General features: G+C 59.9%; 220 protein-coding genes, 1 tRNA gene and 1 pseudogene (2 of these 222 only partly in view). 129 read left to right on the top strand and 93 right to left on the bottom strand.

Annotation, left to right across the window (positions count from 1 at the left end):
- From AC097P_RS02940 to AC097P_RS02905, 8 genes are all read right to left on the bottom strand, one after another.
- Positions 1 to 389 carry the 5' portion of a TetR family transcriptional regulator C-terminal domain-containing protein gene (locus tag AC097P_RS02940; protein WP_479608858.1) on the bottom strand. The gene continues 292 nt to the left of window position 1, outside the view, so only the first 389 of its 681 coding nucleotides appear in the window; it begins with the start codon at positions 387 to 389; the stop codon falls past the left edge of the window.
- A gap of 56 nt (positions 390 to 445) precedes the next feature.
- Positions 446 to 1,453 (bottom strand): ABC transporter substrate-binding protein, encoded by a 1,008-nt coding sequence (locus AC097P_RS02935; protein ID WP_479608857.1) that lies wholly within the window; start codon positions 1,451 to 1,453, stop codon positions 446 to 448.
- 61 nt (positions 1,454 to 1,514) lie between these two features.
- Complete coding sequence (locus tag AC097P_RS02930; protein WP_479608856.1) at positions 1,515 to 2,525, bottom strand: ABC transporter permease; 1,011 nt, start codon at positions 2,523 to 2,525, stop codon at positions 1,515 to 1,517.
- Positions 2,522 to 3,313 carry an ABC transporter permease gene (locus tag AC097P_RS02925; RefSeq protein WP_479608855.1) on the bottom strand — a complete coding sequence of 264 codons (792 nt, stop codon included), beginning with the start codon at positions 3,311 to 3,313 and terminating at the stop codon, positions 2,522 to 2,524. The genes AC097P_RS02930 and AC097P_RS02925 overlap by 4 nt, the downstream gene beginning before the upstream one ends.
- 103 nt (positions 3,314 to 3,416) lie before the next feature.
- Entirely contained in the window at positions 3,417 to 4,262 is an 846-nt protein-coding gene (locus tag AC097P_RS02920; RefSeq protein ID WP_479608854.1) for an ABC transporter ATP-binding protein, read from the bottom strand.
- Positions 4,263 to 4,390: 128 nt separating this feature from the next.
- The gene (locus tag AC097P_RS02915; RefSeq protein ID WP_479608853.1) at positions 4,391 to 6,193 is read right to left on the bottom strand and encodes an aminopeptidase P family protein; all 1,803 of its coding nucleotides are present in this window, start codon (positions 6,191 to 6,193) and stop codon (positions 4,391 to 4,393) included.
- 67 nt (positions 6,194 to 6,260) lie between these two features.
- Positions 6,261 to 6,524, bottom strand: coding sequence for a hypothetical protein (locus tag AC097P_RS02910; RefSeq protein WP_479608852.1), 264 nt, complete (start codon positions 6,522 to 6,524; stop codon positions 6,261 to 6,263).
- A gap of 538 nt (positions 6,525 to 7,062) precedes the next feature.
- Positions 7,063 to 7,644: a hypothetical protein gene (locus AC097P_RS02905; RefSeq protein WP_479608851.1), complete on the bottom strand. Its 582-nt coding sequence runs from the start codon at positions 7,642 to 7,644 to the stop codon at positions 7,063 to 7,065.
- Positions 7,645 to 7,848: 204 nt separating this feature from the next.
- Between AC097P_RS02905 and AC097P_RS02900 the strand changes: the two genes are divergently transcribed.
- The 3 genes from AC097P_RS02900 to AC097P_RS02890 all read left to right on the top strand — a co-directional run bounded on the left by AC097P_RS02900 (position 7,849) and on the right by AC097P_RS02890 (position 11,077).
- Positions 7,849 to 9,237 (top strand): sensor histidine kinase, encoded by a 1,389-nt coding sequence (locus AC097P_RS02900; protein WP_479608850.1) that lies wholly within the window; start codon positions 7,849 to 7,851, stop codon positions 9,235 to 9,237.
- 39 nt (positions 9,238 to 9,276) lie between these two features.
- Positions 9,277 to 10,119 carry a LytR/AlgR family response regulator transcription factor gene (locus AC097P_RS02895; RefSeq protein WP_479608849.1) on the top strand — a complete coding sequence of 281 codons (843 nt, stop codon included), beginning with the start codon at positions 9,277 to 9,279 and terminating at the stop codon, positions 10,117 to 10,119.
- Between the two features lie 100 nt (positions 10,120 to 10,219).
- Positions 10,220 to 11,077, top strand: coding sequence for a lysophospholipid acyltransferase family protein (locus tag AC097P_RS02890; RefSeq protein ID WP_479609461.1), 858 nt, complete (start codon positions 10,220 to 10,222; stop codon positions 11,075 to 11,077).
- 42 nt (positions 11,078 to 11,119) lie between these two features.
- On the opposite strand, the gene AC097P_RS02885 is transcribed toward AC097P_RS02890, so the two are convergent.
- Together AC097P_RS02885 and AC097P_RS02880 are read right to left on the bottom strand one after the other, a co-directional pair.
- Positions 11,120 to 11,485: a helix-turn-helix domain-containing protein gene (locus AC097P_RS02885; RefSeq protein ID WP_479609460.1), complete on the bottom strand. Its 366-nt coding sequence runs from the start codon at positions 11,483 to 11,485 to the stop codon at positions 11,120 to 11,122.
- A gap of 103 nt (positions 11,486 to 11,588) precedes the next feature.
- Complete coding sequence (locus AC097P_RS02880; RefSeq protein WP_479608848.1) at positions 11,589 to 11,981, bottom strand: hypothetical protein; 393 nt, start codon at positions 11,979 to 11,981, stop codon at positions 11,589 to 11,591.
- Between the two features lie 287 nt (positions 11,982 to 12,268).
- Here AC097P_RS02880 and AC097P_RS02875 point away from each other — a divergent pair, with 287 nt between their 5' ends.
- Positions 12,269 to 12,535: a hypothetical protein gene (locus AC097P_RS02875; protein WP_479608847.1), complete on the top strand. Its 267-nt coding sequence runs from the start codon at positions 12,269 to 12,271 to the stop codon at positions 12,533 to 12,535.
- A 457-nt stretch (positions 12,536 to 12,992) separates the two neighbouring features.
- Here AC097P_RS02875 and AC097P_RS02870 read toward each other — a convergent pair whose 3' ends face one another.
- Genes AC097P_RS02870 through AC097P_RS02855 form a run of 4 tightly spaced genes read right to left on the bottom strand, consistent with a single transcriptional unit; the run spans position 12,993 to position 18,523 of the window.
- On the bottom strand, positions 12,993 to 14,678 hold the full coding sequence (locus tag AC097P_RS02870) for an ABC transporter ATP-binding protein (protein ID WP_479608846.1): 1,686 nt from the start codon (positions 14,676 to 14,678) through the stop codon (positions 12,993 to 12,995).
- A gap of 17 nt (positions 14,679 to 14,695) precedes the next feature.
- Positions 14,696 to 15,727 (bottom strand): ABC transporter permease, encoded by a 1,032-nt coding sequence (locus tag AC097P_RS02865; RefSeq protein ID WP_479608845.1) that lies wholly within the window; start codon positions 15,725 to 15,727, stop codon positions 14,696 to 14,698.
- A 9-nt stretch (positions 15,728 to 15,736) separates the two neighbouring features.
- On the bottom strand, positions 15,737 to 16,675 hold the full coding sequence (locus AC097P_RS02860) for an ABC transporter permease (RefSeq protein ID WP_479608844.1): 939 nt from the start codon (positions 16,673 to 16,675) through the stop codon (positions 15,737 to 15,739).
- Between the two features lie 18 nt (positions 16,676 to 16,693).
- Entirely contained in the window at positions 16,694 to 18,523 is a 1,830-nt protein-coding gene (locus AC097P_RS02855; RefSeq protein WP_479608843.1) for an ABC transporter substrate-binding protein, read from the bottom strand.
- Here AC097P_RS02855 and AC097P_RS02850 point away from each other — a divergent pair.
- The 10 genes from AC097P_RS02850 to AC097P_RS02805 all read left to right on the top strand — a co-directional run bounded on the left by AC097P_RS02850 (position 18,512) and on the right by AC097P_RS02805 (position 34,071).
- Complete coding sequence (locus AC097P_RS02850) at positions 18,512 to 18,769, top strand: hypothetical protein (RefSeq protein WP_479608842.1); 258 nt, start codon at positions 18,512 to 18,514, stop codon at positions 18,767 to 18,769. The genes AC097P_RS02855 and AC097P_RS02850 overlap by 12 nt on opposite strands.
- 445 nt (positions 18,770 to 19,214) lie before the next feature.
- Positions 19,215 to 20,825, top strand: coding sequence for a peptide ABC transporter substrate-binding protein (locus AC097P_RS02845; protein WP_479608841.1), 1,611 nt, complete (start codon positions 19,215 to 19,217; stop codon positions 20,823 to 20,825).
- A 12-nt stretch (positions 20,826 to 20,837) separates the two neighbouring features.
- Positions 20,838 to 21,758, top strand: coding sequence for an oligopeptide ABC transporter permease OppB (gene oppB, locus AC097P_RS02840; protein WP_479608840.1), 921 nt, complete (start codon positions 20,838 to 20,840; stop codon positions 21,756 to 21,758).
- A gap of 7 nt (positions 21,759 to 21,765) precedes the next feature.
- The gene (locus AC097P_RS02835) at positions 21,766 to 22,695 is read left to right on the top strand and encodes an ABC transporter permease subunit (RefSeq protein WP_479608839.1); all 930 of its coding nucleotides are present in this window, start codon (positions 21,766 to 21,768) and stop codon (positions 22,693 to 22,695) included.
- 5 nt (positions 22,696 to 22,700) lie between these two features.
- Positions 22,701 to 23,717, top strand: a complete 1,017-nt coding sequence (locus AC097P_RS02830; protein WP_479608838.1) for an oligopeptide/dipeptide ABC transporter ATP-binding protein — start codon at positions 22,701 to 22,703, stop codon at positions 23,715 to 23,717.
- A complete protein-coding gene (locus AC097P_RS02825) occupies positions 23,714 to 24,712 on the top strand; it encodes an oligopeptide/dipeptide ABC transporter ATP-binding protein (RefSeq protein ID WP_479608837.1) in 999 nt (332 codons plus the stop codon). Before AC097P_RS02830 ends, AC097P_RS02825 begins: the two co-directional genes overlap by 4 nt.
- Before the next feature lie 380 nt (positions 24,713 to 25,092).
- On the top strand, positions 25,093 to 27,900 hold the full coding sequence (locus AC097P_RS02820) for a TonB-dependent receptor plug domain-containing protein (protein WP_479608836.1): 2,808 nt from the start codon (positions 25,093 to 25,095) through the stop codon (positions 27,898 to 27,900).
- A 147-nt stretch (positions 27,901 to 28,047) separates the two neighbouring features.
- Positions 28,048 to 29,349 carry an aspartyl/asparaginyl beta-hydroxylase domain-containing protein gene (locus tag AC097P_RS02815; protein ID WP_479608835.1) on the top strand — a complete coding sequence of 434 codons (1,302 nt, stop codon included), beginning with the start codon at positions 28,048 to 28,050 and terminating at the stop codon, positions 29,347 to 29,349.
- A gap of 432 nt (positions 29,350 to 29,781) precedes the next feature.
- Positions 29,782 to 32,637 (top strand): TonB-dependent receptor plug domain-containing protein, encoded by a 2,856-nt coding sequence (locus AC097P_RS02810; RefSeq protein ID WP_479608834.1) that lies wholly within the window; start codon positions 29,782 to 29,784, stop codon positions 32,635 to 32,637.
- Positions 32,638 to 32,742: 105 nt separating this feature from the next.
- Positions 32,743 to 34,071: an aspartyl/asparaginyl beta-hydroxylase domain-containing protein gene (locus AC097P_RS02805; RefSeq protein WP_479608833.1), complete on the top strand. Its 1,329-nt coding sequence runs from the start codon at positions 32,743 to 32,745 to the stop codon at positions 34,069 to 34,071.
- A gap of 255 nt (positions 34,072 to 34,326) precedes the next feature.
- Here AC097P_RS02805 and AC097P_RS02800 read toward each other — a convergent pair whose 3' ends face one another.
- The 3 genes from AC097P_RS02800 to AC097P_RS02790 form a co-directional block, all read right to left on the bottom strand.
- The gene (locus AC097P_RS02800) at positions 34,327 to 35,616 is read right to left on the bottom strand and encodes a sensor histidine kinase (RefSeq protein ID WP_479608832.1); all 1,290 of its coding nucleotides are present in this window, start codon (positions 35,614 to 35,616) and stop codon (positions 34,327 to 34,329) included.
- Positions 35,616 to 36,332 (bottom strand): response regulator, encoded by a 717-nt coding sequence (locus tag AC097P_RS02795; protein ID WP_479608831.1) that lies wholly within the window; start codon positions 36,330 to 36,332, stop codon positions 35,616 to 35,618. The genes AC097P_RS02800 and AC097P_RS02795 overlap by 1 nt, the downstream gene beginning before the upstream one ends.
- 244 nt (positions 36,333 to 36,576) lie before the next feature.
- The gene (locus tag AC097P_RS02790) at positions 36,577 to 37,938 is read right to left on the bottom strand and encodes an AmpG family muropeptide MFS transporter (RefSeq protein ID WP_479608830.1); all 1,362 of its coding nucleotides are present in this window, start codon (positions 37,936 to 37,938) and stop codon (positions 36,577 to 36,579) included.
- A 139-nt stretch (positions 37,939 to 38,077) separates the two neighbouring features.
- On the opposite strand from AC097P_RS02790, the gene AC097P_RS02785 reads away from it, so the two are divergent.
- Together AC097P_RS02785 and AC097P_RS02780 are read left to right on the top strand one after the other, a co-directional pair.
- Positions 38,078 to 38,851 (top strand): M48 family metallopeptidase, encoded by a 774-nt coding sequence (locus tag AC097P_RS02785; protein WP_479609459.1) that lies wholly within the window; start codon positions 38,078 to 38,080, stop codon positions 38,849 to 38,851.
- Between the two features lie 6 nt (positions 38,852 to 38,857).
- The gene (locus AC097P_RS02780) at positions 38,858 to 39,355 is read left to right on the top strand and encodes a hypothetical protein (RefSeq protein WP_479608829.1); all 498 of its coding nucleotides are present in this window, start codon (positions 38,858 to 38,860) and stop codon (positions 39,353 to 39,355) included.
- Positions 39,356 to 39,357: 2 nt separating this feature from the next.
- On the opposite strand, the gene AC097P_RS02775 is transcribed toward AC097P_RS02780, so the two are convergent.
- Positions 39,358 to 40,146, bottom strand: a complete 789-nt coding sequence (locus AC097P_RS02775) for an exodeoxyribonuclease III (RefSeq protein WP_479609458.1) — start codon at positions 40,144 to 40,146, stop codon at positions 39,358 to 39,360.
- Positions 40,147 to 40,156: 10 nt separating this feature from the next.
- On the opposite strand from AC097P_RS02775, the gene pyrE reads away from it, so the two are divergent.
- A complete protein-coding gene (gene pyrE, locus AC097P_RS02770; protein WP_479608828.1) occupies positions 40,157 to 40,834 on the top strand; it encodes an orotate phosphoribosyltransferase in 678 nt (225 codons plus the stop codon).
- A 2-nt stretch (positions 40,835 to 40,836) separates the two neighbouring features.
- Positions 40,837 to 41,481 (top strand): DUF4124 domain-containing protein, encoded by a 645-nt coding sequence (locus AC097P_RS02765; RefSeq protein WP_479608827.1) that lies wholly within the window; start codon positions 40,837 to 40,839, stop codon positions 41,479 to 41,481.
- Here AC097P_RS02765 and gatB read toward each other — a convergent pair.
- The 3 genes from gatB to gatC are packed head-to-tail and all read right to left on the bottom strand — an operon-like array spanning position 41,478 to position 44,814.
- Positions 41,478 to 42,986, bottom strand: a complete 1,509-nt coding sequence (gatB, locus tag AC097P_RS02760; protein ID WP_479608826.1) for an Asp-tRNA(Asn)/Glu-tRNA(Gln) amidotransferase subunit GatB — start codon at positions 42,984 to 42,986, stop codon at positions 41,478 to 41,480. The genes AC097P_RS02765 and gatB overlap by 4 nt on opposite strands.
- Position 42,987: 1 nt before the next feature.
- A complete protein-coding gene (gene gatA / locus AC097P_RS02755; protein WP_479608825.1) occupies positions 42,988 to 44,499 on the bottom strand; it encodes an Asp-tRNA(Asn)/Glu-tRNA(Gln) amidotransferase subunit GatA in 1,512 nt (503 codons plus the stop codon).
- A 15-nt stretch (positions 44,500 to 44,514) separates the two neighbouring features.
- The gene (gatC, locus tag AC097P_RS02750) at positions 44,515 to 44,814 is read right to left on the bottom strand and encodes an Asp-tRNA(Asn)/Glu-tRNA(Gln) amidotransferase subunit GatC (protein WP_479608824.1); all 300 of its coding nucleotides are present in this window, start codon (positions 44,812 to 44,814) and stop codon (positions 44,515 to 44,517) included.
- A 203-nt stretch (positions 44,815 to 45,017) separates the two neighbouring features.
- Between gatC and AC097P_RS02745 the strand changes: the two genes are divergently transcribed.
- Genes AC097P_RS02745 through mrdA form a run of 4 tightly spaced genes read left to right on the top strand, consistent with a single transcriptional unit; the run spans position 45,018 to position 49,660 of the window.
- Complete coding sequence (locus AC097P_RS02745; protein ID WP_209393263.1) at positions 45,018 to 46,061, top strand: rod shape-determining protein; 1,044 nt, start codon at positions 45,018 to 45,020, stop codon at positions 46,059 to 46,061.
- A 27-nt stretch (positions 46,062 to 46,088) separates the two neighbouring features.
- The gene (gene mreC, locus AC097P_RS02740) at positions 46,089 to 47,006 is read left to right on the top strand and encodes a rod shape-determining protein MreC (protein WP_479608823.1); all 918 of its coding nucleotides are present in this window, start codon (positions 46,089 to 46,091) and stop codon (positions 47,004 to 47,006) included.
- Positions 47,003 to 47,533 carry a rod shape-determining protein MreD gene (mreD, locus tag AC097P_RS02735; protein WP_479608822.1) on the top strand — a complete coding sequence of 177 codons (531 nt, stop codon included), beginning with the start codon at positions 47,003 to 47,005 and terminating at the stop codon, positions 47,531 to 47,533. Before mreC ends, mreD begins: the two co-directional genes overlap by 4 nt.
- 15 nt (positions 47,534 to 47,548) lie before the next feature.
- Complete coding sequence (mrdA, locus tag AC097P_RS02730) at positions 47,549 to 49,660, top strand: penicillin-binding protein 2 (RefSeq protein ID WP_479608821.1); 2,112 nt, start codon at positions 47,549 to 47,551, stop codon at positions 49,658 to 49,660.
- 26 nt (positions 49,661 to 49,686) lie between these two features.
- Here the strand turns inward: mrdA and AC097P_RS02725 are convergent, their stop codons facing one another.
- Positions 49,687 to 50,445: a sulfite exporter TauE/SafE family protein gene (locus AC097P_RS02725; protein ID WP_479608820.1), complete on the bottom strand. Its 759-nt coding sequence runs from the start codon at positions 50,443 to 50,445 to the stop codon at positions 49,687 to 49,689.
- A gap of 350 nt (positions 50,446 to 50,795) precedes the next feature.
- Positions 50,796 to 52,514, bottom strand: a complete 1,719-nt coding sequence (locus tag AC097P_RS02720) for a GMC family oxidoreductase (RefSeq protein ID WP_479608819.1) — start codon at positions 52,512 to 52,514, stop codon at positions 50,796 to 50,798.
- 158 nt (positions 52,515 to 52,672) lie between these two features.
- Between AC097P_RS02720 and AC097P_RS02715 the strand changes: the two genes are divergently transcribed.
- The gene (locus AC097P_RS02715) at positions 52,673 to 55,135 is read left to right on the top strand and encodes an HzsA-related protein (protein ID WP_479608818.1); all 2,463 of its coding nucleotides are present in this window, start codon (positions 52,673 to 52,675) and stop codon (positions 55,133 to 55,135) included.
- Positions 55,136 to 55,344: 209 nt separating this feature from the next.
- The gene (locus AC097P_RS02710) at positions 55,345 to 55,542 is read left to right on the top strand and encodes a hypothetical protein (protein WP_479608817.1); all 198 of its coding nucleotides are present in this window, start codon (positions 55,345 to 55,347) and stop codon (positions 55,540 to 55,542) included.
- A gap of 1 nt (position 55,543) precedes the next feature.
- Here the strand turns inward: AC097P_RS02710 and AC097P_RS02705 are convergent, their stop codons facing one another.
- Positions 55,544 to 55,828 (bottom strand): hypothetical protein, encoded by a 285-nt coding sequence (locus AC097P_RS02705; RefSeq protein WP_479608816.1) that lies wholly within the window; start codon positions 55,826 to 55,828, stop codon positions 55,544 to 55,546.
- Between the two features lie 575 nt (positions 55,829 to 56,403).
- Here AC097P_RS02705 and AC097P_RS02700 point away from each other — a divergent pair.
- Entirely contained in the window at positions 56,404 to 56,796 is a 393-nt protein-coding gene (locus AC097P_RS02700; protein ID WP_479608815.1) for a hypothetical protein, read from the top strand.
- Positions 56,797 to 56,937: 141 nt separating this feature from the next.
- On the opposite strand, the gene AC097P_RS02695 is transcribed toward AC097P_RS02700, so the two are convergent.
- From AC097P_RS02695 to AC097P_RS02685, 3 genes are all read right to left on the bottom strand, one after another.
- A complete protein-coding gene (locus tag AC097P_RS02695; RefSeq protein WP_479608814.1) occupies positions 56,938 to 58,227 on the bottom strand; it encodes a M56 family metallopeptidase in 1,290 nt (429 codons plus the stop codon).
- Positions 58,224 to 58,598, bottom strand: coding sequence for a BlaI/MecI/CopY family transcriptional regulator (locus AC097P_RS02690; RefSeq protein WP_479608813.1), 375 nt, complete (start codon positions 58,596 to 58,598; stop codon positions 58,224 to 58,226). The genes AC097P_RS02695 and AC097P_RS02690 overlap by 4 nt, the downstream gene beginning before the upstream one ends.
- Before the next feature lie 223 nt (positions 58,599 to 58,821).
- The gene (locus AC097P_RS02685) at positions 58,822 to 59,622 is read right to left on the bottom strand and encodes an enoyl-CoA hydratase/isomerase family protein (RefSeq protein WP_479608812.1); all 801 of its coding nucleotides are present in this window, start codon (positions 59,620 to 59,622) and stop codon (positions 58,822 to 58,824) included.
- Between the two features lie 113 nt (positions 59,623 to 59,735).
- On the opposite strand from AC097P_RS02685, the gene AC097P_RS02680 reads away from it, so the two are divergent.
- From AC097P_RS02680 to AC097P_RS02665, 4 genes are all read left to right on the top strand, one after another.
- Entirely contained in the window at positions 59,736 to 60,863 is a 1,128-nt protein-coding gene (locus AC097P_RS02680; RefSeq protein WP_479608811.1) for an MlaE family ABC transporter permease, read from the top strand.
- 110 nt (positions 60,864 to 60,973) lie between these two features.
- Entirely contained in the window at positions 60,974 to 61,768 is a 795-nt protein-coding gene (locus tag AC097P_RS02675; RefSeq protein ID WP_479608810.1) for an ABC transporter ATP-binding protein, read from the top strand.
- A 15-nt stretch (positions 61,769 to 61,783) separates the two neighbouring features.
- The gene (locus tag AC097P_RS02670) at positions 61,784 to 62,740 is read left to right on the top strand and encodes an MlaD family protein (RefSeq protein ID WP_479608809.1); all 957 of its coding nucleotides are present in this window, start codon (positions 61,784 to 61,786) and stop codon (positions 62,738 to 62,740) included.
- A gap of 28 nt (positions 62,741 to 62,768) precedes the next feature.
- Positions 62,769 to 63,434, top strand: a complete 666-nt coding sequence (locus AC097P_RS02665) for an ABC-type transport auxiliary lipoprotein family protein (protein ID WP_479608808.1) — start codon at positions 62,769 to 62,771, stop codon at positions 63,432 to 63,434.
- 17 nt (positions 63,435 to 63,451) lie between these two features.
- Here the strand turns inward: AC097P_RS02665 and AC097P_RS02660 are convergent, their stop codons facing one another.
- Positions 63,452 to 63,985: a YgjV family protein gene (locus AC097P_RS02660; protein ID WP_479608807.1), complete on the bottom strand. Its 534-nt coding sequence runs from the start codon at positions 63,983 to 63,985 to the stop codon at positions 63,452 to 63,454.
- Positions 63,986 to 64,066: 81 nt separating this feature from the next.
- Here AC097P_RS02660 and AC097P_RS02655 point away from each other — a divergent pair, with 81 nt between their 5' ends.
- Positions 64,067 to 65,053 carry a sugar kinase gene (locus tag AC097P_RS02655; protein WP_479608806.1) on the top strand — a complete coding sequence of 329 codons (987 nt, stop codon included), beginning with the start codon at positions 64,067 to 64,069 and terminating at the stop codon, positions 65,051 to 65,053.
- On the opposite strand, the gene AC097P_RS02650 is transcribed toward AC097P_RS02655, so the two are convergent.
- The 3 genes from AC097P_RS02650 to AC097P_RS02640 form a co-directional block, all read right to left on the bottom strand.
- Positions 64,998 to 66,602: a rhamnogalacturonan acetylesterase gene (locus AC097P_RS02650; RefSeq protein ID WP_479608805.1), complete on the bottom strand. Its 1,605-nt coding sequence runs from the start codon at positions 66,600 to 66,602 to the stop codon at positions 64,998 to 65,000. The two genes, AC097P_RS02655 and AC097P_RS02650, sit on opposite strands and share 56 nt — an antisense overlap.
- A 62-nt stretch (positions 66,603 to 66,664) precedes the next feature.
- Positions 66,665 to 69,604: a TonB-dependent receptor gene (locus AC097P_RS02645; protein WP_479608804.1), complete on the bottom strand. Its 2,940-nt coding sequence runs from the start codon at positions 69,602 to 69,604 to the stop codon at positions 66,665 to 66,667.
- 62 nt (positions 69,605 to 69,666) lie between these two features.
- Entirely contained in the window at positions 69,667 to 70,002 is a 336-nt protein-coding gene (locus AC097P_RS02640) for a cupin domain-containing protein (protein WP_479608803.1), read from the bottom strand.
- 205 nt (positions 70,003 to 70,207) lie between these two features.
- Here AC097P_RS02640 and kduD point away from each other — a divergent pair, with 205 nt between their 5' ends.
- The 16 genes from kduD (at position 70,208) to kdgR (ending at position 89,690) form a co-directional block, all read left to right on the top strand.
- Positions 70,208 to 70,969: a 2-dehydro-3-deoxy-D-gluconate 5-dehydrogenase KduD gene (gene kduD / locus AC097P_RS02635; protein ID WP_479608802.1), complete on the top strand. Its 762-nt coding sequence runs from the start codon at positions 70,208 to 70,210 to the stop codon at positions 70,967 to 70,969.
- A 33-nt stretch (positions 70,970 to 71,002) separates the two neighbouring features.
- The gene (locus AC097P_RS02630; RefSeq protein ID WP_479608801.1) at positions 71,003 to 71,890 is read left to right on the top strand and encodes a carbohydrate ABC transporter permease; all 888 of its coding nucleotides are present in this window, start codon (positions 71,003 to 71,005) and stop codon (positions 71,888 to 71,890) included.
- Positions 71,887 to 72,753: a carbohydrate ABC transporter permease gene (locus AC097P_RS02625; RefSeq protein ID WP_479608800.1), complete on the top strand. Its 867-nt coding sequence runs from the start codon at positions 71,887 to 71,889 to the stop codon at positions 72,751 to 72,753. The genes AC097P_RS02630 and AC097P_RS02625 overlap by 4 nt, the downstream gene beginning before the upstream one ends.
- 16 nt (positions 72,754 to 72,769) lie before the next feature.
- Complete coding sequence (locus AC097P_RS02620; RefSeq protein WP_479608799.1) at positions 72,770 to 73,897, top strand: ABC transporter ATP-binding protein; 1,128 nt, start codon at positions 72,770 to 72,772, stop codon at positions 73,895 to 73,897.
- 5 nt (positions 73,898 to 73,902) lie between these two features.
- Positions 73,903 to 75,192, top strand: a complete 1,290-nt coding sequence (locus AC097P_RS02615; RefSeq protein WP_479608798.1) for an ABC transporter substrate-binding protein — start codon at positions 73,903 to 73,905, stop codon at positions 75,190 to 75,192.
- A 5-nt stretch (positions 75,193 to 75,197) separates the two neighbouring features.
- Positions 75,198 to 76,361: an oligogalacturonate lyase family protein gene (locus AC097P_RS02610; RefSeq protein WP_479608797.1), complete on the top strand. Its 1,164-nt coding sequence runs from the start codon at positions 75,198 to 75,200 to the stop codon at positions 76,359 to 76,361.
- Entirely contained in the window at positions 76,358 to 78,715 is a 2,358-nt protein-coding gene (locus AC097P_RS02605; RefSeq protein ID WP_479608796.1) for a pectinesterase family protein, read from the top strand. Before AC097P_RS02610 ends, AC097P_RS02605 begins: the two co-directional genes overlap by 4 nt.
- Positions 78,716 to 78,717: 2 nt before the next feature.
- Positions 78,718 to 80,112 (top strand): glucuronate isomerase, encoded by a 1,395-nt coding sequence (gene uxaC / locus AC097P_RS02600; protein WP_479608795.1) that lies wholly within the window; start codon positions 78,718 to 78,720, stop codon positions 80,110 to 80,112.
- Positions 80,109 to 81,728, top strand: coding sequence for a UxaA family hydrolase (locus tag AC097P_RS02595; RefSeq protein ID WP_479608794.1), 1,620 nt, complete (start codon positions 80,109 to 80,111; stop codon positions 81,726 to 81,728). The genes uxaC and AC097P_RS02595 overlap by 4 nt, the downstream gene beginning before the upstream one ends.
- Positions 81,725 to 83,071 (top strand): tagaturonate reductase, encoded by a 1,347-nt coding sequence (locus AC097P_RS02590; RefSeq protein ID WP_479608793.1) that lies wholly within the window; start codon positions 81,725 to 81,727, stop codon positions 83,069 to 83,071. The genes AC097P_RS02595 and AC097P_RS02590 overlap by 4 nt, the downstream gene beginning before the upstream one ends.
- On the top strand, positions 83,068 to 84,396 hold the full coding sequence (locus tag AC097P_RS02585) for a pectate lyase family protein (protein ID WP_479608792.1): 1,329 nt from the start codon (positions 83,068 to 83,070) through the stop codon (positions 84,394 to 84,396). The genes AC097P_RS02590 and AC097P_RS02585 overlap by 4 nt, the downstream gene beginning before the upstream one ends.
- Before the next feature lie 3 nt (positions 84,397 to 84,399).
- A complete protein-coding gene (locus AC097P_RS02580) occupies positions 84,400 to 86,013 on the top strand; it encodes a family 43 glycosylhydrolase (RefSeq protein WP_479608791.1) in 1,614 nt (537 codons plus the stop codon).
- Positions 86,014 to 86,061: 48 nt separating this feature from the next.
- Positions 86,062 to 87,045: a TRAP transporter substrate-binding protein gene (locus AC097P_RS02575; protein ID WP_479608790.1), complete on the top strand. Its 984-nt coding sequence runs from the start codon at positions 86,062 to 86,064 to the stop codon at positions 87,043 to 87,045.
- Positions 87,046 to 87,056: 11 nt separating this feature from the next.
- Positions 87,057 to 87,545, top strand: coding sequence for a TRAP transporter small permease (locus AC097P_RS02570; protein WP_479608789.1), 489 nt, complete (start codon positions 87,057 to 87,059; stop codon positions 87,543 to 87,545).
- The gene (locus AC097P_RS02565; RefSeq protein WP_479608788.1) at positions 87,536 to 88,819 is read left to right on the top strand and encodes a TRAP transporter large permease; all 1,284 of its coding nucleotides are present in this window, start codon (positions 87,536 to 87,538) and stop codon (positions 88,817 to 88,819) included. Before AC097P_RS02570 ends, AC097P_RS02565 begins: the two co-directional genes overlap by 10 nt.
- A gap of 67 nt (positions 88,820 to 88,886) precedes the next feature.
- Complete coding sequence (gene kdgR, locus AC097P_RS02560) at positions 88,887 to 89,690, top strand: DNA-binding transcriptional regulator KdgR (RefSeq protein WP_479608787.1); 804 nt, start codon at positions 88,887 to 88,889, stop codon at positions 89,688 to 89,690.
- A gap of 17 nt (positions 89,691 to 89,707) precedes the next feature.
- Here the strand turns inward: kdgR and AC097P_RS02555 are convergent, their stop codons facing one another.
- The 3 genes from AC097P_RS02555 to AC097P_RS02545 are packed head-to-tail and all read right to left on the bottom strand — an operon-like array spanning position 89,708 to position 91,959.
- Complete coding sequence (locus tag AC097P_RS02555) at positions 89,708 to 90,343, bottom strand: MarC family protein (RefSeq protein ID WP_479608786.1); 636 nt, start codon at positions 90,341 to 90,343, stop codon at positions 89,708 to 89,710.
- Positions 90,344 to 90,368: 25 nt separating this feature from the next.
- Complete coding sequence (locus tag AC097P_RS02550) at positions 90,369 to 91,115, bottom strand: SDR family oxidoreductase (RefSeq protein ID WP_479608785.1); 747 nt, start codon at positions 91,113 to 91,115, stop codon at positions 90,369 to 90,371.
- A 19-nt stretch (positions 91,116 to 91,134) separates the two neighbouring features.
- Positions 91,135 to 91,959, bottom strand: coding sequence for a substrate-binding periplasmic protein (locus AC097P_RS02545; RefSeq protein WP_479608784.1), 825 nt, complete (start codon positions 91,957 to 91,959; stop codon positions 91,135 to 91,137).
- Between the two features lie 96 nt (positions 91,960 to 92,055).
- Here AC097P_RS02545 and AC097P_RS02540 point away from each other — a divergent pair, with 96 nt between their 5' ends.
- Together AC097P_RS02540 and AC097P_RS02535 are read left to right on the top strand one after the other, a co-directional pair.
- Positions 92,056 to 92,745: a dienelactone hydrolase family protein gene (locus tag AC097P_RS02540; protein WP_479608783.1), complete on the top strand. Its 690-nt coding sequence runs from the start codon at positions 92,056 to 92,058 to the stop codon at positions 92,743 to 92,745.
- A 230-nt stretch (positions 92,746 to 92,975) separates the two neighbouring features.
- The gene (locus AC097P_RS02535) at positions 92,976 to 93,632 is read left to right on the top strand and encodes a glutathione S-transferase family protein (protein WP_479608782.1); all 657 of its coding nucleotides are present in this window, start codon (positions 92,976 to 92,978) and stop codon (positions 93,630 to 93,632) included.
- A gap of 104 nt (positions 93,633 to 93,736) precedes the next feature.
- Here AC097P_RS02535 and AC097P_RS02530 read toward each other — a convergent pair whose 3' ends face one another.
- The 3 genes from AC097P_RS02530 to hemB form a co-directional block, all read right to left on the bottom strand.
- Entirely contained in the window at positions 93,737 to 95,029 is a 1,293-nt protein-coding gene (locus AC097P_RS02530; RefSeq protein WP_479608781.1) for a sensor histidine kinase, read from the bottom strand.
- Positions 95,030 to 95,256: 227 nt separating this feature from the next.
- The gene (locus AC097P_RS02525) at positions 95,257 to 96,378 is read right to left on the bottom strand and encodes a magnesium transporter CorA family protein (RefSeq protein ID WP_479608780.1); all 1,122 of its coding nucleotides are present in this window, start codon (positions 96,376 to 96,378) and stop codon (positions 95,257 to 95,259) included.
- A 76-nt stretch (positions 96,379 to 96,454) separates the two neighbouring features.
- On the bottom strand, positions 96,455 to 97,471 hold the full coding sequence (gene hemB / locus AC097P_RS02520) for a porphobilinogen synthase (protein WP_479608779.1): 1,017 nt from the start codon (positions 97,469 to 97,471) through the stop codon (positions 96,455 to 96,457).
- Positions 97,472 to 97,893: 422 nt separating this feature from the next.
- Between hemB and AC097P_RS02515 the strand changes: the two genes are divergently transcribed.
- The 21 genes from AC097P_RS02515 (at position 97,894) to AC097P_RS02415 (ending at position 112,751) form a co-directional block, all read left to right on the top strand.
- Positions 97,894 to 98,322 (top strand): CopD family protein, encoded by a 429-nt coding sequence (locus AC097P_RS02515; RefSeq protein ID WP_479608778.1) that lies wholly within the window; start codon positions 97,894 to 97,896, stop codon positions 98,320 to 98,322.
- An 8-nt stretch (positions 98,323 to 98,330) separates the two neighbouring features.
- Positions 98,331 to 99,425 (top strand): VanZ family protein, encoded by a 1,095-nt coding sequence (locus AC097P_RS02510; protein ID WP_479608777.1) that lies wholly within the window; start codon positions 98,331 to 98,333, stop codon positions 99,423 to 99,425.
- Between the two features lie 9 nt (positions 99,426 to 99,434).
- Positions 99,435 to 99,785 (top strand): (2Fe-2S) ferredoxin domain-containing protein, encoded by a 351-nt coding sequence (locus AC097P_RS02505; RefSeq protein WP_479608776.1) that lies wholly within the window; start codon positions 99,435 to 99,437, stop codon positions 99,783 to 99,785.
- Positions 99,786 to 99,871: 86 nt separating this feature from the next.
- Entirely contained in the window at positions 99,872 to 100,528 is a 657-nt protein-coding gene (locus AC097P_RS02500) for an alpha/beta hydrolase (protein ID WP_479608775.1), read from the top strand.
- 113 nt (positions 100,529 to 100,641) lie between these two features.
- Positions 100,642 to 101,853: a D-alanyl-D-alanine carboxypeptidase family protein gene (locus AC097P_RS02495; protein WP_479608774.1), complete on the top strand. Its 1,212-nt coding sequence runs from the start codon at positions 100,642 to 100,644 to the stop codon at positions 101,851 to 101,853.
- A 219-nt stretch (positions 101,854 to 102,072) separates the two neighbouring features.
- Positions 102,073 to 102,450 carry a 30S ribosomal protein S12 gene (gene rpsL / locus AC097P_RS02490; RefSeq protein WP_011466063.1) on the top strand — a complete coding sequence of 126 codons (378 nt, stop codon included), beginning with the start codon at positions 102,073 to 102,075 and terminating at the stop codon, positions 102,448 to 102,450.
- A gap of 187 nt (positions 102,451 to 102,637) precedes the next feature.
- Positions 102,638 to 103,111, top strand: coding sequence for a 30S ribosomal protein S7 (rpsG, locus tag AC097P_RS02485; protein ID WP_315492038.1), 474 nt, complete (start codon positions 102,638 to 102,640; stop codon positions 103,109 to 103,111).
- A gap of 109 nt (positions 103,112 to 103,220) precedes the next feature.
- On the top strand, positions 103,221 to 105,323 hold the full coding sequence (fusA, locus tag AC097P_RS02480) for an elongation factor G (protein WP_479608773.1): 2,103 nt from the start codon (positions 103,221 to 103,223) through the stop codon (positions 105,321 to 105,323).
- Positions 105,324 to 105,496: 173 nt separating this feature from the next.
- Positions 105,497 to 106,687 (top strand): elongation factor Tu, encoded by a 1,191-nt coding sequence (gene tuf / locus AC097P_RS02475; RefSeq protein WP_479608476.1) that lies wholly within the window; start codon positions 105,497 to 105,499, stop codon positions 106,685 to 106,687.
- 15 nt (positions 106,688 to 106,702) lie between these two features.
- Positions 106,703 to 107,017, top strand: coding sequence for a 30S ribosomal protein S10 (gene rpsJ, locus AC097P_RS02470; protein WP_029708110.1), 315 nt, complete (start codon positions 106,703 to 106,705; stop codon positions 107,015 to 107,017).
- 185 nt (positions 107,018 to 107,202) lie between these two features.
- Entirely contained in the window at positions 107,203 to 107,883 is a 681-nt protein-coding gene (gene rplC / locus AC097P_RS02465; protein ID WP_479608772.1) for a 50S ribosomal protein L3, read from the top strand.
- On the top strand, positions 107,883 to 108,503 hold the full coding sequence (gene rplD / locus AC097P_RS02460) for a 50S ribosomal protein L4 (RefSeq protein WP_209393187.1): 621 nt from the start codon (positions 107,883 to 107,885) through the stop codon (positions 108,501 to 108,503). Before rplC ends, rplD begins: the two co-directional genes overlap by 1 nt.
- Positions 108,504 to 108,511: 8 nt before the next feature.
- Positions 108,512 to 108,835, top strand: a complete 324-nt coding sequence (gene rplW / locus AC097P_RS02455) for a 50S ribosomal protein L23 (RefSeq protein ID WP_094476423.1) — start codon at positions 108,512 to 108,514, stop codon at positions 108,833 to 108,835.
- Positions 108,836 to 108,837: 2 nt separating this feature from the next.
- On the top strand, positions 108,838 to 109,662 hold the full coding sequence (gene rplB, locus AC097P_RS02450; protein WP_479608771.1) for a 50S ribosomal protein L2: 825 nt from the start codon (positions 108,838 to 108,840) through the stop codon (positions 109,660 to 109,662).
- Between the two features lie 11 nt (positions 109,663 to 109,673).
- A complete protein-coding gene (gene rpsS / locus AC097P_RS02445; RefSeq protein ID WP_094476242.1) occupies positions 109,674 to 109,952 on the top strand; it encodes a 30S ribosomal protein S19 in 279 nt (92 codons plus the stop codon).
- Positions 109,953 to 109,961: 9 nt separating this feature from the next.
- Positions 109,962 to 110,291: a 50S ribosomal protein L22 gene (gene rplV, locus AC097P_RS02440; protein ID WP_075585605.1), complete on the top strand. Its 330-nt coding sequence runs from the start codon at positions 109,962 to 109,964 to the stop codon at positions 110,289 to 110,291.
- Between the two features lie 16 nt (positions 110,292 to 110,307).
- Positions 110,308 to 111,204, top strand: a complete 897-nt coding sequence (rpsC, locus tag AC097P_RS02435; protein WP_479608770.1) for a 30S ribosomal protein S3 — start codon at positions 110,308 to 110,310, stop codon at positions 111,202 to 111,204.
- A gap of 2 nt (positions 111,205 to 111,206) precedes the next feature.
- Entirely contained in the window at positions 111,207 to 111,623 is a 417-nt protein-coding gene (gene rplP / locus AC097P_RS02430) for a 50S ribosomal protein L16 (protein ID WP_029708121.1), read from the top strand.
- 16 nt (positions 111,624 to 111,639) lie between these two features.
- A complete protein-coding gene (gene rpmC / locus AC097P_RS02425) occupies positions 111,640 to 111,849 on the top strand; it encodes a 50S ribosomal protein L29 (RefSeq protein ID WP_479608769.1) in 210 nt (69 codons plus the stop codon).
- Between the two features lie 10 nt (positions 111,850 to 111,859).
- Positions 111,860 to 112,129 (top strand): 30S ribosomal protein S17, encoded by a 270-nt coding sequence (gene rpsQ, locus AC097P_RS02420; protein ID WP_479608768.1) that lies wholly within the window; start codon positions 111,860 to 111,862, stop codon positions 112,127 to 112,129.
- Positions 112,130 to 112,244: 115 nt separating this feature from the next.
- On the top strand, positions 112,245 to 112,751 hold the full coding sequence (locus AC097P_RS02415; RefSeq protein ID WP_479608767.1) for a redoxin family protein: 507 nt from the start codon (positions 112,245 to 112,247) through the stop codon (positions 112,749 to 112,751).
- A 64-nt stretch (positions 112,752 to 112,815) separates the two neighbouring features.
- On the opposite strand, the gene AC097P_RS02410 is transcribed toward AC097P_RS02415, so the two are convergent.
- Complete coding sequence (locus tag AC097P_RS02410; RefSeq protein WP_479608766.1) at positions 112,816 to 113,340, bottom strand: GNAT family N-acetyltransferase; 525 nt, start codon at positions 113,338 to 113,340, stop codon at positions 112,816 to 112,818.
- Positions 113,328 to 113,987 (bottom strand): cytochrome b/b6 domain-containing protein, encoded by a 660-nt coding sequence (locus AC097P_RS02405; RefSeq protein WP_479608765.1) that lies wholly within the window; start codon positions 113,985 to 113,987, stop codon positions 113,328 to 113,330. Before AC097P_RS02405 ends, AC097P_RS02410 begins: the two co-directional genes overlap by 13 nt.
- A 198-nt stretch (positions 113,988 to 114,185) precedes the next feature.
- Here AC097P_RS02405 and AC097P_RS02400 point away from each other — a divergent pair, with 198 nt between their 5' ends.
- The 6 genes from AC097P_RS02400 (at position 114,186) to ptsP (ending at position 118,618) form a co-directional block, all read left to right on the top strand.
- The gene (locus tag AC097P_RS02400) at positions 114,186 to 114,641 is read left to right on the top strand and encodes a c-type cytochrome (RefSeq protein ID WP_479608764.1); all 456 of its coding nucleotides are present in this window, start codon (positions 114,186 to 114,188) and stop codon (positions 114,639 to 114,641) included.
- 27 nt (positions 114,642 to 114,668) lie between these two features.
- Positions 114,669 to 115,373, top strand: a complete 705-nt coding sequence (locus AC097P_RS02395) for a DUF4197 domain-containing protein (RefSeq protein ID WP_479608763.1) — start codon at positions 114,669 to 114,671, stop codon at positions 115,371 to 115,373.
- On the top strand, positions 115,370 to 115,873 hold the full coding sequence (locus tag AC097P_RS02390; protein ID WP_479608762.1) for a hypothetical protein: 504 nt from the start codon (positions 115,370 to 115,372) through the stop codon (positions 115,871 to 115,873). The genes AC097P_RS02395 and AC097P_RS02390 overlap by 4 nt, the downstream gene beginning before the upstream one ends.
- Positions 115,874 to 115,968: 95 nt before the next feature.
- Positions 115,969 to 116,415 (top strand): PTS sugar transporter subunit IIA, encoded by a 447-nt coding sequence (locus tag AC097P_RS02385; RefSeq protein WP_479608761.1) that lies wholly within the window; start codon positions 115,969 to 115,971, stop codon positions 116,413 to 116,415.
- On the top strand, positions 116,384 to 116,653 hold the full coding sequence (locus AC097P_RS02380) for an HPr family phosphocarrier protein (RefSeq protein ID WP_479608760.1): 270 nt from the start codon (positions 116,384 to 116,386) through the stop codon (positions 116,651 to 116,653). The genes AC097P_RS02385 and AC097P_RS02380 overlap by 32 nt, the downstream gene beginning before the upstream one ends.
- A 186-nt stretch (positions 116,654 to 116,839) precedes the next feature.
- On the top strand, positions 116,840 to 118,618 hold the full coding sequence (ptsP, locus tag AC097P_RS02375) for a phosphoenolpyruvate--protein phosphotransferase (protein WP_479608759.1): 1,779 nt from the start codon (positions 116,840 to 116,842) through the stop codon (positions 118,616 to 118,618).
- Between the two features lie 61 nt (positions 118,619 to 118,679).
- On the opposite strand, the gene AC097P_RS02370 is transcribed toward ptsP, so the two are convergent.
- Positions 118,680 to 119,561 carry a DMT family transporter gene (locus AC097P_RS02370; RefSeq protein ID WP_479608758.1) on the bottom strand — a complete coding sequence of 294 codons (882 nt, stop codon included), beginning with the start codon at positions 119,559 to 119,561 and terminating at the stop codon, positions 118,680 to 118,682.
- Between the two features lie 83 nt (positions 119,562 to 119,644).
- Here AC097P_RS02370 and AC097P_RS02365 point away from each other — a divergent pair, with 83 nt between their 5' ends.
- The gene (locus tag AC097P_RS02365; RefSeq protein ID WP_479608757.1) at positions 119,645 to 120,130 is read left to right on the top strand and encodes a hypothetical protein; all 486 of its coding nucleotides are present in this window, start codon (positions 119,645 to 119,647) and stop codon (positions 120,128 to 120,130) included.
- Here the strand turns inward: AC097P_RS02365 and AC097P_RS02360 are convergent.
- A complete protein-coding gene (locus AC097P_RS02360) occupies positions 120,127 to 121,134 on the bottom strand; it encodes a GlxA family transcriptional regulator (RefSeq protein ID WP_479608756.1) in 1,008 nt (335 codons plus the stop codon). The two genes, AC097P_RS02365 and AC097P_RS02360, sit on opposite strands and share 4 nt — an antisense overlap.
- A 160-nt stretch (positions 121,135 to 121,294) precedes the next feature.
- On the opposite strand from AC097P_RS02360, the gene AC097P_RS02355 reads away from it, so the two are divergent.
- Together AC097P_RS02355 and AC097P_RS02350 are read left to right on the top strand one after the other, a co-directional pair.
- The gene (locus AC097P_RS02355; RefSeq protein WP_479608755.1) at positions 121,295 to 121,735 is read left to right on the top strand and encodes a FixH family protein; all 441 of its coding nucleotides are present in this window, start codon (positions 121,295 to 121,297) and stop codon (positions 121,733 to 121,735) included.
- Entirely contained in the window at positions 121,732 to 122,973 is a 1,242-nt protein-coding gene (locus AC097P_RS02350) for a cytochrome-c peroxidase (RefSeq protein ID WP_479608754.1), read from the top strand. The genes AC097P_RS02355 and AC097P_RS02350 overlap by 4 nt, the downstream gene beginning before the upstream one ends.
- Positions 122,974 to 123,086: 113 nt before the next feature.
- Here AC097P_RS02350 and AC097P_RS02345 read toward each other — a convergent pair whose 3' ends face one another.
- The gene (locus tag AC097P_RS02345; protein ID WP_479608753.1) at positions 123,087 to 124,442 is read right to left on the bottom strand and encodes a HipA domain-containing protein; all 1,356 of its coding nucleotides are present in this window, start codon (positions 124,440 to 124,442) and stop codon (positions 123,087 to 123,089) included.
- A gap of 242 nt (positions 124,443 to 124,684) precedes the next feature.
- Between AC097P_RS02345 and AC097P_RS02340 the strand changes: the two genes are divergently transcribed.
- The 6 genes from AC097P_RS02340 (at position 124,685) to AC097P_RS02315 (ending at position 130,356) form a co-directional block, all read left to right on the top strand.
- A complete protein-coding gene (locus AC097P_RS02340) occupies positions 124,685 to 125,347 on the top strand; it encodes a TnsA endonuclease N-terminal domain-containing protein (protein WP_479608752.1) in 663 nt (220 codons plus the stop codon).
- Positions 125,344 to 127,254 carry a transposase gene (locus tag AC097P_RS02335; protein ID WP_479608751.1) on the top strand — a complete coding sequence of 637 codons (1,911 nt, stop codon included), beginning with the start codon at positions 125,344 to 125,346 and terminating at the stop codon, positions 127,252 to 127,254. Before AC097P_RS02340 ends, AC097P_RS02335 begins: the two co-directional genes overlap by 4 nt.
- Before the next feature lie 11 nt (positions 127,255 to 127,265).
- Positions 127,266 to 128,153 carry a TniB family NTP-binding protein gene (locus AC097P_RS02330; RefSeq protein ID WP_479608750.1) on the top strand — a complete coding sequence of 296 codons (888 nt, stop codon included), beginning with the start codon at positions 127,266 to 127,268 and terminating at the stop codon, positions 128,151 to 128,153.
- A gap of 85 nt (positions 128,154 to 128,238) precedes the next feature.
- On the top strand, positions 128,239 to 128,394 hold the full coding sequence (locus tag AC097P_RS02325; protein WP_479608749.1) for a hypothetical protein: 156 nt from the start codon (positions 128,239 to 128,241) through the stop codon (positions 128,392 to 128,394).
- A 457-nt stretch (positions 128,395 to 128,851) separates the two neighbouring features.
- A complete protein-coding gene (locus AC097P_RS02320) occupies positions 128,852 to 129,163 on the top strand; it encodes a hypothetical protein (RefSeq protein WP_479608748.1) in 312 nt (103 codons plus the stop codon).
- Positions 129,164 to 129,357: 194 nt separating this feature from the next.
- Positions 129,358 to 130,356, top strand: a complete 999-nt coding sequence (locus AC097P_RS02315; protein WP_479608747.1) for a TniQ family protein — start codon at positions 129,358 to 129,360, stop codon at positions 130,354 to 130,356.
- A gap of 72 nt (positions 130,357 to 130,428) precedes the next feature.
- On the opposite strand, the gene AC097P_RS02310 is transcribed toward AC097P_RS02315, so the two are convergent.
- From AC097P_RS02310 to AC097P_RS02210, 21 genes are all read right to left on the bottom strand, one after another.
- Entirely contained in the window at positions 130,429 to 131,193 is a 765-nt protein-coding gene (locus AC097P_RS02310; RefSeq protein ID WP_479608746.1) for a DUF6602 domain-containing protein, read from the bottom strand.
- A gap of 12 nt (positions 131,194 to 131,205) precedes the next feature.
- Positions 131,206 to 132,111, bottom strand: a complete 906-nt coding sequence (locus tag AC097P_RS02305) for a CBASS oligonucleotide cyclase (protein WP_479608745.1) — start codon at positions 132,109 to 132,111, stop codon at positions 131,206 to 131,208.
- On the bottom strand, positions 132,111 to 132,611 hold the full coding sequence (locus AC097P_RS02300) for an HORMA domain containing protein (RefSeq protein ID WP_479608744.1): 501 nt from the start codon (positions 132,609 to 132,611) through the stop codon (positions 132,111 to 132,113). Before AC097P_RS02300 ends, AC097P_RS02305 begins: the two co-directional genes overlap by 1 nt.
- A complete protein-coding gene (locus tag AC097P_RS02295; protein WP_479608743.1) occupies positions 132,608 to 133,087 on the bottom strand; it encodes a hypothetical protein in 480 nt (159 codons plus the stop codon). The genes AC097P_RS02300 and AC097P_RS02295 overlap by 4 nt, the downstream gene beginning before the upstream one ends.
- Entirely contained in the window at positions 133,087 to 134,019 is a 933-nt protein-coding gene (locus AC097P_RS02290) for an AAA family ATPase (protein ID WP_479608742.1), read from the bottom strand. Before AC097P_RS02290 ends, AC097P_RS02295 begins: the two co-directional genes overlap by 1 nt.
- Positions 134,020 to 135,129: 1,110 nt before the next feature.
- A complete protein-coding gene (locus tag AC097P_RS02285; RefSeq protein WP_479608741.1) occupies positions 135,130 to 135,678 on the bottom strand; it encodes a protein-export chaperone SecB in 549 nt (182 codons plus the stop codon).
- Positions 135,668 to 136,165 (bottom strand): helix-turn-helix domain-containing protein, encoded by a 498-nt coding sequence (locus AC097P_RS02280; protein ID WP_479608740.1) that lies wholly within the window; start codon positions 136,163 to 136,165, stop codon positions 135,668 to 135,670. The genes AC097P_RS02285 and AC097P_RS02280 overlap by 11 nt, the downstream gene beginning before the upstream one ends.
- A gap of 14 nt (positions 136,166 to 136,179) precedes the next feature.
- Entirely contained in the window at positions 136,180 to 136,659 is a 480-nt protein-coding gene (locus AC097P_RS02275; RefSeq protein WP_479608739.1) for a hypothetical protein, read from the bottom strand.
- A 119-nt stretch (positions 136,660 to 136,778) separates the two neighbouring features.
- Positions 136,779 to 137,882 carry a DNA-methyltransferase gene (locus tag AC097P_RS02270; protein ID WP_479608738.1) on the bottom strand — a complete coding sequence of 368 codons (1,104 nt, stop codon included), beginning with the start codon at positions 137,880 to 137,882 and terminating at the stop codon, positions 136,779 to 136,781.
- Between the two features lie 52 nt (positions 137,883 to 137,934).
- Positions 137,935 to 138,699 carry a protein NO VEIN domain-containing protein gene (locus tag AC097P_RS02265; RefSeq protein WP_479608737.1) on the bottom strand — a complete coding sequence of 255 codons (765 nt, stop codon included), beginning with the start codon at positions 138,697 to 138,699 and terminating at the stop codon, positions 137,935 to 137,937.
- A 74-nt stretch (positions 138,700 to 138,773) separates the two neighbouring features.
- The gene (locus tag AC097P_RS02260) at positions 138,774 to 140,672 is read right to left on the bottom strand and encodes an SNF2-related protein (RefSeq protein ID WP_479608736.1); all 1,899 of its coding nucleotides are present in this window, start codon (positions 140,670 to 140,672) and stop codon (positions 138,774 to 138,776) included.
- Complete coding sequence (locus tag AC097P_RS02255; RefSeq protein WP_479608735.1) at positions 140,669 to 141,994, bottom strand: hypothetical protein; 1,326 nt, start codon at positions 141,992 to 141,994, stop codon at positions 140,669 to 140,671. Before AC097P_RS02255 ends, AC097P_RS02260 begins: the two co-directional genes overlap by 4 nt.
- 68 nt (positions 141,995 to 142,062) lie before the next feature.
- Positions 142,063 to 143,847, bottom strand: coding sequence for a hypothetical protein (locus AC097P_RS02250; protein ID WP_479608734.1), 1,785 nt, complete (start codon positions 143,845 to 143,847; stop codon positions 142,063 to 142,065).
- A 64-nt stretch (positions 143,848 to 143,911) separates the two neighbouring features.
- Positions 143,912 to 144,988: a lipoyl synthase gene (gene lipA / locus AC097P_RS02245; protein WP_479608733.1), complete on the bottom strand. Its 1,077-nt coding sequence runs from the start codon at positions 144,986 to 144,988 to the stop codon at positions 143,912 to 143,914.
- A gap of 44 nt (positions 144,989 to 145,032) precedes the next feature.
- The gene (gene lipB / locus AC097P_RS02240) at positions 145,033 to 145,755 is read right to left on the bottom strand and encodes a lipoyl(octanoyl) transferase LipB (RefSeq protein WP_479608732.1); all 723 of its coding nucleotides are present in this window, start codon (positions 145,753 to 145,755) and stop codon (positions 145,033 to 145,035) included.
- A complete protein-coding gene (locus tag AC097P_RS02235) occupies positions 145,752 to 148,439 on the bottom strand; it encodes a DEAD/DEAH box helicase family protein (protein ID WP_479608731.1) in 2,688 nt (895 codons plus the stop codon). The genes lipB and AC097P_RS02235 overlap by 4 nt, the downstream gene beginning before the upstream one ends.
- A 138-nt stretch (positions 148,440 to 148,577) precedes the next feature.
- Positions 148,578 to 150,296 (bottom strand): RNA-binding domain-containing protein, encoded by a 1,719-nt coding sequence (locus tag AC097P_RS02230; protein ID WP_479608730.1) that lies wholly within the window; start codon positions 150,294 to 150,296, stop codon positions 148,578 to 148,580.
- A gap of 5 nt (positions 150,297 to 150,301) precedes the next feature.
- Positions 150,302 to 152,017 (bottom strand): site-specific DNA-methyltransferase, encoded by a 1,716-nt coding sequence (locus tag AC097P_RS02225; RefSeq protein WP_479608729.1) that lies wholly within the window; start codon positions 152,015 to 152,017, stop codon positions 150,302 to 150,304.
- A gap of 27 nt (positions 152,018 to 152,044) precedes the next feature.
- The gene (locus AC097P_RS02220; protein WP_479608728.1) at positions 152,045 to 153,217 is read right to left on the bottom strand and encodes a Fic family protein; all 1,173 of its coding nucleotides are present in this window, start codon (positions 153,215 to 153,217) and stop codon (positions 152,045 to 152,047) included.
- 123 nt (positions 153,218 to 153,340) lie between these two features.
- Positions 153,341 to 153,664, bottom strand: coding sequence for a YbeD family protein (locus AC097P_RS02215; RefSeq protein WP_479608727.1), 324 nt, complete (start codon positions 153,662 to 153,664; stop codon positions 153,341 to 153,343).
- Positions 153,661 to 154,563: an aminotransferase class IV gene (locus AC097P_RS02210; RefSeq protein ID WP_479608726.1), complete on the bottom strand. Its 903-nt coding sequence runs from the start codon at positions 154,561 to 154,563 to the stop codon at positions 153,661 to 153,663. The genes AC097P_RS02215 and AC097P_RS02210 overlap by 4 nt, the downstream gene beginning before the upstream one ends.
- Before the next feature lie 191 nt (positions 154,564 to 154,754).
- Between AC097P_RS02210 and AC097P_RS02205 the strand changes: the two genes are divergently transcribed.
- The 12 genes from AC097P_RS02205 (at position 154,755) to AC097P_RS02150 (ending at position 164,152) form a co-directional block, all read left to right on the top strand.
- Positions 154,755 to 155,225 (top strand): ATP synthase subunit I, encoded by a 471-nt coding sequence (locus tag AC097P_RS02205; RefSeq protein ID WP_479608725.1) that lies wholly within the window; start codon positions 154,755 to 154,757, stop codon positions 155,223 to 155,225.
- 19 nt (positions 155,226 to 155,244) lie between these two features.
- Entirely contained in the window at positions 155,245 to 156,135 is an 891-nt protein-coding gene (atpB, locus tag AC097P_RS02200; protein WP_479608724.1) for a F0F1 ATP synthase subunit A, read from the top strand.
- A 61-nt stretch (positions 156,136 to 156,196) separates the two neighbouring features.
- On the top strand, positions 156,197 to 156,475 hold the full coding sequence (atpE, locus tag AC097P_RS02195) for a F0F1 ATP synthase subunit C (protein ID WP_394786614.1): 279 nt from the start codon (positions 156,197 to 156,199) through the stop codon (positions 156,473 to 156,475).
- A gap of 35 nt (positions 156,476 to 156,510) precedes the next feature.
- The gene (locus tag AC097P_RS02190) at positions 156,511 to 156,981 is read left to right on the top strand and encodes a F0F1 ATP synthase subunit B (protein ID WP_479608723.1); all 471 of its coding nucleotides are present in this window, start codon (positions 156,511 to 156,513) and stop codon (positions 156,979 to 156,981) included.
- A gap of 12 nt (positions 156,982 to 156,993) precedes the next feature.
- Positions 156,994 to 157,524 (top strand): F0F1 ATP synthase subunit delta, encoded by a 531-nt coding sequence (locus AC097P_RS02185; protein WP_479608722.1) that lies wholly within the window; start codon positions 156,994 to 156,996, stop codon positions 157,522 to 157,524.
- 50 nt (positions 157,525 to 157,574) lie between these two features.
- Positions 157,575 to 159,128 (top strand): F0F1 ATP synthase subunit alpha, encoded by a 1,554-nt coding sequence (gene atpA / locus AC097P_RS02180; protein WP_479608721.1) that lies wholly within the window; start codon positions 157,575 to 157,577, stop codon positions 159,126 to 159,128.
- 49 nt (positions 159,129 to 159,177) lie between these two features.
- Positions 159,178 to 160,056 (top strand): F0F1 ATP synthase subunit gamma, encoded by an 879-nt coding sequence (atpG, locus tag AC097P_RS02175; protein ID WP_479608720.1) that lies wholly within the window; start codon positions 159,178 to 159,180, stop codon positions 160,054 to 160,056.
- 26 nt (positions 160,057 to 160,082) lie between these two features.
- Positions 160,083 to 161,504, top strand: coding sequence for a F0F1 ATP synthase subunit beta (gene atpD, locus AC097P_RS02170; protein ID WP_479608719.1), 1,422 nt, complete (start codon positions 160,083 to 160,085; stop codon positions 161,502 to 161,504).
- 3 nt (positions 161,505 to 161,507) lie between these two features.
- The gene (locus AC097P_RS02165) at positions 161,508 to 161,924 is read left to right on the top strand and encodes a F0F1 ATP synthase subunit epsilon (RefSeq protein ID WP_479608718.1); all 417 of its coding nucleotides are present in this window, start codon (positions 161,508 to 161,510) and stop codon (positions 161,922 to 161,924) included.
- Between the two features lie 99 nt (positions 161,925 to 162,023).
- Positions 162,024 to 162,476 (top strand): YybH family protein, encoded by a 453-nt coding sequence (locus AC097P_RS02160; RefSeq protein WP_479608717.1) that lies wholly within the window; start codon positions 162,024 to 162,026, stop codon positions 162,474 to 162,476.
- Between the two features lie 43 nt (positions 162,477 to 162,519).
- Positions 162,520 to 163,611 carry a YheT family hydrolase gene (locus tag AC097P_RS02155; RefSeq protein ID WP_479608716.1) on the top strand — a complete coding sequence of 364 codons (1,092 nt, stop codon included), beginning with the start codon at positions 162,520 to 162,522 and terminating at the stop codon, positions 163,609 to 163,611.
- Positions 163,604 to 164,152, top strand: a complete 549-nt coding sequence (locus tag AC097P_RS02150) for a DUF2946 family protein (RefSeq protein ID WP_479608715.1) — start codon at positions 163,604 to 163,606, stop codon at positions 164,150 to 164,152. The genes AC097P_RS02155 and AC097P_RS02150 overlap by 8 nt, the downstream gene beginning before the upstream one ends.
- Positions 164,153 to 164,262: 110 nt before the next feature.
- Here AC097P_RS02150 and AC097P_RS02145 read toward each other — a convergent pair whose 3' ends face one another.
- On the bottom strand, positions 164,263 to 164,796 hold the full coding sequence (locus AC097P_RS02145) for a c-type cytochrome (protein ID WP_479608714.1): 534 nt from the start codon (positions 164,794 to 164,796) through the stop codon (positions 164,263 to 164,265).
- 249 nt (positions 164,797 to 165,045) lie between these two features.
- Between AC097P_RS02145 and ccmA the strand changes: the two genes are divergently transcribed.
- From ccmA to AC097P_RS02095, 10 genes are all read left to right on the top strand, one after another.
- Entirely contained in the window at positions 165,046 to 165,651 is a 606-nt protein-coding gene (gene ccmA / locus AC097P_RS02140) for a cytochrome c biogenesis heme-transporting ATPase CcmA (protein WP_479608713.1), read from the top strand.
- 5 nt (positions 165,652 to 165,656) lie between these two features.
- Positions 165,657 to 166,322 carry a heme exporter protein CcmB gene (gene ccmB / locus AC097P_RS02135; protein WP_479609457.1) on the top strand — a complete coding sequence of 222 codons (666 nt, stop codon included), beginning with the start codon at positions 165,657 to 165,659 and terminating at the stop codon, positions 166,320 to 166,322.
- Positions 166,319 to 167,071 (top strand): heme ABC transporter permease CcmC, encoded by a 753-nt coding sequence (gene ccmC, locus AC097P_RS02130; protein WP_479608712.1) that lies wholly within the window; start codon positions 166,319 to 166,321, stop codon positions 167,069 to 167,071. Before ccmB ends, ccmC begins: the two co-directional genes overlap by 4 nt.
- Positions 167,068 to 167,256, top strand: coding sequence for a heme exporter protein CcmD (ccmD, locus tag AC097P_RS02125; RefSeq protein WP_479608711.1), 189 nt, complete (start codon positions 167,068 to 167,070; stop codon positions 167,254 to 167,256). The genes ccmC and ccmD overlap by 4 nt, the downstream gene beginning before the upstream one ends.
- Positions 167,253 to 167,693 carry a cytochrome c maturation protein CcmE gene (ccmE, locus tag AC097P_RS02120; protein ID WP_479608710.1) on the top strand — a complete coding sequence of 147 codons (441 nt, stop codon included), beginning with the start codon at positions 167,253 to 167,255 and terminating at the stop codon, positions 167,691 to 167,693. Before ccmD ends, ccmE begins: the two co-directional genes overlap by 4 nt.
- Positions 167,690 to 169,642, top strand: coding sequence for a heme lyase CcmF/NrfE family subunit (locus AC097P_RS02115; protein ID WP_479608709.1), 1,953 nt, complete (start codon positions 167,690 to 167,692; stop codon positions 169,640 to 169,642). The genes ccmE and AC097P_RS02115 overlap by 4 nt, the downstream gene beginning before the upstream one ends.
- Positions 169,639 to 170,172, top strand: coding sequence for a DsbE family thiol:disulfide interchange protein (locus tag AC097P_RS02110; RefSeq protein ID WP_479608708.1), 534 nt, complete (start codon positions 169,639 to 169,641; stop codon positions 170,170 to 170,172). Before AC097P_RS02115 ends, AC097P_RS02110 begins: the two co-directional genes overlap by 4 nt.
- Entirely contained in the window at positions 170,169 to 170,636 is a 468-nt protein-coding gene (locus AC097P_RS02105; RefSeq protein WP_479608707.1) for a cytochrome c-type biogenesis protein, read from the top strand. Before AC097P_RS02110 ends, AC097P_RS02105 begins: the two co-directional genes overlap by 4 nt.
- On the top strand, positions 170,633 to 171,892 hold the full coding sequence (gene ccmI, locus AC097P_RS02100; RefSeq protein WP_479608706.1) for a c-type cytochrome biogenesis protein CcmI: 1,260 nt from the start codon (positions 170,633 to 170,635) through the stop codon (positions 171,890 to 171,892). The genes AC097P_RS02105 and ccmI overlap by 4 nt, the downstream gene beginning before the upstream one ends.
- Before the next feature lie 64 nt (positions 171,893 to 171,956).
- Positions 171,957 to 172,032, top strand: a tRNA-Arg gene (locus tag AC097P_RS02095).
- Between the two features lie 229 nt (positions 172,033 to 172,261).
- On the opposite strand, the gene AC097P_RS02090 is transcribed toward AC097P_RS02095, so the two are convergent.
- Together AC097P_RS02090 and AC097P_RS02085 are read right to left on the bottom strand one after the other, a co-directional pair.
- Positions 172,262 to 172,870, bottom strand: coding sequence for a hypothetical protein (locus AC097P_RS02090; protein ID WP_479608705.1), 609 nt, complete (start codon positions 172,868 to 172,870; stop codon positions 172,262 to 172,264).
- Positions 172,871 to 172,875: 5 nt separating this feature from the next.
- The gene (locus AC097P_RS02085; RefSeq protein ID WP_479608704.1) at positions 172,876 to 173,469 is read right to left on the bottom strand and encodes a glycine zipper 2TM domain-containing protein; all 594 of its coding nucleotides are present in this window, start codon (positions 173,467 to 173,469) and stop codon (positions 172,876 to 172,878) included.
- A 260-nt stretch (positions 173,470 to 173,729) separates the two neighbouring features.
- Here AC097P_RS02085 and AC097P_RS02080 point away from each other — a divergent pair, with 260 nt between their 5' ends.
- The 6 genes from AC097P_RS02080 to feoB all read left to right on the top strand — a co-directional run bounded on the left by AC097P_RS02080 (position 173,730) and on the right by feoB (position 180,643).
- Positions 173,730 to 174,971: a cytochrome-c peroxidase gene (locus tag AC097P_RS02080; RefSeq protein WP_479608703.1), complete on the top strand. Its 1,242-nt coding sequence runs from the start codon at positions 173,730 to 173,732 to the stop codon at positions 174,969 to 174,971.
- A 26-nt stretch (positions 174,972 to 174,997) separates the two neighbouring features.
- Positions 174,998 to 176,323 (top strand): hypothetical protein, encoded by a 1,326-nt coding sequence (locus AC097P_RS02075; protein WP_479608702.1) that lies wholly within the window; start codon positions 174,998 to 175,000, stop codon positions 176,321 to 176,323.
- 187 nt (positions 176,324 to 176,510) lie between these two features.
- Complete coding sequence (locus AC097P_RS02070) at positions 176,511 to 176,927, top strand: FMN-binding protein (RefSeq protein WP_479608701.1); 417 nt, start codon at positions 176,511 to 176,513, stop codon at positions 176,925 to 176,927.
- Between the two features lies 1 nt (position 176,928).
- Positions 176,929 to 177,810 (top strand): FAD:protein FMN transferase, encoded by an 882-nt coding sequence (locus tag AC097P_RS02065; RefSeq protein WP_479608700.1) that lies wholly within the window; start codon positions 176,929 to 176,931, stop codon positions 177,808 to 177,810.
- A gap of 599 nt (positions 177,811 to 178,409) precedes the next feature.
- Positions 178,410 to 178,709, top strand: coding sequence for a FeoA family protein (locus AC097P_RS02060; RefSeq protein ID WP_479608699.1), 300 nt, complete (start codon positions 178,410 to 178,412; stop codon positions 178,707 to 178,709).
- Positions 178,706 to 180,643 (top strand): ferrous iron transporter B, encoded by a 1,938-nt coding sequence (feoB, locus tag AC097P_RS02055; protein ID WP_479608698.1) that lies wholly within the window; start codon positions 178,706 to 178,708, stop codon positions 180,641 to 180,643. The genes AC097P_RS02060 and feoB overlap by 4 nt, the downstream gene beginning before the upstream one ends.
- A gap of 343 nt (positions 180,644 to 180,986) precedes the next feature.
- Here the strand turns inward: feoB and AC097P_RS02050 are convergent, their stop codons facing one another.
- Both AC097P_RS02050 and AC097P_RS02045 read right to left on the bottom strand, forming a co-directional pair.
- Positions 180,987 to 181,430 carry a DUF1810 domain-containing protein gene (locus tag AC097P_RS02050; RefSeq protein ID WP_479608697.1) on the bottom strand — a complete coding sequence of 148 codons (444 nt, stop codon included), beginning with the start codon at positions 181,428 to 181,430 and terminating at the stop codon, positions 180,987 to 180,989.
- 66 nt (positions 181,431 to 181,496) lie between these two features.
- Positions 181,497 to 182,039 (bottom strand): C40 family peptidase, encoded by a 543-nt coding sequence (locus AC097P_RS02045; protein WP_479608696.1) that lies wholly within the window; start codon positions 182,037 to 182,039, stop codon positions 181,497 to 181,499.
- A gap of 105 nt (positions 182,040 to 182,144) precedes the next feature.
- Here AC097P_RS02045 and AC097P_RS02040 point away from each other — a divergent pair, with 105 nt between their 5' ends.
- Positions 182,145 to 182,732 (top strand): putative pterin-binding protein, encoded by a 588-nt coding sequence (locus AC097P_RS02040; protein WP_479608695.1) that lies wholly within the window; start codon positions 182,145 to 182,147, stop codon positions 182,730 to 182,732.
- A gap of 68 nt (positions 182,733 to 182,800) precedes the next feature.
- Here AC097P_RS02040 and AC097P_RS02035 read toward each other — a convergent pair whose 3' ends face one another.
- Positions 182,801 to 184,912, bottom strand: a complete 2,112-nt coding sequence (locus AC097P_RS02035) for a molybdopterin-containing oxidoreductase family protein (protein WP_479608694.1) — start codon at positions 184,910 to 184,912, stop codon at positions 182,801 to 182,803.
- A gap of 61 nt (positions 184,913 to 184,973) precedes the next feature.
- Between AC097P_RS02035 and AC097P_RS02030 the strand changes: the two genes are divergently transcribed.
- Both AC097P_RS02030 and AC097P_RS02025 read left to right on the top strand, forming a co-directional pair.
- Positions 184,974 to 186,164: a M20 aminoacylase family protein gene (locus AC097P_RS02030; RefSeq protein WP_479608693.1), complete on the top strand. Its 1,191-nt coding sequence runs from the start codon at positions 184,974 to 184,976 to the stop codon at positions 186,162 to 186,164.
- A gap of 49 nt (positions 186,165 to 186,213) precedes the next feature.
- Complete coding sequence (locus tag AC097P_RS02025) at positions 186,214 to 186,828, top strand: hypothetical protein (RefSeq protein ID WP_479608692.1); 615 nt, start codon at positions 186,214 to 186,216, stop codon at positions 186,826 to 186,828.
- Between the two features lies 1 nt (position 186,829).
- On the opposite strand, the gene AC097P_RS02020 is transcribed toward AC097P_RS02025, so the two are convergent.
- The 4 genes and pseudogenes from AC097P_RS02020 to AC097P_RS02005 form a co-directional block, all read right to left on the bottom strand.
- Positions 186,830 to 187,597, bottom strand: a complete 768-nt coding sequence (locus AC097P_RS02020; protein ID WP_479608691.1) for a type III pantothenate kinase — start codon at positions 187,595 to 187,597, stop codon at positions 186,830 to 186,832.
- A gap of 6 nt (positions 187,598 to 187,603) precedes the next feature.
- Positions 187,604 to 188,086: a rhodanese-like domain-containing protein gene (locus tag AC097P_RS02015; RefSeq protein ID WP_479609456.1), complete on the bottom strand. Its 483-nt coding sequence runs from the start codon at positions 188,084 to 188,086 to the stop codon at positions 187,604 to 187,606.
- 138 nt (positions 188,087 to 188,224) lie between these two features.
- Positions 188,225 to 188,725: pseudogene (locus AC097P_RS02010) on the bottom strand (MBL fold metallo-hydrolase); the annotation flags it as partial.
- A 205-nt stretch (positions 188,726 to 188,930) separates the two neighbouring features.
- The gene (locus tag AC097P_RS02005) at positions 188,931 to 189,542 is read right to left on the bottom strand and encodes a chalcone isomerase family protein (RefSeq protein WP_479608690.1); all 612 of its coding nucleotides are present in this window, start codon (positions 189,540 to 189,542) and stop codon (positions 188,931 to 188,933) included.
- Between the two features lie 356 nt (positions 189,543 to 189,898).
- On the opposite strand from AC097P_RS02005, the gene icmF reads away from it, so the two are divergent.
- Entirely contained in the window at positions 189,899 to 193,279 is a 3,381-nt protein-coding gene (icmF, locus tag AC097P_RS02000) for a fused isobutyryl-CoA mutase/GTPase IcmF (RefSeq protein ID WP_479608689.1), read from the top strand.
- Positions 193,280 to 193,418: 139 nt separating this feature from the next.
- On the opposite strand, the gene AC097P_RS01995 is transcribed toward icmF, so the two are convergent.
- Entirely contained in the window at positions 193,419 to 193,739 is a 321-nt protein-coding gene (locus AC097P_RS01995) for a hypothetical protein (protein WP_479608688.1), read from the bottom strand.
- A gap of 292 nt (positions 193,740 to 194,031) precedes the next feature.
- Between AC097P_RS01995 and AC097P_RS01990 the strand changes: the two genes are divergently transcribed.
- Positions 194,032 to 194,607 (top strand): RNA polymerase sigma factor, encoded by a 576-nt coding sequence (locus tag AC097P_RS01990; protein ID WP_479608687.1) that lies wholly within the window; start codon positions 194,032 to 194,034, stop codon positions 194,605 to 194,607.
- A gap of 12 nt (positions 194,608 to 194,619) precedes the next feature.
- Positions 194,620 to 195,408: an anti-sigma factor gene (locus AC097P_RS01985; protein WP_479608686.1), complete on the top strand. Its 789-nt coding sequence runs from the start codon at positions 194,620 to 194,622 to the stop codon at positions 195,406 to 195,408.
- A 9-nt stretch (positions 195,409 to 195,417) separates the two neighbouring features.
- On the opposite strand, the gene AC097P_RS01980 is transcribed toward AC097P_RS01985, so the two are convergent.
- From AC097P_RS01980 to AC097P_RS01970, 3 genes are read right to left on the bottom strand one after another with little or no spacing between them, the layout of a single operon-like run.
- Positions 195,418 to 196,086 (bottom strand): cupredoxin domain-containing protein, encoded by a 669-nt coding sequence (locus AC097P_RS01980; protein ID WP_479608685.1) that lies wholly within the window; start codon positions 196,084 to 196,086, stop codon positions 195,418 to 195,420.
- Positions 196,087 to 196,106: 20 nt separating this feature from the next.
- Positions 196,107 to 196,574 (bottom strand): group I truncated hemoglobin, encoded by a 468-nt coding sequence (locus AC097P_RS01975; protein ID WP_479608684.1) that lies wholly within the window; start codon positions 196,572 to 196,574, stop codon positions 196,107 to 196,109.
- Between the two features lie 29 nt (positions 196,575 to 196,603).
- Positions 196,604 to 197,536 carry a DUF3034 family protein gene (locus AC097P_RS01970; RefSeq protein WP_479608683.1) on the bottom strand — a complete coding sequence of 311 codons (933 nt, stop codon included), beginning with the start codon at positions 197,534 to 197,536 and terminating at the stop codon, positions 196,604 to 196,606.
- Positions 197,537 to 197,724: 188 nt separating this feature from the next.
- Between AC097P_RS01970 and AC097P_RS01965 the strand changes: the two genes are divergently transcribed.
- The 5 genes from AC097P_RS01965 to lpdA all read left to right on the top strand — a co-directional run bounded on the left by AC097P_RS01965 (position 197,725) and on the right by lpdA (position 203,407).
- Entirely contained in the window at positions 197,725 to 198,084 is a 360-nt protein-coding gene (locus tag AC097P_RS01965; RefSeq protein WP_479608682.1) for a DnaJ family domain-containing protein, read from the top strand.
- A 220-nt stretch (positions 198,085 to 198,304) separates the two neighbouring features.
- Positions 198,305 to 199,540: a thiamine pyrophosphate-dependent enzyme gene (locus AC097P_RS01960; RefSeq protein ID WP_479609455.1), complete on the top strand. Its 1,236-nt coding sequence runs from the start codon at positions 198,305 to 198,307 to the stop codon at positions 199,538 to 199,540.
- A gap of 71 nt (positions 199,541 to 199,611) precedes the next feature.
- On the top strand, positions 199,612 to 200,616 hold the full coding sequence (locus AC097P_RS01955) for an alpha-ketoacid dehydrogenase subunit beta (RefSeq protein WP_479609454.1): 1,005 nt from the start codon (positions 199,612 to 199,614) through the stop codon (positions 200,614 to 200,616).
- The gene (locus AC097P_RS01950) at positions 200,616 to 202,001 is read left to right on the top strand and encodes a dihydrolipoamide acetyltransferase family protein (RefSeq protein ID WP_479608681.1); all 1,386 of its coding nucleotides are present in this window, start codon (positions 200,616 to 200,618) and stop codon (positions 201,999 to 202,001) included. The genes AC097P_RS01955 and AC097P_RS01950 overlap by 1 nt, the downstream gene beginning before the upstream one ends.
- Before the next feature lie 2 nt (positions 202,002 to 202,003).
- A complete protein-coding gene (lpdA, locus tag AC097P_RS01945) occupies positions 202,004 to 203,407 on the top strand; it encodes a dihydrolipoyl dehydrogenase (RefSeq protein WP_479608680.1) in 1,404 nt (467 codons plus the stop codon).
- Between the two features lie 544 nt (positions 203,408 to 203,951).
- Here lpdA and AC097P_RS01940 read toward each other — a convergent pair.
- Genes AC097P_RS01940 through AC097P_RS01925 form a run of 4 tightly spaced genes read right to left on the bottom strand, consistent with a single transcriptional unit; the run spans position 203,952 to position 207,341 of the window.
- Complete coding sequence (locus AC097P_RS01940) at positions 203,952 to 204,803, bottom strand: NmrA family NAD(P)-binding protein (RefSeq protein ID WP_479608679.1); 852 nt, start codon at positions 204,801 to 204,803, stop codon at positions 203,952 to 203,954.
- A gap of 31 nt (positions 204,804 to 204,834) precedes the next feature.
- Positions 204,835 to 205,653: an alpha/beta fold hydrolase gene (locus tag AC097P_RS01935; protein WP_479608678.1), complete on the bottom strand. Its 819-nt coding sequence runs from the start codon at positions 205,651 to 205,653 to the stop codon at positions 204,835 to 204,837.
- Positions 205,654 to 205,695: 42 nt separating this feature from the next.
- Positions 205,696 to 206,517, bottom strand: a complete 822-nt coding sequence (locus AC097P_RS01930) for a DUF4437 domain-containing protein (RefSeq protein ID WP_479608677.1) — start codon at positions 206,515 to 206,517, stop codon at positions 205,696 to 205,698.
- Between the two features lie 17 nt (positions 206,518 to 206,534).
- Complete coding sequence (locus tag AC097P_RS01925) at positions 206,535 to 207,341, bottom strand: type 1 glutamine amidotransferase domain-containing protein (protein WP_479608676.1); 807 nt, start codon at positions 207,339 to 207,341, stop codon at positions 206,535 to 206,537.
- 137 nt (positions 207,342 to 207,478) lie between these two features.
- Here AC097P_RS01925 and AC097P_RS01920 point away from each other — a divergent pair, with 137 nt between their 5' ends.
- On the top strand, positions 207,479 to 208,360 hold the full coding sequence (locus tag AC097P_RS01920; protein ID WP_479608675.1) for a LysR family transcriptional regulator: 882 nt from the start codon (positions 207,479 to 207,481) through the stop codon (positions 208,358 to 208,360).
- A 13-nt stretch (positions 208,361 to 208,373) separates the two neighbouring features.
- Here AC097P_RS01920 and AC097P_RS01915 read toward each other — a convergent pair whose 3' ends face one another.
- Positions 208,374 to 209,450, bottom strand: coding sequence for a CDGSH iron-sulfur domain-containing protein (locus AC097P_RS01915; RefSeq protein ID WP_479608674.1), 1,077 nt, complete (start codon positions 209,448 to 209,450; stop codon positions 208,374 to 208,376).
- 101 nt (positions 209,451 to 209,551) lie between these two features.
- On the opposite strand from AC097P_RS01915, the gene AC097P_RS01910 reads away from it, so the two are divergent.
- Positions 209,552 to 210,142: a glycosyltransferase gene (locus AC097P_RS01910; protein ID WP_479608673.1), complete on the top strand. Its 591-nt coding sequence runs from the start codon at positions 209,552 to 209,554 to the stop codon at positions 210,140 to 210,142.
- Positions 210,143 to 210,488: 346 nt separating this feature from the next.
- Here the strand turns inward: AC097P_RS01910 and AC097P_RS01905 are convergent, their stop codons facing one another.
- Complete coding sequence (locus tag AC097P_RS01905; protein WP_479608672.1) at positions 210,489 to 212,294, bottom strand: S8 family peptidase; 1,806 nt, start codon at positions 212,292 to 212,294, stop codon at positions 210,489 to 210,491.
- A 410-nt stretch (positions 212,295 to 212,704) separates the two neighbouring features.
- On the opposite strand from AC097P_RS01905, the gene msrB reads away from it, so the two are divergent.
- From msrB to AC097P_RS01890, 3 genes are read left to right on the top strand one after another with little or no spacing between them, the layout of a single operon-like run.
- Entirely contained in the window at positions 212,705 to 213,196 is a 492-nt protein-coding gene (gene msrB / locus AC097P_RS01900) for a peptide-methionine (R)-S-oxide reductase MsrB (RefSeq protein ID WP_479608671.1), read from the top strand.
- Positions 213,193 to 213,822 (top strand): peptide-methionine (S)-S-oxide reductase MsrA, encoded by a 630-nt coding sequence (gene msrA, locus AC097P_RS01895; protein ID WP_479608670.1) that lies wholly within the window; start codon positions 213,193 to 213,195, stop codon positions 213,820 to 213,822. The genes msrB and msrA overlap by 4 nt, the downstream gene beginning before the upstream one ends.
- 21 nt (positions 213,823 to 213,843) lie before the next feature.
- Positions 213,844 to 216,030 (top strand): FAD-dependent oxidoreductase, encoded by a 2,187-nt coding sequence (locus tag AC097P_RS01890; protein ID WP_479608669.1) that lies wholly within the window; start codon positions 213,844 to 213,846, stop codon positions 216,028 to 216,030.
- Positions 216,031 to 216,039: 9 nt separating this feature from the next.
- Here the strand turns inward: AC097P_RS01890 and AC097P_RS01885 are convergent, their stop codons facing one another.
- Genes AC097P_RS01885 through arsS form a run of 9 tightly spaced genes read right to left on the bottom strand, consistent with a single transcriptional unit; the run spans position 216,040 to position 223,388 of the window.
- Positions 216,040 to 216,765: a DUF3047 domain-containing protein gene (locus tag AC097P_RS01885; RefSeq protein WP_479608668.1), complete on the bottom strand. Its 726-nt coding sequence runs from the start codon at positions 216,763 to 216,765 to the stop codon at positions 216,040 to 216,042.
- A complete protein-coding gene (locus AC097P_RS01880; RefSeq protein ID WP_479608667.1) occupies positions 216,762 to 217,607 on the bottom strand; it encodes an MTAP family purine nucleoside phosphorylase in 846 nt (281 codons plus the stop codon). The genes AC097P_RS01885 and AC097P_RS01880 overlap by 4 nt, the downstream gene beginning before the upstream one ends.
- Before the next feature lie 3 nt (positions 217,608 to 217,610).
- Positions 217,611 to 218,573 (bottom strand): hypothetical protein, encoded by a 963-nt coding sequence (locus AC097P_RS01875; RefSeq protein ID WP_479608666.1) that lies wholly within the window; start codon positions 218,571 to 218,573, stop codon positions 217,611 to 217,613.
- Complete coding sequence (locus AC097P_RS01870) at positions 218,570 to 219,310, bottom strand: phosphonate ABC transporter ATP-binding protein (protein WP_479608665.1); 741 nt, start codon at positions 219,308 to 219,310, stop codon at positions 218,570 to 218,572. The genes AC097P_RS01875 and AC097P_RS01870 overlap by 4 nt, the downstream gene beginning before the upstream one ends.
- Entirely contained in the window at positions 219,307 to 220,179 is an 873-nt protein-coding gene (phnE, locus tag AC097P_RS01865) for a phosphonate ABC transporter, permease protein PhnE (RefSeq protein ID WP_479608664.1), read from the bottom strand. The genes AC097P_RS01870 and phnE overlap by 4 nt, the downstream gene beginning before the upstream one ends.
- A complete protein-coding gene (locus AC097P_RS01860; protein ID WP_479608663.1) occupies positions 220,172 to 221,068 on the bottom strand; it encodes a phosphate/phosphite/phosphonate ABC transporter substrate-binding protein in 897 nt (298 codons plus the stop codon). The genes phnE and AC097P_RS01860 overlap by 8 nt, the downstream gene beginning before the upstream one ends.
- A 12-nt stretch (positions 221,069 to 221,080) precedes the next feature.
- Positions 221,081 to 221,710, bottom strand: coding sequence for a TIGR04282 family arsenosugar biosynthesis glycosyltransferase (locus AC097P_RS01855; protein WP_479608662.1), 630 nt, complete (start codon positions 221,708 to 221,710; stop codon positions 221,081 to 221,083).
- Complete coding sequence (locus AC097P_RS01850; RefSeq protein ID WP_479608661.1) at positions 221,707 to 222,393, bottom strand: TIGR04283 family arsenosugar biosynthesis glycosyltransferase; 687 nt, start codon at positions 222,391 to 222,393, stop codon at positions 221,707 to 221,709. The genes AC097P_RS01855 and AC097P_RS01850 overlap by 4 nt, the downstream gene beginning before the upstream one ends.
- Positions 222,394 to 222,416: 23 nt before the next feature.
- Positions 222,417 to 223,388 carry an arsenosugar biosynthesis radical SAM (seleno)protein ArsS gene (gene arsS, locus AC097P_RS01845; protein WP_479608660.1) on the bottom strand — a complete coding sequence of 324 codons (972 nt, stop codon included), beginning with the start codon at positions 223,386 to 223,388 and terminating at the stop codon, positions 222,417 to 222,419.
- Positions 223,389 to 223,715: 327 nt separating this feature from the next.
- Here arsS and AC097P_RS01840 point away from each other — a divergent pair, with 327 nt between their 5' ends.
- Positions 223,716 to 226,889 carry a PAS domain S-box protein gene (locus AC097P_RS01840; RefSeq protein ID WP_479608659.1) on the top strand — a complete coding sequence of 1,058 codons (3,174 nt, stop codon included), beginning with the start codon at positions 223,716 to 223,718 and terminating at the stop codon, positions 226,887 to 226,889.
- A gap of 82 nt (positions 226,890 to 226,971) precedes the next feature.
- On the opposite strand, the gene AC097P_RS01835 is transcribed toward AC097P_RS01840, so the two are convergent.
- Positions 226,972 to 227,504, bottom strand: partial view of a phytanoyl-CoA dioxygenase family protein gene (locus AC097P_RS01835; RefSeq protein ID WP_479608658.1) — the 3' portion only. It continues 304 nt past the right edge of the window; 533 of the gene's 837 nt are visible here — the last part of the coding sequence; its start codon lies off the right edge, out of view; it ends in the stop codon at positions 226,972 to 226,974.

The following is a 227,504-nucleotide window of genomic DNA, read 5'->3' as shown; positions in this document are numbered from 1 at the left end:
AAGACCTTGGAGCCGTCGGGCCGCTGGGCCGACAAGTCCATCTTGACGCGGATGTACTGCTCCAGTGCGGCGCGCGGGTCGGCGTCAGCCCGGATGCCCTGGGTGGGTGCCAGCCAGTCGCCCAGCGTACGGGCCAGTACGGCGCGGTACAGCACGTCTTTGCTGCCAAAGTAGTAGTGCAGGTTGGCTTTGGGCAAACCGCTGGCCGTGGCGATGGCGGCCATGGTGGCGCCACCAAAGCCCGCGCGTGCAAACACTTTTTCTGCAGCCGCCAGGATGCGGTTTTCATTGGACTTGCGGATCTGGCCTTTGACGGGATCTTCGTCGGGTGCCGGCGATGCTGCGGCGGATTTGCGGGTGCGCGAAATGGTGGCGTTGGGTAGTGTCATAGTGCAGAAAAAAGGGTCGCACCGCTGTGGATACGACCCTGGGGGAGTCTCTTACTTTATTTGGCCGCGGCGTCCCACACCACATGCGACATCGCAGCAGCGCCGGGGTCTTTCTTGATGACGGGTGAGCTGCCACCGGCCAGCAGGACCTTGACGGTGCGCTCATAGGCCGCAGGCTCCAGGTAGCCAATCTTCGGTGTGCCGGCATTGGTGATCAGCTTGGCCACGTTCTCCATCTGGCGCTTCTGTACCTTCAGGGTAGCGCTGCCGGATGCATCCGCTGCGACAACGACCTTGGCTGCAGCCTCGGGGTCTTTGACGGCGTCGTTCCAGCCCTTGAAGGTGGCCTTCAAAAACTTGGCCATGCGCGCGACAAAGGCCGGGTCTTTCAGTTTGGCCTCCAGCACATACAGGCCGTCTTCCAGCGTGGCAACGCCTTCCTTTTCATAGAAGAAGGTGACGAGGTCGCTTTCTTTGACGCCAGCGTCCACGACCTGCCAGTACTCGTTGTAGATCATCGTCGAGATACAGGCGGCCTGGTTCTGCAGCAGCGGGTCCACATTGAAGCCCTGCTTGAGGATCTTGATGTCGGAGTCGGGCTTGTTGCCCAGCTTGGCCATCCAGTTCAGGAACGGGTATTCGTTGCCGCCGTACCAGACGCCCAGGGTCTTGCCCTTCAGGTCCTTCGGGGTGGTGACGCCGCTGGCTTTCTTGCAGGTCAGCATCAGGCCGGACTGGTTGAACACCTGGGCGATGTTGACCAGTGGAACACCGGCTTCACGCGAGGCCAGTGCCGATGGCATCCAGTCCACGATGACGTCGGCGCCGTTGCCGGCAATCACCTGTGCGGGGGCAATGTCCGGGCCGCCGGGCTTGAGGGTCACGTCCAGCCCCTCGGCCTTGTAATAGCCCTTGGCCTGCGCCACGTAGTAGCCGGCAAATTGCGCCTGTGGCAGCCACTTCAATTGCACGGTCACCTTGTCGGCGGCGTGGGCGGTCATGCCGCACACCGCCACCACCGCGGCCATCAGGCCTTTGCTCACCAGAGAAGAACGACGGGTCATGGAACACTCCTTGGGTTTGAGGACGGAAACACACACAAACGGGACATTGCTGCAAGTTGCATTATTTGCCACGAATCGACGGATGCCAGAAAGCGGCACGCCGCTCCAGCTGTACAAGCAAGGCATAGGCCAGCGAGCCGGTGACCGCAGCCACCACGATCGCACCCCAAACCAGCGACATGTTCATGCGCGCCGCCTCGGTCGATATCCGAAAGCCCAGGCCCACCGTCGGTGAGCCAAAAAATTCGGCGACGATGGCGCCAATCAGGGCCAGAGTGGCGTTTACTTTGAGCGCACCAAAGATAAACGGCGTGGCGGCTGGCAGCCGTAGCGACCACAGCGTGCGGCTGTAGCTGGCTGCATAACTGTGCATCAGTTCGCGCTCCAGTTTGCCGGAAGACTTCAAACCCGCCAGCGTGGACACCAGCATCGGGAAGAAGGTCATCAGCACGACGACTGCTGCCTTGGACGGCCACTCGAAACCAAACCACATCACCGCAATCGGCGCCACGGCCACAAGCGGCACGGTACTGGTGAGGGACGCCAGCGGCAACAGGCCGCGTTGCAAGAACGGCATGCGGTCAATGGCCACCGCCACCGCGAACCCCAGGCCGCTGCCCAGCAACCAGCCCACGCACACGGCCTTCAACACGGTCTGGTTGAAGTCGTCCCACAGTTTGCCGGGGTTGTCGACCAGGGCCTGCAGTATGAGTGTGGGCGCAGGCAGCAGCACGCGGGGCACTTCAAACGCCACGACCAGCATCTGCCAGAAGTACAGTACCCACAGGCCAAACAGTGCGGCGGTCAACACGCCGTCAAAGCGCGTACCCTGGATGGCGGCGACGCGGCGCAGGGTCCACAGCGCAGTTGCGCCTAAGGCCATAAGCGTCAACCAGAAAACAGGCGTGGGCGGGGTGGTGCCTTGGGCTGTGGAATGCAAGAACAGCAGGCTTGCGGCCACGAGGGATGCGATCACAGCGATTGCAGTTGTGCGGTGGGAAGGTTTCTGCACGGTCGGCAACGAGTGCGTTGTGCGCGCTGCGGGTGGCTCGGGTGCGGTGGGTTTTGTCATGGCTGCCTCCGATGTCGCAGCGCCAGGTGTTCGGTGCCGGCCACCAACGTGGTCAGCAGCAATCCCAAAAGCGCCGACATTACCAGCGCTGACCAGATGGCCAGCGTGTTGCCATAGTAAGAGCCCGTCAGCAACCGCGCGCCCAGGCCGGCCGTTGCACCGGTCGGCAGCTCGGCCACCATCGCACCGACCAAGCTTGCGGCGATGCCCACGCGCAGTGCAGGAAACAAAAAGGGCAGGGCGGCGGGCAGGCGCAGCAGCCACAGCGCTTGCCAGCGGCTGGCGGCATAGGTGTGCATCATTTCGGTTTCGATGGCCTGCGGCGAGCGCAGTCCCTGCACCATGGCCACGGTGACGGGGAAGAAGCTCAGGTACATCGCAATCGCCGCCTTGGGTGCCAGGCCCTCCAGCCCCAGGCTGCCCAGGATGACCAGCACAATGGGCGCAATCGCTAGCACCGGCACGGTTTGTGATGCCACGATCCACGGCAGCAAGGCCCGGTCCAGCGTGCGCGAATGCACGATGGCCACAGCCAGCAGCAGGCCCAACAGCGTGCCCAGCACAAAGCCCACCAGCGTGGTCTGCCCGGTCACCGCTACATGGAACAGCAGGTTGCGGGGGGAGTCGATGGGCCAGTCCACGAGGCTGGACCAGAAGTCCAGCGCAATCTGGTGCGGTGCCGGCAGCACCGGGCGCTCCATGTTCAGCGTGGTGCTGAGAACGTCTTGCCAGGTGAAGGGATTGCCGGCCGGCGTCAGCACGCGCTCGACAGCGGCGCTGGTGTTCATGGCCCAGGCCGCGGCATACCAAGCTAGCAGTAACACGGCCAAAACCACGGCGACTGGCAGCCCGCTAGAGCAGATCCGGCTGGCCCAGGAAGCCTGAGGCGGATTACTCGTGGTGGCCATCGGCAAGCGCCTCGCGCACCTCGTGTGCCACATCCATAAAAGCTTGGGTATCGCGCAGGCCCAGGTGGCGCGCATCGGGTAGCGGCGAGTCAATCACCTTGACGATGCGCCCCGGCCTCGGTGACATTACGACGATCTTGGTCGACAGGTAGACCGCCTCGGCAATCGAATGTGTGACGAACACCACGGTGCGTCGCTCGCGCTGCCACAGCTGCTGCAGCTGTTCGTTGAGCCGGTCGCGGGTGATTTCGTCCAGTGCGCCAAAGGGCTCGTCCATCATCAAGATTTTGGGCTCAAAGGCCAGCGCGCGGGCGATGGACACGCGCTGTTGCATGCCGCCCGACAGTTGCCACGGGTACTTGCCTTCAAAACCCTTGAGCCCCACGCGCTCCAGATGCGCCAGTGCAGTGCTGCGGTTCTGGGCTTTGTCGCCGCCCTGAATTTGCAATGGCAGCATCACATTGCCCAAAACGGTGCGCCACGGGAACAAGGCTGGTGCCTGGAATACGTATCCGTAGGCACGGGCCATGCGCGCGTCGTGCGGGCTGACGCCGTTAACCTGTACGTCCCCCTCGGTGATGTGTTCCAGGTCGGCAATCACGCGCAGCAGTGTGGTCTTGCCGCAGCCCGAGGGCCCTATCAGCGATACGAATTCGCCGTCGTCGATGCGCAGGTCGATGTTGCTGAGCGCTTGAACCGGGGTGTCGGCCGTCTGGTAGACCAGGCTGGCATTGCGCACCTCTACTGCCGCTGTAGATCTGTTGGTGCCGTTGCCCGTGTGGGTGAACGGTAGGGTGGCAGGAGCTGCGGTAGGGTGATCAGGTTTCATGGACAAAAGCTAACCATCTGGTCAATTTATTGTAGACCTGCTTGCAAGTTCCGTACCGCAATTTACCCCACTCTACGGGCATACCCTGCCCCGGATTTACCCGCGTGCTTCCAGGGCACGCTATCCGTTTAGATGGCCTGCGTGCGCTGCATCAGCCAATCCAGCGCCGCGCCGCTGACCAACGGGCTCAGGCGTGCACGCACGGTGGCGTGGTAGGCGTTGAGCCAGGCAATCTCGTCGGCGCGCATCAGGTTGGCATCGATGCAGCGGGTGTCGATGGGGCACAGCGTCAGCGTTTCGAATTCGAGGAATTCGCCGAACTGCTCATTGGTCTTGGCGGGCACGTTAAGCACCAGATTCTCAATGCGTACGCCCCACTGGCCACCGCGGTACAGACCGGGTTCGATCGACGTGACCATGCCGGGTTGCATCGCCATGTTGGCGTCGGGGATGGCCTTGGAAATGCTCTGCGGGCCTTCGTGCACGTTCAAGAAATAGCCCACACCGTGGCCGGTGCCATGGCCGTAGTCCATGCCGTGTTCCCACAGCGGTGCGCGGGCCAGTGCATCCAGCATCGGCGACAGCGTGCACAGTGGAAAGCGCGCGCGGGACAGGCCAATCGTGCCCTTGAGCACCAGCGTGTAGTCGCGCTTCTGCGCAGCGCTGGGCGTGCCGATGGGCCACACGCGGGTTATGTCGGTGGTGCCGCCGGGGTATTGGCCGCCGGAGTCAATCAGCAGCAGGCCGTCGCCTTCAATGACCGCGTGGCTCTCGGGCGTGGCGCGGTAGTGGGGCATGGCGCCATTGGCATTGAAGCCGGCGATGGTGTTGAAGGACAGGCCGACAAAACCGGGGCGCTTGGCGCGCTCGGCGGTCAGGCGCTCGTCAATCGTCAATTCGGTGATGCGCTCCTTGCCCAGCGCGGATTCAAACCACGCATAGAAGGCGCACATCGCTGCGCCGTCTTGCTCCATCGCTGCGCGCACGTGGGCGGCTTCAGATTCGTTCTTGCGGCTTTTTAGCAGCGTGCTGGGGTTGATGGCCTCAACCACCTTGACCGCATCAGGCGCGCTTTCGCGCAGGCCCAAGGTCACGCGGCGCGGGTCCAGCAGCAGCACGGCATCGGCGGACAGTGCGGCCAACGCAGGCCCGGCCAAGGCGTAGTCTTGCACGGCCACGCCGTCTTCCTTCAGCCGCGCGGCCAGCGCAGCGGGCACTTTGCCGGTGGCCACAAACAGCGTGGCACCGGTGGCAGTGATCAGCGCGTGTGCCAAAAACACCGGGTTGTAGGACACGTCCGAGCCGCGCAGGTTGAACAACCATGCGATGTCGTCGACGGTGGAGATGAAATGGTGGCTGGCGCCCGCGTTGGCCATGGCCGTGCGCACCTGTGCCAGCTTGACGGCGCGGGGTGCGCTGGCAAAGGCGGCTTCGTGCTCATAAATGGGGGCCAGCGGCAAGGATGCGCGGTCGGGCCAGATGCTGGCGAACAGGTCAACATCGGTGCGCACGGTAGCGCCCACCTTAGCCAACACATCGCGCAACTGCTGCGCGGCCGCCAGGCCCAGCACGGCACCATCGACGCCCACAACTTGGCCGTGGCCGGTGTTTTGCGCCAGCCACTGCACGTGGTGGGTGGAGGCACCGGTATCGATCTTGACCAGCTCAATGCCGGTGTTGGCCAACTCGGTTTCGGCTTGTGTCCAGTAGCGGCTGTCGGCAAACAGTGCAGCGCGATTCTGTGTGACGACCAGCGTACCCATGGATCCGGTGAAGCCCGACAACCACTCACGACCCTGCCAGCGTGCGGGCAGGTATTCGGACAGGTGCGGGTCGCTGGAGGGCACCAGGCAAGCCGCCAGGCCCAGCTCCGTGAGGGTGCTTTGGGCGCTGGCGATGCGTCGGGCAAAAACTTCAGGGCTGGCAGTCATCGCGGTTCCTTGTGGGACGGTGTTAGCGCCAGGGTGGGCGCGAACCCGCGATTGTAGGACTGCTCTTTTACAGCCGGGTCACACCCGGCACGTAACCTATCAATTTGCCGTCTACATACAAGGCGCCTTCAGGCGCCCCTGCTTCTGCGTAAAACTCGTAAACCGTGTCGCTGGGTGGACGATGGCGTGCCCGGTCGGTGGCGCTCAACGCGCGCGACAACTGCGCCAAACTATGGCTTACAGCCCGCAACATGCCTGCCAAGAGGCGACGAACAGACGGACTGCGTGGGGCGTAATACGGCAAGGTCCGTGTGTGAAAAATTCCTACCATGGTGGTGTCTCCTGGCTTGGGCGCGGCCTCTTGGGCGCTTGCCCGATTGATTTATGTACAACTGGGGGGCCTGCTATCACCGCTCATTGCGCGGGGGGATCGCTTGGGGGTTTGCAGGCAAAAATTGGCGGGTAACAGGGTGAAATTGGACATACAGGTCTCTCCTTCAGGTTGCAGGATCAGGTAAAAAAATGCGAGGCACAAACAAAACAGCCCGGACTGCTTTCGCACCCGGGCTGCTGTGGAGAGAACGCGTCACTCGTTGTTCGGGTGACGCTCAGCCCACAGACGCCCCAGGCAGGGCGCGACGGTTAATCCCACTCGACGGTGCACGGTTCATGCGCTTGGCCGACAGCTGCGCTGCGCGCAGGCTGGGACAAGCAATTTCCAACGAAAACAGGACCATGGATAACGGGTGAGGGGTTGATCGGACTTGCGGTAGCGGGTGACAGTGGCTGTCGTGGCTGCTGCAAACTTGCTCAAATGATAAACGAAACATTATCTTGAGCAAGTGGAATTTATCCATTTGAATAAGAAGCTACTTTTTCTGTCGCAGAGGTGCAACACCCATTTGCGAGCGCAGCCACAGCGCGTGGGCGTCGGTGGGGGCCGGAGTGGTCTTTGCTGCCGCCGGTGTCTTTGTCTTCGGGGCAGGCGCGCCTGCAGGCTTGGGTTCGGTGGTGCCTGGTGTCAGCACCTCTCCCAGCAGGTCCAGCAAACGGGTACGCGCCCGCTGTGGGTGGCGCCGGTAATAGGTCAGCACCAGACCGACGATGAACCGCTCATCATCGTCCCGTGGGGCGTGGCTGTCAGAGGCGGATTCGCTTGCGGCAGCGGGTTTGGCAGCACTGGCGCCCTGCGTGTGAACCTGGTCCATCCAGCCGTGGGGCTTGTGGCACAGCTGCTCAAACTGGCGCGCCAAGCGCTCGCCAATCTGGCGTGAACGGCCCTTGATCTGGCTCCAATAGCTGGGTTGTATCTGCACCTTCTCTGCAAACCGGCCTTCCAGTCCTCTGAGGGTTGCGGCGTCGGGGTGTTTGATGGTGTTGCGCACAAATTCTTCAAACAGCGCCAGGGCGTTGTCAAAACGGATTTGTGCCAGATCGAGAGGGCTGGACATAGGGCCGAATGATAAACCTGCCTTACGCAAGCTTCCTGTGCGCCCCCGTACCAACCGCACCCGACGGCCACCAGGCCGTGCCGGTTGGTCACGGGGCGTTGCAGTCTGTCCGCCGGTGGGGCAGTGCGTCGCCAAGCGCTGGCGCGGCCCGTGGCAGCGTGGGTACAGTCAAGGCATCTACAGTAGCCAAGCGACGTATCCTTCATGAACCCTCCTTTTTCTTCGCAAACCCTCCAAAGCCGGTGGTCCAGCTTTGCGGCCACCTGCGTGTCTGCTTACCACCGCTACGGCAATTGGTTGGTCAGTATCAGTTGGCGGCGGTTTTTTGGGCTGGCCCTGGTGCTGATCATCACGATGGCCATCCTCCACGATCTTCCTCCGTTGAGCTGGACCTACACAGAGGTGATTGAGCCGCACGACCACAGCAAGTCCAGCCAACCGTCGCGCGAAAAATCCGAATCGTCCAACAAAAAACGCAGCAAGTCGACTGATAGCTCCAGCGATGGCGTAGACATTTCCATCGACGAAAACGGCGTGCGTATCAAAGGCCGCTCAGCGCCTGCTGTAATGCCAGCCCCTCCCGCCCCACCAGCCGTTCTGGCCCCGCCCGCCGCCGGCGCTAGCGTGCCCGAATTGCCCCCCATCCCCGACGTGAACATCAAGCTGCCGCCAGGAGCAGATAGCAGAGCAGTGCGTGAAGCTGTCGAGGAAGCGAAACGCGAGATCGAGTCTGCGATGGAGGAAGTACGCAAAGAGGCGAACGACGCGAAAGAAGCCGCACAGGAGGCCGCGGAGGCCTCGCGTCCGCAATTCCGTCGCCACACGTACGGCGAGCCCCTGATGCCGTTGACGATGTGGTTTATTTTGTTGTCCGGCATCCTCAAGATTGCCTATAAGGGCACCGTGCAGGCCGAAGCCAAAGCGGCCCAGGCGACCGAAGTGGCAGAGTCTGAATCGCTGAAGCGCCAGGTCGTGGAGGCACGCATGGCAGCCATGCAGGCCCAGGTGGAGCCGCATTTCCTGTTCAACACGCTGGCCAGCATCGACCACTTGATCGAGACCGATCCACCTCGGGCCAGCATCATGCAAAAGAACCTGATTGCACTGCTGCGTGCCAGCATGCCGACGATGCGCGAGGCCAATGCACAAGCCACGCGGGACCTGGGCAAGGAGTTGGCCATGATCCGCCCGTACCTGGAGATATTGAAAGTGCGCATGGAAGAGCGCCTGCAGACCGAGGTGCGGGTCAGCGATGGATTGCTGTCGGCCGAGTTTCCACCCATGATGTTGCAAAGCCTGGTCGAAAACGCCATCAAGCACGGCCTGGAACCCAAGGCCGAGGGTGGACAATTAACGGTGACCGCCGAAATCGTGCACGGCAAGCTGGCTGTGACCGTGGCCGACACCGGGCTGGGGTTTGGCAAGGCCGACACCGCAGGAACCGGCATAGGCTTGAGTAACATCCGGGAGCGCCTGGCACTGTTGTACGGTGGCAAGGCCAGCCTGCTGGTCGGCGAGACGCCGGGGGGCGGAACAACGGTCACCATCACGGTGCCCTATGTGGCCCGCACCGAGCCCGAGCCCACGGTTTGATGGATAAGAAACGATTTTTTGCATGGATGGAATGAACACATGACACGCGCCCTGATTGCCGATGACGAACGCCTGATGCGCGAGCAGCTAAGTGCCCGGCTGCTGGAGGTATGGCCTGAGCTGGAGATCGTGGCCGAGGCCAAGAACGGCCAGGAGGCCGTCGCGCTGACCGAGCAGCACCGCCCCGACATCGTGTTCCTGGACATCCGCATGCCAGTGCTGACCGGGGTGGACGCGGCGCGGCAAATCGCCCAGCTGCCCACGTTTGACGAGGCGGACGGTTGGCCCGGCTGCGAGATCGTGTTCATCACCGCCTATGACCAGTACGCGGTGCAGGCGTTTGAACAAGGGGTCGTCGACTACGTGCTGAAACCTGCCGAGCGCGAGCGCCTGACCGTGACGGTGGCACGCATTCGCCAGCGCATGGCAGAGCGCGCCGCCGCCCAGGCTACTACCAACGGAATGGATGATCTGTCGGCGCCCTTGCCGGCCCACACGCCAGACATGCAGCAACTGCTGCAAAAGTTGGCTGGCCAGCTCAACCCCAAAGGGCCGGCCAAGCTGCAATGGATACAGGCCACGGTGCGCCAAGCCATCCAGATGATCCCGGTGGAAGACGTGCTGTTCTTCGTGTCCGATGAAAAATACACCCGAGTGCAGACGGCTACCGTGGAAGCCCTGATCCGCAAGCCCATCAAAGAGCTGGTGGAGGAGCTGGACATGCAGCAGTTCTGGCAGATCCACCGCTCCACGCTGGTCAACATCAAGGCCGTGGCCGGCGTGAGCCGCGACGAACGCGGGCGCCAATTGGTCAGCGTGCGGGGCAGCAACGAAAAGCTGGAAGTGAGTCGCAGCTACACCGGTTTGTTCAAGGCGATGTGATAGCTACGCCTGCGGTTTCGCGCTCGGCGACAATCAGACCTTGTCCCATTGAACTTGCCCACCGCCCAGGCCCGCTTGAAGCCTGCCAACGTCTATGTCCCTGATTCGTCTGTTTCGCCTGCTGGGCCACCTTCCCCTGCCGTTCATGCAACGTGTGGGCGCATTGCTGGGTTGGGTAGTGTGGCTGGTCTCGGGCTCCTACCGCCGTCGTCTTGAAGAGCAGGCTCAGGCAGCGGGATTTACAAAATCGCAGTACCGCCCGGCCGTTGCCGCCATTGGAACCATGGTGGCAGAGTTGCCGTGGTTATGGCACCGTCCCAAGGCACAAGGTGTGCTCCACCTGATCCAATGGGAGGGTGCCCACCACTTTGAAGCGGCCTTGGATGCCGGCAAAGGCGCGATTTTTCTGGCCCCACACATCGGCTGCTGGGAAATGATTGCCCAATGTGTGGCTGAGCGTTATGGGCCGACGCGCGGCCCATTGGTCGCGCTCTACCGCCCCGCACGCAAGGCCTGGCTGGTACCGCTGATTGCCAGTTCACGCGACCGGCCTGGCCTGAAAGCGGTGCCAACCAGCATGTCTGGCGTTCGGAGTTTGATCCGGGTTTTGCGCGAGGGCGGTTACACCGGCATCCTGCCCGACCAGGTACCGCCACTGGGCCAGGGTGCCTGGGCACCCTTCTTTGGACGCCCGGCTTACACCATGACACTGTTGTCGCGGCTGGCCCAACAGACCGGCGCCCAGGTCTTGCTGACCTGGTGCGAACGGTTGCCCCCTGGCAAGGGGTATGTGATGCATTTTGAGCCGGTCGAGGCGGCGGAACTACGTGATGCCACCGCCAGCCCTGAGGCAGCTGCAGCGGCCATCAACGCTGCGGTGGAAAGCCTGATTCGCCGCTGCCCGGGGCAATACCTGTGGTCATACGCCCGCTATAAGCAGCCCGGCGGCGAAGCGTAGGGGACTTGCTCTCAAGATAATAATGAGTGGTGTAGGTTGCGGTCATCGAGTCAGGCGCGCTGGGCTGCGCTTTTGCAACTGCCGGTAGAGGGTAAAGCGTGTCCCAAGGCCGCAGAGGTGGGCAACTTGGTCTAATGTGTGCTGTCCGGCCGCTATGAGTTGGCTTGCTCGCCGCATACGTACCTGGGTTAGAAATTCAAAAGGTGTCTTCCCATGTACGGTTTGAAATACCCGAACCAAATGGTATTTGGACAAATGCGCAGCCTTCGCCACTTGGTCCAGATCAATGGCATCACAGGCGTGACTTAGCCGGTAGTCCGTCACCGTATTCACGCGCTTTTGCAGCTCCAGGTAGTTGCTGCGGCTGGACGTTTGCAATGCAAGCGCGCGTTGCTCCCAACGTTGCATGGCTTGCACAAGGTTTTGCAGTTGCTCCTCTGGCCACAAAGTGTCAGTTTGGCCAGCGGTCACTGCGTCACGTATGTGCAGCAGACAAGCGTCGACGCCGAGATCACAGGGACGTAAATGCTCGGCGAAATTCGGTGTGGGTCATACGCTGCGATACGGTGTACTCTTCGGCCATCCCGGGGCGGAAGAACACCGCCAGACTGTGCACCGGCGTGGGGCTTTGAATCACTGACCCATAGGTCTGCCCGGCGTTGAGCACGAGAAAGTGCGCATCGTCGACGCGCTGACGGTGGCGATCGGCCACGTAGTCCTCAGGCCCACACCAACTTCGCTTTACGGAGAGACTTTGTGTGAACGGCGCAAACTCGGCACGTTGGGCACAGACCAGCACCACGGCGCTTTCCTTGCCCCAGCGGGCATACAAAACCGCCCGGAAGGCGCGGTCGGAAGCCGTCAGGAGCCTGGGCGCCACGTCGGGGAAGTCGTTCAGGACCATGGATGCAGCACGGTAAGCGTAGGAATTTGGAGCCTAACAGGCTCTGCACTATCGCGGCGCAACAGTTTTGACAATAGCCGACGCTCTCCCCAACCTCGGCCTCACCCTCGGCTTAGCCTCGACCTCAGGCGGGGTTTGCCCGGACGTGGGTGGTCATTTTATCCAATCTGTTGATGTACAAAAGGTGATCGTTATGCAAAGAATGTCCACAATAATCTGCGTTGCGGTCCGCGTGCTGGCTGCCGTTGGCCCATGCACAAACGCCAACAGCCGTTGCATCAGCCGCATTGGCTGCACCAAGCTCACCAACCGCACCTGCGCAAAGCCCCGCCCTGTTCGACTTCTGGGTAGGGGACTGGACGGCGCGCTGGACGCTCCCCGACGGAACCGAGGGGCGAGGGCGCAACCGCATCGCCAAGATCCTCCAAGGCTCAGTCATTGAGGAGTCTTTTGAAGAAGCCCAGGGCTCCAAAGAGACTCGTCTTTTGGGCCGCTCGCCTTCGGTTTTGGAGAAGATTAGTGGCACATGGCGCCAGTCATGGGCCGACAACTAGGGCGGTTTCTTCGCCTTTCGCGCAACTACCGAGGGCAGTCGACGCATGTGTAGGACCGACTGGGAAACCGAGGGCGCGCAACGTCGTGCACAGCGCATGGTGGTGTACAAAATTGCGGCCGATAGATTTAACTGGGATTGGGAAAGCACGATCGATGGCGGAGTTCCCTGGGAGCGTCAGTGGCGAATCCACTACACGCGGGTCACGCCCTAGGCTTGAAGGAGTCACATCACGTTGTCAATGGTTGACTTCCGTGACCGCATCATTCGATTGGGCGAACAGCCCAGAAATTTCGACCGCGCCGGGCTGTCGGACACACACAAAAATGCACGGCCTGCATCCAACAGGCTAGATGCCTGCTTCGGTATTGATAGCGACACCCGTATATTCCACGAGGGCTGGCGATCAATTTTGCCTATAACTCTTCGGGGGAGAGCCGCTTCAGACGCCATGTCCCTTAAGCACGTTGACCCGGAATTGCGCTCAGCAGCTTGCGGGTGTAGGGATGTTGCGGGTTGCGGTATAGCTCGTCCGCGTTGCCATACTCGACCATCTCGCCATGGTGCATCACCAGCACCTCGTCGGAGATGTATTTGACCACCGACAGGTCGTGCGAAATGAACAGGTAGCTCAGTCCGAACTCTTCTTGTAACTCCTGCAACAGGTTCAGCACCTGCGCCTGCACGGAGACATCCAGCGCGGATACCGACTCATCACACACCAAAATTTCCGGTTTCATGGTCAGCGCCCGGGCGATGCTGATGCGCTGGCGCTGGCCACCGGAGAACTCATGTGGATATTTATGGAACGCGCCTTCCGGCATATCGACACGCTTGAGCAGCGTCTGCGTCATGGCGACCCGCTCTTTGTCATTCGCACCGATGCCGTGGATGCGCATCGGTTCGAGTAGGATGTCGCCCACGGTAAAGCGAGGGTTCAAGCTCGCGTAAGGGTTTTGGAAGATGATCTGTATGCGTCGCTTGTAGGGCTGAAATTCCTTGTTGGTAAGGCCCATCAGATCCTTGCCTTCAAACAAGACCTTGCCGCCTTCACAGGAATAAAGGCGCAGCAAAGTCTTGCCGAGCGTGGTCTTGCCCGAGCCCGACTCCCCAACAATGCCGAGCGTCTTGCCCTTGGCCAGCTTGAAAGACACCGACTTCACCGCATCTACGTCACGGTGCCCAAACAGGCCATGGCGCATTCGGAATGTTTTATGTAAGCCCTTCACTTCCAGCACGATGGGGTCAGCCGGACTGACGCCCCGGGAACGTTCACCTTGTGGCAGCTCGTTCTCACGCCCTTGCAGGAAGTCCTCAACCACCGGCAGGCGCATCGGGCGATGGTCGATGCTTGGGCGACAGGCCAGTAATGCACGGGTATAGGGATCCGCCGGTGCGCTGAAAATTTGCGCCGCCGCGCCCTGCTCCTTGATCTCACCGCGGTACATGACCACCACGTGGTCGGCGATCTCGCGCACCAGTTCCAGATCGTGGGTGATGAACAGCACACTCATGCCGTGCGTTTCGCGCAACTTGAGCAAAAGCTCGATGATTTGTTTCTGGATGGTCACATCCAGCGCCGTGGTCGGCTCATCGGCGATCAAGAGCTTAGGTTCACAGGCAATCGCCATGGCGATCATCACCCGCTGCTGCTGGCCGCCGGACATCTGGTGAGGAAAGCTGCGAATGCGATCTTCAGGGTCGGGAATGCCGACTTCGCGCAGCAGTTCAATCGCCCGAAGCTTGGCTTCATGGCGCGACATGGGCTTGTGTAGACGCAAGATCTCTACGATCTGATCGCCCACCCTGTAGACCGGGTTGAGCGAGGTCATCGCATCCTGGAAGATCATCGAGATGTCTTTGCCGCACAGTTGGCGGCGTTCGCGCTCGCTCATCTTCAGTAGGTCACGGCCTTCGAACACCAGTCGGCTGTGGGTTTCGATTTCAGTGTTGGTGCGGGGCAACAAATCCATGATCGCCATGGCACACACGGATTTGCCAGAGCCGGATTCGCCGACTAGCGCCACCACACTATTCCGAGAAATATTGAAGCTCACGCCCTTGAGCGCCTCAAAGCGCTTGTTTTGACCCAGGCGGAAGGTCACACGCAGTGTGTCGATTTCAAGCAGATTGTCTGAATGCATGGTCGGGGTTCCGTTGTTCATCGACGGCTCGCTTTCGGGTCTAGCGCATCACGTAGCAGATCGGTAAAGAGACCGAATGCAACCACGAAAGTGGACATGATGATGGCGACCGTGGCGAGCTGCCACCATTTGCCAAGTACCAGTTCCACCATCACTTCATTGATCATCACACCCCAGGAGATCGAATTGGTCGGCACTCCGAAGCCGAGGAAAGACAACACCACTTCCGCCTTGATGAAATCGATAACGAGCTGGGACAACTGCACCAGTGTCAGATGGCTGACGTTGGGAAGGATGTGGCCGAACATCATGCGCATATGGCTCGCACCAATCGCATTCGCCGCCTCTACATATTCGCGGCTGCGCTGTTTGATGTACTCAGCACGGACCAGCCGGTACACGCCAGTCCAGCCGGTAAGGCCCAGCACCACGATGACGGTGGTGATGCCCCTGGTATTGAGTGCGCCCGAAATGGCCAACACCAGCAAGAAATACGGCACAGCGGTGAAGATGCTGTAAAACCATTCAAGTACATCGCCGACGGCACGGCCGAAATAGCCGCCGATGGCACCGAGCGCGGTACCGATTACCACCGCCAGCAAGGCGGCAAGCACACCAACCGTCATTGACACCTCGCCACCCTTGATCACCTTGGACAACACGTCACGGCCCCATTTGTCGCCACCCAGTGGCAACGACCATTTGAGGGGCGCCTGGGCGGCTTCATATTGCTTGGCCCCTGCATCGATCTTGTCGTAGTAGGGTGCCAGCGGATCGATGGCGCGCGATTGTGCATCGATGGTTACGGCGACGTTGACCTTCGCGCTATTCGCACCTTCCGGGTTATCGCGATTGGCCATGAAACTCGGGTTGGCGTAGGAAACGCCGACTTCGTGACCCCAGTCTTTGGCTATCCAGCCCAGGGCGGACCCCAGAGCCAAACCGAAATAAAGCACCAAGATGGCGATACAAACTTTGGCCAATCGGTTTTCCCACAAACGCTTGCCCGCCGCCTGCCAATAGCCTGTCGATTGATTTTTCTCTGCCATGGCGCCTCCTTATTTGAACTCGACGCGCGGGTCGAGGCGCTTATACAAAAGATCGACCAGCAGATTTGCCGCCATGGTGATCATGGCGGTATACACCGTAATGGCTTTAATCACAGGGAAGTCGTTGTTCGATACCGCCGTGACGATTTCGCTTCCGAGGCCGGGAATTGAGAACACCTTTTCGATCAGGAAGGAGCCCACCAACAGGCCTGGCAATTGCATGCCAACGTTGGTGACGATAGGAACCAGAGCGTTGCGCAACACATGCACCAGCATCACGCGGTGCTCGCTCGCTCCCTTGGCGCGTGCAGTACGCACGTAATCCTGGTTGGTTTCTTCTACGACGAAAGAACGATACAGACGCAGGCTGGGTGCCACCGAGACCATCAAAATCAATATGACTGGCAGCGGGGCATAGCGCACCAGATTGGTCAGCAAATCGCCCGGTGCCCACCCGCTGACCGGAAACCAGCCCAGCACACTGCCGAACACGTACTGCCCGACGACCACGTACAGCAACAGGCTGATCGACATGGCGGCGGTGCAGATCGCCACCACACTGCGATCGGTCAGCGAGCCGCGGCGGTAGGCTACCCACATGGCAAGCAAGATCGAAATCAGTGCATCCAGCACCCATACCTGCAGCATGATGGTGAGCGTGACCGGCGCGCGTTGCAGCAAGAGGCTCGTGACCGGTTCGTTGGTGCTCCAGCTACGGCCGTAGTCGAAGGTCACTACCTGCCTGAGGAAGATCTGCAACTGGACCCACCATGGCTCCGAAAGGCCAAGAGATTGGCGGATGGTCTCGATCTTTTCCTTATTGGCAAATTTGCCAGCAAGGACCGTACTAGGGTCGGCCCCGAACACGTTAAAAATTACAAATACCAGCAGGATCACCCCCAACAAGGTGGGGATCATCTGCCAAAGGCGACGAATCAAATAGGCCATAGGTTGCTCCCAGGTCGGTCAGTGCGGCTGTGTGCCGAGGGCCGCCGCGCGCTTGTCGAGGTCGATGTCCACGTACATGAAATGGGCGAATTGGTCGGGGTGGGGTCGATAGCCCAGCACCCAGGGATGCGCCAGATAGGTGAACGCGGTGTGGAACTCGTAGGCCCACGGGGCGTAAGCGGCGGTCAGCCGGCTCATCTGGCGCAACTTTTCGTCGCGTTCTGGAGACTCTGCCATGGTAGCTATCTCGCCATACAGTCTGTCAAATGCATCGAGCTTGAAGCGGGCGTTATTGGCTGGACCGGAATTCGGGCCATAGAGCAGCTGCATGAAGTTCTCAGCATCCGGGTAGTCTGCACTCCACACGAATACCGATTGTTGATACTGACCATTGTTGCGAGCACTGATCAAGTCCGGAAACTGCACTTTCTTCACGCTACTGCGAATCTTGATTGCCGCCCAGGATTTCTGGACCAGCTCCTCGTCATCGCGCGAATCACTACCTATCGATGTCAGGTAGGCAATGTTTAGAGGCTTACAGCCGGGCGCCTCACGCCAACCATCGCCGTCGCAGTCTTTGTAGCCAAAAACGTCCAACATGGAATTGGCCTTGGCCGGGTCGTAGGCCCCCAGTTCGTTTACGAAGTTCGGGTCGTATCCGATGATGGGCGGAGGGATCGGCGAATTGGCCTCAACCGCCTGACCGTTCTTTAATATCCAGATATTCTTGGCAGTATTGAAAGCCATTACGAAGGCGCGGCGCAGCGCCACTCTCTCCGGTGTGTACCCACCCACCACTGGGTCATCCATATTGAACATCTTGACTTGAATGGATGGCGATACTTCCCGGAAATACTGCCAGCCACGCTGTGCGTATTTCGGCGCGAGCTTATTCCCAGGTGCCACGGTGGAGGCGTAGTTCACACCGATCTCAGCGCCAATATCCAGTCCACCATCGTTGAAGGAGAGCCATGCGGATTGTGGGGTTTCTATGATGCGGATGTCGATCACACCGATGCGCGGGAAGGTTTTGCCTTCTAGCTCTTTCAATATTGTCGGGTCCATGCCTGTCGTACCAGGCTCGGGCGTGTAGATCTCACCACGGAAGGCAGGGTTCGCCTCCAGCACGATTCGATTGCGCCGTTGCCACGAGCGCAATTTGTAAGGGCCAGTGCCAACTGGGTGCGCCTCAGCATCTTCACCGTATTTCTCCATCACCTCACGCGCTACCGCGCTGGTAGCGGGTGCCGCCAGTATGTAAGGCATATTGAAGTCGGGTTTGATCAGTTTGATCTGGAGCGTGTATTTGTCCAGTGCCTTCAACCCCTCAATCGGTTGGTCATAATCAAATTTATTGGTTTTGGTGCCCGCTTCGATCTTGGGATCAAGGCCAATGACCTTGCCCTTAAGCATGAAGTCCCACGGTGCGCCTCGGTTGTTCGTATCGACCAAACGTTGCAGGGAATATACGTAGTCTTGCGCGACCAACTCACGCTTTTTGCCCCCAAATGTTGGGTCGTCGGCAAAATAGATACCGGGCTTCAGCTTGATGATGAAGGTTTTTCCATCTGGCGACATATCTGGCAGCGCGGCCGCAGTCTTGGGCCGCAGTTTCATCGGACGGGCTAGGTAATCGTAGTCGTAAAGTGCCTCGAAAATTTGCAACACGATGGTGTTGGAATAGTGGTCCGAGTATTTAACCGGATCGAACGCGGATTCGGCAGCGCGGAAGTAATAACGCAGAGTCTTGTTCAGGTCGGCGCTGGAAGCAGCGAAGGCCGAGGGCGCGGAGAATATGACAAGGCCATAGGCCAAGAGGCAAATAAGTTTAATGTCTTGGAGTTTCATTGGAAGATCGTCTCAATAAATTTCAACGTTCCGGTTCCACGTCAAAAGCACGAGCTTAACCAACTCAAGCTGCCGCCTGATTTTTGGATGTTGCCGGTGTGGCGCAAAAACCAAGGAAGTCACATTGATTGCGCCAATAAATCGCTCATTGGCTGCATCAATATCATCGATCATGTGATCGCCATGGTGCAACAATTCAATGCAAACGGCGGGCATATTCTGGATTCTTATATTGCAAGGAGTTAAATCGGAAACGATAACTAGCCGCCTAATTTTAGGTTCCGTCGCCACAACCTCGGGGCAAGGATGATGGTATGACAGGGATGGTAAGACGGCGATGATAGGCGAACTGCCCAAGCCCCTCAAGCGACCGCGACTGCATTCGCCGCTCTATCCGGCTACTGCACGGACTTCCAGAGAAAGTCACGATTGCAAAAAGCGTGGCTTTCGCGGTTGCCAAAGGCCAACTCCCTGATCATTGGTTCCTTCGACGAAATCGCTATCGAACCGACCCAGACACCTGCGAGTCGCCAACGAAATTGAGGGTTTACCCCACCAGCCGCTGGTGAGTCGGTGTCGGGGCAGCACCTACAATGCTGCATTTTCCTCCCATGCTTATCTGCAACCCGGGAGGCCGGGCTGACATTCGCACAACGAACCGCCACGCCCGCCTCAAATGTTTAGGAACACCATGCATTCACGCATAGCACTGACGGCCGTATCGGCCTTGGTTTTGGCATTGTCCGGCCCCAGCCTGGCCGCCACCATTCCCCCTGGGACGCAGCTGCATCCCACCCAGAATTTCGTTCGCAGCAATGGCTCCGAGCCTGAGAGCATGGACCCGGCCGTAGCCGAAACCGTGCCCGCCAACCAAATCCTGCGTGACCTGTTCGAAGGCCTTACCGCGACCGACACCACCGGCAAAACCGTGCCGGGCGTTGCCGAGAGCTGGAAGCAGACCAACCCCACCACGTGGGTTTTCAAGCTGCGGACCAACGCGAAATTCTCTAACGGCGATCCCATAACCGCCGAGGATTTTGTCTACGGCATCCGCCGTTTTGTGGATCCCAAGACTGCGTCGCCTTACGCTGCCACATTTGGCGTCTTCCTGTTGAACGGCCTGGAGGTTGCGCAGGGCAAGAAGCCGACGAGCGAAGTTGGCGTAAAGGCACTGGATAAGCACACCTTGGAAATCAAGACGCAGGACCCTACCGCGTTCTTGCCGGAGCTGTTGACCAATACCCAGCTGGCACCGATCCACAAAGCCACCGTTGAAAAGTGGGGCAAGGACTGGGTCAAGCCCGGCAATATGGTGGGCAACGGCGCGTTTGTGCTGAAGGAATGGCAGGTCAATAACCGCATCGTGGTCGAGAAGAACCCCCAGTATTGGGATGCGGCCAACGTGCAACTCGCCAAGGTGACGTATCTGCCCATTGAAGACCAGTTTGCCGATGTGAAGCTGTGGGAGTCGGGCGAGACCGACTACGTTTACCAGCTACCGCCAGGCGTGTTTGACAAATACAAGGCGCAATACCCCAAGGAACTGCGCAACCAGGCCATCATCGGCGTGCGGTATTACGATTACCAGACCAAAGATCCGGCATTCAAGGACGTGCGCGTGCGCAAGGCCTTGTCTATGGTCATCGACCGTGACATTCTGTCCAAGCGCGTCACCGCGGACGGGCAGGCTCCCGCCTACAGCCTGATCGTCAATGGTGTGGTCGGTGCGGACCCCACGCCTTACGAATGGGCCACCTGGCCGATGGAAAAGCGTGTTGCCGAGGCCAAGAAATTGCTGGAGCAAGCCGGTGTAAAACCCGGCACCAAATACAGCTTCTCGTACAACACCAGCGAGTACCACAAGAAGATGGCCGTGTTCGTGGCCTCGGAGTGGAAAACCAAGCTTGGCATCGTCATGGACACCGAAACCATGGAATTCAAAGTGTTGGCCAAAAAACGCCACGATGGCGCGTTCCAGTTGGCTCGCAATGGCTGGCTGGCCGACTACAACGATGCCACAAGCTTCCTGGCGTTGGTGCGTTGTGATTCCGATCAGAACACCAATTTCCATTGCAACCGCGAAGCCGAAGCGCTGATCCAGAAAGGCAACCAGCTGACGGATGCAGGCAAGCGCAAGGCAATGCTGACCCAGGCCTCCAAGATGATCCTGGACGACTATCCCATCATCCCCTTGTTGCAGTATTCGTTGCCCCGTCTTATCAAGTCGTACGTCGGCGGCTATTCTGAGCTGAACCCGCAGGACCACTACCGCAGCAAAGACTTTTACATCATCAAGCACTGAGAGGCCTGAGCGATGTGGTCTTACACCCTGCGCCGCATTTTGGCGGCGATCCCGACCGTTTTCGTCGTGGTGACGGTCTGTTATCTTCTGTTGCACGCCACGCCAGGCGGTCCATTTGACAGCGACCGCAAGGTGTCTGCGGCCGTCTTGGCTAATCTGGAAGCCAAATACCATCTCGACCTGCCGCTGTGGCAGCAGTACCTTCTGTACTGGAAGGGCCTGCTGCAGGGGGACTTGGGCGCATCGTTCCGCTACGCCGACTGGACCGTCAATGACCTGGTAGCGGCCGCGTTGCCGGTGTCGCTGGGCATTGGCGGAATTGCCATGTTGTTGTCCGTGTTCATCGGCGTCGGCTTGGGGATTTTTGCGGCGCTGCGGCAGAACAGTGTGGTGGACCACTTCGTCATGCTGCTGGGCAATTTGGGCAGCGCGGTTCCCAGCTTTGTGTTGGGGCCGGTCATGATCATTATTTTCGCCATTGCGTTGAAGTGGCTGCCGGCGGGCGGCTGGAACGCGTTTGAACCCCGCTTTATGGTGCTGCCCATCGCGCTGTTGACCATCATCAATGTGTCAACCATTGGCCGCGTGATGCGCGGCAGCCTGATCGAGGTCATGCACAGTAATTTCATACGCACTGCACGCGCCAAAGGCTTGCCTACCCGCGTCGTGGTGCTGCGCCATGCGCTCAAACCCGCGCTGCTGCCCGTGGTGTCTGTGCTTGGTCCTCTCGCTATTTCGTCTATTACGTCGGCGCTTGTGACAGAGACCGTGTTTTCGTTGCCAGGCCTGGGAAAACTGATTGTGAATGGCGCGGGCAACCGCGACTACACGCTGGTGTTGGGCCTGGTGGTGCTGATCACGGTGCTGACCGTGACCTTGAATCTGTTGGTTGACCTGGCCTACGCCTGGTTGGACCCCAAGATTCGTTATTGAGCTCGCTATGCTGACTTCCCATAAAACATCTGGTGTGACGACCGGCACAGTACCTGACCCTTCCATACTCAAAGTTCCTGTGCTGAATGATGGTCGCAGCCTATGGTCGGACGCACGCCGGCGCTTTTTGCGCAACAAGGCCGCCATCATCAGTCTGATTGTCCTAACGGTTATTTGCCTGTCCTGTGTTGTCGGCCCATGGGTTTTGCCCCATGCCTTTGACAGCGCCGACTGGGAGGCGATGAGCTTCCCCCCAAGCATGGTCAACTCCCATTTTTGGGGCACCGACGATGCGGGCCGTGACCTGTTGGTGCGCTGCCTGATCGGCGGACGCGTGTCGCTGACGGTCGGACTGCTGGCTACGATCTCGTCGGTGACACTGGGCATTGTGTGGGGCGCCACCGCCGGATTTATGGGCGGCAAGGTCGATGCCTTCATGATGCGCATCGTTGACATGATGTACGCCATCCCCTATCTGCTGATCGCTATTCTGCTGGTGACGATTCTGGGCCGTGAGTTTTATCTCGTGGTTCTGACCATTACCGTGTTTTCGTGGATGGACATGGCGCGTGTTGTTCGTGGGCAGACGTTGTCGCTGCGCTCGCGCGAATATGTTGAAGCGGCCCGAGCCATTGGCGTGTCGACGCCCCGCATCATCTTCAGCCATATCGTGCCGAATCTGCTGGGCGTGGTGGTGATTTACACGACGGTGACGGTGCCGGGGGTGATACTGACCGAGTCGGTGCTGTCCTTCTTGGGCCTGGGCATTCAAGAGCCGATGACCAGCTGGGGCGTGCTGATACAGGATGGCGCCAAGACGATGGAGGCGACGCCGTGGATCTTGTTGTTCCCCGCGGCCCTGCTGTCGACCACGCTGTACTGTTTTAATTTTATTGGTGATGGTTTGCGTGACGCGCTGGACCCCAAGGAACGTTAAGAACCATGCATTTATTGGACGTCAAACAACTGGGAGTGCAGTTTCAAACTCCCGACGGGGTGGTCAGCGCCGTCAACGGAATCAACTTCACGCTGAACCGCGGCGAGACGCTGGGCATCGTGGGTGAGAGCGGCTCGGGCAAGAGCCAATCGATGTTGGCCATGATGGGCTTGCTCGCCATCAATGGCAAGGCTACGGGCCAGGTTTTGTACCAGGGACAAGACCTGATCAGCATACCGACAGCGGACCTGAACCGCATCCGCGGGAACCGCGTGGCGATGATTTTCCAGGACCCAATGACATCGCTTAATCCGTACTTGACGATTGAGCGGCAGATGACCGAGGTGTTGGAGTTCCATAAAGGTATGAGCCGCAAAGACGCGCGCGTCAGAGCCGTGCAGGCGCTGGACGCAGTCAAGATGCCAGAGGCTGCACGGCGGATCACGATGTATCCGCACGAGTTTTCCGGTGGCATGCGTCAACGCGTGATGATTGCCATGTCGCTGCTGTGCGAGCCCGATGTGCTGATTGCCGACGAGCCGACCACCGCGTTAGATGTCACAGTGCAGGCGCAGATCCTTATGCTGATGCGGGAGCTGCAGCGCGATTTCGGTACGGCTATCGTCATGATCACGCATGACCTAGGCGTGGTTGCCGGCCTGTGCGACCAGGTCATGGTGTTGTACGGCGGTCAGGTTATGGAGCAAGGGAGTGCAGAGGCTATTTTCTACAAGCCGTCTCACCCCTACACGGCCGGTTTGCTGGCCGCAGTGCCGCGTCTGGAAGCCGGCGATACACCCATGCTCGCGATCCCCGGTGCGCCACCCAATATGGCGAAGCTGCCTGCGGGTTGTCCGTTCACCGAGCGCTGTGTGATGGCGCTGCCGCAGTGCGGTTCGGTGCGGCCGGCGCTTGCGCCTGCTGCGCATGACACCCACGTGCTGCGTGCTTGTCATCTCAGCATGGAAGAGGTTACTGCCAACCGGCAACGCCTGCACATTCAGCAAGGAGTGGCTGCATGAGCGCCGCACAAACTTCATCTGCCCCACTGTTGTCGGTCAAGGACCTCAGGGTCCACTTCCCGATACGGGGCGCGGGGGCGTGGCCCTGGTCACCAACGCGTGCCCTGAAGGCCGTAGACGGTGTATCGTTTGAGCTGCGCGCCGGAGAAACACTGGGCATCGTCGGCGAGTCGGGTTGCGGCAAGTCCACGCTGGCCCGCGCGCTGCTCAATCTGGTGCCGATAACCGATGGCAGCGTGGTCTGGCATGGCGATGAAATGCGCGGTGCCAGTGACGCCGCTTGGCAGAGCAAGCGCAAGGCTGTGCAGATGATCTTTCAGGATCCGCTCGCATCGCTGGACCCGCGCATGACCGTGGCACAAATCATTGGTGAACCGCTGCGTACCCACTGCCCGGAATTGAGCAGTGCAGAACACAACGAACGCGTACTGGCGATGATGCTGCGCGTAGGTTTGACTGCCCAGCAGATCAACCGCTATCCGCATGAGTTTTCGGGCGGCCAGTGCCAGCGCATCGGTATTGCCCGCGCGCTGATACTGAAGCCTCAAGTCGTAATCTGTGACGAGCCGGTCTCTGCACTCGACGTATCGATTCAGGCACAGATCATCAACCTGCTGAAAGAATTGCAGGCCGAGATGGGTCTGGCTCTGGTGTTTATCGCGCACGATCTGGCTGTGGTCAAACACATCAGCCAGCGCGTCATGGTGATGTACCTGGGCCGTGCCATGGAGATAGCGCACAAGCACCCGTTGTACGACACGCCCCACCACCCTTACACGCAGGCCCTGCTGGCTGCTATCCCGATACCGGACCCCCGAATCGAACGCGGTAAGACCCTGCAATTGCTGCAAGGGGACTTGCCATCGCCGATCAACCAGCCCAGCGGCTGCGTGTTCCGTACTCGTTGCCCTAAGGCCATTTCAGAGTGCGCGCTGGCTATCCCCCCGCTGCGCGCAGTTGCCCCGCAATCGTTGAGCGCCTGCATTTTGGAGTAAGTGCGCCATTGTTGTGCCCACAGCTGGTGCATAGGGGCATATCGGTAGCAAAAAGCGCTTGAATTTGGGCCGTGTCAAAGTGCCTATTGCGCTTCGTGCAAGAGGGGTGAGAGACAGTGGAAAACTGAGCGTTGTCGAGGGCGTAGCCCCTGGGGAGAGCTATTTATTTGTTTCCGTTGTACCGATGTAACAGTATGGTTACTTTTGCTGAAATCCCTTATTTACAAGGCTTAGGCGCCTTTTTACTATGCTTGTACGGAAGTTATTTTGTGGGCGGGTTCGATTCTTGCTGTGTCGATCCCATCAGCAAACTTGACTGATGAAACTATAAGTGGGGCTGCCTGGTAGGGCGGTCAGATTTTTAATCAATTGGAGAATTCATGAGTCACACAACTCCCAAATTCCGACGCAGCGTACTAGCGCGTTCGGTTCTCATAGCCTGTGGTGCCACCGCGGTTGTATTGGCCGGCAGCTCAGCATTCGCTCAAGCTAGTTCTGAACTCCAACGGGTCGAAGTAACAGGGTCCTCCATCAAACGCATCAATGCCGAAGGCGCCCTGCCGGTTGTTGTGATGAAAGCGGAAGATATCAAAGCCTCAGGAGTTACGTCCGCGGCGGATCTTATCCAGCGCATCTCCTCTGTCCAGGGCGGTTCGGTAGAGTCGGGTTCTGTGGGCGGAAATAGTTATGGATTCACCGGCATCTCCATCCACAACATTGGCGAAACACGAACACTAGTCTTGCTGAACGGCAAGCGCATGGCGCAGTTTGGTGGCCAGACGTTGACTGGCTACGCTGCTGGATTTGACGTCAATGCAATCCCCTTATCCGCCATTGAGCGGGTCGAATTTCTGACGGATGGCGCCTCAGCGTTGTACGGTGCAGACGCCATGGCCGGTGTAGTGAACTTTATTACCCGCAAGAATTTCAATGATGGCGACGTGACCATTGGCTTCTCCAATCCCCAAGGCGGCGGGCAGGAAAAGCGAATCAGCGCTTCTATTGGTTTCGGAAATTTAGAAAAAGACAATTTCAGTGTCGGCGTCACCGTGGGTCACGATGAGCGCAAACAATTGTTTGCTACGGACCGTAACTTTGCAAACACTGGAAAGATCCAATTTGTTTACAACGGCAAGTCGTATCGCAAGCAGCAATTCTCTGCCAGTCCCATTCCCGCAAACGTGACTGACGACAATGGCCAGCTCATTAGCCCGGCGTTGAAGCGCACCGGGGCATGCCCGACGAAGACTTTCCGCGTGACCGAGCCTTACAACGATGGCACCGGATTGGTCGATGATTACTGCGGCTTCGACTTCGTGGGCGAACTGGAAATCTACCCAGAGCGCAAGCGCGATAACTTGGTAATTTCTGCAGTCGCAAATGCAGGTGCACAAGAGCTCTATGCTGATCTTTTGTTCTCGCGCACCAATCAGATTTCTCGTATTGCTCCGGTACCTGGTTCTATCAGTATTCCTGCTGGCACTCCGTTGCACGACAAGTACTTGCTTCCACTTGGCATCACACAGGACAGTCTGGCGTTCTACCGCTTGTATGACCTCGGCAAGCGCGCAAGCAACGACATAGCAGAATTCAGCAATGTCGTGCTGGGATCTAAGGGTGAAGTGTTGGGTTGGGATTATAACGCCAGCATCAGCAGCTCTACCAGTGATGTGAGAGGAAGCATTTCCGGCTATCCCGGTGCGCTGGCGGTAAAGCGTTTGCGAAGCAGTGGATTGCTGGACCCATTTGTGGGACCAGGTCAACAATCTACCGCTGCCCAAACTGCAATTGACTCGACGTCGTACAACGGCTATTGGGATGGCGGTGTTTCCAAACTGATGTCGTTGGCTCTTAATGGATCGAGATCCATTGGCAATTTGGACGGCGGCGCTATCCAATTGGGCGCTGGTATCAACTTCAACAAGGAAGATTTCGAAGCAAAGCCCAGTCTCTTTGCCCAGGGCGCCTTGGCTGACCCCGTCGCTGGGACTTTGTGTAATGGTGTGAAGTGCGACCAGAGATTTGGTGATTCATCGTCGCAGAAGCCTTACTCCGCAGGCCGCAATTCTGCGGGTGCCTTTGGTGAGTTGGTTTTGCCCGTCACCAAGCAATTGGAGTTGGGTGCTGCGTTGCGCTACGACCGGTATTCCGACTTTGGAAGCGCTACTACGGCCAAAACTAGTTTCCGTTGGACCCCGAGCCCAGAATTCTTGGTTCGCGGCTCTGTTGGCACAGGTTTCCATGCACCAACCGTTCCCCAGGTCAATGCGTTGTTGCGCGACTATGGGGTCACCAGCGATAAGTACACTTGCAGCCCAGGGCTGGCAGCCGTGGCTGCCGCACAGGGCGCAGTTTGCCAGCCCGGTAACCGCCAGTACGACCAATTGGCCGGTGGTAACCCCGATCTGTTGCCGGAAAAATCTAAGCAAGCAACGGTTGGCTTCCGCTTCGAACCAAGCCGTACTTGGACATTTGGTGCCGATATCTGGCACGTTGCCATTACTGATTCTTTTGGTCAGCTGACCGAGCAGTTGGTTTTTGGCAACCCAACGGCTTATCCAAAGTCGTGGGGAAGCAAGGTTGACATCGGAACAGGCAAAAACTACCTGGCGTTCAAGGCATTGAACACGAACCTGGGTAACTCGTACTCAACCGGTGTTGATTTTGACATTACAGGCCGTACCAAAACGATGTTTGGAGACCTGTCGTCGAACCTGACTTTGACCCACATGTTGCGTGACGAAAGCCAACAGGAAATCAACGGTCCGTACTATTCGTCGCTGGCGGATTTCAGCGACAACGTGGGAACTGTTTCCTTCAGGACCAAAGGGCGTTTGGCTACAACATTGAAGTCCGGTAGCTGGGCCCATACGTTGGTCGCCAACTTCAAGTCTGGTTATACCGACCGTTCGTCCAACGCTGAACTCCTGGATGCAAGCGGCAACGTGGTCAGCATTGAGAAGTTGCGTATCGATGTTCAGGCCTACTACTCATGGGATTGGCAGACTGTGTGGACGCCTTCGAAGTCGTGGTCGATCACCGGTGGTGTCCTCAACGTGTTCGATAAGGCTCCGCCCTTGGCGATCTCGACCAGCGGCTCCAACCGCGGCCAGCAGTTTGGTTACGATGATCGTTACTACGATTCCCGCGGCCGTACGGTTTACGCAAACGCAAGCTTCAAGTTCTAATCCTTAGCTTATTGTTGTGATTTAGGCTCATTAGGGGTCCGCCGACAGCAGTCGGCGGGCCCCTTCATTTTTGAGCATTCAATTTGCAATGTGCGTGTTCGAAAAAGACCATAAGGGGTGTGGGTAGTGGAACCAATTGAGAAACATATGCAGTTACGCGCTGCCGCCGATTTACGGCAACAAGGCCATGCGCAGCAAGCGCAGGCGATTCTTGCCGATGCGCTGAAGCATTTTCCCGGTGACCTGGAGTTGTCGCGGCAGTTTGCACTGGGCGCAGAGGCAGGCGGCGAAAGGGCTGCTGCGCTTGCAAGTTTGCAACACGCTGTCGGGGCAAATCCTCACTCGCATCAACTCTCCCTGGATCTCGCGTCACTATTGGCTGCAGATTCGCGACATGGTGCAGCAGTAGAAGTATTGGAGCGCGCACTACGGTCCTCACCAGAGCACCCCATGTCTTGGCTGCTTTTGGGACAGCTGCAAACGACAATGGGGAACCATGCGGCCGCGCTGCGCGCCAATTATGAGGCGGTCGTGCGTGCGCAGTGCAGCGGGCAGTGGCTTAGCGAAGAAACCACGCCCGAGCCTTTAATGGACGCAGTCATCCATGCGTTCGACAGCGTGAGAAATGGAAAGCGCGAAATCCTTTTTGGTTCGTATATGCACGTACGAGACCAAGCTCCGACAGGTGCCTTGGACAGGGTAGATTACGCGCTCGCTGCGTATCTTAAAGAATTGCACGTAAAGCCTACGAGTGAACACCAGAAACCTAGATTTTTCTACTTCCCAGGGTTACCCGAACAGACGCTGCATAGCCCCTATCTGCACACTTGGGCCCGAACGCTTGAAGCGGAATTCGGAGCCATTCGGCATGAGGCGCTACAGGTCCTCACGCAGGACGGTAGTTTCCAAAACTTTTTGGAGCTTTCAGAGAAAGCCCGAATGGAAGATTACCTTCAGGGTGACGGGGAAACCCCATCATGGGAGGCCTTTTTCTTCTACCGGAGGGGCAAGCGATTCGACGGCAATCACCGCCGCTGTCCGAAAACCAGCGCGCTAATAGACGCCATCGACTTGTGTGAAATAGCGCACCAGGCGCCGGAAATTTGTTTTTCGGTATTAAAGCCAGGCACGCACATACTGCCGCACTTCGGAGTGACCAACGTCCGGTACGTGATGCATCTCCCACTGGTCGTTCCGCAAAACTGCGCACTACGTTTCAGCACGGGACAGGAGCACATCTGGCGAGAAGGTAAAACGGTTCTCTTTGACGATACGTTTCAGCACGAAGCTTGGAATCGCTCACAAGAAACCCGCATCGTCTTACTAATGGATTGCTGGAACCCATACTTGACCGCAGTGGAGCGATTGGCGGTAAAGTGCCTTATTGAGACGATCACCGGTTTTCAGTTAGCGGATCGCGCTGCGCGGTCGCACTCGAGCGCCAACTGATGATGCGAAGTGCGGCGTAAACGCGGCGCTTTCCATGGCGAGAGTTTGTATCGAGGGCGTGCTGATTACAACAACCGGAGCGTTCTGTTAGTGGCCCGTCGCACGAAGTAACCCACAGCGTGAACATGTTGCTAAATGTATCGTTCGCGATGCTCTTAAGACCGTTGCTGTCACGTGACAAAAAGACAGGTTTCCCGACTCTCTTGTTTACAAAAGCATGCAGGTGTTTCTAACATCGACCTGCAGGAGTTTTTTTGCTTGTGGGTTCGATTCTTGCTCACTCGATCCCATCAGTACAACCGACTAGTGAAACTGTAAGTGGGCTTGCACCATTGCGGGGATATGACTTTACCGAGTTGTCCAAACCGTAGATGTGCAGGCCGTCAAACCATTGACAGGGAGGAATGAGACTCCCAACTTATTGGAGAATCGATGTTTAAACATACCAAGCTATGTTCCGGGCTTTTGCTCGCATTTGGAGGCCTCGCAATTGCGCCGGGTTCGGTGATGGCACAGGATGCCGCTGCACTGCAGCGCGTTGAAGTGACCGGATCGGCGATCAAGCGCGCCTCTGGTGAAACAGCTTTGCCCGTGCAAGTTGTTACCCGAAAAGAAATTGAACAGTCTGGCGCGTCGAACGCCCAGGAGCTTCTCCAGCGCATGCCGGTGATGCAAAACTCAACGACGGAAACCAGCGGCGTAGGCGCTCAGACCTATGGCTTTTCCGGCGTTTCTATTCACGACATTGGTGAAACCCGCACCCTGGTGCTGTTAAACGGTCGCCGCATCGCCAAATCCGGTGGTCAGGCAGTCACCGGTGCTCTGAACGGTGTTGACTTGAATACGCTGCCTATCACAGCCATCGACCGCTTGGAAATTTTGACCGACGGCGCATCCGCGCTGTACGGTGCCGACGCGGTCGCCGGTGTGGTGAATATTATCACCCGCCATTCGGCCACTGAGTTCGCCCTGACGGCTGGTGCGTCAGTTCCAAGAGGCGGCGTCGCCAAAGAGCAGCGCATCAGCCTGACCAAGGGATTTGGTAACTACGACACCGACGGCTACAACTTCACATTCTCATTAAGTGCAGACAAGCGTGATTCGCTGCAGGCAACCGACCGCCAGTTTTCCAAGACGGGGATTGTTTCCGGCGTTGACGAAACAGGACGCGCCATAGGTGTAGCACCCAACAACGGAACGTCAAAGCGTTCGGCTCCGGCTAATGTCAATTTCTATGATTCCACCGGTAGCCTAGCTGCTCGTATCAACCCTGCCTTGCAGGACAACGGTGTTTGCCCACAATTTACGATCAAGTCGGGTAGTAACTGCCGCTACGATTACACCTCCCAGCTCGAGGTGTATCCCGAGCGTGACCGCCAAAACGCCTACGCGTCCATGGATTTCAACCTGGGCCAAGGAACCAAGTTATTTAGCGAACTATTGCTTGGCAAGACCAAGAGTACAGCCCGCATCGCGGCGCCCCCTGGAGAGCTAGCTATTCAGCCCGGTACCGTGGCATGGAACCATGCCATTGCCATCGCAAACAAGGCCGGGTTGGTGCAAGGGGTCGACTACGACCCGAACTCCATCGATGCCAATCTGCGCTTTACTGAACTCGGCAAACGCACCGATATCAACCAACAAGAACTCGTTCATGCAGTGGTTGGACTTGAAGGTACGTTGGCGGGCTGGGACTACACCACGTCGCTGGTCCACTCACAAAACACCGCTAAAGATACATTCGGTGGCGGCTACGCAAGCGTCAGCGGCGTTGCCAGTGCAACTCTGCGCGGCTTCGATCCGTTCCTGCCTTTGGGTGCGCAAAGCGCGGCTGGAAATGCGGCTCTGAACGCATCGAAAATCGATGGCTACTGGAATGGCGGCGTTACTACATTTGATGCACTGAACCTGCAGGCTTCCAAAGAGATTGGCACACTCACCGGTGGAGCCATCGGGCTTGCCGTAGGTGCCACCGTCAACAAGGAGAAGCTGGACGCCAGGACTGGAGAGATCCTTGGCGGACGGACGACCTATGCCGTCGACGTGGACGGCCAGCCTTGCGCTGCCACTGGTAAGGCCTGTGTGGGTACTGGTGTTGACCAACGATTCGGCGATACCGGCATTCAACCTGCGTACACGGCAAGCCGCGATACGATAGGTTTGTTTACCGAGCTGAACTTCCCGATCAGCAAGCAGCTGGAGTTCACGACATCGTTGCGTTGGGACAAAACCAACGATTTTGGCAGCACAACCAATGGCAAGATTGCCATGCGCTTCCAGCCGACAAAAGAGTTGCTGATTCGCAGCTCGGTTGGCACCGGTTATATCGCTCCTTCGTTGGCTCAGATCAACGCGCCTAAGCAAAACTTTGGTACGACTTCGTCCAGCTACAACTGCTCGGGTACCCCAGCGGCCGACGCTTTGCAGAAGATCGCCAACGGATTGGGTGTAACCTGCGATGACGGTTCGCAGTTCAATCAGTACGCGGTTGGATCGCCTAACCTGCAACCAGAAAAGACCAAGCAGGCCACGCTGGGTGTCTTCTGGGAAGCGTCATCCAGCCTATCCATGAGCGCCGATTTGTGGGCTGTCCAAATTTCTGACGTTATTGGCCAGATCAACGAAGCGGTGGTGTTTGCCAACCCTGGAAACCCCACCTACGCGCGGTATTTCACTGACTTCACGGACCCTTCGACCCGCAAGCGCCTGCTGGCTTTCATTGCTCCCAATGAAAATCAGGGAAATTCGATGAGCTCGGGCCTGGACCTCGGCATCTTCTCTCGCTTCAAAGTGGGTGGCGGTAAGCTGAATTCCAACTTGAACCTCTCCTATTCTCTGCGGGCGGATGCGCAGCAGCAAAAGGACGGCCCATACCTCAGCAGCATCAACAATGCGGATGAAACAGGAACGGTAAACTTCCGATGGAAGGGCAACTGGGTTAACAGCTTTGAAATCGACAACTGGACCCATACGTTGACGACCAACTTCAAGGCCGGTTACATGGACGCAAAGGCTACACCCGACATTTTGTCCGGTCCATCGAAGGGTGACTCGGATGCCCTGTACCGTATCAGTGTGCCCAATTTTGTGACCTTTGATTGGCAAACCACGTATGTTCCGTTCAAGAGCCTGTCTCTAACGGCAGGTGTGATCAACCTGTTTGATCGTGAACCTCCGTTTACCTTGGCCCTCGGTGGAACCAACCGCGGTCAGGAAGTGGGCTGGGACGGCCGTTATTACGATCCCCGTGGCCGGACGGTTTACATGAACGCGACCTACAAGTTCTAATCTACTGAACCCCGGGCGGTATCGCTCTTGAAAGGCCCGACGGCTTCGTCGGGCCTTTTTCTATTCAAAGGATTCTTCGATGCAAAAGCTTTCACCAGGTGCAGAATGGACGCGATGACGCCCTTCGATGCACGAATGCGCAGAGCATCTGATTTGGCCCGCAGCGGGCAGCAGTTGCAGGCGGAGGTCCTTTTGTTGGCGCTCGACAAAGAGTGGCCTCAGCGGATCGAGCCGAGCCATGCACTAGCCCAACTGGCGCTGCATCGGGAAGACTTTAGTCGGGCAGTACATTGGTTGTCGCGTTGCTGCGAAAGGCAACCCGACGCGCACGCCATACGGCTGGAACTGGCATCCGCCTTGGCCGCGGACGGCCAGACAGATAGCGCAATACAACAGCTTCGAAAGCTGGTCACCTCCGATCCGGGTGCGTACCACGCATGGTTACTCCTTGGCGAGCTCTTGGCACAGCAGGGCCGTGCGCTGGCGGCGTTAAAGGCCCGTTACCAGGCCATTACACAAGCAAATGATCAGCGGCAGTGGATGAGCGCTGATGGCGTACCCGAGCATTTACGAACCGCTGTTGCGCACGCCGTATCTGAATTGAAGGCTGGCCAGAGGGAATTGCTTTTTGCATCGTATGACAGTGTGCGCGAAGAGTTTGGCAGCGAATCGCTGCAGAGGGTAGACCGCGCGTTGGACGGGTACTTGGGGTTTACCGAGTGTGTTCCTTCAGACACTAATCAACGTCCAAAGTTTTTCTACTTTCCGGACTTGCCCCCTGGGCCATACCACGATCCCCGTTTACAGCCATGGGCGCACACGTTGACGCGCGCATTTACGCAGATCCGATCAGAAGCGCTGCAGGTTTGGGAGCAGGACGGTGAGCTTCCGCCATTTCTATCACTCACGCCCGACGCAAAGATAGACGACTACTTGACCAGTTCGCGCGGAAAACCCTCGTGGGAGGCGTTTTTCTTCTATCGACATGGGAAACGCTACGACGAAAATCACCAGCGATGCCCCGTTACGAGCAGCTTGCTGGAAACGATTGATTTGTGTCGGGTTGAAGACCAGGCCCCCGAGGTCTGCTTTTCCGTTTTGGCACCTGGAACCAAGATCATGCCGCACTATGGCGTGACCAATACGCGGTTGGTCATGCACTTTCCGCTGGTGGTACCGGCACACTGCGCGCTGAACGTCACAAACCATGGCGCCCACCATTGGAAGGAGGGGGAGTTGATGATGTTTGACGACACCTATCAACACGAGGCGTGGAACAACGCCGAGTCGCCCCGCATCGTCCTGTTGATGGACTGCTGGAATCCACACCTGACACAACCTGAGCGACTCGCGGTGAAGCTGCTTCATGAAACTATCGCTGGTTTCCACGCATCCAGCCGCGTCGCAGATCTGCCCTCCGCTGATGTCCGTTAAGCAAACATCAGGTCTCGTTGGGTTGCCGTTGCGGACAAAAAAAAGCCACCCGAGGGTGGCTTTGTAAAAGTCCCTCGAGAGGGACGTCGTTGGATCCGTTCAGGGCCACCCTGTTTCGGGTTTTGCCTTGCTAGAGCCTGAGCTGTGACAGCAGTGGGGTCAACTGTAGGCGGTATGCCCCATCCGGGGTATCCCCTGTTCATGGGGTTTTGCAAGCAAATCTGCAAATTGCCCGGCAGCGCAGATAGGGTCGCGCTATGGGGCGGACGTTTCGGTCTTGGGTAGGCGAATCTCGAAGCAAGCGCCTCCCTCGCGGCGGTTGCTGCACGACACGGCGCCACCATGGCGCTCTGCAATGGACTTCACCAATGCCAGACCCAGGCCAACGCCGCCGTCGCGCTCCGACGCGCCCGGCAGGCGGTAGAAAGGCTCAAAAATGCGTGTCTGGAATGCTTCTGGCACACCGGGGCCGTTGTCGCATACCCGGATGTACACCCCGGTGCCATCCACGCCCATGTGCAGCGTGGTCTCGCCACCGGCATACCGCCCGGCGTTTTCCAGCAAATTGCGAACCGCGCGGCGCAGCAGCTTGCTGACGCCGGGCACTACCAGTTCGCCATGGGCGGCGTCGGTCTCCAGCGCCGCACCGGTACGGGCGCACTCTTCGGCGGCCAGCCCTAACAGATCGACCGGCTCCACAGTGCCCAGATCGGCCTCGTGGGCATCCAGCCGGCTAGCCAGCAGAATTTCGTCGATCAGCTGGTCCAGCTCGCTGATGTTGCGGGCAATTTCGTCTCGGGCCCGGCCACCGGCCGCGTCTTGCGGGCCGACCATGAACTCCAGCCCCATGCGAATGCGCGTCAGTGGCGAGCGCAGTTCGTGCGAGGCATTGGCCAGCAAGGATTTTTGCGATGCCAGCAGCGCGTCGCGGGTGTTCACCAAAACCTCGATTTGCTGGGCCGCATGGTTGAAGCGGGTCGCCAGGAAGCCGATCTCGTCATCGCCAGTCACCGGCACGCGGGCACTCAGGTCGCCGTCTCCCCACTTTTGCACGCCGTGCTGCAGAGCCTCCAGACGGCGGGTCAAACGCCGAACAATGGGGTAGGTAGCCAGCGCAACCGCTACCGCCACCAGGCCCAGCGTCCAAAAGAAGCCGAACGGGGCACGCCAGTTGGACCGTGGGGGCCGGGGCAGGTGCATGTGGATGACCTGGCCATCCTGCATGCGCACGTCAAATTCAGGTCCCGCACCGTAGCGTCCACGCGGTTCGGGTGCATGCTCTTCACTGCTGTGGACATCCTCCGGCAATCGATCGGGCCCCGGTTCCGTGCCGGTCTCCTTCGGTGGCAGCGCCCATCTTGGGGCCCCTGAGGGTCGCCCCAGGCGCGCCTGGCCACGTCCGATGATTTCGCCTACTTCGTTGCGTGCTACCACTTCGCGCAGCGGTGGGTCTGTGGCCATGCGCCAAGCCCATCCGACCAGCAGCGTTAAAACGGCTACAGCCAGGACGACCGCAAGCCAGATGCGCAGATAGAGTCGGTTCATCAGTCTTGCTGGCGGGCAAATACGTAGCCGACCCCGCGTACCGTCAAGATGCGCTTGGGATTCTTGGGGTCGACTTCGATCGCAGCGCGGATGCGGCCCATATGCACGTCAATGGAGCGGTCAAAGGCATCCAGTTCGCGGCCGCGCACGGCTTCCATGATCTGGTCGCGCGTCAGGACCCGTCCGGCACGCTCAGCCAGCGCGACCAGCAGGTCAAACTGGTACGACGTCAACTCGCACAGCGCACCGCCAACGCAAACGCGCCGTGCGTCGCGGTCGATCTCCAGCGTGCCAAAGCGCAGTGTCAGCTGGTCGGTGGCGGGTCCTTCGACGCGACGGCGTAATACAGCGCGGATACGGGCCAGCAATTCACGCGGTTCAAACGGTTTGGGAAGGTAGTCATCGGCGCCGATTTCCAGGCCGATGATGCGGTCCATGGCGTCGCCCTTGGCTGTCAGCATCAGCACTGGCACCTGGGCCAGGCTGGACGGCAGGGAGCGAATACGGCGGCAGACCTCCAGGCCATCCATGTCGGGCAGCATCACATCCAGTATCACCAGATCGGTCGCCACGCCCTTGCTCGGGTGGTTGAGTTGGGCCAGCCCCGTCGCGCCATCGCCGGCAATGCTGACCACAAAACCGGACTGCTCCAGATACTGCGCCACCATAGCTGCCAGTCGGGCGTCGTCTTCAATCATCAGCAAGTGTTGGCTCATGCCCCCGAGTCTAGACCGGGCTGCCCCCGAGCGTGTGCGCCGGGTCTGAAGCGGCTGTAAAGTTTGGTAAACGAAGGCAGGCCGCGTCCAGCTGTTTTTACGGGGGATCGCTTGACACAAGAATGCTACCAAATCAGGAGCTGCTTACGCCCATCCCACGAGGGCTAGAGCCTGATTTACCTCTTGATAATAGCCACGCCGAACTCTAACGGCCGGGGGCTACCCCAGAGGCCGAACGACTTGCTTAGCGGGTAGGCCGTTGCATGCGCCACAGCACGAGCAGCAGCAAGAGAGGTGGAATTGCAGTCAGCGCCGTGGCGATGAATGCCGTGGCGTACGCATCCAGTAGCCCGTGCGTGGGGACAAGTGCCTCCACCGCTTTCCCGGAGAAGCCCTTCAGAAATTTGCCGAGCAACGCGTAGGTCGATGACAGCATTGCGTACTGCGTGGCGGTGTAGCCCAGGCTGGTCAGGCTCGACATATACGTTACCAGCGCCACGCCGGCGAAACACTGGGCAAACGTGTCGAGCGCCATCACTGCAGCGAACACAGCCGGGTCGGCATTGACGCTGAGCAGCGCGAACCCGGCCGTGCCCAAGCCTTCGAGCACCAGCCCTATGACCAAGGTCGGCAGCAAGCCCAGCCGCACTGCGCTGATGCCTGCCGCCGCAATCCCGAAAAAGGTGGCGCCCAGGCCAAAGGTGCCGCGCACCCAGGCCACCGTGTCCTTGGATATCCCCAGGTCGTGGTAATACGGGTTGTACATCGGCCCCATGATGAAGTCGGGCAGGCGGTACAGCGCCACCATCAGCAGCATGACGAGCCCGGCCACCTTGTGTTTGGCAAAGAAGTCGACGAAGGGGCCGACGATGGCGTCACCCAGGCCGCGCAGCGTCCACAGCGGTGGCTTTTGGTGCAGCACCACATCGGCGCGTGTCGGCTCTGAGGCGAACAGGGTCGCAACCGTGCACAACGCCATCAGAAACGCCATGCCGACGTAGGACATAGACCAGCCTACACGCGCGGCCGCCGCAATGATCAATGCATCGGTGACCAGCAGCGCGATGCGATAGCCAACCTGGGCGGCAGAGGTCATCAAGCCCACTTCGTCAGCGTCAGCGGCCGATTCGATGCGCCAGGCGTCGATGGCAATGTCTTGCGTCGCCGAGGCGAAGGCCGTCAACAATGCAAACGCGCCGATAGCCACCAGCCCGCCCGCTGTGCCCACAGTGGCCATGCCCAGTATCCCGAACGTGACCAGAATCTGGCACAGCAGCATCCAGCCCCGGCGACGACCCAGGCGGCCCAGCAGCGGCACGTCGATGCGGTCGACCAGCGGGGACCAGTACACCTTGAAGGCGTACGCAAAGCCCACCCACGAGATAAACCCGATAGCGACCAGGCTCGTGCCGTCGTCCCGCAGCCAGTAGCCGAAGGTATTGGCAGTTAGCAGAAAGGGCAGCCCCGAGGCAAAACCCAGCGCGAGCATCACTGCGACCTTGGGCTGCCTGAGCTCGCGCAGCACTTCAAGCGCGGAGCGTTTGCGGCGCACAGGTGTGGGGGTCGCTTCGGTCATCGAAAAGTGGCTGTTAAGGTACCAATCCATTGGATCTTGCAGGCCAATGGCGGGGTAGTAAGCTGTGGGGTGGTCATGGAGGAATAATACCGCTATGAAAATTCGTACCAAATGCTTGGCTGGCCCTTCAATGCGGGCTGCTGCCTTAACCGTGGGCCTTGTCCTCGGCATGCCCTGCGCCTACGCGCGCGAAGGGGTGGACGTGGGTGGCAACTCTGCGTTCAGCAAACTTGTGCCGGCAGAACAGGTGGAGCAGGCTGCTGCGCAGCAATATGCGCAGTTGCTGGCCCAGGCGGACAGCAAAAAAGCGCTGGCCCCGCAGAACCATCCCCAACTGCAGCGCCTGCGCACCATTGGCAAGCGCATTATTCCGTTTGCGCTGGAGTGGAACCCCCGCGCCCGCAATTGGCAGTGGGATGTCAATCTGATCGGCTCCAGCCAGATCAACGCCTTTTGCATGCCCGGCGGCAAGGTGGTGTTTTACACCGGCATTCTGGAAAAACTGCAGTTGACGGATGACGAGGTTGCCATGGTAATGGGCCACGAAGTCGCCCACGCCCTGCGGGAGCACGCGCGGGAGCGCATGGGCAAGAGTGCAACGACAAACATCGCTGCCAGAATTCTCGGGTCCGTGGCTTCAAGCTATTTCGGCATAGACTCCCGCATCACAGACGGCGTGGCCCGTGGCGGCGCGAACTTGCTGACGCTGGAATTCAGCCGCGAGGACGAGTCGGAGGCTGACCTGGTCGGCATGGAGTTGGCGGCCCGCGCCGGCTTCGACCCACGTGCGGGCGTGACCTTGTGGCAAAAGATGAGCGCGGCCAACAAGGGCGCGCCGCCGCAGTGGCTGTCCACCCACCCGTCGGGCTCTTCCCGCATCGCCGAAATACAGGCCAACCTGCCCAAGGTCATGCCGCTGTATGAGCGGGCGCGCCGCCGGTAGAGTTGCATGGTCAAGCAATGGCTGGGCTTTCCATTCGTTCAGATCGCCCTATGCACAGCGTGCTACGCCCTGCTGGCCTACTGGACAGATAAGTGGACCGTCCTGTTTGCATCTCCGCTCTACGGCGCACTGATAGCCCGGCCGCTCATCAATTTGGTAGCGAGCCTGCGCCAGGTTGCACGGTCCATGGTGTGGCTGCCCGTGCACGGTCAGCACTACGTGGTCAAGGGAACGACGGTGCACATGCTGGAGGATGAGGAGGACTGGCGCTGGGTCCGACTAACCGATGTGCAATTGGCGCTTGGCGCGCCACTCAACACCCGCCAATTGGCGGTGACCTACCCGGAGCGTGTGGAAATGATGGGCAGGCCGGCGCAGTTGCACATGCGCGATGATGCGCTGATCGCCCACCTGTCCAAGCAAAAAGACGCCACCGCGTTGCGGCTGCGCACCTGGGTGGAGCGCAACATCGCCTTCCCGGCAGAGCGCTTGCGCCAGCGCTAGCCTTAGCCCCAGTCGTAGCCGATGGTGATCGGCGCGTGGTCGGAAAACTTCTCGTGTTTGTAAATGTCCACCGTGCGCGCACCCGCTGCCAGAGCAGGGGTTGCCAGGTGGTAATCCAGCCGCCAGCCTACGTTGTTGGCATAGGCCTGGCCGCGGTTGCTCCACCATGTGTAGCAGGCGTCCGTGGTGTCGGGTTCCAGCTGGCGGTAGACATCGACAATGCCGCCCTCGGTCGTCAGCTTGGTCACCCAGGCGCGCTCTTCGGGTGTGAAGCCGCTGTTCTTCTGGTTGCTGCGCCAGTTTTTCAGGTCGGCCTCCTTGTGGGCGATGTTGATGTCGCCGCACAGGATGAAGTCACGCTGGCTTTTAAGCGCCTGCAGGTGCGGGTACATCGCACCCAGAAAGCGGAACTTGGCCTGCTGTCGCTCTTCGCCCGACGAGCCGCTGGGAAAGTACGCGCTGATGATGGAATGTTTGCGCGAAGGTGTGTCAAAGCGTAACTCTACATAGCGGCCCTCGCCGTCGAACTCGCCGCCGTCAAAGCCGATGACCACATCGCTGGGCTCCAGCCGCGTGTAGGCGGCTACACCCGAGTAACCCTTCTTCTCGGCAAAATGGAAGTAGCCCTTGAGTCCGCCCAGGGATTCGAACTTGTCTTTCACGTCCGCCGCCTGGGCCTTGACCTCCTGCACACAAATACAATCAGGCGCGGCCTGGTGCAGCCACGCCTCCAGCCCCTTGCTGGTGGCCGAGCGGATGCCATTGAGGTTGAGGCTGGTTAATTTAAACAAGGAATTTTTCATGGCAAATCACGACCCATTGGCCCAAGAGTTTGTGCAGTTTGCAGTGGAGTGCGGGGTGCTGCGGTTTGGCGAATTCAAAACCAAGGCCGGCCGCCTGAGCCCTTACTTCTTCAACGCAGGCCTGTTTGACGATGGGGCCAAACTGGGGCGTTTGGCTGGATTCTATGCCCAGCGCCTGCTGGCCAGTGGCATTGAATTCGACATGGTTTTTGGCCCTGCCTACAAAGGTATTCCACTCGGAGCCGCGCTGTCGGTCGAGCTAGCCCGCCTCGGGCGCAACGTTCCCTTCGCGTACAACCGCAAAGAAGCGAAAGACCACGGTGAGGGCGGCACTCTTGTCGGCGCGCCATTGAGGGGGCGCGTTTTAATTGTGGATGATGTGATGTCGGCCGGTACCGCTACCCGCGAATCGATCGCCATCATTCAGGCCGCCGGCGCCACACCGCATGCAGTGATGATTGCGCTGGACCGGCAGGAGAAGGCCACTGAAAACGGCCAGGACGTGCCCTACAGCGCGGTGCAATTCGTGCAGCGCCAATTGGGGCTACAGGTTTGCTCGATTGCGAAGCTGGGCGATTTGATGCAGTATCTGGCTGGTCACAGCGGCGCAGGTTTGGCTCAGGCGCACCAACAAGTGCAGGCCTACCGGGAGCGGTACGGTGTAGACGAAGGATGAACATGACGATGTGCAAGAAGGGGTTGCTGTTAGCCGCAGGCGTGGTATGGGCCAGCGCCAGCGCGTGGGGGCAGATCACTCCGGGTGTCTACACCTGCGTGGACGCCAAGGGTCGGAAGCTGACGGCTGACCGACCCATTCCCGAATGCACCGACCGCGAACAAAAGATACTGAACCCCAGCGGCACGGTCAAAGAAAAACTCGGCCCCACGCTCACCGCCAAAGAACGCGCAGACCAGGAAGCCAAGGAAAAGCGGGAAATCGAAGAGCGCAACCGCAGTGTGGATGAAAAGCGGCGAGACCGCGCGCTGTTGACACGGTATCCGACCCGGGCGGTGCATGACCAGGAACGCGCGCAGGCGCTGGTGCAAATTGGCGTCGTGATCCAAGCGGCGAAAACCCGCCTGGAAGAGTTGGTTAAGCAGCGCGTGGCGATTGATGAGGAAATGGAGTTCTACAAAAAGGACCCCTCCAAAGCGCCGGCCTATCTGCGCCGACAGCAAGATGAAAACATCCAGAGCCAGACGGTGCAGCGGCGCTTCATCGGTGAGCAGGACGGCGAAATCAAGCGTGTCAACGAGCGCTTCGACGACGAACTGGTGCGCCTGCGCCAACTCTGGGCGCTGAATGCGCCGGCTAAGAATTAAGCGAGCTTGCTGCGCAGCAGGTCATTGACTTGTTGCGGATTGGCCTTGCCCTTGCTGGCCTTCATGATCTGCCCGACCAGCGCGTTAAGTGCTTTGTCGTTACCGGCTTTGAACTCGGTGACGTTTTTGGCGTTGGCGGCTATGACATCGTCGACGATGGCTTCTAGGGCGCCGGTGTCGTTCATCTGTTTGAGGCCCTTGGCTTCGATGATGGCGTCCACGTCGGAGCCTTCGCCGGACCATAGCGCTTCAAAAACTTGCTTGGCGGCGTTGTTCGAAACCGTGCTGTCGGCAATGCGGCCAATCAACGCTGCCAATTGCGCAGCTTTGACCGGAGCGCTTTCGATGGCCAGGTCTTGGGCGTTCAGGCGGCGCGATACCTCACCCATGATCCAGTTGCTGGCCAGCTTGGCCTGGCCACTGGCCTTGGCGGCGTTTTCAAAGTAGCTGGCTATCGGCTTGCTCTGCGTGAGCTGCGTCGCGTCGTATTCTGGCAAGCCGTATTCCCGAACAAAGCGCTCGGACATCACGCGCGGCAATTCGGCCATTTGCCCTCGTATTTCCTTAATCCACTGCTCCGAAATATATAGCGGTGGTAAATCTGGGTCCGGGAAGTAGCGGTAGTCCGCCGCATCTTCCTTAGTGCGCATCGCACGGGTCTCGCCGGTGTCTGGATTGAAAAGCACCGTGGCCTGTTCGATTGTGTGTCCATCCTCAATTTGATCGATCTGCCAGCGCACCTCGTAATCAATGGCCTGCTGCATGAACTTGAAGCTGTTCAGGTTCTTGATCTCGCGCCGCGTGCCCAGGGGTTGGCCGGGTTTGCGCACTGACACGTTGGCGTCGCAGCGGAATGAGCCCTCTTGCATATTGCCGTCGCAAATGCCGATCCAGGTCACTATCTTGTGCAGTTCTTTGGCGTAGGCCACGGCCTCCGCACTGGAGCGCATGTCGGGCTCGGTGACGATTTCCAAGAGCGGTGTGCCGGCACGGTTCAGGTCGATACCGGTCTGGCCAATGAAGTCTTCGTGCAGCGACTTGCCGGCATCTTCTTCCAGGTGCGCGCGCACCAGGCGCACGGTCTTCTTCTCGGCCACGCCTTTGACTTCGGGCATGAAGAACTCGACCGCGCCGCCTTGCACGACCGGGATCTCGAACTGGCTGATCTGGTAGCCCTTGGGCAGGTCGGGGTAGAAATAGTTTTTGCGCGCAAAAATGCTCTTGGGCGCAATGTGGGAGCCAATCGCCAGACCGAATTCGATGGCGCGTTGCACGGCGCCTTTGTTCATGACCGGCAGCGTGCCGGGCAGGGCCAGGTCCACGGCGCAGGCTTGCGTATTGGGCTCGGCGCCAAACGCTGTGGCGGCGCGGCTGAAGATCTTGCTGGTCGTCGACAACTGGGCGTGGGTCTCGAAGCCGATGATGACTTCGTACCCCGACACCAGCGGGCCGGTCGGGCGGCCCTGTTGTTGTGCTTCAAATGTGTTCACGGTCTCGCTGCTCATTTCAAAATCCTGCGGGGCGGGCGGTGTGGAAATCGGTGGCTTGCTGGAAGCGGTGCGCCGCGTTGAGCAGGCGTGCTTCCTGGAAATAGTTACCGAGCAATTGCATGCCGACCGGCATGCCACCAGCGCCAAAGCCGACCGGAATGCTCATGCCGGGCAAACCTGCCAAAGAGCCGGGCAGTGTGAAGATGTCGGCCAGATAGTTGGCAACGGGGTCGTCAGACTTTTCGCCGATCTTCCATGCCACGGTGGGGGCGACAGGACCGGCAATGACGTCGCAATCCTTGAACGCATTCTGGAAATCGTCAGCAATCATGCGACGGATTTTTTGCGCTTGCAGGTAGTAGGCGTCGTAGTAGCCGTGGGACAGCACATAGGTGCCGATCATGATGCGGCGCTTGACCTCATCACCAAAACCTTCGGCGCGGGTTTTCTTGTACATGTCGGCCAGATCGGTGAACTTGTTGGCGCGGTGGCCGAACTTCACACCGTCAAAGCGGCTCAGGTTCGAGCTGGCTTCGGCTGGCGCGATGATGTAGTAAACCGGGATGGACAGCTCGGTGCGCGGCAGCGTGATGGGCACCAGCTTGGCGCCCAGCTTCTCGTATTCCTTGAGCGCGGTGTCAATGGCGGTGCGCACATCAGCAGATAGACCGTCACCAAAAAACTCTTTGGGAATGCCAATGCGCAGGCCTTCTATGGAGTCGTTCAGCTTCAGCGAATAGTCTTCGGCCGGCACATCGATAGACGTCGAGTCGCGGTCCAAGTCCGGGCCGCACATCGCAGACAACAACAACGCGCAATCCTGTGCTGAACGTGCCATGGGCCCGGCTTGGTCCAAGCTGGACGCAAAAGCCACCATGCCGTATCGCGACGCGCGGCCATAGGTTGGCTTGATGCCAGTGATACCGCAGAACGAAGCGGGCTGGCGGATGGATCCGCCGGTGTCGGTGCCCGTAGCCGCGGGAGCCAGGCGTGCTGCCACCGCCGTCGCGCTGCCGCCCGACGAGCCGCCTGGAATGCGCGAGGTATCCCAGGGGTTGCGCACCGGCTCAACCTGTGCATGGCTGACCGCCTGAATGGCTGAGTTCTCGTTGCTGGAGCCCATCGCGAACTCATCACAGTTCAGTTTGCCCAATGTGACCACCCCTTGCGCGGCCAGCTTGGCGACCACGGTCGCGTCAAATGGCGAACGGTAAGTCTTCAGCATGCGCGAACCGGCGGTGGTGACAAAGTCCTTGGTCACAAAGATGTCCTTGTGCGCTATCGGCAGGCCTTCCAGCGAACCGGCCGTGCCATTGGCTATGCGGGCATCGGCGGCGCGGGCCTGGGCCAGCGTGGTGTCGGCATCGACAGCGACAAAGGCGCCGAGGTCGGTGTGGGCGGCACTGCGGGCCAGGAAGTGCTGGGCCAGCTCAACAGCGGACACTTTTTTGTCGCGCAGGGCTTGGATCAGGTCGTGCACGCTGTGGTCGTGCAGTGCGTGCGAAGCGGTGGATTGGGATTGCGTCATCGTCTGCTCAAAAAATTATTCGATCACCTTGGGGACCAGAAACAGCCCGTTCTCTACGGCTGGGGCGCTCTGCTGGTTGGCTTCGCGCTGGTTGGACTCGCTGGCCACGTCCTCGCGCAGGCGCAGCGCAAAATCCGTCAGGGCGACCACGGGGTGCGCCAAAGGCTCAATGCCGGTCGTATCCACGGCGCGCATTTGTTCCACGATGTCAAAAAAGCCATTCATCTGTGTCAGCATGCGCTCACTTTCGGTGGGGGCAAGTTCCAGGCGTGCCAGATTGGCGATCCGGGCGATGTCGGTAGGTGTCAGTGACATGGTGCGTTGTGAGTTGAAACCAAAGGTAATTCGGTGCCGGCGGCCCCGTTTAGAGAGGGGTGTACAAAGGCAATCGGTTATTATCCCGTCTTTGGCGTGGGTGCTGCAAAGTCGCCCAAATTGACGCCAAACTTACGACTTTTTAACGATAAAACCGTGGTGATGGGGACCGAAGTGCCGCCCATGCCTCGAGAGGATATGTAATGTTTGGATCTTTCCGTCGGTACTTTTCCACCGACCTGGCCATCGACTTGGGCACGGCCAATACCCTGATTTTTGTACGCGGTCAGGGCATCGTTCTGGACGAACCCTCGGTCGTAGCCATCCGCCACGAAGGCGGTCCCCAAGGCAAGAAAACCATACAAGCCGTCGGCAAGGAAGCCAAAGCCATGCTGGGCAAGGTTCCCGGCAATATCGAAGCCATCCGGCCTATGAAAGACGGCGTGATCGCCGACTTCACGGTCACCGAGCAAATGCTCAAGCAGTTCATCAAAATGGTGCATCCACGTGGCATTTTCCGCCCCAGCCCCCGCATCATCATTTGCGTACCTTGCGGTTCTACCCAGGTCGAGCGCCGTGCCATCCGCGAATCCGCATTGGGCGCCGGTGCCAGCGATGTGTACCTGATCGAGGAACCCATGGCAGCCGCCATTGGCGCCGGTTTGCCCGTCTCTGAGGCCAGCGGCTCGATGGTTGTGGACATCGGTGGCGGTACTACCGAAGTCGGCGTCATCTCGCTGGGCGGCATGGTTTACAAGGGCTCGGTCCGCGTTGGTGGAGACAAGTTTGACGAAGCCATCATCAACTACATCCGCCGCAACTACGGCATGCTGATCGGCGAGCCCACGGCCGAATCCATCAAGAAGCAAATCGGCTCGGCCTTCCCAGGCTCCGAAGTCAAGGAAATGGAAGTGCGCGGACGCAATCTGTCCGAAGGCGTGCCCCGCAGCTTCACGATTTCTTCCAACGAAATCCTGGAAGCCCTGACCGACCCGCTGAACAACATCGTCTCCGCCGTCAAAAACGCACTGGAGCAAACCCCCCCCGAGCTGGGTGCCGACATTGCCGACCGCGGCATGATGTTGACCGGTGGTGGCGCGCTGTTGCGTGACCTGGACCGCCTGCTGGCTGAAGAAACCGGCCTGCCGGTGCTGGTGGCCGAAGATCCTCTGACCTGTGTGGTGCGCGGTTGCGGCATTGCACTGGAGCAGATGGAGCGTCTGGGCTCCATTTTCACCAGCGAATAAGTAAGCGGGTACTGCGATGCCCCCACCATGCCGTTAGGTACGCTGGACCGCGATCCCCCGCCGTTTTTTCGGCAGGGCCCGTCAGCCCTGTCCAAGCTTGTCGTTTGCAGCGCGCTGGCGTTCTTTTTGATGGTGGCGGACGCGCGGTTCAAGGTCATGCAGCCCTTGCGGGTTGTGCTCGCTACGGTGCTGTACCCGGCGCAGTGGCTGGCCTTACGCCCTGTGTTGCTGTACCAGAACGTCAGCCAGTATTTCTCGTCACTGACCGCCGCGCAGACCGCGCAACAAGAGGTCATCCGCAAGCACAACCTGCAGTCGCAGCGCGCCAACCAGGTCGAGCAGTTGTCGCTGGAGAACACGCGCCTGCGCAAGCTGCTGGGCCTGCGTGAGCGACTGCAATCACCGTCAACCGCCGCCCAGGTGATCTATGACGCGGCCGATCCCTACAGCCACAAGGTCATCATCGACAAGGGCATGGCCGACAACGTCGCGTTGGGCTCCCCGGTGCTGGATGAGGCGGGCGTGCTGGGCCAGGTCACCCGTGTCTACCCACTGGTCAGCGAGGTCACGCTGATCACTGACCGCGACCATGCCATACCGGTGCTGAACACCCGCACTGGCGCGCGCGGCGTGGCCTTTGGTGATGTGTCGCTGCATGTGGATGCGATGGAGCTGCGTTTCATGGCCGCCAATGCCGACGTGGCCGAAGGCGACCTGCTGACCACCAGCGGAGTCGATGGCGTCTACCCGCCGGGCCTGCCGGTGGCACGCATCGAAAAGATCGAACGCAGGGTGGACACCGTGTTTGCCCGCATCTATTGCGTGCCGCTGGCCATAGTGGCTGGTGCGGCCCACGTCGTGGTGCTGGAGCCGACCAATGCGCAGTTGCCCGCGCGCCCTGCGCCGGATGTGCCGGTTGCCACACCGCGAAGGGGACGCCGATGATCATGCGTCCAGGCCAGCAGCTGCTGCTACCCGCTAATCCTCTCTTCATCTGGGGCAGTCTGATTGCGGCCATGCTGCTCAATATGCTGCAGAACATGGGCCTGTGGGGCCGCGCCGCGTGGACGCCGGATGTACTGGCCGTAGTGCTGGTTTTCTGGACCGTGCACCAGCCTTTGCGCATCAGCATTGGCGGCGCCTTTGTGTTCGGCTTGTTGATGGACGTGCACCAGGGCGGGCTGCTGGGCCAGCATGCCATGGCCTATACGGTGTTGAGCTTCTTTGCGATCACCATCCACCGCCGTTTGCTGTGGTTCTCGGTGCCATCGCAGGCGGCGCAGGTGTTTCCCTTGTTCGCCGTGGCGCACGCCGTGGAGTTGGCCGTGCGCATGCTCAGCGGGGGGCAGTTTCCGGGGATGTGGATGCTGCTGGCACCCGTGGCCGAGGCTGTGCTGTGGCCGGTGGCCAACCTCGTCTTGCTGGCCCCGCAATTGCGCGCCCCCGACCCCGACGCCAATCGTCCTCTATAACTGGACAGTTTCCGCATGACCGAAATACGCAACGTCGAAGCGGACCTGGCGCGCTTTCGCACCCGCGTGTTTGCGGTTAGCGTGATGGTGCTGTTCTGCTTCTTCCTGCTGGGCGCGCGCCTGGTCTATCTGCAGGTGGTGCGGCATGACGACCTGCGGGCGCAGGCCGAGAGCAACCGCACGTCCATCGTGCCCATCGTCCCCAACCGCGGGCTGATCGTGGACCGCAACGGTATTGTGCTGGCCAGCAACTACTCCGCCTACACGCTGGAGATCACGCCCTCCAAGACCAACGGGTTGGAGCAGACCATTGATGAGTTGAGCAAGGTGATGGAAGTGACTGCGCGCGACCGCCGGCGCTTCAAGAAGCTGATGGAAGAGTCCAAGAGTTTCGAGTCCCTGCCGATCCGCACCCGCCTGACCGACATCGAAGTGGCGCGCTTTGCGGCGCAGCGCTTCCGCTTTCCCGGCGTCGAGATCAAGGCGCGTCTGTTTCGCAACTACCCGTATGGTGAACTGGCCAGCCACGTGATTGGCTACATCGGGCGCATCAACCAGGCAGAAAAAGCCAAGATCGAGGACGACGACAACCAGGCTAACTACCGCGGGACCGAGTACATCGGCAAGCTTGGCGTGGAACAGAACTTCGAACAACAGTTGCACGGCACCACCGGTGTGGAGCGGGTCGAGACCTCCGCCGGGGGGCGCGCCGTTCGCAAGCTCGCCAGCACGCCGTCCACGCCCGGCAACAGGGTGGAGTTGTCGCTCGACATCAAGCTGCAAAAGTTGGTCGAAGACATGTTTGGTGACCGGCGTGGCGCGCTGGTTGCCATCGACCCGCGCAACGGTGAGGTGCTGGCCTTCGTGTCCAAGCCGACCTTCGATCCCAACTTGTTTGTAGACGGTATCGACACCGAAAGCTGGGCCGCGCTCAATGAAGATGTTGACAAACCGCTACTGAACCGTGCGCTGCGTGGTACCTATCCGCCCGGCTCCACCTACAAGCCGCTGATGGCGATGGCGGCGTTGAACAGTGGCAAACGCGCGGCCAATGTGGTGATTCAGGACAACCTGACCTACAGCTTTGGTGGTCGCACCTTCGGCAGCCCTGCGGCAGACCGTGCAGGCCCCAAGGACATGCGACTGGCCATCGTCAGCTCGTCCAACGTCTATTTCTACAGCCTCGCCAACGAGATGGGTGTGGACCTGATCCACGACCAGCTGGAGCCGTTTGGCCTGGGCCGCCTCACAGGTATCGACCTGATGGGCGAAGTCACCGGCGACCTGCCATCACAGAATTGGAAGCGCAAGAAATTCAAGAAGCCTGAGCAGCAGAAGTGGTACGCAGGCGAAACGATCTCGCTGGGCATCGGCCAGGGCTACAACAATTTCACGATGCTGCAGATGGCCACCGCCTATTCGACGATCGCGTCCGGCGGTCTGCGTTTCAAACCCCACCTGGTGCGTGAGATCCAGGATGTAGTCCAGCACACAACGGTACGCACCGCCAATGATGCGCTGGAGCCGCTGCCGCTGAAGCCCGAGCATGTAGCGGTCATCCGCAATGCGATGAATGGTGTGACGTTGGAGGGCACGTCCCGACAGGTGTTTGCCGGTGCTGGCTACCAAAGTGGCGGCAAGACCGGCACAGCGCAGGCGGTCGGGCTGCGCGCGGGCGAGAAGTACAGCAGCGTCAATGCCGACGAAAGCAAGCGCGATCATGCCCTGTACGTTGCCTTTGCTCCATTGGAAAACCCGACCATTGCGTTGGCGGTGATTGTCGAGAACGCCGGCTGGGGCTCAGGGTCGGCCGCGCCGATCGCGCGCCGCGTCTTTGACTACTGGTTGCTGGGGCAGTACCCGAATGACGAAGACATGGCGGCCGTCCGCAAGGGCCAGGCTTCGGCACCCATCGGCAAGCCGCTGCTGGCCGCCCAGGTGCCGTGGCCGCGCAAGGGGGCCGCCGCTACCCCCCCGGCGGTAGCAGCGGTAGCCGGCGCCGCGGCAGTACCTGCGAGTGCGCCCAAGCCTGCCAGCAGTATGCCAACGCCGCCGGCATTACCAGCCAGCGCTGGCAAGTCGCCAGCCAGTGCCCCTGCCAGCGCTGCCGCGTCGGCACCCCGCTAAGCCCGTCGCATGCAGGCTACCCGCGGTCAGCGCAGGAACGCGTCGTAGCTCGTCTTAAGGATCAGCGCCGACACCACGGCAATAAACACCCCACGCACAAAGCCCGTGCCGTGCTTCAGTGCCAGATGCGTGCCGGCCACGCTGCCCAGCACATTGGCAATCGCCATCGCCAGCACAAAGTGCCACCACACGTGGCCCTTGATGGCAAACGGCACGATGGCCGCCAGGTTGGAGGCGGTGTTCAGCAGCTTGGCGCTGGCGGACGCATGCAAGAAGTCATAGCCCAGTAGCCGCACCAGCAGGAACACAAAGAAGCTGCCGGTGCCGGGGCCGAAGAAACCATCATAAAAACCGATCACCGCGCCTATGCAGCTGGCCACCACGGCCTCGCGCGTGCCAACAAAACGGGGCGCGTGGTCACGGCCCAGCTGTTTCTTGGCCAGCGTGTAGCCCAGCACCAACACCAGCACCAGCGGCAAGGCCTTGCGCAAAAACTCGGGCGATATCACGGTCACCAGCCAGGCGCCGCCCATGGAAGCGGCAAAGCACACAACGGCCGCCGGCGCCAGCGCCGCCCACTGCACCTGCACGCGCTTGCTGTACTGCACGGTGGCGATGGCCGTGCCCCACACCGATGCGCCCTTGTTGGTGCCAAACAGCGTAGCCGGGTGCGCGTTGGGAAAGGTGGCAAACAGCGCCGGTACCAGAACCAGGCCACCGCCGCCGACAATCGAATCCACAAAACCAGCCAGCAGCGAGGCCAGCGAGACAATAAACAGTTCCATGCCCCTATTCTCGCACTGCGGTGGCACACGCTATCGCTATCAATATAGTAGCGGCTTACGCTTGTCCGACGAGGGCTACAGCCCATTTCTGTATGTAGTGCGGGGATCCGGCGGGCGGATGCATGTGGCCAGCTCACGCTGTGTGCACGCGCGGCCTGCTAGCAGCAGGGCGAAAAAAAAGCACTGACCGTGTCAGTGCTTTTATGAGCTGCATCTCAAGGTGGATGCAGAAATTATTACTTGTTGCTTACCGTCTCCTCGGTTCGCTTCTTCCGTCTGGCCCTTTGCAGTTGCCGTCTAACCTTTGAGTGCCGCTACTGTAGCAACGGCAGCGCGCACGTGCATCGGGATTAACCCTTCATTGCCAAAGCCGCGTCATCCATGATCCACTGCGCGGCCTTCTCGGCAATCATCAGCGTGGGTGAGTTGGTGTTGCCACTGGTGATCAACGGCATGATGCCAGCATCGACCACGCGCAGCCCCGCCACACCATGGACCTTGAGGCGCGCGTCCACCACGGCCATCGCGTCATCCGCACGGCCCATTTTTGTGGTGCCTACCGGGTGGAAGATGGTGGTGGCAATGTCACCGGCCAGCTTGGCCAACTCGGAATCGGTCTGGAACTGCACGCCGGGCTTGTATTCTTCGGGCCGGAATTTCTGCAGCGCCGGTTGCGCAACGATGTTGCGGGTGATGCGCAGCGAGTCGGCAGCAATCTTGCGGTCCTGTTCGGTGCTCAAGTAGTTGGGCGCAATGGCCGGCGCATCTTCAAATTTCGCCGAGCGGATATGCACTGTGCCGCGGCTCGTGGGGTTCAGGTTGCAGACGCTGGCAGTGATGGCGTTGAAGCTGTGCAGCGGCTGGCCAAAGGCCTCCAGGCTCAGCGGTTGCACGTGGTACTCCAGGTTGGCGTAGGGCTGGTCGGGGTCGCTGCGCGTGAAGGCGCCCAACTGGCTGGGCGCCATGCTCATGGGACCGGTGCGCTTGAAGGCGTACTCCATGCCAATCCTGGCCTTGCCCCACAGCGACTGCACCTGCGTGTTCAGCGTGGTGGTGTTTTGCACCTTGAACACGGCGCGTATCTGCAAATGGTCTTGCAGGTTTTCGCCGACGCCGGGCAGGTCTTTGGCAACTGGAACACCCAGAGCCTGCAGCCGTTGCGCGGAGCCCAGGCCCGACAGTTGCAGGATCTGCGGCGATCCGATGGCCCCGGCACACAGTATCACTTCGGCCCGGGCCGTGGCCTCCACCATGTTCTGCCCGTCCCACACCTGTACACCGGTGCAGCGCAGCGGGCTGGTAGCGCTGGCAGGCTGCAGCACCAGCTTGGCGACCTGGGCGCTGTTCCACAACTCAAAATTGGGCCGGCCGTAGCAGGTGGGGCGCAGAAAAGCCTTGGCCGTGTTCCACCGCCAGCCGGCTTTCTGGTTGACCTCGAAGTAGCCCACGCCCTCGTTGTCGCCGCGGTTGAAGTCGTCGGTGGCGGGTATGCCGGCCTGCACGGCAGCCTGGGCAAAAGCGTCCAGAACGTCCCAGCGCAGGCGCTGCTTCTCGACCCGCCATTCACCACCGGCCTTGTGGTGGCGCAGCAGGTCGCGGTACTGGCTGCCATTTTTCTGCATCAGTGCGGGCGCTGTGCCGCGCGCGCCATGGGCTGCGCTGGCGCCCTTGTGGTGGTCCTCGTGCAGCATGAAATAGGGCAGGTTGTGTTCCCAGCCCCAGGTGGCGTCGCCCACCAGCTGGGCCCACTGGTCGTAGTCCCGGGCCTGGCCCCGCATGTAGATCATGCCGTTGATGCTGCTGCAGCCGCCTAGCGTTTTGCCGCGCGGGTAGCGCAGCGAGCGGCCGTTCAGCCCCACATCGGGTTCGGTGTTGTACAGCCAGTCGGTGCGCGGGTTGCCGATGCAGTACAGGTAGCCCACCGGGATGTGGATCCAGTGGTAATCATCCTTGCGGCCGGCCTCAATCAGCAGCACGCGTTTGGAGGCGTCGGCGCTCAGGCGGTTGGCCAGCAGGCAGCCCGCCGTGCCCGCGCCGATGATGATGTAGTCAAACGTGGTTTCGCTCATGTCACCATCCTAATCCACCAGACCATCTGCAAAACTGACGCCAGTCGCCAGCGTTCGGATCGGTCGCTCGGCCCGGCTACAGAATGTTGCAGATTTCCTGGTGTCGCTTGCCGACAACGCAACGATACTCGCGCGAGAACTTACTTTGGGGTGTGCTGATGAATACCAGAAAGCGCTTCGCATGGAACGCAGTTACCACCGCCATGCTGGTGCTGGTGATGCCCATTGGTGCACATGCCGTCGACTCGTTCAATGGTGTATCCAACTACCTGGCACTCGATCAGGTCGTCGTGCAGGGGCTGGGCAGCTTCAAGAATGCCGCCGTCACCGTGCAGTCATACTCCCTGCTGGGTGTGGATGGTGGTAGTCCGCAGGCTAACGCATTTGACCCTGCCAGCAAGGTGCTGACGCTGGGTTCAGTGGTGTTTGAAGGCAGTACCTACACCAATGTGCGTGTCCGTATCAACGCCTACACGGTGCTGGGGGCCGATGCCGTCGGCGCACCGCAGTCTGTCACCGGTATCGTCAATCCAGTGATGTATGTCACACAGGTACCCGTTTCAGGGTTCACCAGCCGCACCTCCACCTTTGGTAACCACCTGGCCAGCGTGCAGTCGGCGCCCCGTGGTGGCGACCTGATGATCCGCTACCCGGACGGCAGCGTGCGCAACCTGACGCAAGAGGCTGGCTACGGCAGCGCGGGCTTCCAGGGCGCGGGGAGCATTGCGGTGCGGGAGCCGGCGGTGCACTGGAGCGGCACCAAAGCCATCTTCAGCATGGTGATTGGCTCACCCGGCACGCGCTACGAGGTCAAGGATTTTGTGTGGCAGTTGTATGAAATCACCGGCCTGCAAAAAGGCGGCATGGCCAGCATCACCAAAGTGGGCGGGCAGCCCCCGGCTTTCAATAATGTGTCGCCGGTTTACGGTACCGATGAACGCATCCTGTTCACATCCGACCGGCCGCGCAGTGGTGAGGCTCATCTCTACCCGCAACTCGATGAATACGAAAGCGCCGCTACGGTAACCGGCATCTGGAGCCTGCAACCCCAAACTGGGGATTTGCGCTTGCTCAACCATGCCGTCAGCGGGGCGTTCACCCCGTCCATCGACAGTGCTGGCCGGGTCGTCTTCACGCGCTGGGACCATTTGCAGCAAGACCAGCAGGCCGATGCGGACCGTGCCGGTGGCACCAACGGATCTTTCCTGTACGCCAGCGAAGCGGCAGCCGCACAGCGCCTGCCGTTGCAGGCCGAAGTGTTCCCCGAGCCGCGGGCAGACAGCGATGCACAGAACGTGGCCAACCATGTCAACGGCCACACCTTCAACATCTTCATGCCCTGGCAGATCAACGAGGACGGCAGCACGGAAGAGACCCTCAATCACGTCGGCCGGCATGAGATTGCCGGCACCTACATCCCGCCCAGCTTCAACAACGACTCCAGCCTCAGCTACTACAGCCGCGAGAGCGTGTTTGCCAACCGCACCTACCTGCGCAACGACGGCGGCGTGTTCCACCTGCGCGAAGACCCCAAACGCGCTGGCGTTTTCTACGGCACCCATGCCCGAGAATTCGGCACCAGCAGCGCCAACCAGATTGTGCGGCTGACGGCCAACCCTTCGCTGAACGGCGAGGTCATGGTCGTGACACCGGTCACGCATGCCGCCACCGCCGGTTTTACCGAAGACGGGAAAACGCCTGTAGCCGGCCACAGCGGTATGTACCGCAACCCGTTGCCAATGACCGACGGCACCCTGCTGGCCGTGCACACCGTTGAGACCCGGCTGGAGCAGAACGACGGTACCAGAGAGCTGCCGCGTTACCGCTACCAGTTCCGCATCAAGCCATTGGCTGCGTCGGGAGACAGCTTTGCTGCAGACCAACCCATCACCCCCGGCACGCGCAAGGCCATTTGGTATTGGGATCCGGATACCCGTGTCGATTTCGATGGCACGCTGTGGGAGCTGGACCCGGTTGAGGTGGTGGCACGCGCCAAACCCGTGCGAGCCGCCCAGCCGCTAGAGAGCCCGGAGAGTGCCGTGTTGCAAGAAGAGGGCGTTGCCGAGTCGCAGTTGCGTGGGTGGCTGGCCGCCAACGATTTGGCGCTGATCATCACCCGCGACAACACGAGCCGTGACCGTGGCGAGCGCCAGCAACCCTTCAACCTGCAGGTGCCGGGCGGTGTCAAGACCGTTGGCGACGGGGGCAAGGTCTACAACGTGGCACACCTGCAGATGTTCCAGGCCGACCAGATTCGGGGCTACGGCGGCGGCGCATCCCCACGCGCCGGTAGGCGTGTATTGGCCCAGGCGATGCACGATCCCAAAGCGCAAAACCCCAGCAACCCGGGCGCCCCCACCGGCAGCGTGAAGCTGGGTGCGGACGGCTCTAGCGCCGCCTTCGTACCGGCACGCCGGGCGATGACGTGGCAGCTGACCGATGGCAATGGCCAAGCCGTGGTGCGCGAGCGCAACTGGATCACGTTCCAGCCCGGAGAGATTCGTACCTGCGCGTCTTGCCACGGGCTCAACAGCAAGAACCAGGCGGGGCAGGGAGAGCCGACCAACAAGCCGGAGGCGCTGCGGACCTTGTTGCGGTTTTGGAAGACGTTACCGAAGTAGGCTGGTGGCGTGGCCAACGCAGGGTAGCTTCGTGTGTACGGCAGCCGACTGACCGCGCAGGTCTGAATCCGTATCTTGGGGTTTGGGGGATGGTGCAGTTCGCAAACTACCCCTAAACGCGTTCGGTGCCAGCACCGAGTAAACGATTGACCAGGTTAGCTTCGGACCTCCATTGGGAAACCTTGCTACGTATTTTAGGAAACCATTCCATGACAGATCCACGCAACATTGCCCATGACAAAAAGGTTGCGCAAGAAAAGAAGCACCACGGCGCTGAGGTTGCACCGGGTGCAGAGAAGACACCACAGCCCGGCAAGAAGGCGCATATGAAACACCATATGTCTGACAACCCCAAGGTTCCAGACGAAGCTGCTCCGCTACCTACCGAAGAAAAACCTTTGAACTAGACTACACAAGCTTTTTGGCACGCAGCAGTCGCGCCAAGCCGCATTGACCGGACTGGCTCAGCACTTCATCAGCTTCTTTGCTGGGTAGCAACTTTTCACGCAGATCGTTCGCACGTTTCTCCCCATGGGACTGGCGTACGACGGCCACGGCCTGTTCGAACTTGGACACATCGCTCTGGCACGCTACCGACACGGAGGTGTTGCTAGCGATCGGAGCTTGGTTTTCAGCCTTGGCATGCAGTGCCAGAAAACACAGAATAGACAGTGAGAGGAAATTGCGGTTCATGCAAAGACTCCGGAAGTGATAAAGGAAGTTGAAGACGCTTCGTAAAGAGAAGCTACTCAGTGGTGTGCAGTTGGAGAATTATGCGAACCGGACGTATCGCGTTGATGTCGTAACTGCCCGCTTTGTATCGCTTGTATCTCATACAAATTCCGCTGTCCGCTGTCCAGTCTCTGCGGGTGCTAGGCTAGGATCCTATGAAAGAACCGTTCTTCGTATTAGCGTTCATGGGCTCGTAACAGAGCAGAGGTTCATAGCAACTTTAAAAACAGGGAGGACTACGGTATATGGGCGTCGAGTACAGGCACTTTTTAGTCGTAAACGAACCGAACTGGCGGCCTCAGATTGATACCGCCGCTAGGGTAGACCAAGTGTTGCGCGAGTGGCAGATTGGCACCCAGGTAAGGGAGGTGGTCAATCTTGCTCCTGCGGCGGGCCATGCACAGTTGAGTCGATCAGTCGATATGCATTCCGGACCTGGTATAGCCGTAGTCTATGGAGGCGTCGCTGGTGAGCCCGTTCACCGCATCACTGGGAAGTCAAGATATCCCGACGTTACCGTTGAAGATCGTTACACCGTGGACACCACACTGGTCGTTGGGGATGACTATCGTATTCAGTGGAGTCATGACGGCATCTACTTTGAAGTTCAGTCCCCACCCTGCACCAACGGAAAGCCGATCGCCAGCTATGGTGGAGACGATCCCTATCGGTTGCTTTTCAATGGCTCCTTCTCGTCCCATGGGGCATCCACGCCGCCGGTGGTTCTAGCGAACATCAGCGGATTCCACAAAAAGCATGTCGCATGGGAGCACTACCAAGGCTACTACCAGGGTGCTCTTGCTATCCGTTTCGGCAAAGACATTCCGGCATTTGCTGAGGGCGTGCATACCCTCCCGGCACGGGACTTTGTGGCCGCAATTGGCAACGCATTCCGAGGGCCTATCCTGGAGCTCGGCGAGTTTTACTGACGTGAATACCGGGCCGAGTCGTTGGCAGTCTCCATCCCACATTTGAAGGATGTTGAAGAATTTTTTCAAGCTGTCTATGTCTGTTTCGGTTGAGCCCGTTCGCCATATCGCGATGTTCGAGCTTCAGACAAAACCGGGACACTAGCGCGGGGGCCAAGGCTTTGACTCGGGCCACCGGTTGACGGTTACGGCAATGCTGTACTCAAATTTGACGCCGGGCAGATCTTTGCCGATCTCCACCAGGCCCCTTTGACCCAAGCCTGTCACCAACTTGGGCTCTCTTTGCTCATTGTCATCAGCGCATTTGAAGGGCATTCTGAACCACACGTGATCTTTGGGCAACGTGCGGACCTCCAAATCAATGACGCAGTCCAACGGCAATCGGGGATTAGGAAATAGATGCGCAAGTTCCCCGGATCCCAGAGCTACGACCGTCTTGAGAGTTTTTGTGTCGCCTGGGACTTCTCTCTTGAAATCAATTGCTACCTCATAGCGCTGTGTATCGGCTGCGCCCGCTGTACTTGCCGCTGTTGAGGGAGCCTGCTCGGTGGCCCAGACTCCATAGCATGCGGCCAGCATTGCTGTGGTCAAAACAGCCATCACTGATCGACGGCGGATACGACTGGGAGTGGATTGTGAAAGCTGCATGATTCTCTCCTTCAAGGGGTGATGGCTTTGCCAGTGACAGGCGAGCGGTAGTCCGCTGCTCATCAGCTGTGTTTTTAAAATGGCGTCGGCATAGACTTGTCGCGCCCGCGGATACTGCTCCATTACGGCTGCGTCACAGGCCAGCTCCTGATCGAGTCGGAAACAGTTGACGGCATAGTGCAACAGCGGGTTGAACCAGAAGACAACTTGAAAGGCGCTGGCCAAGGCGTTGGCCAGCGCGTCTCCACGCTGCATATGGACCTGTTCGTGCGCCAGGATCAGCGCTTGCTCCTGCGGTTCGTAACGACTGGCAAAGTCGCTGGGCAAAACAATGCGAGGTCGCAAAAAACCCAATAGGAGTGGTCCTACCTGCGTGTTATCCACCGCAAAGTAGACACTTCCCTGCAGCGCAGGCTGCAACCAGCCCAGGCTGCGCATAAATCGCAATTGCTGGCAGCACATCCAGGCAGCGGTCAGCGTTGCACCCGTACCCCAGGCGAAGAGCCACAACATTGTTTGCGTCAGACTTTGACTGGTTGGTACTGCGCGCTCGATGCTGGCCGTCACTATGGCCGCCATCGGAAGATTAAACGCCGGTGCGAGCGTGGCTGAGTGCGGCAACATGCTGACTAGAAAGACTAGCGGAAACAACCACCAGCCCATGTAAACAATTACCGAGCCGCCATGTCGACGAAGAATAGGGCGAAGTACCAGAATCAGTAGCAGCACTGCACTACTTAGCTCGGTCCAGCTAACCAAATGTTGCAATAGCGAGCGGCTCATTTTTCCATGTCCCTAATGAGTTTCTTGAGCTCGACAAGGTCCTTTTTGTCCAGCTTGCGATGTAACCCGAAGTGGGCCACCAGTGGTGCCACTCGACCGTCAAACAACCGATCCAGCAGACCGGCACTTTGTCGATGCAACCAATCCTCGCGCTTCAAGACTGGGCTGTAGAGGTACCGTCGACCGTCCGCCTCAGCCGCAATTGCGCCCTTTTTGAGCAGGCGGTTCAGTAGTGTCTTGATGGTGGCTTCCTGCCAATCTTGCTGCTGCGCCAATGCGGTCACGATCTGGTCAGCTGCGAGGGGGTGTTGTCCCCAAAGCACCTCCATCACGACTGACTCGGCCTCGCTGATGGCAATGTCATTTTTCATACAGACAAATCCTCCGCTGTTTGTTTACAAGCGTAAACGACGATTGAAGTTTACATTTGTAATTGAATTTGTCAATCAAAGATTTTCTGTGAGCTTCGGCCATGGAATGCGCCGACTGTTCGGATTAGTCACCTACGTTTTGGCGAGTCCGTCCAAAAGGCCGAGCCTAGCCCAGCCATTGCTCCTTAGGTGCCATCAAAAGAAAGCACCAAGCCAATCGCTGCTACTGCCCTGCCCACACCGGCTTGCGCTTCTCCTGAAACGCCTTCTGGCCTTCCTTCGCATCCTCGGTGAGTGTGAACAGCGCGATCTGGCTTTCGGTGAAGGACATGCTTTCCTCGAACGCCATCGCTTCCACTTTCTTCATGGTGTACAGACCCCGGCGGATCGCGGCGGGGGATTTGTCCAGCAAACGGTCCAGCAGCCATTGCAGCTTGGCGTCCACATCGTCATCCACGTAATTGACCAGGTTGTATTCCAGCGCCTGGGCGGAGGTGATGGGTTCGCCGGTCAGGCACATCTCGGCCAGCTTGCGCCGGGGTATCAGGTGTTGCAGCACGCTCAAGACTTGGGCCGGGAACACGCCGACTTTGACCTCGGGCAGGCCAAACACCGCGTGGCTCGCGGCGACCGCCATGTCGCACATGCTCATCAAGCCCATGCCGCCGGCCATGCAGGCACCGTTGACGCGCGCGATCAGTGGGATGGTGCTCATTCGGGCCACACGCAGCAGTTGCGCCAGGTGGCCGTGGGGCTCGGAATAGTCGGTGGTAAAGGCATTGGCGGATTGCAGATCAGCCCCAGCGCAAAAGGCCTTGCTACCCGCACCAGTGATGATGATGGCGCGGATGCTGCGCTGGGTTTGCGCCGTGCCAATGGCCTGCGCCATGCCGGCCAGCACGCTGTGGCTCATCGCGTTGCGGCGCTCTTCGCGGGTGATGGTCAGCCACAGCACCGGGCCGCGGGTCTCGACCGACAGTTCGGGTGTAGACGTGAAAGTGGGGGCGTTGGGGGTATCGGCCATGGGGTCTCCAAATCGTTGTTGTGCGCCTGCATTTTCTCAGAGCGCGGGCGCGCCAGCCTGTACCATGCGGAGTCCACCGCTTTCCCTACACACCTAGCCCTCACGACGCCACCATGCCGGATACCCAGCCCCGCATTGCATTCGAGCAAGCCGCCGACGGGTTGCACGCGCGGCTATTGGGTCTGTGGACTGCCGAGTACTTGGCGGTGCAGGAACACTGGGACGCGCTGCATGCGGCCCTGGGCGCGCTGCCTACCGAGTGGCGTAGCTGGCAGTGGGATCTGCGCCACTTGCAGCGCATGGACCATACCGGCGCGCAACTGCTGTGGAACGCTTGGTATCGCCAGTGGCCGGACCGCCTGCACACCCACCCGGCCCAGCGCGCGATGCTGGAGCGGGTCGCTACCTTTTCGTCGGCACTGCCCCCCCGCCGCCCGCACACGGCGTGGGAGATGTACCTACGCCTGGGCGCCGTCGTGGTCCGGGTCGAAGAACACGTAGTAGGCGCCGTGCGCCTGCTGGGCCAGTTGTTGCTGGATGCGATCCAGCTGGCGCGTGCGCCGCGCGCCGGCCCGTGGCGTGATGTGTCGGGCCACCTGTACCGCATTGGAGCCACGGCTTTGCCGATCACCGCGCTGGTCGGTTTTTTGATCGGTGTCGTGCTGGCCTATTTGATGTCGCAGCAGTTGCGGCAGTTTGGTGCCGATGCCTTCATCGTCAATATTTTGGGTGTGTCGCTGATCCGCGAGCTGGGGCCAGTGCTGGCCGCCATTTTGATTGCGGGGCGATCCGGCTCCGCCATCACCGCGCAGATTGGCGTGATGCGTGTTACGGAAGAGCTGGATGCGATGAAGGTCATGGGCATTCCCAAAGGCTTCCGGCTGGTGCTGCCGCGCGCCATGGCCCTGGTCGTGGCCATGCCGCTGCTGGCGGTGTGGACCACGCTGGCCGCGCTCTTGGGCGGCATGCTGGCGTCGGATTTGGTGATGGGGCTGACTCCGGCATATTTTGTGACCGCGCTGGCCCGCGCTGTGCAGGTTGCCAACCTGTGGCTGGCCATATGCAAATCCGCCGTGTTCGGGCTGATGATTGCGCTGATCGGCTGCCATTACGGCTTGCGCATCAAGCCGAATACACAGAGTTTGGGCGAGGGCACGACAGCATCTGTGGTGACCTCGATCACGATGGTGATCCTCGTGGATGCTTTGTTTGCGGTGGTCTTCAAGAGTGTAGGGATATGAGCTCCCACGCTCCGCCGTTACACGGTTCGCTGCCCCCATCTGGGGAAAGGCCCCCGGATTTACCAGGGCGTGGGGCTGACCTGCCTTGGGGCGGCCCGGCGGCAGGTCGTATGAGCACGTCGCCACCCATCGTGGATATACAGGGCTTGTGGTCCGGCTTTCGCAGTGGCGGCGTGGAGACGCTGATCCACAAGGACCTGAATCTGAAGATCGCACAGGGCGAGTTGCTGTCCATCGTCGGCGGCTCGGGCAGCGGCAAGACCGTGCTCTTGCGCCAGATATTGGGGCTGGAGATACCGATGCGCGGCAGCATCACGGTGCTGGGCCGTCCGGCCGAAGAGCTGACACGCTCCGGCGCCGCCAGCCGCGTGGGCATGCTGTTCCAGCACGGCGCGCTGTACTCGGCCTTTACCGTGCTGGAGAACATCGCTTTTCCGCTGCGCGAGCTCAAGGCCCTGCCCGAGGATCTGGTGCGCGACGCTGTCATGGTCAAGCTGCAGATGGTGGGGCTGGACCCGGCCCATGCGCACAAGATGCCGGCGGATCTGTCCGGCGGCATGATCAAGCGCGTGGCGCTGGCCCGGGCGCTGATCATGGACCCGCCGCTGCTGCTGCTGGACGAGCCCACCGCCGGGCTGGACCCAGACCGGTCCGACGCTTTTTGTGCACTGGTGCGCTCATTGCACCGTGAGCTGGGCCTGACTGTTGTCATGGTCACGCACGACCTGGATACCATTTACGAGATCAGTACCCGGGTGGCGGTGGTGGCGGAGAAGCATGTGATCGTGGACGCGCCGCCGCGCGAGGTCATCGCCTTTGACCACCCTTTTGTGCGGGACTTCTTCCTGGGCGGGCGCGGGTTGCGCGCCATGGAACTGTTGCGCCTTCACCCGCAAGTCGTGTAGTAGAAAGAGAGTCGTATGGAAAACAAATCCCACGCCATCGGCGCTGGCGCATTCGTGCTGGTTGTGGCTGCGCTGTTGGTGGGGCTTGCCGCATGGCTGACGCGTGACACCGGCGAGAACCGGCTGTTCGAAATCTCCAGCCGCGAAAGCGTGACGGGCCTGCAGCGCCAGGCTGGTGTGCGCTACAAGGGTGTCACCGTAGGCCGGGTACAGTCCATCGCGCTGGACCCGGAGATCAGCGGCAATGTGCGCATCCGCATCGGTGTGGATAACACGGCGCCCATCACCAAATCCACGTTTGCCAGCCTGGGCTTCCAGGGGGTGACCGGCCTGGCCTTCATCCAGCTGGATGACGCTGGGGAATCCAAGGAAGCACTGGTCACCACCGACGACAAGCTGGCCCGCATCCCCATGCGCCCTGGCCTGATGTCGCGCCTGTCCGACCAGGGCGCGGGTTTGCTTACCAAACTGGATGACGCTACCCAGCGCGTCAACTTGCTGCTGGCGCCGGCCAACCAAAAGAAGCTGATGGACGCCTTGGACAACATGGGTCAGGCGGCCGCCAACATCAGCCAGCTAGCAAAGCAGACCAACCTGCCGGCGCTGTCGCAAGAGGCCAGCACCACGCTCAAGGGTTTGCGCGAAACGTCTGACCGGGTTGGCAAGAGTGCCGAAGCGGTGCGCACATCGGCCGATGCTTTCAAGGGCATGTCCAACCGCATGAGCGAACCCGGCGGCACGTTGGACAACATCGCCCAGGGGTCAAACGCACTGCTGGCCACCAGCCAGACGCTGAACACCACACTGGTGCCGCGCCTGAACCGCACGGTCGACGACGCGGCGCGCACGGTGCGCCACATTGGCCGTGCTGTTGAAACGGTCAACGACAACCCGCAGTCGTTGCTGCTGGGCAATGGCGCTGGCCTGCCTGGACCGGGCGAGCCTGGCTTTGTGGCCCCCGGCGCCCGTTGAGTCCACATTCTTTGATTGGAACAGTGCTATGAAATCAGTAGCTGCTTACGCTCATTACACGAGGGCTGCAGCCCTATTTGGCTTGATAGTATTTGCCCTGGGGGCATGTTCGTCGCTGCAGCCCAAACCCCGGGCCACGGTGTACGACTTTGGCCCCGGCCCCGTAGCCACCACGCCCAGCACGCGCATCGCACCCTTGCCGGCCCTGGTGCTGGCCGACGTGGATGCCAGCGCCGCGATGGACAGCGCCGCCGTGCTGTACCGCCTGGCATACAGCGACGCCCAGCAACTGCGACCCTATGCCCTGGCGCGCTGGAGCATGGCCCCCGGTCAGTTGCTGCGCCAGCGCCTGCGCGAGCACCTGGGCCACAACCGCCCGGTGCTGAACGCTGCGCAGGGCGTCGTCGTGTCGGGCAAGCCGGCGATGATCTTGCATCTGGATTTAGACGAATTCAGCCAGCTGTTCGAGAGTGCCGAGCGCAGCAGCGGCCTCGTGCGCCTGCGCGCAACGCTGGGGCGTGGCACCAAGGGGGTGGAGCGCCTGGTGGCCCAGCGCAGCTTCATCGTGCAGCGCCCAGCGCCTTCTGCCGATGCACCCGGCGGTGTCCGGGCGCTGACTGAGGCAACCGATGCGGTGATTGTGGAGATTGAGCAGTGGCTGCAGCAGGTGGAGGCCGCGGCCGAAACCAAGTAGGCCAGCAGCCGCGGCGCCTAGCTGCCGACCGCCACACCGCGGCGTGCAGCGCCGTGCATGCGGGCAATCGTGTAGCCGTTGACTCCCAGTATCACCAGCTCCAGCGCAGTGCCGCCAATGGAGCCGGCCAGTACATTGTTGACAACCCACAGCACCGTGCCCGCCAGCATGGCCTGGCGCATGCGTATGCCCTGTAGCAGAAACAACGCTAGCGTACCGATGCACGAGGCCAGCAGCGGCAGCCAGTTCCACCAGTGCGCGGCCAGTCCATAGCCCAGCGCCAGGTTGACGCCCACCACGGTAGCGGCGACCCATACTGAGTGCGTATAGAGCGACAGCACGGACCGCACCAGCGATACCGCTGAACTGGCCGCGGCAGTGGGCACGCCCAGCAGCACAAAGTGCACGATATAGGCCAGACACTCGGCCGCCATGAAGAGCTTGAACCGGCGGTCGTTCTTCTGCAAAAAGGAAGCCACACCCAGCACAAACGCAAGGTAGCCAAACAGCTGCGCCGGGCTGAACCAGCCGTCCGGAAAAGTGGAAACCATGGGGAGGGAAAGCGGGGTTGCGGGTGTTGATTTTTGAGGCGTCGATAGTACAATGAAACAGCGTTTCAAAAACTCATACACGTGACAAATCTACACAAAATTGCCCTGATTGGGGAGTGCATGCTCGAACTGCACGGCACGGCCTTTGGCGCCATGCAGCAAAGCTATGGCGGCGACACCTTCAACACCGCCGTCTACATGGCGCGCTGTGCGGGCGACGCGCTCAGCGTCAACTACGCCACCGCGCTGGGGGATGACAGCCTGAGCGCCGAGCTGCTGCGCCGCTGGGGTGAGCAGGGGCTGGCGCTGGAACTGGTGCGCCGCATCCCCGGGCGGCTACCAGGGCTGTACCAGATTGAGGTGGACGACCATGGTGAGCGCCGCTTCAGCTTCTGGCGGGACCAAAGTGCGGCGCGCGCTTACTTTGATGTGGCGCAGACGCCGCTGGAGCAGCGCGCAGCCGAGTGGGACGCGTTTTACTTCTCCGGCATCAGCCTGGCGATCCTTCCCCCCGAGGCACGGGACCGGCTGTTTGCGCTGGCGCAGTCGCTGCGCGAACGGGATGCCATCGTCGTGTTTGACAACAACTACCGGCCCCGCCTGTGGCCGGACGCCGCCGTAGCGCGCGCCGCATTTACGCGGGCCTTTGCGGTGGCGGACGTGGCCCTGGTCACGGCCGACGACCACCAGGCGCTGTTTGGCCTGGCCAGTGTGGAAGACGCCGTGCAGGCCGCGCAGCGGTTGCCAGCGCCAGAGATCGTTATCAAGCGCGGGGCGCTGCCCACGTTGGTTCGTGCGGGTGACGGCGCATGGGAGTCGGTGGCGACGGAGAAAGTTGCGCGCGTCGTGGACACCACGGCAGCGGGCGATTCGTTTGCCGCCGGCTATTTGGTTCGTCGGCTTACGGGTGCGACGCCAACCGTTGCCGCGCAGTTTGGCAACCGCCTGGCGGCGCGGGTCATCCAGCACCCCGGCGCGCTGATTCCGGCCGAGGCGATGGTGGACCTCATGGCTACGGTGAATACTGCAGCTGCCGTGCCAGCGGTTGCAGCGCCGGCGTCTCTTTGATGCCCTCGGCCACCAGGGCGGCCATGGCCCGCGCACCTGCTTCCTGAAAATGCGTGGTGTCGGGCGCAGCGGGCGTGCCCGAAGTCTGCGTCGCGTACCACGGGTATTTCACGGTGTCGGCCACCACGAGCCAGTAGTTTTGCCAGTCATGCGCATGGGCGTTGGCAAAGGCGATGGTCTTGGTCTCCAGGTCTATCAGCGGCACGCCGTTGGCGCGGGCCGTGTCTTGGATGGTCTGGCTGTAGTCGCCGGTAAAGGCATAGCCGTTCGCGGCGTTCTGGCGCGTCAGGTGCTGCGACACCACGGCGCGTATGTCGCCGTTCACGTGGGCGGTCTTGCGGTCGGCGTTGAGGTACCGCGTGGTCGGCGTCATCAGCACTGGAATGGCGCCCCGGGCACGCGCGTCGGTAATGTAGACCTCCAATGAATTCTGAAATGACATCTGCGGCTGACCCGATGGGAATTGGCGCTGCCCTTGCGCATCGTTAGGGTAGGTGCACAGGTTGGCCACATCGGCCGCGGCCCGCACCGGGCGCTGGCTATTGCAATTTTGGTCGTTGTGGCCGTGGGCTATGAAGACGTAGTCGCCCGGGCGCATGTAGCGCAGCATCAGGCGGTACCAGCCGCCGTTGTAAAAGTCACGTGAGCTGCGCCCGGCCCGAGCGCCGTTGACGACTTTCACGCCGTCGGCTCGCTTGAAGCGCTCCTCGAACACCTGGCCCCATCCCATGCGTGGCAGGCGTTCACGCTCGTACGTGGCGGCGGTGGAGTCGCCGACGATGAAAACGCGCAAGGGTGCCGACCGTATCGCTGCCTGTTCGCGTTCGGCCCGCTGCATCTGCAGTGGCTCGTTGGCGGTGTTGCCGAATGGCGGCATGATCGGCCGCCATGATGTGTCGGTGATGACGGTGGCGGAAGCCTCACCCGTGTTGTTGTCATAGCCGCGGGTGTGGTTGAGCACGGTCAGCACCGCGTCCACGCCACGGCCATTGGCCTGCATGGGTGTGGTGACCGGGTCGAAGTCCGCGAGTGCAACGTTTTTGTAGGCCAGTGCTGCTCCGAAGCCGCTGTGCAGTTGCTGCAGCGCGCGGGCCTGCACTGTGGGGGGCACATCAAGGGCCTTGGGTTCTTCGGCAAACTGCTGTGGGCCGATGAACTTCAGCGCAGTGGCCATATCGGACGCCAGCCAGTCGGTCAGCGGGTTGATGTTGGCCGTGTTGTCACCGCGCTGCAGCGCTGCACGCCAGGCCACCATGCAGGTTGCGCGCGGCTTGTCGTTGTGGCGGCAGTTGCGGTTGCCAGGCTCAGATGCCACCAGTGCCAGCGGCGCTTTAAGCGCGGAGACGTCCAGCCGGTAGCGGCCCTGCACGTCGGCCTCTGTGCTGATCAGTTTGCCGGTGGCGTCGCGCACGCTGACGTGGGCATATGCCAACGGCCCTCCCACTGCCACGACGCCGTCCAGGCGCTGGTCTTGGGTTACGGACACGCTGGTGCAGGCGCCCAGACCCAGCGCCGCCAGGGTCATGCTGGACCATATGTTTGGTTGCATGTGTTGACTCCAAAAAAAAAGGGGCGACCCGTAGGCCACCCCTGTCAGACCCGTTTCACTGGTTAGAACTTGTAGCGTGCACCGATCAGCAGTTCGCGGCCAGTCACGTTGTAGACAACGGCGCTGTTGCGTGCGCGGCTGATGAACTGGTCGTTCGGTGTGTTGGTCAGGTTGGTGGCTTCCAGTGTCACGTCCAGGTTTTTGTTGACCTTGTAGTTCATTGAGAAGTCGACATTGACCGAACCGTTCTTGCCTTCAACGTCGTTGTTGTTCTGGCCAGGCACGCGGGTCAGGAAGGAGCTGCGGGACGAAGCCGAGATGCGTCCGCTGAACACGCCGTCGTCGTAGTAGAAGGTGGCGTTCCACGACGTGGGCGACAGGTTCAACAGGTCATCGGTGATGTACGAATTGCCGACTGCTGTGGTCGCGTAGTCGATCTTGGACTGCACCATGGTGTAGTTCAGCAGAGTGCCGAAGTTCTTGCCGATGCCGGGCAGGAAACTGAAGGGCTGCTGGTAGTTGATTTCCAGTCCGTTGAGACGGCCACCGTTGGTGTTGACCGGGGTGTTGACTGAGAAGACTTCACTGCCGTTGAAGTTGGCTGGCAGCAGCGACAGCGGCAAGCCCGTGTCCTTGAATGCCATATTGGTTGTTAGCGTCTGGATATAGGTAGAGATGTTCTTGCTGAACAGGCCCAGGCCCAGGAACGCATTCTTGGCAAAGTACCACTCAATGCCCGTATCCAGTGTCTTGGCGCGGTAGGGCTGCAGCAGCGGGTTGCCGCTGGTGATCGACAGGTTTCCGGTTGTCGAGATCGATCCACCGGGGTTGAGGTTGCCAAGGATTGGGCGAGACATCACGCTGGCTGCTGCAACACGCACCACGACATCGGGGCTCAGCGTGGCGGCAAGGTTGAAGGAAGGCAGCCAATCGTCATAGGTATTGGTAATGCTCACTTGCGTGGCGCCACCTGCCGCCTGGTAGCCGGTGGCGACCTGTTCGGTCTTCACGTAGCGGGTGCCGAAGTTGCCGCGTACGGGCACGTCACCCCACTTGGTGTCGAAGTCGGCCATCAGATAAGCGCCCTTGTCGGTCTCGGTCACCGAGCGGTTGTTGCCGCGTGCATTTCCGTTGGTGATAGACGACAGCGTGAAATCCCCAGGGCCGCCAGCGGGGCCGCTTTTGAGGCAGTTGCAGTAAATGTCATAGGTCTGCGCAATGGCGTTCAAGTTGGGAATGACCCACGAGGTTGGCGTGCCCGGAGGCAGGCTCAGGCCATTGCCGAAGTTGTTGACCGATGTGGTCAGGCTGGCCACCGTAGTGCCGTTGGGCGGTGCGTAGATGGTGTCGCCCTGGTTGACGCGGCGGAATTCAAAGGTGTCAAACGTGTAACGTTTCAGGTCGATACCGCCTTTGATGGACAGAGAGTCTGATGCCTCCCACGCCAGGTTGATCTGTCCTACGTCTGTCTGGTTGGTGGCCCCCTGGGGGCGGATGCGGATCTCGCTGGTCGTAGTGTTGGCGACCGTGGTGGCGGTGCCGGGCGGCACACCAACCAGTGTCAATGCGCCGCCGGGCTGGTTGACGTTGAACGGGTAGGTGATGGTAGGTAGGCGATCGTTGCCGCGGAAATCCAGGCTGTAGCCGTTGACATTCAGGGCGTCCAGCGTCGTGGTGGTCTGTACAGGGTTGTCGAACACCGATTTGGCGCTGCCCAGTTTGGCTGTCAGCTTCAGCGTATCGCTGAGGTTCTGCTGCCAGGTCAGCGTCGGCTGGGTGAAGGTGGTGGACAGCTCGTCGTAGCGAGACTCGGCGCGGACGTCAACGCCGTTGTACACGCCGTACTGCAGTGCGCCGTTGGGCGCGTAGGCTGTGCTCAGCACGCTGGTCTGCGGCTTGCCGCCCTGGGTCAGGGTGCGGCTGAAGGAGATCGCTTCCAGAAAGTCTTCCTGCCGCGTAGCCCTGAGCTTGGAGTACATCAGGTCCAGCGTCACCAGTGAGTCGGTAGATGGCTTGAGTTGAATGGAGCCCGTCAATCCCACGCGGTCCTGGTCATGTGTCAGCCGGCCGTAGCGGGGCAGGCGCGGCGTGAAATTGTTGGGGTCACTGGCGATGGTGTAGGCAGCCAATGCCTCTGGGGTTCCGGGCGCACGGGCCACACCCTGCGCGGCGGGGCCGCAAGTTGCCGCGGTGGAACTGGCTGGGTTTGCCGTTGCGCCGGTGGGCGCGCACCATCCGCCTGCAGAAGGACCATTGTCCCAGCGCACAGTGCTGAAGCCTTCTTCCAGGCTGCGCCGTTTCGAGAACGCGCCGGACAACAACACCCCAAAGGTCTTGGCGTCGTTGGTATTGGACAGCAAGAAGGCAGCGCGCGGATCGGTGGTCTTAGAAAGGTCGTTGTACTTTTCTTTCAAGGACACCATGGCGTTGAAGCCCTTGAGGTCGAAGGGGCGGGTAGTCTGCAGATCAACCGTGGCGCCCAGTGAGCCTTCGTCCACATCGGCCGATGAACTCTTGCGCACGGTGACCGTGTTGAACAGCTCGGACGCAAATACATTGAAGTCAAAGCCGCGGCCGCGGTTGGCACCACCCGAGCTGTCGGTGCCGCCTGTCGTAGCCAGCGCTTCAATGCCATTGATGCGAACGCGGGTGAAATCCTGGCCCAGTCCGCGCACGGTGATGGAGCGGCCCTCACCGGCATCTCGGTCGATGACGACACCGGGCACGCGCTGCAGCGATTCGGCCAGATTGGAATCAGGGAACTTGCCCATGTCTTCGGCCTTGATGACGTCAACGATGCCGTTGTTGTCGCGCTTGGCGTTGAGCGCGCTCTCCAGCGAAGCGCGCAGGCCGGTCACCGTGACCGCTTCCAGGTCCTTGCCAGCTTGTTGTGCAAACGCGCCGCCAGTGGCGGCGGCCAGCAGCGAGGTGCCCAGCAGGGTGCGTACGGCCAGAGTGGTTGCGTTGAGCGTCGGTAAACGGGGGGAAAAATGGTGTGGCATGCAGTTTGTCTCCGGTTTTATGGATTTTTGGTCTTGCAGGGTGAGAGAAGATGGCCCTGCGCTCAGGTAGCCAGGTAGTCTTCGCGGCAGGGTGAAAATTGGTCGAGCAGCGTGCTCTTGTCTTCCAGGGCAACGACGCCATGCGTGTGGTTGTGCGGGGCGACAAAGGCATCACCCGCCCGCAAAACCTGTTTGTGGCCATTGACTTCGGCTTCGAAGACGCCGCACACCACGTAGGCGATCTGGTCGTGCACATCGTGAGCGTGGGGGGTGCCGATCGCGCCTTTGTCAAATTGCACCAACACCGACATCAGCTGCGGTGTATGGCCGACGATCTTGCGGCGTATGCCGTCACCCAGTTCAACCCAGGGAGCTGTTTCATTGATATAGAAGTGCATACGTGGCCTTGCTGCGGGCATTCCAGCGTTCTAAAAATTGCCGGAACAGGTTTTGTGGAACTATGTTTCGGTGGTACTATATCACCAATAATTAAAAATGAAACATCGGTTCAATAAGTAGAAACCAGCATTTCATTAAATAGTAGAAGTCGGTTAGTCTTTAAAAAGAGACCCGGCCATTGCCACCCAATACGGAACCGCAGATATGACTTTCGAAAACTTTCAACTGCACGGCCAAGTAGCCGTTGTGACGGGCTGCAATACCGGTCTGGGCCAGGGAATGGCCTTGGCGCTTGCACAAGCGGGTGCCGACATCGTGGGTGTCAACCTCAGCGATCCGGCGGACACGCGCGTCGCGATCGAAGCCACAGGACGCCGCTTCTGGGACATACGGGCCAATCTGTCGGATGCGAGTTGCCTGGAAGACGTGGTTCGGCAAGCCCTGGAGCATGCCGGCAAGATCCACATTCTTGTCAACAACGCCGGCATCATCCGGCGCAACGACGCCATAGACTTCAGCGAAAAAGACTGGGACGATGTGGTCAACCTGAACCTCAAGACCACCTTTTTCCTGGCCCAGGCTGCCGTTAAGCAGTTCATCAAGCAAGGCACGGGAGGAAAGATCATCAATGTAGCCTCCATGCTGTCGTTCCAGGGCGGGGTGCGCGTGCCTTCCTATACAGCCTCTAAAAGCGGCGTCATGGGCGTCACCCGTGCGATGGCCAATGAATGGGCGGCACACGGGGTCAATGTGAATGCCATCGCGCCGGGGTATATGGCCACAGACAACACGACGGCGCTGCGCGCGGACGCTGCACGCAATGCGGCTATCCTCGAGCGCATCCCTGCCGCGCGCTGGGGCCTGCCCAGTGACTTGGCCGGGCCGGTGGTATTTTTGGCGTCCAAAGCGTCGGACTATGTCAACGGCTATACGCTGGCGGTGGACGGCGGCTGGCTGGCGCGTTAGACCACAACAGAAGCCCAAGCGGAGAACGCCACGATGTATGAGAACAAGCGCCTGGGCTTTCTGTTTGTGCTGCCCTTTGTGCTGGGCGTGCTGCTGTTCAAGCTGTTCCCTTTCGTGATGAGCTTTGCGCTGAGCTTCACACAATATGACCTGATCGATCCGCCGCAATTTGTGGGACTGGACAACTATCGGGAGCTGGCGACAGCCGACCCGCTGTTCCGCAAATCATTAGGCGTAACACTGCTGTTTGCGGTGTTGGCCGTTCCTCTGCGCGTGGGCTTTGCGCTGCTCATTGCGCATGTGCTGAACTTCAAGCTGCGGGGCATTAACTTTTTCCGGGCGGCCTTCTATTTACCTTCCATCCTCGGCGGCTCGATTGCGGTTGCCGTGCTGTGGCGCTTCATTTTCGCAAAGAACGGCCTTGTCAACCTGATCATGGTGCAGGCCGGCCTGGAGCCTATCGCCTGGCTGGCCGACGAGCACTACTCCATGTGGACCATCGTGCTGCTGTTCACCTGGCAGTTTGGCTCAGCCATGGTGATTTTTCTGGCAGCCTTGCAAAACGTGCCGGTGTCGCTGTACGAGGCGGCCGAGTGTGATGGAGCCAGCAAACTCCAGCAGTTCTGGAGCATTACCGTGCCGCTCATTACGCCGGTGATCTTCTTCAACCTGATCATGCAGATGGTGCATGCCTTCCAGGAGTTCAACGGCCCCTACATGATCACAGAGGGCGGACCGCTGAGCTCAACCTACGTGCTAGCCCTGTATATCTACGACCAGAGCTTCCGCTTCTTCAACCTGGGCTATGGCGCGGCGTTGTCCTGGGTGCTGTTTGCGCTGGTGGGCGGTTTAAGCGCCATCAGTTTTTGGAGTTCCAAATACTGGGTGTTCTACGCCGGTGAAAAGGAGCAGCGCAAATGAGCGGAGGCGAACTTCACGGCGCGAGTGGCGGCGGCGTGGGCAGGCCGTGGCTGCGTTATCTGGCCTTGGGGGTGGTTGCACTGGTGATGCTGTACCCGCTGGTCTGGCTGGTAGGCGCATCCTTCAAGAGCAATAGCGAAATCTTCACCGAAGTGGGTTTCTGGCCGCAGCGGTTTGACTTCAGCGCCTACGCCAAGGGCTGGAAGACCGGCACGGAGTACACGTTTGCAACCTACTTCCTGAACAGCTTTCTGATCACAATACCGCGCATCATTGTGACCGTCATCTCGTGTGTGCTGGTGGCCTATGCCTTTGCGCGCTTCGAGTTCTGGGGTAAGAAGATATTGTTCTCGGTCATGGTGGGCACCATGATGCTGCCACTGATTGTGTTGCGCTTGCCGCAGTACCTGGTGTTCCGTGAGCTGGGTTGGCTTGACTCCTATTTGCCGTTGATTGTTCCTTCCGCCTTCGCGACGGACACGTTCTTTATCTTCATGCTGGTGCAGTTCTTGAAGGGCATTCCGCGCGACATGGAAGAGGCCGCGCAGATTGATGGCTGCAACGCTTTGCAATTGCTGTGGCACATCATCGTGCCGCTGCTCAAACCCGCCATCGTATCGGTCATTGTGTTCCAGTTCATCTGGACCATGAACGACTTCATGGGGCCATTGATCTATTTGGCGTCGGTAGAGAAATACCCTGTCTCGCTAGCCTTGAAGATGAGCATTGGTGCGACCGAAGAGGTGGAGTGGGCCAATGTGATTGCCATATCGGTCGTGGCGCTAATTCCTTCGGTTGCCGTGTTCTTTGCCGCACAAAAACACTTTATCGAGGGCGCCACATCCAGTGGTGTCAAAGGATAAGAACGGAGACAAATCAGTGGCACGTTTAAGCCTCAGGAAAATTGAGAAGGTCTATCCCAATGGCTTCAAGGCCGTGCATGGTGTGGACTTGGAAGTGCGTGATGGCGAGTTCATGGTTTTCGTGGGCCCGTCCGGCTGTGCCAAGAGCACGCTGCTACGCATGGTTGCAGGGTTGGAAACCATCACTGGGGGAGAACTCTTCATTGGCGACAAGCTGGTGAATACGCTGGCACCAAAGCAACGTGGCATTGCGATGGTGTTCCAGAACTATGCGCTGTACCCGCACATGACGGTGTACGACAACCTTGCATTCGGACTCAAATTGGCCAGAACACCCAAGGCCGAGGTCGAGCAGCGTGTGCGCCATGCGGCAGGTCTGCTGGAGATGGAGCATTTGCTGGAGCGCTACCCCAAGCAGCTCAGTGGGGGTCAGGCCCAGCGCGTGGCTGTAGGCCGCGCGATCGTCAAGAAGCCCGAGGTGTTTCTGTTTGACGAACCGCTGTCCAATCTGGACGCCAAGCTGCGTGCCGCCATGCGGGTGCGCTTGACAGAACTGCACCGCACGCTGCGCGAGTCCGGCCAGCCGGCCACCGTGGTCTATGTGACCCATGACCAGGTGGAAGCCATGACCATGGGGGAGCGCATTTGTGTCCTGAAGGATGGTGTGATTCAGCAGGTAGACACCCCCACTGCGCTGTACGACCACCCTGCCAATGCCTTTGTGGCCAGCTTCATTGGTTCGCCCGAGATGAACATCGTCGAAGCCCAATTGGTGTCGCATGGCGGCGGTGCAGGCATCGCGCTGGGTGGGCAGGTACTGGCCCTGCCGGTCGGCAAGAGTGAACCACTGGCTGGCCGCATTGGCGCCGTGAAGTTCGGCTTGCGCCCTGAGCATGTATCGGCCGCGCCGCGCGCGCAGGGCGACAGTGTGCCGGTGCAGGGAATACTGCGCTTCACGGAGCATATGGGCAGCGAAGTTTTCGTTCACTTCAACGTGGGTGAGCTTACGATGAGTGCCCGCGTGCCGGCTGATGAGCTGCATGGCTTGCAGCACAAGACCCGGGGCGCTGCGCACGCATTCCACCTGCAGATGCAGCGCTGCCACCTGTTTGACGCCGACAGTGGCCTGACCCTGCTGACGTAGGCACCATGCTGCACCGTCGACATTTCACCGCTCTGGCGTTCAGCCCCTTGCTGGCGCACGCGCAAGTTGCCAAACCCACCGTGTTGCGGTTTGCCTGGTGGGGCGGTGCGGGGCGCCACGAGGCTACGCTGAAGGCCATCGCGCTGTTTGAGCAGCAGAACCCCGGCCTGAAGATCAAGGCCGAATACATGGGCTTCAATGGTTACCTGGAGCGCCTGACGACCCAGATCGCCGGTGGGTCTGAACCCGATGTGATGCAGATCAACTGGGCGTGGCTGGCCATGTTCTCCAAGCGCGGCAATGGTTTTACCGATCTGGACCCTTACCGCAACGTCTTGGCGCTGGACCAGTTCAGCCCCGAAGACCTGAACGCCGGGCGTGTAGCCGGCAAGCTGAACGCCCTGCCCACCGCCTATACGGCGCGCGTCTTTCTGTGGAACAAGGCCGCGTTTGACCGCGCCGGTGTGGCGCTGCCGACGACCTGGGATGAGTTGTTTGCAGCAGGCCCTGCATTCAAGGCCAGGCTGGGCGAAAACGCCTATCCGCTGGATGGTGAGCTGTACGACATGATTTTGCTGGCCCAGGCTTACGTGCAGCAGAAATATGGAACCCCGTATGTAGACCCCGTGGAGCCGCGCGTGGCCATGAGCCCGGCCGCAGCACTGGAATGGGTGCAGACCTACAAACGACTGATCACGGAGCATGTGGCCACGCCCCTGCCACTGCGCGCCAGTTTGGGCGGCGCGGAAAAGCCAACCGAACAGCAACAGGACTGGGTGGTCGGCAACTGGGCGGGAAATTTCACGTGGGACTCTGCGATCCCGTTGCGCGCAGCCACGTTGAAACCGCAGCAGAAGCTGGTGCTGGGCAGCTTCCCGACGCTGCCAGGGGCCAGTGTCAGCGGCATGTTTGGTCGGCCCACTGTCATGTTGGCGGTCGGGCGCAACTGCAAGCAACCCGAGCTGGCGGCACGCTTCGTCAACTTTTTGCTGACCGATCCGCAGGCCGCCCGCATCCTGGGCAAGACGCGGGGTGTACCGGCGGCGCGCAGCCAGTTGGATGTGCTGGTGCAGACCAACAAGCTGCCGGCCATGGAGTTGGCTGCCCACGAGCAGATCAAGAAGCAGCGCGAGGCCGGGCGCGTGCCTGTACCGGCACCGCTGTTCGAACACGCCCGCCTGCACAAGTTCATGCGCGAAGTGTTTGAGACCGTGGCCTACAACAAAACCACGGACCAGGAGGCCGCACGCCGCCTGGTCGAAGAGGGCAATGCCCTGTTGAAACGCATCAAGTAAACACCATGAGCAAATCTACACAACGCCAGCTGAGTTTCGAAACACACAACGACCCCGACACCGGTGCTCGCGTGACGCGGTTGACACCGCTGGACGTCACCTGCCACCGCAACTACTTCTACCAGAAGTGTTTCACCAACGATGGTTCCAAATTGATATTTGGGGGTGAATTTGGACCGGGTAACGCGTGGAACTACCACTTGCTGGACCTGCAAAGCCAGGTGTCCACGCAGCTGACCGATCAGCGCGGTGAAAACACCTTTGGCGGTTTTCTGTCGCCCGATGACCAGCACCTGTATTTCGTGCGCGCCGAACGCCAGCTGATCCGGTTGGCACTGTCGGACCTGTGCGAAGAGGTGGTCTACACCGTGCCGCAGGGCTGGGTCGGCTATGGCACTTGGGTCTCCAACAGCGCCTGCACCAAGATGGTTGGCATCGAGATCCATGCGGATGACTGGTTCCCCTTGAGCGACTGGAAGAAGTTCCACGACATGTACCACGCCAAGCCACGTTGCCGCCTGATCCGCATTGACTTGGCAACGGGTCAGCGCGACGTGATCCTGGAAAAACATGGCTGGCTGGGCCACCCCCAGTACCAGCCTTTCCATGACGACACCGTGGCCTTCTGCCACGAGGGCCCCCATGACCTGGTGGATGCCCGTATGTGGTTCATCAACGAAGACGGCAGCAACCTGCGTTGCGGAAAAGTGCACCAAACCGGCGAGAGCTGCACCCATGAGTTCTGGGTGCCCGACGGCTCATCGATGATCTATGTGTCATACCTGAAGGACCAGCGCGACCGCTGGATCTGTCAGCTCGATCCGGTGACGCTGGAAGACAAACGCCTGATGTCCATGCCCCCGTGCTCGCATCTGATGAGCAACTTTGATGGCAGCCTGCTGGTGGGTGATGGATGTGGATCACCTGCTGATGTTGCCGACTCGGGCAGCCACGACATCGTGACGGACCCATTCCTGCATGTGTTCGACCTGAAAACAGGCACCGTGCGGGCCATTGCCCACCACGACTCTTCGTGGGGCGTCTACAAGAAGAGCCGGCAAGTCACCCACCCGCACCCTTCGTTCACGCCCGACGAGCAGCAGATCTTGTTCAGCTCTGATGCGCAGGGTGAACCCGCCTTGTACCTGGCCGACGTTGGCGCAGCATGAGGCTTTGCATAGGCTTGGTAGCCTGCCTGTCGTTGACCGTGTTTGCACAGGACGCCGCGCGGCCGCAACTGGCGTCCGACGCGGCAGCGACCTACACCGCGGCCACGTATCTTGCGCAAGGTCCGTCGCCGTGGGCACCAGCGGATCTCTCCGCCGTGCGCGCCACGCGACCTGATTTCTATGTCACTTCGGACGGCAGTGGAACCCACGGCAGTTTGCAGACGGCGTTGGATGCCGTGCCAGTGGCCAGTGCTGGTGCACGGCGCGTGGTAATTGGCCTCGCCCCCGGCATCTACCGCGGCCAGGTGTGCCTGCACGGCAAGGCACCGGTGACGCTGATGGGGCTGGGCAGCAAGCCGTCTGACGTGCGTGTGGTCGCGTCACGGTACGCGGGCGAGGGCAAACGCCCCGGAGTGGATGCCGGAAACCCTTGCCTGCCAGCGTTGGATGCGCCGGCCTACGGCACCTTCAGTAGTGCGACCTTGGCCATTTTCAGCAACGACGTGCAACTGGCCCACCTGACGGTGGAAAACGACGCGATGAACGGCGTGCGCGGGGGTGTGGGATACCCCCCCGGCGCCGCAGAAGCCGGCGGTGCGCAGGCCGTGGCGCTGATGACCCAAGGCGATCGCATTCACCTCGAAGATGTGCGACTGGAAGGGCACCAGGACACTTTGTATGTGCGTGCCGTACCAGGCAATACCGGGGATCGGGTTTATGTGCACCGCAGCCTGATCGCAGGGGACGTGGACTTCATCTTTGGTGCCGGCACCCTGGTCATCGACGACAGCACTATACTCAGCCGCGCGGGTCGCCGGGCGGCGGGAGAGGGCGGCCACGTGCTGGCGCCCAGCACGGCACCGCAGACCTCGCTGGGCATTCTGGTCCACAACAGCCGCTTGATCAGCGAGGCCGGGCTTCGCCCCGGTTCGGTTTCACTGGGGCGTGCCTGGGACCAGGGCATTGCCAAGGGTGCGTGGCAACAAACCACATCCCCCAATGGCCAGGCGGTGGTGCGCGACAGCATGCTCGGCGCCCATCTGGCTCCATGGGCCGCGTCCACATCGCGCAGGCCCTTCAGTGCATCCGGCGAGCAGGCCAACCGCATGTGGGAATGGCACAACCAGCAGGTGGCCGACGCAAGCCGCGAAACCTTGGCCGCCCAGGACGGTTGGGCTGCTGCACAAGGCGGCACGCAAGGCGGCGCCTCCGCAAGCGCGCAGCACATCTACACGGCGCGCAACCGTGCGGAACTGGTGGCCGCGCTGGCCCCCGGTGTGCAACCGCGTGTGGTGCGTGTAGCGGGGCGTATCGACCTCAGTATCAATGACAGCGGCCGTGTACTGGGCTTTGAGGACTATCGCGACGCCGTGTTCGATCCCAAGGCCTTCCTCGCTACCTACGATCCGGCCGCCTGGGGCACCAAGGCGCCCGCCGGTCCGCAGGAAGAGGCGCGCAAGCGCTCCGCGCGGAACCAGGCCCGTCAGGTGGTCGTGAATGTGCCGTCCAACACCACGGTCATTGGTGTCGGTCCGGACGCTGCCATCGTCAATGGCACGCTGTTCCTGGACAAGGTAGACAACATCATCATCCGCAACATCCACTTCTCGGACGCATACGATTATTTCCCGGCCTGGGACCCCAAGGACAACGCGCACGGTGAATGGAATTCGGAGTACGACAACATCACGTTGCGGGGTGCGACGCATGTGTGGGTCGACCATTGCAGTTTCGATGACGGGCCGCGTACGGACGACACCGAGCCTGTGATGCTCGGCCGCCAGGTGCAGCACCACGATGGCCTGCTGGACATCACACAGCAGTCCAACTGGGTCACGGTCTCGTGGAACCATTTTCACGACCATGACAAGACTACGCTGGTGGGCAGCAGTGACGGGCAGACCCTGGACGAAGGCAAGCTCAAGGTCACGTTCCACCACAACTGGTACGAACGTATCAAGGAACGCACACCCCGCGTGCGTTATGGCGAAGTCCATGTGTACAACAACCTGTTTGAAAGCGCCACCGATGGCCCTTACCCATACGGCTATTCATTGGGGATTGGCCACCAGTCACGAATCTACAGCGAACGCAACGCCTGGGTGACACCACCCACTGTGCGCTCCCCCCAGTTGCTGCGTGTCCTCAAGGGCAATCGCTTCGTCGACAACGGGTCCACCCACAATGGTTTGGCGGTGGATTTGTTGGCTGCACTGCGAACGTCCTATCCCGGTATGAACTGGGTAACCGAGGCGGGTTGGACACCCAGCCTTTCTCTTGCGATGGATAACGCGTCGGACGTGCCTTCGCGGGTCCGAGCCGGCGCCGGCGCCGGGCGTCTAAAGGCAGATTGACGATGCACAATTTCATGGACAGCCATTTCCTGCTCGACACGGAAGTCGCGCAACAGCTCTACCGTGAGGTCGCAGCAGACCTGCCCATCATCGACTACCACTCGCACTTGCAGCAGGGTGAGATCGCAGCCAAGAAACGGTTCCGCAACATCACGGAGTTGTGGCTGGCGGGTGACCACTACAAATGGCGCCTGATGCGCAGCGCTGGTGTATCGGAAGACTTCGTGACTGGCACGCAGAGTGACGAGGCCAAGTTCCTTGCGTTCTGCGGCGTGCTGCCGCTGGCCGCAGGCAACCCTATCTACCACTGGTGCCATCTGGAGTTGCAGCGCATCTTTGGCATCACGCTGACCATCAATGCAGCCAATGCACCGCGCATCTGGGATCAAGCCAACACGCGTCTGGCCAGTATGAACTGCTGGACGCTGCTGGAGCAGGCCAAGGTGGAGGTGGCGTGCACGACCGATGACCCGGTGGACGACTTGGCGCAGCACGAGGAGATTGCGCGCTCGGGCTTGTCGACCCGCGTGTTGCCTGCCTTTCGCCCGGATGCCGCGATGCGCATCAACCTACCGGGCTTTGCCGACTATCTGGTGACGTTGAGTACGGTCACCGGTACCCGCATTGCGCACTATGGCGACCTGGTCGCTGCGTTGGCCGAACGTGTCGCCTACTTCCATGCGCGCGGTGCCCGTATCTCGGACCACGCCATTGACTTGCCCATCAGCTGTGATGCGGTGTCCGTCGATGCATGTGAGGCCTTGCTAGCCAAACGCTTGTCGGGAGCCCTGCTCAGCGAGGCCGAACAGGCTGCCTTCCAGCGCGGCTTGCTGCAGGACCTGGGCGCCATTTATGCACGCCACCAGTGGGCCATGTGCCTGCACATCGGGGCTCAGCGCAACAACAGCCAGCGCGGCATGCAGATGCTGGGGCCTGACACGGGCTATGACGCCATTTCGGATACTGGCCATAGCCGTGGTATCGCGAGCCTGCTGGACGCGCTGGATGCCGACGGCCTGCTGCCCAAGACCATGCTGTTTTGCCTGAACCCGGCCATGAACGAAATGCTGGCGGCCTTGATAGGCTGCTTCCAGGATGGCAGCGTGGCGGGCAAAGTGCAAATGGGCCCAGCCTGGTGGTTCAACGACCACAAGGACGGCAACCTGCGTCAACTGCGCGCGCTGGCCAACCACGGTGTGCTGGGCACCTTTGTCGGCATGGTTACCGATTCGCGCAGCTTTGCGTCCTACCCGCGCCACGACTATTTCCGCCGCCTGCTGTGCCGCCAGTTGGGGCGCTGGGTCCACGACGGCGAATACCCCCACGACCGCGATGCGCTGGAAACCATTGTGCGCGGTGTCTGCTACGACAACGCCAAACGCTACTTCGCGCTATGACGACGAGCCAAGGCAAGGTACTGTGTATCCACCCGGACGACGATATGTTGGTGGCCTTGGTGGACCTGCAGCCGGGTGAAACCGTGGAGTGGGGTGGTCAGCCGCTGCAGATCCACACGCCGGTCCAGCGCAAGCACAAACTCGCGCGGCACGGCTGTGCACCGGGCGACATCCTGCGCCTGTATGGCACTCCGGTGGGTAAGGCCACGCAGCCCATAGGTGCCGGTTGCGCCGTCACGACCGACAACCTGGAGCACTATGCACCACCGCTGCACGTTGACGCAGATGCAAAAGCACCCGCGTGGACCGCTCCCGACGTTGCCCGCTGGCAGCAGGCCACCTTCCAGGGCGTCGTACGCAAGGACGGGCGGGTTGGCACCGCCAACCACTGGCTGATCTTCCCACTGGTTTTTTGCGAGAACCGCAATGTGGAGCAACTGCGCGATGCGCTGGTCCGCCCCCTGGGCTATGGCCAGGAAGAGGATCTGGCGGACTTCACGCGATCCCTATTGGGCGGAGCGACAGGCCATGCAACCGCCACAAGCAGACCCTTCCCCAATGTGGACGGGGTGCGCATCATCACGCACCAAGGCGGTTGTGGCGGTACACGTGCCGATGCCCGGTCGCTGTGCCGCATTCTGGCCGCCTACGCCGACCACCCCAATGTGGCCGGCGTGACCGTGTTCAGCCTGGGTTGCCAGAATGCACAGGTGGATATGTTCAAGGCCGCGCTGGCCGATAAGAACCCGAATTTTGACAAACCCTGCCTGGTCTATGAACAGCAAGAGTGGCAGGGCGGCGAAGCGGCCATGATGAAGGCCGTGGTGCAGGACACGCTGAAGCAGCTGGCTATCGCCAACGAGGTGGTCCGCCAGCCGGTACCGTTGTCGCACCTGCGCATAGGGGTCAAGTGCGGAGGATCCGATGGGTTCTCGGGCATCACCGCCAATCCCGTGCTGGGTCTGGTGTCGGATCGTCTGGTGGCGCTGGGTGGTGGGTCCATTCTGTCGGAATTTCCCGAGTTGTGCGGCGTCGAATCCAGCTTGATGGCACGCTGTGTGCACGCGGCTGACCGGCAGCGTTTTGCCGACTTGATGCACGACTTCGAAACCCGCGCCCAAGCCGTGGGCACCACGTTTGCCGACAACCCCAGCCCGGGCAATATCCGTGATGGCCTGATCACCGATGCGATGAAGTCCGCAGGGGCAGCCCGCAAAGGCGGCAGCTCGCCCATTGTGGCCGTGCTGGACTATGGCGAGGTTGCACAGAAGCCAGGCTTGTCGCTGTTGTGCACCCCGGGCAACGATGTGGAGTCTGTGACCGCGCTGGTGTCCGCCGGCGCGAACGTGGTGTTGTTCACCACTGGCTTGGGCACGCCCACTGGTAACCCCATTGCACCAGTCGTCAAGATGTCCAGCAACACTGAACTGGCCACGCGATTGCCCGAGTTGATCGACTTCGACTGCGGCAGCATTCTGCAGGGCGCCGATCCCCAAATATTGGCAGACGGGTTGTTGGAGCACATCATCGCCATCGCATCCGGCCGACAGGAAACCCAAGCGGACCGCCTAGGTCAGCACGACTTCATCTTCTGGCGGCGTGACATCTCGCTATGAGCCTGTCCCCTTCACTGCGGCAGCTTCGGCGCGACGTGCCTTTCAGCTTGCCCATCCGCGTGCTGCAGTTCGGGCAGGGCAATTTTCTGCGCGGCTTTGTCGATTGGCAGCTGGATGTTCTCAACGAGCGTTGTGGCCTTGACTTTGGTGTGGTGATTGTTCGGCCAACATCCCGATCGGCAGCGCCGCTGCTCGACACGCAAGACGGCTGCTACACCACAGTGCTGCGCGGCCTCGACGCGGGTGGCGCGCTGCAAACCGAGGTCCGCAAGATCAGCTGCGTGCAGCGCGAGTTGGATCTGCGTGTCCACTTTGCGGACTACCTGGCCTTGGCCCGTAACCCTGATCTGCGGTTCTTTGTATCCAACACCACCGAGGCGGGCATTGCCGTTAACGGTAGCGATGGCTATGCCGACCGGCCGCCCAGTACCTTCCCCGCCAAGCTGACGCGGTGGCTGCACGAACGCTTTATGCACTTTGCAGGTGATGTTTCCAAGGGCATGGTGCTGCTGCCGTGCGAGCTGATCGAAGCCAACGGCCCGGCCCTGCGCGATGCGGTACTGCACTACGCGACGCTGTGGCAGCTCCCACCAGACTTTCATACTTGGCTGGCGCAGTCGTGCCACTTTTGCTCCACATTGGTAGACCGCATCGTCACTGGTTACCCGACGGAAGAGATTGCACAGCTGCAAGCTGCGCTGGGCTACCAGGACGACTTTCTGGTCACCGGTGAGCGGTACCACTACTGGGCGATCGAGGCGCCGCCCTGGGTGGCACAGGAGCTGCCGTTGCAGCGTGCGGGCTTGAATGTGCAGTGGGTATATGACTTGGCTCCTATCCGCCTGCGCAAGGTCGCCATCCTCAACGGCGCGCACACCGTGCTCGCTGCGGTAGGCCTGCTGGCAGGCGTTCGCACAGTGGGCGAGGCCATGCTGGACCCGGATATCGCCGGGTTTCTGGAGGCCACCCTCAGTGAAGAGATACTGCCTGCGCTGCCATTGAACCAAAACGACTTGCAGGCCTATGCACAAGACGTGCTGCTGCGGTTTCGCAACCCGCACATCCAGCACCAGCTGCAGGCGATTGCCTTGAATATGGCGAGCAAGTGCATCACGCGTTTGTTGCCCCAAGTCCAAAGCTTCAGAACGTCGACCGGGCACTTGCCGCCACGCCTGGTGTTGGCCCTGGCCGCGGCGCGGCAGGGGGTGGATGCGCCATCGGACCTGCTCGATAACGCCGTGGAAAGCATTGCGGGTCTGCCCGATGCGCTCGTGGCGGCGCATGCAACGCTACGGGCAGTCGGTATACGTCGGGCCATGTTGGATCAAGGAGTGACTGCATGAAACATCTGGTGCGCCGCGCCCTGGCGCTTGTGATGGGCCTGGCGGGATGCATCGCATCTGCCCAGACCCCCATGAACGCCTATACCTATGACACCCAGGGTTGGGCGGATGGCACCCTGGGGGGGCGTGGCGGTCGCATCATCCGTGTTACCCATCTGAACGCGTCGGGTGCTGGCTCACTGCGGGAGGCGCTGGAGGCCGAGGGCCCCCGCATCGTCGTGTTCGAGGTCGGCGGTGTCATCGACATGGGTGGTGAAAACGTCACGATCAAACACCCCTACCTCACCGTTGCCGGGCAGACGGCACCCAAGCCTGGCATCACCGTGGTCAAGTCAGAGACCAATATTGCAACCCATGACGTCATCATCCAGCACATGATGTTCCGTCCTGGCGAGTTTGGCCGTGCCAAGCGCAGCGGCCACGACCAGGACGGCATTTCAACCCGGGGCGCCGCCCACCATGTCATCGTTGACCACTGTTCGCTATCGTGGGCGACTGATGAAAACTTGTCCGTCAGCGGCCCCCGTTTCAATGGTGCTGACCCTGTGGAGTGGCGGCGCAACACTTCGCACGCCATAACCTACAGCTACAACCTGATCTATGAAGGGCTGGCCAACTCGGTGCACGAAAAGGGTGAGCACTCCAAGGGTAGCCTGATACACGATAACGCCACCGGGATCCTGCTGTTTGGAAACATTTACGCATCCAACCGCGAACGCAACGCGTTGTTCAAGGGCGGTGTGCAGGCAGCCATGGTCAACAACCTGATCTTCAACCCCGGCGCGAAAGCGGTGCACTACAACCTGGTGGCCCACGAGTGGGCGGGGCATGAATACTTGACTGGCAAGGTCAGCCTGGTGGGCAATGTGTTCCGCCACGGACCCGACACCAAGGCCAACACACCGCTGTTCGCGCTGGGCGGGCATGGCGATGTGGAACTCTTCCTGCAAGACAATATTGCCGTCGATGACGTCGGGCGCTCTGTGGCACAAACCGGCGTCTACACAGCCGGCCAGGCGCGCATCCTGGGTGTGGACAAGCCCTACCTGCTTGCGGGCACCAAGCTGTATGCCGCGAAGGACTTGGAGCGCGAATTGCCGCTGGCCGCCGGAGCGCGACCCTGGGATCGCGACCCTATTGACTTCAAACTCCTGTCCGATGTGGCGGAAGGGCGGGGTCTGATCATCGACTCCGAAGTCGACAACGCGATGGGCTACCCACGCTACCCGCCAACCCGTCGCCCCTTTGTCGATGCGGATTGGAACCTTGCCGATATGAGCCCGACAGCCGGTTGGGCCTCACTATCCGCCGCGGTGCGCCGCTAGACCATGGGCCCCTTGTTGCGTTGCGCGCTGGTGTTGGGGGCAGGTATGGTGTCGGCGCAAGCCGGCGCGGCAGACTGTGCGCAGAACCCCGGCAACGCCTACCTACGGCCGTGCCAGACCTGGGCACAGGGCGTGGAGGGGCAACGCAAGGCCGACCTGGGCGACGGCCGCTACCTGAATCCCGTGGTGGCGGGCGACCACCCAGACCCCAGCATCCTGAAGGAGGGCGACGATTACTACATGACGTTCTCCTCCTTCGAAGCTACGCCCGGCGTCACCATCTGGCATTCGCGTGACCTCGTCAACTGGGCACCGATAGCCTCGGCGCTGACTGAGTATGTGGGCAGCGTGTGGGCGCCCGAGCTCACCAAGCATGGTGACCGCTATTACGTCTACATACCGGTCAAACAGCTTGGCAACAACAATATCTACGTGGTTCACGCGCGCGACATCCGCGGACCGTGGTCGGCGCCTGTTGCGCTGAACAATGACCGCATAGACCCCGGCCATATCGTCGGCGAGGACGGACACCGCTATCTGTTCCTGTCACACGGGGACCGGGTGCAGCTGTCTGACGACGGGCTGCGCACCGTTGGCCCCGTGACCCATGTCTACGATGGCTGGAAATACCCCGAGGACTGGGATGTAGAGAGCTATTCGCAAGAAGGCCCCAAGATGCTGCGCCGGGGCGAATACTTCTACATGACGCTGGCTTTGGGCGGGACAGCTGGGCCACCCACTGGGCACATGGTCGTGTCGGCACGGTCCAAGTCCATCCACGGGCCATGGGAGAACTCGCCGTACAACCCCATCTTGCGAACCCGCTCGACGGCCGAGAAGTGGTGGTCCAAGGGGCACGCAACATTGGTCGAAGGCCCCAACCACCGAGACTGGTACATGCTGTACCACGGCTACGAGAACGGCTTTTACACACTGGGCCGCCAGACGCTGCTGAGCGCAGTGGAGTGGACGCCGGATGGCTGGTTCAAGGCGCGGGACGTGGATGACGGTGCACCGCTACCCAAGCCCGGTGGTGGCCACGCCGTGGTGCATGGGCAGCAACTCTCCGATGATTTTGCGACCGACAGGTTTGGCCTTCAGTGGAGCTTCTTCCGCGGTGGAGCGAATGCCATGCAGCGGGTCCGTTTCAAGCCTGGCCATCTGGAACTGCGGGCGCAGGGTGATTCGCCTGCCAACAGTTCGCCCATGAGCTTTGTGGCTGGCGACCAGGCTTATGTGGTCGAGGTGGACATGGATTTCGACGACGAAGCACAGGCCGGCATGCTGCTGTTCTACAACGACAAGCTCTACGCAGGCCTGGGCGTCAACCGGCAGAATTTGGTACTGCACCGCTATGGCATGGACCAGCGCAAGACCGCCAAGCCGCAGGGCATGGCCAACACGCTGCGCATGCGCCTTACCAACAACCGCCACGTTGTCAGCATCCATACATCCATCGACAAGGGGCGCAGCTGGCAAAAGTTCGGCACCCAGATGGAAGTCAGCGGCTACCACCACAACGTGGCCTATGGCTTCATGAGCCTGCGCCCGGCCCTCTACGCCGCCGGCAATGGCTTTGTACGGTTCAGCCACTTCACCTACAGGGCATTGCCCTAGCCACCGTTTACCCATATTCCGTACCCACCACAAGAAGGAGACTAGACGATGACAACATGTTTTCGCGCACACCGCGCCCTGATCGCCGCGGCCGTATCCCTGCTGGCCACAGCAACCGCCGTACAGGCCACGGAGTTCCGCTCTGCGGATATCCACCCGGATGACTACCCCACCGTACTGGCCGTTCGCCACATGGGTGAGGAGCTGAGCAAGGCTACCGGTGGCAAGCACAGCATCAAGGTGTTTTCCAAATCGGCGCTCGGCATCGAGAAGGACACGATCGAGCAGACCAAGCTGGGCGCCATTGCAATGACACGCGTCAACGCGGCGCCGATGAACAACATCTGCGCTGCAACCATGGTGCCGACCATGCCTTTCCTGTTCCGCTCCACCGAGCACATGCGCAAAGTGCTGGACGGCCCGATCGGCGATGAGATCCTGAAAGACTGCGAAGCACAGGGCTTCATTGGTCTGGCCTTTTATGACTCCGGCGCGCGTTCGATCTACACGGTCAAGAAACCCATCAAAACCCTGGCTGACGCCAAGGGCCTGAAGGTACGCGTGCAACAGAGTGATCTGTGGGTGTCGCTGTTGGAGGCCATGGGCGCCAATGCGACCCCCATGCCCTTTGGCGAGGTATACACCGCGCTGAAGACCGGCTTGGTCGACGCTGCGGAGAACAACTACCCCAGCTATGAAAGCTCGCGCCATTTTGAAGTGGCCCGCTACTTCAACAAGACCGAGCACTCGCTGGCACCCGAGATTCTGCTGTTCTCCAAGAAGGTGTGGGACACGCTCTCCAGCGACGAGCAAAAACAGATCCGCGCCGCGGCCAAGGAGTCCGTCACCTATATGCGCAAGCTGTGGGACGAGCGCGAGGAAAAATCCCTGGCCATCGTCAAGGCCGCGGGCGTGCAGATTGTGGATGTGGACAAGGCCAGCTTCCAGGCGGCCATGAAGCCGGTGTATGACAAATTCCTGAAAGACCCCAAGCTGCAGGACATGGTCAAGCGCATCAACGCTGTCAAGTAAGGCGCACAGCGATGTACACCCGCTTTTGCGCCGCGCTGGCGCGGCGTTGTCTGCAACTGGGCGTGTTCGGCCTGGTGCTGCTGGTCGTGGCCGTGCTCTACCAGGTGGTGGGGCGCTACGTGTTCAACGACACACCCACCTGGGCGGAGAGCGGGGCCGTGCTGCTGGTGCTGTACGTGACCATGCTGGGCATGGCCGTGGGTGTGCGCGACGCGGGCCACATCGGCCTGGAATCGCTGCTGGTCCTCGCGCCAGAGGCTGTGCGCCTGAAGATGGAGCTGCTGATCCAGGCGCTGGTACTGGCCTTCGGGCTGGTCATGGCCTACAACTGCGGCGTGCTGGCCGCCAGCGTGTGGGACTACAAGATACCCACACTGGGCATATCGGAAGCCTTCAAGTACCTGCCACCGGCCGGGGCGGGCGTGTTGATTTCGCTGTTTTCTCTCGAACATATCATCGCGCTGCTGCGCCATGAAGACGTGGAGCCCGCATGGCACTGACTATTTTGTGCGTGAGTTTCACGCTGCTGTTGCTGCTGGGCGTGCCGGTGGCGTTCTCCATCGGCTTGTCTTCTTTGGCTACCTTGCTGTATGAGGGCATGCCGCTGGCCGTGGGCTTCCAGCAAATGATTTCGGGCATGAGCCCGTTCTCGTTCCTGGCCATTCCATTCTTTATCTTTGCAGGCGAGATCATGATGTACGGTGGCATTGCTGACCGGATCGTGGACTTTGCCAAGTCGCTAGCCGGCCATGTGCGCGGTGGCCTGGGTATGAGCAATGTGTTGGCCTGCACGCTGTTTGGCGGCGTGTCGGGCTCACCGGTCGCGGACGTGTCGGCCATGGGTGCGGTGCTGATTCCGCAAATGAAGAAGGAGGGCTACGACGCCGACTACGCGGTCAACGTCACCACCCATGCGTCTCTGGTGGGGGCGCTGATGCCCACCAGCCACAACCTGATCATCTTCACGCTGGCGGCCAGCGGCAAGGTCAGTATTGCGGCGCTGATCCTGGCCGGCATTGTGCCGGCGATCCTGCTGACCATCTGCAACCTGGTTGCGGCCTATGCGGTGGCCGTCAAGCGCGGCTACCCTGCTGGTACTTTCCCCGGTTGGGCCGTCGTGTGGCGCTCATTCCTGCAGTCACTGCCGGGCTTGCTGGTCGTCGTCATCATCATCGTCGGCATTCTGTCGGGTGCGTTCACCGCCACCGAATCAGCCTCGGTTGCGGTGGTCTGGGCGCTGTTTCTGGCGGCGCTGGTCTACAAGCGCCTGACGCGTGAGCAGTTCCTCAAGGCCGCTGCCAAGGCGGTCAAGGCCACCGGCTCGGTGCTGCTGCTGATCGGTATCAGCTCCATGTTCGGTTACCTGATCGGCCTGTACGGCGTGGCGGAGCTGACCGGCCAGTTGCTGGCCAGCGTCAGCACCAAGCCCTGGGTCATCTTCTTGTGGGTCAACATCATCCTGTTTGTGCTGGGCACTTTTCTGGACATGGCAGCCACCATCCTGATCTGCACACCCATCTTCTTGCCGATCTGCCAGCAAATGGGCATGAGCACCGAGCAGTTTGGCATCGTCATCCTGATCAACTGCGCGTTGGGCCTGAACACACCGCCGGTAGGCACCACCCAGTTTGTGGGTTGCACGATAGGCGGGATTTCGGTCGGCGAGGTCATGAAGACGATTTGGCCCTTTTACGGTGGGCTGATTGCGGCGCTGATGCTGGTGACCTATGTACCAGCGTTTTCAATGTGGCTGCCGCATCTGCTGCTGAAATGACGCGGCATGGCACTTACAAATGGGTCACAATACAATTTGAAACGTGTTTTCAGAGAAACCAAAACAAATGGATGATGACTCCCTAGACTCCAAGCAGCCCGAGTCCGTGGCGGCTGTGCTGAAGACCTTTGGCTTGCTCCAGGCGTTGGCTGAGCGCAGCGAAACCGGCATCTCCGATCTGTCGATGCGCTTGGCCATGCCCAAAGCCACTGTTTACCGATTTCTGCAAACCATGATGACGCTGGGCTACGTGCGACAGGAGTCGGATAGTGAGCGGTACGGCCTGACGATGAAAGTGTTTGAACTGGGCACCAAGGCCTTGCAATACCCCGAACTGGTTGACCTGGGCAAGCACCACATGCAGATGCTGGCCGACAAGACCGGCGAGACGGTGCACATGGGCACGCTGATCGACAGCGAGATCATTTATGTGCACAAGGTCGATTCGCGCCACATGTTGGGCATGTACTCCAAGGTAGGGCGGCGTGCACCCTTGCACTGCACCGCCATTGGCAAGGTGCTGATGGCTTGGGAGCACCCGGACCGCCGCGCGCTGATTCTGCAAGGTGCCGAGTTCACCAAGTACCGCGACAAGACCATTGTGGAGCCCGCCGCTTTTGCGCAGGAGCTGGAGCGCGTCAAAGCGCAAGGTTTTGGTGAAGACCGCGAAGAGTTCGACGACCACATCCGCTGCCTGGGCGTGCCCATCTTTGACCGGCTGAACCGCCCCATTGCCGGCCTGAGTATTTCGTTCCCGACCTTCCGCTACGACCCTGCGCGCGAGGGCGAAGTGGTGGCCATGCTGACCGATGCCAGCCGCGACATTTCGACCAAGCTGGGCTGCACCCGCTTTCCGCTGGATACCCCGTAAGGCTGCCCGGCTGCGGTTCAGTGGTGCCCCAGGCTTGGGAAGAGTTTGACCAGCCCGTCTGACATCACTTCCACGGCCAGCGCCGCCAGAATCAAACCCATCAGCCGCGTCATCACGTTGATGCCGGTCTTGCCCAATACGCGCGCTATCGGCTCGGCCAGCGTGAAGCACAGCGCGGTGGCCAGCGCAATGACGACGCCATAGCCCACCAGCGTGCCCAGTTGCAAAAAGGTCTTGGCCTTCTCAGCATAAATCACCACCGTGGACATGGTTGCCGGGCCGGTCAGCAGCGGAATGGTCAGCGGCACAACGGCGATGCTGGCACCGCGGGCCGCCTTCTCTGCACCGTCCTCCATCTCGTGCGTGTTGGTCTTGGCCTCGGCCGGCTGCGCGTTCAGCATGTTCAAGGCGGATGTCAGTAGCAGCATGCCACCGCCCACCTGGAAGCTGGCCAGTGAGATGCCGAAGAAATCCAGAATATTCAAGCCTGCCAACGCGCTGATGGAAATGACAACAAACGCGCTGAATGATGAGACCAGGATCGTGCGCCGCCGCTGCTCACGCGAAAAGCCTTGCGTGTAATGGATGAAGAACGGCACGATGGCCAGCGGGTTCACGATCGCCAGCAGCGTGATGAGGGGCTTGTAGTCCATGGGTTCTCCGGGTGGTGTTGTGTGCCTAGCGCCCGCCGGCCACATCGACCAGCGTGCCCGTCGTGTAGCTGGACGCCTCGCCCATCAGCCAGACGATGGCCTGCGCCACCTCGTGGGCGGTGCCGGCGCGCTGCATCGGCACCTGGGGCGCCAGCTGCCGGGCCCGGTCGGGCTGGCCGCCGCTGGCGTGGATGTCGGTGTCAATGATGCCGGGCCGCACGCCATTGACGCGGATGCCTTCCAGCGCCACTTCTTTCGCCAGACCCACTGTGAACGTATCGATGGCACCCTTGCTGGCCGCGTAATCCACATATTGGCCAGCGCCGCCCAGGCGGGCCGCCGCGCTGGACACGTTGACGATGCTGCCACCAGCGCCACCATGGCGTGTGCTCATGCGCTTGACGGCCTCGCGGGCGCAGACAAAAGAGCCCAACACATTGGTCGCAAACATGCGCTGCAGGCGGGTCCAGTCCATACCGTCCACGCGGCTGGCCACATCCACAATGCCGGCGTTGTTGACCAGGCTGCTCAAGGGCCCCAGCTTGGCATCGACCTTGTCGAACATGGCCATGACTTGGGATTCGACCGCGACGTCGGCCTGCACGGTGATGGCCGTACCACCCGCGGCGCGGATCTGGCGCACCACCTCGTCGGCCGCCAGCGAATTGTTGGTGTAGTTGACGGCGACCGCATAGCCGTGCTGCGCGGCCAGCAGCGCGGTGGCCGCGCCTATGCCGCGGGAGCCGCCGGTGATCAGGGCGATGGGTTGCATGAGAGAGACAAGGGCAGGGCTACAGCGGACGAATGCTGCCTTTGAGGATGGCAGGGGTGTAGTACCGCTGAAAGCCTTTCCAGACCTCGCCGGATCGGGCTGCCCGCTCCAACGCGTCCTGCAGCGCAGCCTTGTCCTGTGGGCTGAGTGCGGTGTTGGAGATATAGACGCCGCTGTCTCCCCACGGCAGCTCTTCCAGAGGCTCTACGCGCAATTTGTCCTGCAGGTCGCGCACACGCTCGTCGCCCTGCACGGCACCTGCCAGAATCGTCGAGGCCATGATGGTCGCGTCGGCCGTGCCAGCCTTCAGCAGGCGCGCGACGGACAGCGCGTCCACCTCCAGAATCAGGCGGCCCTGCTTGCCCAACTGTGCAACCAGTTCCTGGTAGGCCGGGCCGTAGTCAAAGCCCCGCACCAGCGCTACTTTGAGTGACGTGTTGTCTTGCAGCTCGCGCAGCGTCTTGATCGTGGTCCGGTTGGACTGGATGGACAGCAGCGTGGGCCGGTTGTGCACCAGTGCCACAAAGGTGCCCACGGCATCGCGCTTGGGTGTCTTGCTGGCGGGTATCAGCAGGTCGGCCCGCCCGGTTTCGAACATCACCTCCAGCCGCGCGCGGGGCACTTCGCTCATCGCAAACGTGCAGCCCTCTTTGTCGGACAGCCCACGCAGCAGGTCGGGGTAAATGCCGCTGATGGAATCGCCCTCTATCAGCACGCTCTGTCCTATGGGGGCCACCGGCACCTGGATCACCCGGGAGCATGCGGCGTTTGCCACCGTGGCGCCGAACACCACCGTGCCCAGGCAGAGCAGCAGCGTGTTCAACAGGGAGCGGGGTACATGCATGGCAAGGGTATTCCGTTGGCTGGGGCTGGCATTCCCATTTTGGGAGCCAGTTTATCCGCGATAACACCATAATGGTTTGATTTGTAACAACGCACCATGACATCCAGCTTGCAACTCACCGCCGCCGACGGTTTCAACTCACCCGCCTATGTGGCACACCCTGCGGGCCAGCCCCAGGGCGCCGTTGTCGTGCTGCAGGAGATCTTTGGCGTCAATTCCCATATCCGCAGCATCGCGGACGGATATGCCGCCCAGGGCTACGTGGCCATCGCACCCGCCACCTTCCACCGGGTGCAGCCCGGCGTGCAGCTGGGCTACACGCAGGACGACATCACGGCCGGCGTCGCGCTCAAGGCCGCTGCCGAGGCACTACCGCCGCCGGGCGTACTGCAAGAGGTAGCCGCGGCGGTGGCGTACGGCACGCAGTTTGGCAGGGTTGGCGTGGTCGGCTACTGCTGGGGCGGGTTGCTGACCTGGCGCGCCGCCTGCACGCTGGACGGCATCAGCGCCGCCGTGCCCTATTACGGTGGCGGCATGACGTCGGCCGCCGAGGTGGCGCGCACCCCCCGCTGCCCGGTGCTAGCCCATTTTGGCGACCAGGACCACTCCATTCCGCTTGAGGGCGCGGTGGCTTTCCAGCAGGCGCATGCCAATGACGGCGTGCAGGTCCATATCTACGCTGCCCAACACGGCTTCAATTGCGACCAGCGGGGTTCTTACAACCAAGGCGCTGCAGACCTGGCGCGCGAACGCACGCTGGCATTCTTTGCCCAGCACCTGGGCTGACGGTACACCAGGGGGCATGCCATGCAGTTGCGCCGAAAGCTTATGGCAAACTGGGCTGTAGCCCTCGCCAGGCGCGCGCAAGCAGCTCTGTTTTTGATAGCAAACTTTGGGGCCGCCGACACTGCGGACTACACCGGCCCGCCAGACGTGGCGCGCAATATTGCGTGGAACAATGGTGCCCGCCTTTCGCCGTACCCAATCCTCCCACCTGATTGACTAGCACCACCGCCATGATCCGACTGCACTACGCCCCCGCCACCGCCAGCATGATCCCGCACATGCTGCTGGAAGAGCTGGGCATCCCCTTCCAGCTGCACCTGGTGGACAACACCACCGGCGCCCACCGCGAACCGGCCTACCTGAAGCTCAACCCCAACGGTCTTCTGCCCGCATTGACCGACGGCGACGGCTTGGTGCTGTACGAGACCGCCGCGATCTGCCTGCACCTGTGCGACACGCATCCCCACGCCGCCCTGGCCCCTGCCGTGGGCACGGTAGAGCGCGCCCATTTCTACAAATGGCTGATGTGGCTGACCAACACCTTGCAAAGCGCGCTGGTTGTCTACTTTTACCCGCACCGTTGGGTGGACGAGGGCAACGCTGCCGGCGTGGCCGAAGTGAAGGCCCATGCGCAGAGCAAGATCGACAGCATGTTGGACCAACTCGACGCAGAACTGGCCCGCCATGGCGGCGGCCCGTGGTTCACGGGTGAAGCTTATTCTGCGCTGGACCCGTATGTGTTCACGCTGTGCCGCTGGACCCGCAACTTCAGCGGCCGCAAGGCGCGGGATTTGCCGCATCTGGGGCCGTATCTGCAAAGGGTGCTGGAGCGGCCGGCAAGTCAGAGGGTGATGGTGACGGAGAAGTTGAGCGCGCCGTTTTATTGAGCGTGGCTTATAAGCGGACTTCGTTATTAGTGCAGCTTCAGACCATGGATTCAACCGGTCGATGCAAGAAGCGCCGCCGCGGACAGGACACAAGAACCTCGTCGTCAGCTCGCGTAGCGGCGCGGCAAAAGAACCCGGAATGTCGTTCCGGCCGCATTAGACTCAACCTCGACGGTCGCATCCAGCAACTCAGCGAGCCGTTTGACGATTGAAAGGCCAATGCCTTCCCCTTGCTCTTGATGTGCGGCTCCAGTACTTGCTGGCACTGGCGACGGTTGTGCGTCTGCTGCAACCCCCGCTTCGTTTGCGTCCCCCGTTTGTCCGGCTGATTCAGTTGCCGTCTCCAGAGCGCCGACCAATGGGGCGCCGGGACCGGCAGCAAAGCCCGGACCAGTATCCTGTATCGACACCATCCAGCGTTTCCCATCGTCCGACGCGCAGTCACCCCAGCTGAGCGTGACTCCGCCTCGCACCGTGTACTTGACGGCATTGATCATGAGGTTTTGCACCAGGCGGCGTATCTTGACAGCGTCGCCTTCGACGATGAACGAAGGCGGTCCCTCCTGCCGGAGAAAAAGACCCCGCTGCTCGGCGTACCCCTGCAGGTCGTCAACGAGGGCAGTCAATGAAGCCGCCACGTCGACCTCGGATACCCGGCGCGTCTCCCTTCCCGCCTGCAAGCGGGCCAAGGCAGTAACGTCCTCCAGCAGGTGGTGGATAGAGGCCACATTGCGGTCGAGAATGCGCAAAAATCGCTCCTGCACGGGCTGGGTGGGTCCAACCTTGCTCAGCATTTGAGTGGCTGTCCTCACAACGCCCAAGTTGCCACGCAGGTCATGCGCTGCTTGGTGCCAGAGATCTGCGCGTTCTTGCTCCAGTTCGCGAATGTTTTCCAAGGCTTGCTCGAGGTCCTGAATGTGCCCGGCGGCTTCCACTTGCCGCAGTCGAAAGTATTCCGCAATGCTCTTGCTCGACTCCACACCACTCATCTCTGCCCAAATCCATCTTGCCGTGGCCATGACCTCAGCCTCGAGCCCAGGCCGCGCCCGTGCGTACTCCTCCAGCTGCAGGACGACGGCCTCGTTGAGACGTCCGAGTTCGCGAGACACCTCCAGCAGGTCATATCCCTGTTGCCACCGGTGCAAACCATGGGCAACGGCCTGCTCATTCTGCTCGGCGGCAGCTGCTTCGGGAACCAATTCTCCGGGGTCCAGCCGAAGCGCGTACGCTTCCAGCAGCCCGGGGATGTGGTCATCGAGCTGACTACGTGGCAACGAGTGCGCCGTTGTCAGCATCCGGTCCTCCTTGACTGCCTTGCGCCAAGTCTGAAGGGTTTCATGGCGCTTACTCCGAAGGTGAGCGGCCAGGTCGGCAAGGGAACGCTGCAAAACGGTCATGCATCGAATTATGCCCGGCTAGTAGCATGTCGCCTGTGCCGCCTGAAAACCGTCACCCGGTACGGGCAGTAGCGAAAGTTGCAGCCGTGCTGCGGTCGGAGCTTCGCGGAGGCGTTGACCATGGACATGCCTATGCCCTGCAGCTGCACGGGCGCGTTGCGGCCCGACGCGAATGGTTAGTCACAAAGTGCGTGTAGATGGAATCGATGCAGTAAGGTCCGTCACATTCACCGCCCGGTCCGCGCCAGATACCTTTTGCGCCAGAAAAACACCACCAGCACCACAGCAACCAGCACCATGGTGCCCATGGCCCAGAGCAGGCCGCTTTGTTGGTGTATCAGCGGCAGGTATTCGAAGTTCATACCAAAGAAGCCAGTCATGAAGTTCAGCGGTAAAAAGATCGCGGTCAGCACGGTCAGCGTGCGCATGATGTCGTTGGTGCGGCTGCCTTGCACGCTGAAGTGCATCTGCACGGCGGTCTCCACGCTTTGCTCCAGGCGGCGCACATGGTGCACCACGCGCTCGATGTGTTCCAGCACGTCGCGGCTGCGTACCTGCAGCAGGTCGCGCTCGCGCTGGCCGGCGGCGGTGTCAGCGTCGGGCCAGGTCTTTACCGCTTCAATCCAGTCCTGTAGCGCGGAGCGCTGGTCTTCGCAGACTTCATCGAGATAGTGCAAGGTGAGGCGCGCGTCCAGCAGGGCGCTCCAGTTGGTGAAGCGGGTGCGGGGGTTCAGCAGTTCGGATTGCCAGTGGTCCAGCTGGTGGGTCAGTTCGCGGCGCAGCTCCAGAAATCCGTCGACCATCTGGTTGATGACGCGCAGCATCAGGTCGGCCGGGCTGGTGGGCAGGCGGGCGCCCGCAGCGCGCGATTCGGCGCTGGCGGCCTGCGTCAGCTTGCTGGCATAGGCATCGCGCACCGAGCAGTCAGCGGGGTGCACGGTCAGCAGCACGCGGTCAAACACGGCAAAGCCCACCGGGCTGGTGTCGATACGGCGCAAGATGGGCGGGCCGCTGCGTGTGCTTTCGTGGGTGACAGGCTGACCGGGGTTGGCCAGGTCGGTGGCGCTGTTGCCCGCTGCCAGCCGGCGGAATACCAGCACGTCGTACTGCGAGGTGTAGTCGTAGTGCGATGGCAGTTGGTTGTTGATCAGGTCTGAGATGTGCAGGTCGACCAGTTGCTGGCCACACAGTGCCTGCAGCATGGTCTGTACTTGGGCCTGGGTCACCTCGAACTCGCGCCTGGCGCAGGCCACCCACACAAATCCGTTGGCCGGCATGCCGCCGGCCGTCAGCGCGGCCAGGTCCTGGGTTTCGGTGATGCCGCTGTTCTGGATGTGGAAAATGCGCATGGCGGTGGGAGTCCGTGTGTGGCGAATCGTTATATGCGAAATCGGGCTGCAGCCCTCGTGCAGAGCGCGTAAGCAGCTACTGATTTTGTAGCAGCCTGGCGGCGTCCAGCGCAAAGTAGGTCAGCACACCATCGGCCCCGGCGCGCTTGAAGGCCAGCAGGCTCTCCATCATCACCGCGTCATGGTCCAGCCAGCCGTTTTGGGCGGCGGCCTTGAGCATGGCGTATTCGCCACTGACCTGGTAGGCGAAGGTGGGCACCTTGAACGCGTCCTTGACGCGGCGCACCACGTCCAGGTAAGGCATGCCGGGTTTGACCATGACCATGTCGGCGCCCTCGGCAATGTCCATGGCCACTTCGCGCAGGGCCTCGTCGCTGTTGCCGGGGTCCATCTGGTAGGACTTTTTATTGCTCTTGCCCAGGTTTCTGGCCGATCCCAGCGCGTCGCGGAACGGGCCATAAAAAGCGCTGGCGTACTTGGCGCTGTAGGCCATGATGCGCGTGTGGATGTGACCTTCGGCCTCCAGCGCGGCGCGAATGGCGGCTATGCGGCCGTCCATCATGTCGCTGGGGGCGATGATGTCGGTGCCGGCGCGCGCCTGGGTCAGCGCCTGCTGCACCAGCTGGGCCACGGTGGTCTCGTTGACGATATAGCCGTTTTCTTCGGGCCGCGTGTCGGGCAGGCCGTCCTGCCCGTGGGTGGTGAAGGGGTCCAGCGCCACGTCGGTCATCAGGCCCAAATCGGGGAACTCTTTCTTTAGCGCCTTGACGACGCGGGGGATCAGGCCGTCGGGGTTAAGGGCCTCGTCGCCGTTGTACGTCTTCAGTGACTGGTCCACCACCGGGAACAGCGCCATGACCGGGATGCCGCGCTTGACGCATTCCTCAGCTACGGGCAGCAGCAGGTCCAGGCTCAGGCGCTCGACGCCGGGCATGGAGCCAATCGGCACGCGCTGGCCCTTGCCGTCGACGACAAACACCGGGTAGATCAGGTCGTGGGGGGTGAGTGTGTTTTCGCGCACCAAGTTGCGGGTGAAGGCATCGCGGCGCAGGCGGCGGGGGCGGCCATGGGGGAAAGAGGCAAAAGGGATCATGGGGAAAATTGTGCCTGATTCCCAAAAGGCCGCTGTAAGACTGGTGTCAGTCGCCCCTTGTCCGTGTCACATGTTGGTAACAGTCATGTGGTTAATTCGTAAAGCAGCTTGCAAAGCTCCTGCAACTTTGCTAAATTCGCGTCCGGGTAGCTTGCTACCTCCCGCTTTTCCTCCCTGAGCGGGGCCTTGATGTGTGACAGCTAATAGGCTTACCACCCCAGCCCACGTGCTGGGGTTTTTTTTGCCCCGAAAGTTCCGGCCCGGTAAATCTTGGCCCCTATTCCCGAATTGGGGGGCTGCGACCCGCGCAGCGGCGGAGCGTGGGGGCGACAAATTTCCCGCCGGGCCGCCCCAAGGAAAATTAACCCCCTCGGGGGGCAGCGACCCGCGCAGCGGCGGAGCGTGGGGGCTACACTCCGGCCATGCTCTGGGTCAAAGCCTTCCACATCGTTTTCGTCGCCAGCTGGTTCGCTGGTTTGTTCTACCTGCCGCGTATCTTTGTGAACCTGGCCATGGTGCCGAACGACTCTGCTGCCGAGCGCGCGCGCCTGCTGCTGATGGCGCGCAAACTGTTGCGGTTCATGACGCTTCTGGCCGTGCCGGCCCTGGCCCTGGGCCTTTGGTTATGGCTGGGCTATGGCATTGGGCGCGGGCCGGGCAATGGCTGGCTGCATGCCAAGCTGGTCGTGGTCGTGCTGGCTATTGGTTTCCACCACGGGTGCGCCGCCATTCTGAAGAAATTTGAAGCCGGCACCATGACCCGAAGCCACGTCTGGTTTCGCTATTTCAATGAAATGCCGGTATTTTTGTTGGTGGCTGCCGTGGTTCTGGTGGTGGTCAAGCCGTTCTGACACGCGCCATGCACAAGACGGCAGCCTGGCCCTTGGCCCTGGTCTACATGGGGCTGATCGTGTATGCCAGCCTTTACCCTTTTACCGAATGGCGCGACCAGGGGATTGCGCCATGGTCCTTCTTGGCCGCACCCTTGCCCAAGTTCTGGACCGGCTTTGATGTGGCCGTCAACATAGTCGGCTATGCGCCACTGGGTGGCTTGCTGGCTCTGAGCGCCCTGCGCAGTGGCCGCTTCCGCCATGCCATATGGGTATCTGTGGCCGTAGGGACCCTGTTGTCGTTGTCAATGGAGATCCTTCAAAGCTACCTGCCGGTCCGCGTTCCTTCGCGCGAGGATTGGCTGCTCAATACAGCAGGCGCTACCAGTGGTGCGCTGGTAGCGGTGCTGTTGGCCCGGCTCGGTGCGATAGACCGCTGGAGCCAGATCCGCGCCCGCTGGTTTGGCCCGGAGTCGCGTGGCGGCATTGTGCTGCTGGCGCTGTGGCCGCTGGCCCTGCTGTTCCCGGCGGCGGTGCCCTTTGGATTGGGCCAGGTGCTGGAGCGTGTTGAGGAAGCGCTGGGCGCGCAACTCGTCGACACCCCCTTCCTGGACTGGCTGCCGGTGCGCGAAACCGAGCTACAACCGCTGGTGCCGGGCGGGGAAATGGTCTGCGTGATGCTGGGGCTGTTGATACCCTGCTTGCTGGCTTTTTGCCTCATACGCGCTCGCTTGCGCCGTGCGGCGTTTGCGATGCTGCTGGTGGGGGCGGGCGTGGCGGTGACCGCCTTGTCGGCGGCGCTGAGCTGGGGGCCGGCGCATGCCTGGGCCTGGCTGAGCATGCCGGTGCAGTTCGGCATGGCGGTGGCCGCAGTGCTGGCCCTGATCCTGGCCTTGGTGCCGTGGCGGGCCAGTGCTTCGCTGCTGCTGCTGTCGTTGGGCGTGTACCTGAGTCTGCTCAATCAGGCTCCGGAAGGTGCCTATTTCTCGCAGACGCTGCATGCCTGGGAGCAGGGCCGCTTTATCCGCTTCCACGGTTTGGCCCAGTGGTTGGGCTGGCTGTGGCCCTACGCCACGCTGCTGTATGTGCTGTCGCTGATCTGGCAGCGCGATGTTAAAAATTAGAATCTACCCATGACTGAACCCGTTGTTCCCGCCAAGCCCTATTACGCGCACCATATCTTCTTCTGCCTCAACGAACGCACCAACGGTGAAGCCAGCTGCGCCCAGCACAATGCGCAGGCCGGTTTCGACCGGTGCAAGCAGCAGGTGCGTGCTGCGGGGCTGGCCGGCGTGGGCCAGGTCCGCGTCAACAAGGCCGGCTGCCTGGACCGCTGCGCCGGCGGCCCAGTGGCCGTCGTGTATCCGGAAGGGGTCTGGTACTCCTACGTCGACGCGCACGACATTGACGAGATCGTCGAATCGCACCTGAAGAACGGCAAGGTGGTGGAGCGTCTGGTGACGCCTGCCCACCTGGGCCGTTGAGTTGCTTCCACCCTGAACGTATATGCCAAATCACCCGCTAGCCCTCGTGCAGTGAGCGTAAGCAGCTACTAAAACAATAGCATTCTGTGAACAGTCAAACCCGCCGATTCCTTGTGCCAGGCCCGGTCGGCGCGATCGAGGCGCTGGAGGACCTGCCCACGTTGGCCGATGGCGCCGCGCCGCGCGGGGTGGCCGTCATTGCCCACCCGCACCCACTGTTTGGCGGCACCATGGACAACAAGGTTGTGCAGACGCTGGCCCGCGCCTTTGTGCTGTGCGGCTGGCGCGCATTGCGGTTCAACTTTCGCGGCGTCGGTGCCACCGAAGGCACCTACGACGAAGGGCGTGGTGAACTACAAGACCTGTTGGCCGTCATCGCCCACGGAACCGGTGGCGACGCTGCGCAGCCGGTTGCGCTGGCGGGTTTTTCGTTTGGCGCCTTTGTTACCAGCCACGCCGTGGAGGCGCTGGGCCTGCAGAACCCGCCCCAACACGTGGTGCTGGTCGGCACTGCCGCCAGCCGTTTCGCCGTGGCGCCGATTGCCCCCGAGCTGCATGCGCGCACGCTGGTGCTGCACGGCGAGCAGGACGACACAGTGCCGCTGGCGTCGGTGATGGACTGGGCGCGGCCCCAATCACTACCGGTTACCGTTATTCCCGGGGTTGCGCACTTCTTTCATGGACAATTGCCGCTCTTGCGCAGTCTGGTGGTCCGCCACTTGCAGGCCCTGGCCGTGCCATAAACACGATCTTCTGTATGTAACCGCTTCGCTGTTGACCCGCATCCTTTTTCTCCAAACCTGTTCTATCCCCCGCAGGCCCTGTTTTGTGGGCCGCGCCCAGACCTACCCTCCCCATGAAATCATTCTTCGCCGCCCTTGTGGCCACCCTTTTCTGCTTTTCCGCAGGGGCACAGACGCCGCAGCCACCCGAGGTGGCCGCCCGTGCCTATTTGCTGCTGGACGTCACCGCCAACCAGATCCTGGCCGCGAAAGACATTGATATGCCAGTGGAGCCTGCATCGCTGACCAAGCTGATGTCGGCTTACCTGGTGTTCGACGCGCTGCGCAACAAAAAGCTGGACCTTAAGCAGACCCTGCCCGTCAGCGAACGCGCCTGGAAGATGCCCGGCTCGCGCATGTTCATCGACCCCAAGATGATGGTGCCGGTGGAAGACCTGCTCAAGGGCCTGATCGTGCAGTCCGGCAACGATGCCACGATGGCCCTGGCCGAAGGCGTGGGCGGCACCGCCGAGCATTTCGTGCAAATGATGAACGACCAGGCCCGCGTGCTGGGCATGAAAAACACCACATACAAGAACCCCGAAGGCCTGACCGAGGCCGGCCACACCACAACGGCGCGCGATCTGAGCATTTTGGCCACCCGCCTGATGGCGGACTTTCCCGACTACGTGGGCTTTTACGCGATCAAGAAATACCGCTACCCCGGCACGCCTGCGGCCAATGACACCAACCGTAACCTGTTGTTGTTCCGCGACCCCACGGTCGACGGCCTCAAAACCGGCTTCACTGACGCCGCCGGCTATTGCATGGTGGCCACCGCCCGCCGCGACTTCACCAACCTGGCCACCCCCGCTGCACCCGCTAGCGCACCCGCCGGTACGCCCGCAGGCACGCCTGCTACGGCGGGTGGTCGCCGTTTGCTGTCGATCGTGCTGGGCACGGCCAGCGAGAACGCCCGTGCCAATGAATCGCAAAAGCTGCTGAACTGGGGTTTCACAGCCTATGAAGGCGTCAAGTTGTTTGATGCCAATCAGGCCGTAGTAAGCGCCAACATCTGGAAGGGCGCCCAAGCCACCGTCAAGCTGGGTCGCCCGCAGGCCATCGTGGTGGCTGTACCTACCGGCAGCGGCGCCAAGCTCAAGACCCAGGTCGTACGCACCGACCCGTTGATCGCACCGGTCACCAAGGGCCAGCAAGTCGGCGTCGTCAAAGTGATGGCGGGCGAGCAAGTGGTCACCGAAGTCCCTCTTCTGGCGCTGGAGGCGGTGGAGCAATCCGGCATTTTTGGCCGTGCCTGGGACTCGATCCGACTCTGGATTCGTTAAACACACAAGGTTTAGTCGAAGGGAAAGGGCAATTCGGCGCCGGGCCGCCCCGAGCCGAATTAACCCCCTCAGGGGGCAGCAACCCGCGCAGCGGCGGAGCGTGGGGGGCAACAAGCAGTTGCAGGGAAACCCCTAAGCTGGTACAGTAGAAGGCTTTTCGGAAATTCCGAAGGGATTCACGTTTTCAATTAGTTTCAAACGTTTAGGGACGTTTTTTAAATGCCAACCATCAATCAACTCGTGCGTCAAGGCCGTGAGGTCGAGACCATCAAGTCGAAGAGCCCTGCGATGCAGAACTCTCCGCAGCGTCGCGGTGTGTGCACCCGTGTGTACACCACAACGCCTAAAAAACCTAACTCCGCTCTGCGTAAAGTTGCCAAAGTGCGCTTGACCAACGGTTTTGAGGTGATCTCTTACATCGGCGGTGAAGGCCACAACCTGCAGGAACACAGCGTGGTGCTGGTTCGTGGCGGTCGTGTCAAGGATTTGCCCGGTGTGCGTTACCACATCGTCCGTGGTTCGCTCGATTTGCAAGGCGTGAAAGACCGCAAGCAGTCGCGCTCCAAGTACGGTGCAAAGAAGCCAAAGGCCAAGTAAATTGACCTGAGCCCAAGGCTTGAACGAAAGTTTGAAACCCTGGATTCGAAAAATAAACGGTGTTTGTTTACTGCGTGGCGCGGTGAATGAACGAAGTGACCCGCTGTTTGGGTCGAGTAAGTGAGAGTCTTATGAATAACTCTCAAGGCGTCCGCAAGGGTGCCAACTGAAGCAAAGAGGTGAAAAAATGCCACGTCGTCGCGAAGTCCCTAAACGTGAAATTCTGCCGGATCCTAAGTTCGGCAATGTAGAGCTGTCCAAATTCATGAACGTGATCATGGAAGGCGGCAAGAAGGCGATCGCTGAGCGCATCATTTATGGCGCACTCGAGCTGATCGAAAAGAAGCACCCTGATAAAGACCCCGTCGAGGCGTTCACGGTTGCCATCAACAACGTGAAGCCCATGGTGGAAGTGAAATCCCGCCGCGTGGGTGGTGCCAACTACCAAGTGCCTGTTGAAGTGCGCCCTGTCCGTCGCCTGGCTTTGTCCATGCGCTGGATCAAGGAAGCCGCTCGCAAGCGCGGTGAAAAGTCCATGGCACAGCGCCTGGCTAACGAGCTGCTGGAGGCTACTGAAGGCCGTGGCGGCGCCATGAAGAAGCGTGACGAAGTTCACCGCATGGCAGAAGCCAACAAGGCTTTCTCGCACTTCCGCTTCTAAAAAACGGAATCGGCGCCAACCCCGCAAAGGTTGCGCCCGCCAGGCTGCAGCGTCCTTCGGGCCCTGCAGCCTGTCTTACTGAATACATAGCACAACCCAAGGATCCATCATGGCTCGCACAACCCCCATTGAGCGCTACCGCAATATCGGTATTTCTGCGCACATCGACGCTGGTAAAACCACCACCACCGAGCGTATTCTTTTCTATACCGGCGTGAACCACAAGATTGGTGAAGTGCACGATGGCGCGGCCACCATGGATTGGATGGAGCAAGAGCAAGAGCGTGGCATCACGATTACTTCTGCTGCAACAACCTGCTTCTGGAAGGGCATGGATGCGTCTTTCCCTGAGCACCGAATCAACATCATTGACACCCCCGGACACGTGGACTTCACGATTGAAGTTGAGCGTTCCATGCGCGTGCTGGATGGCGCTTGCATGGTTTACTGCGCTGTGGGTGGCGTGCAGCCCCAGTCCGAGACCGTGTGGCGTCAGGCTAACAAGTACAAGGTGCCCCGGCTGGCCTTCGTGAACAAGATGGACCGTACCGGTGCCAACTTCTTCAAGGTCGTCGAGCAGATGAAGCTGCGCCTGAAGGCCAGCCCTGTGCCAATCGTGATTCCAATCGGCGCTGAAGAAAACTTCACCGGCGTGGTCGATCTGCGCAAGATGAAGGCCATCATCTGGGACGAAGCCTCCCAGGGCATGAAGTTCACCTTTGGTGAAATCCCCGCAGACCTGGTGGAAACCGCCAAAGAGTGGCGCGAGAAGATGGTGGAAGCTGCTGCTGAAGCCTCTGAAGAGCTGATGAACAAGTACCTCGAAGAGGGTGAGCTGACCGAAGAAGAAATCACCGCCGGTCTGCGCACGCGCACCTGCGCTGGTGAAATCCAGCCCATGCTGTGCGGTACTGCGTTCAAGAACAAGGGTGTGCAGCGCATGCTGGACGCCGTCATTGAACTGATGCCTTCTCCTCTGGACGTGAAGGCCATCAAGGGCTTTGACGAAGACGAAAAGGAAACCACCCGCAAGGCCGACGACAACGAAAAGTTTGCGGCTCTGGCATTCAAGCTGATGACCGACCCGTTCGTGGGCCAGTTGACTTTCGTGCGTGTCTACTCCGGCGTTCTGAAGAAGGGCGACACCGTCTACAACGCAGTGCGCGGCAAGAAAGAGCGTATCGGTCGTATCGTGCAGATGCACGCCAACAACCGCGAAGAAGTCGATGAAATCCGCGCCGGCGACATCGCTGCATGCGTGGGCCTGAAGGATGTGACCACCGGCGAAACCCTGTGCGACCCATCGGCTGTCATTACGCTGGAGCGCATGGTGTTCCCTGACTCCGTGATCCGCCAGGCTGTGGAACCGAAGACCAAGGCCGACCAGGAAAAAATGGGTATCGCCCTCTCCCGTCTGGCTGCAGAAGACCCATCGTTCCGCGTGCAGACCGACGAAGAATCCGGCCAGACCATCATTGGTGGCCAGGGCGAATTGCACCTGGAAATTATTGTCGACCGCATGAAGCGCGAATTCGGCGTGGAAGCCAACGTGGGCAAGCCCCAAGTTGCCTACCGCGAAACCATCCGCAAGCAAGTGACTGACGTCGAAGGCAAGTTCGTTCGCCAGTCCGGTGGTAAGGGCCAATACGGTCACGTGGTGTTCACCGTCGAACCCAACGAAGCCGGCAAGGGCTTCCAGTTTGTCGACGCTATCAAGGGCGGTGTGGTTCCTCGCGAATTCATCCCTGCGGTTGAGAAGGGCGTTATCGAGGCTTTGAACCAGGGCGTGCTGGCGGGTTACCCGGTTGTGGACGTCAAGGTCACGCTGACTTTCGGTTCGTACCACGACGTCGACTCGAACGAAAACGCGTTCAAGATGGCCGCTATCTTCGGTTTCAAGGAAGGTTGCCGCAAGGCCAGCCCCGTGATTCTGGAGCCGATGATGGCTGTGGAAGTGGAAACGCCGGAAGACTACGCTGGTAACGTGATGGGCGATCTGTCCTCACGCCGCGGCATGGTTCAGGGTATGGACGACATGGTTGGTGGTGGTAAGGCTATCAAGGCTGAAGTGCCACTGTCCGAAATGTTCGGCTACTCCACGACGCTGCGTTCCATGTCGCAAGGCCGCGCTACGTACACGATGGAATTCAAGCACTACTCGGAAGCTCCGCGTAACGTGTCTGAAGCCATCATGGCAGCAAGGGCTAAGTAAGTATGTTGGCGGGACAGACCGCAGTCGCTTAGCGGCAAGCTCTGTCCCCAACTGGTTAGAAGTTCTCCTTGTCTGCGACAGTGTGCCGCTCTGTGCCCGTGCGGAGCGAATCAGCAACACTGTGCAGACATAAAACCAACACACGGGTATTGCTCTTTATTTAAGGAATCGAAATGGGAAAAGAAAAATTCACACGTACCAAGCCCCACGTCAATGTGGGCACCATTGGCCACGTTGACCACGGCAAGACCACACTGACAGCCGCCATCACCACCGTGCTGGCAGCCAAGTTCGGCGGTCAGGCCAAGGCCTATGACCAGATCGACGCGGCTCCCGAAGAAAAAGCGCGCGGTATCACGATCAACACCGCCCACGTTGAATACGAAACGGCTAACCGCCACTACGCCCACGTGGACTGCCCTGGACACGCCGACTATGTGAAGAACATGATCACTGGCGCGGCCCAAATGGACGGCGCTATTCTGGTCTGCTCCGCAGCTGACGGCCCTATGCCCCAGACCCGCGAACACATCCTGTTGGCCCGCCAGGTTGGCGTGCCTTACATCATCGTGTTCCTGAACAAGTGCGATATGGTTGACGACGCTGAACTGCTCGAACTGGTCGAAATGGAAGTTCGTGAGCTGCTGGACAAGTATGACTTCCCAGGCGACGCAACCCCCATCATCCACGGCAGCGCCAAGCTCGCCATGGAAGGCGACAAGGGCCCATTGGGCGAAGAAGCCATCTTCAAGCTCGCAGAAGCCCTGGACACCTACATCCCCCTGCCAGAACGTGCCGTTGACGGCGCATTCCTGATGCCCGTGGAAGACGTGTTCTCGATCTCTGGCCGCGGCACCGTCGTGACCGGTCGTATCGAACGCGGCGTGGTCAAGGTCGGCGAAGAAATCGAAATCGTCGGTATCGCTGACACCCAGAAGACAACCTGCACCGGCGTGGAAATGTTCCGCAAGCTGCTGGACCAAGGCCAGGCTGGCGACAACGTCGGCATCTTGTTGCGCGGCACCAAGCGTGAAGACGTGCAGCGCGGCCAAGTGCTGTGCAAGCCCGGCTCCATCAAGCCCCACACCCACTTCACCGGCGAGATCTATGTCTTGTCCAAGGATGAAGGCGGTCGCCACACACCATTCTTCAACAACTACCGCCCCCAGTTCTACTTCCGTACAACGGACGTGACCGGTGCGATCGAGTTGCCAGAAGGCAAGGAAATGGTCATGCCTGGTGACAACGTGTCGATCACTGTGAAGCTGATCAACCCCATCGCCATGGAAGAAGGCCTGCGCTTCGCGATCCGCGAAGGCGGTCGTACCGTGGGCGCGGGTGTGGTTGCCAAGATCCTCGCTTAAGCAAAGGAAACAATCATGGCTACCAAGCAAAAGATCCGTATCCGCCTGAAGGCGTTTGATTACAAGCTCATCGACCAATCGGCCGCTGAAATTGTGGACACCGCCAAGCGTACCGGCGCGATTGTCAAGGGCCCAGTGCCTTTGCCAACACGCATGAAGCGTTTCGACATTCTGCGTTCACCCCACGTGAACAAGGCCAGTCGTGACCAGTTTGAAATCCGTACGCACCAGCGTCTGATGGACATCGTTGATCCAACAGACAAGACGGTTGACGCGCTGATGAAGCTCGATCTGCCCGCTGGCGTAGACGTCGAGATCAAGCTGCAGTAATTGACCCCCAAGTTCGGGTTTCGGCCCGAACTTGCGTCAAAACCAGATGCGGGTTATACTCGCAGGCTCGGTTGGATTTGCCTGCATGTAATGTATGGGCGCCTGATTGGGTTTTATTAACAGTCTTTCACGCAAAAACGGTGCTGCCAATTGCAGTCGCACCGGTGGAAGTTACGGAGAAAACAATGAGTCTTAGCAATCACTTAGGGTTGCTGGGTCGCAAGGTTGGCATGATGCGCCTATTCACCGAAGACGGGGACGCTGTTCCTGTTACGGTGGTAGACGTGTCTAACAACCGCGTGACACAGGTGAAAACCCAGGAGAACGATGGCTACGTTGCCTTGCAGGTAACGTTCGGCGCACGCAAAGCTTCGCGTGTGACCAAGCCTATTGCCGGCCACCTTGCGAAAGCAGGCGTTGAAGCTGGTGAAATCATCCAAGAATTCCGCGTTACTGCTGATGCAGCTGCCAAATACGCAGCTGGCGCAACTGTCCCCGTGGCAGATGTGTTTGCAGTGGGCCAGAAGGTGGACGTGCAAGGCACGACCATCGGTAAGGGTTACGCCGGTACGATCAAGCGCCACCACATGAGCTCGCAACGCGCGTCGCACGGTAATAGCCGTTCGCACAACGTTCCCGGTTCTATCGGTATGGCCCAGGATCCCGGTCGCGTGTTCCCCGGTAAGCGCATGACGGGTCATCTGGGTGATGATTTGGTCACTACGCAAAACCTCGACGTATTCCGCATTGACGAAGCCCGTCAATTGCTGCTGATCAAGGGTGCGATCCCCGGATCCGCTGGCGGTTTCGTCACGGTGCGTCCCGCTATCAAAGCGAAATCTGAAACTGCGAAGGGAGCGAACTGATGCAGCTCGAACTCCTAAACGACCAAGGTCAGGCTACTTCGAAATACGAAGCCCCTGAGACCGTGTTTGGCCGCGCATACAACGAAGATCTGGTGCACCAGGTTGTGGTTGCTTTCCAGGCCAATGCCCGTCAAGGCACTCGCGCCCAGAAGGACCGCGAACAGGTCAAGCACTCGACCAAGAAGCCGTTCAAGCAAAAGGGAACGGGCCGCGCCCGTGCCGGTATGACTTCCTCGCCACTGTGGCGCGGAGGCGGCCGCATATTCCCGAATATGCCCGACGAAAACTTCGCGCAAAAGATCAACAAGAAGATGTACCGCGCCGGTATGGCTTCCATCCTGTCTCAGCTGGCCCGCGAAGGTCGTCTGGCAGTGGTTGATTCGCTGAAGGTTGACTCTCCCAAGACCAAGCCCTTGGCTGCGAAATTCAAGGCCATGAACCTGGAATCTGTGCTTGTGATCGCCGACGAAGTCGACGAAAACCTGTACCTGGCATCGCGCAATCTGGTCAACATCCTGGTGGTGGAGCCCCGTTACGCTGATCCGTTGTCGCTGGTTCACTACCGCAAGGTATTGGTGACCAAGGCTGCCATGGACAAACTCAAGGAGATGTTCGCATGAGCGCCCGTATGAACAACACGTCGAAAGTCAAGTACGACGAAGGTCGCTTGATGCAGGTTTTGGTTGCTCCCATCGTGTCTGAAAAGGCCACCATGGTTGCTGAAAAATCCAATGCTGTAACGTTCAAGGTGCTGCAAGACGCTACCAAGCCCGAAATCAAGGCCGCTGTGGAATTGATGTTCAAGGTGGAAGTGCAAGGCGTTTCTGTGGTGAACACAAAAGGCAAGACCAAGCGCTTTGGCAAGTCCGTCGGCCGTCGCGACAATGTTCGCAAGGCATACGTGATGCTCAAGCCAGGTCAAGAGCTGAACCTCGGTGGGGAGGCTGCGTAATCATGGCTGTTATCAAAATGAAACCAACTTCCCCAGGCCGTCGTGGCGTGGTGAAGATTTCGCGTGACCACCTTCACAAAGGTGCGCCCCACGCTGCCTTGCTGGAACCACAATTCCAGCAAGCCGGTCGTAACAACAACGGCCACATTACGACTCGCCATAAAGGCGGCGGACACAAGCACCACTACCGTGTGGTCGACTTTGTTCGCAACAAGGACGCAATTCCTGCCAAGGTTGAGCGCATTGAGTACGACCCTAACCGTTCCGCGCACATCGCTCTGGTGTGCTACGCAGACGGCGAGCGCAAGTACATCATTGCTCCCCGTGGTCTGGAAGTCGGCGCCACCATCATGAGTGGTTCCGAAGCGCCTATCCGCGTGGGCAACACACTGCCAATTCGCAACATCCCAGTGGGTTCCATCATCCATTGCGTGGAATTGCAAGTAGGCAAGGGCGCACAGATCATCCGCTCTGCGGGTACGTCTGCAACTCTGTTGGCCCGTGAAGGCACCTACGCCCAGGTTCGCGTTCGCTCCGGTGAAGTTCGCAAGATCCACATCGACTGCCGCGCAACCATTGGCCAAGTCGCCAACGAAGAGCACAGCCTGCGCCAACTGGGTAAAGCCGGTGTCAAGCGTTGGATGGGTATTCGCCCAACCGTTCGCGGTGTGGTGATGAACCCGGTCGACCACCCGCACGGTGGTGGCGAAGGCAAGACCGGCGAAGGCCGTCATGCAGTCGATCCTTGGGGTAATCTGACCAAGGGTTACCGTACCCGTAACAACAAGCGCACGCAGGTCATGATCGTGTCGCGTCGCAAGAAGTAAGGGGTAGGTAAATGACTCGTTCTCTCAAAAAGGGTCCCTTCGTGGACCACCACCTGGTAGCCAAGACTGAAAAGGCTGTTGCTACCAAGGACAAGAAGCCGATTAAGACTTGGTCGCGCCGCTCCATGATCCTGCCCGATTTCATCGGTCTGACGATCGCCGTGCACAACGGCAAGCAGCACGTTCCGGTCTATATCACCGATCAAATGGTTGGCCACAAGTTGGGTGAGTTCGCTCTGACCCGTACTTTCAAGGGTCATCCTGCGGACAAAAAAGTCCAGAAGAAATAAGGATTGACCATGGAAACACGTGCAACCCTTCGTGGCGTCCGTTTGTCAGTCGACAAAGGCCGTCTGGTCGCGGATCTGATTCGCGGCAAGAAAGTGGACCAAGCCCTGAACATTTTGCAATTCACGCAGAAAAAAGCTGCCGTGATCATCAAGAAGGTTCTGGAGTCCGCTATTGCCAACGCTGAGCACAATGACGGTGCCGACATCGACGAGTTGAAGGTTAAAACCATCTACGTCGAACAAGGCGCGTCACTGCGTCGCTTCACGGCCCGCGCCAAAGGCCGCGGCAACCAAATCAGAAAACCCACGTGCCATGTGTACGTGACGGTTGGTAACTGAAAGAGGCCAGGAAGATATGGGACAAAAAATCCACCCAACCGGCTTTCGCTTGTCGATTAGCCGCAACTGGTCTTCACGCTGGTACGCCAGCAACAAAGATTTCGCCGGCATGTTGGCCGAAGACATCAAAGTGCGTGAATACCTCAAGGCCAAGCTGAAGAACGCTTCGGTTTCGCGCATCTTGATCGAGCGTCCTGCCAAGAACGCCCGTATCACCATTTTCTCGGCACGTCCGGGTGTGGTGATCGGCAAGAAAGGCGAAGACATCGAAAACCTCAAGCGCGACCTGGGCAAACAGCTCGGCGTGCCAGTGGCAGTGAACATCGAAGAAGTGCGCAAGCCCGAAATCGACGCCAAGCTGATCGCCGACAGCATTACGCAGCAATTGGAAAAGCGGATCATGTTCCGCCGTGCCATGAAGCGCGCTATGCAAAACGCCATGCGTCTGGGTGCCTTGGGCATCAAGATCATGTCGTCCGGTCGTCTGAACGGCATTGAAATCGCTCGTTGCGAGTGGTACCGCGAAGGTCGCGTGCCACTCCACACACTGCGCGCCGATATCGACTACGGTACTTCCGAAGCCAAGACCACTTACGGCATTATTGGCGTGAAGGTCTGGGTCTACAAGGGTGACACGCTGGGTCGTAACGACCTGCCGGCTGCCGTTGAGCCCCGTGCTGAAGAAGAACGTCGTCCACGCGGCCCACGCCGTGATGACCGTGGCGGTGCACGCCCCGGTGCTGACCGTCCTGCTCCCCGTGGCGCCCGTCGTCCCGTTGGTAGCAATGCGGCCCCCGCCGATGGCAGCGACAAGCCTGTAGAGGCTTCCGGTGCTGACGCCGATAAACCCACCGTTAAGCGCGTTCGCAAAGTCGCCGCGCCAGCTGCAGCAGCTGACGGTAAAGGAGAATAACTATGTTGCAACCCGCTCGCCGGAAATACCGCAAAGAGCAAAAGGGCCGTAACACTGGCATAGCGACACGAGGCAGCTCGGTCGCTTTCGGTGACTTCGGTCTGAAATGTACGGATCGCGGCCGTTTGACGGCTCGCCAGATCGAAGCGGCACGCCGTGCCATTTCGCGTCACGTGAAGCGTGGCGGTCGTATCTGGATTCGTGTGTTCCCTGACAAGCCAATTTCCCAAAAGCCTGCTGAAGTGCGTATGGGTAACGGTAAAGGTAACCCCGAGTACTACGTGGCTGAAATCCAGCCCGGCAAGATCGTGTTTGAAATCGTCGGTGTGCCTGAAGAGCTGGCACGTGAAGCGTTCCGTTTGGCTGCCGCCAAGCTGCCTTTGCGTACCACTTTCGTGGCACGCATGATTGGCCAGTAATTCAGGAGATATCGAAATGACGAAAGCTGCTGAACTGCGCACCAAGGACGTCGATGGTTTGAAGACGGAAGTCAAAGCGCTGCAAAAAGCCCACTTTGGCCTGCGTATGCAAAAAGCCACGCAACAACTCACCAACACAGCCACGATCCGCACTGCGCGTCGTGCTATTGCTCGCGCCAAGACTATTCTTGTCGAGAAGCAAGCCGCTGACAAGTCCGCCAAATAAGGAGCGATAGATGACGGAAGCTAAAAAATCCCTCAAGCGCACCTTGATTGGCAAGGTGGTCAGCGACAAGCGTGCCAAGACAGTGACCGTGCTGATTGAGCGCCGTGTTAAACACGAGCTCTACGGCAAGATCGTTGGCAAGTCCAGCAAGTACCACGCCCATGACGAAAAGGGCGAGTTCCACATGGGCGACATGATTGAAATCACGGAAAGCCGTCCGATTTCAAAGACCAAGAACTGGGTTGCGACCCGCTTGGTGCAAAAGGCCATCGAAGTCTAAAGGGCTTGCCCTCTAGGCCAACAGGCTACCCTCCAACGGCCCACAATCGTGGGCCGTTTGCTTTTGTGCAAACACTATTTACCACCCCAGTCAACAACACCAGGAGCAAACAAGCATGATCAAAGTAGGTGACACTCTTCCCGCAACCACGCTGATGGAGTTTTCCGAAGTTGAGGGCGAAGGCTGCAGCATCGGCCCCAACCCCGTGGATGTGGCCAAGGCTACTGCCGGCAAGACCATCGCATTGTTTGCGCTTCCCGGCGCTTTCACCCCCACCTGTTCGGCCAAGCATGTGCCGGGTTATGTGGAAAACGAAGCTGCCTTCAAGGCTGCCGGCGTCGACGAGATCTGGTGTCTGAGCGTCAACGACGCTTTCGTCATGGGCGCTTGGGCGCGCGATCAGAAGACAGGCGGCAAGGTCCGCATGCTGGCCGACGGCAGCGCGGCGTTCGCACAGGCCACTGGCCTGACGTTGGACCTGACAGCAAGGGGCATGGGACTGCGCAGCAACCGCTACTCGATGCTGGTCAAGGACGGCAAAGTGGCTTCGTTGAACATCGAAGGCCCCGGCAAATTTGAAGTGAGCGATGCGGCCACGCTGCTCGCCCAAGCCAAGGCCTGATCCTTATCAGATAGCCGCAAAGCCCCGGACGCCGGTCACAACGGCGTGCCGGGGCTTGTCGTTTCTACAGCTCAGCTTTCAGGTAGTGCGCACCCGCAATCGGGTTGTAGTAGTAGGGCGGAATGTCCTCAAACCCCAGCTCCTGGTACAGCGCTCGTGCGGCTTCCATGTCGTTGAGCGTATCCAGCAAAATGCAGTCGTAGTCCGCGATGCGCGCAGTATCCAGAACGGTCTCGGCCAGCATACGACCCAGCTGCATCCCTCGGAAGGCCGGGCGCACGTACAGGCGCTTCATCTCGCAGGCGTTGGGGTAGTCCACCGCGTCCAAGGGACGCATTGCACAGCAGCCCGCTACTTCACCGTCTACCGTGGCCAGTAGCAGCGTGCCACGCGGCGCCGCGTATTCGCCGGGGAGGGTTGACAGCTCTGCATCGAAATTTTGGAAGCACAGGTCCACGTCCAGTGTGCCAGCGTATTCTGCAAAGAGGCTGCGCACGGCGTCCAGTTCGGCCGTGGTCTCCGGAATCAGCACGCGGATATCAGCCGGGCTCAACGGCGCCGGGGATGTGATTTCCCTCAGCCGGCCCATTGCACCATTCCTGTGACCAGACCCACACATACGGCAAACACCACCAGCGCCAGCAACCGTGATCGTCCGTCATCGCGGGCGCTTTGCTGGGGCGCGGCCATCTCTTTGTCACCTGACCACATCGCAGGTACCAAATGTTGTTGGCGTTTGAACCGGTAGAAAACCATGGCACCGATGTGCAAGGCGACCAGCGCATACAACACATACTGGCCAATAGCCGCGTGGTAATGCGTGGCCTTGCTGACCCATGCGCTGGGTGCCAATCTAGCCAGCAGGCCGCTTGTCGCAACTTCGTCGTCACTGATCAGCCCGGTTGCCACCTGCAATAACGCAAAGCCCAGCAGGGCAAGCACCGACAAAGCACCCAGCGGATTGTGTCCGGCATGGGTTTCCTCGCTACGCCCCTGCAGGTAGCGCAGCACGGATGCGGGCCCGACCACGAACACCGTAAACCGCGACCAATGGCCCCCAACAAAACCCCAGACCATGCGGAACAGCAACAAGCTCAAGACCGTGTAGCCCAGGCGAAAGTGCCAGACCATCGCATCACCACCCACCAGTCCCGTCGCGACCAGGCCCACAACGCACAGCACCAGACACCAGTGGAACATACGTGTGGGCAGATCCCAAATCCTGACCTTGTTCACCCTCTATCTCCTCGTGCACCGGCTGGTGCGAACCACCCGGCAGCCGGGCGCCATGTAAATTTAGCATTCCGCGCAACGGCTCGCTTGCGCGGGCATGCGTGAATACCCTAGGTCGCGGATGTTCGGCGGAACCGGTCGCGAAGCAATAGACTCTACTCTCGGTCTGCTCCGTCAACCCATTTATTCTAGGCACAACCCATGAAAAAACTTGCATCCCTCGCACTGGCGCTATCGGTCACCGCCGTCGCGCTCCCAGCCTCTGCACAGTTTGCCAAACCCGAGGACGCGATCAAATACCGCCAGAGCGCACTATTCGTCATGCAGCAAAACTTCGGACGCGTGGCCGCAATGGCCGCCGGCAAGGCGCCGTTTGATGCCAAAGTCGCCGCTGACAGCGCGGCCGTCGCCGAATTTACCGGTAGGCTGCCGTGGGTTGCGTTTGGTGACGGCACGGACAAGGGCCGCGAGAACCGCGCCAAGCCCGAGATATGGACCGACAAGGCCAAGTTCAACGACTATGCCGACAAGATGCAGGCTGAAATGGCCAAGTTCAATGCCGCGGCCAAGACCGGAAACCTGGACAATATCAAGGCGACCACTGCCGGCGTAGGCGGCAGCTGCAAGACCTGCCACGACGCATTCCGCAAAGAGTAAGCCCCTACAGAAAGCACACCACCCACTATGGACCGCCGCCAATTCACCTCGCACTCTGCTTCCTGGTTCGCGCTACTGGCTGCCAGCACATGGAGCCAGGCCCACGCCCTGAGCCTGGCAGACCTCAGCAACACCGATGCCACCAAGGGGCTGAAAGAGGCGCTGGAGAAGGGCGCTTTGTCGGCCATCGGCATTCTGAGTGCTGAGAACGGTTTTCTGGGCAACGAGCGTGTGCGCATCAACCTGCCCGGCGCGCTGAACGATGCCGCCAATCTGATGCGCCGTTTCGGCCAGGGCGGCCGTATCGACGAGTTGGTCACCGCCATGAACCGGGGCGCCGAGGCGGCCGTGCCGCAGGCCAAAAGTCTGCTGAGCAATGCGGTGCAGACCATGAGCGTCAACGACGCCAAGGGCATCCTCAGTGGCGGCGACACCGCGGTCACCGACTTCTTTGCCTCCAAGACCCGCCCTGCACTGGCCGTGACCTTTTTGCCTGTTGTGACCCGGGCTACCGAGAAGGTGGGCCTGGCCGACAAGTACAACGAAGTCGCTGGCAAGGCCGCAGATCTGGGTCTGCTGAAGAAAGAAGACGCCAACATCCAGCAGTACGTCACGAGCAAGACGCTGGACGGCCTGTTCCTGATGATCTCCGAAGAAGAAAAGAAAATCCGCCAGAACCCGGTCGGCTATGGCAGCGCCATCCTGACCAAGGTGTTCGGCGCGCTGAAGTGAGCCTGCCCCGCCATGTGCACACGGCAGCCGCGCTGGTTGCTGCCGTCGTTGCAGCGGCCTGCAGCCCCGCTCTGAACTGGCGCGAGACGCGCCTCGAACAGCTGGTCACGTTGCTGCCCTGCAAGCCGGACCACGCCGAACGCAAGGTGCAGTTGGCGTCGTTGGATGTGCTGTTAAAGGTGTCAGGTTGCGAAGCCTCCGGGGCGCTGTATGCCATCAGCCACGTTCGTGTGGCGGACAGTGCGCAAGCGGCGCCCGTGCGCGCTGCGTGGCACCAGGCCACGTTGACTAACTTGCAGGCAAACGCCACCGCCCCGGGGCCACCCCTGTCGGATACGCAGACCGAAAAGCTGGACGGCAAGGGGGCAGACGGACGCGCCACCCAGGCTCAGTTGCGTTGGTTAACCAAAGGGCCGGACATCTACCAGGTGGCGGTGTATGGCCCAAAGCTGAACCCGGAAATGACCGAACTGTTGTTTTCTGAGCTACGCGTGCAGTAAGGTTACAGGGCAGCGTGCCGCACGCGGTGTGGCGGCCGTGGGGGCATGTGTGATGGCCATTGTCTAAGCAGCCATAATCGACTCCAATACCTCCTATGAACACCGGCATCCTCATCATCGCCCACGCACCGTTGGCCAGTGCTCTGCGCGACTGTGTGTTGCACGTGTACCCCGAAACGGCGCACGGCGTGTTGGCGCTGGACGTGCTGCCCAACGATCCCCCCGAAACGACCCGCCTCACAGCGCTGAACCTGCTGAACCAATTGGACGCGCCCAACACGCTGGTGCTGACCGATGTGTTCGGCGCTACGCCCTGCAATGTGGCGCAGAAGGTGGTGGACGGCGTGCACTCCAAGCTGGTCGCCGGTGTGAATTTGCCGATGCTGTTGCGCACCGTCAATTACCGCCATGAGCCGCTGGACATTCTGGTCGCGCGCGCGCTGTCTGGTGGTGCCCAATGCATCATGCAGGTCGCCGTGACCGCGCCCCAAAACCAGAACCGAAAACCGCATGATCAAAACAACCACGACCATCAGCAATAAACTGGGCCTGCACGCCCGCGCGTCGGCCAAGCTGACCAAGCTGGCGGGCAGTTTTCCGTGCGAGGTGTGGATCGCCAAGGGTGAGCGCCGCGTCAATGCCAAGAGCATCATGGGTGTCATGATGCTGGCTGCCGGCCTGGGTTCCGAGGTCGTCATCGATACCGAAGGTGACCGCGAGCAGGAAGCCATGGATGCCTTGCTGGCGCTGATCGCCGACAAGTTCGGCGAAGGCGAATGATGACCCCCACGCTCCGCCGCTACGCGGGTCGCTGCCCCCCGAGGGGGCTAAATCCGCTTGGGGCGGCCCGGCGCGGATTTGACATGGCCCCCACGCTTGCCACTGCGTGTGCTGCGCTGCCCCCCGAGGGGGCCTTCGCGCCTTGGGGCGGCCCGGCGGCGCTCAAGCCAGCTTTCTGGTGACAACATGACTTTCGCGATCCACGGCCTCAACGTATCGCGCGGCGTGGCCATTGGCCGCGCGGTGTTGGTCGCCTCCAGCCGTGTGGATGTGGCCCACTATTTTGTGCAGGCCCATGAGGTCGAGGCCGAGATCAACCGCGTGCGCATGGGCCGCAACGCGGTCATCGACGAAATCCACCGCTTGCAGGAAACCATCACGCAGATGGGCCCCAAAGAGGCGCCGCACGAACTGGGGGCCCTGCTGGATGTGCACCTGATGCTGCTGCAGGACGATGACTTGGTTGGCGGTGTCAAACACTGGATCACCGAGCGCCTGTACAACGCCGAGTGGGCGCTGACCACGCAGCTGGAGATCATCGCCCGCCAGTTCGACGAGATGGAGGACGAGTACCTGCGCGAGCGTAAGGCAGACCTGGAGCAGATCGCCGAACGGGTGCTACGCGCTATGAAGGGCAAGAGTTCGCCCGTCGTGTCCCACCAGGGCCAGCGCGGTGGCCGCAAGCCCTCGCAGCAAGACCTGCTGCTGGACGACACGGTCGACGTGCCGCTGATTCTGATCGCGCACGACCTGTCGCCCGCGGACATGCTGCAGTTCAAACAAAGCGTGTTTGCCGGTTTCATCACCGATGTCGGGGGCAAGACCTCGCACACGGCCATCGTCGCGCGCAGCATGGACATCCCCGCCGTCGTCGGCGCACGGCTGGCCAGCCAACTGGTGCGCCAGGACGACTGGGTCATCATCGACGGTGATGCCGGTGTGGTCATTGTTGACCCGTCGCCCATCATCCTGGCTGAATACGGCTTCAAGCAACGCCAGCGCGAGCTGGAGCGCGGCCGCCTGCAACGCCTGCTGCACACGCCGTCCGTCACGCTGGATGGCGAGAAGGTGGAGCTGCTGGCCAATATCGAAATGCCAGAAGACGCACTGGTGGCGGTCAAGGCCGGCGCCGTCGGCGTGGGCCTGTTCCGCAGCGAATTTCTGTTCATGGGCCGCCAGGGCCGCCTGCCCGGCGAAGAAGAGCAGTACCAGGCCTACAAACGCGCCGTCGAGGGCATGCAAGGCCTGCCGGTGACGATACGCACCGTGGATGTGGGCGCCGACAAGCCGCTGGACGATTCCCTGCGCGACCACGCCCACTTGAACCCGGCGCTGGGCCTGCGCGCTATCCGCTGGAGCCTGGCCGACCCGGCGATGTTCTTGACGCAGTTGCGGGCCATCCTGCGGGCTGCCGCCCATGGCAAGGTGCACCTGCTGGTGCCGATGCTGGCCCACGCCCGCGAGATCCGCCAGACGCTGGCCCACCTGGACCAGGCCCGCGCGCAGCTGGACAACCGCGGCGTGGCCTATGGCCCCGTCAAGCTGGGCGCGATGATTGAGATACCGGCTGCAGCCCTGAGCCTGCGCCTATTTTTGAAGCACTTCGATTTTCTGTCGATCGGCACCAACGACCTGATCCAGTACACGCTGGCCATCGACCGTGCCGACGAATCGGTCGCCCACCTGTACGACCCGCTGCACCCCGCCGTGCTGCGGTTGGTGGCCGACACCATTGCCGAATGCCGCGCCCAGGGCAAGGGCGTCAGCGTGTGTGGCGAGATGGCGGGCGACGTGGCTTTGACCCGGCTGTTGCTCGGCCTGGGGCTGCGCAGCTTTTCCATGCACCCCGCACAGATATTGGCGGTCAAGCAGGAGATCCTGCGCGCCGACACCACCAAGCTCGCGCCATGGGCAGCGCGCGTACGTGACGCCGAAGACCCGGCACTGGAGATGGCGGGCGGCTGAGGCTGCTATTTTATTGATAGCTGCTTACGCGCATTCCACGAGGGCTAGCGGCTGATTCGCCTTATGACTTCCCGGCGCGAGAGCCCAGCACGGCGGCACCGATGATCATGGCTGCAGCCAGCGCCACCGAAGGGCTCGGCGCCTCCTGCCGCACCCACAGCAGCGCCAGCGTGGACAGCAGCGGCGTCAGAAACGACAACACGCCAATCTGCCGCGCATCACCGCGTTTCAGCGCCGCATCCCACAAGTAAAAAGCGGCACCCAGCGGCCCCAGGCCCATCGCGGTGATCAGAACCCAGTCGGTGGTGCTCAACGCCACGGCCGGCTCCAGCACTGCATGGCACAGCAAAGACAGCACGCCGGACACCAGCCCGAACAGCCCGATGGCCGCATTAGGGAAGGCCGGTACGCGTTGCGTCAACAGCGAATAGCTGGCCCACACAAAGGCCGAGGCCAGTGCCGGCACATAGCCCCACGCAAAACCACCGCCCTGCAGCCCCTGGCCACTTCCGCCACTGCTGCCGCCCAGAATCGCCAGCACCGCCCCGGCAAAGCCCAGCAGTGCCGCCGCTACATGCAGCGCGGGCAGCCGCATGCCAGGCAAGAACAGCGGCGCCATCAGCACAATGCCCAGCGGCCACAGGTAATTGACCAAGTTAGCCTGCACCGGCGGCGCGTGCCGCAGCGCGATGAACAGCAGGAAGTGGAAGCCAAACAGCCCGTACACGCCCAGCAGCAGGGTGCGCGCCGGCACCTGGATGGCGGAGATTTTGCCGCCGGACAGTGGCAGCGCAATCAGGCTGCCCACCAGCAGGCCCAGGCCCGTCAGCAGAAACGGCGGCACATGCTGCAGCAGCACGCCCAGCGGCGCCAGCGTGCCCCACAGGAAGATGGCGCCCAGCGCGAACAAGGTGGCGGTCGAGAGATAGCGTCGCAGAGACATGCGGCCGATTCTAGAGATAGGCCCCGTATCGTCCGCGGCGCCTGGGGTAGCATGCCGACCTGACTTTTAGAAATGCACCCACCGTGACAGACACCGACGACTCCCAAAAAATCCAGGAACCCCGCCTGTGGCGTGATGCCGGCTGGACCGCCAGCGTCATCAAGAACGAAGACGACGACGGCTGGGCCGTGGCCATGACCAAAGACGGTGCGACCGAACCCGCGCTGGTGGGCCCCTGGACCATGGGCCGCGACAAGAAGAACCCCAAGCCGCTAGACGGCGCCGCCTTCAACACGCTGGTCAAGACCGCCAGCGAATTCGTGCGTCGCAGCGAGCAGCAACTGCACGCATCGCTGCACCAGAGTATTGCCGTCACCGTTGGCGACGCCCGCATCACCGTGAGCCTGGATATTGAGCCGGATGAGGAAAACCCGTCCGCCGTGCTGAGTGCCCGCGACGATGGCGACGAGCTGCTGGCCGAGGTGCGCGTCCCGCCAAACTTCAAGCTGAACCGCAGCAGCGCCGTGGCCTGGGCCGAGGGCGGTTTCACCAAGCCAGCCGGGCGCTAGGCTGGTAAAGCATCACCCGGGGCCACCGGCCCAAACCGCTCCCGGTACAGACCGGGCGTCACGCCCACGCGCTTGTGGAAGGCGCGGTGCAGCGCATCCATGCTGCCAAACCCTGACCGCGACGCCACCCGTGCCAGCGGCCAGTGCGAGGTTTCAAGCAGTGCCTTGGCGCGGTCCACGCGCGCCGCCTCTACAAACTGCGCTGGCGTCAGCCCGGTCTCTTTACGGAACACGCGCTGGAAGGTGCGCTCGCTCATGCCCACCTTGTCAGCCAGTTGCGGTGCGCGCAAATCGCCGCTGGGGTCTTCGACGATGGCCGTCACCAGCTTGCGCAGACGTGGTGTGGCCAAGTTCTGCAGTTGCAGCCCGGCGCTGTACTGTGACTGGCCACCCGCGCGGCGCATGAACAGCACCAGGTTGCGAGCCACTGCCAGTGCCACGGCCGAGCCGCAATCGGCCTCGACAAGGGCTAGGCTCAGGTCGATGCCCGCCGTTACGCCGGCCGACGTGTAGAAGGGCGCGGCCGCGACAAAGATCGCGTCCGGCTCCACCTGTACCGCCGGAAACATCTCTTGCATCAACCCGCAGTATTCCCAGTGTGTCGTGGCGCGCCGACCGTCCAGCAGACCCGACGCCGCCAGCACGATGGCGCCGACGCAGACGCTGGCCATGCGCCGCGTGTGCGCAGCGCGTGCGGTCAACTGGCCCATCAGCGCCACGTCGGCAATCGCCGCGCGCAGCACTGCTTCGCTACCGCCGGCGATGACCAGCGTGTCCAGTTTCTGGGGCAGGTCTGCCAGCGATGTGGAGCCGGCCAATTCCAGGCCGGCGTTGGTGTGGATGGTGCCGCCGGTGGGCGATGCCAGCACCACGCGGTAGGGTGGTACGGCAGCCTTGGCATAGCGGTTGGCCAACGCAAACACTTCCATCGGCCCGACCACGTCCAGCGTCTGCACGCCGCCAAAGCCCAACACGGCGATGGCGCGGGTGGCAGAACGTGTCATGGTGGTTTTCCTCAGGGTTTGGCAAAAAATGCGGTTGGATTGTCCATTTTGCCACCGCCATACCGCCTATCGTTGACACCCTGTGCAGCAGAGTGCCTGAAGCGCCGTCTGTTGCCCTCCATTTCTGTTTGCGCTTCTTTCTTCTCCTCAGGATTCATCCATGACCTCGACCCTAGCCCGCCTGTTGGCCACCGCCGCGCTGACCAGCCTGCTTGCCGCCTGCTCCACACCACCCGCCGACCTGGACCTGTCGCTGCGCCACGCCAGTGTGGCCAAGAAATTTTTCGTGTCGCTGGAGCCCCCGGCCACGCCGCCTGCCATCAACCAGATCCACAGCTGGAAGGTGCGCGTGGCCTCCGCCACCGGCCAGCCCGTCGCCCACGCGCGCATCGCGGTGGACGGCGGCATGCCGCAGCACGGCCACGGCCTGCCCACGCAGCCCGAGGTGACGCAGGAGTTGGGCGACGGCCTGTACCTGCTGGAAGGCATGAAGTTCAGCATGACCGGCTGGTGGGAAATCAAGCTCGCCATCCAGACCCCCGAGGCGTCGGACACCGTCACCTTCAACACGGTGGTCGCCACGCCCGGCGCGGCGCCGTGAGCGCTAGGCTTGCACGCAACCGGGGCGTGGCGCTGGCCATGGTATTGCTCACCGGTGCTGCTACAGCCGGCGCCGCCGAATCCGCGGCAACGCCATTTCTTGCAACTGATGGCTGGAGCCAGGCAGACATCCGCGTGCTGGCGTCGCTGCGGCTGAGCCAGTTGCCGGCGCTGCCGCCCGACCCGTCAAACGCAGTCGCAGATGCGCCCGCTGCCGTCGCACTGGGAAAGCGCCTGTTCAACGACGTACGCCTCAGTGGCAACGGCGCCGTGTCCTGTGCCAGCTGCCACGACCCGCTGAAGCAGTTCCAGGATGGCCTGCCGCTGGCCCGTGGAGTGGGGCAAGGCAGCCGCCGCTCCATGCCGCTGGCGGGTGCTGCCCACAGCCCATGGTTGTTTTGGGATGGCCGCAAGGACAGCCTGTGGTCCCAGGCGCTGGGCCCGCTGGAAGACGCTGTTGAACACGGCGGCACCCGTGCGCGCTATGCCCACCTGGTGCAGGCCCACTACCGCGCTGAGTACGAGGCGCTGTTCGGCCCGCTGCCGGACCTGGGCCACGTGCCGCAGTATGCTGGGCCTGGCGGGACGCCGGAGCAGCAGCAGGCCTGGAAGGGGCTGGACGCCACCACTCAGGCCGACGTCAACCGCGTTTTCGCCAACATCGGCAAGGCCATTGCCGCCTTTGAGCGGACGCTGGGACACAGCCCGTCGCGCGTGGACCGTTACGTCGAGAGCCTGTTGGTCCGTAGTGGCCCGCAGCCATCAGCTGGGCTAACCCCATCCGAGGTCAGTGGCTTGCGCACCTTCATCGGCAAGGGCCAGTGCGTAACCTGCCACAACGGCCCGCTGCTGAGCGACCAGCACTTTCACAACACCGGCGTACCACCCCGCGGCGCCCTGCACTTGGACCGCGGCCGCGCAGCCGCTACCGCACAAGTGCGCCAGGATGTCTTCAACTGCCTGGGTGCGTTCAGCGATGCCAGACCGGTGCAGTGCCAGGAACTGCGCTTCATGGCCGTCAACGACCCCGCGCTGGAAGGCGCCTTCAAGACCCCGAGCCTGCGCGGCGTGGGCCAGCGCGCGCCGTATATGCACGCGGGGCAGATGGCATCACTGCAGGACGTGGTCCAGCACTACAACCGCGCGCCCGCCGCCGCGGTGGGGCGCACCGAACGCACCGCACTGGGATTGACGGATCAGGAGGTGCGTGACGTGGTGGCGTTTTTGAACGCGCTGTAGCGGACACGTATATGCCAAATCGGCCGCCAGCCCCCGTACACAAAGCGTAAGCAGCTACCAAAAAAATAGCATCTGGTGGAGGCCATTGCCAGTAGCGCGCTGCACGGCGGGTGTTACGGTGCCTGTCTGAACAGGCGCGCGTTCTCTGCGCTGGCTGCGCGCAGGGTCGGGCTCACGGCCGGAAGGCTGGCTGCCCGCTCCCAGTAGGTGCAGGCCCAGGCACGAACCTTTGGCGCCAGACCCGCAACTCCCGCCGGCTGGGCCTGCGGCTGTACGGGTCGCGCGTCCAGCGCGCCGCTGTGCACGCCTGGGCGCCACAGCATCGGCAGCATGTCGTAGACCGGTGTTGGCGCCAGCGTGGGCTGCAGCACATCGTCGACAAAGAAGGACAGGTTGCCGAAATGCATGTCGGTGTTGCCGATGTACTGGCCAAACAGGTAGGTGCTGGCGACGGTCTCCACATCAGACCGGGTCAGGCGATTTTTCGCGGCCAGGGCCTCGCAGGTGGCCACCCAGTGCTGGCGCGGGGCCTGCACGAAGGCATCGTGCACGGCGGCTGCGGCCACCACGTGGCGTTTTCCCGCCAGCCCTACACGGTCGAAGCGCTCCGATGCGAGATAGGTGCGTTCACCCGATTCCACGACACGCGTGCGCGCCACGGGCACGCCGTTTTCCGCCAGCACGGCCAGTGCCAGGTGTTCCAGCTGCAGGAGGTCGTGCCAGCGTTCCCCGAACGGTGTTCCGCGCGGGGGGCTGAATTTGACGATGAAGTGATGGTGTCGTCCGTCTGGCGTATCCATTTCCGTCAGAAACTTCGGTTGCTCACCACCGGCACTCGATGCCGCGGGCAGGGTTTCGGTGACGGCGCGCGCCAGCGTGTCAAAGTGCGCAGCCTGCTCTGCCGGGCTGCGTGGCGCCGGCGGTACGAAGCGCCCTGCCGTGTCGCCCAGATGCAATGCGCCGGGCGGGTCGCCCGCATGGTTGACAGCCATGTACAACACCTGCTCGGTGCGCCAGGTGTCAGGGTCGGCCGGGAAGTCGGGCCGCAGGCGGGTCAGCTGGCGCCCCAGAAAACCCTGGGGGCGCAGGGTTTCCAAAAACCACGGTAACCGACCCGGCGGGCTTAGCCAGTCTGCGCCTTTGCCGGTCTTCCCTCCGATAAGTGAGCGTACGTACACCTGACCGCTCTTGAGGAGGTGCAGGCTGCCAAAGTTTTGCAGGTCCCCGTCCGGCGTGGTCCAGGTCAGGGTTTGCTGGGCCGGCAAACCCAGAATGGGCTGGGTCAGTGCGTAGCGGGTGCTGCGTGCAGCGCCCAGTCTGCAGACATCGGTGCCCAGTTTGCCCAGTGCCAGCGAGATGCTGGGCTGGCTCTTGCCGGTCGCTGCCTGCAACTGCAGGGCGGTAAAGAGTCCGCCCTGCGCCAACAGGGCGCGCAGTTGTTCCGCTAGGGCAAGTTCCGGCGCATTCATTAATAGATACTTTTCTGTAAGTGTCTATCAATAAACAGGTTTTGTCAAAATCTCAATGGATAAGTTAATAGATAAACAGCCGAACCGCAGGCGTTTCAAGTGGGGTTATGCGTCTGTGAACATCCAGCTCGAAATGAGACAACTCGGCATTTTTGAGGGTTTCCATTTAGAAGTTGTTGAGACAAAATGCAGAAGTTGGTGAGACTAGGTTTCAGTGTGGTGATTCTACGAAAGGCTTCTGCATGCCGGTTCGAAAAATCCCGAAGAACTATCTGTTTGTCACCGGCGGATATTCCAGCCGGAAGAACGAAGAGATGGACGCCTTCGAGTCCTTGCTTGAGAAAGATTATCTGCTGCTTCTGGACTTTGACGACGCTGTCGAGGCCTTTGAAGTCCAGCCGGTTCGGGTGCCGGTCGTCGGAATCGCCAAGGGCTACGTGCCGGATGTTCTTGTCAAATACCACCCAGACCCTCATGGAGGGATGGTTCGCAAGCCTGAGTTGGTCGAGGTGAAGACCACGGAAGACCTGTTGCGCAATGCCGAGAAATACGCGCCCAAGTTCGCTGCGGCCCGCCAATACGCCGAGGAAAGGGGATGGGAGTTCAAGACCGTTGACCAGACCGAAATACGCGGGCCCCGACTGGCCAATCTCAAGTTCCTGCGGGAGTACCGCAACGTCGCCCCCGCCGACACGGAAATCCAGACGGTTTTGGAGTGCATGACAGGCTTGGCGGGCGAGCCTTCGTTGCAATCACTTTTGGATACCCTGGCGCCGACAGACGACGACAAGTTGCACTGGCTGCCCATCATTTGGTCCATGGTCCTGACCCGACACTTGGCCGCGGATATCGATCAGTTGTTCCAAAGTGACGTTCGCCTGTGGCTACCAGGAGCCTGGACATGAAGAAGCAAGCGCCGGCGCAACTGTGGATCAACAAGGGAGCCACAGTAACCAACGACGGACGTGAATATGTAGTCCTCAGCCTCGCGGACATCAACCTTGTATTGGCCAGGGACACTGAATCTGGCGAGCGTGTCTTGCTCAAGATAGGGGACCTCGGCCCCCCACGTTTGATCGGTGAAGCGGAACCCGCGCCGAAGGTGGAACCCGAGTTGTTGGATATCCCTGAAGAACAATGGGCCATTGCGCAATCCCGACGCCAATGGATTGATCCACTTCTCGGCAGCTATTACCAACACGCGCAAGCACTGGGCGACCAGATTGCTGCCAAGGCCGGAGTGAGCAGGGCCACGGTCTATCGATGGGTTGCGGCGTTCAGGCGAACGGGCTTGTTGTCATCCCTGCTACCCAACACGCGCCAGCGTGGAGGCAAGGACGGAAGTCGAATTTCGCCCGAAGTCGAGGCACTGATCCTAGACGCGATCAAGAACTTCCACGATACAACGCAGCAGCAGTCCCTTGCAGAGACAGTGACCGAGATCCGTAGGCGTTGTTCCAATGCCGGCCTGCCGCTGCCAGCTGCAAACACTATCCGGATGCGGTTGGCTCGAACCGATGGCCGTGTGCGGACCAGGCTCCGCGCGGGTGCAGCAGCGGCGCACGATAGGCACGATCCCATAAAAGGAGTCATACCCGATGCAGATTGGCCACTCTCCATGGTGCAAATCGACCACACGTTGCTGCCAGTCATCATCGTGGATGACGTGCATCGCAAGTCGATCAACCGGGCCTGGATCACCTTGGCAATAGACGTATATAGCCGTGTGTGCCTCGGCATGTTCTTGACTCTTGAAGCTCCCTCGGCCATGTCGGCGGGCATGTGCATTGCGCACGCAGTTCTGCCAAAAGAGGCATGGCTCCGACGGCTCGGAGTGACGACTGTTGATTGGCCTCATTGGGGTGTCATGGGTGCGCTGCACATGGACAACGCCCGCGAGTTCCGTGGTGACATGCTCAAGGCCGCCTGCAAGGAATACGACATCGATATTCACCTTCGTCCGGTCAAGACACCGCGCTACGGCGCCCATATTGAACGCCTGATGGGAACAGTCACCCAGGGACTCAAGACCGTCAAGGGGGCAACGTTCTCCGGGCCAGACGAAAGAGGACAGTACGACGCGGAGGGCAATGCATGCATGACCTTCTCCGAAATCGAAAAATGGCTTGTTCTCTTCTTTGCCAGGTATCACATCAGCAAGCATGACGGCATCGGCACTTCACCTTTAAAGAAATGGCGTGAAGGCTTGTTGGGCACCAAGAGCAAACCGGGCCGTGGTCTTCCTGCGCGCAGGTTGGATGAAGAAGTGTTGCGTATCAATTTCACGCCCTACGAAGAGCGTACCGTCCAAGGCTATGGCGTGGTGATCGACGATGTGCACTACTACCACGACGTTCTGCGGCCCTGGATCAATGCGCCGCATCCAGAGTTTCCAAAACACAAGCGCAAGTTCCGGTTTCACCGGGACCCGCGCGACATCAGTCAACTATATTTCTTTGACGAAATATCTCGTCGGTATGTCCACATCCCCTACCGAGACACGAGCTTGCCGCCGGTGAGCATTTGGGAATTGCGGGAAGCCCATCGCAGAGGTGCCGAGCGCGGGATTCGCCCGGAAAACGAGAAAGCCATCTTTGCGATCGTCAATGAGCAGCGTGCCCTTGAGGCCGATGCCGCATCCAAGACGAAGACTGCGCGGCGTGAGGAGCAACGGCGCACCGAGCATGACAAACAGCGTGGCAACAAGGCGGAGACCATGCCAACGGTTTCACGCACACCGACGCCCGGAACGCCACCGCCAGCGGTACGCGGCTACGACCCGGACATGGTTCAACCCCTGGACGACGAATGATGGACAACCCCATGGACTATTCGCATCTGAACGATGCGGCCAAGGCGCAGGTGAACGCGTCTGAGGCAGCACGCATTCATTCGATCCGGTCCGGAACTTGGCTTGGCTACCCGCGGGCCAAGGAAGTCCTGGCACGCATGGAGGATCTGCTGGAATACCCTCGCATCACGCGGATGCCAAATATGCTGTTGGTGGCACCATCGTTCAACGGCAAGACGTCCATACTGGAGCGTTTCTTGGCGCAGCATCCACCTGATCTTGACCCCATGGGTGAAACCACGATTTGCCCAGTCGTATTGGTCGAGGCGCCATCGACGCCAGACGTATCGGCTTTCTATTCGCGGATCCTCGACGCCTTGATGGCCCCTTACAAACCGGCAGCGGCCGTGCAGGACAAGAACACACAGATCAAATTACTGTTCAAGCAACTGCGCGTCAAGATGCTGATCGTTGATGAGATCCACCACCTCATTGCGGGCAGCTTGAACCGACAGCGAGATTTCAGGAATGCCCTCAAAAGCCTGGGAAACGAAACCAAGGTGGTGATCGTGGCCGCCGGGATCGAGGACGCCTTTAACGCCTTCAACACAGATCCGCAAATGTCCAGTCGGTTTTCACCCGTAGAACTGCCGCTCTGGCGAGCGGACAACCAGTTTGGTTCATTGCTGGCTACCTTGGAGTTGCGGACACCTCTCAAGAAGCCCTCGAAGCTGAAAGAGCCAGCGATGATGCTGGAAATACATACGCGCAGCGAGGGTACGCTGGGCGACATGTGTGACCTCTTCAAGGAGTTAGCCGTGGATGCCATACGGAGCAAAACGGAAGAAATTACCTTGGAGCGCATTCGATCCTTGCCGTGGGTCCCGCCGTCAAAGCGCAAGCAATACCAGCGTCTTTGACTCCAATGGAACCGCCGGCACGGTGGCGCGGGATTTGGTACTATTTGATCGGTACTTGATTCGATCTGGTCAAGGAGATATCCGTATGAAGCCGTCGATCCGTATGCTCCGCATCTTTCAGGACAGCGTCCGCATGTACTTTGCTCCCCTGGTCGGGGCAGTCAAGGGAATCCGCGCTGAGTACCAGCGCATTGATCGGGAGATCGAGCGCAATCGGCGTGAGGAAAACACATGCAAGTAGCTGCCAAGTTCCAGAAAATACTTAACGGCGCCCACAGCGCGTATGACGAACCAGCATTCTTGGATGACGATGGTCCAAGCGCAGAAATACCGCCGTTCATCACAACAAAGAATGCAATTGATCTGTTCGGTCTCCGACCTGACGAAACTGTGTTGGAAGCCGTGACCCGGTGTAACGCAGGGAGTAAGTGATTTTTGACGGAAATGACTAAACCTGAATTCACATGCAACGATCTACCGACAACTGACTGGTTATCAATGTTTAACGAGAGCCACTGCGGGCTTCAATGACTTCCAACATTTCGTTGCGACCAACTGCATTAAGTGGGCCATACGTTGCCACATCACGTTCGAACGTTTCGCCGCAGGCCCGTGGCAGTTGACCTGTTCCCTGCTAAGGAACATGATCGTGTGGAATCTCAGGGCATAACTTCTATTGAGGCAACGGTGAGTACTCCATGAACACCAGAGCAAACAAGCGTCGCATCATGCATCGCCTATACGGCAGGTTTTTAGCTTGGTATCCGTCTGACCTTGGTCCACTGACTGACAAGGACATTGAGGTGATTCGTAAGGAGGCCGCCGAGCACTTGCCCAAGGGCAAGTTGTTAGCAAGTAAGCGGCCGTCGGATCTCATTGCCCTTTTGGAAAAGTTCGATCCAAAGCACCACGGTGGAGAGGCAATGGCGTTGGCACCTGTAGGACGTGAATTTTGCAGTCCAGACTACGAGAAGCTAGCGATAAGTTCGGGAGATCCCGAGGCGCTGTGAAGCCAATCCTGCGTGCATGTACAAATCAGGCTAAACCGTCCATGACATCCCATAAGCTGTGATTTCAAGCAACGGCGAGGGGGCTGCGGTGGGCTGATAGATGAAAAATCCTAAACATCTTTGGCCAGGTTGGTTTTCTTTGACCGGAACGACTGGCCTACATTGATCTGGAATTAGTGGCCAGATTCACAGGAATGCGCACGCTATGGCCGATTCGGTACAAACCCCTGCCTGACGAACTACTCTCGTCATGGTTGGTGCGTCTCGCGCACGGTCACGGCTTGAAGGTCCAAACCTTCTGCAACCTCATTTTTGGCAACCGACACCAGGTCTGGAATAGAGACATTGACAGACTGGCCCCTGATTGGTTGCTCAATGAACTCAGTTCTCGCACAGGGACCCCTGCGAAAATGGCGCGCGCAACTACATTGCGAGCATATGAGGGTTGGTTGTATCCGCGATTCAAAGCTTCAGGAGCCTTGCAATGGATCCAGACCCTCAAGATGTATCACCGGAAATTTGAAGGTTTCGGACTTCAGTACTGTCCCGCGTGCCTGCGAGAGGGAACGGTGGCTTACTACCGAAAATCTTGGCGGGTTGCATTCAACACGATTTGTGTCCAGCATCAATGCATGCTGAGGGATCGCTGTTCGAACTGTGGCGCGGGCGTTGCTTTTCATCGCAGGGATATGGGGATCGACGCTGCGGCCACCGATTCACTGGCTGAATGCCATCAATGTGGATGCGATTTGGGTGAAGGGGAGATGGAGGAAATTATCAGCTATGACGAACAGACTTGTGCCTTGCATGTCCTGCTGTGCAGGCAGTTGATGCATGGCGATTGCCTTCAGCCCGCCCTTGACCTCGACTCACTTGCCGTCATGCATCAGTTGGCCATGCTGCTGACATCGCGGTATGCAAAGTTGCGCTTGCGTGAGCATGTTTGTGGCAGATTGGGAGTGATGGAGATGCCGATGACCTCGGGTCGAGTCGCCTTTGAAACACGGCCACTGAATGAAAGGCATCATCTTGTTCAGCTGATTTGTTGGTTGATGGTGGACTTGGAACCGAGGGTGAGAACAGCGTGGCGGGCTAAGGTAGTTCGCTACAACCATTTGACCAAGGACTTTAAGGATGCGCCGGCCTGGTATAAAAAAATTACGGGAGAGCTGGCAGATTGGCGACGACGTTGACTTCCAACCGCCACATTTTTGTCGACTCGGTATGCTCACGAATTCATGCTGGCACTCACGGCTCAACGGCATCTATGGTCTAACAATTCGACTGTACGCGGTCCAATCAATGGCGGGAACTGAACCGAGCGACTGGAGCCGCGAGAGTAATCGAAATAGGAAGAGCATTAGTGCGCCATGCTCGGTAACTATCAGTATCTTTCCGTCATGCTGATCAAAGCAACCATGCTCAAGTGCGCAAGCACAATCGAGCATTGTCTGCGCATCTGTTGACAAGCACTTTTCAAAAGCATTGCCGAAGCCATCGACCCAGTCTATCTTGGGTGCCAGCAGCCCGGCCACAATGTGGAACGGCTCTTTGGGCTTGAACGTGCCTCCCGCGTGGGAGATAGAGACCGACGTGCGCTGCATATTCCTCACAGAGGCAGCCTTTTCTTGAGCGTACTCCACATAGTTTTTATTGATGGTGGGCTTGCATTCAAAAATTGCATAAACAGCCTCTGCAGGGATGTATCGGTGATTCTTCTGATCGAGCAGCGTGGGTGTGAAATGTCTGTCGAAAATGATTACATCGATTTGATCACTTCGACGCCCTTGGCTGTCAATCACGATGCCTGTCGCGACGTCATAACGATTGGGTAGATATGAGCGCAATATTCCGATCCAGTGATCTTCATTTACTGAACCCATCGTGCCCGCATGACTAATTGAATGGCTGGCTAACTCCATCTGTGACAGTAAGTTAGTTTGCACCCGAGCAAATGCGTCTCGCAACCAGGATGTGTCGGTTGCTGGAGCTTGCAGGGCCGTGAGGGCCGCTAAATTGGAAGAGTTCATGTGGGGATCCCATCAAGACAAAGGAAATTTGGGACCGAAGAGCTGGCGCCAAGCCTTCAGCGCCTCTCCGTTTTGGCCTCGCTTTGCGAGTTGGATGGCATTGGTAGCCTCGTGCCCCGCAGCCTGCAGTAGGTCACGAGCTCGCTGCTTACGCTGCTCGTTCATGCCGTCGCTGACGGGAGAGCCGACACCGGCTGGGTCTGGCCACTCGTCAAATATTCGGTCGGCCAAAGCGCTGAAAAAAGCTTGAATTTCGTAGTCGAAGCGCCCTTGCCAGCCACCATGGAGGCACTGTAGGGCCATCACCTCAACGAGGAATGAGGGCTTTATCGGCTTGTCTTGCCCGTGCTTGGCGTTGTTGTTCCAGTACTTAACCATACGCACTAGACCCTTCCACTCATTTGAAAAAGCTTTATGCGCATCGCGAGCCTCTTGGGCGTGGATTTCCGGGTTAGTTTCCATCCATTTTCCGGTGTCGGCATTGGCTATCTCGTAGTCGCCGTCAAGCGTGAACGCGGGGACGACGTCAATGCTCAGGACTCGGTAGTTGGTGTTGTCTTCAGCATCAACCACAATGCCGAAGTCCACGTTTACCGAGCGGCCTTGCTTGCGGACAGCGGGTTTTCCGTACTTCTCCACTAACGCGTCATGGAAAGCATCAAGTACTACGTTTGGTGGCTTGTCGCGGTATTTGGTGCGCTCCGAGCTTGCGAGAACAAAGAAGATATCAATGTCTTTTAGCGGCTTGGTTTTTGTGTGCCTTGCATACGAGCCGGTCAGAAAGTCCCGCTCCAATTTGAACTTTTGCCGCAGATAGTCACGTACCTCGTTGTGGCGATCACTTGCATTTTTTTGTTCACGCTCGTTGAGTTCGAGTCGGCTCTTAAATTTCCGGAACGCTTCGTCGGTGGTCAACATTAACGTACCCTCCAATAGGCGGCGTTAGCGCCAAGGCCATTGTGCGAAATGGTCGATCCCAGACTCTGACGAATCAAACCATCGGTGGAGCGAAAAGACACGTTGGTCCAGCCCGAAACATCGGGACGGCCCGGCTTGTTCTTCAGCAGAATGTCATACGTAGCTTGCTCTGGTGCGAGCCCGGCCTTCTTGATGTGATAGCGGAGCTGGTCGGTGTCGGTATAGAAAGAACCATCGTCTGACGACCATTGGTAGATGATGTCAAGTTCCCACCGAACTGCCAGTTTGCCTGTCGAAGGGTTGTAGATTTCCAGCACGACTTTCTCGAGATGCTCGCTTTCAATCCATGCCTTCATGGCCTTGTGAGTGCTCTCCCAGCTGTTGATCAGCTTGGTGGGATCCATGCCGCTCAAGCGGATGATGTCCTTCAGGCTTTTGAGCACGTTGTCCGCTACATAGGTGACGGAGTGCGTGTAGGAATATGCAGAGACGGTGGTCATGATTTCATGAATCCTTCCACATCGATGGCAAACATTGATTCGCTGCTAGCCTGAGACTTCTCTTCTACCTCGATGCCCAGATACTTGTCGCGCGCTACCACCCGGCTGGAATTTTGTTTTAGGGCCGCTTGAACCCATTTCAAATCCTCTTCATCGCAGGGCAATGACACTTGCCAGTCGCCTTTTAGTGCATCAAAGCCAAGCTTCGCTTCATTGCTGTTTGAGTCGTCAGTGGCGTCATCGTCATAGTTGCAATAGATGCGCGTGCGCGTTCCATCGCACGTCGCAACGATTGGGCTGGTGCGCGGACCCTGGTCTGCAATTACGCTGCTTGCAACTCCAGACACCTTAAGCAGTTCCTGGCGCTTGGCTGCGTCATTGGAACCAGCAGTAAGGAGGTCGACAATAGCGACCCAGGTGGCCGAAGCATTGCGCTGAGGAATGCTTTGAAAATCCCGTCGAGCAACGGTTCCCATCACTGACCTCCTTTCTTGGCGGAGTTTTGGCGATGGGCGTTCTTGGCTGCTGCAGCCAGGTCTGCCAACGTCAGCTTGTTTGGGTCCAAGGCGGTTGTTTTGCGCATTGCAAGCGCATTAACAACGAGCTTGCGAAGCATGCGACCGTCCAAGCCGGCTGCCGCATGTGCAACACGTTCCAATTCATGGGATTGGGCCAGGCTCGCTATGGATGGGAACGTTTCACCTAGAGAGCGAAGGCATTGTTGGAGTATTTGCAGGGCGGCCTTCGGCCCAGGCGGAGGCACTTCGATGACCAGGTCGCAACGTGACGTAAAGGCACTGTCAATGGCTTGAGGAAAGTTGCTGGTTGCCAGGAAAAGCAACTGAGGATGGCTGTTGGCCAGCGCATCCAATTGGACCAAGACAGCGTCGGTCGCTCGGTGGATGTCAATTGGATTGGCTTCCAAGCTCATGCGGCTCCGGTCCGCAGCAAGCGTCTCGACCTCGTCCAGAAGCACTATGGTGGGGCCGTTGGCTGCTTGTTCAGCAATAGATTGGGAGAACACCTCGCTTACTGCTCGTTGTGTTTTGCCCATAGCAGAGCTCGTGAGGGCATGGGGATCAATTTCAACGAGTCGAAACGACGCGTTGGAAATCACTGAAGCGACTTTGCTTGCAAGGCCACGAGCCAGAGATGTCTTACCGGTACCGGGAGGACCGACCATCAAAATGACGCCGTGCAACGGTAGGGTGCTGCGTTTGATCTTGGGTCGCAGCGTGTAGTTCAACACCGCCTGAGCCAGCAAACGGTCTTTGATGTCGTCCTCGACCAGGATGCTATCCCACAGTGTCGCCAGATCGGGGTCGGGTAGAGCCCGTATAGCTTGAATGCCCCGAGGAAGGTCTTGGGTCTGCACCAAATGCAGCGGAGTAGGCTTATGCGTATTCATTAGATATTTCCGTTCTAGTGTGCTCAGGACCCAAACATGAGTACTCCAAACACATTTCCTTTCAGTCAAACTAGCACTCGTCTGTTTAGACTGCTGCTAAAAATTGCTGCCGACTTGGCTGTTCAAAAACCAATTTGCCATAGCTGGAAGCGCCCTGGCCGGGGAACGGGACTATGCGAGCTCCGAGGTCATGGGCATAGTGTAATACAAATAATTGGCCAAAACACAAAAATGTTTATTTTTAACTAAACACTAGACTCGCGGCGTAACGAACACGTGCGTGCATCCTCTTCCGGATTCGATTGGCGCTATGTTCTTGGATGTGATAACGGACGAGGCCGGATCACACGCATCATTACGGTAGCCTCTTGGGAGGCGCTTTCTCTGAGTGGGAGAACTGATGCAGTTGCACGGACGCGGGTCCGCCCAACGCGAGGAAACATTTCTAATTGGATCCAGCGCTTTACGAAGGCATCTTTCTGAATCGAATGGTCGTCATCAGTCAAGTTACACAGCCTAACGTCGCACAAAGTGTGCGGGGGGTGTCAACTTTCCTGAGGAAGCGGGTCTACGTCAAGCCGCTGACGCGAATATTCACTTATTACCTGATTGAAGTTTGCAATACAAATAGCTGTACACATTGTCCGTACTTGGAAGATAATTCGCTGCATTGGCACATCCCTGCTTTTTAGACTTGGAAAACATGACCGCTGACATTGCTCGGAAAGTTGACACGACGCAGATAGAGACCGGTAACGGAACACTAGATCCTTCCTTTCTTACGAAAAGAAAGAATTCCTCAGACCCTTTGCATCTGAATCTCCGCTTGGTGGGAGAAGATGCGCGTATTTACAAGTACTTGACCAGTCACACCGACCTAATTACTGACTCTCTACGAGTGCGCGATTGCATTCGAGTTGTGGCCTACTTAGTCGCAATGAAGCAGAAGGGAGCGGGGTTGTGTGTAGAGGGAGACTCTGGCGAACCGATGGAGATACTTGATTACATTGGCGCCTTCTCTCCTCAAAGCCCCATGGACAGAAAGAGAATGCCTCGTGCGTCAACTGTGGACAAGTCTTAGCCAATTCGGCGACTTCTTAGCTCCTTTCGTTAAGTCGCCGACTTTGCTTTAGATTTGATCTTTGGAGCGCGCTTCGAGAAGGTGATTGACTTCAGGTCTTCTTCGTTAGGCTTGCCGGGCACCTCTTCGGAACGACGAGTGGCTAAGTCCGAAAAGCTTAAGGACGGCAACAAGAGCTGTCCGTACTTTGACCGACTGGTAATGTTACCAACCATTTCCCGAACGATTCCATAGAGCAGCGACACTCCATTTACCAGGGCTCGCACCCGCCGCTCTTCTGCTTGTCCATCCGCTTGCACCAGATGCATGCGGACGACGCCACGAACGGTGACTTTCACCAAGTAGGGAGCTACTTTTTCCTCTTTGGGTTCGACTTGAATCGTCAGCGAAACTCCGTAATCGGAATATTTGTCTTCCTCACCCAATAGCGTTAGTCCGGTCTCAGCTGACAACGCCAACTTGCCAGGAAAGAAAACCAAATTTGTCGAGAAGTTTGCGTCAGGCTCATAGTCATCAACTGGAGTCACTGAGACCCCATCGAAGGCATACTCAACCAATTGCAACGGACTAAGCTGCATGTTGTAAATCCAAAAACATGAAGTCCTGATTCGATGACTCAGACAAGTTTAGTTGAGTCGACTCCATGGCCCCACGGAAATCGCTTCCAACGGCCGACTTCATCGTTGTTCTGCTCATCCAAGTCTTTAAATCTGCCAAGATGGCATCGGTGTTCATTGCCATGGGCAACGGATCAAACTTTTGCGACCATGGTTGCCGAGGCGCGGGCTCCTCGGCTTTCCGAAAGATCAAGTCGAAGGTGTAACCTAATGCTTGAGTGACAGAAGCAATGGTCTGCACGGTCAGGTTCCCTTCTCCGGACATGACTTGGGTAACCCGAGCCCGAGACCAATTCAGATCACGCGCCAAGTCCGCACGAGTCTTGCCGGACTGATGCAGCAGCAGTGCCAGATCTGCTGCGATATCGATTGTTTTCAGTTCCTCAGCCAGGCCTTTGTGGGCCTCGATCAATTCGCCGAAAAGTGGTTTATGTTGCGTATTAGTCATCTTCGGTTCCTCTTCTAAATCCATTGGATGCCGCCAGTACTGCGGAGTGCACCTAAAAACTCTTTTACTTCATGCATGGCCTTAGCTTTATCTGAGCTCTTAAGGTTGTCTGTGCGCTTCGCCACAACGTCCGCCAACAATACGACCTTGCCTTTCGAGTAAAAAAACAGTATCCGGATGTCGCCGTGACGATAACGCCAAACGGTTTCATGTTTCCGTGTAATTGGGCAATAAAACGATTCGAAAGCTTCATGTATGGCACCGTCGGCCAATTGATCGAAAGACACGCCCAACTGAGCCAGATTGAGAAGTTTCTTTAATCCTTTCACCGCAAGTCTTTGGTCGTTCGCACTCAATGCACTCAAGGACTGAAGTACTTCCGCGGTACTCCGGTCGGACGAATCAGTACAGCGTGAAACGAGCCTGAATCTCTCCGCCGCCATTGCCGTCGTATCGCCGAAGTCCTCCCCAATGATTTCGGTCAAATAGTACATTTGTTTAGCTAAAGCTTAACATTTTCAACTGATCGGTGTTGGGGAGAAACCCTAATGCCTACACTCAAGTAGGGTTGCAATTACTGTATGAAAAAACAGAAAACCAAGACTGGCGAAGCTTAAAGACCTGGACTTTCGGCTTGAGCAGTATGTAGAGACAGTGCGACATTTTTCCGATTGGCGCGAGATCCCGTAGGCAAGTCTCGCCCTGAAAAATTAGTGGCGGTAGTTACGTCAAAGGTCCTGGAGGAGTGGGGGACAGTCTGACGTGAAATAGCAAGGTCAAACTCTGGTGGGCGTTGAGCCACTTTGTCCGTAAGTTGGGGTTTGTGAATTCCTTGCTCGGCCGGCCTAAACGCGGTAGACCCATCTGTTGCGCCCTTAAGACGCTTCAACCCCTGAGTGACGTATTGTGAAACGGGTTCGGCCCCGACAAATCGGCGTTTCTCCATCAGGGCAGCCACCCCTGTAGATGAAACTCCAGCGAACGGATCCAATACGATATCGCCCGGTTTCGAAAGTGCTCGGACTAAGCGATGGGCAAGTCCAACAGGGAATTGGCATGGGTGCTCAGTCTTTTCAACGTGATTGGCCTTGACATTGGGGATGTCCCAAACATCGCCAGGGTTTTTTCCAAGCGGGTTGCCGCTCGGTTCTCCCTTTAAGGCCCCTTTCGCGTGTCGCTTACCTGGATATTTTTGCTCTACTCGAACCGCATCCAGGTTGAAATCATAGGTTGGGCCCTTGGTAAACCAAAGTACCACCTCATGCCGACCACTGAAGCGATTGCTGCAATGAAGACCGTGGCCAAAGGTCCACACAATTCGGTTTCTAAGATGCATCTCAGGAAACTCGCGAATCAGGTCGTAGACGAGAAAATCGAGCGGCGTGACAATGCCTTTTCTTACGTGAAATCCAACTTGCCAACAAAGTGAACCGCCATTGCTGAGTGCGTCAATCAGCATCGGCAGTACTACCTTATGCGAACTGACGAATGCATCCAAGTCGTGGCTGTTCTCATATTCTTTGCCCATGCAATAAGGCGGTGAACTCAGAATTAGTTGCACGCTTTCTTTGGGGAGTAAGGGAAGCACCTTTTCGCATGCGCCGTGAAATAGCACCGCGGCATTCTTTTCGTCTTTAAGTGCCGTGACGAATTTGGGTCTGCTGTCGACTTTGACAACGCCAAATGGAGTGACTGTTTCTTCTATGTGTGAATCCATACAGCGATGATAGATCCAAACGCTTTAGTGTGCGCGACTAAGCTGGAATTCTTTACCCTGAAAACTCCGTTAGAGCGAAATCTTTTGGATTCAGCTGTACCAATACCGACTCCCAACGGCCAGAACCCTGATCAATGGGCATATGAAGACCTATTTCCGTGCAAGTAAATATCACCCTCGATCGATCCGCCAGTCGCCAAACGTGCAATTGAAATTGCTCAGGATACCGGCATGCAGTTTCCCATTCATTGCGGGTCAAGAAAAATCTGCTCGATCGCCCCGCGCAGGCTTTCACCTCGATAAGGATTGGCAATTCATTGCCCTCCCTATCAAGGTTCCAAGACTCAACATCAAACCCAACCCTGTTGTCGTCCAACGCCACCCATCTTGGACTTTTTGCGATTGATAAGCTCTTGAGCCGTCTAGTCTCGGACTCAAGCGTGAGCAACTCTCCTTCTCTGCCGACTAACGTGTTGCAGCGATCTTCTAAGGAAAACTGAATTGCCGCCAATTCATCAAGCCAGAGCAACACATCTTGACTTGGCACTGGATCAAAAGCGCCCGCAATCCGAAAGCATTGATACGTATTTTCATCTACGCTCTCACCGAGTGAGACCCGCCCGCTTGACAAGGTCGAAAGCCATCCAGGTGCTGCCGACCGCGCTACCGCGGAAATACACTCCCTAAATACACCGGCTGGCGTCAGGGCCGGATCTAGCGACACCAACGTCAATATTTGGCAGCCACCTTCAAGATCAAGGCGAGCGCTGGCCACATCGGTTTGGAGAAGGAATGTTGCGGCCTGGATGGGGCTCAAGTCAGGGCGAGCGCAAATAACATTACGTAGCTTTAATGCCCCTGATATTGCCGACGCTCGAAGTAATGAGGCGATCACACGAATAGCTGATCTCTGTACGAATCGTTGGCAGTGGCACCCGTGCCAGATTCAATTCGAAGAATCAAGTCCTCCAAGTCTGCAAATTCAATTGATGCCTCTATGGGAAGGGCTGCATTCTCCTCGTCCAGGGCCAATTGATTGAGATCAGGGTCGTCCAGTAAGTCCTCCATTTTTCGAATTTTCTGCGCAAGTCGCATGCGGATCGAGTGATCAATGGAGGAAATACCGCTTGGCAACGAATTGGTGAGCACAGTGATGTTTGTAATTGCATCCTTGCTCATGCCCAATCTATGAATGCGATCAATTGATTGTAGGTAGTGGGTCGCGTTGTAGCTGCGATCAACATAGATTGCATCGTGACAGACCAGGTGGAGGCTGATCCCTTCCGATGCTGCAGCCGGTGTCGCTAGCAAAACCTTGCAATTTGGATTGGTCGAAAACTGGTGAATATTGAATTCCCGGCTTCCAGCCTGATTGACTGACCCGCTCGGTATTTCTCCGTGAATCTCAACCGGATTCAACGGTGCAAGGAGCGACTTGCATGCGGCTAGTGTCCCTTTGAACGTGGTCCAAATTAGCGTTTTCCGATCCATAGAGGCGTTGCGTTCTGCCAGAGCAACTGCTTTCAGAATACGGGAGGAGTAACCCTCTTCAATGGCAGCGGCGTATAGACGCTTTTGGTCTTCTGGAACGTTATCAAAAACAGCCGCGATAAGAGGTGGGTGGACCGCTGCTTGCATTAGTCGAATAACCGATTGACGGGCTCTAACAAGACTGAATTTTCCTGACCCCGTTCGAAGTTGACTAATTTGAGAGAGCGTTTCGTTCTGAATTACAGCGTAGAGCGCGCGATGTGCGGGCGCCATCTGCACAACTTCGGGGATGTAGTTTCTATCAGGCAGATCAAGGTCGGACTTGGTTGTTCGAACGTACAGATGTTGGACCACATTTCTTGGTCGCTCTCCACGCTCGAGTCGGCCACCAAGCCCCGCACCGGGCCATAGGAAGTTCATTTGCTGCGCCAAATCTCCGACACTTTGAGGCATCGGAGTTCCCGACAGAATGTCACGGCGTGCTGCCAGATGCCCAAGGCCCAATGCCATCATTCCTCGTTGTGAAGATTCGTTCTTAATGCGATGAGACTCATCAAGGACAAGATGGACGCGCCGTTTACTCAGTAGCATTGCGATAGTTGACTGAACAAGTACCATCTGTTCATAACCAATCAGAAGCCGACGATGACCCGCAGCGATGCTATCGGCGATATTTAATTCTCCATCTGTTAGTAGATGGAATGGCTCAGTGGTCACGGGCGAGGCGGTTGCGCCGAGATTGTCTCCAATTACATCAACCCATGCGGAGCGTGCGCTGGGTGGGCACACAACTAATAACGTATCGAATTGATTTGCCAGGAGCAAGTGGAGTGCCCATGTAACAGTAGTCTTACCAGCACCCGGAACCGAGAAATTGGCGCCGTTTGGCAATGCTAGGAGTGCTTGTAGATTTTCAATCTGCTTGGATTTAAGTTCCCGCACCCATCCCAATGAACGCAAAGCATCTTTGATTTCGTCGGCGCTGCGCACCGAACTGGCGCTGGCCGATCGAGTGGCCGTAAATTCTTGTTTGAATCGAAATATGCGTTGCTTTGTTTCTTCATCGGCAGAGGCAAAAGAGAATCCCAGGGTTGCCCGAACTTCGTTGAGCGTGCGAATCAGGTTGAGAGCATGGGGCCACGCGATGCTAAACGAACCGTCACCAAATCGAATGGAAGAATCGAACTGCTCCGCTAGCGCCGTTGCGCGGGACCAAGCCCCCGAGGAGACACCGTCTCCTCGGTTGAAATCGCCACGCGATTCAAACTCAACGTATTTGATGGTGATTGCGTCGCTCATGCCTGAACCGTTGTAACGACCTCGTCTAGCTGAGCAAATAATTGCTGCGCCTTCTGCGTGACGTTGGACAAGGCATTCAGCAAGTCACCATGTGTTGAGGTGCCTGCCGTTGATAGATCTACAGTGTTTAGAATTTTCAAAGCGTTACGCACCGCCGTGATGGCGGCCTTGTCCTTTCCTTTTACCTGTTGGCTCACGTTCAGACAAATGTCAGTAAGCTTTTCAACTGCTGCCTTACTTGCCTCTTCGTTCCCCCTAAGGCCTTTCAAATGCGTCACGATCGGGGCGTAGTCCAAGCGGACAACTCCTGGAGGGGCAGGGAAGTCAAACTCGTCTTGAGTCGAAGCTGGTGCGATTTCAGACAAAGCAATGTCAAAAGCACTGGCCAGTTCACGCAGCACCTGCTCAGGATTTTCCTCAATGGTGTTGATGTGGTTATAGGCTCTGTCAACGAGCCTTTCTCTGTTTTCTATCAAGAAGAAATCCGCAGCCAGGGTTGCTTCACGAAGCGGTGTATCGTCGGCGCGAGGTCTGTTTTTAATGGCAATCTGAACGAATGCTTGTTCTGTTTGGTCAAGTGCTGAAAAATTGTTAGGCGTCTCCAGCCATTCTGAGAGAAAACGATCGGCCGCATTTACCATCGCCACTGCTCTACCGAGTTCCTTTTTATCGCGGTTCATAATCTGCGCGATGGTGTCCTCGGTGTAATTGTCGGCCCGCATATCGAGGACGCCACGACCCAAGGCCGTCCAGTCATATGGGAGCTTCGTGTCAGGTTGCATCTGCAAACGGAATTCGAGATCACGGATGTCCTTTTGACTTGCGCTCTGTGGTAGCACCGCGCAACGCACGTGACGAAACGATTGATGCGCATTCTGATTTTCATCAAGGAGTTCGCGCATTGCGCTTAGGCGGCGATTCCCATTGACGACGATGCCCGTGGCCGTGATGATTAGCGCTTCGGTTTGACGCCCTACGCGTTCCATTTCGCTATAAATGTCTGTGGTGCTCTCGCCTTTTCCTTCTTTTGCCAGCTCAAACAGTAATGCGTGCTGCGCTCGTTGGGTTGCCAAATCTTCCGAGTGTCGAAGGTCAAAGAGGCCGGCTTTCGAAGGATCTTTCGAAACTAATGTCTTTTGGCGGTTCCCAGTTCGGTAGTTTTCCAGTCGATATAGGAGAAAGTCGATTGGCAATTCGATTAGCTTTAGCTTGGTGGCCCCATTCAAATATTTGGGTTCGAGCTGACTGTCTTCCGACTCGTCACAAAGTTGAGCAATACGTGATTCGCGAACTGTGACAAGTTCAACTTGAATTGGATACAAAAGCCTCTCCTTTAAATTGGTGTGGAATACCACCCCTGAATTTATCAGGAGTTACTATTTGATACAGGTTATTCTGCTGCTGGATGGCTCTCCCTAGGGCGTGGTGAGTGGCCATCTGGCGTGATGCCATCGTTGCTTTTATGATGAATCAATCCGAGCATCCCATAAATTGTGTCCACGAAGCTTTGAGTATTTGTATCGGGGACTGGGTCCGCTAAGAAGTCCGCCGCCGCGCACTGCAACGTCCTCCACACTCCATCTGAATTCTGTCCTGCTGTTTTGTAAAACCCGATGTGGACGGGCTGAGACTCAATAACCACTGCACAAACGACCTGGCCGCCGCGAGTAAAGGAAAGAACGCTGGCCCGTCGCAAACGAGAGTTTCCGTTTGGAGCGAAGATAAACAGCTCACTTGCGATTTCACCATCATCATCTGTGAGTATCGAAACCGGAACCGACCAGCCGTCATAAGCGCTTTCAGTAAGCAACTCAACATTCACACCTTGAAGGACACGCAACTGAGACACCGTATCGCGCAGAAACTCTGGGATCAGTTGTGACCTCAAAAATTCGGGAGTCGCCAAAAGCGCGAGATCCAGAGGCCGGGCCCGTTGTTCGGACCCGGGTTCGCCAACTGCCGCGTTCTCGGATGGCCTTGCGTTGCTTTTGCTCCTTGGGGCCTGATTTTGCTGGGAGATAGCTCTGTTTTTCCAGATCGACTTCGGGACCAGATCTGGGAACCGTGGTTCGATATGAAAAGAGCGTGTTCGCGGTGCCAGATTGCTGGAAGGGTCGTGCTCGACGATTGATTGATCTTCGGCATCCTTCGGGGACGCCCATTTTTGCCCGACATTATTGCAACTAGGCCGAGTTTCCGGCGAAGGCGGTTTCGGACGGTCGCCTTTTACCTCGTAACGAAGCGAGTTAAATGGGAAAGGGTGCGCGCAGGATCGCAAGTTGTAGACGAGGAACGTAGCCTGCGGCTGACCAGCAAAAGACAGCCATTTTCCGGAAGCTGTCAGAGTGGTCTTTCCTTCGAACGGGAAAAGCGCTTGTGCATAGATCGGCTGATTTGCCACAGACGCCTTCAGGATGGACGCGCCAACATGCGCAGCTGCCCGCCAAGCAGACGGCTCCAAATGAAGCCGTGCGATATCGGCGGCAGAGACACCAGACATTTTCTCGGCGAGACTGAGCATCAGTCTGCCGGTCTTTGTGTTCAGCTTGGCGCGTTCATACAGAGAGTCACGAGCAAGTGGCGGAAGAAAAAGTTTGGTGATTAAATTGCTTGACGAGCCGAAGTAAAACCTGACCATCTCCATGCACGGGATGATCAATCGGCGGGAATCCGGGAGATACACCAATAGGCAATACGATTGTGTGCACTGCATGTGCCAAGGGTGTTCCGACAACGGAAGCAAGAAACCGCCTTCGTCCAGGTTTAGTCCAGCCTTGATCAGCGTGGTCGTGTTCTGATCGATATGGATATCGGTGAACTCTTCCAGCTCATAGTCTGGCCTGATATCAAGCTGACCGTCACGCCAGACATCACCAACGCGCAGCAGTGGGAGCGTGCCAACCGAAACCCAAACTCGCCTCTGAAAATTGGGTGGCGCCGTGCTATGTGCGGACAGCAGGACTGTCGGGTCATCGCGAAACCGCGAGTCAATTACACGGGACAGATGGACGAATACGGACGGTTGCTTGCGGCGAATGGATCTGTCGGGAAACGCAATATCACCGAACCAGTCGAGGCGCCACGGGGTGGGGCCCTTCGGAAAGACAGCTATTCGCGGTGATTCATTCGGAGAGGCCCGGTTCTGTGAACCATCCCCAGGGCCGAATTCATCCAACTGTCTCACTAACTACTAAATTTATCTCAATAACTTCTGAAGTTTCTCATTAACTTCTAATCATTCACAGCGTCTGCAGCGCCCCATGCGCCTGCTGGTCCGCGTGGTAGCTGCTGCGCACCATGGCGCCCACGGCGGCGTGCTTGAAGCCCATCTCATAGGCCTTGGCTTCGAACATCTTGAAGGTGTCGGGGTGCACGTATCGCTTGACGGTCAGGTGGGATGTGCTGGGCGCCAGGTATTGGCCGATGGTCAGCATGTCGATGTCGTGGTCGCGCATGTCCTGCATGACCTGCAGCACCTCTTCATCGGTCTCGCCCAGGCCGACCATGATGCCGCTCTTGGTGGGCACGCCGGGGTGCAGGGCCTTGAATTTCTTCAGCAGGTTCAGGCTGAACTGGTAATCCGATCCGGGGCGCGCTTCCTTGTACAGGCGGGGCGCGGTTTCCAGGTTGTGGTTCATGACATCCGGTGGCGCGGCGTTCAGGATGTTCAGCGCGCGGTCGTCGCGGCCACGGAAGTCGGGCACCAGCACCTCGATCTGGGTAGTGGGAGACAGTTCGCGGATGCGGTTGATGCAATCGGCGAAATGCTGGGCACCGCCGTCGCGCAAGTCGTCGCGGTCCACGCTGGTGATGACCACGTATTTGAGCTTGAGCGCGGCCACGGTCTTGGCCAGGTTTTCGGGCTCGTTGACATCCAGCGGGTCCGGGCGGCCATGGCCGACGTCGCAGAACGGGCAGCGGCGCGTGCACTTGTCGCCCATGATCATGAAGGTGGCCGTGCCCTTGCCAAAGCATTCGCCAATATTGGGGCAGCTGGCTTCTTCGCACACGGTGACCAACTTGTTCTGGCGCAGGATGTCTTTGATCTCGTAGAAGCGCGTGGTGGGGGAGCCGGCACGTACGCGGATCCAGTCCGGCTTCTTCAGCACTTCACCTTGAACCACCTTGACCGGGATGCGCGACAGCTTGGCTGCCGCCTTTTGCTTGGCGCTGGGGTCGTAGTCCTGCTGTGACTGGGCTTCGCGCACGGTAGTGCTGGCGCTGACGTGGTTCAGGCCGCTGCCACCTGGGGCCGAAGGGAGGATGGCCGTGTCGGGCTGCGGGGCTGCGGAAGAGGGCGTCATCGTCGTGCTCATGGATGTGTCTTGGTTGTTGTGCGCTGCGCAGCGCAGTGTGGCCGTCAGGGCGCCAGGTAGGTTGCGAGCTTTTGGCCCAGAACGTCGGCGGCCTCGGCCCAACCGACAGATACCCCGATTGTAGAAAGGTCCACCGTTTGCAGGCCCGAATACCCACAGGGGTTGATCCGAGAGAAGGGTTCCAGGTCCATCGCCACGTTCAGCGACACGCCGTGGTAGGTGCAGTTGCGGCTGACCTTGATGCCCAGGGCGCCGATCTTGCCCAATCCGGTGAAGTCGGGTTGGCTCGGCTCAGAGCCGAAATCCGCAGCGCGCTCAACTTTCTTGGAACGTTGCCCCAGTGGTGTGTGGCCGAATGGATCTTCTAGCCGCACGTAAATCCCCGGCGCACCGCCCACGCGGTGGCCGGTCACGCCGAAGTAGAGCAGCGTGCGGATCACGGCTTCTTCAATCCGGTAGACATACTCTTTGACGAAGTAGCCTGCCCGCTTGAGGTCGATCAGCGGATAAGCCACCACCTGGCCCGGCCCGTGGAAGGTGACCTGTCCGCCGCGGTTGGTCTGTACCACCGGGATGTCGCCGGGCATGAAAATATGCTCCGCCTTGCCCGCAAGACCCTGCGTGAAGACCGCAGGGTGCTCACAAATCCATAGCTGGTCACGCTCGTCTGGCGTGGGCTGCAAGCCTCTTTGGCTTGTAAACTCCTGCATGGCGACATAGGTGGGCTCGTAGTCCACGCGGCCGAGGTGGCGGATGTCTATGGTCATGCCAGTAAGGCGTCCAGTTGGCCCGCCGTGCCAACGCCATCACGCTCTTTGGTAATTTGCCCAAACAGGCACCGCCCCTGGCTTTTGCGCGCCCATAGCTCACCCACCTGGCGTTTTTCGATCTCATACGGGTCGCTTACTAAGTGCGCGCCCTTGTATTCCACCACTGCAATGCGCCCGTCCAGCAACTCCGCCACAAAGTCCGGGTAGAAGTGTCCTTTGGACGTGGCCAACCCAAAGCCACAGGGCGCGGTGGTCAGGTTGCGCACCCAGTACTTGACCTTGGCATGGTTATCCAGCAACTGCGCACAGAAGAACTCCTCACCGCCATCTTTTAAATCCGCTTGCACGGGATAAAAGTGCTTGTTGAACTGGTAGCGCCCGCTGTAGCGCGACCCGGCGGGCACCGGGTAACGGTTGGCCTCAAATACCAGCGGACGCGACCAATCAGGTTCAATGTCCCACGCTTCCTCCAGCACCAATTGGCGGAAGTGCGATTTAGCGGCTTTGTCTTTGAGGTCGCCGACCCGGCCTTCTATGTCCTGCGCCAAGCGGAAACGGGTTTTCGCCAAGGTGACGAGCGAAACGCCTTTCTCATGAATCAGGTGGTTGATCACGGCCGCAAAGTACGAGGTACGTTGCCACTGCGTCAGTTCCGGCAGCTTTTGAAACAGCGATTGGTCCAGCCAGCGCACCAGGTCCTCCGCGGTAATGGTGGTGGAGCCATAGTCAAACGCGATTTGATTGGCGTCCGCCGCGCGTAGCTTGACGTGTGAGTCTTTAAGGTAAATCTCAAACGTGTTCGACTGCTCCACCACCTGAAAGCCGGGCAGGCTAATCGCCTCCGGCGTGAGCAAATCCAGCTCCACCGCCTCTAGCACCGCTTCGCGTTCCAGCGGCCACAGCTGACCCTGCGGGGTGCTGCGGTAGCCCAGCGTGGGAATGGGGGCAAAGCGCTCGCCGCGCGAAGCGGGGGACGACTGGGCAGCTACCAGCGCGTTGTGTTGCGCTACCTTGGCCTGCACGTGTTCTTGCTTCCTGGCGCCGCGCACCTGGGCCACCAGCTGCGCCCCCACTTCGGGGCTGATGTGGCCGGTCACCACCCAGGTTTGCTCTCCGCCCACCTGCGCCACCGTCACGCCCGCCGCAGTTTGTAGCTCGGGAGTCAATGAACTAGCTACAAAATTAGTAGTTACTTGCGCAATGTTGACGGGGGCTAGAGGGGTATTTTGTTCAAACCCCTCAAACAGGGGCAGGCTAGACTGCTGCACCACCATGGACGCCACATCCAGCGCCTCAAACCCCATGTTGTTGATCAGCCGGTCGGCCAATTCGTGGGCCGCCGTTGAGAACTTGGCTTCGCACACATGGGCGTAGGCGCGGTTCAGCGCAGCACGCCCACGGGGCTTGGCATACGGCATGCGCAGCACCCGGCCCAGCAATTGCTCCACCGCTGTAGCGCTGGACAGCTTTTGCAGCGAACACAACACGTAGGCAAATGGGCAGTCCCAGCCCTCACGCAGTGCCTGCACGGTAATCACAAAGCGCACCGGGCAGTCGCGTGCTGCCAGGTCCAGCCCTTCCAGTTCGCGGGTGTCGCCCGTGGCAACCTTGATGTGGTCAGCAGGAATGTGCAGCTCGTCTTCTAGGTGCTTGCGCAGGGCCGCAGGCGGCACTTCATCGTTCTCGTTTTGTGCTTGGAACAGCACGATGGGGCGCACGTAGCCGTGGCCCGTGGACTCATCTTTCAGGGCCTCGCCTTCCAGCGCACGTTGTGTCTGCACCGCCGCAAACACCGCCTGTTGCCAGCCTTGCGGATGCTCGGCCAGCGCGATGGGCAGCTTGATCATGCTTTCCGCCGCCAGCTCTTGCGCGCTCACGTGGTACAGCACATTGGTTTTGGTGGAGATGGGGGTGGCAGTCAGTTCCAGAATAGCGCTGGGGTTCAGCCGTCTGAGTGCTGTAAAGCTCTTGTCGGTTTTGGTGTTGTGCGCTTCATCCACAATCACTAGCGGCTCGTGCAGCGCCAGCCAATTTGCCAGGCTCCAGCGCGGTTGGCCTACAAAACCTGCCAGCACGCCGCTGGTGTCGCTGGCGGCCTCCTCTGCGGTAACTACCGCATCGGGCAAATCGCGCAGCACACGCAACTGCTGTTCGTCGCGCACTTTGAAATGTCGCTCAAAACGCTCGGAGAAGCTGTACACATTGCGCTTGTCCGTATCGTCAATGCGAAAACTTTGGATGGTTGCCACTACCACCACGGCGCGCTGGCCCCAGTCGGTCGGCGCAATGTTTGCCAAGTCCTCCAGCACGCAGACCCGTACATCTGCGCCGTAACTGGCTTCTAGCGCTTCGCGGTAGGGGTGGCCGGTGGTTTGCAATGCCTTGAGCGTTTGGCTGCGAATGGTGTCGCTAGGCACCAGCCATACCATGACTGGCGCATCAGTAGCGCGCCATTCCCGTGCCAATACCCGCACCGCGTGCGCAGCCATCAGTGTTTTGCCCCCGCCAGTGGGAATGCGCAGGCACACGCAAGGCACCTCGCCAAACGGGTCCGGGTTGTAGGGCCGACCCACTAGCTCACCGAACGCCAAGGCCGGGCCTTTTTGCTGGGCCGCACGGGCAAACGTGGCCAGGCAATCCAGGGCGGCTTGTTGGTAAGACTTGAGGGTTAGGGTGGACATAGGGAGTGGAAGTTGTTTAAATTGTTTTGAAAGACCCAATGTTTAAACAATGTAAGTCATTGATTTGAATGAATATTTTTTTCAAAGTTGTTTAAAACACGGGTTAACGATTGGTTCGGGGGGACAGTTAAACAACTCTCAATGCTTGATGCGCCACACCGCGCTTGGTCCTCGACTGGGGCCAGTGGGCACCACCTCAATGAAAACACCATCCAGCCCGCGCAAACGCAACGCTGTCCGCAAGTTTTTCACCTTCGTCTCTTTTTCCTGAGGATTCAGCACAGCGGGCAACTTGTCTATAACGAGCTGCCGCAACTCGACGCCTGACGTGGGCCCAAGTTGTAGGCGATTAACTAAGATGCGCTTGTAATAGTCGTCGTCGAATGCTTTGTTCAACACATACTGGTTCTGACTGTTAGTCGCATCCGCTACTTGCGCCGAGATGAAGATTTTTGCCCCCCGCCCTGCGACGAGGTTTTTGGCTCGCAACCGTTTCACCTGTTCGGGCATCAGTGGTTGGCTCTTCTGTACACGGTCTAACAAAATGGCGTCTTCCAGCGACAGCGCCGTCGCTGACATGAGTGCATGGACATACTTTTCATCCAGTGTCTTGCCATAGATACGCACGCTGACCGAGTCCGGAGCCTGCTCAAACTCAAAATCTGGCATTGGGAAAAACCGTTCACGTTGTAGCCGGAACATTTTTGGCAAGCCGCTGTTGAGCGTCTCCATCAAATCCAGCTCCACCATGGCGTTTGCCAGACAGGCATTGCGATAGCGTTGCTCGGGCTGGCGGCTGCCCAGTACGCGCGCAACCGTGCCAGGCAAAAAGCGGCCCAGGTTGAAGAAGGTCAATGAGTCCGGCGACTCCGTGACGCGAACTCGCCCACCTTGTGCATAGTCCTGGTGCGCGATGCAGTTGTGCAGGGCCTCGCGGATCACCCAGTCGTCGTAGTTGGGCAGATTCAGGGGCGCGGTTTGCCGTGGCGGGAGCAAGCTCACCTCAATGATGCGCAGCTTGGCGACCAACTGGTCAATGGCCATCACGAGTGGCAAGTCAAAGTGTTGGTGGGTTTGAATTGTGCCGGTGTGGTCATTCAAAACCCAGGTCGTTCGTGGTGTGGGGCCGCCCAAAGCGGTCGCTGCAGTGGGCTTGCCCATGAGCACCAAGGCTGCGCGGGTTAACTTGCCATCTTTTGCCAGCCGCAAACCGTGCAGCCAGTCGGAAACCGACTGATGCTGCAGCGTTGACAGAACCTGTGCGTGTGTCGCGTGGCGGCGTTTGTAGAGCGCCTGGCTGTGTTCAATCGCCAACGGGTCAAGCAAGTTCCAGTCGTCGGTTGCCAGCACTGCAGACCAGTCATGCAGGACAGACTGTGCACGCAAGGAATCTAGTTTGTTGAGTGGCAGTCCGCCCAAGGACTCTCCTGAACGGCCGTAATAATGATCCTTCCAAGCCATTGGCATACCGGGAGCGGCGGCGGGGATGCGCCACATCAAAACCCGGGAGCTTGGAGCACAGTCCGGGTGGGCGACTTCAATGGGGTCATTCAAGCCGACAGCGGGCGATGTGTGGCTATAGACCTGATGCTTCAGCGCATTGAGGTCGGCCATAGTTGCTGCATAGTAGCTACCTACTATCGGTCGCTCGCCGTTGTTGGAGTCAATCTTGTCTTTCACGCCAAAAATCAGCCAACCCGATTCGCGCCCATGCAGGTTTGCCTCATTGGACAAGGCCGAGACATATCGACCAAACGTGTCCGTATCGAAGCTGTTCTTGGCTTCCTTGAATTCCAACCATTCCGTTTCAGCTGGCATGCGTCTGAAGGCATCCAGTTGCGTTGCGTAATCTTGCATGGTGCTCACCGTGCCCTCACGTCATAGGGAATGTGTTTGAACGTCACCCGGGCTTGCTTCAAGCGCTCTTCACCCAAGCGGCAGGCTTCGCCGTAGACCAGCAGGGTGGCGTTGGGTTCGGCAGTGGTGGCGTGCAGCGCCAGCAGGGCGTCCAGCACGGCCAGCGTCAGCACGTTGCCGCTGGCCGGGCGTTTGTCGCCCAGAATGCCATTGAACAGCAGGTAGCAGGCAAACTGTGGTCGCTTTACAAGAAAAATAGCCTCCTGGCCCCCGCCTTCTGTGCACAAACAGCTATCAAAAACAGAGTGGGTACCCAAGTAGGGAGTGCCAGGTGCAGCCGCTTGCGGGTCAAAAGCGGCGCCGGTTTCCTGCTGCCACACAAACGCGGCCAGCGTGGCAAAGCGGACCGCAGGGTGAATGCGACCGCTCTCGTCAAACACCGTTGCGCCGAGCCGCACGAAACGAAATCCGCCGCCGCCAGTCCAGCTGAGCGCTTTGCTGACTCCTCCTTGTTCGCCGTCTATGACCTTTTGCAGGCGCGGCACACAGTGTGTGGCGGCGTGCTCGCCCAGCTCGATGCCAATCCAGCGGCGGCCCATCTTGTGGGCGACTGCTACGGTGGTGCCGGAACCCAGGAAGCTGTCGAGGACGAGGTCGCCGGGGTTGGTGGCTATGTGGAGGATGCGGTGCATCAATGTTTCTGGCTTTGGTGTTCCAAAAACCGTATCGCCAAATAATGCCAACGACTCGCGCTTTGCATCTTGGTTGTGACCAACCTCCTCATGTCGCCACAACGTAGCAGGCGTGATTCCGTCAGAGACTTCCTCTAGGAATATCTTTGGGGCTGGTACGTTGTTCCCGTCTTTCCCCCACCAAATTCTGCCTTCGGCATGCATTTGCATCAGCTTTTCGTGTGACACCCGCCAGTACGAACCTGTCGGAGGGCCAGCGATGACGCGCCCAGACGGGCAGGTTATGGAGTAAGTTCCCAGGCTGTAATGGTTTCGGGCCGCCAAAGGACCGGCGCGCCAAGGCCCTCGTGGATCGTTGTCGATATTACGAAATAGGGCTGCACTCTTGTCTGATCGAGGTATGCGGTGTGCGACCCAATGCGCTTTCGACTTTGCGAAAACGTGAATGTGGTCGTGCATGTCCGATAAGTGTTGGGCCGAACCTTTGACGGAGTAGACCTTTTGCCAAACCACGTTAGCCACAAAATTCCCTCGGCCAAACACCTCATCCATCAGCACCTTGAGGTAATGCCCCTCGTTGTCATCAATCGTCACCCAGATGCTTCCGTCCTCCCGCAGCAATTCGCGCAACAGCTGCAGGCGCGGCAGCATCATGCTGAGCCACTGCGCGTGCTCTAGGTTGTCGTCGTAATGCTCAAACGCACTCTTGGTGTTGTAGGGCGGGTCGATGAAGATGCATTTCACTTGGCCCCGGTAGAACGGTAGCAACGCTTTGAGCGCTTCAAGGTTGTCGCCGTGGATCAGCAGGTTGTCAGCGGTCCCCGTGTGGGCTGGGCTTGTCGAAGCCACAACTCCGTCGATGGGCTCTGGGCGAGTGGTCAACAAATCGGCTTGTGCAGGTGGCAGAGTTTCTACGGGCTCCACCCGAGTAGTAGAGGCGTGAACCGACACCTGCTCTAACAGCCGGTAGGGCACGCGTGCAGCGGTGGTGAAGGCGCTTGCGCGGTTGAGCCAGTCTAGGGTGGGCATGGGTTATTAGGTCGCGAAAAGTTGGGGTCAGCCCTGCTGGGCTGCAAAGGTAGCTTCCACTGTCTCGCGGTGGAAGAGTTCCATATAGGGCTGGTAGCGGTACAAGCGGTTGCGTTCAAAGCCGGTAACTTCACGCAGCCAGCCGCGCGCTTCCAGGTCGCGTGCCAGTTTGACGGCTGTGGGGTGGGTGCAACCCACAATCTCTGCAATGCGGTTGGGCGACACCAGCGGCTGTTGAAACAGGCTGTCGAGCAGCTTGAGCGCCTTGGGGCTTTTCATCAATGCGCTGCGGTGGGTTTCGCGCATGTTGACTATTTCTGTTGCGGTACGGGTGGCGGTGCGGGCAGTCTGGCTCACGCCACGCAGAAAGAACTTGAGCCACTGTTCCCAGTGGCCGTGGTTGCGGATGGCGGTGAGCCGGTCGTAATACTCAAGCCGGTGTGCCTTGAGAAACACCGACAGGTACAACAGCGGACGCGACAAGGCCTGCTCTTCGCACAAGATGAGTGTTATGAGCAGGCGCCCGACGCGGCCATTGCCGTCCAGAAAGGGGTGAATGGTTTCAAACTGCGCATGGGCCAGGCCGCAGCGGATCAGCACGGGCACGGTGGATTTGCCTTCGTGCAAAAACTTTTCCAAGGCGCCGAGTGCGTTCACTAACTCGTGAGGCGGAGGCGGCACAAAGGATGCATTTGACAGTGAACTGCCCGCCGGGCCAATCCAGTTTTGGGAGGTGCGGAATTCGCCGGGCGTTTTTTCTCCGCCGCGCACGTTGTGCATGAGCTCGCCGTGGATCTCGCGCAGCAGGCGCAGGCTGAGCGGCAGCTCGCCCAAGCGACGCAGCCCGTGGTTCATGGCGCGCACGTAGTTGATGACTTCTTCCACGTCCTTGGGGGAGTCGTTACTCGTGCCCTGGGCTTCAAAGGCGAGCACATCTTCCAGCGTGCTTTGCGTACCCTCTATTTGTGACGACAGCACGGCCTCGTGGCGTACGTACATGGCGACGAAGAGGTCTGGATTCGGAAGCAGTGCAGCGATAGCGTCCAGACGGGCGACGTCGCGGTCGGCCTGGGACAGTAGCGTACGCAGTTCGCCATCGAATTCAATCTCTGGGACTGGAGGCAAGGCTTCTGGAATGAACGCCTTGTAACCTGTGGTTTGCTGGATGTAGCGACCGGCGCGCTGCTGTGATTCAGTCATGGGGATTTCTATAAGACGCCCACGATGATATTTGTATGAAAATAAATGTCAAATTATTTTCACAAGAAACGATGCGCCGGTTTTTATAAAAGCAAATAACGCGCAATTTAAGAGCAGCAAGCGTCACAACACCACTTTGACCATCGGGTGCGTGGACAGCGTGCGGTACAGCTCGTCCAGCTGTTCGCGACTGGTGGCCATCACGGTAATGGTCACGCCAATGTATTTGCCACCCTTGCTCTCGCGCAATTCAATCGTGCTGGCGTCAAAGGCCGGGTCGAACTGGTGGGCGATGTGGGTGATGGCGTGGACCAGGCCATCCACCTTGATCCCCATGACCTTGATGGGGAACAGCGAAGGGTAGTCGATCAGCGATTCCTGGCGCGGCGCGGGCGCAGCGTCGGGGGGTGTGTTGTCGTCGGAGGATGGGGGGCTGGAAGAGGTCATAGGTTCGTGTTTCCGTGGGGGTGCCTTTGCTTGGCCGCCTGGTAGCCAGCGTACAGCGCGTGGTAAACCGGGCCGGGCCGGGCGCTGCCAACGGCTTGGCCATCCAGCGTGGTTATGGGCAGCACCTCTTTGGTTGCGCTGGACAGCAGCAGTTCGTCGGCCGCCAATACCTCGTCGCGGTGGATGCGGCGCAGTTCAAAGGGGATGCCCTGTTCTTGGCAGATGGACTCGATCAGGCCGTAGCGGATGCCTTCCAACACCAGGTTGTCGCGCGGAGGCCCCAAAACGGTGCCGCTTTTGACCACCCAGACGTTGCTGGAAGCGGCCTCGCTGAGGTAACTGTCCCTGAACATGACGGTCTCCATCGCGTCGGCGTCAATACTGATCTGGCGAGCGAAAACTGAACCCAGCAGGCTGGTGCTTTTGATGTGGGCTTTCTGCCAGCGGAAGTCGTCGGCGGTCACACAGGCTACGCCCGCAGCGCGTTGTTCGTCCGTTGGCTGGACCATGCAGTTGCTCATCGCAAACACGGTGGGCTGCATGTCGGCCAGCATGGCGTGGTCGCGCAGGGCCACGCCGCGGGTGATCTGGATGTACACCAGTTGGTCGGTATTTTCGACGCCAGCCCCCACGGATTCAGCGTAGCGTGCTATCAAATTTGATACAACACGTTGCCACTGCGTATCCGTCAGCGGGTGGGGCAGCCGCAGTTCCGTCAGGTTGCGGGCCAGCCGGGCCATGTGCTGGGCGAAGCGAAAGGGCTGACCGCCATAGACCGGTACCACTTCGTAGACCCCGTCGCCAAAGATGAAACCCCGGTCCATGACACTGATTTTGGCGTCCGGCAACAGCGTGAATTCACCGTTCAGATAACAGGGCAAATGGGGTAACGAGTGCATGTTCAAATTATCGCCCTGTAAGACAGCGGCCGGTTTGGGTCGGTACGTGAACGTACGTAAACGCACCAGGTAGGTGAAAATTTCTGGCCCGTTGCGGGTTTCTACGTATAATCAGGGGCTTTGCCGCAATTGGTGCATGTAACCGCTTGTTAACTGGCTGTGTTAACTGTCTATAACTCGAGATGTCGACGATGGCGCTTTCACACGGCTGGGATGAATATGGGGCAGACGAGCCGGACTTCAAGTCGCTGACCACGCAAGAAGCGCAAGCCCTTCGGTTGCGAGATCCGGCGGTATCGCCCTGGTGGATCGTGGGTTTGCAGTGTGTGGCGGGTCTGGTGGTTGCTTTGATTGCCTGGGGTGTCTCGGGCAACGTGTCTACCGGTTTGTCGGCAGCATACGGTGCGCTTGCGGTGATAATCCCGGCGGCGCTGTTTGCCCGGGGCCTGATGAGCCGGTTTTCGTCCATCAATGCGGGTACGGCAAGTTTTGGCTTCTTTTTGTGGGAAGCGGTCAAGTTGGTGGTGGCTTTGGCAATGCTTGCCTTGGCGCCCAAGCTGATTGCAGATTTGAGCTGGTTGGCCATGTTGGCCGGCCTGTTTGTGACTTTGAAGATGTATTGGTTGGCGCTGTTGAAGCGCCCCAAGCCTAAACAGATTTAAGAGCTTAAAAGAGTTGAATATGTCCGAAGTAGCGCACGCAGCACCCACGTCGAGTGAATACATTGTTCACCACCTGACGCATTGGCAAAACAAGCCGCAGACGGAAATCGTTGATTTCTCCGTCTTCAACCTCGATTCCCTGTTTTTCTCGATCACCTTGGGCTTGTTGGGCTCCTTCTTTCTGTGGAAGGCCGCCCGCAAGGCAACATCCGGCGTGCCGGGCCGTTTCCAGGCTGCTGTCGAGTTCCTGTACGAAATGGTGGACGGCCAGGCTAAGTCCATCGTTCACAACGCCAACAGCCGCAAGCTGGTCGCTCCGCTGGCGCTGACTGTGTTTGTGTGGATTTTCCTGTTGAACGCGATGGACTTGTTGCCATTGGACCTGTTGCCTGCGATCTGGTCTTGGGCCTATGGCGCTGCGGGTCACGATCCGCACCACGCCTATTTGCGCGTCGTCCCTAGTGCCGATCTGTCGGTCACCATGGGTCTGTCGGTATCTGTCTTGTTGATTTGCCTGTTCTACAACATGAAGATCAAGGGTCTGGGTGGCTGGGCGCATGAGTTGGTGACGGCTCCATTCGGCACCAGCAAGAACCCGATCTTCGCGGTCATCCTGGCGGTTGTGAATCTCGCTGAGCAGTTGATTTCGTTCACCGCCAAAACCGTGTCCCACGGCATGCGACTGTTTGGCAACATGTATGCCGGCGAGCTGATATTCATGCTGATCGCCCTGATGGGTGGTTCGTGGGCTTTCTCGGAAGCCCCGGGCGGCAGCATTGCGCTGATGTTGTTGCATGTGGCGGCCGGCTGGTTCTGGGCGGCATTCCACTTGATCATCATCTTGCTGCAGGCGTTCGTGTTCATGATGTTGACCCTGGTCTACATCGGCCAGGCACACGACGCACATTGATTTTTCTGAGTTTGTTTCTGGTTTAGTTTGTTTTTTTTCTTTGTTTATTTAGGAGTGAATCATGGAAGTTATTAGTTTTGCTGCTCTGGCTGCTGGTCTGATCATCGGTTTGGGCGCTTTGGGTGCTTGTATCGGTATCGGCATCATGGGTAGCAAGTACCTCGAAGCAGCTGCTCGCCAGCCAGAACTGATGGGTGAACTGCAGACCAAGATGTTCGTGTTGGCTGGTCTGATTGACGCGGCTTTCATTATCGGTACCGGTATTGCCCTGTGGTTCGCAACTGCCAACCCGTTCATTGCTCAAATCGCCCGCGTTATCGCCTCTGCAGCTGCTAAGTAATTCCTGGCTGCAAACCTCGCACTAGGAGACTTACTGTGAACATTAATGGAACACTGGTGGCGCAAGCCATCGTCTTCGCATTGCTTGTGTTGTTCACGATGAAGTTCGTGTGGCCGCCCATAGCGGCTGCACTGGACGAACGTGCCGGCAAGATTGCCGACGGACTGGCTGCGGCTGACAAGGCCAAATCCGAACTGTCGTCTGCCAACAAGCGTGTCGAAGAAGAACTGACCAAGTCGCGTACCGAAACCGCAGCCCGTTTGGCAGATGCCGAACGCCGTGGCCAGGCCATCGTGGAAGAGGCCAAGGCCAAAGCCACCGATGAAGCGAACAAGATCATCGCCGCCGCCAAAGCGGAAGCAGATCAACAGACGATCAAGGCACGTGAGGCGCTGCGCGAGCAGGTCGCCGCACTGGCGGTCAAGGGCGCTGAGCAGATTCTCCGCAAGGAAGTCAATGCTGGTGTTCATGCCGACCTGCTGGGTCGTCTGAAGACTGAGCTGTAAGAGGTCACGACCATGGCTGAACTTGCCACTATTGCCCGGCCGTACGCCGAAGCGCTGTTCAAGGCTTCTGCGTCAGACCTGTCCACGGCCGCTGCATGGGTCGACGAACTGGGTGTGATTGCGCAAAACGCGCAGTTGCTGCAGTTTGCCGATAGTCCCAAAGTCAGCGTGGATCAGGTTTTTGACCTGATCGCTTCGGTCGCCAAGACGGCATTGCCGGAACAGGCCAAGAACTTCTTGCGCACCGTGATTGAAAACGGACGCCTGGGTGCTTTGCCGGAAATCGCCCACCAGTTTCGCGTGCTCAAGAACGCACAGAGTGGCTCATCCGATGCGGTGGTCTACAGCGCCTTCCCAATTGATGGGAGCGCACTGGCTGAGGTGAGCGCGATGCTGGAGAAACGTTTTGGCCGCAAACTCAACACCAGTGTTGTGCTGCAGCCCGAGCTGATCGGTGGCATTCGTGTGGTGGTCGGCGACGAGGTGCTCGACACTTCCGTCAAAGCCCGTTTGGAACAAATGAAAGTAGCTCTTACTGCTTGAGGCGCAAGCCCTGGTAGAAGGCCACAATTTAACGAAAGAAGGAAAGAGTCATGCAACTCAATCCAGCAGAAATTTCTGAACTGATCAAGAGCCGCATCGAAGGCTTGGCCGCGACTAGCGATATTCGCAACCAGGGCACCGTGGTTTCCGTGACGGACGGCATTTGCCGCATCCACGGTTTGTCCGATGTGATGCAGGGCGAAATGCTTGAATTCCCGGCCGGTAGCGATGGTATGCCCACCTACGGTCTGGCCCTGAATCTGGAGCGCGACTCGGTCGGTTCCGTGATCTTGGGTGAATACGAGCACATCTCCGAAGGCGATATCGTCAAGTGCACAGGCCGTATTCTGGAAGTTCCAGTCGGTCCCGAGCTCAAAGGCCGCGTGGTCAATGCGCTGGGTCAGCCTATCGACGGCAAGGGTCCCATCAACGCCAAGATGACAGACGTGATCGAAAAGGTTGCGCCTGGTGTTATCGCCCGTAAATCGGTGGACCAGCCCATGCAAACGGGTCTGAAGTCCATTGACTCCATGGTGCCCGTGGGCCGTGGCCAGCGCGAACTGATCATTGGTGACCGCCAGACCGGTAAAACGGCTGTTGCGATTGACGCCATCATCAACCAAAAGGGTCAGAACATGACCTGCGTTTACGTCGCGATTGGCCAAAAGGCCTCGTCGATCAAGAACGTGGTGCGTTCGCTGGAACAAGCCGGCGCGATGGAATACACCATCGTCGTGGCTGCAACCGCTTCCGAATCGGCTGCCATGCAGTACGTGTCGGCTTACTCCGGTTGCACCATGGGCGAGTACTTCCGCGACCGCGGTGAAGACGCGCTGATCGTGTATGACGACTTGTCCAAACAAGCTGTTGCATACCGCCAAGTGTCCCTGCTGCTGCGCCGCCCACCAGGCCGCGAAGCCTACCCCGGCGACGTGTTCTATCTCCACAGCCGTCTGCTGGAGCGCGCCGCACGCGTCAACGAAAAATACGTTGAAGACTTCACCAAGGGCGCCGTGAAGGGCAAGACCGGTTCTTTGACCGCTCTGCCTATCATCGAAACCCAAGCAGGTGACGTGTCGGCCTTCGTGCCAACCAACGTGATTTCGATTACCGACGGCCAGATCTTCTTGGAAACCTCGTTGTTCAACGCCGGTATCCGCCCCGCGATCAACGCCGGTATCTCGGTGTCCCGCGTCGGTAGCGCCGCACAGACCAAGATCATCAAGGGCCAGTCCGGCGGTATCCGTACCGACTTGGCACAGTACCGTGAATTGGCCGCGTTCGCGCAGTTCGCGTCTGACTTGGACGAAGCCACCCGCAAGCAGCTGGACCGCGGTGCCCGCGTGACCGAGTTGCTGAAGCAAGCCCAGTACAGCCCCCTGCCCATCAGCCTGATGGGTGCTACGCTGTTCTCGGTGAACAAGGGCTTCATGGACGATCTGCCCGTGAACAAGGTTCTGGCCTTCGAACACGGTCTGCACGCCTACCTGAAAGACAAGCACGCTGCTCTGTTGGCCAAGCTGGAAGCCACCAAGGCGCTGGACAAAGAGGCTGAAGCCGAACTGTCTGCCGCTACGGCTGCCTTCAAGAAGACGTTTGCCTGATTCGGACTCTGTAACGGGTCTTTAACGAATCAACGCAAAAGGGGCACTTATGGCATCAGGCAAGGAATTACGCACCAAGATCAAATCGGTGGAAAACACCAAGAAGATCACCAAGGCCATGGAAATGATTTCCGTGTCCAAGATGCGCAAGGCGCAAGAGCGCATGCGCGCCGCCCGTCCATACAGCGACAAGGTTCGCAACATCGCCAGCAACCTGGGGAAAGCCAACCCAGAGTACGTGCATCCATTCATGAAGACCAACGACGGCAAGTCGGTGGGCTACATTGTGGTGACCACGGACAAGGGCTTGTGCGGCGGTTTGAACACCAATCTGTTCCGTGCGGTGACCCTGAAGTTGCGCGAATCCCAGTCGGCCGGCAAATCGCCGCTGACTGTGGCGATCGGCAGCAAGGGTTTGGGCTTTTTGGGCCGCGTCGGCGCCAAAGTGGTTTCGCACATTACCCACCTGGGCGACAAGCCGCACCTGGACAAGCTCATCGGGCCGGTCAAGGTTCTGCTCGACGCCTATGTCAAGGGTGAGGTCAGCGCGGTCTACGTGTGCTACAACAAGTTTGTCAGCACCATGAAGCAGGAGCCTGTTCTGGAACAACTGCTGCCTTTATCTGCCGAGAAGATGGCCGAAGAGTCCAAAGACAGTGGCGGGGAAACCAGCTGGGATTACATCTACGAACCCGATGCCCAGACGGTCATCGACGAGTTGTTGGTGCGCTACGCCGAAGCCATCGTGTTCCAGTCTGTTGCTGAGAACATGGCGTCGGAACACGCAGCGCGCATGGTGGCCATGAAGGCTGCTACCGACAACGCCGGCAACGTGATCGCCGAGCTGAAATTGGTCTACAACAAAACGCGGCAAGCGGCAATTACGAAAGAACTTTCGGAAATTGTGGCAGGCGCAGCGGCGGTTTAATCGAATTTATTTTTGGAGCAAACGTAATGGCTCAAGCAAATGTGAACGCAGGCGTTCAAGGGAAAATTGTTCAGTGTATTGGCGCCGTGGTCGACGTGGAATTTCCACGCAACCAGATGCCAAAGATCTATGACGCGCTCAAGATGGACGGTTCGGCACTGACGCTGGAAGTTCAACAGCAATTGGGTGACGGCATTGTGCGTACCATTGCCTTGGGCTCTTCCGACGGCCTGCGCCGCGGCATGATCGTCAAGAACACCGCTGACTCCATTCAAGTCCCCGTGGGCAAGGCCACACTGGGTCGCATCATGGACGTGCTGGGTTCGCCTATCGACGAGCGCGGTCCCGTCAGCTCTGAATTGACCATGTCGATTCACCGCAAGGCTCCCGCATACGACGAACTGAGCCCATCGCAAGAACTGCTGGAAACCGGCATCAAGGTGATTGACCTGGTTTGCCCGTTCGCCAAGGGCGGCAAGGTTGGCCTGTTCGGCGGCGCCGGCGTGGGCAAGACCGTGAACATGATGGAGTTGATCAACAACATCGCCAAGGCACACAGCGGTTTGTCCGTGTTTGCCGGTGTGGGTGAGCGTACCCGTGAGGGCAATGACTTCTACCACGAGATGGCAGACTCCGGCGTTGTGAACCTGGAAAAGCTGGAAGACTCCAAAGTCGCCATGGTTTACGGTCAGATGAATGAGCCCCCAGGCAACCGTTTGCGCGTGGCCTTGACGGGTCTGACCATCGCCGAATCCTTCCGAGACGAAGGCAAGGATGTTCTGTTCTTCGTGGACAACATCTACCGCTACACACTGGCCGGAACCGAAGTGTCCGCGCTGTTGGGTCGTATGCCTTCCGCCGTGGGTTACCAGCCTACACTGGCCGAAGAAATGGGCCGTCTGCAAGAGCGTATTACATCGACCAAGGTGGGTTCCATCACTTCCATCCAGGCCGTTTACGTGCCAGCGGATGACTTGACCGATCCATCGCCTGCTACGACTTTCGCCCACTTGGACTCCACCGTCGTGTTGTCCCGTGACATCGCATCGCTGGGTATCTACCCTGCGGTCGATCCACTGGATTCCACCAGCCGCCAGCTGTCCCCCAACGTGGTCGGTGAAGAGCACTACAACACAGCCCGCGCTGTGCAGGGCACACTGCAGCGCTACCGCGAACTGCGCGACATCATCGCCATCATGGGTATGGATGACTTGGCTCCAGAAGACAAACTGGCTGTGGCACGTGCCCGCAAGATCCAGCGTTTCCTGAGCCAGCCTTTCCACGTGGCTGAAGTGTTTACCGGTTCCCCCGGCAAGTACGTTCCGCTGTCGGAAACCATCCGCGGCTTCAAGATGATCGTCAACGGCGAATGCGACCACATGCCAGAACAGGCGTTCTACATGGTCGGTACCATCGACGAAGCCATCGAGAAGGCCAAAAAGGTCTAAGCCATGAACACCATCCATGTTGACGTGGTCAGTGCTGAAGAATCCATCTACTCCGGTGAAGCCAAGTTTGTGGCTTTGCCCGGTGAGGCTGGCGAACTCGGCATCTATCCCCGCCACACCCCCCTGATCACCCGCATCAAGGCTGGCTCGGTGCGCATCGAGAAGGCTGACGGCAGCGAAGAGTTTGTCTTCGTCGCCGGTGGCATTTTGGAAGTGCAACCCAACCGCATCACGGTACTGTCAGACACGGCTATCCGGGGTAAAGACCTGGATGAAGAGAAGGCCAATGCGGCCAAAGCGGCTGCTGAAGAAGCACTCAAGAACGCCAAAACGGAATTCGATGTGGCCAAGGCCCAATCGGAGATGTACGTCATTGCGGCAGAAATTGCTGCCCTGCGCAAGTACCGTCTCAAAAAGTAAACGCTTTGCACTAGCGCACAAAACCGCCTTCGGGCGGTTTTGTTTTTGGTGGCGTGGATAAACGCGTCACAATGGTACGAACAACCCCCCAGCCGCCCCATGCCCAAAGCACGCCAGCAAGCCGCCACCTTTGGCGTCACTCCCGACCAGGTGGAGGCTGCGTTTTACGAAGCGCTGCAATCGGCGGACATCGAAAAGCTGATGGTCTGCTGGGCTGACGAAGACGATATCGTGTGCATACACCCCGGAGGGCCGCGTGTTGTGGGCGCGTTGGCGATCCGCGCGGCTTTTGACGCCATTTTTGGCCATGAGGGTTCGATCCAGGTCCAGGCCGAATCCATTCGGCGTATCGCATCCATGGCCAGTGCAGTGCACAATGTACTGGAGCGTATCGAGGTGATGACCAGCGAAGGCCCGGCCCACGCCTTTGTGCTGGCCACCAACGTCTACCACCTGACACCCCAGGGGTGGCGGCTGGTGGTGCACCATGCCAGCCCCGGCACACAGGACGCGGTGCAGGAAATCAACCAGGTGTCCCAGGTTCTGCACTGAGTAAAATGGGGTCCGAGCCCCCGATTGGATTGATTACTCAGCTATGAATTATGTAGCACCCCGGTGGTTGCCCGGCGGCAACCTGCAGACCATCTGGCCCGCCCTGTATGCGCGCCGGGTCAAGGGCACGCTGCCGCAATACCGGCGCGAACGCTGGACAACGCCGGATGCTGACTTCATTGATGTGGACTGGATGGTAGCCCCCACGCTTGTCACTGCGTGTACTGCGCTGCCCCCCGAGGGGGCTGGCCTTGCTTGGGGCGGCCCTGCGCGGCGGCCGGATGTGCTTCCAACGCCTGCGGTTGGTGCGGCTCAAACCCTGCTCGTGCTGTTCCACGGTCTGGAGGGCTCATCCGCCAGCCATTACGCCCAAGCCTTTGCCGACTTCGCCCGTGAACATGGCATGGCCTACGCCGTGCCGCACTTTCGCGGCTGCAGCGGTGAGTTGAACCTGGGCCCGCGGGCCTACCACTCCGGCGACCATGTAGAGGTGGGCTGGGTGCTGCAGCGTTTCTGTGATCAGCACAGCGGCCCCATCCTGGCCGTGGGCGTGTCGCTAGGCGGCAATGCCCTGCTGCGCTGGGCGCAGGAAATGGGCGCCGCGGCGTCCGCAGTGGTGTCGGCCGTGGCGGCGGTCAGCTCGCCCATCGATTTGGCGGCCGGCGGCCACGCCATCGGCAAGGGCTTCAACCGGCTGGTATACACGCGTATGTTTCTGAACACGATGAAGCCCAAAGCCTTGCGCAAGCTGGCCCAGCACCCGGGGCTGTTCGACCGCGACGCGCTGTTGCAGGCTAAAGACCTTTACGCGTTCGACAATGTTTTCACGGCGCCACTGCACGGTTTCAAAAATACCGACGACTACTGGAGCCGGGCGTCGGCCAAGCCGCACCTGCGCCAAATCAAGATACCGGCCCTGGTGGTCAATGCCCGCAATGACCCGTTCGTGCCGGCGTCCAGCTTGCCATCGATACAGGAGGTCGGCTCGCACGTCACGCTGTGGCAGCCCTCACACGGCGGCCACGTGGGCTTTCCGCAGGGGCGCCCACCTGCCCATGTGTGGGCCATGCCGGACGCGGTCGGCGGCTGGCTGCTGCAACACCTACCCCATACAAGGACCTCCACCCATGGATGACATCGTTCGCCAGGCCATGGCCAAATGGCCGAACGTGCCGGATTGCTACGGCTGGCTGGGCCTGGATACCCGCGGCAACTGGTACATGCGCGACGACCGCGTGCAGTCACTGGGGCCGTTTGTCGGCGGGCAGCCAGCCGCCAAGGGGTCTTTGCTGACCCACGACAAGCTGATCGCCTTCATCAACCGCAATTACATGGCCGACGAACAGGGCCGCTGGTTTTTTCAGAATGGACCGCAGCGGGTGTATGTCGAATTGGCCGCCACGCCGTGGATATGGCGTGTGCAGGCCGACTACACGCTGCAGACCCACACCGGCCAGCCCACGGTTTGCACGGCCTGCCTGACAGACGAGCAGGGCTGGTTGTACCTGGAGACACCGCTGGGCTTTGGCCTTGTCCATACGCAGGATGTGGAGTTAGCCGCGCAGGCGGTTGAGGCCGGATTGTGGACCGTGCAAACCGCGCAGCGTGATGGATTGGCGGCCCACTATGGTTACGTCAGCAGTCCAGCATCAGTACAAGATTTGCTACAAAAATAGGAGCGGCTTACGCGTGACTGGCGAGGGCTGCAGGCCAATCTGACATGTAAAACAAGCGCCCAGAAAAAAGCCGGCGCTAAGGCCGGCAAATAAGACCTGGCCAAAGGAATTCAGGGTTTTGCGGCAGCCGGTGCAGCTTTTACAGGCTCTGCAAACTTGGCGCCACCGGCGTTGGCCATATAGACCACTGCACGGGCAATTTCAAAATCGTCAAAGTCACCACCGCTTTGCGCACCCATGGCACCCTTGCCCTTGAGGGCAGAGTTCCACAGAGCTTCAAAGCCGGTCTTGATACGGGGCGCCCAGGCGGCAGCGTCGCCAAACTTGGGGGCGCCAGCAACGCCGTTCGCGTGGCAGGTGGAGCATTGGGCCTTGAAGACCTCTTCACCAGCCTTCATGGGGCGGTTGGCATCGCGGATTTCGACGCTGCCGACTTTTTGGATGCGTGACACCGTGGATTGCTCCAGGTTGACCGAACCGGCCAGCGGTTTGTTGGCCGATGTCACGTAGTGCACCAAGCCGATGATCAGGAAAATGGGAACGACAAAAGAATAGAGCACGGCCAGCAACAGTTGCTTGGGATTCTTGATAGGGCCGGTGTGGGCCTCGTCGTCGTGGCCAGGTGCGTTGCTGTGGTTGCTCATGGGGTCCTCAAATGGTCGGATGCGCGCGCGTAAAGAACGTAGGATTATAACGGGCCGTCTCGCCCCGACTGGGGCAGCGGGCACGGCAGACCTGCACTTTTGCAAGCCGCCACGCCCTTGTGAGATAGCCTTTCCCAACGGGTGCCACAGGACGGGTTGTTTACAATGGCTACCGTTGTCCTTCCCCCTGAAGGGCGTGCCACAAAGCCCGGGCCAGGCTTCTTCCAAATTGATCTTCCAATTCGTTTCATGCTGAGCGCACACGGCCTCTGCTGCGTGCGCGGCGAACGCCGACTGTTTGCCCAACTGGACCTCGCCGTGGACGCGGGGGAGTGGCTGCACGTGCGGGGTGAAAACGGCGCCGGCAAGACCAGTTTGCTGCGCTTGCTGGCAGGTCTGTCGCATCCGGCCGAAGGCGAAGTGCGCTGGGGCGGGCGGTCCATCCACGATGCTGACTCCGGCTACCGCTACAACCGCCTGTTCTTTGGCCACCACGGCGCGCTGAAAGAAGACCTTACGGCGCTGGAAAACCTGGCATTTGCCGCTGCCATGGATGGCGCCGACCTCATAGAAAACGCGGCTCTGGCCGCGCTGGTACGTTTTGGACTGCGCGGCCGCGAGGAGCTGCCGGTGCGCGTGCTGTCAGCCGGGCAGAAACGTCGCGTCATGCTGGCGCGGCTGGCCACGCGCAAAGCCAGCCTGTGGGTGCTGGACGAGCCCTTTACCGCATTGGATACCAAGGCCGTGGACCTGTTGGCCGCGCTGGTTGGCGAACACCTGGCCGGAGGCGGCATGGCCGTCATCACCAGCCACCAGGCCGTGCCACTGGCCGACGGACGGGTGGTGCAGTTGTGAACGCGGTGCTTGCCACCTGGGCCACGCTGCGCCGCGACCTGCTGCTGGTCGTGCGGCGCAAGAGCGAGGTGTTGACCGCGCTGTTCTTCTTTGTCATTGTCAGCAGCTTGTTTCCGCTGGGCATTGGGCCGGAGCCGGATTTGCTGCGCAAGATCGCACCTGGCGTGCTGTGGGTAGGCGCCCTGCTGGCTACGATGCTCGGCCTGCAGCGCATGTTCGCGGCCGACCATGCGGATGGCACGCTGGAGCAGATGGCGCTGTCGCCAACCCCTCTGGTATGGTTGGTAGTGGGCAAGATCGCTGCCCACTGGCTGGTCAGCGGCCTGCCGCTGGTGCTGATAGCGCCGGTGCTGGGTCTGCAATTTGATCTGAATGCCAGCGCGTTGGGCGTGCTAATGCTGGCCCTGCTGCTGGGCACGCCGCTGTTGTCGTTGATCGGTGCCATTGGCGCCGCGTTGACGCTGGGTGTGCGCGGCGGCGGTGTGTTGCTGAGCCTGCTGGTGCTGCCGCTGTATGTGCCGGCGTTGATTTTTGGCGCTGGTGCGGTGGAGGCTCATGTCTCGGGCCTGGGCGCCGAAGGGCATTTGTCGCTGTTGGCGGCGCTGTTGGCGCTGGCTACTTTTTTTGCGCCGTGGGCAACTGCGGCGGCCTTGAGGATTGCATTGGAATGAGCAAGCAACAACCGACTAACTGGTTCAAATTTGCCAGTCCCCAGGCCTTCTACCCACTGGCGGGCAAGCTGATCCCCGTGTTCTGGGTGCTGACCGCGGTGTTTGGCATCGCCGGGCTGTGGCTGGGCTTCTTCGTGGCGCCCACCGACGCCACGCAGGGCGAGGGATACCGCATCATTTTCATCCACGTGCCCACCTCGTGGATGTCCATGTTCATCTATATGGTGATGGCCGGCTGGGCCGCGATGGGGCTGTCACTGAACGCGCGCCTGTCCAGCATGATGGCCCAGGCTTTGGCACCCACCGGCGCGCTGATGGCTTTCCTGTCGCTGTGGACCGGGGCCTTCTGGGGCAAACCCATGTGGGGAACCTGGTGGGTGTGGGATGCGCGGCTGACCTCGGAGCTGATCCTGTTCTTCCTGTACCTGGGCTTTATCGCGCTGCAGGCTTCCATTGACGACCCGCGCCGCGCCGACAAGGCGGGGGCTATTCTGGCGCTGGTCGGCGTCGTCAACGTGCCCATCATCTATTTCTCGGTCAAGTGGTGGAACACCTTGCACCAGGGTTCGTCGGTGTCGTTGACCAAGTCGCCGTCGATGGCCATGACCATGCTGTGGGGCATGCTGCTGATGGCGCTGTGCCTGTGGATGTATTCGATTGCCGTTGCGCTGACCCGTGCGCGCGCCATTGTGCTGGAGCGCGAGGCGCACACTGACTGGGTCAAGCAATTGCAGGAGGTCAAGGCATGAACTGGAACTCAGCGTCCGAATTCTTTGCAATGGGCGGCTACGCCCTGTACGTGTGGGGCAGCTTTGGCGCCTGCGCTTTAGCCTTTGTTGTGGAACCTTTGCTGGTGCGCCAGCGTCACACCCTTGCCGTGCGCACCCTGCGCAGGCAGGCTGCGGCCGAACAGATGGAAATGGATCACACGTGAAAGCCTGGAGAAAACGCGCCGCCATTATCGGCGGGGGCCTGGTGGCCGTCGGTATTGCCGCCGCCTTGTTGTTGAACGCGCTCAATAGCAATATTGCGCTGTACGTAACCCCCAGCGAGGTGAAGGCGGGCAAGGCACCCAAGTTGCGGGAATTTCGGATCGGCGGCATGGTCAAGGCCGGATCGCTGAAGCGCGACAACCTGACCGTGCACTTTGTGATGACCGATATGGTGCAGGACATAGCGGTGGCCTACACCGGCATACTGCCCGACCTGTTCAAGGAGGGCAAGGGTGCCGTGGTGCAGGTCAAGCAAAACACCGGCGGTGAATACATCGCCACCGAAGTCCTGGCCAAGCATGACGAAAACTACATGCCACCCGAAGCCAAAGACGCGCTGGACAAGGCACAAAAGAACAAAGGCGGCACCACGTTATGACCCCTGAGCTCGGGCAGTTTGCCCTCATCCTGGCCCTCTGCGTAGCCCTGGTCCAGGGCACGCTCCCCATTGCGGGTGCCCACTATGGGCGGCGCGAATGGGTGCTGCTTGCGCGGCCGGCCGCACAGGTCTTGTTCCTGTTGATGGCCGCATCATTCGCGGCCTTGGCCTGGAGTTTTTACACCAACGACTTCTCGGTGCAATACGTGGCGGCGCATTCCAATGCCCAGTTGCCGACGCTGTTCCGTTTTGGCGCAGTGTGGGGCGGTCATGAAGGTTCGCTGTTGCTGTGGGTGTTGATGCTGTCGGGATGGACGGTTGCGGTGGCGCAGTTCTCGCGCACACTGGACGATGCGATGGTGGCCCGCGTCATAGGCGTGCTGGGTCTGGTAACAGCGGGCTTGCTGCTGTTCGTTCTGTTCACATCGAACCCGTTCGATCGTCTGCTGCCCGCAGCAGAGAATGGGCGCGATCTGAACCCGCTGCTGCAAGACCCGGGTTTGATCTTCCATCCGCCGATGCTGTACATGGGTTATGTCGGTTTCTCAGTGGCTTTTGCCTTTGCCATTGCGGCGCTGCTGTCGGGCCGGCTCGATGCCGCGTGGGCGCGCTGGTCGCGGCCGTGGACGACTGCGGCCTGGGTCTTCCTGACGCTGGGCATTGCGCTGGGTTCGTGGTGGGCGTATTACGAACTGGGCTGGGGCGGCTGGTGGTTCTGGGACCCGGTTGAAAACGCATCTTTTTTGCCCTGGCTGCTCGGCACGGCGCTGCTGCATTCGCTGGCGGTCACCGAGAAGCGCGGCAGCTTCAAGAGCTGGACCGTGCTGCTGGCCATTGGCGCGTTTTCGCTGTCGCTATTGGGGACTTTCCTGGTGCGCTCCGGCGTGCTGACGTCCGTGCACGCGTTTGCGACCGATCCGCGGCGCGGTATCTTCATTCTGGTGTTGCTGGTGCTGGTAGTGGGCTCATCGCTCGCGCTGTTTGCATGGCGCGCGCCGAAGGTTGCGTTGGGTGGTTCCTTCGCCCTGGTGTCGCGCGAATCGCTGATGCTGGCGGGCAATGTGTTACTGGTAGTGGCTTGCGCATCGGTGCTGTTGGGTACGCTGTACCCGCTGATCATCGACGCTCTGCATCTTGGCAAGATTTCGGTCGGCCCGCCTTACTTCAACGCGGTGTTTGTGCCCATCATGACGCCGGTGCTGTTTCTGATGGCAGCGGTGCCGTTGGCGCGCTGGAAGAGCGCAGACATCAAGGACATTGCATTGCGGATGTGGATACCCGGCGTGCTGGCCTTGGTGGCGGGCGGCTTGGTACCCAGCCTGATGGGTGGCTGGACCGTGCTGACCGGTTTGGGCGTGGCGCTGTCGGTGTGGATTGCCGCATCAGGCGTGATCCAAGTGGCGCGGCGGCTGAAATCGGGCATGCCGCCCGCGTCGTTCTGGGGCATGCATTTCGGCCACTTCGGCATTGCTGTGTTCGTGTTCGGCGTCACGATGGTTGGCGGTTTCCAGGAAGAGCAGGATGTGCGCATGGAGCCGGGCGACACGGTCAAGGTGGGTGGCTACGAGTTCAAAATGGTCGGCGTCAAGGATGTACCCGGCCCCAACTATAGTGCTGCCCAGGGCGCCTTTGAGGTCAGCCGAGTCGGGGGCAACAGCATCCAATTACTGCGCCCTGAGAAGCGCAACTATTTCTCGTCCACGATGCCGATGACCGAAGCGGCCATCGATGCCGGCTTCACCCGTGACGTGTATGTGTCGCTGGGTGAGCCGCTGGAAGGCAAGGCTTGGGCGGTTCGCGTGTACTTCAAACCCTTTGTGGACTGGATCTGGGGTGGCTGCGTGTTCATGGCCCTGGGCGGCCTGTTGGCCATGGCAGACCGCCGCTACCGCATCAAGGTGAAGGCCGGCGCTGCCGATGCCGTATTGGCTAGGGGAGCCGCCACATGAACGCAAAGACGCTGATCCCACTCGCACTGTTTGCTGTCTTGGTGGGTTTTTTGGCCCTGGGTTTGGGCTTGGACCCACGCGAAGTGCCGTCGCCGCTGGTCAACAAACCGGCGCCCGCCTTCAAGATCGACCAGCTTGAAAAGGCTGACGCGCAGTTCTCGCCCGAGGATATGAAGGGCCAGGTCTGGCTGTTCAATGTGTGGGCCTCGTGGTGCGTGGCGTGCCGGCAGGAACATCCGGTGCTGGTGGAGTTTGCCCGCGCCAAGGTGGCGCCGCTGATCGGCCTGGATTACAAGGACCAGCGCAAGGAGGCTTTGGGTGTCTTGAAGCGCAGCGGCAACCCATATGACCTGACCGCGTTTGATGCAGATGGCCGGGTCGGTATCGACTACGGCGTCTACGGCGTGCCCGAGAGCTATGTCATCGACAAGGCGGGTGTCATTCGCTACAAGCACATCGGACCCATCACGATGGAAGCGATGCAGAAGACCATCATTCCCCTCATCAACGAGTTGAAGAAGAAATCGTGAAAATTTTCTACGCCCTGTTGCTGGCGCTGCTGACCTGCGGTGGCGTTGCCGCCAAGGACGCGGTCTTGTTGGCGGAAGACCCGGTGGTGGAGCAGCGGTTGATAGTCATCTCCGAAGAACTGCGTTGCCTGGTCTGCCAGAACGAATCGCTGGCAGGCTCGCGGGCCGACCTGGCCATGGACCTGCGCCGGGAATTGCGCACGCTGATCAAGCAGGGCAAGACCGATGCCGAGATCAAGGAATTCATGGTCAGCCGCTATGGCGACTTTGTGCTCTACCGCCCTCCGGTCAAGCCCACTACCTGGCTGTTGTGGGCAGGACCTTTCGGGTTGATGGTGGCGGGTGTAGTGGGCTTGTTCGTATACCTGCGCCGGCGCAACGCCGAGATCAAGGGTGCCGCTGGTGGTTTGACGGATGAAGAACGCAAGCGCGCCGACGCGCTGTTACGGGAAGGCGATACATGACGGGTTTTTTGGCTGCCGGGTCACTGGCATTGGCGCTGGTCCTGGTTTTGCTGTTCCGGCCTTTCTGGTGGAAGAAATCATCCACGCAGGTGTCGCGCCGACAGTTCAACGCTGCCATCTACCGCGACCAGGCTGCGCGCCTGGACCGCGACCGCGCCGACAACATGATCGCCGAAGAGGACTACGTGCAGGCCCGTGCCGAACTGCAACGCCGCGTCATTGACGACACCCGTGAGAGCGACGATGCTGCCACCGTGCGCGCACCCAAGAAAACGATGCTGGCACTCGGCCTGCTGGTGCCCATCGTGGCCGTGTGCCTGTACCTTCTGCTGGGCAGCCCGGCCACGCTGGATGCCGTCAATGGGCCGCAACGCGCGGCTACGCCCCAAGACATGGAGCGCCTGGTCGCGAACCTGGCGATGAAACTGGAAAAGGAACCAGACAACCTGCAGGGCTGGGCCATGCTGGCGCGCTCTTACAAGATGCTGGGGCGTAATGCCGAAGCCGAGCGGGCTTTCGAACGTGCGGGGGCTTTCATGGACACCGATGCCCAATTGCTGGCCATCTATGCAGACCTGGCTGCGACCAATGCCAACGGTAACTTTGCAGGCAAGCCAGCCCAACTGATCGCCAAGGCGCTCAAGGTCGATCCGCAAAACGCGATGGCGCTGTGGCTGGCCGGCACGGCGGCATTCCGCGCCAACCAGTTTGATGCGGCGCTGCGCATCTGGGAGCGGCTGGTGCCGCAGGTGGAGCCGGACTCTGAAGATGCACGCATGTTGCAACAAGCCATTGAGGCGGCTTACGCGGCGGCCGGTAAGACGGCGCCCAAGGGTGCTGCCGTTCAACAACAGGCCGGTACAAAATCCAAACCCGTTACCGACGACAGCCCCAGCACCAAGGCTGGTGCGGCCTCGGCCAGTGTCAGTGGGCGGGTTGAGCTGGACGCCGCGCTGAAATCCAAGGCCGGTGCAGGTGACACCGTGATGGTGATCGCCCGCGTGCCGGGCACCCGCATGCCGGTTGCCGTCTTGCGCGTACCCGCCGTTGCGTTTCCACTGCAGTTCACATTGGATGACTCGCTGGCCATGAGCCCGCAAGCCCGTATTTCAACAGCCGGCACGGTCGAGGTAGAGGCGCGGATTTCCAAATCCGGCATGGCCCAAGCCGAACCTGGCGACTTGATATCGGCAGTGCAGACCGTCCAAGTGGGAGCCAAAGGCATCGCCTTGCAGGTCAACAAGGTCAGGCCTTAGTCGCAGCCGCGGAGTGCGCCAGGGGATGTGCGAAAATATGCGGTGTTGTTGATTATTCAGCCGTGCGGCTGTAGCTCAGTGGATAGAGTATTGGCCTCCGAAGCCAAGGGTCGTGGGTTCGATCCCCGCCAGCCGCACCATTAGTGAACCGCTAGAAGTATGGTCGTTGTACTGTCAAGCGTTCAACAGCCGGCAACTTCGCAAGTTGTCCATTGAAGTAACGGCGCTTTTGTGACGGCTAAGCCCTTGGTTAAGAAGAAGCCGTTGCCGATCACGGGCCGTGGTGCGTGTTCCTCATTTTCTCAAATGGAAAACATCGAAAACGGGCGGGCAGGCTCACCTCCGTAACCCCAGCAGATCGCGTGAAGTCTACGGTGTCCGCAACGCGTATTGCGCTTGCCCCGGAGTCGGTAGCGCTCGTGATCCATATAGGGTGTTTCCCGAAAGTATCGCTGTTGCATACTGGACGTTAGGGTCACTGCGGAAATTGAACGCCGATTGGTTGAAGTTCACTCTAAGACCGCGCGCCGCCGATCGCACAGGATAAGAAATCTGTATGCCGTTGGCATAGTCGCCATCATCGTCAACCGCCATCAGGAATGCCATCAAGTTTTCAACGGCAATATCGCTGTGCAGAGTCGCGTTGAAATAACGGTTCGCATCGTAAAGTGACGCGTATTCGTGCGGTAAATCCCCGGGTAGAGTGAACAGCAAGATGTCACCCAGCACGAATGCGACCGTGTCGTCGCCGGTGTAGCCCGTGTAGCCGCCGGCAGCTGTCGTGAAATGGGACTCTGACCCGGTCGCACTGTTGAGGTATTCCAGGCCGGAAATCGTTGGATGCGTTAAATATTCGTAGGTCGGCTGAACGGTGAACTGTGCCGCGGGCGCCGTCACTTCAACATACGCGTCTCCGCCACCGCCACACCCGCTGAGTCCCAGGCACGCCAACATCGAAAGAGCAACTAGAGTTTTCATAGCTATTAACGATTCCGTTTTGCAACTTCGTTGCCTATGTAGCCGCCACCCACTGCACCAGCGATGGTTGCCAATGTCTTCCCGTTTCCACTGCCGACCTGGTTACCAAGCAAACCACCGATCACTGCGCCCACTCCAATTCCAACCGGGCTGTTTTGCTGGGCCGCCGGCTGGGTTTGTTGTGCAGGTGCCGACGCAGGGGGTGGTGCTGCTTGGTTTTGCGCAGTTTGGGTAACGGGCTGTTGTTGCGAGCCCTTCGAATGCACCTGCACTGGGCGTGTAACAATTTTTTGCACCTCTGCCTTCGCTGGCATGTCGTGTTGGGCGGGCAGGGATGCGCGAGCCGGTTCTTCAGCGATTTGACTGGACAAGGCTGATGCGCGTGCGGTAACGCCATGGGAGCTGGGCAACAGACCCGTCAATGCGCCAATGCCTAACAAGCTCACCACAGTGACTGACACCGCTGCTACTGCGATGACGGGATGAATACGTTGGTTCGGATTTGTCATGCTCATAAAAGTCTCCTCAAGTGAAAGAACCTTTCGGTTCGGTGACAAACTTATAACGATCGTGTTGCGAAAGTGGATGTCGAACCCCATGGGATTGAAAGTAACAATGCGTAACCGAAGAGCATGGTCCAAAGGCCACCGGTAAGACGCGGGGCAAAAATTTGGCATACGAATGCGAGTTATTCGCATTTAATAGATACAATCTCCACGGTTGCGCCAGCTGTCATTCCGTAGGGCTCGCCCGTATGTCCTGCGCGAAGGCAACGTTCTGTGAGCACATTGGCCTCGCGTGAACGGAGGTCACACATACACCAACTCAAAAAGGGCCAACGTTAAGCGCTGGTAAATGCATGCTCGTCAGTAAGAGACCCGAAAACAGTCAGTCCAACGGAGGGGAGCGTTCCGTATTGCGCGTAGCCCTCTCAATCGCTTCAGGCTTAGTATTTGCAGTTGCGCTCACTGCGTGCGGCGGTTCGGATAAACCGACAACTGCCCCCGCTTCCGAATCACTGGGTGCGGTGGCTGCTCTTGGACAAAAGATATTTAGGGACCCGAGTCTGTCGGCGTCTGGAAAATTGGCGTGCGCCAGTTGCCACGATCCAGACATGGGGCATGCTTCCCCTTTTGCGACACCGGTGGCATTTGGCGGGGCTAATCTGGACCAGCCGGGAACACGGTTGCCACCGGCGTTGGGATACTTGCGCTTCAATTCGGCCTTTCGTTTTGCGCCCGACGGCACGCCCACAGGAGGGTTTACCTGGGATGGTCGTGCCAACACCTTGGCGGATCAGGCGCGTCGTCCGTTCTTGAGTGACAACGAGATGGGCAATCTGGACGTCGCCAGCCTGGTCTTGAAACTTGCCAAGGCGTCCTATGCCGATGAGTTCAAAGCTGTGTTTGGGGCGGACATTCTTTCTGACCCGAACACCGCTTTCGATCGGATGGTTATGGCGCTTGAGCGTTACCAGCGCGAGGATCCCGACTTTGCCGCTTTCAATAGCAAGTTCGATGCCTTCACCCGTGGTGCGGCCAAGCTGACGGACGCGGAATTGCGTGGGCTAGCATTGTTCAACCGCGAAGACAAAGGAAATTGCGCGGCCTGCCACCCCAGCACCAAACCAGCAAACGCGCCAGGCGCGCTATTTACTGACTTCACGTACGACAGTTTGGGTATTGCACGTAACGGCACCATCGCAGCGAACACAGATGCAACCTATTTTGATGTCGGGTTGTGCGGGCCTGCGCGCGCCGACTTGGTATCCCGTACGGATCTGTGCGGAAAATTCAAGGTCCCAAGCCTGCGCAATGTTGGTCTGCGCAAACGCTTTTTCCACAATGGACAGTTTGATTCGCTGGAGCAGGTGGTGCGCTTCTACGTTACGCGCGATACGAACGCGGACCTCTGGTTTCCGATGGATGCATTGGGGAACCCCACGCCATACAACGACCTGCCAGCCGAGCTACGCGGGAACGTGAACGTGACAGAGGCCCCATACAACAAAAAGTTTGGTGATGCCCCATCTTTGACGGAAGCAGAAATCCAGGACGTGGTGGCTTTCTTGCGCACGCTCACGGACGGCTACAAACCCTAAGAACGAATCAACATAAGGACAAGACCATGCAACACACTCTAAAACTCACCTTGATAGCCGCCGCCGCAGTCGCTAGCCTTCACACCACCGCCGCTGCGCAGAGCAATGCCGAAGTCTTGGGTGAAATCAAGCGCCTGCGCGAAGAACTGCTGCAGGTGCGCAGTGAACTGGACTCGCTCAAACGCAACAGCACGCCAGTTACAGCAATTGCGCAGGTCGCTCCGCCGGTAGCCGCACAAAATACCCCGGAACCTGCTCAAGCATCGGCAGCGCACAGTGCGCCCGCTTACAACGGCGGCAGTGGCCTGAACTTCTTTGGATACGGGGAGATGACCTACAAGCGACCTTCGAACGACCCGGCGGCCGCAGAGGCCACAGTGCGCCGTGGTGTTCTCGGTTGGGCCTACCGCTTTGACGAGCAAACACGGTTTGCAGCGGAGTTGGAAATCGAGAATGCGGTCGTGTCCGCGGGCGACCGCGGCGAAGTAGCCTTTGAACAGTTTTACGTTGAGCATGACCTGAGCAAAAACTTGACGGCCAAGGCTGGCCTATTTTTGATGCCCATCGGTTATGTGAATGAAGTACATGAGCCAACGCACTTCTACGGCGTGGATCGCAACCTGGTTGAAACGGCCATTATTCCCAGTACATGGCGTGAAATGGGCTTCGGATTGCGCGGAACCACGGAGGCCGGTTTGCGCTGGGACGCCGGACTGGTCACCAATTTTGATTTGACCAAATGGGATGCGGCCAGTACTGACGGCCAAACGTCACCATTGGCGGCCATTCACCAAGAAGGCCAATTCGCGAAGGCTAGGAACTTGGCTATCTACGGAGCGCTGAATTACAACGGCATCCCTGGACTGAACTTTGGGGGAAGCGTGTTCACTGGTGGTGTCGGACACCGTCAAGTTGGCTTCGCGGCGCCTGACGCCAACCTTTTGCTGACTGAATTGCATGCCCGGTGGCAACCCGGCAACTGGGACTTTTCCTTGCTGGCTGCTGCAGGCCAATTCAACAATGTTGACGAATTGAACGCTACTTTCGCCGGCCAGCCCACACCGGTACCCAGCACATTCAGCGGCGCATACGCACAAGCCGCGTACCGCCTGTGGCAGAAGGGTGACTATTCGCTGGCTCCGTTTGTTCGCTACGAGCAGTTAAACACTGCGCGTGGGTTCTCTGGTCTGGGTATGGGGCTTGCGCCATCGATACAGCCAGACACCCGCGTGTGGACAGTGGGAACCAACTTTTACTTGAATCCGCAAGTGGTCCTGAAGATGGATGTGCAGCGCTACCTGAACGACAGCAATCTCGACCGTTTCAACTTGGGAGTTGGCTTCCACTTTTAAGTGACAATGGCGGGATAGAGTCCTTAAGGGTGCAAGCATGATCTCTCGTCGCCAGTCGATACGACATCTCGCTGTCGTGGGTACAACTGTCGGTGCCGTGTGGAGTTTGCCTGCGTTCGCGACCACGTTTCTGGATATCGAACAAGCGCAGAAATTGCTACTGCCACAAGCCAGTGGCTTTACCGCTATGCCATTGGTTCTGGATGCTGCGCGGATTGCCGAGTTGGCCGCGATTACGCAAACCTCTGTGCCGCGGGGATTTGCACCGCAATGCTGGGTGGGCACGGCCGGCGGGCAGCGGCTTGGCTGGGTGATGGCCGACCGCGTGATTGGTAAGTACGAACTGATCGATTACGCTGTCGGATTCTCGGCAGACGGCAGCATGACGGGACTTGAAATTCTGGCGTACCGGGAGTCCCACGGAGCCGAAATTCGCAACGCTTCTTGGCGTAAGCAATTTGTTGGTCGAAAGGGCGCGGGGCAGATACGCGTGGGGGATGACATTCGCAACATTTCCGGGGCGACATTGTCATGTCAGCACGTCACACAAGGTGCCCAGCGCCTTAGCGCCATTGCCCAGACGTTGCAGGTTTCTGGAAGCTGACGTGCATAGTGGCGAAACTTGTGGTGCGCTGCATCGGCTGGTGCAAAGAGCGCGCGCGCTGTTGGGGACACTGGTCACGATACAGGTTCAGATCCCGGCAGAGACATTTGCAGACAGCCATGCGTTGGCCCGTGTGCACCAAGCCATAGACCAGGCTTTTCAGGCGGTTCACAGTATTGAGCAAGCCATGAGTGCCCATTGCCCGGACTCTGACCTGGCGCGAATAGCCCGCGCGGCGCCCGAGTCGCAAGCGACGGTTTCTTCGCACACGGTAAACGTATTGCGTCTTGCCAAATACTGGTACAGAACCAGCCTCGGTGCTTTTGATCCGGTGTTGGCAGCGAACCGGCTGTCGAGGCAGAGCAGGCGCCCGGCCTTCTTTGGACTGAGCCTTTCCCCTGACGTGTGCTTGCAAGATCTCTCTATTATGGGTGAGGATATTGTCTATCTCCGGCGTCCCATGCGCCTGGATCTGGGTGGAATTGCGAAGGGTTACGCCGTGGACCAAGCAATCACTGTCCTCAATGCCAGCGGCCTCCACACAGTTTTGGTCAATGCGGGAGGGGACCTCCGTGCTTCGGGTGTTTGGGACTGGCCTGTTCAAGTTCGCAGTCACAACGCGCCAAATCGCGTCAAGAAGCTCAACGGGCTGAAATCTATACGCAACGCTGCCTTGGCGACATCGACCGGGAAAGCACTCAACACGGAGTTTGTTCCCTCCGGACGCGCCAGGTCCATAGGCGGATGGGCTACCTGCACGGTCTACGCAAGGGACTGCGTAACGGCCGATGCGCTGACCAAGTGGGGGCTGCAATCTGCGCCGGTTTGTCCGCGCCTTCAGCGCATCTTGCGCACGCACGGCGCTTTGCTCTGGAGAGCTTAAGCATGCAAAACGCGCGTCGACACGCCGGATGGAGCACAACCGCTGTTGGGTGGCTAGTCACGCTCACCGTCAGTTTGTGGTTGACGGGTGTGACCATGCATCTTTTTGGTAGAGACTCCGTAGCCGAGTTGCCAGCCTGGCAGGAAAACCTGCAGCGATGCGCAACGGTGGCACATGGCGTTTTGACCTGGGTTTTTTTAACGATGTTAGGTCGTTGGGTATGGCCCCATATTCGTCAAGTCTGGGGTCGGCGCACGCGCGAATGGACTTGGGCCATGGGTGTTTTTACGGTCGTCTTCTGCGCAATTCTGTCTGTGGCGGGATTAGGTCTTTTGTACGGCCCGGGTTCGTGGCGAGACACACTTTCGGTAACGCATTGGTGGATCGGCCTGGTATGGCCTATTGTGTGTACGGTCCATGCATGGAGACGGGTCCTGCGCCGCTAGCCGGTCAACTACAATCACAATGAGTGATAACCACTCCCATTCTCATTTCTGAGGATGGTGTCCCACCCTGTGTGCCGTCTACAGCTGTAGGCCCACCGATAGGGGTTGACTGCTTGCTTTGTTAACGACGTGGTGCAGCCGCAAGGAATATCTATGTTGGAGTCTGTTTGCTTGTTGGATCTGATGCCGCAACGTGCCGCGACGGTGAAAGAGCTGCGTACGCCACGGGACTCTGCCCTGGACCCGTCGCTGCTGAGTCGCTTGGCTGAACTGGGATTTTTGCCAGGTGAGAGCCTGACGGTTCTGCGCAAGGGCCCGGGCGGTCGCGAACCCTTGGCCGTACAGATCGGTGACAGCATCTTTGCGCTGCGCGCGGTCGAGGCGGCGTGTGTACACGTCGACGTTCGATCGACCTCCGATCGTGCATTGCCCAACACCGAGGTACGGGCGTGAGAGCTATCGCATCACCAACACTCGCGGCAGAAGGGTTGGGCAAAGCTACGTTTGCCTTGGTAGGCAACCCCAACTGTGGCAAAACCGCGCTGTTCAATTTGTTGACTGGCGCAAGGCAAAAGGTGGCCAATTACGCAGGGGTGACAGTTGAGCGCAAGGAGGGTTGGGCCAAGCTTCCTGAGGGGCCTGTGGTCTCGGTGCTTGATCTTCCCGGTGTCTACAGCTTGAACCCCGCGACGGTGGACGAGGCAGTAACCCATGATGTAGTCATGGGGCAGCGCGCTGGCGAACCGGCACCCGACGTTATTGTTGCCGTGGTGGACGCGACCAACCTGCGTATGGGCTTGCGCCTCGTACTGCAGCTGTGCAACCTGGGGCGCCCGGTTGTGTTGGCGCTGAACATGATGGATGTCGCGCGCGCGCGTGGCCTGCGGATCGATGTAGCCCGGCTTGCCCAGGAATTGGGGGTGTTGGTCATTGAAACGGTGGCGGTTCGCAATAGCCCATGGCGCCAGTGGTTTGGCTCAGCGGCAGACAACGGGCGCGAGGCGCTGTTGACCGCTGTGCAGTCCGCGTTGACCGCGGCGCGATCCACGGCAGGTGGAGTGCCGCTACACGATGGCCGTACCTCTGCGCCGGATACGACGGCGTTGCAGTTGCGCGTAAACCAGATCCTCGCCGTCGCAGTTCCCAATGCTTCCCAGATCCATCGGTTTAACCACGGTGTGGATGCGGTCGTCATGCATCCGGTGTACGGTCTGGTACTGCTGGCCGCCCTGCTATTTCTGGTTTTTCAAGCGGTATTTGCTTGGGCCAATCTGCCGATGGATGCGATCAAGCAGACGGTTGCCGCCGCAGGGGATGCGGTCAATGGACATATGGCGGAGGGCATGCTGCGCAGCCTGCTGGTCGACGGCATCATTGCCGGGGTCGGTAGCGTTCTGGTTTTTCTGCCCCAGATCCTGATTCTGTTTTTCTTCATTTTGGTGCTGGAGGAATCCGGTTATTTGCCGCGCGCTGCATTCTTGCTGGACAACCTGATGGGCAAGGTGGGCCTATCCGGTCGCGCGTTCATTCCGCTGCTGTCGAGCTTTGCGTGTGCCATACCCGGAATCATGGCAACCCGCACGATACCGAACGCGCGGGATCGCTTGGCCACAATCATGATTGCGCCGTTGATGACGTGTTCTGCACGGCTTCCTCTGTACGCTTTGTTGATTGGCGCTTTTGTCCCGCAGCGCAATATCGGTTATTTCGGGCTGCAAGGGCTTACCCTTTTTGCGCTGTACGTTGCCGGGATCGTGTCGGCCATGGCGGTTGGATGGGTCTACAAAAAATTGTCCAGCGCACCGCACTACCAGCCTTTGATGCTGGAGTTGCCGCCGTATCGCATACCGAGTGTGTATAGCGTTGCGCTGGGTTTATGGCAACGCGTGACCATCTTCTTGTCGCGCGTTGGAACCATCATTTTTTCGTTGATGGTTGTATTGTGGTTCCTTGCCACCTTTCCCGGGCCGCCGCCCGACGCCGCTGGCGCGGCTATCCAATACAGTTTTGCAGGGATGATCGGCCGCGCCCTGGAAGTAGTCTTCCACCCAATTGGATTCAACTGGCAGATTTCCATTGCCCTGGTGCCCGGAATGGCCGCCAGGGAGGTTGCAGTGGGAGCCTTGGGGACTGTTTATGCCCTGTCAAATACCGGAGGCGAAACCGCCACTGCACTGACTCCATTGATCGCCGGTGGCTGGTCACTGGCAACTGCCTACTCCTTGCTTGCCTGGTACGTTTTTGCCCCGCAATGCCTGTCGACGTTGGCGGTGGTGAAACGCGAGACCAACTCGTGGCGTTATCCGCTGTTGATGGCGGGCTACTTGTTTGCGCTTGCCTACGTCGCTGCCTTTATTACCTACCGGGTCGCCCTATGGCTCACCTAAACCATTCGGCTATGTGGGAATACCTTATCGTCTACGCCCTCGTAGCGGTGTGCGCTGCGTATAGCTTGTTCTACATGCTACCTGGCACCTGGAAAGCGCGGCTGAGGCTGTGCGTGTTGTCGATCGCTGGCGATACGTCTGCTCTCGCAGCGGGTACCACGGTGAACCCATCAAAAGTGGCGTGCGGTGGGGGGTGCAAAGGGTGCTCGGGGCAGACAACCGCCACGGTGAAACCCATCCAGTGGCACGGCCCTGGCAGTCGAAGGCTCTGAGCGACGCGTTGACGACTCGCGAGCACACCCAAGGAGCCGTACCGTTTGACTCCGCGTGGGGGTTACGCCAGCTATTTCTTGGTAACTGCAGGTCCGAGCAGTTTCACAGTGACCTCGTCAGCCTTGCCGTTGAAAAAAATGTCTATGGCCTGGCTGAATACCGGCTCTTGGGGAGCCGTGACAGAAAACAGCGTCATGCAGGAGCGCAGCTTGACGTCATCAGGGGATCCAAAAATCTCAAAGGCGTTAGCGTTTCTCTGGGCCAGTAGCAGACGGGTGCATTCGACCAGACGTTGGCCCAGCACGGGATGCGCGAGGTAGGCCTTTGCCTCTTCTGCCGATTCAATGCCGTAGCGCTTGGCCATGGCGCTACGCCCCAACTCCTTGAGTTGCGGAAAGACAAACCACATCCAGTGCGTTTCCTTGTGCCCCATTGAAAGTTCGGCGACGACGTTTTGGTAAACCGGGTCTTGGGCTTCTACAAACCGTTCCAGTCCTTGGGTAGTGTGGTTCATGGGTTCTTCAGTAGCGACACAGAGTTGGTACCCTATTGGAACACGGCAACGTGAGGGGGTTATGCCCTACGGACGACGAAAGCTGGTCTGCTGCGCCGACCAGTATTTCGATGCCAAGTAGTCCAACCGCACGTCCCCGCCACTGGACGGCGCGTGTACAAACCGTCCCTGGCCCACGTAAATGCCTGCATGGGTGACCACGTCGCGCTGCGAAAAGATGACCAGGTCGCCTGAACGGATGTTTTGGGTCGCCACCGGATAGCCCCAGCCATTCAACTTGGCCACGGTGCGCGGTGGTGCAATCTGCGCGCGCGTCTGGTAGACATGGCCGATCAGTCCGCTGCAGTCAAAGCCCGATTGCGGGGTGTTGCCGCCGTAGCGGTAGGGCGTGCCCACCAAGCCTATGGCGTAGATCGTGACGTCACCGGCTTGCTCCGGTGTCAGCCGTGCCGGGTATTCGATGCCATCCGGCACGCCTTGCGCCCTGAGCGCGGTGGGCGTGGTGCCGCATCCACCCAGCAACAGCGCGGCAAGACCGACAACGGCAACGGAAAGGAGTCTGTGGACAGTCACAGTGGCGCAATGGTCGGGGTTGTGGTGGCAACGCATGGCATGCCGAGACTGTACAAGAACCGCGGCGGCAACGCGTGGCTAGAATGATTTTTACCGCCACCATACCCTGCGTACACGGCTACCGCCTTTCTGGAGTTATAAATGAACAAGCGTGATTTCCTGAGCCATTCCGTACTGCTGGGCGCCTTGCCGGTGGCGTCTGCACAGGCGGGCGTTCCCGCAGCCCGCGGGCCAGTGTTGCTGACCGTCAGCGGGCCGGCCATCAGCAAGAGCAACCGGGGTGCCTTGGATCCTGCGCTGGACCAGATGATGGCCAAGCATGGCGTGCAGTTCGACAAGGCGCTGACACTGGACGCCGCCACGTTGCACCGTCTGCCCAGTGTGCAGATCAAGCCCACGCTGGAATACGACGCCAAGGTCCACACGCTGTCCGGCCCGCTGGTCAGCACCGTGCTGGAAGCGGCGGGTGTAGCGCCCACCAGCGCCGTGCTGGTCGGCTTGCGGGCGGTGGATGGCTACAACGTCGCCATCAGCCTGGCCGATATCCGGCGCTACCGCATGGTGCTGGCGACGCATATGGATGGCCAGCCGCTGGCGCTGGGCGGACTGGGCCCGCAGTGGGCCGTCTACGACGCCGACAACATCGCGGACTTCAAGGACAAACCGCTGAAACAGCGCTTTGGCCTGTGTCCCTGGGGCGTGTACCACATCGATGTCAAACCGGCCTGAAGGCGGGGTTGCTGCAAATTGCTACATAAATCATAGCTGCTTACGCGCGTCCCACGAGGGCTACAGCCCTATTGGTCCAATGCAACCTCGACCAGGCAATCGTAGAAGGTCGGGCCTTGGCCCATGTCAGTGAGCTTCTGGCTGGTCAGTTGGTTGACGTTGGTGCCAGCCAGCCCCAGTTTGCGCCACCACACGCCCAGCCCGTTGACGACACCCGGGCGCGCCCGCTTGGAGACCACGGCCTTGCACAGGTATTCGCCGCGCTGGTTGAACACCCGCACCACGGCACCTGAGGGGATGGCCCGGGCCGCAGCGTCCTCCGCATGCATCTCCAGGATCGGCTCGCCCTCGATGTCGCGCAGGCTCTTCACATTGACAAATGTCGAGTTCAGAAAGTTGCGCGCTGGCGGCGAGATCATCGCCAGCGGATACGCCGTGGAGCTACCCGCCACCTCGTGGTTGGGCAGGTAGGTGGGCAGCGGATCCAGGCCCTGGGCCTGCAGGCGCGCGCTGAAAAATTCGCAGCGGCCAGACGGCGTGGGAAAACCGCCACTGGCAAACGGCGCGTCAACCCCTTCCAGCGTGGCAAAGCCCTGGCTGAGCAGCAGTTCGAAGTCGACCGCCGGACCATAGGCGGCGCGGCACAGGTCTTCGTCGGTGTCGGCGAAGCACGGGTCGAGAAAACCGGGGTCGTACTGGCCCATGCGCCGCGCCAACTCGCGGAAGATCTGCGTATTGGGCTTGGCCTCGCCCACCGGCGCGATGGCTGGGCGGTTCAGCAGCACATCGGTGTGGCCGTAGCTCAGGTGCACGTCCCAGTGCTCCAGCTGCGTCGTGGCGGGCAGGATGTAGTCGGCGTAGTCGGCCGTGTCGGTCTGGAAATGCTCCAGTACCACGGTGAAAAGGTCCTCGCGCGCAAAGCCCTGAACCACCTTGCTGGACTCGGGCGCCACCGCCACCGGGTTGCTGTTGTAGACCACCAGTGCTTCGATGGCCGGGCCAAACTCCGCCGAAGCGGGGCGCAGCAGGTCGTCACCAATCGTGGACATGTTGACGGTGCGCGGTGTGCGCCCGGCCAGCAGATCCGGGCGCTGCAGCGCCGCGGCATCCACCGGGAAGGTGCCAGAGCTGGACAGCAGCACGCCGCCCGCCCGGTGCCGCCAGGCGCCGATCAGCGCCGGCAGGCAAGCAATGGCGCGCACGGCGTTGCCGCCGCCGCGCACGCGCTGCAGGCCATAGTTCATGCGGATGGCGGCCGGCTCACCGCGCTGGAAGCAGCCGCCGTAGTCACGCGCCAGGGATTGGATCTGCTCGGCGGTGATGCCGCAGACCTCGGCCGCACGCTGTGGCGTCCACTCCAGCGCGTGGGTGCGCAACGCGTCCCAGCCCAGCGTGTACTGGGCAATATAGTCATGGTCCAGCCAGTCGTGGGTGATCAGCTCGTGCATGATCGCCAGCGCCAGCGCTGCATCGGTGCCGGGGCGCAGTGCGATGTGTTCGTGGCACTTGTCTGCAGTCTCGCTTTTGCGCGGGTCTATGCAGATGAGCTTGGCGCCATTGCGCTTGGCCACCTGGGCATAGCGCCAGAAATGCAGGTTGCTGGCAATCGAGTTGCTGCCCCAGATGATGATGAGCTTGGATTCGGCGAAGAACTGCACCTTGGTGCCGACCTTGCGGCCCAGCGTCTGAACCATGCCCTCGCCGCCAGCCGTGGCGCAGATCGTGCGGTTCAGGAACGAGGCGCCCATCTGGTGAAAGAAGCGCGCCGCCATGCTCTCGGCCTGCACCAGGCCCATCGTGCCAGCATAGCTGTAGGGTTGAATCGCCTGGGCCGCATCTGGCCCTTTGGCGGCAATAGCGGTTAGCTTCTGCGCAATGTCATCCAGCGCCTGGTCCCAGCTCACGCGCTCAAACTGGCCCGAGCCCTTGGGGCCGGTGCGTTTCAGCGGGTGCAATATGCGCTCGGGGTGGTAGGTGCGCTCGGTGTAGCGCGAGACCTTGGTGCACAGCGCACCGTCGGTGTGGGGGTGGGCGGGGTTGCCGTGCACCTTGATGGCGATGCCATCCTGCACGGTCGTCACCAGCGAACAGGTGTCCGGGCAGTCGTGCGGGCAGGCGCCCAGTACGTCACGGGTGCTTGCAATAGGGATAGAAGCGATAGAAGTGGTTGAATCTGGCATGGCCGTCATGGTAAAGCCTGCGGCGCAATAATGTCGTTTTAACCCCATCAATACGCCTGATATGAAGCTTATCCCCGAACTGGTTGCCGCAGCGCCGGCCATAGGCGCTATTCGCCGTGACATCCACGCACACCCTGAGCTGTGCTTTCAGGAAAAACGCACTGCCGACGTGGTGGCGGCCCAGTTGGCGCAGTGGGGCATCCCAGTCCACCGTGGCATGGGCACTACCGGCGTTGTCGGCATTGTCAAGGCGGGCACCTCCGGCCGGGCCATTGGTCTGCGGGCCGATATGGACGCGCTGCCGATGCAGGAGTTCAACACCTTCGCCCATGCCAGCCAACATGCAGGCAAGATGCACGCCTGCGGCCACGACGGCCACACAGCGATGCTGTTGGCGGCAGCCCAGCAGTTCTCCAAAGCGCGTAATTTCGATGGCACGGTCTACCTGATCTTCCAGCCCGCCGAGGAAGGCGGTGGCGGTGCACGCGAAATGATCAAGGACGGCCTGTTCGAACAGTTTCCCATGGAAGCCGTGTTCGGCATGCACAACTGGCCGGGCTCCGAGGTCGGCCAGTTCGCCGTCAGCGCCGGCCCGGTGATGGCGTCCAGCAACGAATTCAAGGTCACGATACGCGGCAAGGGCGGCCATGCGGCCATGCCCCACAACGGCCTTGACCCGGTGCCGGTGGCCTGCCAGATGGTGCAGGCGTTCCAGACCATCATCAGCCGCAACAAGAAGCCCATCGATGCGGGTGTTATCTCAGTGACGATGATCCACGCCGGCGAGGCTACCAATGTGATACCTGACAGCTGTGAGCTGCAGGGCACCGTGCGCACTTTCAGCATCGAGGTGCTGGACATGATCGAGCAGCGCATGGGCGAAATCGCCAAACACACGGCTGCGGCCTTTGGCATGGAATGCAGCTTTGAATTTGTGCGCAACTACCCGCCGACCATTAATTCGGCCAAGGAGGCGGAATTTGCGCGCAAGGTCATGGCCAGCATCGTCGGCGATGCCAATGTTGACGCCCAGGAGCCGACGATGGGCGCCGAAGACTTTGCGTATATGTTGATGGCCAAGCCGGGCTGCTATGCCTTTATTGCCAATGGCGACGGAGCCCACCGCGAAATGGGCCATGGCGGCGGTCCATGCATGTTGCACAACCCCAGCTACGACTTCAACGACAGCCTGATTCCGCTGGGCGCCACCTACTGGGTCAAGCTGGCTGAGGCCTGGCTTGCCCAGCAATAAAATTAGTACGATGCACACTTAAAGCGCTGAAGCGCAAAGGGAGCCGGCCGTGAGCAAGTGGAGTGAGTTGACTTCCCGGGAAAAGCCGGAAGGCTTGCCAGAAGCCATTCATCGGCAAATCTCCCCTGGCGTGGTGCGCTACGTGTTCATCCACGACGACCTGGAAGTGGATGACCCGGCCGTTGATTCCACCGGCCGTTTCTTTGTTTCTCCCCGTGAATATGGCTTCACGATACGCGGCTTCCAAGGCGGCAAGACGGCCTGGGCCAGGGACTTTGCCAATGGCACCATGCTGGTCGTCAACACCCAGGGCATGTCCCACGTGCTGTCACCCAAAGTCCCGGCCCGCATCCTGTTTGTGGGCCACGATGGCACGGCGCTGCAAGACACCGGCGCCGTACAGCGCCTGGCCGAACGCATACCCGACCTGACCACGGTCCGACTGACCGTGAACGCCACCTTTGACTTGCATGGCGAAAGCCCGGAGGTTGCCCGTGCGCTGATGATGCGCATGGTGGACCGCGCGCTGCTGGCCGGCCCACGCGACGGCGAGTCGGAGGCGACGATTGTCGACCACATGTTCGAATCCAGTTCCGTTGTCGAGGTCGAGCGCCGCCGCGCCACCGATACCGATACCGATTCTTCGCAGCTTCTGGATATTTAATTTATTTCGGGAACCGCACCGCAGCTAGCTGCAGCAGGCCGTCAAAAATCAGGTTGTCCACCAACTCAAACGGTACCGACATATGCGGCGCCATTTTCCAGCCTGCACCACCCGTCATCACACACATGGGCTCAGCCCCACAATGCTGGCGCACATGCTGCACCATGCGTTCTACAGCACCCGAAATGGCATAGGTGCCACCGCTGGTCAGTGCGTCGCTGGTGTTGGTCGGGAACAAGCTGACCTCACCGGTCGGCACGTGCAAGCCGGCCGTGCCGGACTCCATGGCGCGCAGCATGATGCCGTGGCCCGGCAGGATCAAGCCGCCGAGGAATTTTCCAGTCGCATCGACCGCTTCCACCGTTACCGCGGTTCCCACCATCACCACAACCATGGGGCGGGGCGCCCCGTGCAGCCGCACCCGGTGGTAGGCGCCTATCATCGCGACCCAACGGTCTGATCCCAAGCGCGTAGGGTGGTCGTAGCCGTTGCGCAGGCCGGCTTCGGCCTCGCTGGCCACCACCCACTGCGGCTCAACATCCCACAGTTCCATTTGCTCCTGCAGGCGGCGCTTGACGGCATCGGCCGCCACCACGCAGCCCAAAATATGCAGCGGTGCCGCCAAGCCCTTCCACGCACCTTCGGACAACTTGTCAATGTTTTCCAAAAACTCGGCACCCTGGGCCAGCAATTCGGCATGGGGTCGGGGAGATGCGTACTGCGCCCACTTGAGCCGCGTATTGCCAATATCCAGTGCGAGAAATGTCATGCCCGATTATCCCTGGCGCCAGGGCAGGCCCTGCAGCCGCCAGCCGCCTTTGCGACCGCGTTGGGCGTTGGCATCGGGGTCACCCTCAAAACCCTCCAGGATGTTGTAGGCCTCCAGTCCCAACGCGGTGGCGCGTTTGGCAGCAGCCACGGACCGCACGCCGCTGCGGCACAGCAGCAGTACTTTCTTGCCGACTGGCACCGCGGCGCACAGCTCCGCGTCGAAACTCGGGTTCATCACCATGCCCGGCCACTGCTTCCAGGCCACGGCGACCGCGCCAGGTACAAAGCCCACCCACTCGCGCTCGGCGTCAGTGCGCACATCCACCAGCACGGCATCACCCGCCTGCCACCACGCGTAGCCCTCGGCAGCCTGCACGTCGCCTGCGTAACCTGCGTAATCGGCGGCAGGGCGGGGGGCAGACGGCCCGCTGCTGCCCGCGTCCTGGCGCACGCCCGAACTCTGGTTGGCTGGCACGGCCTCGTCCATGCGTGTGGGCTTGGGCAGGTTCAGCGTGTTCATCACCGCAGTGAAATCCTCCAGGCTTCTGCCCGCCACGCGCACATTGCAGCTGCGCTCGGTGGCAATCGTCGAGTGGGTGCGCCCTTGGTAATCATGTCCCGGCCACACCGTGGTTTCGTCGGGCAGTTTGAACAACACCTCGGTCAGCGAGTGGTACAGGGCCTCGGCGCTGCCGGACTGGAAGTCAGTGCGGCCACAACCGTTGATCAACAGGGTATCGCCCGTAAACACATGGTTGCGCCACACGAAACTCATGCTGCCAGCGGTGTGCCCTGGCGTGTGCAGGGCCAATAGCGTCTCCCGGCCGAAACGCAGCAGGTCGCCATCCACCATCTGCAGCGCCGCAGTGCTGATGCCGCAGGCCTGCGGCGCGGCGGTTTGGGCCCCGGTGTGCTCGGCCAGCAGGCTGGCGGCGGTGATGTGGTCGGCGTGGGTGTGGGTCTCTACCGTCCAGCGCAGTTTGAGTCCGTATTGGCTCAGCACAGCCAGATCGCGCTCCACCTGCTGGTCCACTGGGTCGATGATGACGGCGTCGCGCGTTGCCTCGTCAAAGATCACGTAGGTGTAGGTGCTGGACGCAGTGTCGAAAAGTTGCAGGGGGTGCATGGCATTCTTCCGAAGGGCTGGCGAACCAAGCGTTCGCCCAAAGGAGTGCCACTGTAATGCAATTCACAACCCCGCCGCGGCCGCATGGCGACCCGCACAACGGCGGAGCGTGGGGGCAACAATTTCCCGCCGGGCCGCCCCAAGGGAAATTAGCCCCCTCGGGGGGCAGCGACCCGCGCAGCGGCGGAGCGTGGGGGCCATGTCTTCAGATGGGCTGGCCCAACAGAGCCTGCTTCAGCGCGGGGTCTGCGGGGTGCTCGCCCAGCCAGATGCCCATCATGGCTTTGAACAGGCGTGGATTGGCAAACGTTTGCGTAATCGGAGTTTTGTGCGCCCGGCTGCGCAGCGTCAGCGTGGTGCCGGCGGCGGGGTGCGCGTCGATTTCAAAGCTGTCGCCTGCAGACAGTTTGCCCTGCTCGCTGAGCAGGACGCCGATATCGAATATCTCGGATACCAGGGTCATCAGATCATCGTCGGTGGCGTTGGCGACAAGCCCCTCCGTGAGCAGATTTCCCATTTGGGCTGCTGTGACATCGTGCAACATGACCATGCGGAATTGCGTGGTACCGCTGTTCTGCAAGATATCAGCCGGGTTGGCGGTTTTGTGCTCCAGGTACAGCTTCGCCATGTAGAGATCAGACCTGGCATCGTGGCGAACGCCTGTGCCATTGAGCAGGAGCGGTGCTCGGGCAGCTTGTGCGGGTGTGGCGGCACCCACGGCATCCATCGCCAGGGCGGGTTGATGGGCCGAGACCAAGGCTGCGGTGAAGCAGACCGTGGCAGCTGCGACGTGATTTTTCAAAAAGCGGAATTTCATATGTGCCTTTCATCCAACAAGCAATATCGCTCTGAAAACTGTACCAAGCAGGAGACCGCAAATATAGAGAGCTCGCACTCGCCGCCTTATGAAGAGTCGCGCGGTGCACCAAGGTCGAGCGACCAGAACCATCAGTGGCGTGATAAATGTCACATCCTTGCACCAACGGGTATCACCAAACGGTGCCTGCGAGGCTGCCGCCACGCCTTTGTGCACCGCCGTGGGTGGGGAGATCTGCCTAGAACTGCGCTTTGAAATGTCGCATCCGGGAGACAGAAAAATCGTTTAAAGTTGACGTTTACGTAAACGTCAACTGCGCCGCACCGACAGGCCCAGTGATTCAGGAGCATCCCCACATGTCTGACCTCTCCGCAGAAGCCAAAGCCCTGGCCAACTACCGCCCCACGCACAAAGTGCGGTTTGTGACCGCTGCCAGCCTGTTTGATGGACACGACGCTGCGATCAACATCATGCGACGCATCCTGCAGGGTATGGGCGCGGAGGTCATCCACCTGGGGCACAACCGCAGTGTGGACGAGGTGGTGACTGCTGCGTTGCAAGAAGACGCGCAGGGCATTGCGATCAGCTCTTACCAGGGCGGGCATGTCGAATACTTCAAGTACATGGTCGATCTGCTCAAAGCACGTGGCGGCGCCCACATCCAGGTGTTCGGCGGTGGTGGTGGCGTCATTGTGCCCAGCGAGATTGCTGAGCTGCAAAGCTATGGCGTGACCCGCATCTACAGCCCCGAAGATGGCCAGCGCATGGGGCTGGCCGGCATGATTGGCGAGATGGTGATGCGCTGCGACAAAGACCTGACCGGCTTTGCTCCTGCTACGTTGGAGGCCATTGCGGGTCACACCACAGAATCCTGGCGCGCGCTGGCGCAACTGATCACCGGACTGGAGGCCTCCCAGGGAAAACACCCGCTAGCCCTCGAATTACGGGCTTGTGCTGCTACAAAAAAGATACCGGTACTGGGTATCACCGGCACCGGCGGCGCTGGCAAATCTTCGCTGACCGACGAGCTGATCCGCCGCCTGCGGCTGGATCTGGGCGATACCTTGCGCCTGGCCGTCATCTCCATCGACCCGTCGCGCCGCAAGAGTGGCGGCGCGCTGTTGGGTGACCGCATCCGCATGAATGCCATTAGTCCTTGGTCGGTCAAGGTCCCCACGCTCCCCTCTGCGAGTGGTTCGCTGCCCCCCGAGGGGGCTGGTATCGCCTTGGGGCGGCCCGGCGGCGACACCGGTGAGCGCGTCTTCATGCGTTCGTTGGCCACACGCGATTTTGGTTCGGAGATCAGCCAGGCTTTGCCCGACGTGATCGCCGCCTGCAAGGTGGCGGGCTTCGATGCCATCATCGTCGAGACCTCGGGCATAGGCCAGGGCGACGCTGCCATTGTGCCGCTGGTCGATATTCCGATGTACGTGATGACGCCCGAATTTGGCGCGGCCAGCCAGCTGGAAAAGATCGACATGCTGGACTTCGCCGAGTTTGTGGCCATCAACAAGTTCGACCGCAAGGGCGCCAGCGACGCGCTGCGCGATGTGGCCAAGCAGGTGCAGCGCAACAAAGAGGCCTGGACCACGCCGCCGGACCAGATGCCGGTGTTCGGCACCATGGCCGCGCGTTTCAACGACGACGGTGTGACCGCGCTGTACCAGGCGCTGTTGCCGCGTTTGCAAGCGCTGGGTCTGCAGGCAACGGCCGTTGGCGTGTTGCCCCGGGTGGACGTGCGCCACAGCAGCAACCAGACGCCGATCGTCCCCGCAGCCCGTACGCGTTACCTGGCCGAGATCACGGACACCGTGCGCGGCTACAAGCAGCATGCCCGCAGCCAGGCCCGCCTGGCGCGCGAAATCCAGCAACTGCGGGCAGCGGCCAAGATGCTTGAAGTAGGCAAGCCAGACAAGGCCCGTGCGTCTGAGGCGGCCATCGACCTGGCCCTGCAGCGCGAAGAAACGCAAGACCCGTCCGCCCGCAAGCTGGTCACCCAATGGCCCGAGATGCAACGCGCCTACGCCGGCGACGAATACGTCGTCAAGATCCGCGACAAGGAACTGCGCACGGCACTAACCACCAAGTCGCTCAGCGGCACCACGATACGCAAGGTGGCGCTGCCCACCTACGAAGACCACGGGGAAATTCTGAAGTGGCTGATGCTGGACAACGTGCCCGGCAGCTACCCTTACACAGCCGGCACCTTTGCCTTCAAACGCGAGGGGGAGGACCCCACCCGCATGTTTGCCGGCGAAGGTGATGCCTTCCGCACCAACACCCGCTTCAAGCTATTGAGTAGCGGCATGGCGGCCAAGCGCTTGAGCACCGCGTTTGATTCGGTCACGCTGTACGGCAACGACCCCGATCCGCGCCCGGACATCTACGGCAAGGTGGGCAACAGCGGCGTCTCCATCGCCACGCTGGACGACATGAAGGTGCTGTACGGCGGCTTTGATCTGTGCAGCCCCAGCACCAGCGTGTCCATGACCATCAACGGCCCCGCGCCGTCGATCCTGGCCATGTTCATGAACACGGCCATTGACCAGAACCTGGAAAAATTCAAGGCCGACAACGGCCGCGAACCCACGGACACCGAGAGCCAGAAGATCCGTGAATGGGTGCTGGCCAATGTGCGTGGCACCGTGCAGGCGGACATTTTGAAAGAAGACCAGGGCCAGAACACCTGCATCTTCTCCACCGAGTTTTCGTTGAAGGTCATGGGCGACATCGCCGAGTATTTTGTGCACCACAACGTGCGCAATTTCTACAGCGTGTCCATCAGCGGGTACCACATTGCCGAGGCCGGTGCCAACCCCATCAGCCAGCTGGCATTCACACTGTCCAATGGTTTTACGCTGGTCGAAGCCTACTTGGCGCGCGGCATGCACATCGATGACTTTGCGCCCAACCTGTCGTTCTTCTTCAGCAACGGCATGGACCCTGAATACACGGTCATGGGCCGTGTGGCGCGCCGCATCTGGGCCGTGGCGATGAAGGAAAAGTATGGTGCCAACGAGCGCAGCCAAAAGCTCAAGTACCACATCCAGACAAGCGGGCGCAGCCTGCACGCACAGGAGATCCAGTTCAATGACATCCGTACCACGTTGCAGGCGCTGATTGCGATTTACGACAACTGCAACAGCCTGCACACCAACGCGTTTGACGAAGCCATCACCACGCCGACCGAAGACTCCGTGCGCCGCGCGATGGCCATCCAGCTCATCATCAACCGCGAGTGGGGCCTGGCCAAGAACGAGAACCCCAATCAGGGCTCATTCATTATCGAAGAGCTTACCGAGCTGGTCGAAGAAGCTGTGCTGTCCGAGTTCAATGCGATCGCAGACCGCGGCGGCGTGCTGGGCGCGATGGAGACTGGCTACCAGCGCGGCAAGATCCAGGACGAGAGCATGACCTACGAGATGCTCAAGCACACCGGCGAGCTGCCCATCATCGGCGTCAACACCTTCCGCAACCCGCATGGCGACCAGGTCATGGACAAGCTGGAGCTGGCGCGCTCCACCGACGAGGAAAAGCAAAGCCAGCTCAAGCGTTTGGCCGAGTTCCACGCCACGCATGCGGCCGAATCCCCTGCGGTGCTGAAGCGCCTGCAGCAGGCCGTCATCGACAACAAGAATGTGTTCGAGGTGTTGATGGACGCGGTGCGCGTCTGCTCGCTAGGGCAGATCACCAATGCGCTATTTGAAGTGGGCGGCCAGTACCGGCGCAGTATGTAGGTGCAGGGCCGGGGGTTGGAGTCAAATCAGGCCCTAGCCCTCGCCGGATGAGCGTAAGCAGCTATGAAATCCATAGCGGGCGGCGCAATTGACGCGCAACCTGGGTACAGATGGGGAGGGGGCGAGGGAGCCGGGCAATTCAAGCGGTGGCTACCGCCAGCACCACAAAGCATCCCACGCCCAGAATAGCCAGTCCAACCGCCACTGACGACACAATCGCAAGAACCGCAGCCCTCCAAGGCGTCCGACCACCCGCGACCCAACGGCCGCTGAGCCGGTGCGCCATCCCCACGCTGCCCACGAGTGCCAGTACCACCAGCAGCAGGTTGCCTCCCAACACGATGCCGCCCCGGCTGCTGTTGAGGCCGTTGCTACCAATAAGCCAGGCAAACATCCAGAACGCGCCGAAGACGAGCATCGCGCTCCCGGTGATCCATCCTGCCCAACGCGCTGCCTGCATGCTGTGTCTCCTGTGACTGTGTAACGGTTAATTGTGCCGTGGGCCGGGTGGGAACCACGCCCCTGGTTGTGGCCTGGACGCTATCGATTGAATCCAACAGGCGATCCGCTGCGTATTCAGTAGGTACGCAATGTCCTGCCACCCGTATACAAAGGGAGTATTCACCATGTATTTGTCTTCCAGCCCGCGCGGGGCAAGCGTAAACAGCTACGTATACGATAGCGACTTCTTCAAGACCCTGGGTGCGTCCTTCTTCGCGAGCCGTCCCCGCGCCTTCGTTCACAATGTGGATATGAATACTGACAATAGCGACGCCTTGCTCATAGCTTTGTTGGAGCGCATAGCCCAGCAAGACGATGCGGCCCTTAAAGTTTTGTACCGGCAATGCGCACCCAAGCTGTACGGCCTGGCGGTTCGTGTAGTAACCAATCGTGAGTGGGCCGAGGATGTGCTCCAGGAGGCTTTCTTGTCGATCTGGCGCTCCGCACCGGACTACCGTGCGTCATTGAGCCCCCCGATGGCCTGGATGGGCCTGATCGTTCGCAGCCGTGGGCTGGACCTGTTGCGCCGGCGTGCCGCCGACCGAAGCCACGTCACCCAGGAGCTGGACGAGGTGTTGGCCGACACACTTGCCGCCGATACGCCTACGCCGATGGACACTGTTCAGGCGAGCGAGCAGGCATGGGCTTTGCACCAGTGCCTGGGCAAGCTGGACAACAAACAACGCGAGGTGGTCAGTCTGGCCTATGTGCGAGACATGAGCCATGGAGAGCTGGCAGAGCAACTGAGCCTGCCGCTGGGTACGGTCAAGACGTGGATACGCCGCGGGTTGGACCAGTTGCGCATGTGCATGGCGCGCTTTGCTTAAGGAGCCGCCGCCATGAACCTTTTACGCAACCCTGAATTACTGGAACGCCTGGCCGGCAGCTATGCGCTGGGCACCTTGCGTGGTGGCGCACGCCGCCGCTTTGAAGCACTGGCGCGCGAGCAGGCACCCGTTCGCGCTGCTGCACTGATTTGGCAAAGCCGCTTGGCCAGCATCACCGAGTTGCAACCGCAGGTGCAGCCCGACGCTGTTGTCTGGACGCGCATCCACAATCTGGTGCAAGGTGAAAAGACCAGCTCAGCACAGGCGGCCGTACGCGCCCAGGCGGCGGCCCCTCAAGCCACCGGCCTGGCCGCGTGGCTGCGCAGCTTGACGCTGTGGCGTACTGCCACGGCAGTCGGTGCCTTGGCCACCGTGGCGGCAGTCACCGTCAGCGTGGGCCAGCGTCAGGAGTTCGGGGGCGAGATTGCCCGCCTGCAAAACCAGCTGCTTGCGGCACCGCAAATTGAATATGTGGCGGTGCTGGCCGATGACAAAGCAGCCGCCTCCATGCTGGTCACCTTTGACCCCAAGGCCAAGAAACTGACTTTGCAACGCGTGGGTTCCTTTGAAGAGGCGGGCGATCGATCACTGCAGCTGTGGGCATTGCCGCCTAGCGGTGGTCCCAAGTCGCTCGGCGTGCTGGGCCGCGACAAGCTGCTGCGCCTGACCGCCGGCGAGCGTGATGTGCGTGAGGTTCCTACCTTGGCTATCAGCCTGGAGCCCAAGGGTGGCGTGCCCAGCGAAACGGGCCCCACTGGGCCCGTACTCTTCAAGGGTGCTTTGATCCAGAAGATGCTGTAGGCGGCAGCTTCAGACCCGGCGGCGCCGGGGCACCACGTCGAGTTGAACGGTCAGCTTGGCCGGGGCCGCGCCGACCACCAGGCTCTGCGCCGGCTTCTCCACCACCTGGATGGGGTGCCAAACCTTGACGGAGGCGGTTCCATCAGGCACATCCTCGATCACAGCCACGCCGTTGGCCTCGGTCTTCACTGTCCAGGGTGATTCGGCTACGTACACGTGGCCGCTCATCGACCCGTGGATAAAGCAGCCCAGCAGCACAGCACCGGTTGCGCCCGGCTTGTCCAGTGTCACCACCGCCGAGCTGGCGGGCTTTCCCTCGGTCTTGCCTTCTAGCCGCAGCGAAGTGCCTTCCGCACTATTGGCAGCCGTGGCACTAGCGGTTGCGCCCGGCACGGTCAGGCGTACATGGTGGTCCCAGGCGTCATTGTTGGTAAAGCGCACCTTGGCGCCCACACCCACGACGGACACATTTGGCGCAAACTGCATTTTTTCCTGGTTGACGGTTGCGCTCAGCGGCAGCGTCTTTTTGGGCGTGCCCGGGGCGCTGGGTTGCACAACGACAACCGCATCGGCCATGGGCTTGCCGTCCCGGTCCAGCACCAGCACTTCCAGAGTGCCGGCGTGCGCCAGGCCGCTCAACAGCGCGAGAACGCCGACACCTGCCGCGTATTTCGTCATAACAGTGGGCATGTCGCGGCTCACTTCACGGTAATCACGTCGCGGTGCATCGGCGCCAATGCCGCGAGCAACTGATTTTGGGCGCCAAATGCAATGCCCTGCGCATCCATGGCGCGTTGCAACACCTCGACCAGCGCGTTGAAGTCACTCTTGGTGATGTCCAGGTTGCCGTGTGCGGTCTTCATGTCGGCACCCTTGTAGACGCAGGGGCCGCCCATGACCACGCAGAACTGGTCGACCAGCTGCTCTTTGACGCGCTGCTGGTTGGCGGTTTTGAAATGCGGGCCGGTACGCGGGTCGGCTAGCAGGCGAACCATGAAGTCGTCCATCAGCTTGACCAGACCAGCTTTGCCGCCAAAGGTATCGAACAAGGCGCTGTTGGCGGCCGCGGGTGCAGACGCCGTGGCTTGCGCAGCGGCGGGCAACGCTATGCAGGCAGTCGTGGCCAGCACCAGGGTAGAAATAAGGGAGGGGAAGAATTTTTTCATGGGAGTCTCTAGGTGAAAGTGGGTTCGCTTCAGAATGCCAGCTGTGCCGACAGGTAGTAGCCGCTCTGGTTGCGCGCAGCCGTCACGCCGGGCACGATGCGGCCCAGGTCGGCATAGGCCAGCGTCACCGACACGTTCTTGTTGGGCGCCCAGGCGACAAACACGTCTTTCCACGCGTCTTCAGCCAGGCCCTTGCCCAAGCCAGCCGCTTGGCCCAAGTCTTCCAGGTTGTTGGGCTTGGCGCGGTATTCGGCGCCGACAGCCCAGTTCTTGCTCAGCAGGTAAGCGACGGACACCTCGGGCACCCACGAGCGATCGTCCTTGCCCGGCGCTGCAGAGCCAAAGCCCAGCAGACCGTTCTGGTTGGCGTTGGTGTTACGCAGCGTGGCATTGACCAAGATACCTTGGGCCAAAAACAGCTTGGTGGCGTTCACGTAAAAGTCTGTGCCATTGGTCTTGGTGCCCAGGAAGTTGAAGACCGAACTCAATGAGCCTGGGCTTACCGACTTGTATTCCAGCCCCACAGCGATCTGCGGCATCAGCGAATCGCTGTCCAGCACGGCATCGCCCGCCACTTTGACCTTGACACCGAACACGTCCATCATGATGTGCTGACCGGGTGTCACGCCAAAGGGCGCAACGCCGTTGAGTGCAATTGCGGGCGATGCATCAAAGTCCTGCCGGGCCAGTGACAGCTCCACGCGGTCGTAGAGGCCAACCGCAGCGCCATAGGCGGTCAGGCCGAAGTCTTGCGTTGTCGTGCGGGTCACGAAGGCTGAGCCGCCGATTTCTCCGGCGGTAGCGTTGCTACCAATGACCGCCCAGGGCGTCAGGCCCCCGCCGGCCGCGCCGTCAATGGAGCTGACGCCACCGGTCAGCAAGAGTTTGCCGGTGTCGGCGTGGGCCAGGTTGCAGCCGAGCCCAGCGGCACCGATGAGTAAAGCTGTCGTGAGTGTTTTCATGCGTGGTGTCCAAAGGTAGAGATGAAAGGCCAGCCAGCCACCGTGGCGCAATGCAATCGTGGCATGCCATGGCTTATACGCGCCCCGGCGGCGACTGGATTCAACTATATTTGTAATATTTGCAAAAAAGTGTATGCCGGCAATAGTCCCTGCGTTTCGTTGGTCTATTTCTGTGTCAGCATCTATTCATGAATATAGAAGAGCGTAAACGCGAGAACGCAATCCGGCTGGTAGAGGACCATATCGGCCGCCACCTCGCCCAGAGCGAAAAGACCGGCGAGCTGCAGGCCGCCCCCAGTTTTGGCAAGCCGCTGGACTATGGTGATGGTTACTTCGAGACGCCCGAGGCCCTGCGCATGGGCTTCAAGCTGCTGAAGGACGGAGGCTATGTGCCCCCCGAGGTGGAGTTGATGCAAGAGATAGAGGCGCTGCGCTGCGCCCTGGACGAGCAGCCCGACGCTTCGGACGCCGCCGCCCGGCGCCAGCGCCTGGCCGACCTGCGGCAAAAGCTCAGCATGCAACTGGAGCAGCTGCGCAGCACGTTGTAGCGGCTGCCGGCCCCCCGCGTCCGGCCCCCAATCGTGAAAATTTACTGTGCGGTGCATCCGGTAAAGCCGACAAGCCGCGGTATGCTCCTGACCGCATGCAAACCCCATGGTGATCCTGTGGGGTTTGCGGTATTGTCAGACTGAGCTTGGCTACCCGCCAAACGTTCAGTCCACCCTTGAAAAATGCTGCAGGACACGATCTTGCAAGGAGTAAATGCATATGGCACCGTACGAGCCGTTACGTCTGCATGTGCCGGAGCCCACGGGGCGACCGGGACACGACACGGACTTTTCCTACCTTCCCCTGTCTGAAGCTGGCGCCGTGCGCCGACCCCCGGTCGACGAACAGGCTGCGCAGACCAGCGACCTGGCCTTCACGCTGATTCGCGTGCTGGACAAGGACGGCAACGCCGTCGGTCCCTGGGCCCCGGACCTGGACGTGGCCGCGCTGCGCAAGGGTTTGCGCGCCATGGTCAAGACCCGCGCCTTTGATGCCCGCATGCAGATTGCGCAGCGGCAAAAGAAGATGTCCTTCTATATGTTGTCGCTAGGTGAAGAGGCCATCTCCTGCGCCCACGCCATGGCGCTGACGGATGGCGACATGTGTTTCCCCACCTACCGCCAGCAGGGCCTGTTACTCGCCCGTGACGACTGCAATATGGTGGAGATGATCTGCCAGCTGTTCTCCAACCAGAACGACCCGCTCAAAGGCCGTCAGCTGCCGGTCATGTATTCGAGCAAGAAGCAGGGCTTCTTCTCCATCTCCGGCAACCTGGCCACGCAGGTCATCCAGGCCGTGGGCTGGGCCATGGCATCGGCCATCAAGGGCGACACCAAGGTCGCATCGAGCTGGATTGGCGATGGCGCCACCGCCGAGGCCGATTTCCACACCGGCGTCACCTTTGCGCATGTGTACCGCGCACCGGTGATCCTGAACGTGGTCAACAACCAGTGGGCCATTTCCACCTTCCAGGCCATTGCCGGGGGTGAAGGCACAACCTTCGCCGCACGTGGCGTGGGCAGCGGCATTGCGTCGCTGCGCGTCGATGGCAACGACTACCTGGCCGTGTACGCCGCGTCCCAATGGGCGCTGGAGCGTGCACGCCGCAACCTGGGGCCGACGCTGATCGAGTGGGTCACCTACCGCGCCGGCCCGCACTCCACATCCGACGACCCCAGCAAATACCGGCCCGCCAACGATCCGGCCCGTTTCCCGCTGGGTGACCCGATTGCCCGTCTGAAGCAGCATTTGATCAAGCTCGGCGCGTGGACCGATGCCGAGCACGATGCCATGCAAAAGGAACTGGAAGCCGAAGTGACCGCCGCGCAAAAAGAAGCCGAACGCTACGGCACGCTGGCCGATGGCATGGTGCGCAGCCCGGCCGAAATGTTTGAAGACGTCTACAAGGACATGCCTGCGCACCTGCGCCAGCAGCGCCAGGAGCTGGGGATATGAGCATGGACAACGACAACACCACAACAACAACCATGAACGCCACTATTGTTGGAGCGGACAAGACCACCGCCATGACCATGATCCAGGCGCTAAGAAGTGCCATGGACGTGATGCTGGAGAAGGATGACAACGTCGTCGTCTACGGCCAGGACGTGGGCTACTTCGGCGGCGTGTTCCGCTGCACCGAAGGTCTGCAAAAGAAATACGGCACCTCACGCGTGTTCGATGCCCCCATCTCCGAGGGCGGCATTGTTGGCACCGCGGTGGGCATGGGCGCTTACGGCCTGCGGCCGGTCATCGAGATCCAGTTTGCGGATTACGTCTACCCCGCCACCGACCAGATCGTGTCCGAGGCGGCGCGCCTGCGCTACCGCTCGGCAGGTGACTTCACCTGCCCCATGACAATACGCATGCCCTGCGGCGGCGGCATCTACGGCGGGCAGACCCACAGCCAAAGCCCGGAGGCCATGTTCACCCAGGTCTGCGGTCTGCGCACGGTGATGCCGTCCAACCCGTATGACGCCAAGGGTTTGCTGATCGCATCCATCGAGAACGACGACCCTGTCATCTTTCTGGAACCCAAGCGCCTGTACAACGGCCCGTTCGACGGCCACCACGACAAACCGGTTGTGCCCTGGTCCAAACACCCCATGGGCAATGTGCCCGAAGGTTACTACACCGTGCCGCTGGACACCGCGGCCATCTTCCGTCCGGGCAAGGCTTTGACCGTGGTTGCCTACGGCACCATGGTCTACGTGTCGGAAGCGGCCGCCGCCGAGAGCGGTGTGGACGCCGAAATCATCGACCTGCGGTCCATCTGGCCGCTGGATCTGGAGACCATTGTGAATTCCGTGAAGAAGACCGGCCGCTGTGTCGTGGTGCATGAAGCCACCCGCACCAGCGGCTTTGGCGCCGAGCTGGTGTCGCTGATCCAGGAGCATTGCTTCTACCATCTGGAGGCGCCCATCGAGCGCGTTGCCGGGTGGGACACACCTTATCCGCACGCCCAGGAATGGGCGTATTTTCCCGGCCCCAAGCGGGTCGCTGAAGCGTTCAAACGCGCCATGGAGGCATGATGGGAATCCATATCATCAAGATGCCAGACATTGGCGAAGGCATTGCAGAAGTCGAATTGGTCGCATGGCATGTGAAGGTCGGCGACATCGTGGCCGAGGACCAGTTGCTGGCTGATGTGATGACGGACAAGGCCACGGTGGAGATTCCATCCAGCGTGGCTGGCAAGGTGCTGGCTTTGGGTGGCGCTGTAGGCCAGGTCATGGCCGTGGGGTCTGAAGTGATCCGCATTGAAGTGGAGGGGGCTGGCAACCTTAAGCCAGAATCGGCTGCAGCCCCCGTAAAACATGGTCAGACAGCTACTAATTCAGTAGCAGACGAAAAGCCTGCTGTCACGGCCTCCGCACCTGCGGCTTCAACACCGGTGGCCGCTGTTGCTGCTGCGCCCGCCAAGGCAGCGCCCGCATCCGCATCCCTGTCGAACACCGGCAACGGTTCAGCCGCCCCTGCCCGCAACGGCAACGGCGGCAACGGCAAAGCCCCGGCAGCCCTCGTCCGCGCCCCGGGCGACAAACCCATAGCCTCACCAGCCGTGCGCCGCCAGGCCTGGGACCTGGGCGTGGAACTGCAGTTCGTACCCGGCACCGGCACCGCAGGCCGCATCACCCACGAAGACCTGCAAGCCTATGTGGCCCGCGCCGCGCAGGCCCAGCCCGCCGGTGTGGCCGACCAGCGTTATGCACAGCGCCTGGACGAGCAGACCGTGCCCGTCATCGGCCTGCGCCGCAGGATCGCGCAGAAGATGCAAGAGGCCAAGCGCCGCATTCCACATTTCACGTACGTGGAAGAAGTGGACATGACCGAGCTGGAAGCCTTGCGTGTGCGCCTCAACGCGCAACACGGCAAGGAGCGCGGCCGCCTGACGGTGCTGCCCTTCCTGGTCCGCGCCATGGTGCTGGCCGCACGTTCGCACCCCGAGGTCAACGCCCGTTACGACGACGAGGCTGCCGTGGTCACGCGCTCCGGCGCCGTGCACTTAGGCATTGCGACACAAACCGAAGGCGGCCTGATGGTGCCCGTGATTCGCCATGCCGAAACGCTGGACCTGTGGGCCTGCGCCGCCGAGATCGGGCGCCTGGCAGAAGCCGCGCGCACCAACAAGGCCTCGCGTGACGAGCTAACGGGTTCTACCTTAACGCTGACCAGCCTGGGCGCATTAGGCGGCATTGTCAGCACACCGGTGATCAACCACCCCGAGGTGGCCATCGTCGGTGTCAACCGCATGGTCGAACGCCCCATGGTGCGCAACGGCGCGGTGGCCATTCGCCAGATGATGAACCTTTCGTCCTCATTCGACCACCGCGTGGTGGACGGCATGAACGCGGCGGAATTTGTACAAAAGATACGTGGCTACCTGGAATGTCCGGCCACCTTGTTTGTGGAGTGAGCATGGACATACAACACACTACGTTATTGGTCATAGGCGGCGGCCCCGGCGGCTACATCACGGCGATACGCGCCGCGCAACTGGGCATTGCCACTACGCTGGTCGAAGGTGAACAGCTGGGCGGCACCTGCCTGAACATTGGCTGCATCCCGTCCAAGGCCATGATCCACGCGGCTGAGGCTTTTCACCAGTCGCGCAGCTTCATGGGCGACAGCACGCTGGGCATCCATGTAGAAGGCGCGCGCATTGACATTGGCCAGACCGTGCGCTGGAAAGACGGCATCGTTGCGCGACTCACTGGCGGCGTAGGCGCCTTGCTGAAGAAGCATGGCGTCAAGGTCGTCAAGGGTTGGGCTACGGTTGTGGATGGCAAGACCGTCGATGTGGTGAAGGACAAGGCGGACACCAAGCCGGTACGCATCCAGGGCGAACACATCGTGCTGGCCACGGGCTCGGTCGAGCTGGGCTTGCCCGGCATGCCCTTTGGTGGGCGCGTCATCTCGTCCACACAAGCGCTATCTCCCGACAACATCCCCAAGAAATTGGTGGTGGTGGGCGGCGGTTACATCGGCCTGGAGCTGGGCCTGGTCTACCGCAAGCTGGGCAGCGACGTGACCGTGGTCGAAGCGCAGAGCAGCATCCTGCCGCTGTACGACGAAGAGCTGACGAAACCTGTCGCCGCGTCGCTGCGCAAGCTGGGCGTGCAGGTGTTACTGGGCAACAAGGTGCAAGGCCTGAACGCAGCCGGCGACGCTGTGCGGGTGCAAGACTCTGCCGGCCGTGACAGCGAACTCGCCGCCGACCAGGTGCTGGTAGCCATTGGCCGCGTGCCGCATACCCATGGCTGGGGGCTGGAGAAGCTGATGCTGGCCATGAACGGCCGCGCCATCAAGGTGGATGACCAGTGCCGCACGTCGATGCGCAACGTCTGGGCGATCGGCGACTTGACGGGCGAACCCATGCTGGCCCACCGCGCCATGGCGCAGGGCGAGATGGTGGCGGAAATCATTTCGGGTAAACGCCGCCATTTCGCCCCTGCGGCCATCGCTGCCGTTTGTTTCACCGACCCGGAGGTTGTGGTGGCAGGGCAGACGCCAACCGACGCTGCCAAGGCCGGGCTGGACTGCATCACGGCCCAGTTCCCGTTCGCGGCGAACGGCCGCGCGATGACGCTGGAATCCACCGACGGCTTTGTGCGCGTCGTCGCCCGGCGTGACAACCACCGCATCGTCGGCTGGCAGGCGGTGGGGGCGGGCGTGTCGGAGCTCTCCACGGCCTTCTCGCACTCGCTGGAGATGGGCGCGACGCTGGAAGACGTGGCTGGCACCATCCACGCCCACCCGACGCTGGGCGAGGCCGTGCAAGAGGCGGCGATGCGGGCGCTGGGGCACGCGCTGCATATCTAGCGCTGGCGCCAGCGGTTAGGGCACTTGGCTTACCAGCTGCCCCGTTGATAGCCATGCGGGGGTGATGCCGCGTCTGGCAGTAGAGTGAATAGCGAAATGAGCTCCAAGCCCCCGTCTAATAAGCGTCAACCGCTATTATTTAAGGAGTAAATGGTGATTGTGAATTGGCATGCACCCCCGAGCGCAGGCCGGGTGGACGGCCAGGGCTACCATCACACACCAAAGCGCCAAGTCCCCCAGGCGTTTCGCAAGCATCTGGCATGCAGCATCTTTACCCATGGCTTTCCCTCGCCCGTTGCGATGATAGTGGTCACGACTCCTCCTTGGACCTTTCATGGGCTATCAGCACAGCTACGAAATGTTCCCGCTGCTGCGTCCCTGGCCGGCCACAGTCCGAAGGCAGTCTTGCAGACAAACGTCTCGGCATTAGACGACTGAGCCAACTAAAAGGGTGCAGGGCAAAGGCGTGTAGAGGACCCAGCCACGTGCCCACTTGACCTCATACGCTTGAATTTGCGATCTGTAAGTACGAAGTGCAACGCGCCTATCGCCAAGCGTCGGCGTATTCTTTGATGAACGCCTCAAATCCACGCGCGGCTTGGCCGGTGATCTGGGCTACCGTATCGGTTACGCCAGCGGCATAGCCTGCCGCTACTGCGCGGTTCAAGCTGGTCATTTGCTCGATAGTCCAGTCGTCCATGCCCATGCCGCGCATTGACTCTTGCGCCGCCGCCTCTGGCACCGCCACGTATTGAATGGCCTTGCTCACCGCTTTGCCGATCAACTCGACTGCCCGCGCTTGGGTGATGGCCTGCGGACCTGTAATGGTGTAGGTGCGCCCGGCATGGGCCGCAGGGTTTTGTAGCACCACGGCATTCACTGCGGCGATGTCGCGCACGTCAATAATCGATGCAGCGCCATCCGCGTGTGGAAGGTACAGTGCCCCCGCCTTGAGCATGCCGGCGTAGTAATTCACATAGTTCTGCATAAATCCTGAAGGACGAACAAAAGTGCAGGCGATGCCAGATGCCTGAATCAACGCGTCGATCTCACCTTGTAAACGCAACAGTGCATAGGCCGAGGCAGGGTCCGCGCCCCCGCCCGATGAACGTACGATGTGCTTTACCCCCGCTGTTTTTGCTGCGTGCACGGCATTGAGTGCCAACTCTAGCTTGTTGGGTACCAAGGGAAACAGTAAGAACAGGGTGTCAATTCCCTCAAAGGCTTTTGGCAAGCTTTGGGGGTCATTGAAGTTGACAGTGCGCCCAGCAACAGCGCCCACCGGCGCGCCGCTGGGCGTGCCTGCAGTAACGTTGACGCCAGCTCGGTGCAAATTTTCTACCAGCGGTGTGCCTATGTTGCCAGATGCGCCTGTTACCAAAATATGTGAAGTCATCATCAAATCCTTTTTAAAGAGAGTTAAAAACCTACTGGCTTGCCAATAGCGCATCAGCCAATTGCTGCGGAGCCTCGACAAACGGAGAGTGACCGGTGTTCAACGTTATGGTCTTGCGTACCGGTGTTTGTGCCACCATTTTTTGCTGCAAGGTATAGCTCACCGCGTTGTCGTTGGTGGTATGGATGTAGACCTTGTCTACCTTGCCAAAGCGTGCGGCACTGGTTGCCACCGGTGTTGCAGCAGGTGCAAGCGGCTCGCGTTGCATGATGGCCAATGTGGTAGTTTTGCCTTGTGGCGTACATGAGTCGCAGAACAGCAGGAGCTGGTCCTCGGCCAACACACTAGCGGTTTTATAGTCTTTTGCCGGAATGAAGTTTTGCTTCGCTTTGTTGAACTGGTTCCATTGGTCCTTCTCCGCCATCTTGGCCATGCTTTGGTCAGGTGCACCGACTTCGGGCAAGTAAGCAGCTACATAGACCAGTGTTTTGATTTTTTCAGGCGCCACTTGGGCGACATTCGAGATAGTGATTCCACCAAAGCTGTGCCCTACCAACACGACGGGGCCTGGCTGTGCGTTGACCACTTTCAATACGGCATCACGGTAGCCGTCGAGGCTTGCAGCCTCTACGGCGGTGCCATCCCCCATGCGCCCGGGCAAGTTGACCGCTAACGCTTGAGCGCCGCTGGCTTTAAGTAGGGGTGTTATTGCATCCCATGCACGGCTGTCCTGAAAGGCGCCGTGCACGAGCACAAAAGTAGTGGGGGCGCTGGCAGGCGGATTCGCGCAGCCTGCGAGCGCCACAGCTGCGATTGACAATAGAAATTTACGTGTGTGGTCTTTGAACATGTATGGAGAGCTTTCTATGTTTACTGTGATCTGGGATTTGCCCTATTTGTTTGGCTTGGTAGTTCCAGGAATAAACGGATAGGTCACCGGCGTGTAGTCCAGCGGAGTTTCTTGATAAATAAAAATTGCGCATTCGGATTCGGCGCTGCAGTTGGTTTCATGCAATTGGCCGCCAGGTTGGTACCACCATGAGCCTTGGCGCAGGGTTTGAGCAGGTTTGCCATCCTTGACAGGATTAGTTATGGCTCCGCGCACGACTATCCCGTAGTAAGCCCCCGAGTGGCTATGCACACCTGACTTGAAGCCTGCGGGAAACTTCATAAGCAAGCCGTATTTGCCTTTGGTGCGATCCCCCCACAGGGCACCAATGCTATTGGCCCCAGGAAATGTTTCGTACCACGCCACTTTGGTAACAGGCAAGAAGACAGGTTCTTCTTTGACTGTCTTTGCTGCAGATGCTGGCAATGTATCCAAAGGACCGTCTTGGGTCACCAGGATGGTGCATTCACTACCTGTGGCGCAATTTGTCTCGTGCAGTTGTCCACCAGGCTGCATCCAATAGGAACCCGCAGGCAACGCGGGTGCAACAAAACCCGGGACTGGATTGGTGATGGTGCCTGACACGACGAGATTTTTGTACGACAGCGTATGAGCGTGGGGGCCTGACATGTTCCCAGCTTTGAATCGCATCAATAGTCCGTAGGGGCCTTTTTTAGGGTCGCCCCATACAGGAGTAATCTGTGGGCCTGTAGGCCCGAGTGCCTGCCAGTTCAAAGATTCAACGGGATGCTCTTCGAAGTTGGTTGATGGTTGCGCTTGTACGCTTGCGGCCAATGCCAGTGTGATGAGGGCGATCAATTTCATGGTGGTCTCTGTGTTTGTTACTTGGTTTTTTGAAGTTGGGCGATGACCAGGCGCGCCACGCTGCGGCCACTGTTTTGTTGTTGGCCGGTGATGAGGTTTTTGTCTGCAACCGCATAGTCGGCCCAAAGGCCAGCTTGGGTGTAGCGTGCGCCATGTTCCTTGAGGGCGGGCTCCACGTTCCATGTGAATAGCTTGGCGTTGACGGCTTTGTCAGCAAAATCGTCTTCTGCCAGGGAGAAGCCGGTGAGCTTCTTACCCTTTACCAAATATTCGCCCTTGGATGTTTTGACGCTTACCAGCGCGGCGGTGCCGTGGCACAGGGCTGCGGTCGGGCGTCCACTTTCATAAAACGTGCGAATCAAGTTTTGCAAAGTGATGTTGTCCCGGAACTGAAGCATCGGGGCTTGCCCTCCAGCGACGATGATGGCGGCGTAGTCTTTGTGGCTCACTTGGTCCAGCGCTTTAGTGGACTTCAGAAGTGCACTGGATTGTGGCGAGGTGAGAAAGCCCAGGCTTACAAAGTCGTGGGCCGAGTAGCCGCTCTCGTGGCGCGGGTCGGAGTAGGCGTCCACGGTAACTTCGCCGCCTTGCGGGCTGGCTAGCTCCACGGCGTAGCCAGCATGGGTCAGTTCGTCGTATGGGTGGCTGAGCTCGCTGGCCCAAAAGCCCACGGGCCAGCCCATGGCGTTTTGCCCAGGGCTTGCCACCACGATCAATACCTTTCCTTTGGCTTTAGGTGCAAGGGCTGCCCATGCGCTGCTGCCTGCGCTGAGAGAGGCGCCGGCAAGCAGTGCCGTGGTGATGAGAAAACTGCGTTTGTTCATGGTGCTACTTTCTGAATGAATCTTCGTGACTGCCTGCGCTTGCCTTGCACTGGCTACGAGTTCTCAATTGTTGGACTGACCAACACTTTCATCAATACCTTTAAAATCAAATAACTGTTCACGAATTTGGTAACAATATGGAGCTTTCAGAACTTCGCGTTTTTGTAAAGGTTGTTCAGCTCGGCAGCTTCACCCGCGCTGCAGATGCATTGCAAATGCAAAAGTCTGCCGTGTCGCGCGCGGTGAGCCAACTGGAGTCCGGGCTAGCCGTGCGGCTGTTGGAGCGCAGCACGCGTGCCTTGTCTTTGACCGAGGTGGGACGCGAGGTGTATGAGCGCGGGGTCGGCATACTGGGTGCGTTGGAGGAGACGCAGCAACTGGCTCAGCGGTTCAAAGGTGTTCCCAGAGGCGTACTCAAAATGACCTGTGGCGTGGAGTTTGGCATGCTGGCCGTATCCGGTTGGATTACCGCCTACATGGAAAAATACGCCGACGTCGGGGTTGAAGTGGACTTCACCGCGCGCCTGGTGGATTTGGTGCACGAAGGATTTGATCTGGCCATTCGGGTGGGGGAACTGCCGGACTCCAGTTTGGCGGCTAGACGCCTTGGAGTGATACGGTATGGAGTGTTCGCCAGCCCCCGCTATGTGGCGCGCCAGCCACCGCTCATGCATCCGTCTGACCTAGCAGGGTGTGCGTTACTCAATTTTTCAGGTGGATCTGCACGTGGTGGGTGGAACCTTCAGCGCGGCAACGAGTTTATGCGCGTGGAGGCCACCTCTCGCCTAAGCTCCAACAATGTGTACGCTGTGCGTGATGCCGCCTTGCAAGACTTAGGCGTGGCACCCTTGCCATGGTTGTTGGCAAAGCCAGAGGTAAGCAGTGGCCGCCTGATACAGCTTTTGCCAGACTGGACGCTGCCCGATGTGCCAGTGCACGCGGTGTTTCCCAGTAATAAGTATCTGACGCCCAAAGTGCGCAGCTTCGTGGATTACGCCTGCGAGGTCTTTGGGCCCTGATGGCCGCCAGTACTCACACGGTAAATCCATCCGCGGTGAACCCAGTCCCTATATGCGAGAGATCACAAAACGGTTTGTTTTTGGATTGCCCACAGCGACACGAGCGCGCCTGGGTGATGCGCGCCACGGTGCGGCCTGTGCCCGCGCACATTTCCAAATTACCAGTCACCTGTAGGGGCCCGTCTTTCAGTGGTGTTACCGCAAGCGGCCCATCGCGGCTGGCGAGCGCATCCACATTGCCAGAAGCTGGCTCTCCGCTGGCTACAAAACCCACTGTGGCATGGGTTCCATCGCACCAGGGCTTGTTACTGGATTGCCCGCAGCGGCACAGCGTGGCGCGAAAGCCGTCTTCTTGTCTGGCTATCGTCAGGGGCGCGTGAATGGCGTATGGGCCATTTTCCCGAATACGCAACTGGTTGACCGGTGGGGGAGCTTCGTTGGCGCCGTGTCTGTGGCGCTGATAGCGTATCGCCCCCGAAGGGCAGCTATGGGCCACGGCCACCAATGCTTCTGCGGACATGGTGTCGGGGTAGATCCATTCGCCGGGCGTGTTGGCCTTGAAGAAATTTGGCGCGTCTAGCACGCAGTGCCGCGAGTGAATGCAGCGCGTGGCTTCGAAAAATATAGTGACTTCTTTGCCTTTCGCCCTCTCTATTTTTGATTTGGTGGCGGGCATCTGGCGCGCGGCGCTAGTTGACTCCTTTCGGACTTGCGTGGTGATCGGTTGGGTGACTACTGGGCGCATAGGTTTAGCCTGTACCCCCGCAAGTCCCGTAAGGGCCGCTTGCTGCTGCGCGAGCAAATCAATAACGCCTTGCCACATCGCCACAGATTCCCCGGCCACAAGTTCTAGGGGCAGTTCCATCGCGCGTTGGCGCAACTGTCCAAAACGCTCCGCCACGAACTGTGCGGCCCCCTCGCTTGGCAGCGGCGCCAGTGTGCGCAGTGGCGTGAAAGTTAGCCCCGCGTGTGGCCCGTCGGGATCATTGGTTGCAGGGCGCGCAGCCAGGCCTTGCCCTACCGGTACAAGTGCACGCATAAGCGCAACGCTGACAGCCAGCCAGGTGGCCTTGGTGGTCCTGTCTTTCATGCCAAATCCTTGCAGCAGGCAACGCAAGTAGGGGGTGTACATCGCATTACTAATGTCAAGATGTACACCCCGAAGATGCGATAAGCGATCACGACCTCGGTGTGAAGACCGCGGACCAGGCATCGCGCACAACACTGAAGGTCGGGTATGTGGGCCGGGTGCACCCGATGAAGGCCCCGCTGCAGTGGATAGACGCGGTTGCGCAGGTGGTACGCCCGCTGGGTCCTGAAAGGGTAGAGGCGACCTGGCTGGGCGACGGGCCGTTAATTGAGGAAGCGCGAGCCCGCGTACCCGGACTCGGGCTCGGGCTCGGGCTCGAACAATCTATTACCTTCCCCGGCTTTGTTTCGGACCGCGCGAAACTACTTACTTTCTTGCGTGACCAGGATGTGCTGCTCCTTTCTCACATCACGCCTGAGTCGCCGCGCTGCCTGGTTGAATCGCTGATTTCCGGCACGCCGTTGGTCGGCTATGAAAGTGCTTATGCGCGCGATCTAGTCGGTGAGCGTGGCGGAGCCATGCTGTCGACCATGGGCAACCCTGCTGCCGTAGCAGCTAACCTTGTCCATCTTGCCGATGACCGTGCACTGCTTTGTCAACTAACTTCCGCTGCAGCCACCGCTCGTACGCTCTACAACGACGAGGCGGTGTTTGCACACCGTAGCGAGTTGATCAAGCGTTACCTGATCTGATTCGGCAAAATGCTGTAGACCGTCAGGGGAACTTCAAGAAGTTTGGCCAGCTCGATGGCGGCGATGTACAACGGCTTGCTGGGGGCTTATAACGCCTGACTGCGGCACGCAACTTGCGCCGAAACACAGCGTTAGCCAAAGAAGTCCAAGCCTTCACCTCAGCATGCGTCGCGTACGCGGAAGAAAATTTTTTACTAATTGAGATGGGGTGACTCAGGCCGGGTGGTGAACTTGGGTGTTGACCACGCTGTTTGCCAAAATCGATAGTCGAGTGTGATCGGGGAGACAAGAAAAAAGAGTCGCACACTGTGCGACCCCTTTGCTCATTTCGGCTCAACCGTGACGATTACCAAGTCAGCTTCAGGCTGTAGCTGCCAGAACCACCAGAGTAGTACGTGACCCGCACGTACCGGGCGTATGCATTCGTGCCGGTATTGGTGGTCGTTGCAACGTCCACCACGCCAACGTCTTGGTTGGACGAAGTCAATAGCGAACCGTTGCTGTCGTAAATGTAGAGATCGTAGTCCTTGGTTGCACCCGGGTTCAGGGTGGCTGTCAGCGTAGCGCCAGCCGGCAGAACCAGCTTGAAGTAGTCCGTGTCGGTCGAGCTCGATAGCGACCCATTGATATTGGAAGGAGCCGAGATGATGTTGGCCGTGGCCATCGAGTTGTTCGCCTCGGTCTCATTCACCTTTGGCAGCGTCACAATGTTTCCGGCAATCGCAGTAATAGCGGCCGGCGCGTCCACGATGCCTGTACCGCATTGGCTACAGGTGGCCGGAAACGCGCGCGTACTGTTCTTGAGCGCAGTCTCGATCTGGTCCGGTGTCGCCGAGGGCTTCGCGGCATACATCAGGGCTACCACGCCAGCAACGTGGGGCGTCGCCATGGAGGTGCCTTGGTAGTAGACGTAGTTATCCGCACCGGGCGTTGTGGTGCCAGCATTCAGCGTAGACAAGATACCGTTGCTGTTTCCGGTGCTCTGGTCCCCTCCAGGTCCGGCCACGTCCACGACGGAGCCGTAGTTGGAGTAATAGGCCCGTCCACCGGTGGGCCCAACGGCTGCCACGGTGATAACGCCCGCGCAGTTGGCAGGGTTGCTGTTCGAGGCGTTCTGGTTCTCGTTGCCTGCTGCCACCACCACGGTGGTGTTGCGCGAGCGAGCGCTGTTGATGGCACTTTGCGTAGTGGTGTCGCACGCGCCGCCGCCGCCCAGACTCATGTTGATCACTTTGGCTGGCGTAGCGTTGGCGGGCAGACCCGGCACTGTGCCGCCCGAGGCCCAGATCATGCCATCGGCAATGTCAGATGTGTAGCCGCCGCAACGACCCAGCACACGCACGGGCTGAACCTTGGCGCCAAAGGCCACGCCAATCACGCCCATGTTGTTGTTTCCGGCAGCAGCAATGATGCCCGCGACGTGGGTGCCATGCCAACTGGAGTTGCTGGCCGGCTTTCCGGTACCGCACTGGCCGGCGGTGGACCAATCACCCGGATCGGAGGGATCGCTATCGCGCGCATTGCCGTCGTTTGAAATGAAGGTGTCGGCAATCAAGTCGTAGCCGGCTACGGTCTGCCCCACCAGATCAGCGTGTGGGCGAATCCCGGTGTCCAGGACCGCTACAACAACGCCCGTACCCGTGGTGCGGTCCCAAGCCGTATTGGCGCGAATACCGCCGGCACCACCCTGTAGCCCCCACAGGCTGCTGTAGTTGGTGTCGTTCGGCGTCATCATGGGATACATCATGCGGTCGGGTTCGGCGTACTCGATGGTCGGATCTTCCGCCTTCATTTTGGCGGCCAGGGCAAGCAGTTCGTCCACGTGGGCAGCGCGATTGAGCTTCATGATCTGGGCGCCTAGGCCGTTGATGTGCAAAGTGCTCATGGCCAAGCCTTGCTCGGCAGCCAAACGACTGCGCACGGCGTCAGATTGACGGCTTGCAACCGCCGCTGTAGTAGTCATGGCCGTGGACTCCAGCGCGCCATTACGGTATTTCACAATCATGCGGTCGGTGTGGGTGCCACGAACCTGCGTACTAACGGTGCCTGCCGTATCAGGCGAGGGCACATTGGCACGGGCAACACTTACGACACCGGCAGCAACCAACACCGATATCAACGCCCTGAGCGGGACCTTCTTCGAAAATAACATGAGAACTCCAGTCAACAAACGGGTGAATCGTGGAGCCACGGGATTGCGACCCCACCGCCTAACCGACTGGGATCACCGGTCGGTGCCTTGGCGCATGTAATTTGTCGTCCGTCGGATCTCCTGGCTTGTGGCCCGATGGACGCAATGCTCACCTGCGCAGTGGCAGTTTCTCATCGGGGTATATTTCTTGATCCCCGTGATAACCCGCTCGTCATCGATAGTGTTGCTTCACTATCAGTTTTGGTAGTTGCCGAACCCGCCCGGCTGCGCTATACGGCTCGCCGGCGGCATTGCAGCAGGCCAGTGCGCCCTTGGGCAATTGGGGCGCACTGAGAAAGGTTTTGTGCATTGTGAAAGATTTTGCGGTTGACACCGACCAATTGGGGTACAAGCCAACTTGAAAGACCTAAATGAAACGACGTTTATTCACTTCCATCATCGCGCTAGTGGGCCTGGGTCGCGCCGGCGCAAGCCCAAGCCCGACTGCCAGTGCACCGGTTGCCCAGGGCATCGTGCCACTGCGCCTGTCGGATAGTGAGTGGCGGGGTCGACTGACCCCGGCGCAATTCCAGGTGTTGCGAGAGGAGGGTACCGAACGTGCTGGCACGAGTCCCCTCAACAGCGAAAAGCGCAAGGGGATCTATCAGTGTGCAGGGTGTGATTTGCCCCTGTTCGACGCGTCGATGAAGTTCGACAGCGGCACCGGCTGGCCAAGTTTTTTCAATTTCATCCCGGGGGCGCTGCTCACCAAAACAGACTTCAAGGCCATCTATCCTCGCAAGGAGTACCACTGCGCCCGCTGTGGCGGGCACCACGGCCATGTGTTTGATGATGGTCCCAAGCCAACGGGGCTTCGCTATTGCAACAACGGCGTGGCCCTCAAGTTTGTGGTGTCCGCATGAGCCCCGCCCGGTTCGTTCTTCGGGTTGGTGCGCTGGTTCTTTGCAGTCTGGCGCTGACTTCGGCCCTTGCGCAAGCTGCCGCGCCTGCTCCGGTCACGGCCAAGGCGGTGTTCGCCGGGGGCTGCTTTTGGTGTGTGGAGTCGGACTTCGACAAGATTCCGGGTGTCATTTCCACAACCTCGGGGTACACGGGTGGCAGCACAGTGAACCCGACCTATGAGCAAGTCTCGTCGCATTCCACGGGCCACGCAGAGGCGGTCGAGGTGTTGTTTGATCCCTCCAAAGTCAGCTACGAGCGACTGGTGGAGTACTTCTGGCGAACCATTGACCCGACCGTCAAAGACCAGCAGTTCTGTGACCGGGGCAGCCCTTACCGGACGGCAATCTTTGCCAACGGCCCCGACCAACTAAAAATTGCCCAGGCATCGCGCGCAACACTGGAAAAAACCAAGCCCTTCAAAGAGCCTATCGTGACCGAAATTGTGTCGGCGGCAATCTTCTACCCTGCCGAGGAGTACCACCAAGACTATTACAAGAAGAACCCGCTGCGCTACAAGTACTACCGCACCAGTTGTGGTCGCGATGCGCGCTTGCAGCAACTGTGGGGCGACAAGGCCGGCCGGTAGCACAGGCTTGCGATCAACACGATGAAAACAAAACAGTGGGTCATCGCGGCCTTGGTGCTTGGGGCGATGGCCGCCTTTGTGGCGCTGGACTTGGGGCGCTACCTGAGTCTGGATTACCTTAAACAGAGCCAGCAGGGCTTTACCCAGTTGTACGCCGAACGTCCGGCGGTTGTGCTGCTCAGCTTCTTCGCTGTCTATGTGCTGGTGACCGCACTATCGGTGCCCGGCGCTGCTGTGTTGACGCTGGCCGGTGGCGCAATCTTTGGACTGGGCTGGGGCCTGTTGTTGGTTTCTTTTGCGTCGACCCTCGGGGCCACGCTGGCCTTTCTGATGGCACGCTTTGTTTTGCGCGATTCCCTTGAGGCGCGCTTCGCGAACCGACTAAAGGATATCAACGCAGGCGTAGCCAAGGACGGCGCGTTTTACCTTTTTACCCTGCGCCTGGTTCCGCTGGTTCCGTTTTTTGTGATCAACCTGGTCATGGGTTTGACCCAGATGCGCACCGTTGTTTTCTACCTGGTCAGCCAGGTGGGCATGCTCGCTGGTACCGCGGTCTACGTGAACGCGGGTACCCAAATCTCCAAGGTGACCACTTTGAGTGGTTTACTCAGTCCAGCCTTGCTGGCATCGTTTGTGATGCTGGCCGTGTTTCCGTGGATTGCGCGATTGGCGGTAGATGGCATCAAGAAGCGCCAGGTGTATGGGCGGTGGAAGCACCAAAAGCCCAAGACGTTTGACCGCAATCTGGTCGTGATCGGTGGCGGGGCGGGGGGGCTGGTGTCGGCCTATATTGCCGCAGCGGTCAAGGCCAAGGTCACGCTGGTGGAGGCCCACAAAATGGGCGGTGACTGCCTCAACTACGGCTGCGTCCCCAGTAAAGCATTGATCAAAAGCGCCAAAGTTGCACACCAATTCCGGCATGCTGAACGCTATGGTTTTGATAGCTCGCTTGCCAGAGAAGACGAGGGCCAGAGGCAGTTTTCGTTTAAGAGTGTGATGCAACGTATTCACGCAGTGATCGCAGCCATAGAGCCGCACGACAGCGTGGAGCGCTACACCCAGCTAGGGGTGGAGGTGTTGCAAGGCTACGCCACCATCGTCAACCCCTGGACCGTGGAGATTGCGCTCGGCGACGGCAGCACCCAGCGGCTGACGACGCGCAGTATCGTGATTGCGGCCGGTGCCCGACCGTTTGTGCCACCCCTGCCGGGCCTGGACGCAGTGGGGTATGTCACCAGCGACACGTTATGGGACGCATTTTCCAAGCTCGATACGGTGCCAAAACGGCTCGTGGTGCTGGGAGGCGGACCGATCGGTTGCGAGCTGGCGCAAAGCTTTGCCCGCTTGGGCTCCCAGGTGACGCAAGTGGAGATGGCAGCACGCATCATGGCGCGCGAAGACGAAGAGGTCTCGGCATTGGCCACGCGCGCGTTGCAGGCTGATGGCGTGCAGGTGCTGGTGGACCACAAGGCGATTCGCTGCGAGTGGGTGGACGGCGAAAAAGTGCTGGTGGTCGAGCATGCCGCAGAGGTCAAGCGCATCGGGTTCGACCAGCTGCTGTGCGCGGTGGGTCGCAGTGCACGCCTGACCGGTTATGGTCTGGAGGCCCTGGGTATTCCCACCGACAAGACCGTGCAGACCAATGAGTACCTGCAAACCATCTACCCCAACATCTTTGCTGCCGGTGACGTGGCCGGCCCTTATCAGTTCACCCACACCGCCGCACACCAGGCGTGGTACGCCGCCGTCAATGCATTGTTTGGCGACTTCAAGCGCTTCAAGGTCGACTACTCGGTAATTCCCTGGGCCACCTTTATCGACCCCGAGGTGGCGCGGGTCGGTCTCAATGAGCTGGATGCCAAGGAAAAGGGTGTCGCCTACGAAGTCACCCGTTACGGTATCGATGGCCTGGACCGCGCCATCTGTGACAGCGAGGCCCAGGGTTTCGTCAAGGTGCTCACAGTGCCCGGCAAGGACAAGATTCTGGGTGTCACGATAGTCGGCGCGCACGCCGCGGAGCTGCTGGCTGAATACGTGCTGGCCATGAAGCACGGCTTGGGGCTTAACAAGATTCTGGGTACCATCCACACCTACCCCACCATGGCGGAAGCCAATAAATATGCAGCCGGTGAGTGGAAGCGGGCCCACCAGCCCGAACGCCTGTTGCAATGGGTGCGTAGATTCCACGCGTGGCGTCGGGGAGCCTAGCTTCCACGCTTACTCGTACTTCAGGTCCGCGATCCAGGCGATCGAGTGGCTGCGAGTGTTGTCTGCATCGGCCGCCACAAAAATGGCCGTGACCATTGGCGCTGGCGCATTGGCCGGCCACTCATCGCCGAATGCCAGGCGCAGGTCCTTTTGAACATCTCGCTTTTCGTCTAGCCAGGTAGCCCCTACATGGGTGCTACCCCGCAGCACGATGCTACGAACCCGGCGCGTGTAGGGGTTCTCAATCACCATTTCAGTCGCCTCGTTTCCCGCCCAGGCCCAGCACAGCGTGGCAGCAGGAAGGTCTTGCTCTGTGCGGCTGCGGGCGATGCGCAGCAGCTGGCGCTCCACAAATGGCACCCACTGATCCGGCCACGCCAGGCTCACACACACCTTGGCTGCAGTGTCATCCCCCGCCTTGGAGCGCAAATCAATGGCGGCGCTTTGCTGCACCACCCGCCACGACCACGCCACGCGTGTCAACGCTATCGGTGGCTGGAACGCTTTGACCAGGGGGCTGTAAGACTGTTTGGCTTCGAGGCGCAGCGCAGTACGACCGGCCTCCACGGTATCGGTGTAGCTTGTGAGCGGCATACGTTGTTGCGGGAAAGTCGCAATACGCCAGCCCGAGCCTACCGATTGAAAACTCAAATCAGCATTGTCGGCGGCGGCTGCAGCGCCACACGCCACCAAGGCCAGCGCAGTGAGGTACCCCACGGGCAGGTTTCGGCTCATCGCTGCAAAACCTGCATCCAGTCCAGCTGCTCGGGGGTGAGCGCCGACAAGGGGGTGAGCATGGCCGTCGATAGGGCGGTGCGCGCATGGGGATCCGGTTGCGGAACACCGGCCTGCAGCAGACCATCCAACACGCGTTGCGCAGCCACCAGACTCTTGCCATACAGCGCAAAGATGCCGGCAACACTGACGTGCTGCGCCGGGTCGTCCAGCCAGCAGTCGTAGTCGGTCACGATGCCGATCGTGGCATAGGCCATTTGGGCTTCACGCGCCAGAAAGACCTCGGGCGCGTTGGTCATACCTACCAGCTGGCAGCCCATTTGGCGCAAGAGGTTGCTTTCGGCCTGGGTGCCCAGACGCGGGCCATCCACACAGGCATAGGTCAGTCCCCGGTGCAACTTGATTCCCAGCGTGCGCGCGGCGTGTGCCGCAGCGTCTACCAAGCCCGGGCTGACCGGCTTGGCGGTAGAAACATGGGCCGCCACGCCTTTGCCAAAGAAGCTGCGCTCGCGCAAGCCACGGGTCCAGTCGATGTATTGCTCGGGCATTGCCAGGTCACCCGGAGCCACGTCTATATGCAAACTGCCCACGGCAGAAAACCCGAGCAATTGGGTGGCCCCCGCGCGTTTGAGCGCAAAGATATTGGCGCGATAGTTGACTTCGTGTGGCAGCAACCGGTGGCCACTGCCATGGCGGGCCAAAAAGAGCACGGGGGTGCCGTGCAACTGGCCCTGTATCACTTCGCCAGAGGCCAGGCCAAATGGGGTTTCCCCACTGTGCTGCGCTGCGATCTCCAAGCCTTTGAGTTCATACAGTCCGGTGCCGCCGATGATTGCCAACATAGCTTAGGTCTCCAATGCAATGGTTGTGGGGAGCGCGCAGCCGGCGCGCTGTGTGATTCGGTCAAAGTAGGACACATGCGCATCGCTGCCGGGTGGCCAGCGCCGCGAAAACTGGGTTAGCCAGCGCGCCTGATCGTAGTTAATCGCGATCGCCTCCAGTTGTATCGGCCCCATCTTGGCGCGAAACTGCAGTTGCGGTCCTTGAAAAGCCCGCGTGGCAATGCGTGTGAACAGGCCTCCCGGCAGGGTCTGCAGGTTGGGCATACCGGCCGCCCCGTTGTTCAGAACCCAATGTGGATCGGCCCCAACACCACAGGCAGCAAACACCGGAGCGCAGGTGTGCGAGGAGGCAAAAACGTCGACACCCGCGCTTTCGAACCAAGCCTGCACGCTGCGGCGGTGGGCCGCATAGCGCAAATTCTCACGCGCAAAGCCCCACCCGGCGAGCGAAGTGGCGTCGCCATGGACGATACCCACCGCAATGCCGCCCACATGGGCTCGCAGCCACATGGGGAGTTCGCCCAGACACTGGCGAGCTTCGGGCGAAACCACGGCGTGCAGGGCGCGCAAGATCTGGTTGGATCGGTCCACCGTGCCGTTGTCCACCCAGTCGGGGTACGCGCAGCCACAACCAGTGGTGAAGTCGATTTCCGCCTGCGCCAGTTCTGTCTCCACGTTGCCGCGGGTGGCGTCAAAACCGAGCACCCGTCTTTGTATGCGTTCGAACCAATCGGGTTCGGCGTCAAACCAGTGGAAGTCGCCATTGAAGACCAGTCTTTTTTTGCCGGTTTCCCGGTCAAACAGGCGCAGGATCTCTTCCAGCGCCAACTCGTTGCCGTACAAGCCGCCGACAACATAAAGCACTTCCAGATTGTCCATGCCGCGCGCAGCCGGAGCACGAAAATCACTCGGGTCGTAACGGTAGTGCAGCGGGCAGCTACGGCCTGCTTCGGGATCGGGGTTCATACGGTCGCTCCGTAAAGGGTGGTCAAGTGGGACGGGGTCACTTCGTGGACGGGGCAGTCCAGCACAATGCGGCCATCCTGCAACCCCACCACCCGGTCTGCAACCAGTGGTAGCAGGTCCGGCTGATGAACCACCGTGATGCTGGTGACGCCTGCGAACCCCTCGCGCAGCCATTGCCCGATGTGCAGCGCAGCGCGGGGGTCCAGTGCCGAGGTTGGTTCATCGGCAAGAATCAGGCGCGGTTGTTGCAATTTCAGCCGTGCCAGACTTACCTTTTGGCGTTCCCCGCCGGAGAGTTGGTCGGTTCGGTGATCCGCCCGATCCAGCAGCCCCACCTGCTCCAGCGCCGCATGCGCCTCGTTCACCAGCGGCTGCGGGAACCAGCGCAACCAGCTGTGAAAACCCGGCACGCGGTGCAGGGCGCCAATCAATACGTTTTCGATTGCGCTGAGGCGACCCACCAGATGCAAGGCTTGGTGCAATTGGCCCACCTGCGCGCACCACAGGCGCCCGTGTGCGGTGTGGCGCGGTGCCTGCACCTTGCGGCCCAGTACCTGCACGGTTGCCTCGCCAACGGGAATAAACCCGCCCAGCGCACGCAGCAGGGTGGACTTGCCCGCACCGTTCGGTCCGATCACGGCCACGCGCTCCCCCGCATTCACCTGCAGCCTGGGGATCTGCAAAACAGCCCGCCCACCCATGCGACAAACCAGCTTTTCAATCAGCACGTCGCTCATAGCAGCTGCGCCCGAATGCGGCGGGACAAGGTGTCAAACGCCACGACCATGGCAATGACCACCAGCAGCAAAGTGGCCAGTCGGCTCCACTGAAACAGTGACACCGCCTCGGAGATCAGCAGGCCCAAGCCACCAGCGCCTATCAGGCCCAGGATCGTGGAGTCGCGGATGTTGAACTCCCAGACGTATAGGTGGTGGGAAACCAGCTGGGGTAGCACCGCCGGCCATACCGACAGAAAGAACACTTGCAGTGGTGTAGCGCCTGTCGCGCGGGTGGCGTCGACCGAGCCCATGTCCAGCGATTCAATGGATTCGGCAAACAACTTGCCGTAAGTCCCCATGGAGTGCAGGGCAATCGCCAAAATACCGGCCGTTGGCCCCAGCCCCACGATACCAACCAACAGCAGGCCAAAAACCAGGGTGTGGACGGAACGAAATACGCTGAGTAAGCCCCGCGCCAGCATGGCAGCAGCGAAGGGGCCCTTGAGGTTTTTAGCGGAAAGCAGAGCCAATGGCAACGCCAACGCCGCACCGAGCAAAGAGCCTAGCGTGGCAATCTGAAACGTGGTCCAGGCCGCACGCGCCACGCCCTGCAGGTAGGCTGCTTCAATAACGCGCCGATTTTCCACACGCAGAAGCGTTCCGTCATCGCTGCGAAACTCGAGCGATGGCGGGCCCCACCAGACGTCCAGAAAGCTCGGGTGCATGAAGTCTGTGGCCGTTTGAACGAGGTTGCGCCAGGGCTGGCGCCCCAGCGATAAATCGCCTGCCGATAGCAGCGTGGCTACACAAAAGCCTACGAGGGCGGCGTACACCACCACCAGCGCGAAAAAGCGCAGTCGGCCGCTGTAACGCGAGGAACTATTCACGCTTGGGAGTCAGTTTGCCGGTAGCCAGGCCGGCATCGCGAATGGGCTTGTAAAACGTGTTGTCCGTCTTCACAAAACCTGTGTAGTGCGCCGGCAGTAGCGCCGGGTTGGTCTGCAGCTGAGGGCCTACGTCCAGCAGGCTTTGCAGCAGCTTGGCAACCAGCGGCTTGTCGGCAAATACCGTCTGGCTCACGGCAAAGGCATCGTTGGGCAGCGGATCTGACTGCCAGATGATGCGAGAACGCTCAGCCTTGAGCAAGCCCTGCTCAATCATGGCGTTGCGATTGCGGTTGTAGTCGGCACCCGCATCGAGCTGCCCCGCGGCCACCTGCGTTTCGATGGCCTGGTGCTTGGTGTACAGAACCCGCGAGAAATAAGTCTCAGGTGTGATGCCTTGCTGCATGAAGTAATGCAGTGGAATCAGATAACCCGAGGTGGAGCCCTTATCGCCAAATGCAAACGTGCGCCCCTTCAGGTCGGCAACGGTTTGGATGCCGGAGTCGGGGTGCGTCACCATCAGCGCAAAGTACTCGGGTTTGCCGTCATACAAGATGGTTGCAATGGCCTGAGCCCCCGCACTGTGGTTGGCCAGCACGTAGCCCCAGGGCCCCATCAGGGCGAGGTCGGTTTCGCCGGTCGACAGGGATTTGGCCAGACCTTCCCAGGTGTCCACGGTGCGCAGTTCGACCGGGCGGCCCAGACGCTGTGCCAGGTGATTGGCCAATGGTCGGTAGGTGGCATCGTTGCGTTCGCGATCTGGCTGAAACAGGCCTACGCCGAGTTTGAGCGGAGCGATTTGCGCGGTGGCGGAGCATGCAACGGACAAGGCGAGCGCGCCCAGTGCCAGGGCAACTTTTCGGCGGGATATTGCGTGAGATAGGTTTTTCATGGTGCAGTGCTTTTAAACGTCAATCGGAGCGGGTAGCCAAGCGGTTGGGACGTGTACCAAGTCCGCGGGTTCGTCAATGTCGCTGATCGGCGGCAGTTCATGCCAGTGGATGTGCGCCAGGGCAGCGCGGCGGCGTGTTTCCTGCATCACGGTGGCTGTGCTCCAGACCATGCCCTCGAACAACGCAGCGCACGTTTTGCGCAGCCCTACCAGCGCATAGCCGCCATCCAGCGCTGGTACGAAGACAGCATCGTGTGTGGCCAATGCGCCCAACGCTTCCGTCAGCATGGCAGCATCCAGCGTCGGCGCATCCGTGCCGATGAGGATCGCTACGCCGTGTGTTTGCAGCACCCGCTGGAATGCCCGGTGCATGCGGTCCCCCAAGTCGCCGTCGCCTTGGGCTGTGAGGGTCACGCCGTACTGCTTGGATAAACGCACCAGCGTGGGGTCCTGCAGATCGGGGGTCATACACAACTCCACAGCAGCGCCATGCACTTGTACTGCCTGATCCACCGTGTGTTCAAGCAACTGCTGCGCCAGCTTCGCGGCACCTTGCGCACCCAGCGCCGGAATAAGACGGGTCTTGGCAAGGCCGGCCACTGGCGCCTTGGCAAACACCACGATACATGCCGCGGCGTTCATCGGTACGCCCGGGCGAGGCTTGCGGCGGACTCACCGCGCCAGTAACGCCAGCGCAGGCGCCACATTAAAAGAATGGTACGCCACGGGCCGCGCGTATCCCAGCGACGCCCCGAAGTCTGTACTCGGCTGGTCAAGCAGGCGGGGCGCGCAAGATGGCGCAAACGTTTGGACAGTTCGATGTCTTCCATCAGCGGCAAAACGGCAAACCCACCCAAGCTTTCAAACGTATCGCGTCGTACAAACATGGCTTGGTCTCCGGTGGCGATGCCAGAAAGACGGGAGCGCCCGTTCATGAACAGCGCAACCACCGGCAGCCAAAGCGATTGCCCGATGATGCGGACGTCGAAGCGTCCCCACAGCGCGCCAGCTTGGATCGACTGCTGAATATCTACGACCGCAGTCGTTGGTAACTGGGTATCGGCATGCAAAAACACCAGCACATCCGCATCACACCGCGCTGCCCCGGCGTTCATTTGGGAGGCCCGCCCGGGCTGCGCCTGTACCAGCTGGTCGCACAGCGGCGCAGCCAGTTCGGCCGTGTTGTCGGTGCTGCCCCCATCCACCACGATAACCTGGTGGCCCTGTGCGCGCAGGGGCAGGAGCGCGTGCAAAAACGCAACAATGCCCGCCGACTCCTGCAGAACCGGCACCACCATGGCGAGCCGCAACTTGCCGTGTTGCATGGGTTAAGTGCGCCGCGCCGTCTTTACGTGGCGGATGAGATGGCACCGCCGCAGCTGCTGCCTTGCCCGGCCGTGCAGCCATAACAGTGGTCGGCAACCCGAATAGCACCGCCAGCCGGGTCGTGCGCCAGCAGGTCTTTGAGGTGCGACCGGGTCTTCTGACCCAAAGGCGTTGCCAGGCCCAGCATCTGATTGAAGTCGCAGTCATACAAGAAGCCTTGCCAGTCCACACTGAGCATGCTGCGGCACATCACTGTTGGCAGGTTGTGCGGCTGGTAGGCGGCTTTCAACAGTTGCATGTAGTCGCCAAAGGTGCCTTTGGACACCAGGGTGCTGCCAAAGCGCTGAATCGGCATGTTGGTCAGCGCAAAGAGCTGATTGAATCGAATGTTGAAATGCTGCATCAGTTCGCGCTTGTAGTCGGCCTCAAGCGGTCCCTGCGGTGGCGGCAACACGGCGCCTTGGGGGTTATAGACCAGGTTGAGCACCAGACTGGAGCCTTCTTGTCCGTATCCCAACGCGTTGAGTGCCTGCAGGCCGGCAATGCTGCGGTCAAACACGCCTTCGCCGCGCTGCCGGTCGACATTGTCAACCGAGTAGCAAGGCAACGAGGCCACCACCTCCACCCCCGCCGTCGCTAAAAAGACGGCCAATGTCTCCTGGCCCGGCTCGGACAGAATGGTGAGGTTGCAGCGGTCAATGACACGCACCCCCAAATGGCGCGCGCGGGTGACCAGGTAGCGAAAGTGCTCGTTCAGCTCTGGCGCGCCACCGGTCAGGTCCAAGGTGTCGATGTTGCGCACCACCAGCGCCTGCAGCACCTGTTCCACGGTCTCCAGATCCATCATTTCCGTGCGATGAGGCCCGGCTGCCACATGGCAATGCAGGCAGCTTTGGTTGCACTGGTAACCCAGATTCACCTGCAACGTGGTGACCTGTGCGCGCCGAAGCGCCGGGAAATCGGTGGATACGAGCAAAGGAAGGGTGGCGTGCATAGGAAAAAGCTGAATTTTTAATCAAGAAAGATCATAGGTATGCCATTTGGTCGGTGCTGGGTGGCATTTCTTACACCCCGTCATCCAGCAGGACAATCGGCTCAATCGCATCGGAATCTGCATAGAGGAGTGAGCATGTCAGCTGCCAACGGGACCATAAGTCGCGCTTTACAGTCGGTTTCAAACTGGGCCAGTATGGCATCTCACCCATCCCAGGGTGTGTGCCTAGGACAGTAAGATCTGTTGCCTGATCCTGGTGTAGTGCGCAATCGCACAGTACCGCACCAGTGCTCCCGATAGCATTGCGCGTCCCTACTTGTAAAAGCCATGTCCAATTGTGAAGAAGTGAAAGTTTTGCTCATCGGGCCTGGCCAACCGGATGCACTCCAGGCGCATCAGGTGCTGACAACATTGGGAAAGTGCTCTGTCGTTTTTGCATCGCATGAAGAGGCGGTCAGCCAGTCCAAGCGTGGGGGCTTTGCGCTCGTCGTGCTGGATGTGTCCTCAGCAGACGTCGATGCTCTTGAGACGGCCCGCATCCTCCGTGCGTCGGCGGCTGGAACACCCATTCTGTTTTTGATTCCTCCGGCTTGGGGCGACGCGGTTACCTGCGAAGCCCTCGCGCTCGGCGCCGTGGATGTGATGACCAAGCCCATACTGCCGGATTTGTTGAAGGCAAGGCTTACCCAGTACCTAGACTTGTACAGCACCAAGCTTGCGCTGGACTTTGCCCGGCAGAAAAGCACCAGTGATCTGGCATTTTTGGCCGGCGTCCTGGATTCTGTCGAAGACGCCATCGTGGCCTGCGACTCTGACGGCAACCTCACCATTTTCAACCGAGCCAGCCGCGAACTCCACGGCTTGACGGAAGAAGGCCTACCGCGGGAGCAGTGGTCGGCGCACTACTCGTTGTACCGAGCCGACGGGGTCACCGCCCTACCTGTCAACGAGATACCGTTGGTGCGTGCGCTGGCTGGCGAGCACGTGCGCGATGCCGAGATGGTCGTCGCACAAATGGATGGACAGCAACGGCTGCTCAGTGCGAGTGGCGGGCCCTTGATCGATGCGGATGGTCGCAAGCACGGTGCTGTGGTATCCATGCACGACATCACTGCACAGCGGGAAGTACAAGTTGCCAGGGAGGCCGCCATCCGTGGTCAGGCGCTCCAGAAGGAAGCCGAAGCCGCCGAGCGGGCAGTCCGCGAAAGCACGGAAAGATTCGCGCTGCTATTGAATTCCTCGGCCGAGGGCATCTACGGCATGGCGCCAGACAGCACATGCATCTTCCTGAACAATGCCGGCGCCCGCATGCTGGGATACCAGGCGGACGAACTGGTTGGACGCCCTATCCATGACGTTATCCACCACCACCGTCCCGACGGATCCCATTACCCCCAGAAAGAATGCAAGATTGGAATCGCGTCCCGGGCGGGTACCTTCATCAGAGTGGATGACGAAGTTTTCTGGCACAAGGACGGTTCCGCAGTGCCCGTTTCGTACTCCGTCAATCCCATGATCGTCGCAGGGCGTAACACGGGGTCGGTCATTACATTTACCGACGCCACGGAGCGACGCCGCGCCGAAGAAGCCTTGCGGGCCAGCAATGAGCGTACCCAACTGGCTGCAGATGCGGGCGGTTTGGGTTTGTATACCTGGGAGCTTGCCAACGATACGGTGGTCTGGCACAACGACATTCCGTTCGATATCTTTGGTATCCATAGGGGGGGTATGCCGCTCAACGCAGCTCAATTTGCGTCAGAGTTCGTGGTTCCAGAAGATGCTGCAGCCTTTGCTGAATCGATGGCTGCAACGCTTGAGAGAGCGCAGCCGTTCCACTTTGAAGGGCGCATTCACCGGCTGCCTGATCGCGAGATCCGATGGGTCGAATTCACAGGCCGCGTGCAGACTGTCAACGGTCTGCCCATACGGGTGGTGGGCACGGCCGCAGACATCACGCCCAGGAAACAGGCGGACCAGGCGCTGCGGCAAAGTGAGGAGCGGCTCACGCAACTCGCCAATATGGTCCCCAACCTGGTGTGGATCGCCAACGCCGACGGCTGGATCAATTGGTACAACGACCGCTGGTATGCCTATACCGGTACAACGCCAAGCCAGATGGAAGGCTGGGGTTGGCAGTCCGTGCACAACCCCGACACATTGCCGCTCGTTCTGGAGCGCTGGACCGCATCGATCGAAACCGGACAGCCATTTGAGATGACTTTCCCGCTGCGCGGAGCGGACGGAGTTTTCAGGCCGTTCTACACCCTTGTCGCACCGCTGCGCGATGCGGACGGCAAAGTGATTCAGTGGTTTGGTACCAATACCGACGTCACCCCCCTGAAAAAAGCCGAAGCAGAGTTGCGCGATGCCGATCGCCGGAAGGACGAGTTTCTGGCGATGCTGGCGCACGAGCTGCGCAACCCGCTGGCCCCCATCCGCAATGCAGCGGAGCTCCTGCGGCTGCTGAACAGCCCCGACCCCAGCATCAATCGGGCCAGCGAGGTGATTGCACGCCAGGTGAGCCACATGACAGGGCTGCTGGATGATCTTCTGGACGTGTCACGCGTCACCCACGGTGCGATCACGCTTGACAAGGAGAGAGTGGACTTGGCAAGCGCCATCGCCAATGCCGTCGAACAAGTGCGCCCACTCTTGGAGCTGAAGAAGCATCGGCTTTCTCTGGACAACTGCCACCTGGGCACTTATGTACTTGGTAGTCCGTTGCGGTTAATCCAAATCGTGACAAATCTGCTCGACAACGCAGCCAAATATTCGCCACCGCAGGCGTCGATCCGCATCGAAGTCCTCAGTTCGGGAAGTCAAGTCACGATCGTCGTGAGCGATTCTGGTATGGGTATATCGGCCCAACTCTTGCCCCATGTATTTGAACCCTTCAGCCAAGCCGAGCGCAGCACGGATCGATCGCAAGGCGGGCTGGGTCTTGGCTTGGCAGTCGTCAAGGGCTTGGTTGAACTGCATGGAGGAACCGTGTCTGTTGAAAGCGAGGGCGTTGGCAAAGGCAGCCGTTTCTCTGTCACTCTGCCGATGTACCAAGAGCCAGGACGTGGTGGCACCGCCGCGCCAGCGGCAGATCGATCCCACGCGGGCAATGATTCACTAGACGTGCTTTTGGTCGATGACAATGTAGATGCGGTCGAAACGCTGGCCGTTCTTTTGCAGGCTTATGGTCATCGGACCGTGGTCGTCCACACGGGTCTCGAGGGGGTCAAGGCTGCCCAACGCAAGCGGTTCCACGCAGCTGTGCTCGACATTGGGCTTCCGGACATCACCGGCTATGAAGTAGCCAGAACAATTCGGCGTTCGGTGAACCCGGGTCCAATACTGGCTGCGCTGACCGGCTATGGGCAACCCGAAGATCGCGCCGCCGCTTTGGACGCCGGCTTCTCTCGGCACCTGGTAAAGCCCGTTGACCCGCAGGCACTTTTGGAATTCCTCGGTGAATGTGCAGCGACATGGCAGGCTTCAACATTACGGCTATAGCCCTAATGGGATAAGCGTGAGCAGCTATCAAATTTGAAGCAAATTCTCGCTGCGAGCGTCAAGCTTGGGGTGGGGCTGCTCGTCAGAACCCACTCACCGGCATGTCCGCGCCGCGTTGGATCCAGTTGGCAGCGCAATAGTGTGCGGTCGCGTCCGTCACATGCAGCGTATACGCGTGGCGTGACGCGCTGGAGCGGTTGGGCGCGCTGTAGTGCGGTAGCAGGCCATGAAACACTACCAACGCGCCTGCCTCTACTTCCAGCGGAATGGCGGTCGTGGTGTCGGGCCACGGCGTAGCGTCCAGTTTTTGCATGGCGACCTCATCGCCGTGGCGCACGAAGCGTTCACGCAGCGGGCTGCGGTGCTCCCCGGGCTGCGTCCATAAACAGCCGTTGTGGACGGTCGCGTCTTCCAGTGCAAACCAGAAGGTCGTCACGGTGATCGGTGTGGTCTCGAAGAACGTGGCGTCCTGGTGCCACCCCACCTCACCACCGATGCCGGGTTGCTTGAAGATGTACATGGACTGCCAGAGTTCTGGCTGCGCAAGACCCAGGCCATGGGCGACTTGCTGCAGCTCTGGCCCGCGTGAAAAGCTTGAGAACACGGGGTCCAGGT

Source organism: Rhodoferax sp. ZS1R8 (assembly GCF_056521325.1).
This window is presented reverse-complemented; position numbering and strand designations above follow the sequence as displayed.

Coding starts and splice junctions, on each gene's coding strand:
- AC097P_RS01925 (WP_479608676.1), bottom strand. CDS start 207,341: ATGAACAAACGCAGTTTTCTCATCACCACGGCACTGCTTGCCGGCGCC.
- AC097P_RS02300 (WP_479608744.1), bottom strand. CDS start 132,611: ATGACCACCGTCTCTGCATATTCCTACACGCACTCCGTCACCTATGTA.
- AC097P_RS01960 (WP_479609455.1), top strand. CDS start 198,305: ATGGCACCGTACGAGCCGTTACGTCTGCATGTGCCGGAGCCCACGGGG.
- AC097P_RS02615 (WP_479608798.1), top strand. CDS start 73,903: ATGCTGCACCGTCGACATTTCACCGCTCTGGCGTTCAGCCCCTTGCTG.
- AC097P_RS02725 (WP_479608820.1), bottom strand. CDS start 50,445: ATGGAACTGTTTATTGTCTCGCTGGCCTCGCTGCTGGCTGGTTTTGTG.
- arsS (WP_479608660.1), bottom strand. CDS start 223,388: ATGCACGCCACCCTTCCTTTGCTCGTATCCACCGATTTCCCGGCGCTT.
- AC097P_RS02815 (WP_479608835.1), top strand. CDS start 28,048: ATGCAGTTACGCGCTGCCGCCGATTTACGGCAACAAGGCCATGCGCAG.
- AC097P_RS02880 (WP_479608848.1), bottom strand. CDS start 11,981: ATGGTCCTGAACGACTTCCCCGACGTGGCGCCCAGGCTCCTGACGGCT.
- AC097P_RS02070 (WP_479608701.1), top strand. CDS start 176,511: ATGCCATTGGTTCTGGATGCTGCGCGGATTGCCGAGTTGGCCGCGATT.
- AC097P_RS02705 (WP_479608816.1), bottom strand. CDS start 55,828: ATGAACCGCAATTTCCTCTCACTGTCTATTCTGTGTTTTCTGGCACTG.
- AC097P_RS02155 (WP_479608716.1), top strand. CDS start 162,520: ATGAATTATGTAGCACCCCGGTGGTTGCCCGGCGGCAACCTGCAGACC.
- AC097P_RS02790 (WP_479608830.1), bottom strand. CDS start 37,938: ATGGATTGGTACCTTAACAGCCACTTTTCGATGACCGAAGCGACCCCC.
- AC097P_RS02335 (WP_479608751.1), top strand. CDS start 125,344: ATGAAGAAGCAAGCGCCGGCGCAACTGTGGATCAACAAGGGAGCCACA.
- AC097P_RS02865 (WP_479608845.1), bottom strand. CDS start 15,727: ATGGCAGAGAAAAATCAATCGACAGGCTATTGGCAGGCGGCGGGCAAG.
- rpmC (WP_479608769.1), top strand. CDS start 111,640: ATGACGAAAGCTGCTGAACTGCGCACCAAGGACGTCGATGGTTTGAAG.
- AC097P_RS02800 (WP_479608832.1), bottom strand. CDS start 35,616: ATGAACCGACTCTATCTGCGCATCTGGCTTGCGGTCGTCCTGGCTGTA.
- AC097P_RS02355 (WP_479608755.1), top strand. CDS start 121,295: ATGACCTCGACCCTAGCCCGCCTGTTGGCCACCGCCGCGCTGACCAGC.
- AC097P_RS02685 (WP_479608812.1), bottom strand. CDS start 59,622: ATGGCCGATACCCCCAACGCCCCCACTTTCACGTCTACACCCGAACTG.
- AC097P_RS02235 (WP_479608731.1), bottom strand. CDS start 148,439: ATGTCCACCCTAACCCTCAAGTCTTACCAACAAGCCGCCCTGGATTGC.
- ccmD (WP_479608711.1), top strand. CDS start 167,068: ATGAACTGGAACTCAGCGTCCGAATTCTTTGCAATGGGCGGCTACGCC.
- AC097P_RS01970 (WP_479608683.1), bottom strand. CDS start 197,536: ATGAAAACACTCACGACAGCTTTACTCATCGGTGCCGCTGGGCTCGGC.
- AC097P_RS02910 (WP_479608852.1), bottom strand. CDS start 6,524: ATGGTAGGAATTTTTCACACACGGACCTTGCCGTATTACGCCCCACGC.
- gatC (WP_479608824.1), bottom strand. CDS start 44,814: ATGTCACTGACACCTACCGACATCGCCCGGATCGCCAATCTGGCACGC.
- rplW (WP_094476423.1), top strand. CDS start 108,512: ATGAACAACACGTCGAAAGTCAAGTACGACGAAGGTCGCTTGATGCAG.
- AC097P_RS02165 (WP_479608718.1), top strand. CDS start 161,508: ATGAACACCATCCATGTTGACGTGGTCAGTGCTGAAGAATCCATCTAC.
- AC097P_RS02710 (WP_479608817.1), top strand. CDS start 55,345: ATGACAGATCCACGCAACATTGCCCATGACAAAAAGGTTGCGCAAGAA.
- AC097P_RS02625 (WP_479608800.1), top strand. CDS start 71,887: ATGAGCGGAGGCGAACTTCACGGCGCGAGTGGCGGCGGCGTGGGCAGG.
- AC097P_RS02795 (WP_479608831.1), bottom strand. CDS start 36,332: ATGAGCCAACACTTGCTGATGATTGAAGACGACGCCCGACTGGCAGCT.
- AC097P_RS02525 (WP_479608780.1), bottom strand. CDS start 96,378: ATGCGCATTTTCCACATCCAGAACAGCGGCATCACCGAAACCCAGGAC.
- AC097P_RS02015 (WP_479609456.1), bottom strand. CDS start 188,086: ATGGACGAGGCCGTGCCAGCCAACCAGAGTTCGGGCGTGCGCCAGGAC.
- AC097P_RS01880 (WP_479608667.1), bottom strand. CDS start 217,607: ATGTTGGCAATCATCGGCGGCACCGGACTGTATGAACTCAAAGGCTTG.
- AC097P_RS02295 (WP_479608743.1), bottom strand. CDS start 133,087: ATGGGAACCGTTGCTCGACGGGATTTTCAAAGCATTCCTCAGCGCAAT.
- lipA (WP_479608733.1), bottom strand. CDS start 144,988: ATGAGCACGACGATGACGCCCTCTTCCGCAGCCCCGCAGCCCGACACG.
- AC097P_RS01860 (WP_479608663.1), bottom strand. CDS start 221,068: ATGAAAAACCTATCTCACGCAATATCCCGCCGAAAAGTTGCCCTGGCA.
- AC097P_RS02260 (WP_479608736.1), bottom strand. CDS start 140,672: ATGAGCGACGCAATCACCATCAAATACGTTGAGTTTGAATCGCGTGGC.
- AC097P_RS02515 (WP_479608778.1), top strand. CDS start 97,894: ATGCTCTGGGTCAAAGCCTTCCACATCGTTTTCGTCGCCAGCTGGTTC.
- ptsP (WP_479608759.1), top strand. CDS start 116,840: ATGACTTTCGCGATCCACGGCCTCAACGTATCGCGCGGCGTGGCCATT.
- AC097P_RS01990 (WP_479608687.1), top strand. CDS start 194,032: ATGAATACTGACAATAGCGACGCCTTGCTCATAGCTTTGTTGGAGCGC.
- rpsL (WP_011466063.1), top strand. CDS start 102,073: ATGCCAACCATCAATCAACTCGTGCGTCAAGGCCGTGAGGTCGAGACC.
- AC097P_RS02510 (WP_479608777.1), top strand. CDS start 98,331: ATGCACAAGACGGCAGCCTGGCCCTTGGCCCTGGTCTACATGGGGCTG.
- AC097P_RS02495 (WP_479608774.1), top strand. CDS start 100,642: ATGAAATCATTCTTCGCCGCCCTTGTGGCCACCCTTTTCTGCTTTTCC.
- AC097P_RS01930 (WP_479608677.1), bottom strand. CDS start 206,517: ATGAAATTGATCGCCCTCATCACACTGGCATTGGCCGCAAGCGTACAA.
- AC097P_RS02570 (WP_479608789.1), top strand. CDS start 87,057: ATGTACACCCGCTTTTGCGCCGCGCTGGCGCGGCGTTGTCTGCAACTG.
- AC097P_RS01850 (WP_479608661.1), bottom strand. CDS start 222,393: ATGCAACACGGCAAGTTGCGGCTCGCCATGGTGGTGCCGGTTCTGCAG.
- AC097P_RS02640 (WP_479608803.1), bottom strand. CDS start 70,002: ATGCACTTCTATATCAATGAAACAGCTCCCTGGGTTGAACTGGGTGAC.
- AC097P_RS01870 (WP_479608665.1), bottom strand. CDS start 219,310: ATGAGCGACGTGCTGATTGAAAAGCTGGTTTGTCGCATGGGTGGGCGG.
- AC097P_RS01890 (WP_479608669.1), top strand. CDS start 213,844: ATGAAAACAAAACAGTGGGTCATCGCGGCCTTGGTGCTTGGGGCGATG.
- AC097P_RS02805 (WP_479608833.1), top strand. CDS start 32,743: ATGGACGCGATGACGCCCTTCGATGCACGAATGCGCAGAGCATCTGAT.
- AC097P_RS01855 (WP_479608662.1), bottom strand. CDS start 221,710: ATGAACGCCGCGGCATGTATCGTGGTGTTTGCCAAGGCGCCAGTGGCC.
- rplC (WP_479608772.1), top strand. CDS start 107,203: ATGAGTCTTAGCAATCACTTAGGGTTGCTGGGTCGCAAGGTTGGCATG.
- lipB (WP_479608732.1), bottom strand. CDS start 145,755: ATGACCATAGACATCCGCCACCTCGGCCGCGTGGACTACGAGCCCACC.
- AC097P_RS02185 (WP_479608722.1), top strand. CDS start 156,994: ATGGCTGAACTTGCCACTATTGCCCGGCCGTACGCCGAAGCGCTGTTC.
- AC097P_RS02205 (WP_479608725.1), top strand. CDS start 154,755: ATGGCGCTTTCACACGGCTGGGATGAATATGGGGCAGACGAGCCGGAC.
- gatA (WP_479608825.1), bottom strand. CDS start 44,499: ATGACGCAATCCCAATCCACCGCTTCGCACGCACTGCACGACCACAGC.
- AC097P_RS02380 (WP_479608760.1), top strand. CDS start 116,384: ATGATCAAAACAACCACGACCATCAGCAATAAACTGGGCCTGCACGCC.
- rpsJ (WP_029708110.1), top strand. CDS start 106,703: ATGGCTACCAAGCAAAAGATCCGTATCCGCCTGAAGGCGTTTGATTAC.
- AC097P_RS02400 (WP_479608764.1), top strand. CDS start 114,186: ATGAAAAAACTTGCATCCCTCGCACTGGCGCTATCGGTCACCGCCGTC.
- AC097P_RS02145 (WP_479608714.1), bottom strand. CDS start 164,796: ATGAGCAACCACAGCAACGCACCTGGCCACGACGACGAGGCCCACACC.
- kdgR (WP_479608787.1), top strand. CDS start 88,887: ATGGATGATGACTCCCTAGACTCCAAGCAGCCCGAGTCCGTGGCGGCT.
- tuf (WP_479608476.1), top strand. CDS start 105,497: ATGGGAAAAGAAAAATTCACACGTACCAAGCCCCACGTCAATGTGGGC.
- AC097P_RS02780 (WP_479608829.1), top strand. CDS start 38,858: ATGGTCAAGCAATGGCTGGGCTTTCCATTCGTTCAGATCGCCCTATGC.
- AC097P_RS01915 (WP_479608674.1), bottom strand. CDS start 209,450: ATGAAAGACAGGACCACCAAGGCCACCTGGCTGGCTGTCAGCGTTGCG.
- AC097P_RS02090 (WP_479608705.1), bottom strand. CDS start 172,870: ATGAAAACTCTAGTTGCTCTTTCGATGTTGGCGTGCCTGGGACTCAGC.
- AC097P_RS02825 (WP_479608837.1), top strand. CDS start 23,714: ATGAGCGCCGCACAAACTTCATCTGCCCCACTGTTGTCGGTCAAGGAC.
- AC097P_RS02315 (WP_479608747.1), top strand. CDS start 129,358: ATGCGCACGCTATGGCCGATTCGGTACAAACCCCTGCCTGACGAACTA.
- AC097P_RS02925 (WP_479608855.1), bottom strand. CDS start 3,313: ATGAACACCAGCGCCGCTGTCGAGCGCGTGCTGACGCCGGCCGGCAAT.
- AC097P_RS02020 (WP_479608691.1), bottom strand. CDS start 187,597: ATGACATTTCTCGCACTGGATATTGGCAATACGCGGCTCAAGTGGGCG.
- AC097P_RS02565 (WP_479608788.1), top strand. CDS start 87,536: ATGGCACTGACTATTTTGTGCGTGAGTTTCACGCTGCTGTTGCTGCTG.
- atpA (WP_479608721.1), top strand. CDS start 157,575: ATGCAACTCAATCCAGCAGAAATTTCTGAACTGATCAAGAGCCGCATC.
- uxaC (WP_479608795.1), top strand. CDS start 78,718: ATGCACAATTTCATGGACAGCCATTTCCTGCTCGACACGGAAGTCGCG.
- AC097P_RS02225 (WP_479608729.1), bottom strand. CDS start 152,017: ATGCCCACCCTAGACTGGCTCAACCGCGCAAGCGCCTTCACCACCGCT.
- msrA (WP_479608670.1), top strand. CDS start 213,193: ATGAGCCCCGCCCGGTTCGTTCTTCGGGTTGGTGCGCTGGTTCTTTGC.
- AC097P_RS01940 (WP_479608679.1), bottom strand. CDS start 204,803: ATGACTTCACATATTTTGGTAACAGGCGCATCTGGCAACATAGGCACA.
- AC097P_RS01955 (WP_479609454.1), top strand. CDS start 199,612: ATGACCATGATCCAGGCGCTAAGAAGTGCCATGGACGTGATGCTGGAG.
- AC097P_RS01935 (WP_479608678.1), bottom strand. CDS start 205,653: ATGTTCAAAGACCACACACGTAAATTTCTATTGTCAATCGCAGCTGTG.
- atpG (WP_479608720.1), top strand. CDS start 159,178: ATGGCATCAGGCAAGGAATTACGCACCAAGATCAAATCGGTGGAAAAC.
- AC097P_RS02290 (WP_479608742.1), bottom strand. CDS start 134,019: ATGAATACGCATAAGCCTACTCCGCTGCATTTGGTGCAGACCCAAGAC.
- AC097P_RS02210 (WP_479608726.1), bottom strand. CDS start 154,563: ATGCACTCGTTACCCCATTTGCCCTGTTATCTGAACGGTGAATTCACG.
- AC097P_RS02275 (WP_479608739.1), bottom strand. CDS start 136,659: ATGTACTATTTGACCGAAATCATTGGGGAGGACTTCGGCGATACGACG.
- AC097P_RS02370 (WP_479608758.1), bottom strand. CDS start 119,561: ATGTCTCTGCGACGCTATCTCTCGACCGCCACCTTGTTCGCGCTGGGC.
- AC097P_RS02680 (WP_479608811.1), top strand. CDS start 59,736: ATGCCGGATACCCAGCCCCGCATTGCATTCGAGCAAGCCGCCGACGGG.
- AC097P_RS02920 (WP_479608854.1), bottom strand. CDS start 4,262: ATGAAACCTGATCACCCTACCGCAGCTCCTGCCACCCTACCGTTCACC.
- rplB (WP_479608771.1), top strand. CDS start 108,838: ATGGCTGTTATCAAAATGAAACCAACTTCCCCAGGCCGTCGTGGCGTG.
- msrB (WP_479608671.1), top strand. CDS start 212,705: ATGAAACGACGTTTATTCACTTCCATCATCGCGCTAGTGGGCCTGGGT.
- AC097P_RS02575 (WP_479608790.1), top strand. CDS start 86,062: ATGACAACATGTTTTCGCGCACACCGCGCCCTGATCGCCGCGGCCGTA.
- AC097P_RS02915 (WP_479608853.1), bottom strand. CDS start 6,193: ATGACTGCCAGCCCTGAAGTTTTTGCCCGACGCATCGCCAGCGCCCAA.
- AC097P_RS02085 (WP_479608704.1), bottom strand. CDS start 173,469: ATGGGGTTCGACATCCACTTTCGCAACACGATCGTTATAAGTTTGTCA.
- AC097P_RS02230 (WP_479608730.1), bottom strand. CDS start 150,296: ATGCAAGATTACGCAACGCAACTGGATGCCTTCAGACGCATGCCAGCT.
- AC097P_RS02050 (WP_479608697.1), bottom strand. CDS start 181,430: ATGAACCACACTACCCAAGGACTGGAACGGTTTGTAGAAGCCCAAGAC.
- AC097P_RS02845 (WP_479608841.1), top strand. CDS start 19,215: ATGCATTCACGCATAGCACTGACGGCCGTATCGGCCTTGGTTTTGGCA.
- AC097P_RS02005 (WP_479608690.1), bottom strand. CDS start 189,542: ATGAAATTCCGCTTTTTGAAAAATCACGTCGCAGCTGCCACGGTCTGC.
- AC097P_RS02535 (WP_479608782.1), top strand. CDS start 92,976: ATGATCCGACTGCACTACGCCCCCGCCACCGCCAGCATGATCCCGCAC.
- AC097P_RS02935 (WP_479608857.1), bottom strand. CDS start 1,453: ATGACCCGTCGTTCTTCTCTGGTGAGCAAAGGCCTGATGGCCGCGGTG.
- AC097P_RS02035 (WP_479608694.1), bottom strand. CDS start 184,912: ATGCCAGATTCAACCACTTCTATCGCTTCTATCCCTATTGCAAGCACC.
- AC097P_RS02360 (WP_479608756.1), bottom strand. CDS start 121,134: ATGACACGTTCTGCCACCCGCGCCATCGCCGTGTTGGGCTTTGGCGGC.
- rpsC (WP_479608770.1), top strand. CDS start 110,308: ATGGGACAAAAAATCCACCCAACCGGCTTTCGCTTGTCGATTAGCCGC.
- AC097P_RS01840 (WP_479608659.1), top strand. CDS start 223,716: ATGTCCAATTGTGAAGAAGTGAAAGTTTTGCTCATCGGGCCTGGCCAA.
- AC097P_RS01975 (WP_479608684.1), bottom strand. CDS start 196,574: ATGAAAAAATTCTTCCCCTCCCTTATTTCTACCCTGGTGCTGGCCACG.
- icmF (WP_479608689.1), top strand. CDS start 189,899: ATGTCTGACCTCTCCGCAGAAGCCAAAGCCCTGGCCAACTACCGCCCC.
- AC097P_RS02860 (WP_479608844.1), bottom strand. CDS start 16,675: ATGGCCTATTTGATTCGTCGCCTTTGGCAGATGATCCCCACCTTGTTG.
- AC097P_RS02900 (WP_479608850.1), top strand. CDS start 7,849: ATGAACCCTCCTTTTTCTTCGCAAACCCTCCAAAGCCGGTGGTCCAGC.
- AC097P_RS02715 (WP_479608818.1), top strand. CDS start 52,673: ATGAATACCAGAAAGCGCTTCGCATGGAACGCAGTTACCACCGCCATG.
- ccmC (WP_479608712.1), top strand. CDS start 166,319: ATGAGCAAGCAACAACCGACTAACTGGTTCAAATTTGCCAGTCCCCAG.
- AC097P_RS02280 (WP_479608740.1), bottom strand. CDS start 136,165: ATGACTAATACGCAACATAAACCACTTTTCGGCGAATTGATCGAGGCC.
- atpB (WP_479608724.1), top strand. CDS start 155,245: ATGTCCGAAGTAGCGCACGCAGCACCCACGTCGAGTGAATACATTGTT.
- AC097P_RS02785 (WP_479609459.1), top strand. CDS start 38,078: ATGCCCTGCGCCTACGCGCGCGAAGGGGTGGACGTGGGTGGCAACTCT.
- AC097P_RS02610 (WP_479608797.1), top strand. CDS start 75,198: ATGAGCAAATCTACACAACGCCAGCTGAGTTTCGAAACACACAACGAC.
- AC097P_RS02820 (WP_479608836.1), top strand. CDS start 25,093: ATGAGTCACACAACTCCCAAATTCCGACGCAGCGTACTAGCGCGTTCG.
- AC097P_RS02670 (WP_479608809.1), top strand. CDS start 61,784: ATGGAAAACAAATCCCACGCCATCGGCGCTGGCGCATTCGTGCTGGTT.
- AC097P_RS02330 (WP_479608750.1), top strand. CDS start 127,266: ATGGACTATTCGCATCTGAACGATGCGGCCAAGGCGCAGGTGAACGCG.
- lpdA (WP_479608680.1), top strand. CDS start 202,004: ATGGACATACAACACACTACGTTATTGGTCATAGGCGGCGGCCCCGGC.
- AC097P_RS02630 (WP_479608801.1), top strand. CDS start 71,003: ATGTATGAGAACAAGCGCCTGGGCTTTCTGTTTGTGCTGCCCTTTGTG.
- AC097P_RS02690 (WP_479608813.1), bottom strand. CDS start 58,598: ATGAAAAATGACATTGCCATCAGCGAGGCCGAGTCAGTCGTGATGGAG.
- rplP (WP_029708121.1), top strand. CDS start 111,207: ATGTTGCAACCCGCTCGCCGGAAATACCGCAAAGAGCAAAAGGGCCGT.
- AC097P_RS02395 (WP_479608763.1), top strand. CDS start 114,669: ATGGACCGCCGCCAATTCACCTCGCACTCTGCTTCCTGGTTCGCGCTA.
- rpsQ (WP_479608768.1), top strand. CDS start 111,860: ATGACGGAAGCTAAAAAATCCCTCAAGCGCACCTTGATTGGCAAGGTG.
- AC097P_RS02665 (WP_479608808.1), top strand. CDS start 62,769: ATGAAATCAGTAGCTGCTTACGCTCATTACACGAGGGCTGCAGCCCTA.
- AC097P_RS02855 (WP_479608843.1), bottom strand. CDS start 18,523: ATGAAACTCCAAGACATTAAACTTATTTGCCTCTTGGCCTATGGCCTT.
- AC097P_RS02530 (WP_479608781.1), bottom strand. CDS start 95,029: ATGACCGTTTTGCAGCGTTCCCTTGCCGACCTGGCCGCTCACCTTCGG.
- AC097P_RS01965 (WP_479608682.1), top strand. CDS start 197,725: ATGAATATAGAAGAGCGTAAACGCGAGAACGCAATCCGGCTGGTAGAG.
- gatB (WP_479608826.1), bottom strand. CDS start 42,986: ATGAGCAGCGAGACCGTGAACACATTTGAAGCACAACAACAGGGCCGC.
- AC097P_RS02320 (WP_479608748.1), top strand. CDS start 128,852: ATGAACACCAGAGCAAACAAGCGTCGCATCATGCATCGCCTATACGGC.
- AC097P_RS02160 (WP_479608717.1), top strand. CDS start 162,024: ATGCCCAAAGCACGCCAGCAAGCCGCCACCTTTGGCGTCACTCCCGAC.
- AC097P_RS01875 (WP_479608666.1), bottom strand. CDS start 218,573: ATGAACCCCGATCCCGAAGCAGGCCGTAGCTGCCCGCTGCACTACCGT.
- AC097P_RS01920 (WP_479608675.1), top strand. CDS start 207,479: ATGGAGCTTTCAGAACTTCGCGTTTTTGTAAAGGTTGTTCAGCTCGGC.
- AC097P_RS02505 (WP_479608776.1), top strand. CDS start 99,435: ATGACTGAACCCGTTGTTCCCGCCAAGCCCTATTACGCGCACCATATC.
- AC097P_RS01885 (WP_479608668.1), bottom strand. CDS start 216,765: ATGAGCCGAAACCTGCCCGTGGGGTACCTCACTGCGCTGGCCTTGGTG.
- AC097P_RS02080 (WP_479608703.1), top strand. CDS start 173,730: ATGCTCGTCAGTAAGAGACCCGAAAACAGTCAGTCCAACGGAGGGGAG.
- AC097P_RS02030 (WP_479608693.1), top strand. CDS start 184,974: ATGAAGCTTATCCCCGAACTGGTTGCCGCAGCGCCGGCCATAGGCGCT.
- AC097P_RS02895 (WP_479608849.1), top strand. CDS start 9,277: ATGACACGCGCCCTGATTGCCGATGACGAACGCCTGATGCGCGAGCAG.
- AC097P_RS02595 (WP_479608794.1), top strand. CDS start 80,109: ATGACGACGAGCCAAGGCAAGGTACTGTGTATCCACCCGGACGACGAT.
- AC097P_RS02075 (WP_479608702.1), top strand. CDS start 174,998: ATGCAACACACTCTAAAACTCACCTTGATAGCCGCCGCCGCAGTCGCT.
- atpE (WP_394786614.1), top strand. CDS start 156,197: ATGGAAGTTATTAGTTTTGCTGCTCTGGCTGCTGGTCTGATCATCGGT.
- fusA (WP_479608773.1), top strand. CDS start 103,221: ATGGCTCGCACAACCCCCATTGAGCGCTACCGCAATATCGGTATTTCT.
- AC097P_RS02325 (WP_479608749.1), top strand. CDS start 128,239: ATGAAGCCGTCGATCCGTATGCTCCGCATCTTTCAGGACAGCGTCCGC.
- AC097P_RS02285 (WP_479608741.1), bottom strand. CDS start 135,678: ATGCAGCTTAGTCCGTTGCAATTGGTTGAGTATGCCTTCGATGGGGTC.
- AC097P_RS01985 (WP_479608686.1), top strand. CDS start 194,620: ATGAACCTTTTACGCAACCCTGAATTACTGGAACGCCTGGCCGGCAGC.
- AC097P_RS02745 (WP_209393263.1), top strand. CDS start 45,018: ATGTTTGGATCTTTCCGTCGGTACTTTTCCACCGACCTGGCCATCGAC.
- AC097P_RS02310 (WP_479608746.1), bottom strand. CDS start 131,193: ATGAACTCTTCCAATTTAGCGGCCCTCACGGCCCTGCAAGCTCCAGCA.
- rpsS (WP_094476242.1), top strand. CDS start 109,674: ATGACTCGTTCTCTCAAAAAGGGTCCCTTCGTGGACCACCACCTGGTA.
- AC097P_RS01905 (WP_479608672.1), bottom strand. CDS start 212,294: ATGTTATTTTCGAAGAAGGTCCCGCTCAGGGCGTTGATATCGGTGTTG.
- AC097P_RS02905 (WP_479608851.1), bottom strand. CDS start 7,644: ATGTCCAGCCCTCTCGATCTGGCACAAATCCGTTTTGACAACGCCCTG.
- AC097P_RS02605 (WP_479608796.1), top strand. CDS start 76,358: ATGAGGCTTTGCATAGGCTTGGTAGCCTGCCTGTCGTTGACCGTGTTT.
- AC097P_RS02870 (WP_479608846.1), bottom strand. CDS start 14,678: ATGCATTCAGACAATCTGCTTGAAATCGACACACTGCGTGTGACCTTC.
- AC097P_RS02585 (WP_479608792.1), top strand. CDS start 83,068: ATGAAACATCTGGTGCGCCGCGCCCTGGCGCTTGTGATGGGCCTGGCG.
- AC097P_RS02660 (WP_479608807.1), bottom strand. CDS start 63,985: ATGGTTTCCACTTTTCCGGACGGCTGGTTCAGCCCGGCGCAGCTGTTT.
- pyrE (WP_479608828.1), top strand. CDS start 40,157: ATGGCAAATCACGACCCATTGGCCCAAGAGTTTGTGCAGTTTGCAGTG.
- atpD (WP_479608719.1), top strand. CDS start 160,083: ATGGCTCAAGCAAATGTGAACGCAGGCGTTCAAGGGAAAATTGTTCAG.
- AC097P_RS02835 (WP_479608839.1), top strand. CDS start 21,766: ATGCTGACTTCCCATAAAACATCTGGTGTGACGACCGGCACAGTACCT.
- oppB (WP_479608840.1), top strand. CDS start 20,838: ATGTGGTCTTACACCCTGCGCCGCATTTTGGCGGCGATCCCGACCGTT.
- mreC (WP_479608823.1), top strand. CDS start 46,089: ATGCCGTTAGGTACGCTGGACCGCGATCCCCCGCCGTTTTTTCGGCAG.
- AC097P_RS02830 (WP_479608838.1), top strand. CDS start 22,701: ATGCATTTATTGGACGTCAAACAACTGGGAGTGCAGTTTCAAACTCCC.
- AC097P_RS02305 (WP_479608745.1), bottom strand. CDS start 132,111: ATGTTGACCACCGACGAAGCGTTCCGGAAATTTAAGAGCCGACTCGAA.
- AC097P_RS01950 (WP_479608681.1), top strand. CDS start 200,616: ATGGGAATCCATATCATCAAGATGCCAGACATTGGCGAAGGCATTGCA.
- AC097P_RS02930 (WP_479608856.1), bottom strand. CDS start 2,525: ATGACAAAACCCACCGCACCCGAGCCACCCGCAGCGCGCACAACGCAC.
- AC097P_RS02415 (WP_479608767.1), top strand. CDS start 112,245: ATGATCAAAGTAGGTGACACTCTTCCCGCAACCACGCTGATGGAGTTT.
- kduD (WP_479608802.1), top strand. CDS start 70,208: ATGACTTTCGAAAACTTTCAACTGCACGGCCAAGTAGCCGTTGTGACG.
- AC097P_RS02345 (WP_479608753.1), bottom strand. CDS start 124,442: ATGAATGCGCCGGAACTTGCCCTAGCGGAACAACTGCGCGCCCTGTTG.
- AC097P_RS01995 (WP_479608688.1), bottom strand. CDS start 193,739: ATGCAGGCAGCGCGTTGGGCAGGATGGATCACCGGGAGCGCGATGCTC.
- rplD (WP_209393187.1), top strand. CDS start 107,883: ATGCAGCTCGAACTCCTAAACGACCAAGGTCAGGCTACTTCGAAATAC.
- AC097P_RS02045 (WP_479608696.1), bottom strand. CDS start 182,039: ATGCGTTGCCACCACAACCCCGACCATTGCGCCACTGTGACTGTCCAC.
- AC097P_RS02590 (WP_479608793.1), top strand. CDS start 81,725: ATGAGCCTGTCCCCTTCACTGCGGCAGCTTCGGCGCGACGTGCCTTTC.
- AC097P_RS02150 (WP_479608715.1), top strand. CDS start 163,604: ATGGATGACATCGTTCGCCAGGCCATGGCCAAATGGCCGAACGTGCCG.
- AC097P_RS02765 (WP_479608827.1), top strand. CDS start 40,837: ATGACGATGTGCAAGAAGGGGTTGCTGTTAGCCGCAGGCGTGGTATGG.
- ccmA (WP_479608713.1), top strand. CDS start 165,046: ATGCTGAGCGCACACGGCCTCTGCTGCGTGCGCGGCGAACGCCGACTG.
- AC097P_RS02270 (WP_479608738.1), bottom strand. CDS start 137,882: ATGGATTCACACATAGAAGAAACAGTCACTCCATTTGGCGTTGTCAAA.
- AC097P_RS02060 (WP_479608699.1), top strand. CDS start 178,410: ATGTTGGAGTCTGTTTGCTTGTTGGATCTGATGCCGCAACGTGCCGCG.
- mreD (WP_479608822.1), top strand. CDS start 47,003: ATGATCATGCGTCCAGGCCAGCAGCTGCTGCTACCCGCTAATCCTCTC.
- AC097P_RS02040 (WP_479608695.1), top strand. CDS start 182,145: ATGAACAAGCGTGATTTCCTGAGCCATTCCGTACTGCTGGGCGCCTTG.
- AC097P_RS02580 (WP_479608791.1), top strand. CDS start 84,400: ATGGGCCCCTTGTTGCGTTGCGCGCTGGTGTTGGGGGCAGGTATGGTG.
- AC097P_RS02695 (WP_479608814.1), bottom strand. CDS start 58,227: ATGAGCCGCTCGCTATTGCAACATTTGGTTAGCTGGACCGAGCTAAGT.
- rplV (WP_075585605.1), top strand. CDS start 109,962: ATGGAAACACGTGCAACCCTTCGTGGCGTCCGTTTGTCAGTCGACAAA.
- AC097P_RS02720 (WP_479608819.1), bottom strand. CDS start 52,514: ATGAGCGAAACCACGTTTGACTACATCATCATCGGCGCGGGCACGGCG.
- AC097P_RS02540 (WP_479608783.1), top strand. CDS start 92,056: ATGACATCCAGCTTGCAACTCACCGCCGCCGACGGTTTCAACTCACCC.
- AC097P_RS02385 (WP_479608761.1), top strand. CDS start 115,969: ATGAACACCGGCATCCTCATCATCGCCCACGCACCGTTGGCCAGTGCT.
- AC097P_RS02555 (WP_479608786.1), bottom strand. CDS start 90,343: ATGGACTACAAGCCCCTCATCACGCTGCTGGCGATCGTGAACCCGCTG.
- hemB (WP_479608779.1), bottom strand. CDS start 97,471: ATGATCCCTTTTGCCTCTTTCCCCCATGGCCGCCCCCGCCGCCTGCGC.
- AC097P_RS01980 (WP_479608685.1), bottom strand. CDS start 196,086: ATGACGAAATACGCGGCAGGTGTCGGCGTTCTCGCGCTGTTGAGCGGC.
- AC097P_RS02410 (WP_479608766.1), bottom strand. CDS start 113,340: ATGGGCCGGCTGAGGGAAATCACATCCCCGGCGCCGTTGAGCCCGGCT.
- AC097P_RS02650 (WP_479608805.1), bottom strand. CDS start 66,602: ATGCAACCAAACATATGGTCCAGCATGACCCTGGCGGCGCTGGGTCTG.
- AC097P_RS02115 (WP_479608709.1), top strand. CDS start 167,690: ATGACCCCTGAGCTCGGGCAGTTTGCCCTCATCCTGGCCCTCTGCGTA.
- AC097P_RS02340 (WP_479608752.1), top strand. CDS start 124,685: ATGCCGGTTCGAAAAATCCCGAAGAACTATCTGTTTGTCACCGGCGGA.
- AC097P_RS02215 (WP_479608727.1), bottom strand. CDS start 153,664: ATGACCTCTTCCAGCCCCCCATCCTCCGACGACAACACACCCCCCGAC.
- AC097P_RS02550 (WP_479608785.1), bottom strand. CDS start 91,115: ATGCAACCCATCGCCCTGATCACCGGCGGCTCCCGCGGCATAGGCGCG.
- rpsG (WP_315492038.1), top strand. CDS start 102,638: ATGCCACGTCGTCGCGAAGTCCCTAAACGTGAAATTCTGCCGGATCCT.
- AC097P_RS02645 (WP_479608804.1), bottom strand. CDS start 69,604: ATGCCACACCATTTTTCCCCCCGTTTACCGACGCTCAACGCAACCACT.
- AC097P_RS02675 (WP_479608810.1), top strand. CDS start 60,974: ATGAGCACGTCGCCACCCATCGTGGATATACAGGGCTTGTGGTCCGGC.
- AC097P_RS02810 (WP_479608834.1), top strand. CDS start 29,782: ATGTTTAAACATACCAAGCTATGTTCCGGGCTTTTGCTCGCATTTGGA.
- ccmI (WP_479608706.1), top strand. CDS start 170,633: ATGACGGGTTTTTTGGCTGCCGGGTCACTGGCATTGGCGCTGGTCCTG.
- AC097P_RS02545 (WP_479608784.1), bottom strand. CDS start 91,959: ATGCATGTACCCCGCTCCCTGTTGAACACGCTGCTGCTCTGCCTGGGC.
- AC097P_RS02110 (WP_479608708.1), top strand. CDS start 169,639: ATGAACGCAAAGACGCTGATCCCACTCGCACTGTTTGCTGTCTTGGTG.
- AC097P_RS02220 (WP_479608728.1), bottom strand. CDS start 153,217: ATGACTGAATCACAGCAGCGCGCCGGTCGCTACATCCAGCAAACCACA.
- mrdA (WP_479608821.1), top strand. CDS start 47,549: ATGACCGAAATACGCAACGTCGAAGCGGACCTGGCGCGCTTTCGCACC.
- AC097P_RS02885 (WP_479609460.1), bottom strand. CDS start 11,485: ATGCAACGTTGGGAGCAACGCGCGCTTGCATTGCAAACGTCCAGCCGC.